The following is a 230,686-nucleotide window of genomic DNA, read 5'->3' as shown; positions in this document are numbered from 1 at the left end:
TTCATTATATTTAAATATTCGCTGAACGTCTTGTGTTTTTTCTCAGCGTTTGAAAAATTATTGTAAAACAAAAACAGGTACCGATTGCCGAAGCAATCCGATACCTGTTTAGATTAGACATTTTCCAATGCGTGCAACGGCAGGGCGACCGTAAAGGTACTTCCCTTTCCGACAGTCGATTCGACATGAATCACACCGTCATGTTCTTTGACGATTTCCTTACAAATCGAAAGACCAAGTCCCGTACCCCCGATTCGTCGTGTATCTGAATTATCCACACGATAAAATTTATCAAACAGATGGGCAAAGGCATATTGTGGAATCCCGATACCGTGATCGGTAATCTGAATCGTCGCATTTTCCTGATCCGTGCTGACTGTAATGTCAACCTGTCCACCGTCCGGTGAATACTTGATGGCGTTGTTGACTAAATTGTTCAGCAACTGCTTAATCCGTGTTTCGTCTCCAATAATCGCCGGTCGTTCTACACTCAACAAGTGAAGCTGAATATCGTGAAGTCCGTTTGACGCCTTATAGACACCAATCACTTGATCGACAATCGAATACAAATCAAGATGAGCCATTTGGTAACGTTGTCCACCCGATTGCATCCGTTGAACATCGAGGAAATCGGTCACCAAATTCGACAGCCGTTCCGTTTCATTATGAATCGTCGACAAATATTTCTGTTGTTTTATCGCATCAATCTCCCGATTGAGCATCAATTCCGTGAATCCGTAAATCGAAGACAAGGGAGTCCGCAATTCGTGAGACACCGTCGAAACAAGTTCGGTCTTCAGACGGTCTGCTTCTGTTTCCCGGGTAATATCACGGATGACGAGGATGACCCCTTTCCAACCACCTTCAATATCGATTCGTTCTGCATATACTTCAAGATGTGCGGAATTACCACGGACATCAAATTGAACTTTATCCGGAGAAACTTCCCCGGACCGGATCAAGTCCAAATAATCGTTAAATCGTTCGACATCATCGACGATATTACGCATCACTTCAATCACATAACTGGCCGACGATAAAGTCCGGTCCCTCGTAAATTCGGATTGCAGCTCCGGTATCAGTTCGAACAACGGACGGTTGACGTATAATTCATCATTTCCGTCTTCCAGATAAATAATTGCTTCCCGGATTGAGTCAAGTACCTGCTCGGTCTTTTGTTTTTCCTGCTTCATCTCGTCATATGAACGCGTCCGCAACAGGGATAAAGTCATCTGTTGCGAGAACTCACGCATATCCGCCAACTGTTGCGACTGGTATGGAGACTGATAACGAACCATGTAGACGGCAGCCATCAACTGATGCGTCGATGGATCATAAATCGGCAAAGCAACTTCATACGTACTGAAGCTGTATGGTGTGTCGTTTGTCCGCGAAACCCGTTTTTCCGACTGAACGACTTTTGTCCCTAACCGCATCCGGTTCAATAAGGAATTCTCATCATCCAGTAAGGATTGAACCTGTTGTATCTTCATGCCGTTCGTCGTCGCACCGATGTAAACGCCATCGTCATACAACAACAAGGCTCCATATTCGGATGAAGTGATATCCAACATTTTTTGAACAATCGCCGGGTACGATTCGACTGTTTCCCGGACAGCGAGTGCTTCCGTTAATTCGCTGCGCATCTTCAGCTTCTCTTCGTTTTGTTTCGTCGCCTGATACGCCTCTTCGAGTTCTTCTTGTTGCGATTGCAATTCTTCTTGTTGGGCCAGTAATTCTTCACTCTGCGCCTGTAATTCTTCGTTTTTATTTTGCATCTCTTCTTTATGCAGACCGGTTGTCACAGCCATCTGATTAAAGGAAGAACGCAACATGCCAATCTCATCTGCCCGCCGCTCCATAACATCCATCTCAATCGGCTCGTTCCGCGACAGCTTTCGATTGTCCTCAATCAGGCGTAATAACTGTTTCGTCATTCGTTTCAGGAACGGATGAACAAACAGTAAAATAAAGATAATCAGGACAAAGATACTCGAAATCCAGATCCATTTCGTTTTTGCGACTTCACTCCGGAGGTTGGCAACGGCCGTATCCTGCTGTTGTTGTAAATTATTCCGGTATTCATTTAATGCCGAAGAGGCTTTTTCAATATCCGGTTCGACATCAATCGAACCGTCCGCTGTTTGTTTTAATTGACCTTGTTCCACCAATCGTTTGGCAATCGGTAAAGAGAACAGACTGTCACCCTGTAAAAAATCTTCATTGATTTGATTCGCCTTTTTTTCATTTACGTATGACTGGGTCAAAGGAAACAAGGCCCCATAATATAAGTTGTACATATTCGTCATTTGAGCGGCAAATTCTTCTTCTTCATCCGTTTTGGCTTTACGGGTAAACCAATCCGTTTCACTTTTGATTTCTGTCCGCAGCTCCTGGATTTCATCAAAACGTTCCTGGTTACCGAAAATAACAAATCCCCGCAAACCAAACTGGACATTCTGCCAGTTATCCCATAAATGATCCGCACGACGATTTTGTTCGCTGATGACTTCCAAGTTATCGCGTGATGATTCGATTCGATTTTCCATGTAACCATAAACCAAAAAGGAAGTCATCGAAACCAAAAACAGTAAGACATAAAATACTGCCAATAATTGCCGCCCGATTCGTCTCCGAATCCAATTAATCATGAAATATCCTCCTCATCATTCGATTAGAATGATGCTTTTCTAAAAATAATAGAATCAATTAAAAATAGCATATTTTCAAAAAAAATACTTTAAAAGTAAGACAACCCCTCAAAAAAAAAGCAGCCTTTTTCGTTTTACCCGAAAAAGGCTGCTTTCAAGACTTATTTCTTCGCTTTTTTGACGACAACTGCTGTTTTAGGACTCGTTTGTTTCAAGTCATTTTTAAGGTAGACATACAACTTCGCTCCTGCTTTTTGTTTCGCAATCTTTACAGAGAACGTTCCTTTAGAAGTGATCGTTCCTTTGGCAATGACTTTTTTCTTCGCATTTTGGATATACACATGCGCTTTTTTCTCACCTGTACCGGTTACTTTCGTTTGACCGGCTGTCACCGGCTTCACTTTTGGTGCTGCCGGTGGCGCAAGGACCGTCACGACAGTCGCTTTGCTTGAACGGTTGGCAATGTCTGTTACCGTAACTGCAATACGGGTGTTTGGTTGCAATGCTTTAACTTTGACCGTAAACTTCCCTTTGCTGTCGACAACACCTTTTCCAACCACTTTGTTTTTCGCATCTTTAATCGTAATCTTACCGTTCGCAATCGCGGTACCGGTTACTTTCGTTGCTCCGGCCAACACACGGTTGACTTTCGGTGCAGCCGGCGCCTTTCCTGGCAAGACTTCCGTCCGTTCCGATGTCACGTCAAGACCGTTCGCATAACGAATCGTCAAGACAGATGTTTTTTCCTGACGGGGAATCGCCACACTGTATTTACCGGCTGTTGCTGTTGTTTTTGCCAACATTTTTGCCGTATCTTTTGTATCCGTCAACTTTTTCGTCGACCAAACTTCAACTTTTGTACCCGTTTTAACTTGTCCGCTGACAACAAGCTGGTTGTCATAAACCGGGTTTACTTTTCCGTTTAGGTGTAATTGCGAGATCGCACGTGTGATGTTGACTTTTCCATATCCCGATACCGGGCTGACGAATGCCGGGAAGTCCGGTGTCATTTCTTTTTCATATCCCGGTGGATACTCATCTTCCATATCGTCTTCATCATCATCCCAATCATTTGGATTCTCAAAGGCAAGCGGTTCAGCACTTGTCCGTAAGATCGACTCGATTTGTTTTGGTGTCAATTTGGAATTGAGTGACGCCAGAATCCCCGCAACTGCTGCGACGTGCGGTGACGCCATGCTTGTTCCGTCCATGTAGACGGTATTACCGTCCGGAACAAGACTTGCAATTTTTGAACCTGGTGCGACAACATCGAGTCCGATGCCGTAGTTCGAATAATCAGCAACCATACCGAGCGGGTTTGTCGCTCCGACGGAAATGGCATATTCTGAACTGGCCGGGAAACCAATGGACATATCGTATTCGTTACCTGACGCTGCGACGACCGTTACACCGTGATCTGCCGCATATTTCATCATATATGCCATCGTCCGGCTTTCCCCGCCGCCAAGACTCATATTGATGATTTTTGCCCCGTGATCAACTGCATACTTAATTCCGAGTGCAATCGCATCTGTTTCCCCTTCACCGTTAGCGTTCAAAACCTTAACAGGAAGAATTTTCGCCGACTGATGGATACCGCGAATGCCGTAATCATTTTCAAGAGCTGCTGCAATGACACCTGAAACGTGTGTGCCGTGACCGTTATCGTCAAGTGCATTTCCGTTCCCGTTCACATCGACGTAGTTCTTTTCCTGGGCAATATCAACTTTCCCTTGTAAATCCTTCAGGCGGTAATCGACCCCTGTATCAATAACTGCAATCGTGACTGGTTTTAACTTTTGACCGGCATTATTTTTCAGGAATTTTTCGAATCCGATTCCCGCATCCGGGAACTGTTCGACGCTCGATTTTTGGTTGAGCGACCATTGGTAGTCATAGTTGATGTCACCAGTTGCACGGTATGTCTGAACTTCTTCGACATACTCAACAGCACTTGATTTTTTCAACGATTGTTTCAGGACTGCTGCCGACTGATTTTTAACCGTCGGATCTTCCGTGACGATGACAAACTGACCTGTTTTACCAAGCGATAACTTCTCAACGTCTGTTGCCTGTGTGCCGGCGATTTTCATCGTCCGCTGCGTGTGACCCGGTTTCAACTTAACGATGAACCGTGTTTTCGCTTCTGACTTCACTTGAATCCCGAACGGTTTGAATGCTTCTGTTAAATCTGAACCGCCGATGCTTTCAATGTTCGCCGTTTTTGCGACTTGATTGATTTCCGTTGCGATGACTTCCGGTGACGCGTCACGCGTCAACGCGTATAAACGGTTGACCGCTGCTTGATCGGTTTTCGTCAATGTGTATGATGTACCGTTGACAAGAGCAGACATAGCCGGCTTCAGTGATTTTAAATCTTCATATGCTTGTGTCCGTTTGTCTTTGTTGAACAACAAGGTTTTGACGACGTATGGTGATGCCTTGTAGTACAACGACGTTAAACTGCGTCCTTGTTCCGACTGGCTCAACACTTGTTTTTGAATCGCATGCATCAAGGCAAGCATCGGCTTTTCGTCCGATGTTTGTTTCAGTGCTTCTTCCGCCATACAGCTGATATCGCTGATTGGCTCATATTCGACAGCCAGTTTGACATTATTGTACGTCAAGTTGACGTTTGCTGGTTTGACCGTCTTATCTTCTTCGATTTCCGGATAATAATCGACTTTGACGTAATATGGTCCGTCCCATGCATACGGAACAGCGATTTTCGTGACGTCCTTATCGTTTGGTTCTGCATATCCGCGGTAACGGTCAAATGTCTCATCTTTTGATGCCATCTCTTGACTCGGGTAAGCCGTTACTTCGATCGGCTGATCCGTATCAATCGATAATTCAAAATGTGTCGCCGTTTTTTCAATTCCGGCTTGATGATCGACCTTATACCAATATGTATTCGTTTTATTCGTTCCTGTTTCCAGAAGCGTTTCCTGTCCTGCCTTTAATAAGACAGCTTCCGACAATTCATTTGCCGCTGCTGTTTTAACAGCTGATGGTCCGATTCCGAGCGTCAGAATCAAACAGCTAAGCATGAGCCAAATCGTTAACTTTTTCACAATGTTCCTCCTCAAGATATGATCTTACATTGTGTCTAGTATAAACAATATTTGGATAAAATGGATAGTTATTTTTAATGCGGTCACCTTACAGTTTCGAAAGAAAAGGGACTTTCACGAAAGTGAAAAATCCCTTTTTAGCTGATTATTTAAATTCGGAAGCATACTGACCGTAACCTTCTTTTTCGAGGTCGGCTTTCGGCACAAACCGTAAAGCAGCTGAATTCATACAATAACGTAAACCAGTCGGCTCAGGACCATCGTTAAAGACATGACCGAGATGGGCATTCCCGTGCCGGCTTCTGACTTCCATCCGCTTCATCCCTAACGCAAAATCACTTTTCTCAATGATATTTCCTTTTTCTAACGGTCGACTGAAGCTCGGCCAGCCGGTTTTCGAATCATATTTGTCATTAGAAGAAAACAGCGGTTCGCCGGAAATCAGATCGACATAAATCCCGTCCGCTTTCAAATCGTGGTACGGATTATCAAAAGCCGGCTCCGTCCCGTCTTCCTGGGTGACCTTATACTGAATATCCGTCAATTTCGCTTTGATTTGATCATCGGTCAATTTCGAATACTTTGGTACATCCAGTTTGGGCTGATCATTCCAATACTGATTAATGAATTCATCACGTTCGGATGCAGAGCGGTAGAATTTATATTTCTTTTCGCTCTTCAAGTAATAATCTTGATGATACGCTTCCGCCTCGTAAAACGGACCGGCTTCAATCAACGGCGTGACAATTTTTTTGTCAAAGATGCCGCTCTCGGCCAAATTTTTCTTCGACTGTTCCGCAATCTGTTTTTGTTCCGCATTCGTATAGAAGATTGCCGTCGTATATGATTCGCCTTGATCGACGAATTGACCATTCGGATCGGTCGGATCGATTTGGCGCCAATAGACATCAAGTAACTGTTTATAGGAGATAACAGCCGGATCAAACGTAATCAGAACCGCTTCCCGGTGACCGGTCGTCTCTGCGGATACCTGGTTATACGTCGGATTTTTCACATCTCCACCGGTATATCCGGAAATTACGGATTTGACCCCTTTTAACTCTTCGAACGGCGGCTCCATGCACCAGAAACATCCTCCGGCGAGAATCGCCGTTTCTTCTTTGGCATAGGTTAGTTCTTTGCTCCCACTCGATTTTGCCTGTTGTTGCTGGAAAACAAAGTAGCCGCCAATCATGATCGCAATCAATGCTACGACTGATACAATCGTCAACATTCGTTTCTTCATCTCCCTCCGCCTCCTTTTTTAAGCTTACGTCGTTCATTGTCTGACGGATGTCTTTTTTCTAATGTACCTTGATTTCCCACAGTTTGTCGCCCGGTCTGCTCTCATTCGGCACATTCAAAAAAAGACGATTCATCCTGTCAAAAGAGGGAAATAAATTTAAGACATCAAAAAACCGGGAGGGGTATTCATGTTTGACTACACGGTCAGTTCCAATCATTCAACGGAAGAAACGATTGAACGTCTGAAGACAGCACTTGCTGAGATTTCGTTCGGTGTCTTATGGGAGTTTGATTTGGCGAAGAAATTCGCTGAAAAAGAATTACCGTTTGACGACCAGTATCATATCCTTGAAGTTTGTAACCCGATAGAAGCCCATCGTGTCTTGTCGGCGGAACGGCGGGCCGGCTACTTTTTGCCGTGTAAACTCGCTGTCTATACGGAAGATGGACAAACGAAAATCGGCATGCCGCGCCCGACCTCACTGATTGGTCTGGTGGAAGAAGACGAGTTAAAACAAGTCGCACTCGATGTCGAACGGCAACTTGTCGATGTCATTGAAAAAAGCCGTTTGTAGCTTCATCAAAAAAAGCGATACTTTGCTGACGTACAGGCAAAGTATCGCTTTTTTGTACTCTTTCATAAAATATCGAGCCAGATTTTGACGGCTGTCGCTAAAATCAGGACAGCGAGAATGATTTGCAGTATTTTCGTGTTCATCTTTTTCCCGGCGATTGCGCCGAGCGGTGCCGCAATCAGACTGGCGACGACCATGACAGCCGCCGGTCCCCAATCGACCTGCCCTGTCGTAATCTTTCCGACCGTTGCGCCGATTGACGAAATAAAGGTAATCGCGAGCGACGAAGCAATCGTCATCCGGGTCGGGATTTTTAAAACGACGAGCATAATCGGAACAAGTAAGAATGCTCCCGCCGCACCGACGATTCCGGCCCCGACTCCGACGATGAACGCGCTACTCGCCGCAATTGTTTTGTTGAACCGAACCTGATCGAGCGGAATATCATCCAGTCCTTTTTTCGGAACGAACATCATGACCGCTGCCGTTAACGCCAGTATTCCGTAGACGATATTGATGGTATCTTCCGCCAAGACATTTGATCCGTAGGCACCGATAAAACTTCCGATTAAAATGGCGCCACCCATACTTACGATTAATGACTTGTTGAGATAACCGCCTTTCCGGTAAGCCCAAACGCCGCCAATCGTCGCAAAAAAGACTTGAATCGCACTGATTCCCGCCACTTCATGGGCCGAAAAGGCAGCGAATCCGAGCAACGGCGGAATGTATAACAGCATCGGATATTTGATGATTGAACCGCCGATTCCGAGCATTCCGGAAATGTATGATCCGACAAAACCGATCAGGAAGATGGTTACGATAAATCCGATTTCCATTCGATTCACTCCTTTAAAAATGGAGGACTGTCGCCAGCCCTCCTTCAACTTGAATTACCCTTTTTGGATCCAGAATTTTAAAACGCTGGCATCTTCTTCGTGTTTGACGAGCTCATGGCCGCCTGATTTTGCCCATGCCTGTAAATCGTTTTTAGCCCCTTTATCGGTTGCGTGGATTTCAAGAATCTGACCGGATTCGAGTCCCGCGATTGCTTTTTTTGTTTTAACGATCGGCATTGGACATGCAAGTCCTTTTGCATCTAATACGAGTTCTGATTTCATAATTGTAATTCCTCCTGAAGTGATTTTTTTAGTTTAGCGAACGGCACAGCGGTTTGGACCGACTTCCATCTCACGTTGTGCTTCGCGATCCGGTGTCTGTTTCCCCATGTTCGTCTCACGGATTTCCTGGTACGCATTCGGTTGCGGCGGCAAGTTTTCTGTCACCATTTTCCGGAATGTTTCTTCGTCTTCGATGTTCAAGCCATGATTGTTGGCAAGTAATACATCCAGTTTTTCTGCGACGCTGCCGTCTTCGTTTAATTCTTCGATTAACATGAAGTGAGCAGGCAGAACAATCAGATCTTTCGACAGTTCACGGTACGTGTTGTAGAGCGAGTCTCTTAAGTCACCGACCCAGTCTTCTGCGAGACCGGCTAAATCAGGACGCCCGATTGAATCAATAAACAAAATGTCGCCCGTCAGGAGATAACGATTATCGACAACGAACGAAGTCGATCCGATCGTATGTCCCGGGGAATAAAGTGCCCGTACATCAATTTGTGTATCTCCTACCTGAACGTGGCTTCCATCTTCGAGCGCTGCATAATCAAATGTGACGTCTGGCGCGTCTTTTGGTGGCAACCAATATGTCGCGCCTGTTTTTTCCGCAATTTCACGTCCACCTGAAATGTGGTCGGCATGAAGATGTGTATCAAAAACATGTGTGATTTCAAGCTGACGTTCTTTTGCATAGTCGAGGTAAACATCTGTCATACGCGTTGCATCCACGAGGACGGCTTCGCCTTCCGAGATAATCATGTAAGACAGGCAGCCTTTCCCGATGCGGACAAACTGAACGACTTCTCCACGATCTGCACCGGTTTCATTTAATGATCCAAGTGAGATTGGTTCGAGGTGTTCGCTCCAGGCTTTCATTCCTCCTGCGAGATACGAGACCGTCCGCCCTGCTTCTTCCAACAAATCCGCAACGAAAATCGACGATCCTTCCTTTGCACAGACGACGAGTACGTTTTGATCGGTCGGCAGTTGATCCAGTATGTCTTCCACACCATCAAGTAAATCAAAGTATGGAACGTTCAGATAAGAAAATTGTTCGCCTTCAATTTTCCAGTCTTGAAACGCGTCTTCATTCCGGACGTCCAAGATAAACATTTTTTCACGGCGAATGATTTTTTGGGTGACTTCTTTTGTAGTCATTGCTTGTGCCATCTGTCTGATTCCTCCTGATCGTAATTTACGAATTAAACGGTTTGATTTGTGTCGTATTTCCAGTCACTCATACCCGGAACGACGTTTTGAACGTTAAATCCTTTAGCGTCGAGTTGTTGGCAAGCTAAGTCACTGCGGTTTCCTGTCCGGCAGACCACATAAATTGTTTTCGACGAGTCGAGTTCTTCGATACGTTCTTCCAGTTCACCGAGTGGAATGTTGACGGCACTCGGGATGTGTGAAAAGGCGTATTCCGCCGTTTCCCGAACATCCAGAATCATTATATCCGCGTTGCCGCAAACGGCTTCGACCGTCTCGTTGTTGACGACTTTTTGAAATGCCGGCGCTTCCTGATCATTACCGGAAGCTTTCCGGACGTAATGACGTAGAACATCGCCGTCTTCAATCGTTCCAAGGTATTGGTTGCCTGTACTGTTGGCCCAGGCCCGAAGATCAGCCGTCGATCCTTTATCTGTCGCTTGAACTTCTACGACTTGACCCGGTTCCAGTGTCTTCATCGTTTTTTTCGTCCGAACAATCGGCATCGGACATGCTAAACCACGTGCATCAAGTACGATATCTGTTTTGATTGTCTGCAAAAGTATTCGCTCCTTTTACCTCTAGGGGTATAATTAAAATTAAAAAAATTAGTTGGTTTTACCTTCGTACGCCATCATCCCGCCATCCATATTGATGACATCATAGCCTTGTCCTTCAAGATACGTTGCGGCACGGCCGCTGCGGGCACCGGAACGGCAAACCATGACGTATTGTTTTTTCTTATCGAGTTCGTTCATTTTGAATTCGACGAGACCGAGTGGAATATGAATCGCATTTGGAATTTTACCTTCTTTGACTTCATCCACTTCACGGACATCAATAATGTTAAGTTGTTCTCCGTTCTCTAGCTTTTCCTGTACTTCTTTTGCTGTGAATCGTTTCATTTGTTATTCCTCCTCGTGTTTTTTAACGCCAAGCATTCATTCCGCCTGACACTTCCGTTACTTGCGTATATCCGGCTTTTTTTAATTGTTTGACCGCTTGTTTACTGCGCATTCCGCTTTGACAGATTACGATGACTTCTTTGTCTTTCGGAATCTTATCGAGTTGCGTCGGCAAGACTTGGAGCGGAATGTTCTTAAATCCTTTAATGTGATTTCCTTTGAACTCACCCGGTGTCCGGACATCCAAATAAAACCGGGTCCGGTCGCCTAACCGTTGCTTTAAGTCGGACGCCGACAATTTGTTGACACCTTTTGTCGGGGCGAACATCCGGTAAGCGAGAAAAGCGACAATCACTAGAAATACGATGTTCAAGATATCCACTTGCATCAATCCTCCTCGAAATTAGATGAACAGGTTGACGTTTCCGTCTTCAGCATCAGCAAGATACGCTGCTACGCCGGCATATTCGATCCCATCATGCAATTCTTCTTGCTTTAAACCGAGCAGATCCATTGTCATCGTACATGCAACCAACTTCACGTCTTGTTCTTTTGCCAGTTCAATTAAATCGGGAAGCGGCATTGCGTTGTGTTTTTTCATGACGTTTTTGATCATCTTCTGGCCGGCGCCACCGAAGTTCATTTTGGAGAGCGGCATTTTGTCGGCACCGCGCGGCATGAATTTGCCGAACATTTTTTCAAGTAATGTTTTATCCGGTTGAATCGGTTCATCTTTACGCATTGCGTTTAATCCCCAGAATGTATGGAAAATCGTCACCTCATGGTCGTAAGCGGCTGCGCCGTTGGCGATGATATACGCTGCCATGACCTTATCGTAATCTCCACTGAACAAGACAATCATTGTTTTTTTAATCTCTGACATCTGAAAAATTCCTCCATCTATTTTACCCTAAGGGGTATTAATCGTTGTAAATTTTTTTATCTACTTTTCAGTAATAGTTGAACCGCTTCTGCTACAGCCTGTTCATGGTTATCGTCGGTTTCGTCATTCGTGACACACTCAATTAGATTTTCACTGACGACAAGTCCAATGACACGATCAATGGCGCTTCGTGTCGCACTGAGTTGAGTGACAACATCTTTACAGGACGCTTCTTCTTTCATCATCCGGATAATACCGTGAAGCTGACCTTCAATCCGGTTCATCCGGTGAATGATTTTGTCTTCATACACTTTTTCCATGCGAAGAACACTCTCCTTTTTCCGTGTGACCTGTGTCATATCTGTTGGCTACATTCCATACAATAATACCTACAGGGGTATATGTCAACGAAAAAGTTTTTAGTCGGATCCACCGTGTTGATTGATCCATTTTTGGGACAGACGGGTTGTCTCTCCTTTAAGCGTAATGAATTGAAACATCCTTGGATCAATCTGCGAATCATCATATGTCTGAAACCGTTCTGATTCGAGCAGGCTTCCCGCCAAACGTTCCGAAAGAATCGAGATTCCCGTTCCATTTTTGATTAACTGTTTAATTAACCGGTTGGAATATACCGTGATTATCCGCTTCGGAACAATTGCTTGTGTCTGCAGCCACGTTTCCAGTGCTAAACGTGCGGCTGATCCCTCTTCCCGGTAAATCCAGGTTGCCTGTTCCGGAACCAGATGATGATGACCGATGATGCGCAGTCGATCTGTCGCAAAAGGAATGGCTTCGATTTGGTGCGAGCGATGCAGTCCTTCTACCATACCTAAATCAATCTCGTAATGGAGCAAGGCCTGTTCGACTTGTTCCTGATTCATGACGCGCGCATCGACGGAAACATCCGGATAGACCAGCAAAAAGTCGTGAATCATCTCTTCTAACATCGCTTCGTAGATCGTATGTGTGGCCGCGATTCTGAGCGTCCCGCGTGTAATGCCTTCCAACTCATCGATTTCCTGCTCGAGCCGGATCGCTTGGTGCAAAATTTCCTTAGCATGCCGGTACACAATCCATCCCGCTTCCGAGATTTCAATCGTTTTATTAAAGGTATGGCGATGAATTAAACTTTGTCCAAAATGTTCTTCCAAATGTTTTAAATGGAGACTGACCGTCGGCTGTGAAATGTATAGGCGGTCCGCTGTTTTCGTAAAATGTTTTGTTTCGACCAACGCGACAAAGGTCTTCAGTTCATTAAAATTCATAGATTCACCTCATTTATTTTTCTAATCGTTACGATCAGTATAATTCATTTTCCTAATCATTACTTTCCCCGTAGAGTCATCTGTATCACTTTATAGAAAGAAGGAACACTCTTGGATTTATTACTTTTTCTTGTACTCGGAGCCGCAATCGGCATTCTATCCGGTTTTTTCGGAATCGGCGGGGGCATCATCCTGACCCCTCTTTTATTGATATTAGGATACACTCCGAGCACCGCAATCGTCTTAAGTTTACTTTTGACACTCGGTTCGACGGTGACAGGCACCTTTGCCCATCTCCGTCAAAATAACTTTCACCTTCGGGATGCTGTCACGATTGGCGTTTCCGGTATCATCGGCTCCGCTGCGATTACGCCTGTCGTCTTTTGGATGGAACGGCACAGCGGTGCCGATACGGTCATCTCCACCCTTTACATCGTCCTGCTCCTGTTGTTTGCCATCCAGTTTTTGAAACCGGCTAAAAAAGTGGTTCAGGAGACACCTGTGCCGCACGCCTCGTTCTATAAACTGGTCGCAATCGGTGCCGCTGCCGGAATCCTGTCGTCCTTGATGGGCGTCAGCGGTGGATTTTTATTGACACCGCTTTTGATGGGATGGGTGCGTTTCCCGCTGAAGCAAGCAATCGGAACAAGTATTGCGGCAGCTACGTTGATTGTACTCGGCGGCGTTACGAGTTATTTCATGTCAGGTACACAGGCTCCGCTTGCTTTAGGGATTGCTTTAATCATCGGAGCACTCATCGGCTCGCCGCTTGGCGCATCATTCCTCAATCTCTTCAGCAGTCAATTCGTCAAAAAGAGTCTGGGCAGTTTTTATGCCGCCGTTGCAGCCAGCGTGTTCTTAAAAACTACGCACTATGAACAACTCTCGTTACTTCTGCTCGCCTTGTTTACGACCGGTTTGATCGGTGTATTCTTCTATCAAAAAGTAATTCAACGTCAAACAAAAGACTGCCCTTAACGGACAGTCTCTTGTTTGATTTTTTCAGGTTTTAAGACTTTCGCTTCTTTCTTTTGACGCATCCGTTCGGCGTTCATCAATCCACCGAGCATCAGGACGACAGATGACAAATAGAACCACGTCATCAGGACGATAATTCCGGCCAGTTGTCCATACAGACGGTCGTAACTGCCGAATTCCGCGTAATACGAGAAGAATTCAGAAACAGCCTGCCAGGCGATTGTCGCAAACAATGCACCCGGTAAGACTTGACGGACTGTTAACCGGACACTCGGTAGAACACGATACAGCAGAATGAAGAAGACCAACAGGAACAGTGATCCGAGTCCCCAACGGAATAAAAACCAAATCCAGGAGTAGTTCGTGACGACATCATTGACGATCGCAAAATGCGTGATGAAACGCCGCGTTAACTTTTCAGCAACCGGAACGAGAAGCGACATCGGTAAGATAATCATCATTCCGACCGTAAAACCAAAGTCCTGCAGTAACCCTCTCCAAAACGGCACTTTCCGCGTGACTTCTAGCGCATCATTTAACGAACGGACCAGTGACTGGACCGACATCGAAGCGAGCCAAAAGGCTGCCAGGAAGCTGATCGAGGCCAGTTTCAGGCCCCCGTTATCAAAAATCCCGACGACATTTTTCCGGATTAAATCATAGGTTTCCGCCGGAGCAAACGGACGGATCAAATCGAGGACGTCACCCGATGTGAACGGTAAAAAAGACACAAGGCCCACTACGAATAATAAAAATGGGAATAAGGACAACATCAGATAATAAGCAAGCTGAGCCGATTTATCAAAAAAGGCTTCGCCAAAAAATCGGGCAAATACAGGTTTTAATAATGACATAACAATTTCCTCACTTTCGAATAGTTCTCTCCTCTATCCCCCTTTCCATACACTTCCTAAACTTTTAACGTCTTTTGAACTTGTAAGTAAGCGTTTAACGATTATCGTTTGGCACAAAGCGCAAGCAAACGGTACACTGAAGCAAGAACCATCGTCGTGTTGGATAAAGAAAGGATTTACGCCGTGTCTACTTTACTCACTGAAGCCGAACGCTTTTTTCATGACTATATAGAACAATACCCGCAAGAGGCACATCGCCTGCATGAAGTCCGCGAAGAAATTTTGCGGACAGGTACGTATACGCAAACGCTTCAAGAACTTACGTATGGAGCAAAACTCGCCTGGCGGAACAGCAACCGCTGTATCGGGCGCCTCTTTTGGGAGCAACTTCACGTCATTGACGCCCGGGATGCCCTGACTGTGGAATCGATCCGCGACACCTTGTTTCATCATATGGAGTACGCGACCAACGATGGACGGATCCGTTCGACGATTACGATTTTTGATCCCGACCGGGTCCGCATCTTGAACCATCAATTAATCCGTTATGCCGGTTACGACACCCCGGACGGTATCATTGGGGATTCGGCTTCAATCGCCTTCACTCAGTTGTGTGAGTCGTTCGGATGGAGCGGATCTAAAACCGATTTCGATATCTTACCGTTACTGATTGAACTTGACGGCCAAGTCAGTCTGCATCCGATTCCGGATGAACTGGTGCTGGAAGTCACGATTCAACATCCCGAGCAAAATCTGTTTGGGGACCGGACAATCAAATGGTATGCCGTGCCGATGATTTCCGATATGCGGCTTGAAGTCGGCGGTATTTCCTATCCGTGTGCTCCATTCAACGGTTGGTACATGGGAACAGAAATCGGTGCCCGAAATTTGGCCGATACTGACCGCTACGATCTTTTGCCGCTGGTCGCCAAACAACTTGGACTGAATACGTCACGGGAGCGGTCGTTATGGAAGGACCGAGCACTCGTCGAGCTCAATTATGCCGTTCTTGATTCGTTTGAACGGAGCGGTGTGACAATCGTCGATCATCATACGGCAACGAAACAATTTGCCCGGTTCGAAAAAAATGAAGCGGCCTGTGAACGGGACGTAACCGGAGAATGGTCCTGGCTCGTACCGCCCATGAGCGGTGCCGCGACGCATGTCTTCCACAAAGATTTCGATCCGACCGTCAAACGACCGAATTTCTTCGCCCGTTCTGCTCCTGCGGAAGAACCAAGCGTTCCAAGCGGCTGTCCGTTTCATCAGGAGGTGTCCCGATGAACTACGTGGAAACACTCCGTAAACAGGTTGGACATACCCCGCTAATTCTCGTCGGTGCCGTCGTTCTCGTCGTCAAGGACGGACATATTTTGCTCGAGCAACGGAATGAAACACAGGCCCGGTTCGGACTGCCGGGGGGTCTGATGGAATGGGCTGAATCAACAGATGAAACCGCACGCCGTGAATTGCTAGAAGAGACGGGACTTATCGCCGAAAAACTGACTTTGCTTGGTGTCTATTCCGGAAAAAATTATGTCACGACGCTTGCGAACGGCGATGTCTTTCAAAGCGTTTCGCTCGCTTACGTTGCTTCCGAAACGACCGGAACGTTGCGGATTAGCGCAGAAAGTGTTGCGTTAACGTATTTCTCTTTGAAAGATTTACCGGAGCAAATCGTCGGTTCGCATCGGGTGATGATTGAGGACTATTTAAACCAAAATCGACCTAAATTTTCATTGAGTAAATGACCATACACCTTCTTCAGTAAACGAAAGAAAGGCGTTTTTGGTTTTAATTTTTATTTTTTAATTTCTCAACAGCTTCATATGTTATAAAATGGAATTAAAATATGATGACTTGGAGATGTATTATGAAAAAATTACTTGTATCCGCTTGCTTATTTTCGGTTTTGAGTATTCAACCTCTACATTCTGAAGCTGCCTCTTACTCTAAAAAAATCAAACAAGACTTTACTATCTATGATCAGGCTAAGAAAAAGTATACTGTTTCAATGCGTTCATCTAAAGCAAGTTGCCACAAAGCTACTTCAAATGATATTTGGTGGATTAAAGGTAAGGACGAGTTATGTAGCGGAAAATTTGTTCTTTATTTGAACGGGAAATCTACCAATTACAAATATACGTATACCAAATCAAATCCTTATGTATTCAGTACGACAGATGCCAAAACAAGTGCCGTTCTCAAAAACAAAACAGGATACCCTACTGTTTTTTCGCTGACAAACAAAGAAACTTATTCGTTTCTTAACCTAAAAACATACACAGTTTTAAATAAAAAACTCACAAAACAAAGTAACACTCTAACGTCGTATGCAATCAAACCAAAGATGAACGGCAATTTAGTACAGGCTCCTATTTATGATAATGGTGGTTATGGATTCGGTTACGTCTTTAATGACCTTACAGTAAGCGGTACAAAATGGATTGATGAACGTTCACACGATTACATCTCACAAGATCCAAACAGTAAAAGATATAAAAATGGTGTAAGCGAAATGAAAAAATATCAAAATTCATTGAGTTATTTTGTAAAATAACTGTTAGGGGAAGAATTGAGGTTTTTTTAATGATGAACAAAATCATGCTCGTCATGCTTGGTGGTACAGGGATCTTATTTGCGATCTTTGCCGTCATCGTCATGATCAGCTTATGGATGTAACAAAAGACGGGATCTACAGAGTCGCCTCAAAGGCCGTTCTGAAGATCCCGTTTGTTTAGACACTGATTGGTTTTTGCATGATGAATTGTTTGAGGTCCCGTTGTTGCCACCCGGCTTTAAGTAATTCTTCCCACACCTGCTGATTCGTTGATTGTAGATGGTAGAGTTCGCCTGCCAATCGGCGTGTCGCTTCGGTCGCGACACGGGCCACTTCTTCCTCATCTGTCAAAATGGCAAAAATTGATTCATTGACTGCGGCAATAAAGGCACCATCAAGTTCGTAGTAACGGGCTTTCGCCAGTTTCATAACACCCGGATCCTGTTGCCAAATGTATTCGTCCTGCTGTATGTACCGCCGTTCAAAAGCCACTTGATCAATTTCAACAAGCGGTTCAACCTGTCCCGATTCTTCTTTATGAAAATAACCGAGTTCACTGACAGTTTGATAACCGAAACTCTTGTATAAGGTAATCGCCGGCTCATTTCCTTGAATGACTTCAAGCATCAAACAGTCGACATTTAACGACTTGGCATAACTCAGTTGCGCATCATACAAGGCTTTGGCAATTCCAAGACGCCGGTACTGTGGATCGACCGCCAGTCCGCCACAACGCATGACCGTTTTTTTCTTGATCGTCTTCAGCCCGTTCAACCAAATCGCGACCGGTCGTTCCCCGTGATAGGCAATGAACGAATGTTCCAGTTGGTTGCCGTCACGTTCTAAGATTCGTTCCTGAAACACTTCAGGTGAAAGACCTAGTGGAATCATGTAATCGCTGAAACCTTCCTTCATGACTAAATATGCTGTTTCTGTATCAGGTGCCCGTTTAATATGAATCATTTCGGATCGCCCCTTTCTTTACAACCGTTCGCCTTTTCCGGTGTTCATTCCTGCCGGCAGCAAACAAAAAAACCATCCAAAAATAATCCTGGATGGCATGAGTGTTTATTGTTGTAATTTTGAACGTGATCTTCCGTATCCGAAGTAGACGAGCAGACCGATCGCTGTCCAGATGAAGAAAGCAATCCATGTGAATGTTTGAAGGTTCAACATCAACATGATGCAGGCAAGGACGGAAAGAATCGGTAAGAATGGAACCCATGGCACTTTGAACGCCCGCTTCAGATCAGGACGCGTTTTCCGTAAGATGACGACGGCAATTGAAATCAGAGCGAATGCTGCGAGTGTTCCGATATTGATCAATTCTGCCAATGTACCGAGCGGCACGAAACCTGCGATTAAACCGGCTGTCGTTCCAAGAATCCATGTTGCTTTGACAGGCGTATGTGATTTTTCATTCACGTCCGAGAAGATTTTCGGCAATAATCCGTCACGGCTCATCGCGAACAAGAGACGTACCAGACCAAATGTCATAACGAGGATAACCGTTGTCATACCAACGATGGCACCTAAGTCGACGAAACCTGCAACCCAGTCTTGACCGGCTACTTTTAAAGCTAACGAAACCGGACTGTCGACCCCTTCAAACTGTTTGAATGGTACGATTCCGACCATGATGGCGGATACGACGACGTATAATACGGTAACGATGGCAAGTGATCCTAAGATCCCGATCGGTAAGTTACGGCCCGGATCTTTTACTTCTTCTGCTGCTGACGTAACGGCATCAAAACCGAGGTAAGCGAAGAAAGCGATGGCTGAAGCCTGCAGGACACCACTGATACCGAACGGTGCGAACGGTGTATAGTTGCCCGGCTCGACATACCAGATCCCGACGACGATGAACAAGACAACGACGGCTACTTTTACAAGAACCATGATATTGTTGACGCGTTTTGTTTCTTTAATACCCATTGAGAGCAACAGCGTGATGACCATCAAGATCAAGAACGCCGGTAAGTTGAAGAATGTTTCGCTTCCCGGTACAGCACCCGGCGCTGCCGTTAACGCTGTCGGCAGACTGATTCCGAATCCGGATAATAGTGATTGGAAATAACCGGACCAACCTGTTGCAACGGCACTTGATGCTAACCCGTATTCCAGGATCAAACACCAACCGATGATCCAGGCGACCAGTTCCCCGATCGTGGCATACGTGTACGTGTACACACTGCCTGAGACGGGAATCATCGATGAAAACTCAGCGTAACAGAGAGCAGCTAATGCACAGACGATAGCAGAAATAATAAAGGCAACCGGTAATGCGGGTCCTGCATACAATGCTCCTGTTCCGGTCAGGACAAAAATCCCTGTTCCGATGATTGCACCAATCCCAAGTAACACTAAATCAAAGCCTGATAAATGCCGTGCCAGTTTAGAATGGCTCTTTTGATCCATCATCACACTGACATCTTTCTTACGAAGCAAACTCATAAAACACCCTCCGAAATTTCTCTTTTTTCTGAATATTCAAATCATTTTTCTAATTGACCTTTTCATCATAACAAAGGATGTCAGCTTTTATAAGCAAAAGTTTCTGTTTTTTTTCACAAATTGGTCAAACCAGTTTTGTTATTTTACTACAATACAAATATGTAGATATGCATTAACGTACTAAAAACTCCTCCACCGCTCGGTGAAGGAGTTTTCGTTTTCGTTTTCGTTTTGGTTACGGACGATCATTCGGGTGATCTAAGTTCGGACCACGGTTCGTGTCCGGACCGATCGGGTAATCGTCTTGTTGTGCTAAATCATTTTTAGGAAGTGCCCCTTTTGGTGTACCGTGTGTCGGGTTCACGTTCAAAGAAGATGATGGTTTAGACGCTTTTGGTGCTTGATCTGGTGTGACGTCATCTGCTGCTTTTGACGCTGCACCTTTTGCTGCTTCTTTTAAGCTTGGCTTCGTCGAAGCAGACGATGTGTTGTTTGACGGCAGGTTCGATGTGTCGATATCTGCATTCTCTGCTTTTTTCTGGAGACGGTCGAGGTAACGTGATGCATTATCACGGCCACCTAAACCAAACGCGAGTCCGAAAGCAAGAGCAACAGCACCGAGAATCAAGATGAACGCTGAGTTAACGATTGTAGCAGCAACACCAAGTTGATCAAGTGCCATGAAGACAGCAAGAGCAAGGATGGCATATTTCGCGACGCTTGAAAGAACTTTTAAATCCGAGTTAGCAAACAGGCTGTCCATCGTGCGTTTCACCAAGTTGCTGATGATGATACCGATGGCCAAGATGATGATCGCTGTCAAGACGCTTGGAAGGAAAGCAAGAACCGCGCGACCAAGATCAACCATGAAGTCAAGACCGATTAAGTTGAAGGCTTCAACGACGAACAAGACGACGATGACGATTTCAACGAGTGATCCAACGATTGATGATGGTGATGTCGATGCATTGTTTGCATCCCAGTTACCGATTTTCAAGTGACGTGTTAAGTTGTTGAAACCGAGACGTGACAAGAGATCTGCAACGAATTTCTTAACGAAACGACCGACATAAAGACCGACAAGGATCAAGACGACACCGATAATGATGTTCGGAATCATACCAAGAACATCGTTTAACATGTTGATGGCTGGTCCTGTAATACCTTTGATGTTGAGCTGGTCAAGTGCCGAAATCGTGATCGGGATTAAGATCAGGATGAAGACGACTGTCCCTAAGATTGAAGAAAGTGATTTTGTATCTTTTTGTTCGTTTGTACCGATGTTGAAGCGTGAAGCAAATTTGTCTGTACCGACTGCATGCAGGAAGTTCGTGACGATATCGCGAACGATTTTCGCAACGAGGAATCCGACGAAGAAGATCGCTGCTGCAGCAATCAGACGCGGAATGAATCCAAGGAACGACGAGAGTAATTGGCTGAACGGCTCAGAAACACTTTCAATGTTGAGCGCACCAAGTACACCTGGTAGGAACAGTAACAAGACAAGATAGAAGACGATTTCGCCTGCGATCTTCGGATAGTTCGAAAGATCCGTTTGACCTTGAAGCATTTTGTTCGAACGGACTTTTTCGTTCGACATCAACTTCGTTCCGCCTTTGACGATGATCATGCGGAGTACAACCGCGATGACGTAAGCAAAAAGAAGAATCAATGCTGCTTTCAGGATATTCGGGATCGCTGCGAGCAATGTGCTCATCGTATCCGCAAGTGGTCCTGCGATGATGTTCAAGTTCAAGATGTTAAAGACTAGGATAAGAACAAATACCATCAAGACCCAGAAAATGACTGTCCCGATAATTTTTTCAGGTGTCCACTTTTTCTTTTGTGGTGGTGTACCTTCTTTTTGTGGTGACAACTTATTAACGACACCAGACTTTTCTAATGCCTTTTGAATACCGTTTGCGATCAGTTTCGCAATCAGCCATCCAATCAGGAAGACGATAAGTGCTCCTAAAATGTTTCCGAGAGTCCCTAGAATCCCGTTGACGTCAAATGACGTCGTGTTCCAAAAGTTTTTCATCCTGCCACACTCCTTCATCTCTAAATAGTATATTTCCGACACTTCTTTAATTTCCCCAGCTAAAGGAATTGCTAAACCACTTTTAACCTGAAAGTGGCATTTTGTGAATAGTATTTAAAAAAATGGATGATTCTGATTAGAACCATCCATTTTGGAAAAGCTATTTTTTTTAGTATCGTGGTGTCATTTTTCTGTTAACGCCTGTCGGTCAAGAACCGGCTGAAGAGCAGCATACCCGCCGTCAATATTGATGACATTCTTCATGCCCAGTGATTGTAAGACACTGACTGCCATTCGTGACCGGACACCGGAGGCACAGTGGACTGCGATCGGACGATCGACCGGAATTTCTTTGTAACGCGAGGACAGTTTACCAAGTAAAATCCGTTTCGCCTGCTCATAATGGCCCGCATCCCATTCTGTCTTATTGCGGACATCGAGGACAACCACTTCACCGGCTTCCGCTGCTTCAATTGCTTGTTCGGCACTCCAGTCCGGATACTGTTCCGTCAATTGTTCGGGTGACAAATCCGCTATATCCACCAATGTGACGAACCGGTCGAGACCGATCGACTGTAAATCGGTCTGGATTTCTTCCAGTAAACGGAACTCGGCAATCACGGCAATATCATGATCAAAGTCCAGTAGCCAGCCGGCCCACGTGACGAATTTTGAATTGTACGGAATGTTGAGCGCCCCCGGCACATGTCCCGAAGCAAACGATTTTCCGCTACGTGTGTCAACGACCTGCATCGTATTGACAAGCGTTTCCAGTTCAGTCGCCTCGGCGACACGTGGTTTCGAAAGCGTAGGTGTGGCGACAATTCCTTTTTTGTTGACCCGCTTCATCATCGCAAAATAGTTCGGCGGTTCCGGTTGGTCTGTCGTCAACTCTTTGACGAACGCCGTTTCGTCTTCGACTTGAAGAGCCCAGTTGGTCTGTTTTTCATACCCGACTGTCGTCGTCGGAACCGCACCGAGGGCTTTCCCGCACGCACTGCCGGCTCCATGACCCGGCCATACTTGAACGAAGTCCGGTAACGCTTTGAATCGTTTAAGTGATTCAAACATCTGTTTTGCGCCGACAGCTGTCGTCCCTTGAATACCGGCTGCTTCTTCGAGTAAATCCGGGCGACCGATGTCGCCTACAAAAACAAAGTCTCCTGTAAAAATGCCCATCGGAACCGTTTGATCGCGGTCATACAGTAAAAATGAGACATGTTCCGGCGTATGTCCCGGCGTGTGCATGACTTCAAATGTCACGTTCCCTACTTTAAAACGATTTCCATCCGTCACAAGTTTGGCATCGATGTCAGCTGCAAATTCGTATTTCCAGTCGGCATCACCCTCGTCAGACAGATAAGCCGTCGTATCAAACCGTTCAGCAAATTCCCGTGTGCCGGATACAAAATCCGCATGGATATGCGTTTCCGCTGTCGCGACGATGTGTAATCCTTCTTTTGCCGCTTCTTTAAGATATCCTTCGATGTCACGCGACGGATCAATGACAATCGCTTCACCCGTCATCTGACAACCGACCATATAAGAAGCTTGTGCTAATTTTTCATCGTAAAAGTAACGTAATAACATGGAAGTTCCCCCTCAAATTGTTGAAATGAATTATTTCGTAACGTCGCCTTCCCAGCTCATCATGCCGCCGTCGACATTCGTGACATCAAAACCGGCTTGTTCGAGATAGGTTGAAGCATTCATGCTGCGTCCCCCGGACAAGCAGATGACATGTAACGGCCGTCCTGCATCCAATTCATCCGTCCGCTCTGACAGTTCGGATAACGGAAGATTTTTGGCCTGCTTGATATGACCGACTGCGTATTCATCCGTTTCGCGGACATCAATCAGTTGAATCGTTTTTTCTTGTTGCAATATCTCTTCTAATTCGTTTGTTGACATGTTTTTCATCTTGTTGGCTCCTTTACTGAATAAGTTTCTGCCATTAATATACCCCCTTAGGTATACGAGTGCAAGAAAAAAGATTCAAAAAAAGACAGCATCCCCATCAGGATGCTGCCGTTGATTTGTTTGCAGTTGAAATCAGCTGTTGTTACACGACTTCTTTTTCCGAGAACTGACTGTTGTAAAGATCGGCATAAAAGCCGTTTGCTTCGAGCAAGGCTTCATGTGTGCCCTGTTCAATGACCCGCCCTTGATCCATGACCAAAATCAAATCCGCATCTTTAATCGTCGACAGACGATGGGCGATGACGAAACTTGTCCGTCCTTCCATCAAACGTTTCATTGCCTGTTGAATAAAAATCTCCGTCCGCGTATCGACGCTTGACGTTGCTTCATCGAGAATCATGATCGGTGGATCGGCGAGGACTGCCCGGGCAATCGTCAACAGTTGCTTTTGCCCTTGCGAGATATTCGACGCTTCTTCGTTTAGGACGGTATCGTAGCCGTCCGGTAATGTCCGGATGAAGTGATCCGCATGGGCTGTTTTCGCGGCTTCGACGATGTCGTCTTCTGTTGCCCCGGTTTTTCCGTACGCGAGATTGTCACGGATTGTACCGTTAAAGAGCCACGTATCTTGCAGGACCATACCGAACGTTGTCCGTAAATCTTCGCGTGACATCTTCCGTGTATCGATCCCGTCGATTCGGATGACACCACTGTTCAACTCGTAAAAGCGCATCAACAGATTGATCAGTGTCGTTTTCCCGGCACCGGTCGGACCGACGATCGCCACCGTTTGTCCCGGTTTGACATCGATGTTCATGTCTTCAATCAACAACTGTTCGCCGTAACCGAAGTCGACATGCTCGAACGCAACGGCTCCGTCGGCTTTTGTTAAGTGATGCGTCGTCACTTCCTTGACTTCCTCTTCTTCATCCAACAATTCAAAGACCCGTTCAGCAGCTGCGACCGTCGACTGAACGATGTTCGCGATATTGGCCGTTTGTGTGATCGGTTGTGTGAATTGGCGTGTATAGGTGATGAACGCCTGAATGTCCCCGATCGAGATGCTGCGCTGGGTGACTAAAATCCCGCCGACGACACTGATCAGAACATAGCTGATGTTCCCGATGAACATCATCATCGGCATGATGATTCCGGAGATGAACTGGGCTTTTCGTCCCGCTTCATATAACTCTTCATTCACGGCATCAAATTGTTCGACCGCTCTGCGTTCATGACCAAACGCTTTGACGACCGGATGACCGGTATACATCTCTTCGACATGACCATTCAGTTGTCCGAGTGTCCGTTGCTGATCAGCAAAATATTTTTGCGACCGTTTCAAAATCGGACGAATCGCAAAAATCGAGATTGGTAAAGAGACAAGTGAGATCAACGTCAATAGCGGACTGATCGTCAGCATCATGATTAAAATGCCGACGATCGTCACGATCGACGTAATGAACGACGTCACGCTTTGTTGCAATGTACTTCCGATCGTATCGATGTCATTCGTGACCCGGCTGAGCGTTTCCCCGTTCGGTCGGCCGTCATAATACTTCAGCGGCAACCGCTCGAGCTTCTGATTTACATCTTCCCGTAAATCATAGACTGTTTTTTGCGCGATGCCCGACATCAGATACTGTTGCAGATAACTGAACAGACTGCTGACGACATACAGTCCCGCGAGCAACAACAGGATCTGTCCGATTTTCGTAAAGTCGATTGCTGCTCCCGGTACACCCTGGAACTTGGCATAGGCGCCTTCAAACAGTTCCGTGATCGCCGTCCCCATGATTTTCGGTCCGGCAATCATGAAGATCGTACTGAGAATCGCCGCGACAAAGACCGCTATGAGAGCGTTCCGGCGTGGTTTCAGGTAACCGAGTAACCGGCGGAACGTCGCTTTAAAGTTTTTCGGTTTTTCGCCCATCATCATCATGTTCCCGCCGCCGGGACCTCCACCGGGAGGGCCGCCGGCAGGTCGTTTCGTATTACTGGTACTCATGCGATTTCCTCCTCGGACAGTTGAGATTTAACGATTTCCTGATAGACTTCGTTCGTTTCGTACAGTTCATCGTGTGTCCCGATTCCGGCCACACGTCCTTCTTCCAGGACAATGATTTGATCGGCATCCATGACGGTACTGACGCGTTGCGCGACAATCAGAACGGTTGCGTCTTGCGTTTCCTGTTTCAAAGCTTTCCGTAACGTCGCGTCGGTTTTGAAATCAAGCGCCGAGAAGCTGTCATCAAAGACATAAATATCCGGTTTCCGGACCAGTGCCCGAGCAATCGACAAGCGTTGTTTTTGACCACCGGAGACGTTGGAACCGCCTTGTTCAATCATTGATTCATATCGGTCCGGCATCCGTTCAATGAAATCAGTTGCTTGAGCGACTTGTGCCGCATGCCGGATTTCTTCGTCCGTCGCATCCTCTTTTCCGAACCGGATGTTCTCCGCGATTGTTCCCGTAAACAGCAACGCTTTTTGCGGGACAAAGCCGATTTTCGAACGCAATTCTTCCTGCGGGACGGCTTGGCTGTCGACGCCGTTGACTTGGATGCTGCCTTCCGTCACGTCATAAAAGTGCGGAATCAAATTGACGAGCGTTGATTTTCCGGAACCGGTTCCACCAATCACAGCCGTGATTTCACCAGGTCGGGCAGTAAAGCTGATATCGGACAGGACCGGTGCCTCGGCTCCCGGATAACTGAACGTCACCCCGTCAAAGACAAGCGTACCGCGTTCTTGATCCGCAGAAGCCGTTCCGGCATCGACCATCGTCGGCTCCATTTCAAGGACTTCATTAATCCGTTTCGCCGAGACGGCCGCCCGGGGAATCATGACGAACATGACGGACGCCATGACGAGAGCAAACATGATTTGCATGACGTATTGAATGAACGCCATCAAATCCCCGATTTGCATCCCGCCGTTATTAATCCGGATACCGCCGAACCATATGACACCGACGACCGTCAAGTTCATCACGAGCATCATGACCGGCATCAAAAAGGCCATGATTTTATTGACCTTGATCGAGACGTCCGTCAAATCGGCATTCGCTTTTGTCAGCCGGACTTTTTCCTGGGATTCCCGGTTAAAGGCCCGGATGACACGAATCCCGGTCAGGTTTTCCCGCAAAACGAGATTCAAGCGGTCGAGCCGTTTTTGGACTTGGCCGAACAACGGGACCCCTTTCCAAAGAATCAATAAAATCGAAATGACCAACACCGGCATCGCCGCGACAATGACAAGCGACAGTTTGGCATCTTTCGAGACGGCCATGATCAGTCCACCGACGAACATGATCGGCGCACTGACGACCATCCGCAGCATCATGATGACGACCTGCTGGACTTGGGTGATATCGTTTGTCGTCCGTGTGATCAATGAAGCCGTTCCGAGTTGATCAAACTCCTGTAGCGTAAACCGTTCGACGTGGTTAAAGACTTTCCGGCGAATGTCGCGGCCGAGTCCCATCGCGGCTTTCGAGGAATAGTAGCTGGCAGCAATCGCCGCGAGCGCGCCAAGTCCAGTAATCCCGAGCATGACGGCCCCGATTTTCCAAATGTATGCCGTATCCCCCGTCACGACTCCTTTATCAATGATGTCGGCCATCAACGTCGGTAAATATAAATCTGACATCGACTGGGCGAAGACGAGGATCAAGACAGCAAAAACTGCCCATTTATAGGTCGTCAGATTTTTGAGTAGCTTAATCATCTGTACAGCCTCCGTTTCCTGGTGACAAAATTTCTTTTAATCCTTCTGCAATCTGCGCATGGGTCTGCAACATCTGTTCAAAGACGGCGGGATCGATCTGATCGAGGACCTGCTCGAGCCGTTGTTGCATCCCGGCCTCCTGTTGTTTGATCGTTTCGACGAATTGCCGTCCGTGATCACTCAAACGTAAAACGACTTCCCGCCGGTTGTCCGGATTCGTTTCCCGGATGACCCACTCCGCTTGCACCAACCCTTCTATCGATTGACTGAGGGTGCTTTTCGGTAAATGCGTATGCGCGGTAAGTTCCTTTTGTGTGATTGGACTTCTTGGGGCAATCGTCATCAAGCTGTGAAATTGCGGTAAACTGAGTCCATTTTCCTGCGCTGTCTGATGCGCCGCGCGGACAAGATGACGCTGCACATTCCAAAACGACTGCATCATGGCCGTTGAACGAACCGGCTCTTTTTGCTCTGTTTCCATCCTTCCACCTCCGTGTTCCATTTTGAATCATTCCATATCGAACGATTATCTATGTAAACTAAAATTACGCCCATTCAGACCGAATGTCAACGCAGAAACAATGTGAAAACGCACATAGTATTTTAAATGGAAATTTCCGTCTTAAGGTATGATAAAGCTTTTCCATAATCAAGAAATTATCAGAAAGGAGTCAGGCAGATGTTACATAACATGGGGCTATATGAAGAACCCTTCCATTCCATCCAAACAGGCAAAAAAGTTATCGAAATTCGCCTGAACGATCAGAAGCGTCAAGCTATCAAGGTCGATGACCTGATTGAATTTAAAAATTTGTCTAACGGTGAACAGCTTACTGTTCGGGTCACAAAACGCGAAACGTTCAAAGACTTTCAATCTCTCTATGAAAAAATTTCACTTGAAGCGATCGATTGTATTGGCTGGTCGATGCCAGAGTTATTGAAAAGTACGTATGCCATTTACTTGAAGGAAGCCGAACAACAATTTGGTGCACTGGCCTTGACGATCGAAATCATAGAATAACAGAAAGCGACCGCCCCTCAGTGAAGGACGGTCGCTTTCTGTTATTCCGGCTCAACATGGACATGAATATCGTAGACACCATATTCATTCGTCAGCGTATCTTCGACTTTCGTCGCGATATCATGGGCTTGATGGACGTTCAATTGCGAGTTGACGAGAATCACGACATCAACGACTTCATTATTTCCATAATTCCGTCCCTTGATCGACTTGATTCCTTTGACACCTTCTAAATCAAAAATCACATCTTCATACATCTTCAGCTTCTGTTCATCAAACCCATCCGACAATTCGTGGGAGGCTTCCGAGAAAATATCCCACGCCGTTTTACAGATTAAGAATCCGACGACAATCGCTGTTACAATATCGAGCCACGGCATCCCGAACTGGGAACCGATAATCCCGATCGTTGTTCCGATACTGACCCAGGCATCGGATAAGTTATCTTTCGCCGCTGCCATGACCGCTTTACTGTTAATTTTCCGTGACAGATTCCGGTTGTAACGATAGACGAAATACATCACGACAGCGGAACCAATTCCGACATAAGCTGCGACGATATCCGGCGACTCCTGCTTTCCTTCGAACAACGTCGAAACCGTATCGATTAATACCTGTAGTCCAACTGCCATCATAATGAAGGAAGCGACCATCGAGGCAATCGTCTCGCTTTTCCAGTGTCCGTATTTATGATTATCATCTGCCGGACGTCTTGAAATCCGTAATCCGATCAAAACGGCAATCGAAGCGATGATATCGGTCGTATTGTTTAGACCATCCGCCCGTAAGGCCGCTGAATCCGCCGTGTAGCCGACAACTAATTTAATAATTGATAAAACAATATAGGCAATGATGCTGATGATTGCACCACGCTCACCGAGCTTTAAATTATCGTATTTTTGCTGATCCATTTCTGTCGCCCCCACTCGCTCTGTCGATTAGCAAACCTCATCGTAACAGGTCAAAATCAAGTGGGTCTATAGAAATCATTTTGCTTAAAACTAGTTAATTAACAAAAGACCAATAGTTTTTACTTAAGGCAAATCATATTTAATCTTTTATTGGCGCTTCTTGTGCAATTTGCGCATACTTTTGCTATTTTCTTCTACAACATTTTTGCAGAACGCGGACCTTCTTCAATCATAATCCGTGCATCTTGTGCTTGGAATCAGTAGACTAAAGATACACACCAACAACAGGGGGAACTAACACATGAGTAACTACATTAAGAGTGAAGATACATTCAAAGAGTTAATCGCAAGTGAAACACCGGTCATCATTAAGTTCGAAGCTGACTGGTGCCCGGACTGCAAACGGATGGACTACTTCATGCCGGACGTCGAATCACAATTCAGCGAACTGCCGATCTATACGATCGACAAGGATGAATTCCCGGAAATCGCTTCTGACAATGTCGTCATGGGGATTCCAAGTTTACTCGTCTTCCAAAACAACGAGAAACTCGGTCACTTGCACAGTGCTAACGCAAAAACACCGGAAGAAGTCACGGACTTCCTCAAAAAAAACTTCAACTAAACAGACGAAGACCCGCTTTCCAAATTGGAAGTGGGTCTTTTTTTTAACGTTCGCAGGCGATGCCGTCTTTGTCACGGTCGCTTTTCGTATTCAGTTTGTATATCGCTAAGCTGACATAGGCTTTGTATTTCGTATCTTTGTAGATCGCCTTACCTTTTTTGTCGTACCCCGTCCGGTTTTTGAGTCCAGCTTTCTTCGAAACGCCGCCTTTGTATTTCTTATGCATCTCCGTACAGTTTTGGAATGCCTTCGCTTTGGTTGCTGCATGGCTTTCAGCCGATGTCACGCTGATCAAAGAAAGGCTAAGTACACCTGTAATGATGAGTTTCACTGCTTTGTTCATGTCCATTCCTCCTTGTTTTTAAAATACCAAATTTTAGCGATAATTTGATTATAGCGATTTTCATTAGAATTTGTTTTTAATTTTTGATTTTTAGAGGGATGATTTGTCAGACAGTTTTTATGAACGACGAATTGTAATATTAAGTGCAACACCTAGCTGAAAACACAAAAAAAACCCATAACGGCCTCGTGTAGAATAGAGTTACCACACAAAATTCAACGGAGGATTCGTTATGAGCTATATTCATCTTACCATATCAGAAAGAGTCAAAATAGAGACGTATCTCGAGCTAGGTTTCTCTGTCCGAAAGATTGCGGGACGCCTGGGGCGTCAACCTTCTACGATTTCACGAGAATTGAAACGAAATCCTCATTACGATTCTTCTCATGCTGACCAGCGTTATGTGGAGCGAAAGAAGAAGTGCGGTGCACGTACGAAGTTTACGCTCGAAAAAGGAATCTGCATCCTCGAAAAATTACGGGAGACGTGGTCCCCTGAACAAATTGCCGGACGATTATTCCAAGAAGAAGGACTCTCGTTCAAGACAATTTATCGTTGGATTTATAGTGGCCTCGTCGAGGCCGATTCTGGACTTCTTCGGCAAAAGGGAAAGCGTCAGAAACCACGTGAGACGCGCGGACGCTTCAACGTCGGACTGCCAATCAGTAAACGTCCGTCCGACGTCAAAGGGCGTCAAACGTTTGGACATTGGGAGCTTGATACTGTTGTATCGGGTAGAGGAACGTCAAAAGCCTGTGTCGCAACGTTCGTCGAGCGAAAGAGTCGTTTTTATCTCGCTGTACCGATGGAAAATCGGTCCGCTCAATCGATGGAGTCTGCGATTCAAGCATTACATCTTTCCTTCCCGTTGGGAACGTTCCAAACTGCGACGACAGATCGTGGAAAAGAGTTTAGCTGTCATGAACGAATTCGTGACACGTTAGGCTTACCCATGTATTTTGCAGATCCGTATTCTTCTTGGCAGCGTGGTAGTAACGAGAACGCCAATGGTCTTCTCCGTGAATTTTTCCCGAAGGGGACAGATTTCGGAAAGGTCAGTCGTTCTGAAATCGCTCAAGCGCTCGCCTGGATTAATGGGAGACCACGAAAATGTCTTAACTGGAAAACTGCATACGAGGTCTTCACGGAAGAAGTGTTGCACTTAATTTGACAAACCGTCGAACAAAAAAAGATCCATCGCTTCGCGACAGACCTCTCTTGAACATCCAATTGAATTATCGTGTTCCTGCTAAATACATGATGACAAACATCAAGATTAACGGGGTTACCAAGAGGATCAAAAGCGTCAACCACAACCCTAATGCAAAAGCACCCGAATCACGTAATCAAATCGTCTTCCGGGACTTTGCTTTTCGTTCCCCGCTTTTTTCCTCACGTTCACTGACTGGACTAAACATCGCTTCTCTCCTTTTGAATCGGATGAATGAAATCATCTGCCCGGCAAAGAATCGTCACCGACCAGTTCGGGTGAATCCGGAATCCTTGGACAGGACGCGAAGAATCAGGAGAAGAAATAGATGTCGATTCAATCAAATTCAACGTAACAAACTGATCACGAATTCTCCGGATTAACTGACGCATATAGTTGTAAGAAATCCTTTGTCCCCCTAATTCAGACAAGGCATCCTGTAAAACCGGATACGGTTGAAATGATTTTTGATTCAGTAACACGAGGGTCAAGAACATATGTAGGTTTAATGATTCAGCTGGTTTTCCGAACACCTGCAATGTTTTCCCATCATCCGAACTTCGGAGTAACAGCTCTCCTTTATCCGGACGGATGTCGTAAAACTGTTCTTCATTGATAATCGTTTCATGGGCTGCCGTGATTTTCCGATAATACAAACGGTCTAACATATTTTCTTCCTGGACAAGCATTTCAGCCCGGTAGCGTTCAATGCGTTCCTGGTCTATCTCTCCTTCGATCCGAAATTCCAAGTCCTCTAACTCACGCAAGGCCTCCCGTGTAATCGCCATTCCGCAATTAACGAGAAAGGTATTGGCTAACATCAACTGTGTCTCACTCAAGACATCGGTCTCCGTTCCGTCAAGCGCCGTCTTAAAATGATAAACCGCCAGTTCGTACTGGTGCTCACGATAAAGAAGATATCCCAGTCGATAATTGGCGATCGGATGATTCTTTTCTATACGTAGTGCCTGTAACAACCACTTCTTTGCTTGAACAAAATCCGGTGTTTCCGACAGCTTAAAAAACTCGGCTTGCCGGACAAAATGGTTAAGTCTCATCTTACGTCGGAGTTCCATCTCTTCAACTGTCCTTCTCGGAAATCTGTGTCCAGGCCGTTTTTCTTTGAGATGTTCGGATTGTTCCATGCTTTTCCTCCTATTTTTGACGTGTGACAGCCTGTCACAGCTCCCTTGCTAAACTGAAAACAACTTATCCAACAAGGAGCTGTTTTTATATGACAAACGCAACGATTCTGTTAGCACGACATGGTCTGAGCCGGGACGATCAATTCAATAAAACACACGTCGCTTGTTTGACTGACTCCATTTTACAATATCCGGTAGTAGACTGGAACGACCGTCAGCTGATCGAGTGGATTCAGCAGGTCCCTTTCGAGAACCTACCCGGTCGTGAAGCAATGATTGATCCCTCGACGAATGATTTACCGTATCAATCCTTTGATCCATACATTCGGGGAATCGTCCGTTGGCTGAACGCACTCGATATCCCAACGTTGTCTTGTTGTGACGGCCATGGTCGGGGGCGGGCATCAGTTGTGTTGAAACAAGCCCCGTCGCTTAAGCAGTGGCAACTTCTTCAGCTTGCCCTGCCCTATCAGATGACGATGGGATTAACGCAACTGACGTTACATCTTGACTACCGGAAAAGCGGATTTCCTTCTTTATTGTTGTTGGCTGAACGTCTTTACCGGTTGACCGAAGACCGGACTTATCTCGAAACCTTACGACTAGAACAATTTAAGCACCGTTTGTTGACATGGCTCGATATCCCGGGCGTCAGCAAACGGGAACGATTGGTCGCAATGCACCTCCGCAATCATTTAAGATCGAGCACAGATTTCCTCTACACCGACAAGCGTGGAAATGTACTGGCGACCATCCAGTGCGGCGTTGGTCCGACCGTACTGTTGTCTGCTCATATGGACACCGTGGAATTAATCGAAGAAGACCGTACAATTCTTGAAGACGGGACGACACTCCGCAGTTCAAGCGGCATCCTTGGAGCCGACGACCGGGCCGGCATCACAGCGATCCTTGAAGTCCTTGACCGCGTTCAAAATACAAACTTCTCCGGAACGCTGAAACTCGCGTTTACCGTTCAGGAAGAAATCGGATGCCGCGGCGCGGAAGGAATTGATCCTGAATTCCTCCATGATGTGGATGGCGCCATCGTTGTCGACCGCCGCGGAACACGCGATATTGTCACGGCCTGCCGAAATCAAATACCGTTCTGCATACAAGAGTTCGGTCAGCTGTTCGAGGAAGCCGGATGTCTCGCTGGAATGACCGACTGGCAAACGACAACGAACGGCGGATCAAGTGATGCCAAGGTGTTTGCCGGCTTCGGCATCCCTTCTGTTAATCTGTCTGTCGGATACACGCATGAGCATACCGAACACGAAACGGTTGATTACGCAGCAACCTTCGAGACGGTCACTTTGATTGAATCTGTCCTACACCATCAGCTCATTCCGCTCCGTACCTGAGCATCTTACAGAAGTAACCGAAAAAAGCGCGCCGCGGCGCGCTTTTCAACTATCTGGCAATCAGTACCGCAACCGCTTCGCCTCTATTTTTTTAGATTGGACACTTACGCCAATCGCCAGCACGATATAAGCAAACCCGGCAAACAGCGCAAACTGTCCATACAAGACGTCAAACCAGGCATTGAACCCAAACAGCGGGACCGCAAACAGATAATAAAACGGATATTGAATAGCGGATACGATATCAAACCAAAAGTCCCCTAACCAGTACCGCTCAAAGAACGTGATCAAATAGACCACGGTGCCGGCAACAAACCCGAAGCTTAGATAATAGAAAACAAACAAAAGCGTCTTTTCTTCCCGAATAAGAACAACGGAAGCCGTCAAAAAGATCAGCCAAACAAAGGATGCTGCGATTTGAAGCAGACCAATCGAACCGTCCGGATAAAGACTCGCCGGCCAGGCATTGATACTGATTATTGCGATCAAAAGCACGACAAACAACGCGACATACTGTTTCGTCGAACGAACCATGATGGTGTTCCCCCTCTAAAATTGCATGGTATATCCTTTCTCCGAATTGGATTTAAATTCCTTTTTTACATGAAAATAAAAACGTCCAGAATTCTCTTCCCCTTCAACAAGCGAGGAAGTTATTCTGGACGTTTTGTATAAAGAAATTTAATTCGTGTTATTTCACTTCCAGTTTTACATCATCAATCGTTACGTCATGGGCCGCAAACGGAGAACCGGCTGCTTTCCCAAGCAGGAATTTCAGTCCGGCTGTATCGTCTTGACCGAGCGTAAAGTCAAACTGATACGTTTTTGCTTCCGTTCCGAGTTCAACGATTTGACTGAAGTAACGTGTGTACGCTGCATTTTCGACCGTCACTTCAAGTGGTCGGGCAACTGTCGACGATGCCTTAAATGTCAGTTGGTACGTCTGCCCTTTGACGAGCTGCAAGTTCCCTTGCTCGAGCAGAACGCTCCATGGTTCCTGTCCTTCTGATGCGATGGCGAGTTTCGCGGCGTCATTGACCGTTGAAACGACCGCTTGCGCATCATAATGGACGTATGAACTCCAGAAGTTCAGTCCGTCCGTGAACGAACCATTTTTGAGCGGTGACCGATCGACTTCGATCGGTGTGACATCCATCAACTCAACGTCATCGAGCGTCACTTCGCCTTTTGCCGTTCCGAAGTTGAACTGAAGTTGGCTGTTTAAATCCGTCGCTTGTGTCATCGTAAATGGAATATCAACGGTCGTTGTTTGTTTGGTCAACGGCACGTCATGCGTCGGCAAGTAGGCTGTTGTTCCGTCCGCATTTTTCGCCTTGACTTGAATCTGTTTACTTCGCTTGCTGTCCGCCTTGAAGCGAAGCACATACTGATGGTCTTCTTGCAGTTGGACACCACGTTGCGTCAGCGTCGCCGTTTGTCCCTTTTTCATCTGTGCCTTTGCCTTGAACGTAAAGTCACGTGTCACCGGGTCGACCGGTTCACGGTAGTCGCGGTTCGTCAAATCATAGACCCGGACATAATCGACAGCATACGTATGCCATTGTTCAAGCTGTCCGCTGTCCGGGAAGTGGTAGTCCTTACCGGTGTATTTATTAAAATCAGGTGAGGATACTCTCACTTCTAAGCGTTAAGGGCGAAGCCCAAATGAAAGCGGGAGATGAATCACCAGCTTTCATTTCGGGTATATTCTCTTTAAGGAGGTGAAAATCATGTTGAAATACAAGGCTTACAAATTCAGAATATACCCGACAAAAGAGCAAAAAATTCTGATTACCAAAACGATTGGTTGTTCACGCTTCGTCTTTAACCACTTCTTAGCGAAGTGGGAAGAAACCTACAAAGCGACAGGGAAAGGACTATCTTATGGTTCTTGTTCCAAAGAAATTCCGATGTTAAAGGAAGCGTTCGACTGGTTGAAGGAAGTAGACAGCACTTCCGTGCAAACTAGCGTCAAGCATCTGGCTGATGCGTATGATCGCTTCTTCAAGAAACAGAACGAACGACCTCGATTCAAGTCGAAGCGAAAACCTGTTCAATCCTACAAGACGAATATCCAAGGAAAGTCTCAACTTCCTGAAATCTCGATTCATGCAAGCAGACTCAAACTTCCTAAGCTTAAATGGGTTCGTTTCGCCCACTCCAAGCAGGTCGAAGGACGCATTTTGAACGCCACCATACGCCGTAATGCTTCAGGAAAATACTTCGTCTCCCTGCTCGTCGAGCAGGAAATCAACGAAATGCCGAAGACGGGCTCATCCGTCGGAGTCGACGTCGGACTCAAGAACTTTGCCATCCTGTCGGACGGCACGGTGTACAAGAACGACCGCTACTTCCGCACGCTCGAGAAGAGACTAGTGCGTGAACAACGTAAGTTGTCCCGTCGTCAGCTCATCGCCCTGAACAAGAAAGTGAAGCTGTCCGAGGCGAATAACTATCAAAAACAAAAGCGGAAGGTCGCCCGTATCCACGAGAAGATCGTCAACAAGCGGACCGATTTCCTGCACAAGGTTTCGACCGAAATCGTCAAAAACCACGACATCATCGGCATCGAGACCTTGCAGGTGAAGAACATGCAGCAGAACCGCAAGTTAAGCAAGTCCATCTCTGAGGTCAGTTGGTCGGAGTTCTTCCGTATGATCGAGTACAAGGCAGATTGGTACGGGAAGACCGTCGTGAAGGTCGGGAAGACGTTCGCCTCGAGCCAACTGTGCTCGAGTTGCGGCCATCAACACAAGGACGTGAAACATCTTGGCTTGCGTGAATGGACATGCCCGAGTTGCGGGATCCATCACGACCGTGATGTGAACGCAGGACTGAATCTCAAACAAGAGGCCGAGCGTATCTTGGCTTCTTCAACCGTCGGGACGACGGGGTTAGCCTGATCAAGTTTCGATCGATAGGTCGGATAAATCAGGAATCTTCCACATCTAAGCGCAGCGTAGGTGGAGGTAGTTCAATCTTTGACGGCACCAGCTGAGATGCTGCTGACGATGTATTTCGATAGAAACAAGAAAGCCATCATAATCGGTACGGCGAAAATCGCGATCCCAAGATAAAACGAGCCGAGATTTTCTGCGACTTGTGATTCTTTAAGGAAGCCCATCAAGACCGGTAATGTGTATTTTTTTCGGTGAGAAAAACAGGACGAGCGGCATGATGTAGTTCTTCCACGAACCGATGAATTTAAAGATCCACATTGTGGCGATTGCCACCGCTCGTTTTTTCCTCTTCGCCGCCTGAACATCCTGCTAAAACGCTTGCTGTTAATGCGCCGACTGTTAATACGCTGACTAACTTCTTCTTCATGTCATCCCATCCTTGTCTGGTTTTAGTAGCCCCCTAAGTAAGCGGTCTCATTTATTATTCAAAAATATCGAAAGCGCTTTCGTAAATGGTCTGAAAAAAGTTCCGAAAGCCCTTTCGGAAACGTACAAAAAAATATAGTATGGATTTCGAAACCGCTCTCGCGTTTTCTCGAAGACAACCTGCGAGAGCGATTTCGAAAAGGTATTATGCTTTGACAGGTCCCGTCGACTGGCGGACGATCAAGTCGACCGGAATGATATCCGTCGTCATGACCCGCTTTTTATTGACGATCTGTTCGATTAACAGTTCTGCTGCATGCTGCCCGATCCGTTCCGTGTCTTGCCGGACCGTCGTTAGCTTGGGTGTAACGTATTTCGACATCTCGATATCATCGTAACCGACGACAGAAATGTCGTGCGGCACCTGGAGGCCCGCTTCATGAATCGCTTCCATCGCGCCGATCGCCATTTGGTCACCTGCGACGAAGACTGCGGTCGGACGTTTCGGTAAAGCAAGCAACGTCTGCATTGCTTGTTTTCCTTCTTCGACCGAGAAAAATCCTCCGTTGATCAGATAGCCGTCCGGAATCGGTAACGCCAGTCGATCCATCGCCTGTTTGTATCCTTCGATTCGTGCGAGTCCCGCATCGATCGTCATATCCCCGGCAATATGGGCAATCAAACGATGTCCCAGTTCGTAGAGATGGTTGACGGCGAGTGTCCCGCCGGATAAGTTATCCGAGAAGACGACACTGCAATCGGTGCTGTCCATGTCGACGACAACGATTGGAATCGAACTTTGAATCAGTTCCTGGACATGCTTGTCCATTTGATCGGAACAGATGACGACGATGCCGTCGACCGCCCGATGCTGGAAATGCTCGAGGTAACTCATGTCCCGATTACGCAGATTCCGCGAGGCGAAGATCAAGTCATAGCCTTGCTGTTCCGTTGCTTTCCGGAAACTTTCGATAATCGCGTTGAAGAATGGATGCATCATCCCGACTTCGTTTGCTTCCGAGAACATGACCCCGATCGTCCAAGATCGTTTCGTCGAGAGCGACTGAGCGTGGGCGTTTGGCAGGTAGCCCATATCGGCTGCCGCCTGAACGATTTTCGCTTTTGTCTTCTCACTGACGTCGGAATAGTTATTTAAGGCTTTTGAGACCGTGGTGATCGAAAAACCGGTTATTTTCGCTAAATCATAAATTGTACCCATGTAACCACTCCATTTCACCGAAAGCGCTTTCGATAAATTTAGTATAGACGGTGATTTGGAAAGATACAACCATTTTTTTAGAATTTAATCGGAATTCGAAAAATAAATGATACCGCTTTCATTATTTATCCCGAAAACCTTTAAATAAGAACAAACGTTTGGTATACTATAAGTATCAGCCAACCGTGCTTAAAATTGAGAGGAGCATCTATATGCCGATTACTCCCTACCTTGTGTTCAACGGCAATACCCGCGAGGCAATCCATTATTATGCCAAAGTCTTTGGGCAAGACGTTCCCGATATCATGGAATTTGGTCCCGGCAATGGTCCGGACGGTCAACCGTTTGAAAAAGACGTCCAGTCGCTTGTCCTACATTCGCAATTGATTGTTCACGGCACACGAGTCATGTTTTCCGATGCTATGCCGCATGATCCGGTGGCGATCGGACAAAATGTCACGCTGGCTCTGCATCTGCCGGACATCCAAGTCATTCACGAGACATTCGATAAGCTCGCGCAAGACGGCAATATTATCATGCCGATTCAAAAAACGTTTTGGAGTGAAGCCTACGGCATTGTCAAAGATCCGTTTGGTGTGCAATGGCAGCTCAACCATGAGGTGAGTGAAATAGCGGAATAAGCTGCTTTCATTATTATAAATTTTTTAAAGGCGATTTATAGTAACAACTTTATTGCAAAAAGTAAGTTCTGACAGGTTTCTTCAGAGCTTACTTTTTATGAAAACTATACAATTAAATTATCAGAATTTATATAAATATGTTGTATTTTTTAAATTTTATATCATAACACTCAATAGTTGTTTTTCCCTTTTTAAAATGTATTTTACAAAGTTCCTCCCACTCTTGTTATTGGAGTGTATGAAGAATTATAGCAAGCTTTACTTGTCCCTGGAAAAGCATCAATAAACCTTTTAAGCATGTCTATATCATGTAGAAAGACAGTCATCCAAGTTGAAAAAAAACCCGTAGAAAGTGCTGTATCAACGATTTGTTCTCTCATTGATTCGGTGTTATTCACAAATAAATTTCTCTTAGCGCGTTCAGCTTTTTCAAAGGCTGTTCTTCTCTCGCTCCAACGCCTATCTTTCATTTCTGGATTTAGAAATGGATCATCACTCGGAACACGATCTAAGCCTGTTAATTTAATTGTATTTTCAGCTATTTCAATAACCTCTGGATTCAGATTCGGAGAAACATTAATTAATCCACCTGTAATATAAATAAACGCTAAAGTTGTATTATCTTTATCTGGCCATAAATATTTATCCAATTCAATGGATCTATCGCCTTTAATTGAATTACAGTTATTACATGCAATTAGAAAATTGTCCCATTCTAATTCTAAGTTGGATTCCTTTGATTTAGGGCGTACATGTTCTACTGCGATATTTCCACCAAGATATCTCTCACAGTAGGAACAGTAGCTTCCTAATCTAGTTAGTAAATGCCCTCTGGATTGTTGATAAAAATTGAACTCGATCTCATTCTGGTCTCTATCTAAAGGAATAGATCCTCTTTCAATTGGTCTCATCTTCTTCTCTCTCCAATCCAGCTGCCTTTCTTTCCATTTGTAAAAATGCGTAGTACGCTATATCTTCACTATATAATGATTCTAGATCATCCAGTTTGTTTTTTATATTCTCTACTTCATCGCTAGAAATATTTTTCCCTTCTTTTAAAAGTTTATAGTATTGCTGAGCTACATTATACATTTCAATTTGTTTTTGACTTCTTTGAACATACGGAATTTCCATAACATTTTCAGTTATATCTTCAATACTTCTGTTCACAAACTCTTCTCTACTAACAACCTCATCATCATCTTCCTCATGTAATCTTCTTAGTTCACCCTCTTCAAGTGACTGAATGATAAATGGAGAATGAGTAGTAGTTATAAATTGAACTTTAGGAAATGTACGCTTTAAATCACTAATAATTCTACGCTGCCAACTTGGATGTAGATGTAAATCTAATTCATCTATTAAAACAACACCTGGTGTTAACTCCACAACTGATTCTTTTAAAGCAGGGTTCAATTGTGCCATTCGGTGTGCAAGATCTGCAACCAAACCTATCGTATTACGTATACCGTCACTAAGTAATCTAAAAGGGATTGCATTATTATCTTTTCCGATTACTCTCAGTTCTTCAGAGTCAACATCAAATTCAAGCGTTTCCCAATCTTTCATACAAGTAGAAATTGCCTTCTTAACCGCACTAAGTACGGTAGGTGCTTCCTTTCTTTGCAATTCTATATAAGTCATTTTCTCAATCCACTTCAAGAAATGTTTTTCATGGGAAGCAGGGTCTAAACAATACGAATAACCTTCTAATCTGTTACTCTTTTTTTGCTTTTCATTTTGGTCTTTTTTTTGTACCCATAGACGTCCAGTCCCATAATAAGAAATCACTGGTAAAATAGCAGATTGTCCTTTGCTGACCATCGACTGAATTTTTGATGCGTACTCCATTATTGGTTTTGCTTCTTTACTAGTATTCGATCCCTTTTCCGAATTCACAGATCTAGACCACTCTAAATATTCTCCTTCAACATATCCTCTACAGGAAACTGTGACTGGAAATTGCATTTGTATATCAGACAAACCACCATGTATATATATTTCACGGTATATTTCATCACGCTTAATGTGTCTAGAGTGGACACCGTTTAACCCACTTAAATAGGATCCTAGTGCTACTGCTAATCCATCCAGTACTGCTGTTTTTCCCGTACCATTATTCCCTACTAAGACAGTAAATTGATCTGAAAAAGTAATATGCCTTTCTTTAAATCCATGAAAATTTTTCATTGTGATTTCTTTGATAATCATGTAAATCACTCCTCTAGTAACCTTCTTTTTAAGATTACTTATTTTCATTTTTTTATGATTTTTCTAATCAATTTAAAACATCCCAAAATTAAAAAAACATTTATTAAGGAAATTCCCCAAAAACCAATTCAATAAAAACTAAGATTTTTTAAAATAGTAGGTTATTCAGTTTTTCTACACTATTTTTAAAAATAACTTTAATAACTACGTATTTTTAGCTATAAATAATATTGATATTCCACAAGTTAGAACGTGGAAATGATACAAACAATATACTTCAATTCACACCAAGTGCTTTAAACACAGCATCTGTCGGATCTGCATAAAACACTGGTTGTACTTTGACTAATAAATCAGGTGGAACAGTTTGTAAATCCATAACAGATGATGCAGGGATTAATACTTTTTTCGCTCCCGCATCGACACAGACTTGTAAGACACTTGCAAATTCTTCAACCTTTGCGATTGTTCCCCCAACAGTCATATTACCAATAACGACTGTACTTTCTTGAACCGATTTGTCCAATGCTGCTGAGCATAAGCCAATTAGTTCCGCAATCGCAAGTTCATTCGTTAGTCCAATTCCTTGAAGATCACTAATATGCATCAAATAATCTTTTGTTTTGGTACTAATCGTATTACTAATACTTTTACTGTTAGCTGTGAAGAAACGAAAAGCTGTGTCTAAGCTTTCTTTTGTCTCTCGAGAAGAACCAACACCCGATTTATCAAACTTACCCGTTCCACTGACAACTTGATTTTCGAGTTTGTAAACGCCTATCATACCTGAGTTACCATGCCCTACGACATAGATATGTCCAGACTTACCCATACCTTCAGGAATGAGCTTTCCGCCACCTTGTTCTGGGACTGAAACATGCTCTTCTTCCAGCGTCTCTTTATCGATATAAGAGAACATCACATCATAAAATTCCATACCACCAATTTTCTTTAATTGTTCTTTGACTCGGCGACGTCCTTCTAATGCATAACGCAAAATTTCTTCAATATCTTCTTTCGTATAAATTCCATTTGGATAGATGAGCTTTACCATCCCTGATACTGTTTTACGAACGGCTATAGTATCTCGTTGGTTTAAGTTATTACCCAATTTAAAATAGCGATCTGTTGAATCTGCAAACGAGCGCTTTCTCATTTCTCTAAAGAATTCAGCGATATAGTCTACAATGAATCCGTATTTATCAGTAAAGAAGTCTGGTCGCATTTTGGGAATTTCCCAGCCCGGCATATAATAATGCATTCGATCAAAAAATGCCGTATCATTTGCCATTTCTTCAGGGAATGGTGCAAATAAATGTGAGGTTTTTAATAAGACATCTAAACTTTGATTGATATTACCAACAAACACCATAGAGGCCGAAGCATTTTTTTCTTCTTTACCTCTGGCAAACGATCCTGAAGCCATGTAATCCTTCATAATTTGAATGCCATCTTTGTCTTTAAATCGAATACCTGCGACTTCATCAAATGCGACGCAATCCCACATTCCAACCAGTCCAACTTTTCGAGTAGACATATTATAGAACAAATTGGCTACTGTTGACTGTCCACCCGATACTAAGATGGAGTTAGGTGAAATTTCTTTGTATACATGTGATTTTCCTGTTCCACGAGGTCCAAGTTCACACATGTTGTAGTTGTTTTCTACGAGAGGTACCAGTCGTAAAAGTAAATGCCACTTTACACGTTCCTCTAATTGTGTCGGTTCCATCCCAGTCGATCGAATCAATGCATCGATCCATTCATTTTTTGTAAATTGCTTGCGCCCTTCAAATACCTCATTCATGTCCATATTCGGCATTTGAATTGGCTGAAGACTGCTAACACTAAATGGATTTGAAGCTCGCCCTTCTTCATCGTAATAATAATCAATCTTGACCATACACCAAATGCCACCGACAAGAAGTTTATCAAACTCTTTTACAAAATTAGAAGGAATCGGAACACCTTTTAATCCAAGATTCGAAAACTCTGCTTCATACGTATCAATCTTCGGATTTAAAGCTACTGTCACTTTATCAATAATTGAATATTGTCCCAATTCACGAATTCTAGATTTGATCTTTTCTGATTCGTCTGGACGAACAAAGTTGTCAGTCAAGATTTTTTTTACCCGGTCCACACCTTCTTGAATGCTCTGCTCATCATCAGTCGCTGCATACATTCCTAACAAATACTCAAGTACATATACAGGAACATTTGCACCTTCTTTAATGAGTTTAGTTAAGTCTTTACGAACAACTCGCCCAGCAAATATATCATTTAATTTCTTATCAAGATCTAATGTCGAAGTCCCATCTGTTTCTTCTGCCACAAGTACACCTCCTCAATTAAAAGTCAAAATCACTGACAATTCCTAGACTAATGGAGAATGGTATCTTCTCTGTTACAACTCCTGTTTCTAAATCTTTTACAAGTAAATAATACATTTTGTTACGATCATACGAAATACTTTTTAAGACAAATTGAAGCTTAAATATACGATCTCCAGGGTTATCAAATGTACGATCTCCAATAATTGTTTCTTCATTGGACAACACCGTTCCATCGATATCTTCGATACAAATAACCACTGTACGCGGAATCATCTTATCTTCAACTTTTTCTGTTTGGAAAAAATTCAAATTGAAAATACTATTCGTAATTTTGCGTGTCGAACTTGTGAGTTTAATGTCTACTTTTTGGAGAGCATAAGATCCCTTTTGACCAGCTCTTTTGTTTTTGTAGACAACTAACGGAACCACAACTTCTTGTAAACTTGCACCACCATGAACAAAGTTGACGCCAGTTCCTTGCATGCGATTTCGAATCGTCCCATTTGGTACATAGGCTGTCAGTTGCTCTTCATTATCCACAATTGAAGACAAGTTAATACCAAGCTGTCCAGAAATTTTGCGTTTTTCTTTCGACAATACATAACGACGTTTTACTTCGACCGCATTTAATACTTCATTACTTATTTTATCGCTGTCTTCTAAGGCATCACGTTGATATAAAAAACCATGGTCAGCAGTGACGTAGATGTTCGTTCCACCTAAGTCATCGCGAATCATTTTAACTAATGCCTTTAACTGATTTAGGGATGTTTCAACCGCATTGAACGTATAAATTTCAGTAGAAGCTTTATCGCCCATCGCATCAATTGTGTCGTGGTAAATATATACAACGCGTTTCCCTTTAAACGTTTCTCGACGAGCCGCTTTATTCATGGCAAGCATATCTTGGAAATGAATGGCTAGACTATCTTCTACATAAGACTCGATAATTTTTTTGCGATTTTCGAGTCCTGCTGAATCCTTTCCGTCTACTAAGACGCGACCATTTTCATCAAAATCTAACTTACGATGTGGTAATAGTGCTGCCATACCTAACTTCGTTACAGAAGGAACTACGCCAAGCATGGATTGCATCTCACAAATACCTGTCGTTTCAAAGTTTAAAAGATCTATTAGTTCCAATCCCACTTCATAACGCATAGCATCTGAAACAATAACGAAAACACGTTCACCTTTTCGAACATGCGGAGCAACCGCTGACGAATAAAAACTTTGCTGACTTGTAATTCCTGGAAGCGACCATTCCTCAACCATTTCTGACTTAACTGATTGTGACCAATGAGAGCTCAATTCACCGATAAACCAGTTGGTATACAAGTGTTCAACAAGTTCTTTTAACTTTTTCACTAACTCGTGATTACTTTCTTCATCATAGGCCACATAGAATTTCCGGTAATATGTATCCATAACGAAATACTCATCACGATAAGCTTTGTACAAATCAATAACTGACCCTTGTGAAATTCCTTGTTGATGTGCTTTATAAAACTCCTGCATTTTTACTGTGTAATAAAGAGCTTCATATATCGATGCATACTTTTCGTAATAATGTTTTACACGTCTCAATTTAATCAGCTTCGTGTACTCCTCATAATCTTCAAGCCTCTCCATTAAGTTATTCGCAATGTAGATAATAATGACTTTATCGATATAAGGGAATGTATCAGCTTGTTTAAACTCATCTACCGGAATATCTTGTAGAATACTTGGCAGTTTAATTTCCTGCTCTACCATTTCAGCATACTGATCAAATACTATACTATCTGTTTTATGATGCATCCAGTGATCGATAAACACCAATGCATTTGCTTTGTTTCGTACAGCTATAAAATCCTTTACACTCGTTAAATATTCATCGCTTATAGAATGTGTGAACGCTGTGACGGTTAAATGAATAAACAAAGTCTTCAAGGTCTTGGTTTCGCGCACATAGCCATAGTAATTTGCGACATATCGCCAAAATATATCCATATCAAAAAATCGTTCTAACTGAGATAAGAGTTTGTTTTCACCCTCGTCAAGCGTATCTATTAAAACTTCTTTTAACACCGCTTCAAAATCTGGTGTTTTTACATTACACAGTACGCTCATAATCGCCAATTCAATCGTTTCTTCCGAGTAAGACTCAATAGCAAATGACTGAAATTTACGGAAGCGTTCTTTATTGTTAAAAAATCGTTCGTGTTTCTTAATAATCGCTCTAAGAGAAGAATCTATCTGAAGTTCATTTAAGATAAGTGAAATTCGATCTGCGAAAAATGTCTTAGAATAAAGTACTGTATCTACTAACCAATTGTCTTCTACACTTAGTTCTAGGGTGGTATAGATCAGATAAAAGGACGTCGAATCTTCTTCTTCCAACAAATGCTTTATATAAAATGAATTTCGATCAGATAATGCTTGGACTTTAACATTTGGTAATGCTAATTGACCAATTTCCTCCGTAAATTCTTCATCCTTATCCACCCAAAACACAAGCTTTCGTTGTTCGCCATCTTTTAACGGTTCATTAAAAATGTCTTGTAGTGTGGACTCAATTTGTGCCATGTTCATAGCATTTACCTGCCTTTTAATTACTTCAGACTATATCTTTGCCACTAAACCCTTAAATTTTTCATAGTTCACTTTCACACCATCATCTAGGTCAATTTCAATTTGCATATCTGCCATGTGATGAAGTAACTCGTCGTAAGCTTTCAGTTCATCTATTTTTTTGTCGAGCGACTTAAGTGCTTTCTTAGCACTACTAATTTCCTTCGTAGTCAAATCTCCTTCAATAACATTAAGCAAGTCTTTCTTTTCCGCATCTAAGCGAATTTGAACTTCGTGTAAATAGTCCGTTCGCATGCGAGAAAGCGTCGTTTTATCATAGCGGTGCATATAGATTAAGCAGTTGAATGCCTTTTCCTTACCTGATGTGAATAACCAGTAAATTGGTCGTTTCTTATATACTTGCACATGATCTTTATAAAAATCATTTAGGAAGTAGCGACGCAAAGCCTCTCTTGCTGTTTCATTTTTCTTTCGACCGATTGCCACTGCAATAAAGTCTAGATTTTCTTCAAGTGTCTCTTCACTAAACGTTATTCGAACAAAGTCGACAAATTTTGTAACGATATCATCTTCGAAATAAGTACCGGATAGAATGGGAATAATATTGTCTTCATCTGCTGGGAATATCTTGTATTGAGACATATTAAACTCTCCACCAGCATAGATTAAACTATCTTTATCTAGTGAATAGCGACCAAAAGAACACCCAATTGCATAGGATATGAAGCTTTTAGTGTCTCTTCCTAAATCTGCTTTATGAATGGTTATATCATTATCCTCTATTTTAGATGTAAGCTCGTCTTCTAAGCCATAAATTTCAATGAAGATATAATCAATTTCTTCTTCATTTAACTTTAATTGATTAAATTCAGTTTCTGCAATCCGCTCCCACTGCTCAAATGATAATCTAAATGATTTAGTATCATATTCTATCAACGGATGTTTTTTATAATCCCAGGAAGTTTCATAACAGTCCCAATTTCGTTTGGAAATAGCTATGCTATTTGTAACTAATTTTTCAATAATATTGTGCTTCTCCATTACTTCTTTATAAAAAGGAGTCTTTATTATACTCCCTGGGAGTATATTCATTGTTTGATTTGTTAAAGAAAGATAAAATTCTCCAACTACCGAATTTAACAATGCCAATATAGGAAAAAAGTTTAACTTATTATTTACCGAACATAAAGGTCCGGCATCATCAAAAAGATATCCAAACGGTACAAATCTAAATGCAGGTGCTCCTGAGGTAATCTTTGTCCAAGTAATTGCTTCATTGAAAGCATACATACCATTATAATTATGCGACTTCACTCTTCCATTAACAGAGTTATCGTGTATTATTTCATGCCCATCATTCTCCCAATTAACAATATATTCATTGTTACCATACCATTTTCTATACGTTCCGCCCTTTTGATACGGAAACCATTTTCTTTTTGATTTTTTTGCATCTAATGAGCTACTTGCTCCAAAATTTATTTTCTCATCCGCAACTTCAAACCACATCCTAAGAAATCTACCTGTATCACCCGTAACCAGACCTATTCTCGGATTAGCTATTTCTCCAAGCAAAGTATTTTGAACAAAACTTTCCGCTATTTTATTTCCCACCCAATATGCAATGGGACTTCCCGGGATTTTTCTAAAGTTCTCTTGGCTGAAAGAATAGCGATATGCTATAGAAGAATTTTGAACAGCTCCAATCACTTTGTCTCTTTTCTCATCCGCTGCTCTATTTCCAATTAATCTTAAATACGTACCTTTATAATCTCGTATTTCAGTATTTCTTAGTACAAATGCTGTCGATTGAACAACTTCTCCACCGATTTCCTCAAATGCTCTTGGTCCTAAATGTAACATTGTGTCGATGGATTTTCTTTTAATGACTTTTTCTCGTAGTTTCTCGTAGCTGGACAAAAACATCCAAGATTGTTGATTAATCGCAGCATAAAACGCATTCTGTTTTAAGTAATGATCTACTTCCATAAAAGCAGCAAATAAATCTGCTTTTGAATCAGGATAGTTTTTTATAAGAAAGTCTGATAATTCTTTGTTCATACTACCTGACCCCATATATGGTGGATTCATAACAACGATATCGTATTGTTTACTCATAATTTTCGTTTGCTTAATCAGAAGTGGTAGTGCAGTTATTACTTGATCACGCTTTTTAGTCTCAAAGATATCTGCTATCGGATTTTCTTTGATTTCTTGTAGTCTCTTTTCTAAATACGTCAAATCAGTTTCTTTCGCTTGAATAAGCGAACCAAAGGTTTTGGCATTTTTATATTCTTCAAAAAATGCTTTAGTTGAGGAAATCCTCGTCTCTTTATCGTCTCCAGCCACATAAGAAATGACATCGTCACTCCAGCTATTCGTTTCCTGTATAGCTGCTAAGTTTAATATAAGTCCTTCTTTTTCAATACTTCTTAGGAAGCGTCTATTGTATTGTAATGCTTTCATAACCATTGAAAAACTTGCTAATTGATAAGCACGATCATCAATATCTAACCCATACAAATTGTTTTCAAGGATTAGTCTTGGGATTTCTCGTTCTGTGTAACCGCACTTACTATAAATCTCATATAACACATCAAACATGTACAACAGAATATGCCCACTGCCCATTGCTGGATCGAAACATTTAATTTCTTCTACGTTTAATTCTTTATTTACATACGGAGCAATTTTTTCTTGGAAATCTTCTTGTTCATGTTTCAAGAAAAACTCCCAATTCGCTATTAAGTAGTTATGTTCAGGATGAGCTTCTGTCCAATAACGTCCGAGTGAATTTTGCACCATATATTGAACAATCCAATCGGGTGTAAACAGTTGTGTCGCAAAAGGGATTTCTTCTGCTTTATACTTATTTTTAGCTTTGAAAACTCGATCTTTTTCTTCTGCAATATAGTATTGGTACAGCCACCCAATGACCTCTGTTTGTTTCCAATTCTCTTCTGGTATAAATTCTAAATTTATCATTTGACTAATGAATGAATCTGTTCCAAGTAATCCTTCAGGGAAAAGAATTTCAGAATAATCTTCAATCGTCTCGAACATAAATGGCATATAGCGATTCAAGTCATTGCAATGCATTTTGATCAAGTATTTAAATAACTCATCTGTTTTATTATTCAGTTTTAAGTCATACACATAGTCTTTATCCAAATTTAAATTTAAAGACAATGCTTCTTTCATCATGTCGGGTTCTGCGCTATCTGAATTGGAAGAAAGCACACGGACTTTTGTTGGAAGGTATTCATTTACTTCCATATAACGCAATGCAACAAAACGATTGAACCATGTGTATGCTGTTTCACCCATCACACGGTCAAAGCCTATATCATTGATTCGAGCAATAAGTTTGTTTCTTTGCTTTCTTTCTGTATCTGAAAGCTGTCTACCTTCGATAAAGACAGCGTCTGAACTTTCTACACTTACTTTTTGAATTGACTCCGCAGTAATACCCAGTTTTCTAGCTTGAAGTTCTACTTTTTCAAGTAATTCTCTTCTTGCTTCAATTGCAAATTTTTTTAATGCCGATTTATTCAATACATTCACTCCTTATGAAAATTACAGACACCGACAAACTAAATTTTGTCGGTGTTGATGTCTGCTAGAATTCCATGCGTTAATCTATAAATTTGATCTCTTTATTTGATTTAATGATTTGTTTTAACTTATGAGATAAGGCATTAATATACTTGTCTACATCTTGTTCTGTCTTTAATGTATTTATATCAACTAAGTTTTTTACTTTTACACTTTCTGTACGAATTTCTAGTGGGCTAATTGGTGGATCAACAACCTCATCGCCATGTCCTCCTTGATGCTCTTCTTCTTTCTTACGTTGCCATTCAGCAATTTCTCGTTTAATGCTAAGGATACTTCGTTCTTTAAAACTTGTACTTTGGGCAATAGTTGCATCAACTTTATAAATATCGGTAAATGCATCTAAATTAGTTTGAAAGCTAGTATAACGTTCTTCGATTTGCTGCGTTGTTTCGTTAGATACTCCGTATTGTCTTGCATGTAGAGACAATTCATCATTATCGGCTTTTAGCTTTTCTTGAACGTTATTCTTTTTCTCAGATAAAAGAGACGTCATTTGCTTTTCTAATTTGTAAATCAATTCTGGAATTTCTTTAATCTTACGATAAGGAATTGGATTTTGGATAATAGACTCGAGACTCGTCATAGCCACTGTTACGATTGAGTCTGTCAAATATGCTTTATTTTCTTCGTACTTATTCAATCCAGCTAAACCTTGATCAAAAATTTCTTTCTGGTTTGTGTCAAAGAAACTTTTCACATAAAAAATATCTTCTTCCCAGTCAATCAATTCTTCTTCAAGCTCTGTTAATTTGGTGAAAAATGTAGCGTTATCAATCTTTTGCTCAAATTGAGTAAAATACTCCAGCCCTTTATCAAGCAAACTCATTCCTGGATATTTCCGTCCTTCGTAACGTACTTTATATAAATTAATTTCGTCTATTTGTTTGCCAATGAGTACACGAATATCTTTGACAAGACCATCTTCATCATCTGCTAAATCAGTTGTATTAAAAACTTCTCTACATACCCGTTTAGCTGTCTGAATGAGTGCACCGTCAACTTTCACCCGTTTAAAGATTAGTCCTTTTCCTAATTCGCTTGCTTTTCCTAAGACTTTTATTAATTTATCTGTATCTACCTCAGGTTCTAAGTACTCTGAATGATAGCGAATACGAATACGCTGTTCTTTTAATAACTCTACAAGCAACCCAGCAATATCTAGCTGCTTCCATCCAAAGGGTTTATCTTGGAAACGCTCATATATCGCTTTCACATAATTTTGTTTTTGGGCCTGATTTTGCATATCGATAAATTCATAGACTTCTCGTTTAGCTAATTCATTTGGTTTTGTCACAATGCTATCGTCTAGAGACAGCTGATCATTGATTGAAGCTAAAATAACGATCAATTGCTGCTCATTCTCTATATGCTCTTTTATATATCCTAATTTGAAATATACATTATCGATTAATTGTTTAAAGGCAAAGTTAATTTTTTCTTTTACGGAAGAGCCTTTACTATCCATTTTGTCTCCATTGACAAAGAAAGACCCGTTTTTAATCGCATCATCTAACAGTTCACGTACTCTTCGTCTTCTTTCACGTACTTCAGCTTGCTTGTTGTTTAAAATGTTTTGAATATTTTCTGGAAGCTGTGTAATGTTCTTTTTCTTACGAAATTCTTCTATTTTAAGTGCTTCTTCTATTTCCTCAATGTATGCTTCACTACCACCTAATTTAATTATCATTTCACTACTGTCTGAAGTTATCATCATCATTTCCTGATCTGACTTTTGATAGTTGTCTGATAGTGGAGATAAGATATGCAACCCGATACTAGATGTCTGAGCTCCATAATTTTTTTCGTCCATTTTTTGATTAAAACTAAAGGAGTGAAATTTATTATAAGTGAATCGTTTATCCTCGTATAAATCTTGGAATATATAGTTGGCTAACTCACGTTTAATAATGTCTTCATCAATATTCATTTGTTTAATTTCACGGTTAATATCTTGTTCATCATCTGTTAAAAAGAGATAATGATCGCCATTTTTTTGAATCAAGGTTTGCCCGATTAGCTTTCTCAAAGAAGCTTTAATTTTTTCTTTAAGTTGAAGCTTATCTTCATCAATATGGGCAACCATAAGTGTTGCAATATTATCAATGCTTGCTGGCAATTCTTTAATGTATTTAATCATGAACAATACTTTCAATAAATCCTGATTAAATCGATCATCTTTCAAAACCGAATTCTCTGTTGCCCCTTCGATAACTCTCGATATCGACGGGTTTAAAAATTCTTTGATTGTATCGTAGAAGGCATAAAAAGGGATTAGAGAGCCTTCCTCTTCGTCTTTATACCGTAGTCCTGCTTCTTTAAAAGCAGAAAGCATCGAGCGTTCACCTTCAGATAAATGCTTGCCCGATGAGCCATGTTTACGTACTTGTTCAAATACATTTTGCAATAACTTAAATTGGTACGGGACGAACGGGTAAACTTCAGCAAACTCTTGCTCATTATTGTATCCTCTAAGGTCCGCTGTACTACCAGTAAAACTGATGAGGTTTTTTAAAATTGCGCTTTTTTCAGGGTATAGCACTTTTAATTTGTCATTAACGTGCTTATGCTTCTCCAAAATCCGCTTTTTAATAACTTCATCGACTGATATCGAAGATAACGATAGTCTTGTATCAAAGCGTCCTTGAATACGAGAAAAATCATCACCTTTAACTTTTACGATGGAATCAATACTTTCTTGTGATGTCACCATGATCCACACTTTTCCTTGCGCATGTGTCCCTAAATCCTCTGTTAGTGTTTGCAAGTTAAGCATTAAATCACGACTGTCTCCTATGTATTGACCAATCTCATCAACTAAAAATACCAAATGAAATTTTGGTCCTTTTTCATCGATATACTCTTTTACGTCTCTTGAGAATTTTTCAATACTAATTTCAAAATTGTTTACACCTTCATTAAACCAGTCACGTGCAGTTTCTTCCGACATATCTGTCGCTTTGGTTAATGCCCCAATGATATAATCTGCATCGAAGTAGAAGCTGTTACGACGTTCATCCCACATCTCACCTGCTAACGTATAGAATTCTTGTTTAAACGTTTCATAAAAACCTCGTTTATCCAGGTATTTCTCCATTTCAGCGACCCCTGGAATATCCCCATAGTAGCCTCTATGATCGTAAAATACTTTCATAAAAACGCGCAAAATAGCATCTTCTTTTGATTTGCTACCTAAAGAACTTTTAGAATCGATGTTAAACAAAATTACTTCTGTGTCCACATCAGCAGTACGTTTCATGTTGGAATAGACTAATGTATCTTGTACTTTGTTTTCAAAGAAATCGATTGGATGTTTTCCTTTAACAGACTGATTCTCTAATAGGTATGCGAGAATTTTAAGAAAGTGAGATTTACCGGATCCGAAGAATCCACTAATCCAAACACCCATTTTATCTGTCTTGCCGTTAATTCCTTTTTGGTAATTGTCGTAGAACTTCGAGAAATGTTTGTGCAACTCTTGAGTGACCACATATTCATCAAGTTCTTGATAAATATCCTTTTCATTCGTTTGTGCGACTTTAATAACGCCACGTATATCACGTTCAATGTCCTTTAAGAACATCTCTTTTAGTAGCATGTAAAATCCTCCTCGTCTTATATAAAAATCAATTAATTACTGTATTTTCTTAATCAACTAAGCGAAATGCTCTATAATAATTATCGTCTTTAAACTTACTGAATAATTGCAATGATTGACCATCGTATGTTCCAGGGAAAAACATTACCACGGGTGTCTTATCCAATACTTCTTGAAGGTTATTTAAAATATTGTGCGAACGTACAAATGGATACACTTTCCCGATGCCAGTGAGAAATACAACATTGTGATCGTCTAGCTGTTCCTTGATTTTCTGTACAAATACTTCCGGTTTGGCAAACGCGGTCATAGCTCTAAATAAGGCATCTTTTCCTTGATGTTCTTCCATATCAAAGACGCGATCAAAGATACGCTTTTCTTTTGTAATCTCGATAAGCATTTTGTACAAATCGAATTCAATGATACTTCTATCAGTTCCCTCATAATTGAACTCTTTTTTTATGTGTTTTACATAATCTCTAACAATAAGTTCATCCTTTGCTTCATAATCAAAAACATAAAAACTAATTTCATTCCCTAAGCCGCGCCCATCAATAAATTTTTCTTCTTTGATTTTTGGAATGATACTATCTAGTCTTGCATTTAAATTCGCCATACTTTCTCCTCATTCACCCATCGCTCGTACATATCGAACATCGCCTATACGGTTAAGGTATTCTTTGATTTGTTCGTCGATGATGATGTGTCCTAGTTCTTTGCTTTGTCGACTTTTGAGAAATCCACTTTCGAAAAGGACCTGCATAAACGCTCGCTTTAACTTTTCGATATTAATATCGCTCCAACTCGATATTTTTTCACTCTGCTCTAACTTTGCTTCGAAAAAGAGGTTGATATCCTTCTTCTCAATCAAATAATCGCCATTGCGTAACTTTTCACTAATTACTTCATCCATAAATTCAAAAAAAAGAAGATCGGTCTTCATAATTGCATACAAATTAATTACTTTACTCATTTCAATAGAACCCTCTAGCATAAGAATTGCTAGAGCCGAGTCAATTACATGAGCTCTTTTCATCACTGATGGTAATGTGCGCTTGATTCTCCCTTTATTTTCAAACTGAAATAAATTTTCATCCACTACTTTGCTTCGAATTTCTTCAATAGAAAAACCTTCTTGTTTCAATTTGACTACTTGTTTCAGTTCAAACAGTAAGTACGACGCCCCGTTCATACTTGAAGAATATTCTAATTCTATTGTCATCTAACCAATCCTTTCATACAAGACTACAAATCTCATTATTTTACAAAATCCGTTTCATAATAACTAATCTTATTTTTCTGTTTTTCGCTAAAAAGTTTTATAACGCTTTATTTCCTCAAAATTTGACCTTTGTCTTCCATTTTTACTTATTTCTCATTTTAGTCTTACTTCATTATAGACAATGGAGGTCAAGGTAGTCTTTTAGCTATATCATATATTTTAAAAGTAGTAAATTAATAATGAATACATAAAAATAGAACGACTTCATGAAGTAGGTACCATCCTAGTCAAAATGAAGTTAACACTTCAATTAACAGAAACCACTGTAAAACATTTTCTTCCGAATTCTTTAAGAGAGTCAGGATATAGCTAAATTACTTATGAAAATACGCTTCAATGAAAAAATGATGATCGAGGGGACCATTTAATAGCCCGTTCTCATAAAAATAACGATATATCTATCACGGTCTTCTCACCCGTCCAGATATATCGTTATTTCCGTGTATTTTTATACTGCTCTTAATTTTATCGTTCTCATAACTATAAAAGTCTGTTTCCTCAGAAGTGATACTAGCCTTAATCACGTTTTAATTTATACATGTTCTACAGTTTTAACGACTTCCCCACTCACATAAAATTTTTCATCATTTCCTCGAACCTTGATATGATCTTCCCAGATATAAAATCTCCATTTTTCATCTTTTGAATAATCCAAAATCATATCCGCTGTCATTAAACGTCTCAAATTTTTGAATTCTACAAAATACACCTTGTTACCTTCAATTCGAACGGCCATGATCGCCATATCTGCACCATCCAAAATTTCAACTTGCTTCGTCGACAAGTCAAACCAACCGTGCTCTTGATTGTGCAGTTTCGTTTCTGGTGTACATAAGACTACTGATTTGTCATTACGCGTTGTTCCTTCGTACATGATTTTCTTTTGTTTCATAATTGTAAGTGCACAATTGTATCTTTCACTAATCATTTTAACAACAGTTTCTTTTTCTGGTATCAACATCTATAAAACTCCCCGTCACGTTTAGTGAATTATTTTATTAAAAATCAAATATGTATTACTATGTTATCATTTTTACTAACTTTATTAGCCTAGCTTGAAAAATAACTTTCAATTCGAAAATGAACGATATCCGTTATCCATTTCATTAATATCCTATTGGTGGTTTTAAGGTCCTTTTGGATATATAACGTTTTCTGATCTTCCGTCGTTTCAAACGGATATACCATCTTCGGAAACGGTTGTTGCTTCAGCAATGTCACTATTTTGGATTCATTGTATCCATTTTCAAATACTTTTCCTTGCGCATCCTTCACTTCCCGATACTTCTCTGCATGCAAATACTCATAAAAAAATGGCGCCACTTCTTCAGCCGTAATCGGCTCCATCCAACGTCCTTCCCCCCGCTCAAGCATCGCCAGCAAGACAACCATCTTGTAACTCCGGTTCATCACCGTCTTTTCGACCTGTTCAATCAGTTCACGGTTAGCATCGTAAGTCTCGATTTCTTCATCCGTCAATTCACCTTGTTCCTTCAGGAAACCAACGTACGAGCTCCACTCTTGTTTATAGCCAGTCGGCACGGCTGTCAGTTGACCAATCTCAATGTAGGTTGGACGACGCCCGAGATCGAGCTTCAATTGTTCGTAACTCTCAATCAATCGGAGTTTCCGCTGATTCGGTTGACGCATCCGATGAATGATATTCAGCGCTTGTGTATCGAACTCGATGATGCATCCCTTTGGTGGGGTAATCGGCTCCTTATCCCCCCGCTTGAGCTTGTCTTTTACTGTTCCAAGCAACATCAGCTTCGTTTCGACGTTTTTATAGTTCCCAATCAAATCGATGATGACACAATGTGATTTCTCATTCGCTAAACGTAAGCCCCGTCCAATTTGCTGGGTGTAGATTGCGATTGATTCCGTCGGCCGGCAAAACAGTAACGTATCGACTTTCGGAATGTCGACTCCTTCATTAAACAAATCGACCGTAAAGACGATCTCTACCGTTCCCTGTTCAAACTCTTGGATCCGCTCCCGTCGATTGATGGTCTGTCCGGTCAAGGCAATCACTTGGTGTCCCATTTCCCGGAACGTCTGCGCTAAGTATTCGGCTTGACGGATCGACGAACAAAAGCCGATCGTCTTCGTCTGCCGGTGCTTCGACCAGGCGGCATAGATGTTTTCAGAAACTGTCCGATCAATCTGCGCCTGTTCCAGTTCCATCGCATCATATTTCCGTCCCATCCGCCGCAATTGCGAATAGTCGATGACGTCATGAATCCCGTAATAATGGAACGGTGTCAGGAATCCTTCATTGATCGCTGACGTGAAGTGCATTTGAAACGCAACATTATTGTCGCACAGTGCATAGACGTCCGCTCCGTCCATCCGGTCCGGCGTCGCTGTCAGTCCGAGCAAAAAACGGGGTTCGAAATGCGCCAGAACTTTTTGATAGCTTTTAGCTGCTGCGTGGTGAAACTCATCGATGATGATCAAATCAAAATAATCTTGTGCGAACCGTTCAAGATGCCGGTTTTGGGATAACGTCTGGACTGATCCAAACAGCACGTCCGTCTGTTCATCATTCGTGCGGTCTGATCCGATATAAAAGGCTGTCTGCCAATTGGATTCGACCTTCTTAAACGAACGTTCCGCTTGTTCCAGCAACTCACGTTGATGTGCGAGGAACAGAATTCGTTTAAAATCACGCGCAAAGAACGCACTGAGATACGTTTTCCCAAGTCCGGTCGCAAGTACGGTCAAGGCACGCGTCCGTCCTTCTTCCATCGTTTCCCGGAGTGCACGTAAGGCTTCCTCCTGCACCCGGTGCGGTAGAATTTCTTCGGACATGACGAGCTGTTGCTCCGCATAATCAACTTCCGGTTCCGCAACATATTGCCGTGCGTCATGTTCTTGCCGGTACGCTTCGAGGACAATCGGATTCAGGTCTTGGGCTGCTTCACTTAAATAAAGATCCATGAATGCCTCAATCGCCTCATCCAAGATATGCGGTGCCACGGCTTGCGGCAAATGGAGATTCCACTCAACACCGGTCCGAAAAGCGCTTTTTGAGATATTCGATGAGCCGACAATCGACAGACCGGTCTCTGCGTTGCGGAACAGATAGGCTTTCGGATGAAACGCCCGTCCGCCGGAGCGATAAAACCGGATCGACAGACCGTCCAGTTTCAATAATTCTGCCAACGCCTCCGGGTCCGTAATATGTAAGTAGTCACCAATCAAAAAATGAACATCAGCGCCCCGTTCGACGGCGTGACGTAACGCCGGTAACAACAGTTCGACACCAGAACGTTGCGCGAAGGCAGCGACGATATAGACTTCATCCGCTTGGTCAATGGCATCGACCAACGACGCATACAAATCGTGTGTCGTCAGTTTTGCGGCCGGAATCAATCTTCGACCTCAATCAAGTACAACTTGTCATCAAAGCCACCGCGCTTATCGTTTTTCTTAAGCCGGATTGCTTCAAGTTGTTCCGGTGTTGTTCCATGCGTCCGAGCCAGCACGTGAATTAGTTCCAATAAATCAGCAAGTTCTTCAACTGCTTCTTCAGTCGTCGTTGCTTCTTCATATTCGGCTACTTCTTCATGCAATTTCCGTTTCGCTTCGACGAGGAACTCTTCCTCGTTAAGGGTCCGGAATGTTGCTTTTTTTCCGTTCCGAGCAATGATAGTTGGAATCTGATCCCGGACTAATTTATGATAAAGAGGCATTGGATTCACTCCTTGTAAGTATGGTGATGATGTTGTAAAAATTATCCTATAGTTCAAGGCAGATAGCACGTTCTACATACGATTTATTTTAAATTAGAGGAGGAGTTTTCATGAGTTCATTCCAGAAAATCGAAACAACTAACGCACCCGCTGCAATCGGTCCTTATTCGCAAGGCTTCATCGCAAACGGTACGTTATATGCATCCGGTCAAATCCCGATCAATCCTGCGACGGGTGAAATGGTCGCCGGTGGCATTACGGAGCAGACGGAGCAGGTCATGAAAAATGTCGATGCCATCTTAAAAGAAGCCGGTCTGACACCGAATCGTGTCGTCAAAACGACGTGTTACTTAACGAGCATGGATCATTTCGCTGCATTTAATGATATCTACTCCGATTACTTTGCTCCGCACAACCATTTCCCGGCACGATCTTGTATCGCCGTCAAAGAGTTGCCGAAAGGTGCTTTGGTTGAAGTTGAGATTTTAGGATTAGTCTAATACTTTGGAACACGTCACGTTTGGTGGCGTGTTTTTTATTACTTTGTTATTTTCTTTATCCGCTTTTTCGCCTCCAGTGACATCGCTACCACTATCGCAATCAACTGTGGAATAAGCATCAAGAGACTGACGAGCAGAATCAGTTGTTCCGCCGTCAACGGTTTGAAATAACCGTCCCATCCGAAAGTATCCATCCGACCTGCAAAGTATATCGATATGAAATAAGACACGATATTACCGGCAACCACAAACAGCAGATGACCCCACCGCTGACCGATAAAAGCAAGAACCGTGAATCCGACAAGTAACAGTAGATAACCAAGTAATGTCCCTGTCCTGAAGTCTTCGAGCAATGCCAGGTAGACGAATGGAATACAATAGCCGCCTAAGACAGCTAACCCGATCCACCACTTCTTCATCTAAACTCCTCCTTTTCAAACTGACGGTACAGCCAATCCCGAAGCAGTTCCCAGTGTTCCGGATAGGCGTTATTGCCCTGAGACGCTCCGTTTCCCTCTGATCCGCTCCAACTGATTTCCCAATAGGTCCCATCGAGAATCAGCCATTCCGTCGTGTATTCCGGTTGCCAGTCGATGACCCCGGCTTTCTCTAAACGACGTGTCAGTTCCTGCTGTTGCCGTCCTGACAAGAGAACAATCGTTTCTTCTCCCGTCCCCTCTTCTAGCTGCAATTCCCGGGTCGCAACCGTCCACGTAAATAGTTGTTCTTCTCCCATACCGGACTCCCGGTAGCGGAATTGATGGATGTGATTGTCGCTCATTGTCATCTGTCCTTCCTCGTTCACTCCTGTTATTTCCAGTATAATTCATTTTCCGTTTTCTACCTATCTCAAAAAATGATTAGGTGCTGCTAATGGATTGATTTCCAATCGGCAGTTGCATTTCCATCTTTCTAACCCTATACTGTTAACGACAGTTAAGTGTTAATAACAGTTATAAATATAACCGATCAGGAGGGATTTACATTGAAACATACCGGTCGCCACACAGGCGCTTTTTTACTCTTATTCCTTGCGAAAGGTCCCACCTATGGCGGGGATCTGCTCCAACGCTGCGAGCAGGAATTGCCGTTTAATCCAATCGACAGTGCGATTCTCTACCGGACACTCAAAAAACTTGAAGAAGAAGGTTTTGTCACCTCTATCCTCACGACGTCTCCTCGAAACAAGATGGTGAAAATGTATCAGATAACATCGTCCGGTCGGGCACAGCTCGATCGCTTTCATGAGGACATCGAACAAAAACTCCAAAATCTGCTGTATTTCCAGACGCATTATGCAAAACAGGTGAAATCCGATGGGTAACAGCATCGTGCTCTATGGACTGGTGCTTCTTCTGTCCAGTTTCTCCTTCTACAAGGACAAACAAAAGACACAGGCGGCGTTTGCGAAAGCCTGGAAAATCTTTACGAACCTGTTGCCGGACCTCCTGGCCATCCTGTTGTTCGTCGGTTTGTCGTTATCGATTCTGTCGCCTGCTCAAATCTCGGCCTTACTCGGACAGGATGCCGGATTTCTTGGTATCATACTGTCGCTCGTCATCGGAGTGATTGCTCTGATTCCGAGCTTTGTCGTCTTTCCGCTCGGCGCGACCTTACTTGAAAACGGTGCCGGACTGGCGCAAGTCTCGGCTTTAATGGCTTCACTGATGGCTGTCGGAATCATGACGATTCCGCTCGAGAGCCGCCTGTTCGGCAAACGGTTTGCTTATGCGCGCAATCTGTCCGCCCTTATGATGTGCCTGTTCTTTTCGTTACTCGTCATGGAGGTGCTTGGATGAAACGACTCAAACCATATCGCTTCTTCCTTACGATGGCCGTTCTCTTACTCGGACTTCTGCTGATTGATCCCGTACGCGGTCAGCATGCCGCCCGGCTCAGTTTGAAGAGTCTGCTTGATATGCTGCTTCTGTTACCGCCGATCCTCGTCTTGGTCGGTCTACTCGATCAATGGATCAAAAAAGACACCCTGCTGAAATACATGGGACCAGATGCTGGGGCTCAAGGATATCTATATATCTTATTACTCGCTGCCATCGCCGCCGGTCCGCTCTATGTCGCTTTCCCCGTCGCCGTCCTCCTGCTCGAAAAAGGAGCCAGCGTCCGGTATGTCGTCTTTTTCCTCGGAGCGTTCACGACGGTCAAGTTACCGGTCCTGCTGTATGAAATCTCTTCGTTTGGTCTTATCTATACAGCACTTCACATCGGATTCGGTCTGCTGTTCTTTTTCATGACGGCCCAACTTTTTGAACGGTATCAGACCGCTTTGCAGATGAAATCATTTTAAACAGAGGAGGTTTTTTCATGAGAGATCAACAACTGTTTCTCTTTGGCGGCGGTCCGCCGTTCACCCCAATGCTTTGCCGACAATTCGTCTCTTGTCTCAAACAGTCAGGACCGGTTGCCTTACTATATGTACCGCGTCCCGGCTCAAACTGGGACGATTATGCCCCGATTTATACAGATGCCTTAACAGCAAATGGTGTAACAGATTTTTTCCACTTTCCATTGTCTGCGCGTCCGACATCTGAACAACTCGAACAATTAGCCGGAAGTGCCGGGATCATCATCTCGGGCGGAGAAACGGAACGGTATCAACAGTTCATCGTCGGTACGCCGATCGGCACCATCATTCAAGAACGGTTTCAGCACGGTGTTCCGGTCGCCGGGTTTTCAGCCGGTGCCTTACTGACACCGGACGAGTGTCGGATTCCGGTAATCGATCAACGAAACGGTCAAGCGTTAGTCCTGAAGGGTCTCGGACTGTTAACGGACGCTGTGATTTCCGTCCATTACGATACATGGCAGGAAGAGACAAACTTGTCCGATGCGTTCATGAAGACAGCAAGTAATTTCGGCTACGGTTTACCGGAACGAAGCGGCATTCATCTGAAGAATGGTCAGCTGATGCAACAGGAAGGTCCGGAAGTTGTTCTACTCAGACAAAAGGGGGAATACATATGACAACGATCGTAACAGCTGTCAAAGGCATCGTGCAGTACGACAACCGGATCTTAATCGTCCAACGCGCCGCTGCCGACTCCGGTGGCGGAACATGGGAATGTCCAGGTGGGAAAATTGATTTCGGTGAGCAACCGGAAGACAGTCTGAAACGGGAAATCGAGGAAGAAACGGGACTGGCGGTCACTGTCGACCGGATTGCTTATGCCTCAAGCCTGATGACGCATCCTGACCGGCAAGTCATCCTGCTCGTTTACTTCTGTACGGCAACAAACGATGCTGTCCAACTATCCGACGAACATGACGATTATTTGTGGGCAGATGACGCGATGTTTCGTCAGAACATCGCGCCCAATATCCTGACTGATTTTGAACAACATCACATTTTCCGGAAGCTGCTTTTGTCTTAACGGTCCTACTGCCTGAACTACGTCCAACACTGGAATACCCGTTCCAACACGTCAGCTGTCTGCGGCGTGTTTTTGGCGTGTACTTTATTTTTGAACCAGTATCCTAAAACACCGGCATTTTTGGCGAAACGGCTTTTATCATATATTTAATTTGGTTCATTATTCAAAATCACCTTGTATTCGAAGGGAAAGATTCCTAGAATGGACAAGAATGTCATGTCAAAGGAGTCGAATCATGAAACACACACTTACATATCTCAGTTTACCGTTAGCTGCCCTTCTGTTAACGGGATGCGCGGCGGAAGAACCGGTATCGCAAGAGCTGAAAGTTGAACAACAGAGCGAACAGAAAAAAATTCCTGAGCAGACAAAACCTGTCCAGGAAAAGCCGAAGACGACGGATGCTGATTCTGAACAGACAACGGGCGCAGCATCATTGAAACCGGCCAGTCCGGCGGCAAAGCCGTCTGCAAAAGAAGCTCTTTTTTCCGGTTACAAACAGATTCAAGTCGACGGCGGTGACTTGTCCGGTGACCGGGAACCGAACGTCGTCGTCAACATCGGTTTTGGCGACCGCGAGTACTGGGCCTTTACGAACGAACATGCACAACTGGTTAAAGTCGTCGCCAAAAAAATCACCTTACAAAATGATGCCGAGGAGACGACATCTTCCGGCCGTTATTATTCGGATGAAGCGAAGGTTCCCGGTGTCGAGAGTCCGCAGCTTGACGAGGGACACGTCATTGCCGACTCACTCGGCGGAGTCTCAAACGCTTATAACATCACCCCGCAGGACAGTACGCTCAACCGGCACGGCGATCAGGCGTATATGGAAAACACCATCCGTAAGGCCGGTGCGGTGACGGACTTTGAAGCGACCATCACGTATCCGGATACGACAACACAAATCCCGTCGCATTATCACTATACGTATACGTTGCGCGGAAATAAAATCGTCGATGATTTCGATAACGTCAACCCAGATGAAGTGAATGCCGAACTCGGTCTGACCGAAAACAAAGAAGAACCGGCACCAGCCCCTGCTGATCCGGAACTGACTTCGGACACAACGGGTGACGTCTCGACCGTTGATACGAACGGCAACGGACAAGTCACAATTCAGGAAGCAAAGGACGCCGGATTCAGCATGCCGATCACGGATGACCATTGGCTTTATCCCTATATGCGGGACAATGACCATGACGGCATGGTCGGTGAATAATTTTTACGTGCAGCATAAAACAGGCGGGCTCCCCGGAGTCCGCCTGTTTGTATTGGATTATTCTTCACTGTATGCGACGACCTTATTCCGTCCTGTCTGTTTTGCTTGATAAAGGGACTGATCGGCCTTTTGGATGACTTCAAATGATGTCTCGCCTTGGTCCGACGAGGCCGCCCCAATCGATAACGTGACATGGAATGCCGGATACGTACTGAAGACAAAATGTTGATCGGCACAGGCCAAGCGGATTGTTTCGCCGAGCCGGACGGCATCTTTAAGCGGTGTGTCCGGTAACAGGACGACAAACTCTTCCCCGCCGTATCTGCCGACGAGCGCCTGATCCGGACAACAGTGTTCGAGCAAGTGGCTCAATTGACGTAAGACGACATCGCCCCCGTCATGGCCATATGTATCATTGACCGACTTAAAAAAGTCGATATCGACGATCAAGACGGAAAAGGCAAAACCATATTTGTCATAAGACGCTAGGGTCTCGTCGAGTTTCCGCCGGTTGGCGAGATTCGTCAGACCGTCCGTCAAAGCAAGCTCCTGCTGGGTTTGGACGAATTGGAAGTGTTTGCGTAATTCCTGCAGGAAACTGTACGTGACGTAACCGCCCAGTAAAATGAAAATGATATAAACCAAGGCAATTTCAAGAAATCGGTTAAACGTCTCCGTCAATAGATAAAGGGCGGGTAAACTGTAGCCAATTCCGATCCCGATCAGGACTAAATAATCTTTCAATGTATGCGACGCAAAGCGGCGGTAAATACTTGCCGTGATGAGTAACGCGATACAAATCAAGCCGGTCAGGATCAACCCTTCGTAAGCCCCAGGCGGTGTAACCGCAAACCGGGCACCGAGAATGGAGAGTGTCGTAATCCCGCCACTGACCCAGCCGCCATAATAATATGCCGTGACAAGCGCGACGAGCCGTAAATCAATTTTTGCCCCGTCATACGTAATACTGTTCAGGACAAGTAATACACTGATAAATCCGGCAATGAATCCGATCAGGATACGAAGCTTGACCGGTGACGCCGGTGAAATGAGTTTGACGTGGCGGAGTGGTAAAAAGGCAAATAACAGTGATGTGATCAATAACGAAAAATTTAACAGAAACTGATTAAACTGACTCAACATGCTGCACGCCCCTTAATGTAAAACTAATTCCCTACACGTTATAGTTCTTTATCGGACGGTTTCTTACCTGTTTCAAGCACTCTGACAGGTTTCCATTTTTTGCATCAGGGAATCACTTCAAAGAGACTGTTTCTACTTCATAAGGGGGTAATCGCATCATGGATATGAAAGAGGAAAAAAAGAAAAGCAAGATGCCATTTTTCGTCATTCTCGTCATCATCATTTTTGTCGCCGTCGCCGCTGCCCTGATTATTTATGTTACGTCCGAACCAAAAGAAGAAACTCTTCAGTTCATGCAAATGACGACGAGTTTCGTCTCGGCTTATCTGCCTGTCGCAAGCTAATTTCTTATAAAGTAGAAGGCAGACTCGATTGATTCGGGTCCGCCTTTTTTGATGTTTGTTTCGGATTCAGATGACATACTGCGCTTCCTTTTTGTCGATAATATTGCGGATCCGATTTTCCGTCACCTGATACGTCAGTGCCAAGCGTCGGATTGACTGTCCTGTTTGGTAACGGTAGCGGATAGCCCGAATCTGCCGGGGAGATAATTCGATGTGTTGACTGAGCAATGATTCGAATTCGTCGAGCAGTGACGCGTACGCTTGACTCACGGTCGGTTTGACCGTCAGATTGTCAACCTGGTCGTTCAGTCGATTGCCGTCTGCCCGGATAATCCGCTCCTGCACTGCCTCACCATCAATAAATGTTTTTACGACAAGTTCTCCGACATAATACCGTTCGCCCCGTCCTTGCTGGTATAACGTGACTTTCCGGTAACCTTCCTGATTGATCCGCGGCCGTAAGACGACGCCTTTCCGTCGTTGTTTAACCCCCCGGCTCGTCTCGATGATCCGGTCGAGCGAGCGGACGTTCCCTGCTGTCGAGACCTGATACATGCCTTCATATCCTTCTATCATCTTCCAGTGTTCCATATGATAAATGACCTCCATTCGGTCGAAAAAAAACAGCAGCATTTCTTACTGTCATTATATCATTTTACGAACAAACGTTCTAATATGAACACTCTGTTTTTCTATGCTAGTATTAACAAAAAAAGGAAGAGGTGTCAGGGATGAAGTTTGTCATGTTACTTGGTCCGCAAGCCGTCGGCAAAATGACGATTGGTCAGGAACTCGAGCAAAAAACAGGAATGAAATTATTCCATAACCACCAGACGATTGACCTGCTGCATCCGTACTTTGACTTTACGAAACCGGCGCACCATAAACTGAAGGACTTGATCCGGCGGGAGATGTTTAAAGAGATGGCCGTCAGTGACCTCGAAGGGGTGATCTTTACGTTTTTGTGCCTGTTCGGCGTCGAAGGCGGAGGGATCGAATTCATCGAAGAGACCGTTCAACTATTTGAAGAAGCTGGTGCCGAAGTGTTCATCGTTGAACTCGAAGCTGCCTTGTCGACCCGTCTTGCCCGGAATCAGACGGAAAACCGCTTACTACATAAGTTTACGAAACGGGACATTGCCGCGTCGGAAGCCAACCTGCTTGAAACAGCCGAACATTACCGGACGCATTCACTTCCGGGAGAACTTCCGTATCCCAACTATCTCCGTCTTGATACCGAGGGACGTTCGGCCGGCGAAAGTGCCGAAACGATTTGCCGACACTTTAATTGGTCGACGAATCTGGTCGAACGATGAATCAATCCAAGCAGACATACTTGCCGGTTTTCTTGACGCTTGGTTTGCTTCTGTTCAATATGCTGACGTCCTACTTACTGAGCGGACAATTTTTTCCGAACCTGAGCCTGTGGGTGCCGATCGGTCTCAACGTGTTGGTCGGACTCGGCTATATCGTTTCGCTGGTAATGGGTCTCCGGTCGACAAATAACTACGTCAAATGGTTCAGTATGTTGGCGAACACCGCCTTTTTGCTGTCACTATCGGTCATCACCTTTATGTTATTACTCGCAAACGGCATTTCAGAGCCTTAATACTGCACACGAAAAACCGTCTGTTCAGAAGCTTATTTTCTGAAGAGACGGTTTTATTTTGATCGATTCAAAAAAATCGTCGACTCCACTCGACTTCTACAGGAAAAGGAAGCGCGCTTCCGTCAGGAACAGGCGAGACCCGGTCGTCCGAGGACGACCGCGGCTTGCGTTCCGCCTGAGAAAAGCGAGTGGTGGAAAAACGATTCTGGGCTCTCTTTGTTTAATGATTTTCACCACTTCAATGCGTCAAGTCACGACGAAAAACCGGACCGTCCTTATAAAATCCATTTTCAAGCCAAATCTCTGCTTCTCCGCCCTCTCCTGTCACGAATGGCAACAGCAACGTCCGCGCGAGATACGAAAGGATGACGGTCAAGGCTTCTTGGATATAGCCGTCACGGTCGGACGGATCAATTGCGTCAGAGCTGAGCTGCTGACCGGTTAATTGAATCAGAGCGACCTGTTCGTTCTCTCTTTTCTTCAGTACCCAGATACATCCGTTGGCAGTATCCGTAGCTGTAATCGATAACCGGGATGTCGTAAAGTCCGGATGGCGACCTTTCATGTTGTTTCCTCCTTCGTGACATCAAACTCCGTCGTCGCATAGGCTTCTCCGTTAATTAAAATCGTCACTTGATGTGTTCCCGGATAATGGACCCGTGTCGTCAAATTCCGGAACGACTGCCGCTTCGCAAACGTCTCCCGTCCCGTTACCTGCCGCTCACTGATCCGAAAGACTTTTTGACTCGTCCCCCGTTTTTTGACGTAGTCGATCGCATATTCAATCCGTAGGACTTGCGGTTCGGTTGTCGTCACGTGAAAGGAAAAAGCCAGTTCTCCGCCAATTGCCAGTGTCGGTGTGACCGTCAGTTCGTCGACGGTCACGGTTCCCCGCGTAACGAGACCAAAGGCTTTTAAGACATCCCGGTGGCCTTGTTTCAACAGAGTTCGTGAGGCATGCCGTAAAATCCAGTCCGTATGCGAATGCGTTCCGAGCCGCTCCAATCGTTCAATGACGAGTTCCGGATGGGTCTTTGCGATATCATTCAAGTGATTGGCAACACTTTTTCGGACGTATAAGGCGTCGTCTTCAAGCAATGAATCGAGAATCGGCAGGACCGGTCGCGGATCGGCAATCAGTGAGGGAATCATCTGTCCCCACGGCAAACGCGGACGGGTTCCTTCCGACGCTAAACGTCGGACATGTTCGTCACTCGACTGACTCCATCGCGTCGCCCCCTCTAAAAACCGGTCCTGATCATCGAGCAAAAACCGACGGACGGCAAATTCCGATGTCGAATGCGGTGTTAATCGTTCGAGCGCCAACATAGCCCGGTCCCAGTCGCCTTCTTCCGCCTGGATTTCAATATAATCCGGAAACACAATTCCGGGTAATCCCGGAAAGTCCGGAGCAATCGTCTCGAGCCGGGTCGCCGCCTGTTCAAATTCAGCCGGTAGATGATGCTCCAGTCGGGTCGCAATCCGACGGACCCGTTGTTTAAACGCCAGTTCCTCCCAGTCCTCCTGTTGCACCGTTTTTCTAAAATCGGTAGCGTTTAACGCCTTGCCCAACCGGTCGAGCCACTCGTCCGTAAAGACATCTTTAATCAAACTCATCTATGATTCAATCCTCTCTTCGTCCGTTCTAGTTTGAGTAACGCAGCTTTTCGCGCCAAGCCGCCGGCGTAACCGCCAAGATCTCCGGCCAGCCGGATGACCCGGTGACAGGGAATCAGAATCGCCAGTTGATTGGCACCGTTCGCCCGGGCGACGGCGCGGACGGCTGCCGGATTTCCGACACGGACGGCCAGTTCCTGATACGAAATTGTCTCGCCCGCCGGAATTAAACACAATTGCTCCCAGACCTGCCGTTGAAACGGCGTCCCGTAGAGAACGAGCGGAAGATCAAATCGGTCGCGCGTTCCGGCAAAGTATTCTTCCAGTTGAACCGTCACCTGTTCAAACACCGGGGCGTCACCGGGAATGATCACAGCCCGGGCTGTCAGCCGCAACCGTTCCACTTCCCGTTCCAGTCCGCGTCGATCGACGAACTCGAGTAAGTGCAGTCCTCCTTCATCGGCAATCGCCAGCATCGGTCCGAGCGGCGTATCGAGCCACTTCGCCTGCAGATAGGCTCCACTCCAACGTTTCGGTGTCTCGCCCAAAATGCGGGCAAAGGCATCGCGGAAACCGCTGCTCGATTCATAACCGCTTGCCAGTTGGACCTCGATGACCGGTTGCCCCTTCCGGATTTCCTTCATCGCCAGTCCCATCCGGCGTGACCGAGCATATTCGACGAACGTCATCCCGAATCTTTTTTTGAACTGCCGTCGTGCGGTCGAGGCATCGAGTCCCAGTTCACGAAAGTCGGCGTCTTTGAAGCGTTTTTCGGGATTTGCTTCGACCGCTGCAATCAAGCGGGTGATGACCTCACTGTCCCCCGGGTAAGCGAGCGGTTTACAGCGTAAACACGGCCGGTACGAAGCCAGTAACGCCTCTTTCGCCGTCTCAAAAAACTCACAATTCTCCTGCTTCGGTTTCCGTGCCGGACAGGTCGGCCGGCAAAAAATCCCCGTCGTCTTGACCCCGACAAAAAATGTCCCCTCGTACGAACCATCACGACGGACGAGCGCTTCATAATAATCCGTTTCCGGTAAGGTATTCATCATGTGTCCCTCCCCTTCTTTTCCTCAGTATACCGAGTTTGCCGTTAGTCATGTCGCCGAAAATCAGGCACGGATGTTTTCTTAAGACAAACTTAAGAATTCTCTCCTGTTTGTGAAAGATATGACCTGTATCATCGGTGATATACTCAAGAAGAAAGTAGGTTTCATATGTTTGATTTTTTAAAGGAAGCCATCCAATCACCCAAAACGATTGGCGCGATTGCCCCAAGCAGTCCCCGTTTAGCACAAATGATGGCACAGCGGGCAGTCGCCGATCATCCGGACGTCATCATCGAAGTCGGCGCCGGTGACGGGGCGATTACCCAAGCCCTATTGCGCGCGCGTCACCCGGAAACGACTTATCGGTACGCAGGACCGGCTCATTTGAGCGTTCAAGCTGCCCCGAACCTGTTGCGGCGCTTGATCGAAAATCTTGTACGTAATGCGACACTTCACGGAACAGGTGATTTGTCGTTCGAAGTGCTCCAAGAAAGCGGTCACTTGACCTTCCGTTGCTCCAATGCCATTCCGGAGACCTTAACGCCTCATCAACTCACGGAACTGGCAACCCCTTTCGTCACGTCCGACATGTCACGGTCCAATGGTGGATCCGGCATTGGTCTGTCGATCATCGAACAAATCGTTGCCCGGCACAACGGGACGATGCAACTAACGTCGGAACAAAACCGGTTTATCGTCTCGGTTGTCTTGCCGGATGCTTATAAAGAGGGATGACGGTACAGGATGAACTCACAAAAATTTGAGTTCATCTTTTTTTGGTTGTTACTGGTTCGACACTCCTTCTGAAATGGAATTCGATATACTAGAGAATATCATTCTTTAGGCACAGCCATGGAGGAGCTCCTTACTTATGAAATCATTCAACCGTTCGACCACATATATGCCCGGACTCGATGGTCTGCGTGCGTTCGCTGTCATCGCTGTTATTTTGTACCATCTGTCAGTACCGATGCTGACCGGCGGGTTTCTCGGCGTGGATGTGTTTTTTGTCCTGTCGGGTTACTTGATTACCGGCTTGTTGCTCAGTGAGTGGCAACAGACCGGTCGCATCGATTTAAAACGGTTTTGGGTGCACCGGTTCCGCCGGTTATTCCCGCCGCTGTTCGTCCTGCTCGTTCTTGTCCTCAGTTATGTCACAGTGTTTGAGCGGGACTTGTTACATATGCTTCGCCAGGACATCATGGCTGCCCTCGTCTACATGACGAACTGGTGGTATATCGTCCATGACGTCTCTTATTTCGAATCGTTCGGCAAACCGTCACCGATTCAAAACCTATGGTCGCTTGCGATCGAGGAACAGTTTTACTTGATATTTCCGATTGTGCTCAGTTTTGGGCTCGCATCAAAACGGCTGTTGCTCCGGGGAATCGCACTGCTTGCCCTGCTGTCCGCACTCCTGATGGCGATTTTGTTTACACCGGGAATGGATCCAAGCCGTGTCTATTACGGAACCGATACCCGGTTGTTTGCCTTGTTGATCGGCAGTCTGCTTGCCTTTGCTTGGCGACCGGAACGGTTTAAGAAAGAGATTCCGTCACGGGGTGTCCGGTTATTGAACGTGACCGGTGCCGTGATTGTCCCGGTGCTTGTTGTGCTGATGCTCGTGACAAGTGAGTACGGTCGTTTTCTGTATTATGGCGGATTTGTATTCGTCGCTGTTCTTGCGGCGTTACTGATCGCCGTTGTTGCTCATCCGGCGTCTTTTTGGAGCCGGTTATTCGCAGCCCAGTGGCTGATCGCCATCGGTAAACGGTCATACGGTCTGTATTTATGGCATTTCCCGCTGATCACCTTGATGACGCCCATTGAACAAACCGGAACATTTTCCTGGCTCCGGAATCTCGGGATTCTCGTCATCCTGGTCATCGTGACCGAACTGTCCTATCAGTTCGTCGAACGTCCGGTCCGCCGGCTTGGTCTGCTTGGATACATCCGGCAATTTCAGATTCACCCGCGGACCTTCCGGCAGTTTTCCCGGACGAAGTGGGTCTCTGTTTCCCTTGCCAGTCTGCTTCTCCTCAGCTTCATCGGGAATTTATCGATTCTTGCCGTGTCGGACGAACCGGCTCAACAATCGATTCCGACAGTCGCGGCGCCGCATTCCAAACCGGTACTTGTCAAAAAACCGACGAACCCGGTGCCGGAGAAACGTACACGGTCGATGTGCCGCCCGACGCTCGCGATCGGCGACTCGGTGTTGCTCGGAGTGGAAGATTACCTTGGCAGTAAGCTTCAGCAAGTGACGATTGACGCCAAGCTCGGACGTCAGCTCCGGGAAGCCATTCCGCTCAGCACGAAGTATGCGGCGTACAATCACACCGACCATCAAGTCATCCTGCACCTCGGGACAAACGGCAGTTTCCGTCCCGAACAGTTAGAGGAATTACTCGACCGGTTCGCCAATGCCGATCAGGTGTATCTGGTGACGACACGGGTGCCGCGTCCGTGGGAACGAGAGGTCAACACAATGCTGAAGCAAGCCGCTGAACGCAAACGGGTGACGCTCATTGATTGGCATGCCGTTGCCGTCAAACATCCGTCGTACTTCGAACAGGACGGTGTCCACTTGAACATCAAAGGTGCCCGGGCTTACTCGAAGCTGCTTGCCAAAGCGACAGGGTGTGCCCCTACAACAAAATGACAGAACACAGCCACCATTCTCCGATCGTTGAGAAGGTGGCTGTTTTAGAACGTATACACGAGTCCGATGTAGAGCAGGCTGACACCAAGGAGACAGAACAGACTGCCGAGCAGGAACGGCAGGCGTTTTTGATAGGTCAACAGCAACAGTCCGATACTGACGCAACCCGATAAGAGCAGGACACGGTTCGACCAAAGAATCGGCTTGACTGCTCCAAGCGTGTTCAAATCCGGCGATTCTAGTACGCATGTTCAGATAGAAGCTGATCGAGCGTCGCTCGCAAATCCGATGCGGGAGACGAGAAATCTAGAGATACTTTGCCTGAACTGTGGGACATCTTGCTATGATCTTCATGACCATGGGCACTGACGCCTGCTGCCGGAATCAATAATGCGGCACTGAGTGGGACGGCGAGATACGACTTTTTCATCTTCATCTTATGAACACCCCTTTGTTTTTTTAAACTACACACAGATAACGTAAGGAGTTCACAAATAGTTTTATGTTTTTAATTTTTTTATTCGAAATATTTTTATTCGAAAAACAAATACTTTTAACTTCAGATTTCCATTAAAAAAAACAGGATGATGGATTCAAATCCATTACCCTGTTTGACTGTTCTATTTTTTTAATGATGATGCCCGCTGCTTCCACCAGCCGGTTTCGCACCGCCTTGCAAGATTTTTAAGTCGTTGGCGGACAGTTCGCCGACAATAAACTGTCTGGTCGGCATAATCATCGCCCCGTTACTGCTGGCGTGAACTTTGATGTAATACAGACCTTCCTTCGGCAATTTCTTCTCAATCGAGTAAACTCCCGGTTTCGTTTCATCTGCCGGTTCCATACTGTACCGAAGTGTTCCATCTGCTTTCCAGATTTCAAAATGGACATATTCCGCTTCTTTAACTGCTTTTTGATCCTGCCACAGTGTTGCTCCGAATCGGTACTGTTTTTCCTGATCAGCTTTCAGTACTTTCGGAATTTCAAACTTTACAGACAGCGGTGCTGAGACTGCGTAATGTTCTGCCGCGTCAGACGTAACACTACATCCTGCAAGACCGGTACTGGTGACAATCAGTCCACTTACTAAAAGACCTTGGATGGACTTACGCATTCAAAAACCTCCTTAGAACCGCAATTCGCCGGATGATGATGAAATCCACCAGCCAGACCACAATTAACGACAGACCAACCAGCGGGAACAGGACACCGAGGATAATCAGCACGAGAATAAACCATTTGATGGATTTCGCCGGCGGTCCTTTCGGTGCCCCCATCCCTTTGCCCGGTTTCCGTTTCAACCATAGATAGAATCCACTGACCGCTACCAAGATGATTCCAAGACAAATGGCTAAACTGATCAATTGATTGATCAGACCGAATTCAGTTCCTTTGTGCAGCGTGATACCGAGTGCAACGATTTTACCGACAAGCCCATAGTTAGCAAACCGGTAATCCGCTAAAACAGCACCAGAATATTGATCGAGATGAATCGTCGCTTCATTTTCCGCTTTCGCCGGGTAGGCCGACAGTGTGTAGACACCTGCCGGATCACTCGGAATGCTGATCGCGAAGCTTGGATCCATCCCCTGTTGTTTGGCGATTGATACAATGTCATCGATTGATGCCGGAACAAGTCCTTCGACGTTTGATTTCGGCACGTCAAGCGTCTCCGCTGCCCACGGGACTTCTGCCACATCTTTCGTTTGAACGGCTGATACCGGCGCATCTCCTCCCCAAATCGATGGTGGATAACCAAGTCCTTGATTGGTTGCAACTGATTGGAAATTGGCGCCCCAAAAACCGGACCACGGCAATCCCGTCAAAATCAGGAATAACATCCCGGCCGTAATCCAAAAGGCCGGCACCGCGTGCAAATCACGTCGGAAGATTTTTTTCCCCTGGCGCAGACGCGGAATCAAGACACCACTCCAACCGGCTGCTTTTTTACGCGGGAACCATAAAAATAATCCTGTTACGATTAAGACAATCGCCCAACAGGCAACAAGTTCAACGATCCGGTCTCCGATTGTCCCGGCCATCAATTCGCCGTGGATTTCTTCGACTTTATTCATGATCCGGTCATCATCCGCCAGTTCGCCGATAATTTTTCCGGTGTACGGATTGATGAAGACCGTCGACGAGGCCTCTGCCGTCGCAATCTTCACTTCACTCGACCGTGCATCGGTTTCTCCGGGGCGGTACTTCGTAATACTTGCGTCCGGATAGTTTGCTTTGACAGCATTGATTTGTGCCGTCGCTGAAATCCGGTTTTCTTGCGGTGTCACTTCATAATACTTCTGATATAACACATTCTCGATTTGTGGTTTGAATAAGTAAATCGATCCCGTCACGGCAAGCATGACAAGAAATGGTGCAAAAATCAGTCCGGCATAAAAGTGCCAGCGCCAAACCGTCCGGTAAAATGATGATGCGGAACGGTTTTCCGTTTTCTGTTCTGTTCCCCTCGTCTCGAGTTGATTCATGTTCAATCCCCGCTTCTTCGTTAAGTAGATGTTCTCATGACAATATGTAAGATGAGTTATGATGGCACACGTGTTGTCACGAGTCTGCTGTCTTATTCTACGTGTTCTTTTCTCTCCCCACCCCTTCAGTGATTTCAGTTTTCCGTACATCCGTGAAAAATATGTCCAGCTGGTGAACGCTTATTAAGTATAAGCGGTTACACAATTTGCGGACCGCTGACACTATGGCGATTTTTTGCCAATCCGGTGATATCTCTGCGTGTTAATTAAGTAGTTGCTTCGTTAAATTCCACACAATAATTTCGTACATATAATAAGAAAACACTTAGTTTCTTTACAAGTGAGTTAAATGATTTTGAAATTTTTTCATATTTTTTAATCTTTTTTAAATCCAATTCAAAACCGGGTGCGTATGCTGTTCAGAACGATGAGGAAATGAATTACCAGATTGGTTAAAATAAACACCTAAATTTGAGAGGATGAGACAAGATGAAAAACACGAAAAAATTCGCAGCAACAGCCATGGCAGCAGCACTCGTATTACCAGGAACGGCAGCATTCGCTTCCGGTGGCGGAGACGACATGAAACACGAGGAGAGCGCGAAGAACGTCACGGTCAAAACAAAAGCCGCTGACCTCCGTGCAACACTCGATCAGTTACTCTCAGAGCACTTCGTGCTTGCCGTCATGGACATGAAAAAACAATATGACGGATCAAAAGATGCTCAGTATTATGAAGCGGCACTGAAACAGAACGCACTCGACATGACACCGGCGATCGCTTCTGTGTACGGCGACGAAGGCGCAAAACAATTCGAAAAAATCTTCGTTGACCACAACAAATACACAACGGATCTCGTCAAAGCCGTCAAAGCGGACGATCAAGACGGCATCAACGCGTCGAAAGCGGAAACAGAAGGGTTCGTCCAGGACCTTTCGAGCTTCCTCGACACAGCAACAGAAGGTAAACTGCCGAAGGCAGCAGCGGAAGAAGTTCTCCGTGCCCATGAAGCGGACGTCTATAAAACATTCCAACAATATGCAGCTGGTGACTACGAAGGATCGTACAACACGTTCCGTGAAGGTTACAGCCGCATGTATGATATCTCAAAAGCACTCTCCGTCGCGATCACAACACAGATGCCTGAGAAGTTCGACAACACGAAAGCGGACACAAAAGCCGCTGACCTCCGGTCAACACTCAACAGCCTCGCAGCTGAACACGTGGCACTTGCCAACATCAGCATGACAGCCGGCGTCGACCAAGCGAAAGACTACGATGCAGCAAACTGGGCAGAAGACATGCACACAGCTGACTTCAAAGCGGCTATGAAATCAGTCTACGGTCAAGCGGGCGCGGATCAATTCGAGCAAGTTTGGACGAAAAACCACATCGAAGCGCAAGCAAACCTCGTCACAGCAGCGATTAACGATGACAAGAAATTGATGGGTGACGCGCAAGACATGCTTAAAATGTTCTCAAATGACTTTGGTGCATTCCTTGGCGCAGCAACAGAAGAAAACCTTCCGACAAAAGCAGCACAAGAAGCAGTCTCTGGTCATGAGACATACGTCCAAGATACATTCATGCAGTATGTCGAAGGCGACTACAAAGGATCAGCTGACACATTCCGTGAGTCGTATGCTTACATGTACGGCGTCGGTGAAAACCTCGGTGAAGCGATCGTCAAACAATCACCTGAGAAATTCATGGACGGTACACCAGGTTCAATGCCGAACACAGGTAACGGCGGCATGAGCGACAACAATACAGCAGGTACGACTGGTGCGATCGCACTCTTCGGTCTCGCACTCGGTGCAGCCGGAATCGTCCTCGCACGCAAACGTCAAAACGCATAAGAATGTACACCTAAACAATAAACATCCCCTTCAGAACTCATTTCTGAAGGGGATGTTGTTTTGTACAGAACAATCCTGTCGAATCCTGGATGTAAACAGTATTCAACAGCATTATTCCGTGACAAATTCTTCTTCTTTTTTTAAACGATTGCGTCGTTTCGCGTGCACGACACCGGAAATAATAATCGTCAATAATGCCGCAATAATCAGAAGTACCATACTTGGATGTTCACTTAACCACATTCCCAGTTCCGACCAAGTGACCGTCTGCCCGATTCGTACGATTAAAAAAGTCCATAATCCGGTGTACAGCCCTGCCGCAACGAATGTCATCGCCAAATAACGGGATAACGGATAACCGAGTAATCCGGCAACATAATGGATCGGATGGCGGACTCCAGGTAAGAAAAAGGACAAACCGATCGCCCATAATCCACGGCGTTCTAAAATCGATTCAGCCTGCTCCAGGAATTTCGATTTCATCAACCGTTTGACGAGTGGAATTTCACGGAAAAAGCGTGCCAATAAGTAAAACCAAGCAAAGGCAATGAAAAAGACAGGCCATGCGGCTAACCAAATCAAAACCGGATGCATGCCTTCGCGGATCCGTAATGCGGCATATCCCATCATCAATACATCGTCGGATAGCGGCGTAAACATGATACCTCCTGCCAACCGGACCAATGCCATAACATCCACCATTCTCTCACGTCCTTTTTTTCTCTCTATAATTAAAGTATGCCCGAATTTCCTTGAGTTGAGCCCTCTTCTTTTCTTTAGTTTTTCTTTTCTCGCAAAATGTATGTCGAATTGGAGGAACAGGCAGGGATATGCCACCTGATGCGAGAAGGTAGTCAAGGAACCTAACTGCTTAAAAGATAGAGGAGGAATTTCCATGTTACATCGCCGGAAGACCTACACAATCCGCCCGGAACGACTGCAGGAATTTACCGAGTTCTTTCACACGTATCTCTACCCTTTACAAATCAGCCACGGCGCCCGCCTTGTCGGTCGTTGGGTGAATGAAGCAGAAGATGAAGTCATCGCCATCTGGGAATACCGTGATCGCGAACATTACGAACAAGTCGACCGGGACGTCCGTGGCAGTACGTTACGCCGCGAAGCCATGAAAAAACGCGCCCGTCTCGGAAAAAACCTTTATATTAAATCAACGGAAGATTTTTTGACAGCAACCGGCGTCTATGCTCCGCCACGCGCCATCGTCAGTGTCACCGCTTATATTACAAATGAAGCCGGCGAAGTCCTGCTCGTCCGCAATCTCCATCGTGGTGACACGTATGAAATGCCGGGCGGCCAGGTCGAGAACCATGAATCGATTCTCGATGCTGTTAAACGGGAAGTCAAAGAAGAAACTGGAGCGGATGTCACGATTGAAGGCATTACCGGTATTTATCAAAACGTCTCAAGCCACGTCCTGTGTGTCGCCTTCCGCGGTACGTATACCGGCGGAGAACTCCGTCCGCAAGAAGGGGAAACGGCAGAAGTCGGTTTCTTCGACTTGAACCGGGAGAACATCGACACGTATATCAAACGGGAACACTTCCAGTTGCGGACGCTTGACGCGATGGATCCGCATTACTTCCCGCATGCCCTTTATAAAGTCCGTCCTTACGAACTGATCAGCCGTTATGACGGCAATGCCCCATCAGCTTTATCCGGTCAAAATTAAAAGACGTCAAAAAAGCGATTTCGTTATCGAAATCGCTTTTTTCTATGGTGATTATCCTTTAGAGAGTAAACGGGCGGTAATGCCGGCATCATCCGTGACGTAGACTGCATCCTCTTGCCGGTTGACTTCGTAAGGAGATTGTTCGAGTGCTGCGACTGCCGTTTCACGCGAAGCCGCGTCTGGATAAATTAACGTCCAGTATTTTAAGCCAACCGCATCAGCCGGTGTTTTCGGTGCATCAACCCCTGACCAGACGTTCGTTCCGATATGGTGGTGGTAGCCGCCGGCAGCAAGGAACAATGCACGCATCCGGGAAGCATCCGCTGCGACATCAAATCCGAGTGTCTCCACATAAAACTTCCGCGCTGCTTCAAGTGACTTCACATGGAAATGGACATGTCCCATGACGGTCTCTGCCGGCATGCCGTACCAGTCTTCCTCTCCCGCCTCGACGAGCATACTTTGCCAGTCGACCGGATCCGTCGTCATTTTGACGTCTCCATTTGCTTCATACGTCCATGTATCACGCGGACGATCGGCATAAATCTCAATCCCGTTTCCGTCCGGATCTGATAAATAAAACGCTTCGCTGACGAGATGATCCCCTTGCCCGAGTTCAATTCCTTGGGCAATCAAGTTACGAATGACGAATCCGAGTTCTTTCCGGTTCGGTAATAAAATCGCGAAATGATACAGACCCGCCACTGAATTTTTCGGGAGTTGTTTTGCCGTACTGTGTTGCTCCAGAATGACGAGCGGTGTCGTCTTCGCACCAAGTGTTGCCGTCTGTTCGTCTTGTCTTAAAACCGTTAAGCCTAGTGCATCCCGGTAAAACGCAATCGATTGTTCCAGATTGGTAATCCGTAAGCTGACCGGTCCGAGTGTAATGTTTGGATTGATGTTCATTTTGCTTCCTCCTCATAAGTTCGCTTCGTATCTTCATTATCAATCAGAAGTGACAGGAACGGAAGTAGGCACAAAGAAGTGGTATAGTATCCTAAACGATACCATGAAGGAGGAACCGCCATGGAAGAGACACCAAGCTGCCGCGTCGAGACGGCACTCGAAATTCTGACCGGGAAATGGAAACCCTCGATTTTGCTCGAACTGATCACGCATGACACGCTCCGATTCAGTGAACTGAAACGGAATCTCCCGAACATCACGCAAAAAATGCTGACAGCCCAGCTTCGGGAACTCGAGCTGAACGATATCGTCCATCGCGAAATCTATCAGGTGGTCCCGCCGCGAGTTGAATACTCGCTGACGGATTACGGAAAAACATTGATTCCTGTTCTGAACGCTATCAATGCCTGGGGCGAAAAACACGTAGAACATTTGGCGCAGAAAGACATGCTTCAAGATACGACACCAACACTTGCTTCTAGTACCAGCGATTCATTTTGAACGAATCGCTCTTTTTAATGGAATAATCTCCCTTATTTCACGTATACTGACGGAATAGACTATATAAGGGAGCGAGCCCCATGCATCAACTTCATGCGATTGAACAGTTAGTAGCACGTTTACGGCAAGATCCGGCTGTCGAAGCGATTTTTTTGAAAGGTTCATTTGGACGCGGTGAAGAAGATGTCTATTCGGATATCGATCTTTACTGTTTAGTATCCGAAGAACGGATGGCGAAATTTCTAACCCGTCGACTGACGCATCTGTCCGTCTATCGCCCGATCATCTGGAAAGACGATATCTTCATTGTCGCACCGCAACTAATTGTCGTGTACGATGATCTCCTGCATGTCGACCTGTTTACGGTGACGCGCGAATCGTTGAACCATTCCGATACGATTCGTGTCTTGTATGATCCGAAAAGACAACTCGATGCGTACGTCGAGACTTCTTCTTTGGCACTCGGGACACAAGAAGCTGCGGATGAAGCGATTGATTCCGTCTGGTTTCTGTTCCAGTATCAAAAAGCAGCCGGTCGCGGGAATGGATTATGGGCGGTCGAGATGTTACGGAGTGCACTAATCAAATTTGCCAAAGTCCTGTTGCACCGGTATGTTCCTGACCGGGCGCAACTCGGTTTAAAAACGGTTCCTGACTATTTACCGGAATCTCCACGTCTACGTCTTGAAGCGATTTATAACGTCCTCGTCCCGGCAACGCATATCGAAGCGGCACGTCTCTACCGGGAATTCTTACAGGAAGAACGGTCGCACTTGCAACAGATGCTGATTAATCAACCGGACACGTTACAGTTACTCGACCGACTGTTGGCATCCGAACAGGTGTATTGAGACCATCAAAATCCAGCTTTATGCAAAAAGCCGATCCCTCTTCTTTTGAAAAAAAGGGATCGGCTTTCTTGTGTGATTTTCAATAGCTTGTTAGAGAAGCAGGCAAAACGAAGACTCCTACGGGAAAAGCGGAACCGGTGAGACCCCGCAAGTCGCGCATGCGACGAGGAGGCTCACGTTTCGCCCGAGGAAAGCGAAGTCTTGCCTGTGTATCTCATAGATTACGTAAGCTATTGACTTTCGTCTATTTGAGAGCGCGTTCTGTTTTCTTGCTCACTTCACTTTAATGACGATTTTCCCTTTCGCATGACCTTCTTCTCCGTAATCATGCGCTTCTTTAATTTGATCTAAATCAAAAATCCGATCGACAACCGGTTTCAACTCTCCCCGTTCCACTGCTTGAGCGATATGTTGCAGCCGCTCGCCTGTCGGTTGCATGAAGACATAGGCGACGCGTGCCTGTGCTTCCTTCGCCTGATCTTCGTCCGGTGGTGTTGAAATCGAGACGAGCATTCCGTTTGGTTTAAGCATCTGGTACAGCTTTGCTTGTCCGTCGCCGCCCATCGTATCAAACACAAAATCAAGATCACGGACACGATCTGCCGGATCTTCCTGTTTGTAATCGATGACTTCGTCTGCTCCGAGCGCTTTGACCCAGTCGACGTTTTTTGTGCTCGTCGAGGTGATGACATGCAGCCCGTGCGCTTTCGCGAGTTGAATCGCGACTGTTCCGACACCGCCTGAACCGGCACCGATAAAGATTTTATCCCCTGCTTTCGCGTCCATCACTTCAAACATGACCTGCCATGCCGTGTGGGCGACGAGCGGCAGTGATGCTGCCTCCTCAAACGTCAGCGCTTCCGGTTTCTTGACGACAAGATGGGCGTCGACGGCGACATATTCCGCATAAGTCCCTTGACGGGCAATATCCGGACGGCTGAACACTTCATCACCGACCTTCAAGTCTGTCACGTTCTCTCCGACTTCTTCGATGACACCGGAGACATCCCAACCAATGACGAGCGGCATATCGTAACTGAGCATTTCCTTTAAGTATCCTTCACGCAACTTCCAATCAACGGGATTAACACTTGCTGCATGCACCGCAATCAAGACGTCATCTGCTCCGACGATCGGACGGTCCAGTTCCCCCACTTTAAATTGTTCCGATCCACCGTACTGTTCAATATAGGCTGCTTTCATGTGATTTCCTCCTCTGATTGTTGTACCTCTTAGTTGTTCCCGTTCACCACTTGCGACAAACGAAAAAAGTGCACCGACTCTTAAGAATCGGTACACAGGTGTCAGGCATGGGCCGTCTGTTGAAGGGTTAATGCGGTCTCGTTTAGTGTATGAATCGCTTGCTGTAAATCACCAATTTGTTCGACTTGCGACCGCGTCAGACCGGACAGTTGATCACTGCTCGTCAGTAACAGATCCATGAAGGCGTCGAGTTGTCCGGTAGCCTGTGCGATATTCGAGAGACTATTTGTAATCGTCGCGAATTGCTGTTGCGCTCCGCTGATCGCCTGCACGGAATCATTGGAGTCTGCCGCAATCGTCTGCAACGCGATTTGACTCCGTTGCATCCGCGCTTCCTGCTCCCGCAGTAAATTGGTGCTGGCATCAATCGAATTACCGGTCTGCATGACATCACGATCAACCCGTTCGATGATCTGATTGATTTCCGTCGAAGCCGCTGCCGTCTGCGCGGACAAATTCCGGATTTCCTGGGCGACGACGGTGAACCCTTTACCGAATTCACCGGCACGTGCCGCTTCGATTGAGGCATTTAAGCTCAATAGATTGGTTTGTGTCGCAATCGCATTGATGCTCGAGGTGATGCTGACGATCTCTTTGAAGCGTCCGGCGAGCTGTCCAAAGGCGGTGACCGATTCATCCATACTTTCGGTTAATTGCTGTAACGACTCGCCGGCCTCGCTGATCGTAGCCTGGCTTTGCTCGGCCGTGACTTTTGATGACGAACTGAGGACAAGTGCCCGGTCGACGGCTGTCGCGACATCCGTCATCAACTCGACGTTATCGGTGTTCATCCGTTTGATCTGTCGGACGGATTGGGCATTTTTCGAAGAATTATCAGCCAACATCTGCATCGCCTGATCAATTTTCTCAAACGAGACTTTTGCCGTATCGACCGTTTCACTCATCTCTTCCGTGAACGTCGTGACATCCGTCGCGGTCGCCGCTGACTGACGAAGCGTCAGTTGAGACGTCTCCGCGTAATGTTCGGCTTTTTCTTGTTGACGTTTGACTTCCCGCATGACGTTTCGCCCAAATACGGCGACGAACGTCGCTGCCGAAAAGATCATCAAGTAGATAACGAAAGCGACGATCATGTCAAACGTGTTCGTAAAGACGATCGTTCCGAGCAGCGTAAAGAGAACCAGTTCAAACAATCCGAGGACACCTGCGAGCACGACCAGGTGCGGGATGAGATAGACAATCGAGATCGTCAGATAGAGATAGGCAATCGTCCAGATGCTTTGGGACGGTAAGGTGATAAGCACCAGTGCCAGGACAAGGTACGTCAAGACGATTTGAATGTATTTCCCACTTGGCTTTTCACCAAAAAACTGATTTCCGGCAAGCAACGCGATTGTTAATAACAGTCCACCGGCTAAAAATTGGTAAAAGACGCTCATCGGGACATAGCCGATTTGGGCAAAAATAAAAATCAAGGGATGGGCAACTGTGATCAATACAGGAATCAGACGAGAGAGTATTTTTGTACTCAATCGTTCAAGCGGTGAGACCATCTGCAAAACTCCTTCTATTAGATTCGTACACTTTTCTTATCGTCCAATTTTAAGATGACGTTTAGTCTCTATGAAAATTTTCATGACTTGACGCATGATTTCTGAAAAGCGTATGTTGAATACAAAAATGAGTGGAAGGGGGCTCCTTATGCTCTATCTATTAGTCGGGCTCGCCGGCATACTCGGCGCCTCTGCCCGGTATGGTCTTGGTCTTCTCATCGGAAATGTGGTGGTGGGTGCGTTCCCGTGGACGACGTTAACCATCAATTTAATCGGTTGCTTCGTATTAGGTTACGCGACACATTTTTTATTTAAGACGACCTTACTGCATCAGTATGCAATGACGGCACTCGGAACCGGTTTTGTCGGTTCCTTCACGACCTTCTCGACGTTCAGTGTCGAATCGGTTGAATTGTTGCGGGCTGGTGTCTATAGTTATGCGTTCGCCTATATCAGTCTCAGTTTGTTTGGGGGCTTATTGTTGTCTTACGTTGGTTATCTACTTGGAACACGCCGGTTACGCCGCTTTCAAAAGGAGGAGGTCTCATGAATTTCCTCGCGCTTGCGACCGGTGCCTTTTTTGGGGCAATCAGCCGCTTCGCCTTAAGCCAATGGACCAAAACGGTTTGGAAAAAGGATTTTCCGCTGGCGACCTTCATCATCAATGTGCTCGGTTCGTTTTTACTCGGTCTTGTCATCGGCTCCCACCTCGATTCGACCTGGACGTTGTTGCTCGGGACAGGATTTCTCGGCTCATTTACGACGTTTTCGACCTTTAAGCTGGAAACGTTACAGCTCATCCAGAATCAAAATCGAAAGACACTGGTTTTGTATCTCGGACTCAGTTACCTCTGCGGAATTGGTGCCGCTTTTTTAGGAATTATTCTTGCCTGAAATACAAGAAAAAAACCAGAATCTGTTCCCTGTCTCAAGGAATCGATTCTGGTTTTTCATTGTTTTTTAGTCATTCAGCCAGAACAAGCCGACTGTTTCTGCTCCGGCGTGTGTTCCGATTGCCGGACCGAACGTGCCGTCGAGCACCGTCAGTTCCGGGAATTTTGCTGCGACTTGTGTCCGTAAATCGGCTGCCATCTCTGGTGCCATCGTCGTCGCGACATAAATCCGGTTTTTATAAAACGTATGCTGACGCATCGCTTCTTCGACCTGTTTGATGATTTCGATGTACGCCTTTTTCAGCGACCGCGCTTTTTTAAACGGGACGATTTTTCCCGCTTCATCCGTCGTGATGATTGGTTTGATGCTGAGCAGGTTAGCAAGGAACAAATCACCGGACGAGACACGTCCACCCCGGCGCATCGTCTCCATGTTCCCGACGATCATATAAAAATGTGTCTTCTTTGCCAATGCATGCAAGGCAGCCGTAATTTCCTCGACTGACTTGCCTTCTGCTTCAAGCGCCATTCCGATCCGGATGAATTCCTGCTGGTTCTCAAACGCCGTATGGGAATCGATGATATGGACCGGGAAGCTCGCTGCTTCCGCTGCTGAAGCGGAACTTTGGACTGTACTCGACAGACCGTTCGTACAGTGAACCGCAATCGCACAGTCGTATCCTTCTTCTTTCAAGCGTTCATACGTTCCAACGAATTCCCCGAAAATCGGTTGTGAGGTTTTGGCGACTAACTTCTTGTCTGCCTCAAGCGCCCGGAATAACCGTTCGACGGTAATCGTGTCTTCATTGTAGGCTGTCTCACCAAGTAAAATTTGAATTGGTACGACATTGACACCGATGGCTTCCGCTTCTTCCTTTTTGAAATAGGCCATACTATCGGTCACCCATGCTATTTTAGTCATTTTCCTATGCCTCCGTTAGATTCTTCTCGCTTTATCCTACCACATTCGCTTCGGATGTTAGCAAAAAAACGTTACTGCACTCGACTAAATTGGAAGGTTGTCCGCTTTTCATAGACCTCGCCTGCCCGCAAAACGACAGACGGAAAATCCGGTTGATTGATCGCGTCCGGCAATCCTTGTGTCTCAAGACAAATCCCGAGATAGGGTGTCGCCCGGCGCCCGGCGATTGTAAAGTCTCCTGCCAAATGATTTCCCGTATAGACGACGACACCCGGTTGATCGGTTTCCACACGTAAAATCCGGCCACTGACCGGTTCCTCTAAGACGATTTCTCCGCCTTCTTTCAGTAAAAACGGGTGGTCAACACCACTGCCGGCCTGGCGCAACGCTTCGTCACTCGCATGCGTCACTTCATACAGAGAACGCGCTTTGCGGAAGTCAAAGACGGTCTCGTTGACGGATAAAATCTCGCCCGTCGGAACCGACTCTTCATTTAGCGGTACGTAAAACGGTGCATCCATCCGGAGACGATGTTGCTCAATCGTCGTTTTCGCATTTCCTGTCAAATTAAAATACGTATGATTCGTCGGACTGAATGGTGTCGATGCCGTCGTCGTCGCGTGATACGTCAAAATCAGTACATCTTCGTCCGTCCAGTCAATCGTCAACCGGACATCCAGTTGACCCGGATAGCCGTTTTCTCCATCCGGACTCGTCAAGAGCAGATGTAACAGCTCACCGTCGATTTCATAATCAAAAAAACGATTCGACCAGTTGACGCTCCCTCCATGAAGGTGATGCTCTCCTTCGTTTTGCTCCAGGATATAGTTCATCCCTTCTAATGCAAACGCTCCGTTGGCGATCCGCCCGCCGACCCGTCCGATTGTTGCCCCTAAATGGTGGGGATCTTCTAAATATTCTTCCATATCATCAAAGGCTAAGACGACATTCTCAATTGTCCCGTGTTGATCCGGAACACGGATTGCCGTGATTTTCCCGCCCAAATTGAGTAATTCCACGCTGTGTCCGTTACGATTCATCAATGTAAAAGCGATGATCGGCTGCTCGCCGGAAAAACCGACTTCTTTTGTTGTAATCATGCGCTTATCCTCCTGTATCGATCTACTCTTGCTTTCATTTTTACCCAGGATTGGCTAAAAAAAAACAATCGTTCGATTCCGGTAATCCGAATCGAACGATTGTTACATCTGATCGGTCGTAAGGGGCAACGTCAGTTTCAGGCGTGTTCCACCCGGTCGGGAATAAATCGTACACCCCGCCTGCTCACCGTATCGCCGGTGAAGAGCACGTCGTAATAAAAACAAATTACTCGTTTGCGTCTTTTTATCCTGCTCCCAGCGTTTTAAGAATTCGGCCGGTATGCCGACTCCGTTGTCCGACACTTCAAGCACCCAGTGTGTCTCTTCCTGAAATGCCCGGACATCAATCCGGTGATACGGACCGCTTTGGGGAAAGGCATGGCGTAACGCATTATCGACAAGCTGTGTCACGAGCAACGGAAAGACAAAATGTTCTTCAACGGCCGTTTCGATATCTAAATCAATCGTGACCGCAGCCGGTGTCAATGGATGATGCCGGCGGATTCCTTCCAGCGACAAGTAAGATTTTAAGGTCAGTAATTCTTCACGTAAGGGATACATGTCGAGTCGTCGTGCTGTCGTAAGCAGTTGTCGCAAAGCTCCGAGCTGTTGTTTGACCGGGGTATCCGGATCAGCCGTCTGATGGATTTCATCGACGATCCCGAGGAGGTAGTTCGGACTCAGGATCGGTTTAATACTGGTGTTCGGAAATTGATTCAGTTGTTCCTCTTGGTGAACGACAAGTTCGCGTGCCAAAAGATCCACCAACTGTTCCATCGTTCGCTCCATCGTATCATCGAACAGATGGACCGGAAACCAACAGACAATGCCAGCTTTCTTCCCCTCGACCTGTAAAGGATGAAACGAGATGATTTGACGCGTCAGCTCATCTTCCGACCGGTAAACGGCAGCCGTCTCCACCCATTCCAAAATCGTCTGATGCTGGAATAAATCCGCTGTATCGTGTCCCGTCCGGACATCGGCCAAAATCCCATCCGGTCCAAGTAAAACGACACGGTTGATTTTCGTTTCTTCCAAGATTGTCGATCCGATTTTCCGGGCGACATCAACCGTCATGCCACTTTTACGCAACGGACGAATCGCATCCAATAAACGATAGGAACGTGCGGATTCGCGAACGAACAATTCATTCTCAATTTTCAACTGCGTCCGTAAGATCGCAATGAAGACACTGATTCCGACTGCATTCGTAAACAACATCGGAAAGACGGCTTGACGTGTCAATTCCAGTACAAGGGCTTGGTCCGGCGCCAACATCAATGCTACACCAATGTCGAGGATGACAGCAGTTAAGACGATACCAATCGGTTGGAGCAAGGAATAACCGTCTTTCCTGCGCCACTGGCGGCTGTACAGTCCACTCAACAATCCGGTTCCGACCGCAATGATCCAGGCCGATTCCGCACCGAATGCACCGAGATAGTAGCGGTGAAATCCGACGAGTACTCCGGTCAGACCGCCGATGAGCGGACCACCGAGCAGACCGCTCGTGACGATGATCGTCAACCGCGTATCGATAACCCACTGTTCCGGTGAAACGGCTAATCCGATCAACGGATCAATCGTTTCGTCCGTCGAAAGACCGATTCCGGCATAGTTCATCAGAATACCCGATACGACAAACACACCCAGCAAAATAAAACGATGACTGCGGCGCGATGACGTTTGAAACAAATGGCGTGATATCCGCCATTGCGACAATAAAAAAGCCAATAAGGCTAACATGCCTAAACGGCTGAGTAAAAACGGGATTTGCTCAAGCACTGGACGTCTCCCTTCTCAAAAAAAAATAATCTCTCGTCTCTTTACTCTTTCCCGCTTCCTCCCTCGTTTCCCTACTACGATTTGTCTTCTTTACACAATCAGTCGGATTTTCAATTTTTGACTGATGACTTGTCCTAAAAAAAAAAGCACCTTTCGTACAGGACGAAAGATGCTGTCGGTTATTCCGCTTGTTCAAGCGGATGTAACCATAATTTGATCTGATTGATTTGATAGTTCTCCATCTCGATCACTTCGACCGAGAAGGCTTCCGTATCAATGTGTTCTCCCGGTTGCAGGTCGATGTTATGCATTTGGATCCAACCGCCGATCGTATCGACGTCTTCGTCGTTCGTAAACGTCATACCGAACCGGGCTTCGAGATCTTCAAGCAAAACGGTTCCCGCGACCAAATACTCATTGTTCGGCAACTCTTGAATTTCTTCGACTTCATCCGTATCAAACTCGTCCCGAATCTCACCGACGATTTCTTCGAGTAAGTCTTCCATCGCGACGATGCCGGCTGTTCCGCCATACTCATCAACGACGAGGACGATATGTGACCGCGTCTTTTTCATCTTCCGTAACGTGTCCTGGAGCGAAGTGACTTCCGAGACGACCGGTAAATCCTTCACGTAATGTGTGACCGGATGATGGTTTCCATTGGCGAAGTCCGTCAACATCTCCTTGACGTTGACATAACCGAGAATCCGGTCCTTATCATTTTCTTCCGTGACCGGATAACGGGTAAACGGATTATCCATGAATATTTCCATCAGCTCGTCTTTTGACAATCGTTCTGAGATCGTCGCCATTCGCATCCGTGGAACCATCAAATCTTTGACGATATGCTCGTCAAATGCAAAAACATTCTGCATCAGTGCGAGTTCCGTCTGATTGATTTCTCCGCTTTGAAAACTTTGTGCCATGATGATTTTCAATTCATCTTCTGAGTGGGCTTGTTCGTGACCAGCCGGTTTGACACCGAATAATCCAAGGAAAAAGCGGGCTGAACCATTGAGTAACCAAATGAACGGATACAGGATTTTCCCGAAGATATACAGGGGACGGGCAAACAATAAGGTCATTTTTTCCGCATATTGAATCGCTAACGTCTTCGGAGCAAGTTCTCCGATGACGACGTGTAGGAACGTCACGGAAACAAAGGCAATCCCGAATGACAACAAAGTCGAGACGGCAGCCGAGACGCCGAATTCATCAAACACCGGGTGCAGGATTTTTTCGACGGTCGGTTCACCGAGTGCACCAAGACCAAGTGCCGTTACCGTGATGCCAAGCTGACAGGCAGACAAGTAATAGTCCAGGTCCCCGGCAATCTTCTTCGCGAGGACGGCACTCTTATTTCCTTCCTGAATCATTTGATCCAGACGCGACATCCGTACCTTGACGACCGCAAACTCTGATCCAACAAAAAACGCGGTCAACACGATCAATAACACCACTAAAAATAAATTGATAAATAATATAGTATCCAAAATCCCCTAAACAGGGGTCACCTCCATTTTGTTGTTACAGCTGCGCAATCAGGGAAGCAATCAATGTCAGACGTTGAGACAGTTCGAGACGAATCTCCTGTTTCTCATAGTCGGTCGATTGCAATAAACGCTGTTCGAGACCGTTGACGCTTTCTTGAAGCTGCTGTACTTCTTGATAAATGGCATCACCCGTTTTGACTTCACGCTCGGTGAAGAAAGCAAGAATCTCTTGCAGGGAAAGCCGTTGTGTCTTTAAATACTCAATCTTTTGAATATGCTGGACGACATCTTCCGTATACAAACGATAACCAGCTGGTGTCCGCTCTGTTGTTAATAAACCGAGCGATGTATAGTAGTCGATGGTCCGTTTTGATAAGCCGGTGGCCTCCGCGACCTGACCGATTTTAAGCAACGCCTTCCCAAAGATCCTCACCTCCCTCTCATTAAATAATGCTTTTATCATACCACGGTTAAACCGTACACAACAACGTTATGCTTATTAGGCACCTTTAAAAAACGCCCCCTCTTTCTTAGAGGAGACGTTCCGTTTGCTCAAGCTATTTTTTAAACTTAGTTTGTTACCGCTTCCTTCATTGGTGTTCCGACGATTGACCGTTCGAGCAGTTCGACGACATCATAGGTCGCGACTTGCTCGTCGACCTCTTTCGCCTTCGTTCCGTCGCTGAGCATCGTCAGGCAGTACGGACAAGCTGATCCGATGACGGATGGTTGCACCGTCAACAACTGTTCGGTCCGTGCGACGTTGACCCGTGCGCCGACTTTTTCTTCCTGCCACATCATCCCACCGCCGGCTCCACAACACATTCCTTTTTCCCGGTTGCGTTCCGTTTCGACAAGCGTGATACCCGGAATTTTCTCTAAGATATAACGTGGTGCATCATAAATGTCATTGTAACGCCCGAGGTAACACGAATCATGGTAGACGACCCGTTCACTGACCTCATGAACCGGTTTAATCCGTTGATCATCAATCAACCGGGCGAGCAGCTCCGTATGGTGATACACTTCGACGTCCGGGCTGAGACCAAAGTCCGGGTACTCGTTTTTGAACGTATTGTACGCATGCGGATCAATCGTGACGATTTTTTTAACATCGTATTTCTCAAACGATTTGATGTTTGCTTCCGCGAGTTCTTGGAACAGAACTTCATTCCCGATGCGGCGTGGTGTATCACCGGAGTTTTTCTCATCATTTCCGAGAATCGCAAACGAGATGTCCGCTTCATTCAGGATCCGTGCAAACGCCATCGCGATTTTTTGACTGCGGCTGTCGTACGAGCCCATCGCGCCGACCCAGAAGAGGTACTCGAACTCTTCACCGGCTTTTTTCTTTTCTTTTGCAGTCGGGACGACCAGCTCTTCGCGCGTTTTGCGCCAGTTTTCGCGTTCTTTCCGGTTCATCCCCCATGGATTCCCCTGGCGTTCGATGTTCGCCATCGTCCGCTGCATCTCGGGATCCATTTTCCCTTCCATCATCACAAGGTGACGACGGAGGTCGATGATTTTATCAACGTGTTCGTTCATGACCGGACATTGGTCTTCACAATTCCGGCATGTCGTGCAAGCCCAAATCTCTTCTTCAGTGATGACGTTACCGATCAACGAATCCGGAACGACATCCATCTGTCCGGCCGCAGCAAGTGACGCAATCTGATTTCCCTGTGACCCTTCAAAGGCAAACGCTGGTGCCCACGGAGATTTTTGGGTGATCGCCGCCGTCTTCATATTCAGGTGATCACGCAGTTTAACGATCAGGTCCATCGGTGACAGCATTTTTCCGGTTCCGCTGGCCGGACACATATTCGTACAGCGGCCGCATTCGACACAGGCATACAAGTCAACGAGTTGCTTTTGATTAAAATCTTCAATCCGGTTAACACCAAAGCTGAATTCTGCCTCGTCGTCTTCTGCTTCTTCCATGACTGACAGATCAATCGGTGCGAGGCGTCCGACTTTTGACGTCCGGCCGAGCCAGACGTTGGCTGTTCCTGCAATCAGGTGGGCGTGTTTGCCTTGCGGGATATAGACCATGAAGCTGAGTAAGAACAGTAAGTGCGCCCACCAGAAGAAGACAAACAATCCAAAGGCGACTTGTTGCGGTACCCAGCTGAATAAAAACGCAATCGCCGATGCCACCGGTTCACCGAACGTTGAATGATTTTCATAGACGAGGAAAAATCCGTTTCCAAATAGGACCGCGATCATTAATCCACCGATGAAAATCAAGGCCAGTCCGGCCATGAAATTTCGTTTTAGACGGACCAATTTTTCAACATAGCGGCGGTAGAATCCCCAAACGACCGCCACCAGAATGACGAGCATAACGATTTCCTGGAAAAATGTAAAAATCGGATACAGTGGACCGAGCGGGATGTGCGGGAAGCGTTGTCCGACTGCGAGCCCCTTCCAGATGAAATCAATCGCTCCAAATTGAACGAGTAAAAATCCGTAAAACATCATGACATGAATCGTCCCGCTTTTCTTGTCCTTCAGCAGTTTCTTTTGCCCAAAGACATTGACGAGAACCGCGTTCAGACGTTCTTTGTTCGTCAGCGTCCATTCCGCTTTTTTCCCCCGGCGAATCGCCTCGTACCGACTCTTGACAAGCGTCACGAATAAATAGCCCGCGTACCCTGCGACAAGCAGGAAGGCGATCCAGTTAATCAGTAAAAATGTCCCCATAAAACAAGCCCCTTTCCCCCTAAAGCCATTATTTGATATGAGTATAGCATATAATGAATGACTATTCATTCATTATTTTACTGTTTTTTCTTCTATCTTAATCATTGACTATACCTTACAAAAAAACCGTTTAAATTGAAAAATAAGTAGGTTAAAATTAAAAAGTTCTAATATATGTATATTTTATAGGAGGTAATTGGCTTTGAACGGAATTTTACAACATTCAAGCGGCTTAATTAAAGAAGTAAAAGCAGGATTCTCATGGACAACATTCTTTTTTGGATTCTTTCCAGCATTTTTCCGAGGCGATATTAAATGGGGATTGATTCAATTGATTGTCGGTATCGTCACTACACTTTTGACTGCCGGTTTCGGGGGATGGATTGTCAATATCGTCTTTTCTTTCTTATACAATAAAATTTACATCAATGATTTAATCGAAAAAGGCTATCGTCCGATTGACCATTCATTCCAACAAGCATTAAAACAACGTGGAATTCATGCAAAGTTGTTATCTGAAACTCCGACTTCACAATCAGCAGTGTAATACTCTTTCCTGTAACTATCTCTAAAAAATAAGGATGACGGATGCGTCACTCTTCATATTCAAAGAGGACACCGGATTTCAATTCCGGTGTCCTCTTTGAATTATCGAGAATTTATTCGCTTCCCAAGACTACTCCAGAAAAAAACTATATGCTTCAATCCGCCTTCAGTATCAACACGATTTTCCCGAGTTTGCCTGTCTCTTTAAAATACGACTGGGCTGCCGCCGCTTCCTCAAGCGGAAACGTCCGATCAATGACCGGTTCGAGTTTACCGTCAGCAATCGCTTCAAGCATCCGTCCGAACTCGTCACGCGTTCCAAGCACTGAGCCGTAAAATGTTAAGTGCTTCAGGTACAGCATCCGAAAATCGAGGTTCGTCTGTTGTCCGCCGGCAGAACCGGAAATACAGAATTTACCGCCGTTTTTCAGAACCACCAAAGCCGTCTTAAATAACGCATCCCCGACGACATCGAGTACGGCGTCAACTGGTCCGCTGTTAACAGCTAGGATGTCTTCTGTCAATTGATCGGAACGGTAAGACACGACGTATTTCGCCCCAAGACGCTTCAATTCCTGTTCGATCTTCATGTCGCCGACGACGGCAATCACAGTTGCTCCAAACACCCGCGAGGCGATTTGAACGTTCAACGAGCCGACACCGCCGCTTGCTCCGGTTACGAGGACGGTTTGTCCCGGCTGTAACTGGAGTTGTTCGTTCATATGCCATGCCGTCAAGCCACTGACGGAAAAAACAGCACTTTTGACGTAATCGTCAAGCGGCATGTCGTAACAGAGCGTTGCCGGCCAGACGACATACTCGGCATATCCCCCGTCATACTCCGATCCGATGAACGACATATCTTCACTGATGTGTTCCGTTCCATCGGCGCCACTTGAAGTAAACGGAAACAGGACGACATCTTGACCAACCCGGGAGGGATCAACACCGCTCCCGACTTCAATGATCCGGCCGCTGATATCGGAACCCGGGACACGGGGAAACTGAACGCCCTCCGGTTTCCAACCCGATTTGTCATCCGTTCCGTAGGCGCCTTCTCGCATCCAAATTTCTGTGTTGTTGATGCCGCATGCTTTCACTTCGACCAGGACTTCCCCAGCGCGCGGTGTCGGGACCGGACGTTCCACGACTTCGAGTTGCTCGACACCACCATATCCATTGACTTGAACAGCTTTCATCTCATCGCCTCCATCGCTTAACTTTTCTATCTCTTTTACCCGATTACCAGACCATCTGTTCATACAAATAATAAGATTTAGATGCTTTATTCAAATAATCCTGCAACGGTTCAAGCACATCACGATTCAGGAGATAGTCCCCCAACTGTTCGATCGGCACCCACTGACTGTCGACGACTTCTCGGTCAGGATCATTTGGTAACAATTCGCCTCTGATCGTACATTCAAAATAGGTAACGAGACTGTGGGCGTCAAACTGTTCGATGAAGTTTTCTGTCACGTATGCCAGTTCGAACGTCTCGACGGACAGTCCGGTTTCTTCTGCCATCTCCCGTTTTAAAGCGTCCGCCAGCGTCTCGCCAGCTTCAATCACACCACCCGGCAGACTCCACACCGCTCTTTCCCCATCCGCCTGATTTTTGACCAACAGCAACTGATCCCCCTGTCTGACAATCCCGACGACAATCCGGTATAACGTTCTCATGCTGATTCCCCCTTTGTCATGAACATCAAAAAAAGCAGCCCGTTCAAATATCCTTTGAATGGAACTGCTCTGGCACGTACTTATTCTAATCCAAGCGATTGCGGTAATTTAACGGCACGTGCATATGCTGTTTTGTAATCTTTTTTCGACACGGCCTGTTCGACTTCACGGAGCGCCGGATGATTTTCTTCTGAAAACGCCCCTAAAATCGTCAAGTAACGTTCGTAGACCGAATCATCTTCCTTGCGTGCATGAAGTAACGCTGTGTAGAGCATGACCGTATCTTCTCCGTACAAGACCGGTAAATCTTCGTTGATCAATAATAACGAATCAATCGCATCGGAATCGACTTTCGAATTGTATTCCGTCATGACCTGTTCTGCCAGTGCTTCGAGTTGATCGCGCCATTCATTGTATTTCGGCTCGTCATTCTCTAACCATTCAAACCAATCTTCTTCGAGCATCTGTTCCATTTCTTTTACGGTTTGTTCAAACGCCATGTGTTTCACTCCGTTCCCAAGTTAATTCAATCGTATACAGACCGACCGGCTGATGATTCATCATCAGATCGTATTGGAATTGCATACGTTGTTCTGTCATTTCAATCGTTGCCGTTTCCGTCTCCATCACCATCTGACCAAACTGACTCTCATAACCACTTTTGGTTTTTTGACCCAAAATGAAGACATGGTGCATTGAGACCGGACCTTTCCGGTTCAGGGCAACTTGATCGTGCGACCACTTGATGGTCGTATCAATCGGTTGTTCATCTTCTTGCATGAACTTCAGGGCAAACCCGTCTTTTGTTTCAAACAAAGTCCCGTCTGCTTCTAATTCAACGGACTCCCGCATCGCGTCATCCTGAATCGATGTCACTTGTCGCAGGCGGACCGGATAACGTACTGGTTTCACTTCTATCACCTCATCGTCTAGCGTACACGATTTTCTTCTGTCCTGCATCTTCTTGATTTCTTTTTTAGCGACAGCAAAAGCTGGATTCGGCATCTGCCAAATCCAGCCTTGTTTTAACGTACGCGGTACAGGCGTGCTTCAAAAGGTTGAAGCGTGAGTTCGGTTCCTTCATGATACGTTGTCTCATAGTTCGCAAGCATGATGTTATCCGAATGGAGGATGATGTCGGTGTCGACTTCCGCCACTTCGTCTTTCAGGTTCGTCACAATCAGGAACTGTTCGTTTCCGAGCGTCCGCGTGTAACCATAGACTTTTGTATCTTCCGGAAGAATGAGATCGTATTCTCCGTAAATCAACGTCTCTTCCATCTTCCGGATTTGAATCATCCGTTTATAGAAGTTCAGGATCGAATCCTCATCGGCTTGCTGCGCCGCCACGTTGATGTCGGCAAAGTTCGGATTGACACCGAACCATGGGGATTGTTCCGAGAAACCGCCGTTTTGTTCATTTGTCCACTGCATCGGTGTCCGGGAGTTATCACGCGACGAGTTCCAGATGACTTCCATGATCTCTTCATGTGTTTTCCCTGATGCCAGTTGCATGTTGTACATGTTTTTCGTCGCGACATCATCGTAGTCGGAGATATCCGGGAACTGGACGTTCGTCATCCCGATTTCTTGTCCTTGATAGATGAACGGTGTTCCTTGCATGAAGAAATACATCATCGCAAGTGACTTCGCGCTTTGTTTCCAGTATTGTCCTTCATCACCCCAAAGGGAGACGGAGCGGACCTTATCGTGGTTTTCAAGATACAGTGCGTTCCAGCCTGTTTCTTCAAGTCCTTTTTGCCATTTCGTCAAAACTTGTTTCAGTTTGACAACGTCGACGCCTTTTTCCGCGTCAGCCCGCCACAGGTCCATGTGTTCAAACTGGAAGACCATGTTCATCTTACCGTTTTCTTCTCCGACCCAAAGATCGGCTTCTTCAGGCGTTACACCGTTCGCTTCACCGACTGTCATGATGTCGTATTTTGAGAACGTCTCGTTTTTCAATTCTTCAAGGTATTCGTGGATTCCTTCGACATTCATGTGCATCTCAAACGATGGCACATGCGGCATCCCGAGTGGATTCGGAAGATCCGCGTACGATTGATCTTTGTTAATGTGGCTGATGGCATCGATCCGGAATCCGTCGACCCCTTTATCGAGCCACCAGTTGATCATCGTATAGACGGCCTGACGCATGTCTTTATTACGCCAGTTCAAGTCCGGCTGACGGCGTGAGAAAACGTGGAGGAAGTATTGTTCCGTTTTTTCGTCGTATTCCCAAGCCGATCCTCCGAAAATACTTTCCCAGTTGTTCGGTTCGCCACCGTTGACGGCATCTTTCCAGATGTACCAATCCCGTTTGTCGTTGTCTTTTGACGAACGGGATTCGAGGAACCACGGGTGTTCATCCGACGTGTGGTTGACGACCAAATCGAGTAATACTTTAATGTCACGTTTATGTGCTTCTTCCATTAATAAATCAAAATCGGCCATCGTTCCGAATTCGTCCATGATGTCTTCATAATCACTGATGTCATATCCGTTGTCATCATTCGGTGATTTAAACATTGGGCAAATCCATAATACATCGACTCCGAGATCTTTTAGATAATCCAACTTGGCAATGATACCCGGGATATCGCCGATTCCATCATTGTTTGCATCATAAAAGCTGCGCGGATAGATTTGGTAAGCAACGGCTTCTTTCCACCAAGCTCGTGTAAGTGTTTTTTGTGCCGTTTCCGGACGCGGTATCATTTGTGTCATTATGGATAAATCCTCTCGTATTTCAGTCTTTGTTGTCCGTTTTTTTATAGTAATTCTCGATGTTTTATATCGTTTCTCGGTAGATTTCATTTAAGCGCAACCGATTGCGCAATTACCCTATATTCATCTTATCAAACCTAGTTGGAATGTCAATGATTCAAGACATTCTCCATCACTTCACATACATGCAGAAATTTCATTTCTTTACGAATTATTATCGAGAAAATACATTACATTTACTGAATTATCCTACACTGTTTATCGATCAATTTCTAGCCTTTTGCACAACCTTTTTCGGAAAAGAGAATCTTTTTTTCAATCTTCGGGTATATCCTTAACAATGCGAATTAAAAAGGGGGATTCTGTAAGATGAATGGGAAGTTTTTAATCAATGGACAGTGGCTCGATCAGGGACGTGAACGGACGGATGTCAAAAATCCGGCGACAGGTGAAGTCGTCGGCAGTGTACCAAACGGAACGAAATCTGACGTCAACGATGCCGTCGAAGCGGCTCACAACGCTTTCCCCGACTGGTCGAAACGGACCGTGTACGAACGAGCAGCTCTTCTTGAAAAGTTGTATGCGAAGATGCTCGAGAAAAAAGACGAATTGGCCCGCTTGATGACACTCGAGATGGGAAAACCGCTTGCGGAATCGGAAGGTGAAGTCGAATACGCAGCAAACTTCGTCAAATGGTTTGCGGAAGAAGGAAAGCGGGCCTACGGGCGTATCATCCCGTCACACGATGCGACGAAACGCCTTCATGTCATCAAACAACCGGTCGGGGTCGTCGCTGCGATTACCCCGTGGAACTTCCCGGCTGCGATGATTACCCGAAAGTTAGCCCCGGCGCTCGTCGCAGGCTGTACGTTTGTCTTAAAACCACCGACGGCTACTCCATTGACGGCACTCCGTCTGCTCGAGCTCTGCCAGGAAGTCGGGATTCCGGACGGCGTCGTCAATGCCGTGACCGGAAGCGGGAAAGACTTAGGCGAATCGCTGGCGACACATCCGCATGTCGCCAAAATCACGTTCACGGGGTCGACGGAAGTCGGTCGGACGTTGATGGCTCAAGGTGCGGAGACCATCAAAGCGATGTCTCTCGAACTCGGTGGACATGCTCCAATTCTTGTCTTTGACGATTGCGATCTCGATCTTGCCGTCAGAGAAACGATTAAATCGAAGTTCCGTAACGGCGGCCAGACGTGTGTCTGCGGTAACCGGATTTATGTTTCGGACTCGATTTATGACGAATTCGTCGAAAAGCTCGGTCAGGAAACAGCAAAACTGAAAACCGGCAACGGACTCGATCAGGAGACGAAAATCGGTCCGATGATCAATAAGGCCGGATACGATAAGGTCAAAAAACATGTCGATGATGCCACCTCGGCCGGTGCCCGCATCGTGACCGGCGGATCCGGACAAACCGACGACGACAATGATGTCTACTACTATGAAGCAACTGTACTCGCTGACGTTACGCCGCAAATGCTGATCATGAACGAAGAAACGTTTGGTCCGGTTGCGCCTGTCCAGCGTGTGAGTTCAGATGAAGAAGCCGTTCATTATGCCAATCAAACGCCGTTTGGCCTCGCCTCTTATGTCTTTACGAACAACTATGCCCGCGCTTTTAAAGCCATCGAGCATCTCGATTACGGAATCGTCGGATGGAATGACGGTGTGCCTTCAGCTGCCCAGGCTCCTTTCGGCGGCATGAAACAGTCCGGCGTCGGTCGTGAAGGCGGATCGGAAGGTCTCGAAGCCTACCTCGAGACCAAATATGTATCGATTGGCGGACTCGATCAATGAACGCGGCGGAACGGTTTGTCCAGTGTCTGGAAGCGGAAGGCGTAACCCATATCTTCGGTGTGCCCGGTGAAGAGAACATCACGCTGCTCGAAGCCATAAGTAAATCGGATATCACGTTCATCACGACACGTCATGAGACGAACGCCGCCTTCATGGCGTCGATGTTCGGTCGGTTAAGCGGACGTCCCGGTGTCTGTCTGTCGACGCTCGGTCCCGGCGCGACCAACATGATGACGGGGATCGCAAGCGCGACAATGGATCACTCCCCTGTCGTCGCCATCACCGGACAAGGTGCGACGTGGCGCCAGCATAAAGCGTCCCATCAAATGTTTGATTTGGTCGAGATGTACCGGCCGATTACCAAATCCAGCACATCGATTGTTTCCGGCGAAGTCATTTCAGAAGTCGTTCGTCAGGCTTTCGCAAAGGCTGTTTCCGAAAAGCCCGGTTCGACCCATCTGTCGTTCCCGGAAGATATTGCGAAGGCCGATGTCGATGCCAAAATGTCCTTTTTACAGGACAGTCCCCCGACTTTTCTGCATCCGACATCCGTGGCTGATAGTGATGTCCTGTTACGAATCGAACAGGCAGAACGTCCGGTCGTGATTGCCGGATTCGGAATCAACCGCAGCGGGGCGACAGAGGCTTTCCGCGCTTTCGCCGAACGATTGGGGGCTCCCGTCGTCGAGACGATGATGGGAAAAGGCGCCTTGTCTTCGTTACACGAGCTGGCCGCCCATACGATCGGCTTGCCGAACGCTGATTACAATCAACGGATTCTTGATCAAAGCGATTTAATTATCGCGGTCGGCTACGATATCACGGAACTGCCACCTTCGAAATGGAATCCGGAACGGACACCTGTTTTGCACATTGATACCAATCCGCATGAAATTGATCAATTTTATCCGGTTGTTGCAAATTTGATCGGCTCGATCCCGGATATTCTGCACCTGCTTTCGGAAAGCATTCCGAATCGTGCCTGGACCGGCTGGCAACAGGACCGCGACCGCTTGCGGCAAGAAATCCAGGCGACGTATTCCCTCGCTCTCCCGCTCCATCCTCAAAGCATCGTACGTGAACTCGAGCAGGCAACCGGCGAGGACGGCATGATTTTTTCCGATGTCGGAGCGCATAAAATATGGCTCGGACGACATTTTCAGACGACCCGTCCCAATCAATTGTTCATCTCTAACGGGTTTTCTTCGATGGGCTACGGCTTGTCGAGTGCGATTGCCGCTAAACTGTTGCATCCGGAACAACGTGTCCTCTGCGCTTCAGGAGACGGTGCCTTTTTAATGAACGGCCAGGATCTCGAGACGGCTGTCCGGCTCAAGTTGCCGATCGTCGTCATCATTTGGCGCGACGGTACCTACGGGTTGATTGAATGGAAACAACAGCAAGCTTACGGTCGTGCACCTTATATCGAATTCGACAATCCGGATCTCGTTCAACTGGCTACCGCCTTTGGTGCACTGGGTCTGCGTGTCGGGGAACACGGTACTCTATCCAGTTGTCTCGAACAGGCTTTTCTGAGTGACGGACCCGTTTTAATTGACTGTCCGGTCGATTACAGGGAAAATCTGAAGTTAAGTGACCGTCTACGGACTTATGGAGGCTGATAAAAATGACTCAACTCAGAAAACTACAATCGATTTCCGATTTCGACCAATTCGTTTCCGAACACCCAACATTTGTGATTTGTAAACACAGTACGACCTGCCCGATCAGTTCGGCCGGTTTTTCCGCCTATACGAAATATGCGGATGAGACAGCAGTTCCGACTGCCTATTTATTGATTCAGGAAGCACGGACGTTATCGAATCACATCGCAGAACATTACAACGTCCGGCACGAATCACCGCAGGTCTTGTACATTCAAGATGGACGAGCAGTCTGGACGACTTCTCACTATGACATCACATCAGACGCTTTACACACACATGTCGGGTAATCCGACCCCATTTCGCCAAACGTGCGCTATCTCCTGTTGCAGTTTACACAGGAGAAAGCGCACGTTTTTTAATGAACCAACGTTCGATTCACGCCCGTCTCCTTCACAAAAAATAAAATTACCTTTCTTAGCTATTAATATTTGTAATTCACGCTAAATCAGATTAAGATAGACAACAGATATAACGACCGTATAGAATTGTGTACTGTTAGTTCATTAAGGAGGAAAACCATGTCACATGAAAAATCTGCTACCGCTCGTCCCCCTTACGGCATCCTTGCCGTATTGATGATCGGTGCCTTTATTGCATTCTTAAATAACACCTTACTCAACATCGCCTTACCTTCGATCATGAAGGATCTGGAGATTGAAACGTCAACGGTCCAGTGGTTATCGACCGGTTTCATGCTTGTCAACGGGATTTTGATTCCGACTTCTGCTTTCCTGATTCAAAAATTCTCGGTCCGCCGTCTGTTCCTGCTCGCGATGACACTGTTCTCTGCGGGTACGATTCTTGCAGGATTTGCGGACGCTTTCCCGGTCCTGCTTGCCGGACGGATGATCCAGGCTTCCGGATCTGCAATCATGATGCCGCTTCTGATGAACGTCATGCTCGTCAGCTTCCCGATTGAAAAACGCGGAACGGCGATGGGCTTCTTCGGCCTCATCATGATGGGGGCTCCTGCGATCGGACCAACCCTATCCGGTTGGATCATCGAACATTACGATTGGCGGATGTTGTTCCACTTCATTACACCAATTGCTTTGATTGTTCTCGTCGCCGGCTTCGTCCTGCTTCGTGACGTCAAAGAACGTTCTGGCGCAAAACTCGACTTTATGTCCGTCGTCTTATCTTCATTCGGATTCGGCGGTCTTCTGTACGGTTTCAGCTCTGCCGGTTCAAAAGGTTGGGATAGTCTTCAAGTCATTTTAGCGTTAGTCATCGGGGTCGTTGCACTCGTGACGTTCATCATGCGTCAATTGAGAATGGAACGCCCAATGCTCAACTTCAAGATTTACCGTTATCCAATGTTTGCTTTATCGTCCGCCATCTCGATCGTCGTGACGATCGCCATGTTCTCCGGGATGTTATTGTTACCGATTTATGTTCAGACGATTCGCGGTATTTCTCCGCTTGATGCCGGTCTGATGTTACTGCCTGGTGCGATCCTAATGGCGGTCATGTCACCAATCAACGGAAAACTGTTCGATAAAATTGGCGGTCGTCCACTCGCCATCACCGGCCTGTTCATTACGGTTGTCACAACCTATCTTTTCAGCCAACTTAAAATGGATACGACGTATACTCATCTCATCGTCCTTTATTCCCTCCGGATGTTCGGGATGTCAATGGTTATGATGCCGGTCTCAACAAACGGTTTGAACCAATTACCGACCCGTTACTATCCGCACGGGACAGCGATGAATAATACGTTGCAACAAGTCTCGGGTGCCATCGGAACAGCGTTGCTCGTTACGATTATGTCGACGCATGCAAAAACGCGTGGTACGGAACTCGCACAAGAAGCAGCGAAAAACATGACGAGCCAACCAACAGCGGAAGCTGCTGCAGCGATGAAACAACAAATCGTGATGCAGGCAACGCTTGACGGTATCAACTATGCGTTCTTCATCTCAACGTTCATCGCCGGTCTTGCGTTTGTCCTCTCGTTCTTCATCAAACGGTCGACACAAGCGGAAGATATCATCAGCAATCGTTCATTGAACGAACAAATCATTAAACCGCAAGTTTCTAATCAATAACATGATTCGTTGTTGATCCAACAGCGTACCAGAGCAAGGGACTGACTTTTGAGTCAGTCCTTTTTCATTTAGTTTTTTCAAGCTCCAACCTTTATACTGGTACCCCCTATACCTATATGATATACTCGGTGTATCAACTAATCCGGAAAAGAGGTGTCCTCATGACACATGATCATCCCCTTGTTCCCCGTTCACCCGAGGAACAAGATGCTTTGATGAAACGATTAAAACGAATTGAAGGTCAGGTCCGCGGTATTGCCAACATGGTCGCAGAAGACCGGTATTGTATCGATATCCTGACCCAGACCGCATCGATTCAAGCGGCGCTCCGCCAAGTCGAGTTGCAGGTCATCGAACGTCACGTCAAAATGTGTATGCACGATGCGGCGACCGGCAAACAGGATACTGATGTCTACGTTGATGAACTGATGGCCGTTATTGCCCGTCTTAAGAAGTAAGGAGGGATTTCAATGTCGAAAACAATGGAACTGAATATCGAAGGCATGACATGTGCCGCCTGTTCGGCCCGGATCGAAAAGGTGTTGAACCGGATGGACGGAGTCGAAGCCACCGTCAACCTGCCGCTCGAAACAGCACGGATTGCTGTTCCGGAAGAAATGGACGAACAACTGATTTTAGATAAGATTAAAAAAATCGGATACGGTGCCACCATCAAGACGACACCACATGAACAGGTCCAAAACCGCCGGATGCTCTATCGCTTTTGGATAGCAGCTTTCTTGTCCCTGCCGTTACTGCTCAGTATGGTCTCCCACATTCCGAACAGTCCGGTCCATCTGCCTTGGCTGATGAATCCCTGGTTCCAGTTCGCTTTGGCGACGCCGGTCCAGTTCGTCATCGGTGCCCCCTTCTATGTCGGTGCCTATAAAAGTCTTCGCAGTGGAAGTGCCAACATGGATGTCCTGGTCGTACTCGGAACGTCCGCAGCCTATTTCTATTCCGTTGCGGAAATGATGATTCACCCATTGATGCCGAATCTCTACTTCGAGACGAGTGCCGTCCTGATTACGCTCGTGCTGCTCGGGAAAGTACTGGAAGATCGTGCCAAACAACAGACGACCGGTGCCATCAAAAGCCTCCTTTCCTTACAAGCGACGGATGCCGTCGTGTTGGAACAAGGTGTCGAACGGACGGTTTCGCTCGATCAGGTCCAACCCGGTATGCAGTTGATCGTCAAACCCGGTCAAAAAATCCCGGTCGACGGCATCATCACAACGGGTGATGCCTATCTCGATGAATCCATGTTGACCGGCGAACCGCTTCCGGCTCATAAAGGAACCGGTGACGTCGTGATTGGCGGCACCTTGAACACGAACGGATACCTGACGATTGAAGCGACGAAAGTCGGTCAGGAGACGATGCTTGCCGGCATCATCCGTGTCGTCGAACAAGCGCAGACGGAAAAAGCTCCTATCCAGCGTCAGGCGGACCGGATTTCCGGAATCTTCGTCCCAATCGTCGTCGCCATCGCCCTTGTGACACTTGCTGTCTGGTGGTGGACGACCGGCTCGTTCGCCGAAGCAATTCGTCCAGCCATCGCCGTTCTTGTCATCGCCTGTCCTTGTGCTCTTGGGCTCGCCACTCCGACATCGATCATGGTCGGAACCGGCAAAGGTGCGGAACACGGTGTTCTGTTCAAGGGCGGTGCCCAACTCGAATCGTTGCAGCACGTCGATGCGGTTGTCTTTGACAAAACAGGAACATTGACGATCGGACGTCCGGTCGTCATCGAGACGTTCGGACAGGAACAGGCACTGGATTTTGCAGCGGCTCTTGAAAAAAAATCGGAACATCCACTCGCTCATGCAATCACGGAAGAGCGCGACGTCGTCTTTGATATCGAACATTTCACCGTCGATCCCGGACGCGGTGTCCGCGGGTCGATTATGGGACACGATGTCATGGTCGGATCGGTACGGATGATGCAGGAGCACGGTCTTTCCCTTCCTGACTGGACATCAAGCGGTGCAACGGTCGTCTATGTCACCGTCAACGGTATAATCGAAGCCGGATATGCCATCCGCGATGAATTGAAACCGACTACCAAACAGGTCATTCAGGAGATTCAGCAGACAAAAGCGGTCTACCTGCTGACCGGAGACCGTCGCGAAGTCGCCTTACAACTCGCGACCGAGCTTCAGATACCACACAGCCATGTGTTTTCCGACGTTTTGCCGATTGAAAAAGCCGATCACATCAAAACGCTTCAAGCAAACGGACAGCGTGTCGCGATGGTCGGAGACGGGATCAATGATGCACCGGCTCTTGCGACGGCAAATGTCGGGATTGCTCTCGGCAGCGGGACCGATGTCGCACTTGAAGCGGCAGACGTCACGTTACTTGGACATGATTTGCAGCAAGTCATTACAGCCATCCGTCTCAGCGAACAAACGATGAAGAACATCCGGCAGAACCTGTTTTTCGCCCTCGGTTATAATGCAGTCGGGATTCCGGTTGCCTGCCTCGGACTGCTTGCCCCTTGGGTCGCAGGTGCCGCGATGGCATTCAGCTCTGTCTCTGTCGTCACAAATGCGTTACGCTTAAAACGTATTCCACTATCCAAAGGAGGAAACCAATCATGAAAGAAACAACTTTAACTATCGTCGGAATGACGTGCAATCACTGTAAAGCAAGCGTCGAATCGGCGTTAAACGAACTCGACGGTGTCACGAATGCAACCGTCTCACTGGCAGACAACAATGTCACCGTCACACACGAAGACGTCGCGACAGAACGTCTTGTCGAAGCGATTGAAGAAATCGGCTATGACGTTCCGACCGCATAATTTTTTAGCCAAACTGCGTGAAACATGCAGTTTGGCTTTTTTATTTTGGACGAATTGTAATATTAAGTGCAACACCTAGCTGAAAACACAAAAAAAACCCATAACGGCCTCGTGTAGAATAGAGTTACCACACAAAATTCAACGGAGGATTCGTTATGAGCTATATTCATCTTACCATATCAGAAAGAGTCAAAATAGAGACGTATCTCGAGCTAGGTTTCTCTGTCCGAAAGATTGCGGGACGCCTGGGGCGTCAACCTTCTACGATTTCACGAGAATTGAAACGAAATCCTCATTACGATTCTTCTCATGCTGACCAGCGTTATGTGGAGCGAAAGAAGAAGTGCGGTGCACGTACGAAGTTTACGCTCGAAAAAGGAATCTGCATCCTCGAAAAATTACGGGAGACGTGGTCCCCTGAACAAATTGCCGGACGATTATTCCAAGAAGAAGGACTCTCGTTCAAGACAATTTATCGTTGGATTTATAGTGGCCTCGTCGAGGCCGATTCTGGACTTCTTCGGCAAAAGGGAAAGCGTCAGAAACCACGTGAGACGCGCGGACGCTTCAACGTCGGACTGCCAATCAGTAAACGTCCGTCCGACGTCAAAGGGCGTCAAACGTTTGGACATTGGGAGCTTGATACTGTTGTATCGGGTAGAGGAACGTCAAAAGCCTGTGTCGCAACGTTCGTCGAGCGAAAGAGTCGTTTTTATCTCGCTGTACCGATGGAAAATCGGTCCGCTCAATCGATGGAGTCTGCGATTCAAGCATTACATCTTTCCTTCCCGTTGGGAACGTTCCAAACTGCGACGACAGATCGTGGAAAAGAGTTTAGCTGTCATGAACGAATTCGTGACACGTTAGGCTTACCCATGTATTTTGCAGATCCGTATTCTTCTTGGCAGCGTGGTAGTAACGAGAACGCCAATGGTCTTCTCCGTGAATTTTTCCCGAAGGGGACAGATTTCGGAAAGGTCAGTCGTTCTGAAATCGCTCAAGCGCTCGCCTGGATTAATGGGAGACCACGAAAATGTCTTAACTGGAAAACTGCATACGAGGTCTTCACGGAAGAAGTGTTGCACTTAATTTGACAAACCGTCTTTGAAAAAAACGGGAATGGTTCTACAAGGAGGGGTTCGTATGGTACCGAAAATCGAATTCGTAGAACACTTCGATGACAACAAAGGAAAACGATTTAAAATCGAACTTTGGAATCTCGGAACCTTCACATTCAGTGCTGAATCAGCCAAAGGACCTGTCACCCGGTTTACGTCCATCGACATTCAATTCGTCCAGACCTGTGTAAGTCGGATGCGATCGATCGTCGATGCCCAAAAAGCGTTTCAGGAAGATCAGCCTGTTTAATTCATCGCGTGACACATATAGCATGTACCCTTCATTTCAGAAGCGGTCATTCCACTCATGATCCCCGATCATGAGTTTTTTGTTTTTAAGTCAATGATTTTGTCTGTGTCTGTACTTTTTAAAGAAAAAGATTATCAGATTTCTGAAAACAGCCGATAACAAACAAGATACTAAAAATCTTAATTCCAAGAAAATCGGGGGCATATCGTGCGCAATCCATTTAAAGCTAAATCATCGATGTCGGCCTATCAGGCGACAATCGGATTTCCAGACAAACGACTCATTACAAAAACAAGTGATCCGAGCTTAACCGGACGCTTAGAATACATGGGCTACACGGAAGAACATCTGCAAACACTAAAAGCAATGGCGCCTGTCGTCAACAGCATCCTCGATGAAGTACTCGAACAAGTCCTTGATCATTTACTGCTTCACCCTGAAATGGTACAGATTGCTCAAACTTCTTCGACACGTGAACGTCTGAAAAAAGTCTTCGCTGACTACTTCGGCAGTTTACTGACGGGAAACATGGATGATAAATTTCTTGCGATGCGGACACGGATGGGTAAAACCCATAACCGTAACTTTGTCCCGGTGACCTGGTTCATCGCTTCCTATGCGGCGTTCAATACGTTATTGATTCCGAAAATCGTCGAACATTTTCAACATGAACCGGCACAATTGACGAATGCGATTCTTGCACTGAACCACGCGATGAATCTTGATGCTCAAATCGTGACGAGCCAGTATGTCGATGCCCGCTTACACGAAGTCAGTGCAGCAAATGAATCCCGGAGCCGGCTCTTGCAGGATGTCGTACGCGTCAGTCAGGAAGTCGCAAGCACTGTCGAACAGACGGAAGGTGCAATTTCTGAAACAAGTCGTCGGGCGACACAAATCTTATCTGAAACGGACCAGACGGAAAAAACAAGCCGTAATCTGGTCGGACTGACCTCGGAAAACGAGACTCAGATGGAAAAGATGGAACATCAATTTGCTCAAGCCACGTCACAAGTCAGCACATCATTGACGAGTATCCAGCAACTGAAAACGACGTCAGATGAGATCGTCAAAATGACACAAGGCATCGAAGACATCGCTAACCAGACGAACTTACTCGCCTTGAATGCTTCGATCGAAGCCGCTCGTGCCGGAGAGCATGGGAAAGGTTTCTCCGTCGTTGCGATTGAAGTCCGGAACCTGGCGGAAAACGCAAAACTGCTCAGCAGCAGCATCAACAGCCTGATCCAAAAAAATAATGGCAACATCAATGAACTCGTTTCGCAAATGGAAGACATCACACGATCAAACTCCGCTTCGCGTAACGAACTGCAACAAGTCAAGAGCGGCATCCATACCGTCAAACAGGAAATGGAGAACTACTTGGAGATGTTCGGCCGTAATAAAAATGATTTAAGCCAAATCGTACAAACGATTCAAGGTATCAGCCAGACGACGCAAGGGTTATCTGCCTTAACGACGGATTTGGTCGCCGCTTCTGAAGTGAATGCTTAAAACCAACAGCACATACAAAAGGGACCTGTCCGTCAGCGGAGAGGTCCCTTCGTTTATTTTTCCTGTTCAGCCGTCACAACCAATCGCTGATCGTATCCTTTTGATTGGGTAAACGTTCCGACACACGTAATTAACGTCAAACGTTGCGCCAGTGTCGCTCCGAAAATAGAGCCGACCGGTGCCTGATCAACGGGATAAGACATTACGTTCGTCACCACGTATGAAACCTGCTCTCCCGTTTTAGCGCTTACTTCAATCCGGTGTCCCCGTTTCACTTTTGCCAAGTCATAAAAGACAGCCGGACCGTTCGTATCATCTAAATGTCCTGCCAAAATGACATTGCCGGTCTGATTCGCTTTGGCGCCATATCGGTACCAACCGACTTGATCCGTCTGCTCCGGAACATTCATCCGTCCTTTAGCATCTTTTCCAACGACTTCAATTTTTGCATTCACATCGATCGCCGGGATCTTCAAACGATTCGGGATGAATGTTTCGACTGCTTCTGTCTTTGCGTCAGACTTTGGTGCCGGTGACTCGACGACAGGTGTTGCCGGTTCCACAGAGCGTGGAGGCGAAGTTTCCTCCGCTCCGCCGCATCCTGCAAGCAACACGGTGAGTAACAATAAGAGATTACGCGTTTTGTTTACGACGGACGACATAAACTGTCCCAACCAGCGCTGCTCCAGCAAGTGCTACGAGTGCCCAAGTTGTTGCCATTGATGACGTTCCCGTTGTTCCGCCAAGACCAGTGTCCGGCATCGCTGCCATTTCACCGCCGTCCGGAATCAAGAGAACGTCAAATGCCGGTTCTCCTTCAAGTAAACCGATTGCGAGTGCTGTATAGTTTTTACCGCTGTCGAGCTTGATGCCGTCGAGTGCTTTCACGACATCCGTCGCACCGGCTGGTCGTACTTCAAGGTCATACGTTCCGGCATCGAGTGTGCCGTAGTCTGAGACTTTCGAGAATTCAAGGTCGCTGAAGAGCGGATCTCCACCTTTTGGTGCGACGTCAACAGCTGGTGCATCCGGTGCAAAGTGAGCGACACGGACCATTGATTTGCCGTCTTCTCCTTTGCCGTTATCTTCCATGACGGCGAGTTTGATATCTGCCAATTTACCGATTGCAGCTACAGAATAGAATTTCCCGGCTTCGATATTGAGTGTTTGAGAAAGTACAGGATCCTTTGTTGTACCGGCTGCGAAGACTTCTACTTTATGTTCTCCGGCTGGGAGTGTGAGATAGTCAGTGACTGCTTTGAATTCTGCTCCGGATACCGCTTTTTTGCCATCGACGGCGATATCCACTGCTGGAGCATCAGGTGAAGCATGAATTACACGAACCATTGCATCGTCCGCCGCGCCTACCGGGAGCACAAAAAGTGCGAATAGCAAAGCAGCTGTGACGAAAGATAAGAGTTTCTTCATCTTTTTTCCACCTTTCATGTCATGATGTATTCCGCTCTCAAACCAACAAATCCGTTTACTGCAGAACTATTACTTCTGTCCAAAAAATATTTTTATCGTGGTGACATATTAAATTTAAAATAATATTTTTGGGCTGTAAATATCTGAGTGTGCTGATGTTGAGGACAACAGCACATTGCGTTTTCGCTTGAACTGGATGGAATAATCGCTGCCCGGAAAAAAAAGGTCAGATTCCGCAAAAACGGATCTGACCTTTTTGTTATCGTTTATTTAATGAACCCGATCATCATTTCACGCAAGACTTTAGCAGCCGCAATCGCTGTCATGTCCGACTGGTCATACGCCGGGCAAACCTCGACGAGATCGGCTCCGATGACATCAACATCAGCCCGTGCAATCATATGGACGACTTCAAGTAATTCCTTTGTCGTCACGCCGCCGATTTCCTGTGTTCCCGTTCCCGGTGCCGCTGACGGATCAAGGACATCGATATCGATCGTCACGTAGACCTTTTTACCGGCAAGCTTTGGTAAAACGGCTTTCAACGGTTCAACGATTTCGTATTTGAACAGGTTGTAACCGGACGTTTTTGCCCATTCGAACTCTTCTTTCATTCCTGAACGAATCCCGAACGAATAACAGTTTTCCGGTCCGATCAAATTCGCAATCTTTTTAAGTGGTGTTGAATGTGATAATGGTTCGCCTTCATACGAATCACGTAAATCCGTGTGTGCATCAAAATGCAGCACGACGAAATCTTCGTAATGTTTATCAAAGGCTTTGACGACTGGCCACGTGACGAGGTGTTCGCCGCCCATACCAAGCGGGAACTTGCCTGCCGTCAACAACGAGTCGACGTACTCTTCAATCATATCAAGTGATTTTTGCGCATTACCGAACGGCAACGGGATGTCACCGGCGTCAAATAATTTTGCATCGGCGATATCACCGTCAAGATATGGACTGTATTCTTCGAGTCCGAGTGACACTTCACGGATCCGGGCCGGACCAAACCGTGAACCGGGACGGAAACTGACCGTCCAGTCCATCGGCATACCGTACAACACACCTTTTGCATCTTCGTGAGTCGGTTGACTCGCGATAAATACCTTACCTGAGTAAGCTTCATCAAACCGCATGATTATTCCTCCATTCGTAGAAAGGAGTGCCCCTGAAAACGGAACACTCCTGATGTGTAATTAAATCGTTAAATCTTTGACGAACTTCGGTAGCGCGAATGCAGCTGTATGAAGTTCCGGTGTATAATATTTCGTTTCGATCTCGTGGAAACGCTCTGGTGCGACTGCGAGCGGATCATGTTTTTTCGATCCGATCGTAAATGTCCACAGACCGCTCGGATACGTCGGAACGTTAGCAATGTAGAGTTTTGTAATCGGGAAGATTTCTTTCACGTCACGTTGTACATCACGGATTAACTCTGGTGTGAACCATGGGTTATCCGACTGAGCGACGAAAATACCGTCTTCTTTTAATGCTTTCGAGATTCCAGAATAGAATCCTTTTGTGAACAGGTTGACGGCCGGACCGACCGGTTCTGTCGAATCGACCATGATGACGTCATACTCATTGACCGCTTCTGCAATATGCATGAACCCGTCTCCCACGATGACTTCAACACGGGCGTCATCGAGACCACCTGCGATGTTTGGTAAATATTTTTTCGAGTATTCGATGACTTTTCCGTCGATTTCGACAAGAACCGCCTTCTCAACAGATGGATGCTTCAAGACTTCACGGATGACTCCGCCGTCTCCTCCACCAACGACCAGAACCGATTTTGGATTCGGGTGTGTGAAGAGTGGAACGTGTGCGACCATTTCGTGATAGACAAACTCATCACGATCTGTCGTCATGACCATTCCGTCAAGTAACAACATTGTACCGAACTCGTCCGTCTCAACCATCTCCAGGCGTTGAAACTCCGTTTGTTCGCTCTCATAAACGTGGTTGACACGGAATGTGATACCGTAATCTTCCGTTTGGTGTTCCGTGAACCATAACTTTAATTTTTGTTCCATTTGCGATAGAACCCCTTTCTTTCATCAAGACAAAAGTTGTTCGTATGCGAGTGGCGTTTACGGCGCTTCTTAATCATACAAATGCGAGTATACCGGACTTTGAAAGAAACTTCTATATAATTCGAAAAGATTCGACTGTTTTTTTAGTCGACGAACGTGACGATTTCATCCAGGCACCGACGCTGCTTCGACCGTTTTGGTTCATCCGCTCGGTAGCCGAATGCGACCATGACCGGTACGGTGAAAACAGACCGGTCGAGCACACCGTGCCGTTCGAGAATCTGTTCCACCGCCTGCTGATCGAATCCTTCAATCGGACACGAGTCGATGCCGATTTGCGCTGCTGTCGACATCATGTTTCCGAGCGCGATATAGGCTTGTTTCGCCGACCAATCGGTCATCGCCTTTTCATTATCCCCAATCTTGAAATCTTCTTCGAGGAACAGACCATACCGTTTTGTCCGGCCGGCTTTTGCTTCATCCGACAGACCGAGTACATCCATCATATGTTTCACGTGCGCCCCGTCCGGTTGCATCTGTCCACCTGTCCGGGCGAGGAAGATGACGTAGTGGCTCGCTGTCGGCAATTGACCTTGTGCGCCCCATGAGACGTCCCGAATATCATTTCGAACGGCTTCATTTTGAATGACAAGCAGATTCCATGGTTCGTATCCGAAAGAACTCGGTGAAAGACGGGCTGTTTCGAGGATAAATTGAAAATCATCCGCCGGTATTTTTTTAGTCGGATCAAATGATTTCGTCGCATGACGGAACTGAAAAGCATCGATAATCTGTTGTTTTGTCTGATCGTGATTCATGACTGATTCCTCCTGAGTAATATGATGACTACCTGATACGATATCAAACCAGTTTCACTCCGTCTGTTATTTTGCTTCATCAATGTATCTTAAATGCATGTTACAAAATAGAAGAACCGGGAAATAATAAATAATCAAACTTTTTCATTCTGTCTGTTTCATCAATTCAAAGGCTTTATTCCAGGGTTTTTCTAGATTACAACGCTTTGTTTCTTGACCCCTCCCTTCCCATCATTACCCATTTTCGTTTGCCAGTCCGCTCCAACTTTGTTACGGTTAGAACTTGCGTGATAAGGTTTTGTTTTCAAATGACACGGGTATTACTAATGTCGTTGTCTAAAAGAGTTACAAAACTACATGTAAAATTCGAAAGAAGGTGTTGATCACGATGGAAAATAAACGAAAAAGTAAAATTACGAATGTCTTTATCATCTCTGTCATTTTCTGTGTGCTCTTTACCATATGGGGAATCTTGCCTGAATCACTCATTGGTGCCGCAAATCTCGGAAATGTTACAGGCATCGCCCAAAGCTTTGTTTCGAACGGCTTCGGCTGGCTTTATCTTTTTGGTATGAGTGCCTTTTTATTAATTGCTATCTTTCTCATTTTTTCCCGTTTCGGCTCAATCCGACTCGGTAAAGATTCCGATCGTCCGGAATACGGTTTAATTTCCTGGTTCGCGATGCTGTTCAGTGCCGGTATGGGGATTGGTTTAGTCTTTTGGGGTGTCTCAGAACCACTGACCCATTTTCATACCCCCCCGGTCGCGACAAACGACCTGACAGATGCTGCTCCACTCGCCATGCGTTATTCCTTTTTCCACTGGGGTCTGCATCCGTGGGCACTCTATGCGGTCGTCGCCCTCGCCATCGCTTACTCGACGTTCCGTAAAGGACGTCCGGCCACAATCGGTGATACCGTTGCTTCCCTGATGAAACCGAAGTACGAAGCGGCCGGTAAAGGAACGGTTGAAGTACTTGCCATCGTCGCAACTGCATTTGGTGTTGCCACGTCACTCGGTCTCGGAGCCCAACAAATTTCAGGTGGACTTCACTTCCTTGTCGACGGCATCCCGAACTCCTTCATGACCCAATTAATCATCATTTTAGTCGTATCCGTCCTCTATATGATGAGTGCCGCTTCCGGTCTTGATAAAGGAATCGTCCGCTTGAGCAACGCCAATATTGTCTTGGCGATCCTCTTGATGGTTGGGGTTCTGTTCCTCGGACCGTTCAGCTTCATCATGGATCTGTTTGTTCAAACGACAGGTGCTTACTTGCAAAACCTACCGACAATGAGCTTCCGGGCGTCAGCCTTCAATCCCGATGAACGAGGATGGATCAATGACTGGACAATCTTCTACTGGGCATGGTGGATTTCCTGGTCGCCGTTCGTCGGAACGTTCATCGCCCGTGTCTCAAAAGGACGGACGATTCGTGAGTTCGTTCTTGGTATCATGCTCGTACCGACGATTTTCGGTTTACTGTGGTTCTCCGTCTTCGGTGGATCCGCGATCTGGAACGAACTGTTCAATAATGTTGATCTCATTTCAACGGTCAACGAAAAAGGGGTCGAAACCGGTATGTTCGCCTTGTTCGAAACATTCGGTGGTCTCGGAACATTCCTCAGTATCATTGCTGTCTTCTTGATCACGACGTTCTTCATCACGTCTGCCGACTCCGCGACATATGTCCTTGGGATGTTATCTTCCGGCGGTAGTCTGTTGCCGAGTCTCCGCATCAAGTTGACTTGGGGAATCATCCAGTCATCGATTGCAGCTGTTCTCCTGTACTCAGGTGGACTCAGCGCCTTGCAGGCCGCAGCCGTTCTTGCCGCCTTCCCGTTCATCTTCGTCGTCGGGATGATGGTCATTGCCCTGTTCATGGATCTGTCCAATGAACCGGACGCTGCAAAATCAGCCGACCAGTTGAAAAAAGAAGCCTAACTGCAGTCAGACCCTGTCTTCCGTCATGCGGAAGTCAGGGTCTTTTTGGTATGCTGAATATAAGAAAAGGGGTGAGGACTTGCGCGTCAAGAAAAAATGGTTTATTCCCATCGGCATTCTCGCTCTCAGCAGCTGGTTTTTGTACCGGGAAAATAATCAAATCGACACGACGGCAGTAACGGTTCAATCGGATAAATTACCTGCCGCGTTTAATGACTATAAGATTTTACAGATTGCCGATTTGCATGGTAAATCCTTTGGTTCCCGTCAAAAGGTTCTTTTGAAAAAAGTGAATAAACTGCAGCCGGATGTCATCTTAATGACGGGTGACTTGATTGATTCCAGACGAAACGGAGAAGAAGAAGCCCTCCTGCTGATGAAGCAGCTGACACCCGACTATCCGGTTTATTTCGTGACGGGAAATCATGAAGTCCGTCTGAACTTAACGATTTTACCGAAACTGGAACAGCTTGGGGTAACCGTTCTTCGAAATACATCCGTTTCACTCGAGCAAAACGGTCAGTTCATTGAGTTGCTTGGAATCGATGATCCGACGACGACCCGTTGGAGTGAAGGACTGCAGGAGCCGGACGGCATCCGTCAAAGTCTCGATCAAGCCCAGTCGACTGCCGAGACCCGTTCCTTCCAGCTGTTGATGGCGCACCGTCCGGAATATTTGCCGTTATATGCGGAACGCAAGGTGGACCTCGTATTATCCGGTCATGCCCACGGCGGACAGATCCGCCTGCCGTTCACGGACGGGATGTATGCCCCCGGTCAAGGGTTTTTCCCTGACCTGACCGCCGGACAACATACGATGGAGAACACACGGCTGATCATCAGCCGCGGTCTCGGTAACAGTTTATTTCCGTTCCGGATCTTTAATCATCCCGAGTTGATCGTCGTGACGTTACGTACATGATTCATAAAAAAAGAGGCTGGGACATAACTAGCTGGCTTTTAAAGAAAATAAGGGATTGCCATCGTCACGATGGCAATCCCTTATTTTTTTTCATCACCTCTTGTTAAAATGCCCCTCGGGCAATACTTTGGGTGAGCCACTTTCTCAGATTTACTGCCATAAGGATGAAGCCAAGCTCACGTTTCACCTTTGCTTTTCCTCTTACGGAAAAACGAGTGAAACGCAAATTAGCCTTCAGATTCCCAAAAACTGGTTCTACGTCTATCTTACGTTTCGCGTAGATTTTCCCGGTTTTTTGATCTGAAAGCAGGTCCTTTACCTGTTCCTTTTGCTCTTCCCACGAAACGTTTACTCGGACTTGGCGATGACGACCCTTCTCTGCCTTGGTACAGAGGGATCGAAGCGGGCAGTCATCACAACTCTCACTTTCGTACACCTTGAAATCGCGGGTAAAACCATATCGATCCGTTCTCTTAGACATGTAACGGAACGTCACGTTCTGCCCGTTCGGGCATACAAAGTGATCGGTCGTTTCATCGTAGGACCAGTTGACGAGATTAAAAGGATCATCACGCCATTTTCGCGTCTTCTCTTTTTGAAACATCGTATAGGGAACGAGCGGAATGCGCCCTCGGCGCATCAGAATCTCCTGATAATTTTCTTGGCTTCCATAGCCGGCGTCCGCAACGATATGTTTCGGTAAAGTAAGATACGAGGAAACCTCATCTAAAAATGGGATTAACGTGCGGGCATCGGTCGGATTGGGATAGACATCATAAGCGAGGGTATATTGACCTTCGGTCGCAATCTGCACGTTGTACCCCGGCTTGAGTTGTCCATTTTGCATATGATCTTCCTTCATCCGCATAAACGTCGCATCCGTATCCGTTTTCGAATAGCTGTTCCGTCCATCGAACGTTTCCTTTTGGACGGCATACTTCCTTTTTCTTTCCACGAACTCAGCGAACTTTTTTCGGAAAAGATGGGGTTGCTTTCGTTCGGAACGAAGCCGTTTTCTCTCCTGCGTATCTGAACTTGCCTCGATTTCTTGATTGATAGAAGCGATTCGTCCCTCCAAAACATCACCGATGTGCTCGAGTTCAGGAAGGGTCAGTTCGTCTGGACTTTCTCGTTCAATCTCCGGTAAGATTTCTTGTGCGACGAGTTCTTCATAGAGAAGATTAGACTTTTCAACGAGCGACGCACTATATCGCTCGACGGATTTTCGCCAGACGAACGTATATCGATTCGCATTCGCTTCTAGTTTCGTACCATCAATGAAGATCGCTTCTTCCTTAATTTCTCCCATCTCGACGAGATGGCAACGGAAGGTGACGAACGCCTGCTTAAGGATAGGTGTGACTGCCGGGTGCACTCGAAAGCGATTGATACTACGATAGCTCGGTTCATTCCCTTGAGCGAGCCACATCATACGCAGGCTGTCTTGAAGGAGTCCTTCGATCTTCCGACCAGAGAAGACCGATTGCGTATAGGCGCATAAAATGATCTTCATCATCATGCGTGGATGATAGGCGGGGCAGCCTGTCGTTCGAGTAAAAGGTTCAAAGGCATCGTCGGGAATGGACTCGACAAGATGATGAACGGCGAATGCGATATCGTTTTCTTGAAGACGAATTTCTAAATCTAAAGGTAGAACCAGCTGGTTCATGGTATAATTTTTAAACATAAGGACACCTCCGATAGTTATGGTTTGGTCACTTTAACTTTATCAGAGGCAGTCCTTATTTGTTTACTTAAAATCGGTTTTTCATCATAGAAGAAGGCCCTTGAAACGAAAAACGTTTCGAGGGCCTTCTCATTTATAAAACTGAGTTATGTCCCAGCCTCTTTTTTTTTTAAGCGAGTGCTTCATGTAATTCCGGCTCGGCATTTTCCCACATCTCCGGTTTATGTGTCTGCAGGAAGTCACGCAATAAGTGTTTCGACGTTTCGTCCATATGATCGACGACAATCCGTCCTTTTAACGATTTATCCATCTTATTGACATGATCCGCCAAGATCTTAAAGCCGCGACGTGCTTCGACATCGACTAACAGGTCACACGCTGCGACGCCGCCGTAATAAAATCCTTCCGGTTTCCGGCCGACCGTCACCCAAACGATCCAGTACAGCTTTCCGTTTGGTGAATCCGCCTTGTCCGTCGTGAATTTAATCCGTTTCTCGATGGCTGCTTTCGCATGCATCGCACCCATATCGATATAGGCTTCACCGTCTTCCGGTGAGATGATGACCGGTGACATGCTGTTCAGACTAAGTGTTCCGACACCAAATCCACCATGCCCGTCCGTTGAGTTATCTGAAATGATATTGAAGTTAATTTTCTTTTCCATCGTTTACTTGTCCCCTTTTACTACTGTTGCTTCTATCATACCGCATCCAACAGTCGGTGCAAGCCTTCGTTTACCGTTTGAGTATCTCGAGCTGCTCCCGGGTGACACGACGGATCGTTGGTAACCGCAGACATTCGAGGGACGTGAGCTCTTCGTGAGCGGGTGGATTCAGCTCTTCCAGTTGCACCAATGCCCGGTCATACAATGTTTGCGAGGCACGACCGAACAGAACAATCCGCTCCAATGATGAACATTTCGAACGAATCGCCCGTAATTGCTTGGCCAGTTCCCGAATCCGCTCTGCCAACTCGTCTTCGATGTCAGTTGTCGGTTTACGATTTTGAAAAATCGGTTTGAAGCGGTCCTCATCCCGAAGCAACGTCAACATCCCGTAGCGTTTTGCTTCTTCATTTCCGACAAGCGCTGCCAATTCCTTATCCGTTACGAGCCGTCCAAACGGAATATTTTGATCAAACAAAACATCTGCGACTTCGAGACCTTTTGCGCCTGATAACGGGTATGTGTTGTCTTCTGGTAAAGCGCGGTCAAAAATCAGTAGCGTATGGATTTTTTTACGAATCACCGGTTCCATTTCCATGCTCTCACCTCATCCTCATCATTTCTTAAGTACCTATTTCTTGCTTCCGACAGACTACTCCTGTTCTATACCCATCTTTTCCAATTTCCATGTGCGGTTTGACGGAACCCGGGTGACATACGGTATACTGATGGCGTATTGTACTTATGCCAGAAGGAGGAATTTTACATGCCTTACGTTACCGTAAAAATGTTAGCCGGACGCACGGTGGAACAAAAACGTGCGTTGATCGAAAAAGTTACAGCGGCCGTTTCTGAATCCGTCGATGCGCCAAAAGAAAATATTACGGTTTTCATCGAAGAGATGGAGAAAACCGATTACGGTCAAGCCGGCGTCATGTTCGCCGACAAATAAACACTTTTCAGGAGGAACGATTTAACCCGTCGTTCCTCCTGTTCCATATACTTATCATAGGAAGGATGAATCATCATGGCAAAAGTCAGCTTACTTGGGGCAACAGGACGTACAGGACGGCCTTTACTGGATCTGTTATTGGAGAAAGGACATGAAGTTCGGGTCCTTGTCCGATCGGAAAAACACGGCCTGCCTGACCACCCCCACTTAACGGTTATAAAAGGGGATGCGACGGATGCAGATAATCTCGAACGGGTCATCGAAGGGACGACTGCCGTCTTCAGCTGTTTAGGAACTGATCAAAAACAAATTCTTTCCGTTGCGGTTCCAAACCTCATCATTAAAATGAAAGAACAGCAGATCGAACGAATCGTGTTCGTCGGAACGGCCGGCATCCTTGATGCTTCGGAAGAACCGGGAAAATACCGGTTCCAGTCCAGTGAATCCCGTCGTCGCTCGACGATTGCGGCTGAAGATCATCTTAAAGCCTATTTGACGTTAAAAGACGCGGATGTCGACTATACGATCATTTGCCCGACACAACTCGTCGAAGAAGATGCAATCGAGGACGTCTTGATTGAATCCAATCGATTCACTCACGAAACCGGTCCAATCCCACGGATCAATGTCGCCCGCTTCGCTTACGAAGTTTACGATGAAGGGCTGTTCCATCGCGAACGGGTCGGAATTGCTTCACGCGGCTAAAAATAGTAGAAACCAAAAGCAGGACCCGATTTCTAGTCGGGTCCTGCTTTGTTTAAGAAATGACAGCTCTGCCAGTCGTATACGATTTAGAGTAAGATACTGACGACGATTGACGTCAAGACACTGACGAGTGTTGCTCCGTAAAGTAATTTCAGTCCGAAGCTCGCTGCAACACTTCCTTGACGATCGTCGAGTCCTTTGACAGCACCCGCGATGATCCCGATTGACGAGAAATTGGCGAATGAAATTAGGAAGACCGAAACGATTCCAAGTGTCCGTGCCGAGAATTCTTTTGCGTATTCAGGCAGGCTGAGCATTGCGACGAATTCGTTTGTAATCAACTTCGTTGCCATGATGCTACCGGCACTGACTGCTTCCGCCCATGGAATCCCCATGATGAAAGCGAATGGTGCGAAGATGTAGCCTAGAATATCCTGGAACGAGATGCCGAGAACCATCAAGAAGATATCGTTGACCATGCCGATCAAAGCATTGTATCCGATCAACATCGCACCGACGATGATGGCAACTTTGAATCCATCCAGGATGTATTCGCCGAGCATTTCGAAGAACGTTTGTTTTTCTTCAACGATTTCCAAAATGTCTTCTTTTGGATCAACTGTATACGGATTGATGATTGAAACGATCATGAATCCACCAAATAAGTTCAAGACGATTGCTGTAACAACATATTTGGGTTCGACCATCGTCATGTACGCTCCGACGATTGACATCGAAACTGTCGACATCGCAGACGCACATAATGTATACAGACGGTGAGGCGGTAATTTACCAATTTGCTTTTTAACCGTGATGAATACTTCTGATTGACCGATCGCTGCTGACGCTACGGCATTGTATGACTCAAGCTGTCCCATGCCGTTGATTTTCGAGAGGACTAAGCCGATTCCGCGCATTAAGAGCGGTAAGATTTTCGTGAACTGTAAAATCCCGATCAAAGCCGAGATGAAAACGATTGGTAACAGGACGTTGATGAAGAATGGTTGGGCGCCTTCGTTCGCTAATCCACCGAAGACGAAGTTGATTCCAATTGCGGCATAACTGAGCAATTTCTCAAAGACTTGAGCGACACCTTTAATGACGACATATCCGAACGACGTATTCAACAGGATGTATCCAAGTACAAGCTGAAGCACTAGCATGACCGCAAGCGGTTTCAATTTGATGCTTTTACGATTACTGCTGACAAGGTATGCCAAACCAAACACGATGACAAGTCCCAGTATTGCGATTAAATATTTCACGAACTATCCCTCATTCCATAGTTTATTTTATCAGTTGTACATAAGTACGAGGTCTGACGTTCAATCTCTTTCCCAATTACTACAATAATCAACATTCGGAAGAACTGCAAGGGGTAAAGTTCATTTAGTAACCGCTTTCGTCATTTTCATAAACTTTCAATACAATGTTTTCCATCCGTTCCCGAACATTGCCCTGACTGATGTTTGCCTTCCCATATGCTTTCCAACCGGGATAAACATTGAGGGTGTCCGGTTCAAAGTCAAAAACAGCTGTTAAATCCCATTTCCGATCGTACGAAAATCCACTGTATGCAATATATTCAGCTAAAAATTGATCTGCTGCTTCGACCGATTCAAGCAACATCAGATTTAATCGGCAATGGGCGACATCTGCTTCAATGGGTCCAACACAGCCATTAATCCAATCGACTACGTTATACTTTTCAGCTGATTCGTATAACACATTGACCGGATGAAAATCACGGTGGATGAATCGAACTTGTTGACTCGTTGCCGGCGGTTCTGCCACAGCCCGTTGCCACATCTCCTTTTGAACTGCCCAAAAAGGAACCGTTCGCTTTGTCACGTATGGTGCATACTGGTACCGGGCTTCTGGAACCGGCAGTTGATGAATCGCAACTAACGTTTTTGCCAATTGTTTGAGGTACGCTCGATTTAACGGTTCGAGTCGGACTTCTCCCGGTAAACACGTCATTTGAATCCATGGGGGAATCTCCCCCTCCCACGTCAATTGATAATTTTCGACATCCGGTCCTAATCTACCGGTCGCCCGTAACGCAAAGACCTCGTGCGCGACGAGGTCCGGTTCCTGCTCTAGCCAGGCAGGATTGGTATGAATTCGAAAAACACTATCCCCCGCTCGAAACACGTACGAGGAAGTCGCTCCTTTTAAAGGGATAACCGCTTTCCCTTCCAAGCCGGCATACTTTAAGATGGTTGCGATGATATTGTTCATATTTCTTCTCCAAGTAACAATTGATCGATTTGCATCTTCTCGTTCGCAAATTCCCGTAAGTCATGCAGGATTTCCTGCGGGAAAAATAGCTTTTCATCCGTTTGCCGTGAGTTGGCAATCGCTTGAACAAGCGGTGAGACTTGCGAAATCTCTTTCATCTGACCATTTTTCATCTGCAGCATGATCGGTTGTTTACTGATTTCGCCATTATCTCCATATAAGTCGTACGGCAGGCGGCTGAGCTTGTCTTCGAGCAGATAATAAGTGGGATCGAGCCCGATTTTTTCAAATAACGTACACAGTTTCTCATGGACAAGGGCGCGTTTTTCTGCCGGATAATCGACGTATTTAAATAATTTCCGGTCAACGAACCGTCGCGCCAGATCACTTAACACCGTATCCTCTTCTTCCGCCCACTGTTGGAAGTAGAAATAGACGATGGTTTCGTCTAGTGCCAGATAGTTTTTTAAGGACATCTCCTTCGTAAAGAGCGGACTTAAATGAACCGGATCAATCGTAAACGCGTACTCGCTCGTATACAGTTCTTTTGCCCGTTCAAGAATCGCTTTTAATAAATAGTCGCTCGACCGTGTGACCGGATGGAGATAGACCTGCCAGTACATCTGATAACGGCGCATGATGTAATCTTCGATCGAGTGCATCCCGGATTGCTTGACGACCATCTGATTCGGTGCCGGACGCAGGACACGCAGCATCCGTTCGAGATCAAACTTTCCGTAGCTGACACCGGCAAAATGGGCATCCCGCAACAAGTAATCCATCCGGTCGACATCAAGCTGGGAACTGATCATCGTCACAAGCAATTGATTCGGATGGGTTTTATTGATGATTGAGGCGACTTCTTCCGCAAACCCTTCCCCGACCTGATCGAGGACCTGTTTGATTTCCGTATCCCCGAGGATGATCCGTTCTGTCCATTCTTCGTGATCGACACCAAAGACGTTTTCGAAAGCATGGGAGAACGGTCCGTGCCCGACGTCGTGTAACAGGGCCGCGACCAGTGTCAGCTCCCGGTACTGGTCGTCCCAGTCCGCCCGGCCGTTAAAGACGTCAATCAGTTGCCGGGTAATCTCATATACACCAAGCGAATGATGGAACCGTGTGTGCTCCGCTCCATGAAATGTCAAAAATGACGTTCCCAGTTGTTTGATCCGGCGCAAACGCTGAAATTCCTTCGTTCCGATCAATTGCCAGATCAATTGGTCGCTGACATAGATATAGCGATGAACGGGATCTTTGAATACTTTCGTTTCCTTTAATTGTCCCAGTGACTGATACATACACTCTCTCCTTTAATGGCTCGTTCTCTGTCGTTATAGTTCATAGTTCGGTTTGAAACGGTCCGTTCCTGTTGCTTCACTGGCTTCTTATTAAAAATTTTACATTGTCGTATGCTATAATAATGTCGCAAATCTAGAAAAAAAGGAACGAGCCTATGGGAATCGAACTCTTAAAACAAGAACATTATCGTATTTTTGATCAAACGTCACTCGGAAATACCTTTCATGCCACACAATCGTTTGCGATGGACGATACATTGTGCGCCTCAGTCGCTACAGAAGGTGCCGCCATCCGTTCCTGGGTCCACCACGAAACGGTTGTCCTCGGGATTCAAGATGCACGCCTCCCTCACCTCGATGATGGGATCGACGTCTTACACGCCCATGGTTTCCAGCCGGTCATCCGCAATTCCGGCGGGCTTGCCGTTGTCCTTGATGCCGGTGTTCTGAACATCTCGCTTGTCCTTCCGGAACGTGGCGGAATCGATATCGACAGCGGTTATGAAGCGATGCTCGCACTTGTCCGTCGGATGTTCGCCGAAGAGACCGATGCTATCAATGCCGGCGAAGTCGTCGGATCCTATTGTCCGGGATCGTATGATTTATCGATTGCCGGCAAAAAGTTTGCTGGGATTTCACAGCGGCGTGTCCGCGGTGGCGTCGCCGTTCAAATTTATCTCTGCGTGAACGGCAGTGGCAGTGCCCGGGCGCAACTTGTCCGTGATTTTTATGCTGCCGCCCTGCAAGGGGAAACGACCAAGTTCGTGTATCCGACAGTCGTTCCGGAAACAATGGCCTCTTTAGAAGAGCTATTGCAACGTCCTTTGACGGTCGAAGACTGCTTGGTACGTGTTTACCGCTCCTTGATGGAACTTGGCGCGACACTCACGCCGTCTGTCCTGAGCGAAGTCGAAAACGAACGCTTCGGTGTAAACCTGGGTCGGATGTTGGATCGAAATGAAAAAGTCCTAGGTTGATAAAGGAGAGAACGAACATGGTACGTTTTATTACTGACAGCGGTGCCGATGCACCCAAAGAATTACTCGACGCGTACGGCTTCACGGTGATGCCGTTCGGCGTATTGATTGACGAAGAAACATTTTTCGACGGCGAATCGATTTCACCGGTCGAACTATATGAAAAAATGCGGAACGGGGCGGCACCAAAGACGTTTCAGGTCGAAGTGTCACGGATGGTCGAAGTCTTTACAGAACACTTTAAACAAGGTGAACCGTTTCTCTATCTGGCATTTTCCAGTGAATTGTCCGGGACGTATCAAACGGCGACGATGCTCGCAGCAGAACTTGCTGAAACGTATCCGGATGTCCCCTATGCGATCATCAATACGAAAACAGCCTCGACCGGTCAAGGACTGTTCGTGTTAGATGTCGCTGAGTTTTCAAAGACACACAACTTCGAAGAAACCAAAGCGTATGCCGAGCAAAAAGTAAATACAATCCGTCATTTGTTTACGGTTGAATCGCTGGAATACCTGATGCGCGGCGGCCGTGTTTCGCGGGCCAGTGCCTTCATCGGCGGTCTGCTGTCGATTCTTCCGCTTTTGACGGTCGAAGACGGGAAACTGATTCCGAAAGAAAAGATCCGCGGTCAGAAAAAAGTCATGAACCGGATTGTCGAATGGATGGAAGAAGCACGTCCATCCATTGATGGACACCGGATCATCATCGGTCATGGCGATTCAATCGAACGGGCGGAACAACTGAAACAGTTGATCGAAGCCCAATTCTCACCGAGTGAAGTCTTGATTACGATTGCCGGAGCGGCGATCGGTTCTCACACTGGTCCCGGATTAATCGTCATCGGCTATGATTTACCGGCCTGATTCGTCATTAAAAAAATCCGAATGTCCCCACCTCTTCTTATTGACAGAGGGATGGGAGCATTCGGATTTTTTTGTACTTTATTCATAATCTATGATTTACGAAACCTGTTAAATTATGTTCGGTTTCATTCAGATTTTCCTGATGCGACCGGCTCTCCTTGATTCAAGTTGACCGTCAATGGTTTCGCCGTTCCTTTACCCGAGAAGTTTTCAATCAAGTCTTTCACATCGATGCCGGATGACGCTTTAAGCGTCTCCTGTAACGAGGCCATCAAGTCGGTCGCGTATCCGGTCACCCGGTTTGCACCGCCGCCCTCGCCGCTCCCTGTATCAACGACTGTAATCTTGTCGATGTTGCCGAGTGGTGCCGCGACTTGTTTCGCATATTCCGGCATCATCCGGACGACCATATCGAGAATCGCCGCTTGTCCGAACTGTTCGAACGCTTGCGCGATTTTTTCTTTTGCTTCGGCCTCTGCAAGACCTTTCAGACGGATGATATCGGCTTCTGTTTCCCCTTGTGCCCGCTCTGCTTCCGCTTTGGCCAGACCATCAAGACGAATTCGTTCAGCGTCGGCTTTCGCAGAAGCTTCAATCCGGTATTTCGTGGCATCGGCTTCCGCATATTGTTTCGCCCGGTCGGCCTGGGCCGCCTGCTCGATGGAGTAACGGTCCGCGTCAGCTCGTTTTTTCACTTCCGCATCGTATTGTTTCTCACGGCGGAGAATTTCGCGTTCTTCGAGTTCAATTTGTTTCTGACGTTCGATGATTTTGATTTGCATTTGTTGTTCCGTGACTTCCTGCTGAGCGCGGGCATTCTCAAGATCATACGCTTGGTCGGCTTTTGCTTTCGCGATATCCTGCTCACGGCGGTAATCGGCCATCTTCAGTTGATTTTCTTTTTCCGCTTCCGCAATTTCCGTCGCCCGTTCCAGTTCAGCTTTTTTCGCATCTTTTGAGGCTTCTGCCCGTTTAATCCGTGTTTCTTTTTCTGCATCGGCTGTTGCGATATCGGCATCGCGGCGGACCTGGGCAATGCGGGGTTTCCCGAGTGATTCCAAATAACCGTTCTTATCGCGGACGTCTTTGATCGTAAACGATACGATGATCAGTCCCATTTTCGCTAAATCCTGTGACGCGACCCGTTGGACTTCCTGCGAAAACTTATCACGGTTTTTGTAAATCTCTTCAACTGTCATCGAACCGAGGATTGACCGTAAGTGCCCTTCAAGGACTTCCCGCGCTTCGCCTTCGCGGTCTTCTTTTGATTTCCCGAGAAATTGTTCGGCTGCCGTCGCGATTTCCGAAATCGAGCTGCCGATTTTGATGATGGCTGTCCCGTCTGCCATGACCGGAACACCCTGCTCTGTATAGACTTCCGGTGTCGTCACTTCGAGCTTGCTCGACAGCAGACTGAGCGGGGATGCTTGCTGAAAGACAGGTAAGATAAACGCTCCGCCGCCACGGATGATTTTGACCCGGTTGCCGGATTCATCCGTGTTGACGGTCGGACTATTCCCGAGATAACTCCCGGACACGATCAACGCTTCTTCCGGTCCGACTGTGCGGTACTTTGTGACGAATAAGGCGATCAGCGCTAAAATCAGTGCACCGGCTATGATTGCTACAATAATAATCGGATTCATGAAAACATCTCCTCTTTCCACTGCGTAGGGTAGGTCATGACATGCGCCACGCCTTGTTTAATTTCAATGATGATGACTTTTGTTCCTTGTGCCAGAGCCGGACCTTCAAAAAGAACGGCGGATTTGGCAATTCGTCCTGACACATCATCGACGAGAATTTCACCGTAACCGTCCTCCGGAATCGGGAGGATGACGATGGCACTGCGTCCCTCAAGCGTCTGTTCCGAAAAACTGATGGATTGCTCCGCTTTCGCAAGCGGTACAAAAATGAATAAATGCAACAAAGACGTCAAGATGAGACTGATACCGGCACTGATTAGCAAAATAACAAGCGAACCAAGTAACGTCAGGTGTTCCAGTCCGAATCCGAAAGCGGACGTCAAAATGACAAAGGACAGGATTAACGTCGGATGAAAGATTTGATCGATGCCCGGAATCAAATCGGAAAAGACGACAGACAATAAAACGCCGCAGGCAGCTGCAGCAAGTGCATACAGATAAAGCGTACTAACGTCCATCTTCGGTCACCTCGATAAACGGATTCGATCCATACAGTTGCCGATAGGCTTGAAGATACGCATGTCGATTTTCTTCATATAACAATTCGGCTAATTCTTTCTCCCGTGGACTGTCTGCTTCCTGATACCGGCGGGCATACTTTTTTTGTGCCGCATAATGCCGCGCGAGCAAACTTTCGAGTGTCCGAGGGTTGTTTGATTCAGATACCGGCCGTGTATCTGAAAAAGATCGTTTTTTCATCCGACTGCTCCTCTCTTCTGTACTGAGCTCCTCTTTATTTACGGTTTACTTTTGGAAATAGTTTCAAAATGACTGTTTTTTTCTGACAACATTTTTTCCAAATACGGTCTTCAATAAAAAAAACCGATTCCCTCAAAGAGGAATCGGCTTCAGCGAATCTATCTTTTTATTGTGTTCTGCGCACAATCAGTAATGTATAGACGAGCAGTGCCAGACAATCGAGCGTCATGATGATCAAGCCCATCGGTAACGCCGACTCTTCCCCCATCACGCCGACAAGCGGTGAGACAAGTGAGCCGACAAGCATCGGTAACAAACCGAGCAACGCGGACGCACTTCCTGCTGTCGAACCATAATTCTGCATTGCCAAGGTAAAACCGAGCGTCGAAATCATCCCGACACTCGAGACGACGAAGAACAGCGGAATCATGACGAGAATCAAGGAATCGGATAACGTCAGGGCAAGAAACAGACAGATTCCGGCCATAGCGACGACTGTCAAGGCAATCCGCATCATCTTTTCACTGTCGACGCGTCCGGCCAACCGTCCGGCAGTTTGTGCTGCCAAAATGATTCCGATGCCGTTCAGACCAAACAGGAAACTGAATTGTTGCGGGCTTGCGCCGTAGATGTTTTGTAAGACGAACGGTGAACCGGAAATATAAGCGAACATCGCGCCCATGGCAAAGGCTTGGGCAAAGGCATACCCGATGAAGGTCCGGTCCGATAACAGCCGTCCAAACGTTTGGAACGTCGTCTTCAAATTCCCTTCAACCCGGTGATGGACAGGCAGGGTTTCCGGCAACCGGAACGCCACGGCAATCAGCATTAACGTACTTAAGACGGCCAGCAGATAAAAGACGATACGCCAATCGCCGAACCGTAAAATCTGTCCGCCGATGATCGGTGCCAGAATCGGTGCCGTTCCGTTGACCAGTGATAATGCCGCAAAAAACTTCGTCAGTTCGGGTCCTTCGAATAAATCGCGGACAATCGCCCGTGAAATGACGATCCCCGATGCACCGGCTGCGCCTTGGACAAACCGCAGTGCAATCAGCACTTCAATCGTTGGCGCAAAGGCACAGGCAAGTGATGCCAGTAAATACGCAGATAACGCCAGGAGCAACGGACGTTTCCGTCCCCGGACATCACTGAGCGGACCGACGATGATCTGCCCGAGTGCCATCCCGAGCATACAGGCCGTCAAGCTGAGTTGAATCGAGGACGCACTGGCGCCAAATGAACGCGACATATCGGGAAATGCCGGTAAATACATGTCAATCGACAGTGGACCGAGTGCGGCGAGTGATCCTAAAATCAGGATTAGAGTCAATCGTTTCGTTTGAATCGGTGAAGTGTTCGTCATGATTTTCCTCCTTTATTTAAGATGTCACATAATCCAAATCGTGTAAGACATACGCCAGGAAAAAGACGACGGATGGATTTTCATAGACCGTTTGGACTTTCTTCAACTGGGCCCGGTAACCGGTCTCATATTCCACACCATTCAATTTCCGTTCCATATTCATCTTGATCAACGCATCGAGCTTATCGACGACATCAACCATCTGTCCTTCGTACGTCTCGTCTTTCGCTTCGACGACGAACCGATGAAATTCTTTTCGCATTGAAGACGGCAACAGATTAATCAACGCTTCGCCTTCCGTTCGCTCATAGGCTTCAAAAGCCGCTGCCGTGACCGGCGTCGCATGCTTGACGGGACCGAGGACGTCACCTGTCGTCCCTTCGACCAAATCATGACATAACAGACGCGACACGACTTCTGCCGTATTGATGTTGACTCCGTACTTTTTGGACTCAATCAAGCCGTTAAACAATCCGAGTGACGCTGCGCGAAACGCATGGGTTGCATCATTGTCATCAATCGTATTGAATCGTCCTTTCCAGCGGCGGATCGTATCCATCATCAAGACGTTATCGATGAAACGCGACATATCATCTTTTGCCCAAACTGATGCGGTTAACGTCCGGATGGCAGGCGACGGATGGATTTCGAGTGCCGCTTTGAGCTCATTCGTCTTCGCAAGGAAAAATGCGGATCCCGTTACTTCCGCTTCCCTCTTCGCAAACAACATCGCATCAAATGTATCAATCGCTTCTACAAGCTGTCCTTCCGGCGAGTCATCTTCTGCGAACACCAGATAATTCGTAAAATCCGGTTGAAGGGACTTCGACAGCAACGCTACGAGTTTTTCACTCGCCTGCCGCTCCATCGCCTGGATGTGCGCATGCAAGGTCGGTTCTTTTTTTGTCCGGTGTTTAATCGGTCCTGTGATGACCTCATTCATATCGTGGAACAGGGCTTTCCCGAGTAACGTCAACCGATCGTATTTGATGTCTGTCGCCTCTTCTTCAAGATAACTCGCCATCAAACTGAATAACGCGACGCGGAAGCTGTGACTTGCCGCATTATCTGGAAAACGTGGTGCGTATTCATCCCAGCGCGGGACATTTTGCATCCGTGTCAGCATACGAATAAAATTACCGTTTTGCATTGTCATCTCTCCTCATAAAAAACGGACAGAGGAATGATGACCCTGTCCGTTTCGAATTATTATTTGTCTGTTTTCGGACCGCTTCTGAACCAACCGAGTACTAAAATCAAGGCGAGGACGACCCAGAAAATCGTCTGCCAAAGCGTACTTTCCGGAAATTCATGCGGTAAGACGTGAATCGACGGATGCGCAAGCGTCATAACGACCAACTTGACGCCGACCCAGGCAACAAGCCAAAAGGCCGCTTCTTCGATACCTGGTCGTTTTTGTAACAAGACAACAAACCAGCTGGCAAAGTAACGCATGATGACAAGTCCGATGATTCCGCTGAAGAAGACAACCCAGAATTGTCCTGTGTTCAAACCGCCAATTGTTCCGCCAATCATCGGTAACGTCGTTGCCATCGCAACGGCTGCAAGCGTTGAATCGACCGCAAACGCCAAGTCGGAGAATTCGACTTTGACGACTGTCCACCAGAAATTCGGTGATGCTTTTTTAGCAGAAGCGGACTCCGGAATCTGATGTTTGTTCGAACGGGCTTCGACAATCCCCTTGAACGCCACATAGAACAAATAAATGGCGCCGAGCGCCTGCAACTCCCAAATCGTCGCTAAGTACGACGCAAAGAAAATCGCGACGAAACGCAGGACAAGTGCTCCGATCAATCCATAAAACAGTGCTTTTTTACGTTGATCGTCCGGTAACGGACGCACGAGAACAGCCATGACCATGGCGTTATCGGCTGACAGCAGACCTTGTAAGATGATTAAAACAAGTCCAACCGTCGCATACTGTGTAATTAATCCAATATCCATAAAAACGAATCCCCTTTTTGTTCAGTAAGTTTATTATAAGGCCGCTTATCTAAAAGCAAAAGACTGAACACTTGAATCTGACTGTTCTTTTTACCCGAACTTCCGGATGATTAGACAAAAAAAGACTCCCCCGGAAGGAGAGCCTGATGAAGATTACAGATTTTTTTCGATTTTCTTTTCAGCATCGGGATTTGATTTCGTCTTTGGAGAAGAGAACCAGCCCCAAAGTGCGAGACCGACCATGACGGTCCAGAAGAAGATCTGCCACGGTGTACTGTGGGCGAATCCTTCCGGGAGTTTCAACGCTTCGAAAATCGTGCCTTCGATGGATGCATGGTATTTCGGATGCTCGAGCGCGAGGACGGCAAGCTTGACCCCGACCCAGGCGACGATCGCGAAGGCTGCCGTTTCAAGACCCGGACGTTCCGCCAGTAACTTGACGAAAACGCGGGCTGCAAAACGCATCAGGACGACACCCATCAGTCCACCTGTCAGGATGACGACGAAGTGACCCGTGTTCAATCCACCGATTTCACCGGTTCCCCAGTTCGGAAGGGCGACGGCAAGGGCGACGGCTGCCAAAATCGAGTCCACCGCAAACGCAAGGTCAGCGAATTCGATCTTCGCGACTGTTTTCCAGAACTCGGCTTTCGAGACCGGCTCCTCTGATTTCGGCTCAGCGTCGAGCTCGTTTTCTGCTCCGTGATTCTCACCGATCCGCCGGGCTTTAACGGTTTTATAAATATGCCGCAGCCCCATGATCAACAGATAGGCGGCACCAAGTGCTTGGATCTGCCAGATATCGACGAGGAATGAGATCGCGAACAATGCTGCAAATCGAAGAACGAATGCTCCTGCCAATCCATAAAATAAAGCCTTTTTCTGCTGTTCGCCCGGTAAGTGTTTGACCATGACGGCCAGGACGAGTGCGTTATCCGCCGAAAGTAGTCCCTCTAAAGCGATTAAGACGAGGAGAACCCAGGCATATTGAAGTACTAACTGCCAATCCATCTACTTCATTCCTTCCTGTTTACGATTTTTCATTGAAAATCAATTTTCATTAGATACGTCATTTACACGTTCACATGAACACATACTATATGATAATATACCCGATTGCAAGCAAGTTATACCTGTAAATACGTAAACTGTTTCTTCCGAGTCTTGTAAGTTTTGTTTTTAGGAAGGTTCGTGATAAAATTCATAGCAACGATACGTCGCGACAACACATTCACGGAATCACCAGACTTGCTCGTCTCTAGCATTCCTGTCATGTTATTACTACTTGCACTACTACAAAAGGACAAAGGGGCCGATACGAATGTCTACCTACCCGGTTACACTGCCAACCAAAGAAGAGCGCCACAAGCTGTTTGGCTCTGTTCCTCCTATTAAAGGAACGAAGCCGACTGAAAAAGATAAAATGATCGACTTGCAGAACACACCGAAGAACTTCCTCTTCGCACTCGATGCTGTAGGAATCTCAAACGTCAAACACCCGGTCGTCATTCAAGACGGCGAAACAACACAAGCAACGATTGCGACATTTGAACTTTCGACTTCACTTGTCCAGGACCGTAAAGGGATCAATATGAGCCGTTTGACGGAACAACTGGATCAGTACCACAACGAAGGTTGGGTCGTCACAAACGAATCACTCATCCAATTCGCCCGCGAACTGGCGGAGCGCATGGAACAATCCGAAGGACAACTGACAATCCGTTACCCATGGTTCTTCACACGCAAAGCACCGGCAACAGGACTCAGCGGATTGATGAACGCGGAAGTCTGGCAGACGGTCAGCGTCAACACAGAAACAAACGAAGCAACTTTATCAGTCGGTCTGACAATCAACGTCACGACACTCTGCCCATGTTCAAAAGAAATCAGCGAATACAGTGCACATAACCAACGCGGTTACGTGACAATGGAAGCTTCATTACGCGATGAAGCCGATGATTTCAACTGGAAGCAGGAACTTCTTGATGCAGCGGAATCCAATGCATCAGCACCTCTGCACCCGGTCCTAAAACGTCCGGATGAGAAGCGTGTTACAGAGATGGCTTATGAAAACCCGCGTTTCGTAGAAGATATGGTGCGCTTAATCGCTGCCGACCTTTACGAAATGGACCCGATTGCATCGTTCTTCGTCGAATGCCGTAACGAAGAAACGATTCACCAGCATGATGCGATCGCTCGAATTACATTCGATAAAGATGCTCAATAATAACTAACGAAACTCCAGACGATCTTCGGATCGGTTGGAGTTTTTTTCGTTGTCCTCCTTTTCGGTAACGTTTACACTTAGGACGAATGGAGGGATGTCATGTTTGAACTCATACCCTTTTTACTGGAACGGCTCGGCATCATGATCATTTTAGCGTTCATCCTCGCCCAGTGGGGACCGACGCGGCGTTTACTGAAACAGCCGGAAGCCGGCTGGCAGTTTGGGTTGCTGATTCTAATTTTCGCCACCTATGGGATTTTGAGTAATTACACGGGAGTCAAGGTCGATTTAGCCAAGTTCTTACCGCACACTTGGCTCGAACAGGTTGACGGTACATCAGCAATCGCCAACACACGGACGATGATTGTCGTCATCAGCGGATTGCTCGCCGGTCCGATCGGTGGAACGATCACCGGTCTCCTCGTTGGGATTCACCGCTATACACTTGGCGGGTTTACCGCTTTCGCCTGCGCCCTCTCGACCGTCGTCGCAGGCGGTGTCAGTGGATTACTCCGTCCCTACTGGCGCGACCGTCTCGGCAGTCGGGCATTACTGCCGATTTGCCTGACGGGTTTTTTAATGGTTTTCGAAATGTCATTGATTCTTCTGTTTTCCGACCCGTTCCCGGCCGCCCTCGAACTCATCCAGTTCATCTTTCTTCCGATGACCGTCGTCAACGTCCTCGGCGTCTGGCTGTTCTTATCGATCATCCGTCTCGCCGCGCGGGAAGAGGAACACGTTCGGGCCCGTGAAGCGGAACGGTCCCTGCATATCGCGGATTTGACCTTACCTCATTTGACACGCGGCTTAACTATCCAAACCGCGGAAGCCGTGGCAGATATTTTATTACAACAGACACGCGCCGATGCGGTCTCCTTGACGGATCAATCAGTCATTTTGGCACATATAGGTGTCGGCAGTGACCATCACCAATCCGGCGGGCACTGGACGACCCGTCCGACGGAGCATGTTTTGACAGACGGACAACTGAGGCTTGTCACCGATCGGGATGAGATCGGTTGTCCAAAAGCAGATTGCCCGTTACAGGCGGGCATCATTGCTCCGTTAACAATCGGCGAAACGACAATCGGGACACTCAAAGTGTATTATCCTCATCCTGAATTGCTCGACGCCGTCGAAGTCGAATTGATCGAAGGACTGGCCAAGCTCTTCTCGACCCAACTCGCCCTCGGGAAAGCCGAGCGGCAAGCCGGTCTGTTAAAGGATGCTGAAATCCGGGCCCTCGAAGCACAGATCCATCCGCATTTTTTATTTAATGCCATCAATACGATTTACGCGTTATGTCGGACAGATGTCGAACAGGCACGGACCTTATTGCTCGAACTGTCGACGTTTTTCCGCAGCAACCTGCAGGGTGCCCGCTCGACGAAAATTCCGCTCCAAAAAGAACTGGAACATATCGAAGCCTATATCTCACTGGAAGCGGCCCGTTTTCCGAGCCGCCCGTTTGTTGATATTGATTTAGAGGACGGGACGGAACAATTACTTGTTCCGCCTTTCGTACTCCAACCGTTGATCGAAAATGCCTTCCAGCATGCGTTTAGTCCTGGTCAAACCGGATATGTCGGCGTCACGGCCTGGTTAACCGCGGATCAACTCGTTTTGGAAGTCGTCGATAACGGACGCGGGATCGACGCGGAACGCCTGACACGCCTCGGTCGGGAAGTCGTTGAATCCAACGGTACCGGCACTGCCCTTTTCAATACAGCCGAACGGATTAAAAGTCTGTATGCTGAAAACGGTTCGTTCCGGCTGACCAGTCAACCGGGAGAAGGTACGACCATCACCATCCATCTGCCCATTGAAACAGGAAAGGAGGTTTCCCATGCGCACGATCCTAATTGAAGATGAGCCGCTTGCCCGGGACGAGTTGCGGTACCATGTCGTCCGGGCCGGACTCGACGTCATCGCAGAAACGGGCCACGTCGGTGAAGCCGAGCAACTCGTTCGGACGTTACAGCCGGATCTCGTGTTTTTAGATATCGAACTGATTGACGGAAGCGGACTCGATGTCGCAAAACGCCTGCAATCGATGCCGCATCCGCCTGCAATCTTATTCGTGACAGCGTATGATACCCATGCCCTCGAAGCCTTCGAACTGAATGCTTACGATTACATTCTCAAACCATACGATCCGTCGCGGATCAGCCGGGCGATTGAAAAAATCATGCGCAAACCGGCGCTGAAAACACCACGGATTGAACGATTGGCTGTCGAATCCGGCGAGCAGTTAAAATTGCTCTCCCCACAGGATGTCGACTACATCGTCGCCGAAAGCGGAAAAACAAAACTCGTGACGCGTTCCGAATCCTATCCGTCAAATGATACGTTACAGGAACTTGAACGAAAATTATCCGGTCACCGTTTTCTGCGGGTCCACCGCTCCTATCTCGTCAACCTGGCTGCCATCGAAGCAATCGAACCCTGGTTCAACGGTGCCTATACGATCAAGATCCAGCAGATTGATGTACCTGTCAGTCGGACCTATGTCAAAGTCTTGAAGGAAGCTCTCGGTATTTAAGGGTTTTCTTTTTTCCGTTCATCCTCCTTTTTCGACATGTCATCGGTCAAAACGAACGGTTCATCCACTCAACAAAAGAAAGCGCTTCCAAATCAAGTACACTTTTCTCATACCAGTTTATGAGGAGGTTCACGCATGAGTGCTACACCCATTGTTATTGCCGTCATTTGTATTTTATTGATCGTTTATCGTCTTTATGGCACATTCATGGCTGTCAAAGTCTTAAAAATCAAAGAGGACCGGGAAACACCGGCTCATAAGTTTGCGGATGGAAAAGATTATGTCCCGACCAACAAATGGGTGTCGTTCGGTCACCACTTCGCAGCGATCGCTGCTGCCGGCCCGCTCGTCGGTCCTGTACTTGCTGCCCAGTTCGGTTATTTACCGGGACTGTTATGGCTCTTGATTGGTGCCGTCATCGGTGGCGCCGTCCACGATATGGTCGTCTTGTTCGCTTCCATGCGTCAAGATGGACAGTCGTTATCTGAAGTCGCTAAAAAAGAGCTCGGACCTGTCGCCGGTTTTTGTGCCGGTCTCGCGATGCTCTTCATCATCACCATCACGATGGCCGGATTATCAATGGTCGTCCTGCATGCCCTGGAGCATAATCCATGGGGAACATTTGCTGTCTTCTCGACCATTCCGATCGCAATGGGGGTCGGCATCTACTTACGAAAAGGCGGCAATCTCGCCTTGGCTTCCGTCGTCGGTTTCCTATTGATTCTTGCTGCAATCGGTTTCGGTCCCCAGTTGACTGACACGTTCATCGGAACATGGTTCGACCTGTCGTCACGTCAACTCGCGATTGCGTTACCGATTTATGCCTTCTTCGCTGCAGCACTGCCGGTCTGGTTGTTGCTTGCACCGCGTGATTACTTATCAAGTTTCATGAAAATCGGTGTTTTCTTTGCCTTGATCGTCGGTGTCTTCATCATCAATCCGGATATCCGTTTCCCGGCGTTCACGAAATTCGTCAACGGTGGCGGTCCGATCATTGCCGGTCCGGTCTGGCCATTCATCTCGATCACGATTGCCTGTGGCGCGATTTCCGGTTTCCACGCTTTCGTCGGCTCCGGAACGACACCGAAGATGATCAATCGTTGGAGTGATATCAAACCGGTCGCCTTCGGTGCGATGCTTGTTGAGTGTCTCGTCGCTGTCATGGCGTTGATTGCCGCAACGTCTCTTGAAGTCGGAGATTACTTCGCCATCAATTCGACACCGGAAGTCTTTGCGACACTCGGTATGAGCACCGTTTACCTTGATGAATTATCACGGGAAATCGGACTCGATCTCGCCGGACGGACCGGTGGAGCCGTTTCACTGGCCGTCGGTATGACGTTCATCTTCCGGGCCATTCCCTGGTTCCGTGAAATTGCCGGCTTCTTCTTCCAATTCGTCATTCTGTTTGAAGCGGTCTTCATTTTGACGGCGATCGATGCCGGAACACGCGTTGCCCGCTACTTGATCCAAGATTTCTTCGGTGAATTCTACAAACCGTTAAAACGGGTCGACTGGATCCCGGGTGCGATTTTCGCCAGTGCGCTTGGTACGTTCTTCTGGGGGTACCTGCTCTTCTCCGGCGACATCGGTTCGATTTGGGCCTTGTTCGGTGTCTCCAATCAGTTGATGGCGTCGATCGGCTTAATTATCGGAACGACAATCATCCTGAAGATTGCCGACAAAAAAGTGTATGCCTTGACGACATTCATTCCGCTTGTCTACTTGCTTGTAACAGTGACGTTCGCTGATATCTGGATGGTCGCCAATGTCTATGCGAATCCGGCTTCTGCCGGCTTCAGTATCCTGAATACGATTCTGTCGTTCACGATGGGGATCTTAGCTATCGTCATCACGATTTCAGCGGTCCGGAAATGGATTGAATTGCTCAACTCACCGCGTTGGGAAAAAGTGAAAAAATCAGCTTAATTAAAACCGCCTGGATTGTACATGGATTTCGTGTATCCATCCAGGCGGTCTTTTTATCAAAATCAGACGAGAATACTCCCACTTCTAAACGTTCAGGGCGAGGCCCTAGTGCAAGTGGGGGATGAATCGTCTTCGGGCAAAGCGTGTCTTGCGACACGTCAATTGCCCGACACTCTTGGTTTGAAAACAATTAAAATCAGGAATAAAAAATAGTCATGTTCTTTGAAAACTGAAGATATAGGGTTGTGACAGGAAGTTCGTCTGTCACGTAAAATCTTCAACGTTCACCTTGCGGATGACCGAAGTAGCGAAAACCAAGCAGAGTAGGCATCCGCATAAAAGAAACGGACAAGATCAACGTTCAACCGTCGGGACGACGGGGTTAGCCTGATAAATTTTTGACCGCTAGGTTGACTAACTCAGGAATCCTCCACCTCTTAGCGAAGCGTAGGTGGAGGTAGTTCAATTTCGAACACTCAAATCGGTTGCCCGAACCGTACCCCACGGCGAGACATCGGCTTTGACGACTAATTTTTTTGCATCCTCGTACCCTTTTCCTGTTCCCTGTTCCACATAATACTGGTTTAATTGGGGAATCGTGACGTACTTGTCGTAATAATCTCCGGCAACGGAACCGAAAAAGCGGTCATTTGAGATACGGTCGATCTTGGCATAACCATCTGAATCCGTTGTAAACGTAACGTAGACCAATCCTTTTTTGACGGAATCCGCAGGTTTCAAATCAGGATACTGCAACATGACATATTCACCATAGACCGGGCTGAACGGATCATACGGTTCCGCCCGAAAGCGGTAACTGTCACCGAACCAGGAAATGGAGTAAAAACTGAGGATCACACCGAGGACGACGATGATTTGCAGGACTGGAAACAGATACCGTTTCATGACGGAACCCCTCCTTCATGACGTTTTCGAATCCACCACAGGACACCGGCAATCAGGAAGACGAGCAATGCACCGACAAGGAAGAATAACGACATATCGAGGCGATCCCAGGCATAGATGAAATAAATCGTCAGTTGGACGGCGATGAAGTAAACGAATGGAATCGTCAGGCGACGACCTTGGCGCTCCTGCACAATCAAATAAACAAAGGCAATGATTTCGACGAGCGCAGCAATCAAGATGGCCTGTTCGTCCAACCAAAGGAATCCGAACAAACCGAGCGGTAAAATCCAAAGTAACGGACGGAATTTTTGGTAAATCAAGTAGCCGATTGCGAGACCGAAAACAGCAAGTGCGACGGCTTCTCCTAAAGGAATGACGGAGTCCGTCGTTTCGGCACGGACCGTTAAATAAACCAGTGAATTGATGGCAGCGACAATCAGATACAGATGGTATAGAAAATGACGATCGCTGTCTTGTTTAACGACGAGTAACAGCGGGACAAGCACGAATAAGGTCCAGATCGGCCAAAGGACACCGTCGTAAGAGACAAGGGCAAACAACTCAAGTCCCGACAGATAAAGAAATAACCAACTGAGAATCAGGGACGGGAAGGACTGGCTGAAATAGAACCAGGCAAGCGATACGATCACGACGAGGACAATCGATGTCCAGTCGAGAAACGTGGCATGCTCCGTTCCAAATCCGCCGACTCCGGTAAAGATATTCAAACCTGAGATGAAGGCAACAATCGCATAGGCGGGATGACGCCACGTAAAGAAATGGGCGAGCGCGGCGAGGAAGACGGCCCAACCGATAAACGAACCTTGCATGGACATATGAAAACTCTGGACGGTGACGATGAGCGCTCCGGCAAAGGCAACCAGTCCAAGAATCCGAAAAGCAACCGGATTCCAAATCGTCCGTCGTTCCGATACGTCGGCCAACACATAACAACTGACCATGATGACCAACACTAAACCAATTTTAATGAGGGCAGGAATCGCTTGCCAATTGGCAGCCAAGAAACTGAGCAAAGCTAACCCGACAAAGGTCAATCCGACAATCAACAACAACGGCACACGTTTCTTTTTTTGACGGTGACCTTCATACGCTTTAATCCGGTCGACTGTCTCTGCATCAATCAAACCCGCCTGTTGCCACTCCATTAATTTCGTCTGTCGTGCCATCACCAACACCTCCCGATTACAAGCTGCCAGTCTACACTTGTATTTTCCCGTTTCTTATTTTATTCAAGCAACATTCATTAGAAATCTGGTTGAAGATCGCGTCTTTTTCCAAAAAAGACGACCATCCTCGAAAGAGGACGGTCGTTTTTAAAATCATATTTTGAATCGTGATACGAGGACTTGCAATTCTTCCGCCATATCAGACAAGGTTTTAGCCGATTGTGAAATATCTTCCATCGAGCCAAGCTGTTCTTCCGTCGTCGCTGCGACGCGCTCGGATGCTGCAGAATTTTCATCTGCGATATGAGCGATTTCCGTTGCGGATGCCGAGACTTCCTGGACGTTGGCAGCAATCTCTTCGACCGTTGCCGTGACATCTTCGATCCGCGGTGTCATTTCTTGCGTCCGCAACATGATTTGTTTGAAACGAACGGCTGAATCTTCCGTCGTTTCGAGTCCCGCTTTCGTATGATGCGAAACTTCTTTCATCAGGAAGACCGAACGTTCCGTTTCCTGTTTGATGTTTTGAATCAGATGGGAGATTTGTTTCGTCGATTCCTGCGACTGTTCCGCAAGCTTCCGCACCTCACTGGCAACGACGGCAAACCCTTTTCCGTTCTCACCCGCCCGTGCCGCTTCAATCGCCGCATTTAAGGCCAGTAAATTCGTCTGGGTCGCAATGCCGTTGATGACATCAACAATTTTCCCGATTTCGTTCGAACGATGGGCCAGCGACTGGATGACCTCACCAAAGTTCTCGACCGATGAATCGATTGCTTTCATCTGTTCGACGTTTTTTGTGACCGCGGCCGTTCCGTCTTCTGCTTCTGAAGCGGTCGCCCGTGATAGTTCCGACACATTCGTCGAGCTCTCGGCAATCCGCATGACACCCGATGTGATGGCTTGCAGCGAAACCGCATTCCCGTCGAGCTGGCGTTTCGATTGACCGGCTCCGGCCGCCATTTCCTGAATCGAGCCGGCAATTTGTTCCGAAGCTGCCGTCGTTTGTGCGGCATTCGCCATCAGTTCCTCGGAAGAAGCCGCGACCTGACCGATTGATTGATCAAGATTTGAGATGATCCCGCGCAGTGACAGAATCATCGTGTTAAAGCTTTCCGCGACTTTTCCGATTTCGTCGTTCGATTCGACGACGACTTCTTCCGTTAAGTCACCTTCCTGAATCCGCTCCGCACTTTTCGTCAAGCGGTTCAGCGGGCTGATGATCGAACGCAGGATAAAGAACAGCAGGAGTCCAGCCAGGAGAAACGTACCGGCAATGACACCTAATGTCGTCCATAAAATACTGGCTGTTTCGTCCGTGATTTCACGGTCGTACAACGTACCGGCGACTTTCCAGCCGGTCAGACCGTTCGTCATGAAGTCCATCTGTTTGTCTTCATCTTCAAATAAGTAAGAGAAGCGTCCTTCTTTCCCGGCATAAAGAGGTCCGACCCAGTTGCCAGTTGCTGTTTCACCCGGTTTTAACGTCGGATGAGTGACGAAATTTTTCTTTGAATCTAAAATCGTGACATATCCTTCTTTCCCGATTTTGATTTTCTTGGCGATGTCGGCAATCCGGTCGACATCGACGTCGATTGCGATGACACCACGTCCGTTTCCACCTGTTTGCGAGAGCGTCACCATCATCTTGCCCGATGCAGCGTCAACGTATGGATCCGTGATGACGACTTTTCCACTGGCGTCTTCGGCTGCTTTGTACCATGGACGCTCACGCGGATCATAATCATCCGGCATCGACTGCTCCGGATAAATCGTCATCTCGCCGGATGTCGTCGCATAATAAATATTAGCGGCTTGCGGATGCGTATCTAAGTATTCGGTCATTTTTTCTTTTAAGTCGAGATTCTGTTTGCCTGATTGATACAACGTCCCGTCAATCCGGTCCGCAAAAAAGGCGACATCCCGTCGCATCGGATCGATGATATTCATGATTTCATCATTCATCCGATCGACACCGGCATGAGCCGACTGTAAAATTTCATTCATGATTTTTTGTTTGGCCTGGCTGTAAGAAACAAAACCGATCAATAAAGAAGGAATCAATAATAAGAGCATCGATGTCAGGATCAACTTTTGTTTAATACTCAACGTGCGTTTTTTCTTCTGTTCCATATCCAACTCCCATTCTCGAGCTACGTACTCGCCGTTCTAGTTTCTTTATCGGTTAAAATGTATACTTTTCACAGAAAATCAAAAAAAAGAAGCAGATCCGTTTAGGAATCCGCTTCCAATTTTTCAGCAATCACGCTTCTTGATCGCCTTTCCAGTTCATCATCCCGCCTTCGACGTTGATGACGTCATAGCCGTACTGTTCGAGGAACCGTCCGACGTTTTCGCTCCGGCCGCCTGCTTTACAAATCAGATAGTACGTTTCGCCTTCCTGCAACTCGGTATACCTTTCTCCGATTTCAGACATCGGTATAAAGCGGACATTCGGAATATGACCGGCATCGTATTCGTCCTGTTCCCGGACATCTACGACGTGTAATGCTTCACCCGCTTCAAGCTTTTCTTGCAGTTCATCGACATGAATCGTTTTCATAATAATCCTCCTCTTATTTCATCTGTGTCCAGTGTAGCAAAACTGACGTCGAAACAGAACAAAAGAGACCAGCCGAAGCTGATCTCCAGTTCTTATTCTCCGGATGCCCGATCCAGTGGTTGACGCTTTTGTTTATGCATTCCCCGTGCATAATACACAGCAATCAAAATCACGTACCAGAGCGGTCCGACAATCAGTGCAATCCGTGTTCCGGCATCAAATGCCATCAGGACGATGACACCCACGAGTGCGGCTAACGCAAGATAGTTCGCAATCGGGAAGAACGGAACTCCGAATTCAGCTGATCCGTGCACTTTCCGTGCCCGCATCTGAGCAATCAAAATCATCGCCCATGTCCAGACAGCTCCGAATGTCGCGATACTTGTGACAATCGCAAAGACATCATCCGGCAAGAAGTAGTTGAGTGCGACACCGACCAGCAAGGCAACGCCAGAAAGGATCGTCGCAAGTGCCGGTACACCGTTTTTAGAAATCTTTGCAAAACGTTTCGGTGCTTCCTGATTTTGTGACAAGTTCATCATCATCCGGGCTGTTGAGAAAATTCCCGAGTTACATGACGATAAAGCCGCCGTCAAGACAACGAAGTTAATGATTCCGGCAGCTGCCGGAATGCCTAGTGAATCAAATAATAAAACGAATGGACTGCTGTTATTCTGTCCGACTTGATCCCATGGATAAATCGAAAGAATGACGAACAGAGCACCGATGTAGAAGACTAAAATTCGTAAGAAGACATTGTTGACCGCTTTGCGGATGGTTTTCTTCGGATTTTTCGCTTCTCCTGCTGTGACCCCAATCACTTCAATCCCTAAGAAGGCAAACATGACCATTTGCATCGCAAGTAGAACACCGCCGAACCCGTTCGGCAGGAATCCGCCATGTGACCAAAGATTTGAAATCCCGACCGGCGTACCGCCGTTCCCGAACCCGATGACAATTGTCAGCGTTCCAAGAATGATCATTGCGACGATGGCAACGATTTTGATTAATGCAAACCAGAATTCGAATTCCCCGTAAAACTTAACGGCAATGAAGTTGATGCTCGTCATCAAAATCAGTGCACCAAGCGCCCACATCCAAGTGGGTGAATTCGGGAACCATTCCTGCATATAAATCCCGACGGCCGTAATTTCGGCCATACATGTGAAAATCCAGAGCAACCAATAATTCCACCCTGTCAGGAAACCGGCAAGCGGGCTGACATATTTTCGGGCATACTCGGCAAAGCTGCCTGATACCGGTTCACGAACTGCGAGTTCCCCAAGAGCCCGCATGATAATGAAGATAATGAGACCACCGATTAAGTACCCGATCAGTATTCCTGGTCCAGCTAATTGAATCGCTTTTGCGGATCCGAGGAACAGTCCGACACCGATCGCCGCCCCCAGCGACATCAGTGTAATGTGACGTTCTTCTAATCCCCGATTCAGTTCTGTCTGTTGTTTCATCTGTACGACGTCCTTCCCGTCTCTGTTTGTTTCTTAGCAGTTCCCCTAACCGCTACGTTGTCAGTATAAAGAAATTGTGTCCGTTTTGTAAACGTTTTCAAGAGATATTTTCTCCGAATCCCACATACTCGAAATATTCTGATTTATGTAACGGTACATAAAAGGAGCAACCACCTATACCGAATAGTATACATGACTGCTCCTTTCATAAGGGTTACAAATCTTATTCAACCTTTGCCAAAGGTGTTTTTCTCATCGCTGTCTTCTTTTCCGTCAAACGGAACAGCCCGTTCAACAGCAAGGCTGTTACTGATCCTGCGACAATCGGACTGTCTGTCAGGACACGGACCTGATCCGGAAGTGACGCGACAATCGCCGGATTCATGCTGATGCCGAGTCCGACACCAAGTGCAAGCGCGACCGTGATCACATTATCGTTTTTAGCAAAATCAACACGGGATAAAATCCGGATTCCGCTCGCTGCGACCGTTCCGAACATCACGAGCATCGCTCCGCCGAGAACCGGTTTCGGAATCAGTGTCGTAAAGGTTGCGACTTTCGGCAAGAAACCGAGCACGATCAAAAAGAATCCGGCAAAGACGATGACTTTCCGTGTTTTGACACCCGTCAACTGGACAAGACCGACGTTTTGACTGTACGTCGTATATGGGAAACTATTGAAGATTCCGCCGATGATCGTTGCGGCTCCTTCCGCCCGGTACCCACGGGCTAAATCTTTATCCGTCAGTTTTTTGTCGGTGATTTCTCCGAGCGTCAAGAAGACGCCTGTTGATTCGACCATCGAAACGAGTCCGACCAGCGTCATCGTCAGAATGGCTGTAGCATTAAAGGTCGGGACACCAAAATAAAATGGTGTCACCATTTGGAACCAGGATGCTTCAGCGACCGGGCTGAAATCAATCATTCCCATTCCGAATGCAACGAGCGTTCCGATCAGGACGGCAATCAGCACAGCTGCCGCTTTTGAAAAAACCGTTCCGTAACGGTTAAAGACTAAAATCAGGACAATCGTCAGTCCGGCAAGTGCCAAGTACCGCATATCACCAAAATCCTTCGCGCCTTGTCCGCCGCCGATATCATTAATCGCCGCCGGAATTAACGAAATGCCGATGATCGTCACGACAGAACCGAGCACGACCGGCGGAAACAAAATCGCAATCCGGCTGAACCAACCGGAAATCACGAAGATAATTAAACCGCTGGCAATCAACGCACCGTAAATGGCCGTGATGCCCTGCAAACTGCCAATCGCAATCATCGGACCGACAGCTGTAAATGTACAGCCGAGGACGACCGGTAAACCAACACCGGTATATTTCGTCACGAACACTTGCAACAATGTCGCTACTCCACACATAAATAAATCAATCGCAACGAGATACGCCAGTTCTTCACCGGATAACCCGATTGCACTGCCGACAATCAGCGGAACAATCGCGGCTCCCGTGTACATCGCGAGTACATGTTGCAGACCTAGACTCGCCGCTTTGACGTTCGATAACGTCTTCATACTGTCACCGGGTCGACGAATGTCGCCTCTCCTGCTTCGAGCTTTTTAATACGGGCAAGCGATTCAACACGGAATCCGGCATCCAGCAATTTCTGACGTCCCGGTTGGAATGATTTTTCAATGACGATACCGAAGCCTGCGACTTCTGCTCCGGCCTGTTCGACGAGTTTTGCTAATCCAAACGCCGCTTCCCCGTTTGCGAGGAAGTCATCGATGATCAGGACGCGTTCTCCGGCCTGTAAATATTGTTCTGCGACCGTAATCGTACTCGTCTGTTGTTTCGTAAACGAATAGACTTCTGCTGAAATCGTTCCTTCGTTTAACGTTAACGACTTCGTTTTCCGGGCATAGACCATCGGGACACCAAGACGAAGCGCGGTCATCATCGCCGGTGCGATGCCACCTGCTTCAATCGTCAAGATCCGCGTAATACCGGCATCTTTGAACCGGTCCATAAATTCATAGGCAATTTCCCACATCAAGGTCGGATCGACCTGGTGGTTTAAAAAGGAATCGACTTTTAATACTTGATCCGATAAGACTAATCCTTCTTGTTTAATCATTTCTTCCAAACGTTTCATAACTGATTTCTCCTTTTTGAACGAAAAAAAACGTACAGTCGCTACCCGGGGGCAGCCACTGTACGCTAAAAAGAGAGCAGTAACTCACCACCCGTAGTCGGATCGTTACGGCGATCCGGTAGAGACTCGTGGGCCAATCCCCACTATTATACGAGCGTTGCTATACGTTTATTCGTTGATGCGTGATGTGTTCCATTTTACGGAGTTCACTGAAAAAGTAAAGTCTTTTTCGAAAATGGATTACGCTTGGCGTTCTTCGACAGCTTGTGCCGCTGTAATGATCGCCAGTTTGTAGACGTCTTCTTCGTTACATCCGCGCGACAAATCGTTGACCGGTTTGTTGAGTCCTTGCAGAATTGGTCCGATTGCTTCAAAACCGCCAAGACGCTGGGCAATCTTATAGCCGATGTTTCCAGACTCAAGGCTTGGGAAAATAAAGACGTTTGCTTGACCGGCAACATCTGATTCCGGCGCTTTTGATTTTGCGACACTCGGGACGAATGCTGCGTCAAATTGTAATTCACCGTCGATTGAGAGTTCAGGTGCACGTTCTTTTGCCAAACATGTTGCTTCGACAACGCGCTCTGTTTCCGGTGATTTCGCTGAACCTTTTGTCGAGAAGCTGAGCAACGCAACTTTCGGATCGATTCCGAATGTTTTTGCCGTTTTCGCAGACGCGATTGCATTTTCAGCTAAATCGTTAGCGTCCGGTGCGATGTTGATTGCACAGTCGGCGAACACATACTGCTCGTCGTCACGAACCATGATGAAGACACCTGATGTCTTTTTATAGCCTTCTTGCATTTTGATGATTTGAAGTGCCGGACGAACCGTATCACCTGTTGCGTGCATCGCACCGGAAACTAGACCTTCTGCTTTTCCTGTGTGGACGAGCATCGTACCAAACGTGTTGACGTCTTTCAGGATGAGGGCGCGGGCTTGTTCTTCCGTTGCTTTTCCTTTACGACGCTCAACGAATGAAGCAACGAGTTCTTCGATTCCTTCATATGAAGCCGGATCAATCGTTTCAAGATCTGCAACATCAATGTTGTTTGCTGAAGCTGTCTCTTCGATTTGACCGCGTGGTCCGATGACGATCGGTGTAACTAAACCGTCTTTTTTCAAACGTACAGCTGCACCGAGAACACGTGCATCGATTCCTTCAGGGAAAACGATCGTCGGCTGGTGGGCTTTGACTTTTGTCTCAAGCATTTCGAATAATTGCATGATATTAGCTCCTTTTGTGGCGAATAAGTGTCGGTTTTTGTTGTTGTTCCATTCCATTGTTCATTATACACAGTTCTGTTTCGTTGTTAAAACAATTTGCAAAAAAGTGTTTTTTCTATTCTTATACCTGACTTTTTGAATACTATTACAGTATCTTTTTTAATATAGTACAGGGAAAAACAGAACCTCTTTATCACACCCTTTTACCTCATACCCCCCCTTTCCGTTTTTGTATGTCGGGTCCGCTCCAAAAACGAACCCGTTTTCTTACGGGGAAACCAAAAAGATATGGTAAGATTGAACATGGATTAACACGTTCACCATTACAGATTTAGGAGGTTTTCATATGCAACATCAATCATCCGAACCAACCGTTACGCAACAAGCCGCCGAAACACTCGATGGCTGGTATACATTCCATGATTTCCGCCGGATTGACTGGGCCCGTCTGAAACAGGTCGATGCTTCCGTCCGGACGAAGATGGTACAGGAGTTCCAGGCATTCTTGGGCGAACTCGCACAAGTAGAAGATCAAAAAGAAGGCAGTCATGCCCTCTATACGATCATCGGTCAAAAAGCGGATCTCGTTCTGATGGTTCTGCGTCCGACAATGGAAGAGATTCAGGACGTTGAAGTGAAGATGCAGAAGCTTGATCTATACGACTATCTGATTCCGACGTATTCCTATGTGTCTGTCGTCGAACTCGGTACATACCGCGGTTCAGGAGAAGGTAACCCGTATGAAAACCCGTACGTCCGCGACCGTCTCTATCCGATTCTGCCGAAATCGAAGCACATCTGCTTCTATCCGATGAGCAAGTCACGCCGCGACGGCGACAACTGGTACACGCTTTCGATGGAAAAACGAAAAGAACTCATGTACCGTCACGGAATGATCGGTCGGAGCTACGCCGGCAAGATTCAGCAAATCATCGGTGGATCAACCGGATTCGATGACTGGGAATGGGGCGTCACGCTGTTCGCCAATGATATTCTGCAGTTCAAGAAAATCGTTTATGAAATGCGTTTTGACGAAGTCAGTGCCAAATACGGTGAGTTTGGTGAGTTCTTTATCGGGAACCGCCTCGAAACAACAGATCTCGAAGCACATTTCGCACTTTAATCTGCTAAATCACGTTTCATAGGAAAACCCTACGGGAATATACTCTTTGCGGCCACAAAAACTGTCAGATTTGTACCTGAAGGAGGAATTACCATGGGGAATGCTATGAACCGATCAACACGATCGCGTGAATTGCAATTCGCTGTGCTTTCAAAAGAGCTAAAGCCAGTCGCGGAACGCGTACTGGACCGCTATGAGCAAGCATTATCGAAGCTAAATAAAACACAACCTGCCAAGCGCTGAAGCTATTGCTTTTGTCGCTCTATCGTACCGGTAAACAGATCAAAATCTGTTTACCGGTTTTTTTGCGAACAAAAAAATCTATCCGTTTCACGTTTCTCTGCTCGAGTCGCGTGAAGCGGATAGATTCTTATTGTCTTTACAGCCCTTTATAAGCCCCGATTGCAACAAAAATCCAGGCTGCGATGAACAGGACGCCACCGATCGGCGTCACAGCCCCAAGTTTCGTCACACCCGTCAGCGCCATCACGTACAGGCTGCCTGAGAAGAAAACGATTCCGGCAAGCATCAGCCAACCGGCCAATGAGAACTGAGAAATCGATACTTTCAATAACATCCCGCCGAGTGCGAGAATTCCGAGCGAGTGAACCATTTGATACAAGACACCCGTCTGCCAGTTCGCAAGCATCCGCTCTGATAACATATCTTTTAAGGCATGCGCACCGAACGCTCCCAGTGCCACGGCGAGCATCATCGATAATGCTCCGATCATGATGAAAATTTTCATTCCTTATCTCCCCCTAAACGTCGTGCTGGTAAATTCCATTCATAATAATAGGATAGCATACGTAAAATTGTGATCAGACCGAGTAATGTGAACAAATGGAGTGGATTCGTCAATTCGAACCGGTCAATCACAAGTGCCGCCATGACGGCCCACATCGCATAGATTTCTTTATGCAGGACAAGCGGTTTACGTCCGGCGAGTAGATCGCGGATGACGCCACCACCGACTCCTGTTAAAACAGCTGCCGAGATCGTTGCCGATAACGGCAGGCCTTTAGCGGAAGCCATCAACGCACCTTGAATCGCAAAGGCGGATAAACCGAGTGCATCAGCGAGCACCCCCCACCGCGTCCAGTGCGGTAAAAATAATTGCGGTAAAATGAAGATCAGCAACGCGACCAAAATCGCGATTAAAAACAGTCCGCCTTGCGACCAAAGCGCAGAAACCGGGACACCAATCAACAGGTTGCGGATGGCACCACCGCCGAAGGCCGTGATTAAAGCAAGCAGCCAAACGCCAAACAAATCATACTTTTCTTCCATCGCGACAATCGCGCCACTCATCGCAAACGCCACCGTGCCGATGATATTCAACAAGTCCCAGGACATACGCACATTTCACCTTTCCCATTAGAAATTCCAATACTTACTATACGCTCTTTTTCGATTCCGGCAAGCTTATTTTTTCTGTCACCGATTCGACCGTTTGCAAGTGTCGTTTTTAGGTAAAGTAACCTATACTGAAACAAACTGTACAGGAAGCGTAGGTGGAGGTATGAAACGTTGGGCGCTTTATCGGATTTTCATCATCGTAACGATGTTCGCTCGTTACATCTGGACGATTTATCGATTCACCCGGAAGAACCGACCCGGTACGAATAATGAAGAATTTGAGCGCATCATGATTACGATTGCGCGTGACTATAAGAAAAAAGCCCTTCGTCTCGAAGGACTCCTCATTAAACTCGGTCAGTTCCTGTCGATTCGGGCCGACCTGTTTCCTCCATCCGTCTTAATGGAGCTGACGGAACTTGTCGATAAAGTCCCGTCAAGCAAACTCGGTGAATCCCGGAAAATCATCGAAGAGGACTGGGGAACAGCGATCGAAGATATCGTCGATGATATTTCCCCCCGACCGATTGCTTCTGCTTCGATCGGTGAAGTCTACAGCGCAACCCTGAAATCCAATGGACGCAAAGTAGCGATTAAAGTGCAACGGCCGAACATCGAACAAATTATCAAAACCGATTTCCGGGCGATGCGACTCGTCATTGCGATGCTCCGCCGGACGTCGCTCAATAAATCAACCGATTTACAGAGTCTGTACCGTCAAATGGTCTTCGTCATCGGAGATGAGCTGAACTATCGGACAGAATTAAAAAACGGTCTCTACTTCAAAAAAATGTACGAAACGAATCCGGTCATCTATATTCCAGATTACTTTGAAGAACATTGTACGAACCGTGTCCTTGTCATGGAATGGATTGAAGGGACACGCATCACGGATCTTGATTACTTAGCGGAACATAACATCGACCGCGATGAACTGGCCCGGAACCTGTTCCTGAATGCCGGGGAACAGTTATTGTTCGGCGGAAAATTCCATGCCGATCCCCATCCGGGTAATGTCCTTGTCCAAAGTGACGGCCGGATCGTCCTGCTCGACTTCGGGATGATCGGTGCGACGACGGCTGATGACATGCGCGCGATCCAGCGAATTCTGCAGTCGTTCGTGACGCTCGACTACGACGCCATCGTCGACGGTCTAGAAGATTTGCGCTTTTTACTGCCAAATGCCAACAAACAAAATATCCGGCAAGCGATTGAAAAAGCCGTTACCTTCTATCTTGAAAGTGACATGGAAAACATTGATACGAAGTTGATTGAAAAAGTATTATCCGATATTGAATTACTGGTCCGAAACGAACCGATCCAACTCCCGGCAGAGTTTGCCTTTTTCGGCCGGGCTGCCTCAACGATTCTCGGAATTCTGCAAATCTTATCACCTAAAATCAATTTGCTCGAACTTGCTAAACCGATGGTCCGAAGATGGCTCGATGAAGAAGGAAAAAATCAGAATCGCTACTTGCAAATCGCCGGTTCTTACGGGGCACGGCTGCTTGCCTTCCCCCGCCTCGTCAACGATGCCTTGAGCGAACCGACCCGGTGGCGACTGTTTGAACAACAGAAGTTTTCCCGCGTCGCTAACATGGAATCGCTGAAAATCCGTCAATGGACCAGCTCCCTCGTCGGAATCGTCAGCCTCCCGGTCAGTTACACCGGCTACTTCCTTGCTCATTATGATTTGATGGGCATTTCGCTCGCCATTGCCATCGTTGCTTTATGGAACGGTCGACGCATCGGACGGCAAATTGTCCGGATTGCCGACGAACCGTTTAAATAATTACTGAAACGTCCTTTTGAGAGGGCGTTTTTTTTATTTTGAAATAATGTTTTTTTGTTTTTCTATGTTTTTCAGATCTGTTCCCGGGGTACAACTTCAAGTAGATAGAAAGAAATGTAGAAGAGGTGAAACACTTGATTGATATCTTAATTGCGCTCGTACCTGCCTTGATGTGGGGGAGTCTTCCATTGGTCGTCTCCAAAATCGGTGGTTCGACGGAACAACAAATTATCGGAACGACACTTGGAGCTTTAGCATTCGCCATCATCACGTTCTTTTTTGTCAGCCCTGAACTTTCGACGACAGCCTGGGTCGCCGGATTCTTCTCCGGTGCTTTTTGGGCCCTTGGCCAAATGAATCAGTTCGCAGCTTTTAAACAGATGGGTGTCTCAAAAACGATGCCGATTTCAACCGGGATGCAACTCGTCGGGACGTCTCTGTTCGGTGTTCTCGCTTTTGGCGAGTGGTCGAACCGGACTGCTTTGATTCTCGGTATCAGTGCACTTGTCTTAATCGTGGCCGGTGCCGCTTTCACTTCTTATAAAGAAGATAAAAGCAAACAGGATGAAAATATCGGAAAAGGCTTACTGTTACTCCTCATTTCGACAGTCGGTTATGTCGGCTATGTCGTCATCGCCCGCTGGTTCAACATCAACGGCTGGGAAGCTGTCTTGCCACAAGCCATCGGTATGGTCATCAGTGCCGTTCTATTGTCTTTACGTAAAGGAAACCTGTTCACGAAAAAAACAGCCGGCAACACGATCGGCGGTCTCATGTGGGCAGTCGGTAACATCGCCTTATTGTTTGCAACAGCTAAAGTCGGTGTTGCGACCAGCTTCTCATTATCACAAACCGGTGTCGTCATCTCGACAATTGGTGGTGTCGTCCTGCTGAAAGAAGCAAAAACAAAAAAAGAAATGACCTTCGTCGTGATCGGCTGTATCCTAGTCGTCGTCGGTGGCATCATGATTGGATTTACGAAGCAATAATAAGGAGGAGTTCATATTATGTATAACAGTCTCAAAGGTAAAGTCGCAATCGTCACCGGTGGATCAATGGGAATCGGTGAAGCCATCATCCGCCGCTATGCGGAAGAAGGAATGCGTGTCGTCATCAATTACCGGAGCCACCCGGAAGAAGCGAAGAAAATTGCAGAAGACATCAAACAAGCGGGTGGAGAAGCCCTTACCGTTCAAGGGGATGTCTCAAAAGAAGAGGACATGATCAATCTCGTTAAACAGACGGTCGACCACTTCGGTCAGCTTGATGTTTTCGTCAATAATGCCGGCGTCGAAATGCCGTCACCTTCTCATGAAATGTCACTTGAAGATTGGCAAAAGGTTATCGACGTCAACTTGACCGGTGCCTTCCTCGGTGCCCGGGAAGCTCTTAAATACTTCGTTGAGCATAATGTCAAAGGGAATATCATTAATATGTCGAGCGTACACGAAATCATTCCATGGCCGACGTTTGTGCACTATGCTGCGAGCAAAGGCGGCGTCAAACTGATGACCCAAACACTTGCAATGGAATACGCACCAAAAGGCATTCGTATCAATGCGATTGGACCGGGCGCGATCAATACACCAATCAATGCCGAGAAGTTCGAGGATCCGAAACAACGTGCCGATGTCGAAAGCATGATTCCGATGGGGAATATCGGAAAACCGGAAGAAATTTCTGCAGTCGCCGCATGGCTTGCTTCCGATGAAGCAAGTTACGTGACAGGGATTACCTTGTTTGCGGACGGCGGCATGACACTTTATCCATCATTCCAAGCTGGACGCGGGTAACCCCGCGTTTCTGCTTCTCTTAAAAGGGAGGAACCTTCATGTCGAACTTTTTTACTCTGCTCAGGCGTGGGAATAAATCGGCTCTCGCTGCTGCCATCGTCAATACGGTTATCGCTCTTATCAAATTCGTCGCTTACATCTTGACGGGAAATATCGCCATGTTTGCAGAAATGATGCATACAATCGGTGACGCAGCCAACCAGTTTTTTGTTTATGTCGGATCGGCATTAAGTAAAAAAGCACCGACCAAGCGGTTCCCGAATGGATTCGGTCGACTCGTCAACCTTGTTTTACTGGCCGCCATCCTTGTGGTTGCCATTCTTGCTTACGAAACCATCCGTGAAGGTGTCCTGCACATCCTGCATGCTCCGGGTGAAAAAACCAGCGGCCTTTGGATCATCCTGACCGCACTCGGAATCGGCGTTGTACTTGAAGTCGGTGTGTTCTACAAAGCGATGACCGAGATTGCCCATGAGACGGGATTAAAATCCCGTGGTCTGACGCTGGTCGGTCAAAGCTTCGCCAACTTATCGCAGGCAAAACCGGCGACACGACTCGTCTTCATGGAAGATTTAGTCGCGACGCTCGGTGGTGTCATCGCCATCATTGCCGTCCTGATTTCGCATTATACGTCGTTTTATCAGGCAGAAGGAATTGCTTCGATTTTGATCGGCTTGATGATGTTCTATGTCGTCTATAATGTCTTTATTCAAAATGCTGCCGGTGCGCTTGGTGAGATTGATGAAGTACTGACTGCAAAAATCGGAGAAATCCTGATGCGTGATCCGGACGTTCGTGATATCGAAAAACTTGAAGTCATCAAAGAAGGGGATCATTTCCACGTCGAGATTGAGATCGAAGTTGATCCCGGACTGACAATTGCTCAAGCAGATGATATTAAAGATCGTCTTGAACTACAGATCCGGATTCTCAAAGGAATCACGGATGTGACGATTTCCTTTGATGAAGATGATAAGATTCAACATTATCAGCCGCCTACACAACCGTAATGCACAAAGAAGCTGACTTAAAATTCAATCTCTACAAAGATAAGGAGGGCAGAATAATAATCTGCCCTCCTTATCTTTTTGGCGTCATCCTCTTTTCAGTCAGTTTGCCGCCCGGACGAATCCGGCTTCTTTTGCTTCCCGTTCACTGCAAAACATCTCTTCCGGGTTCACTTCATCATAGGAACGTCCCCCTCGGATATGATAGATTTTCTTTCCTTGGCGGTTGATATTACCTTTGATGTCGGCGCAGTCTGTTGGCTCTGCCGGTGTTCCTTTCATGACCGAAGTATCGAATCCGCGGTCCGTCGCATATCCGTCTGTCTGCCAGATTCCTAACTTTTCCTCTTTTGCTTCGTCTTCGATTTCCTGAAATGTCTCGACGTACCGGGTGTCCGGTTCATAAATGTAGGCGACCCGTGCCAATCCTTTTCGCAATAATTCCTGATTGATCATCTTCCCGTCCGCCCAAACGTACGCCAGCAATCGACCATACCGGTCTGTTTTCGATTCATCGCGTTCGAGCAATACCTCACTGCCTGCCGGTAACGCTTCTTTTGTGAAGCGTGATGCTTCCGGACCATACGGTTGAACTGGCTTTTCCGGATTCACGGTTTCCGGTGTGTCGATCAATAAAAAGCGGACATCTTCCGTTTGACCATTCTTCAGCCGGACTTTCACCGTATCTCCGTCGATGACACGCTCGACGGTCGCTTCCGTCACTTTCGCTTCATCCGGTTGCGGGATGCCCGTCTGTGGATCATCCGGTTCTGAATCCAGTGCGCATCCGCTCAAAAATAGAATCGTCATTACTAAAAACAGTTGAGATACTATTCGTTTCATAAGTTGCCCCCTCTCATCGGATTCAAAAAGGCGCCGACATCAGGCGCGTCGACGCTTTCCAGTCTAAATCGTATCTCCTGTTACTTGTGCTGCTTCCCGATTACTTTGCTTCGAGGACCTTTTCGACATCCGTACGGTTCGTATACAGCGTATAAAAGGCTTCGGCAACATTTTTCGGATCCAGTGCCGTTCCGCGTTTAACTTCACCGGCAATCGTCACGGTCCCGACATAGACATTGTCGTCTTTCAACGTATCATGCAACATATGCGTCAGTTGACGGACACCGGCTTTCCCGATCGACAGACCCGGCAAAGATTTAATCGCATGTAGTGCTGCTCCGCCGCCTGTGATTAAGATGGCTCCGTCTTTTCGTGCCACCATATCCGGTGCGACGATTTGTGCAGCATGCAATGCTCCGAGAACATCAATTTCAAATTCTTTCGTAATCTGCTCTGCTGATACCTCAAGCACAGAAGCTTGGTGCAGGATCGACGCGTTATAAACGAGGACATCCACTTGTCCGTACTGTTCTTTCGTCCATTCCACGAGCGATTCGAGATCGGCACGGCGTGAAGCATCACATTCGACACCAACTGCTTCGATCCCTTGTTCTTTCAGCTCCGTGATGACGGCTGCCAGTGTTTCCTGTGTCCGAGCGGCACAGACGACTTGGAAACCTTCTTTACCGAACCGCTTACTGATTTCGGCTCCGTTTCCCGGACCGGCTCCGATGACGATGACTGTTTTCATATTCTGTTCCCCCTTATTTTTTCCTTTTACTCTATTCCCACATTTGATTTGATTTACTCAAAAATCAAGCAGCGAGGGCCCTTTTTCTTCTTTTTCCGGAGCGACTCCCATGAAGCGGGCCAACATCGGATCGACTTCGGGCGGTTTCGGTTGAGTGGTCGGCGTGATGACCGAAGGCTCCCTAACGCTTTGCGGTTGATCCAGCAATAATTCACAGTAGGCCTTCATCGCCGCGATTTGTTCGATTTGTCCCGTCCCGCTCGACTGCTCGATTTTTGACATCGTCTGCCGCATTTTTTCAATGACTTGTTGTTCTGTAATCATCTTGCTCACCTCATATGATAGATTGAATGTATTAACTGAAAAGGAAGTGTCCTCCATGATTCGTACTGCTCTAATTGGCTTTGGACTTGCCGGTGAACATCTGCACGCCCCGTATCTCACAGCACCTGATTATCAACTGGTTGCGGTTCAGTCCAGTCGTCCGGAGGCAGTCGCTACGCGTTATCCGGATGTGCCGGTCTATTCTTCGCTTGAAGAGTTGTTGGCTGCTGAAACGATTGAACTCGTTGTGATCGCGACACCGAACGCCGAACATTATCCCCTCGCCAAGACGGCACTTTCAGCCGGCTGTCATGTCCTCGTTGAGAAACCATTTACGGTCACGTTACTGGAGGCCGAACAGTTGACGGATCTTGCCCGTCAACAAAATCGATTACTGACAGTTTACCATAACCGCCGGTACACAAAAGACTTCCGGACATTGCTCGAACTGGTTCAAGCTGATGAACTGGGTGTCGTCCAGACCTTCGAGGCGCACTATGACCGCTATCGTCCGACCGTTCGGGCACGCTGGCGGGAACAGGACGTCCCAGGCGCCGGTCTGCTTTACGATTTAGGTTCCCATTTAATTGACCAGGCGTTGATGTTGTTCAGTGAACGACCGGATCGCGTCTTTTGTGATCAGACGATCCAACGTCCGGACGGTCCGGTCGAAGACTACACGCATCTGATTCTCGCTTTCGGAACGCGCCGCGCCATTCTGCATATCGGATCACTCGTTCCGGCACCCGGTCCTTCGCTCGCCGTCCACGGGACAAAAGCGAGTTATTTCGTCGACAGCGTCGATACGAAACGGTCGACTTATACGTGGGGAAGACCTGAACAGCCTTTGGAAGAACGCCCCTTCGTCGATTCCGGTTTTGCCGACTACTATCATGATTTGGCACACGCCTTGCGTCATGAGTCCCCTCTTACCGTCACAACGGAACAAGCTCTGCTCGTTATGAAAATTATTGATTGTGCTCAAAAAAGTGTAAAAGAGGGTACATGGATAGAAGTAGATTAAAATAATCCATTTCAGACGAACAGGGGGAAATATGCATGTTTTCAAGTACGGAACGAACCGCATGGCTGGAAGAGATGGGACAGGAATTGCTTGATGTATTAGTCATTGGTGGTGGCATTACAGGTGCCGGGATTTTACTCGATGCTCAAAGCCGGGGTATGCGGACCGGGTTGATTGAAATGCAGGATTTCGCAGAAGGGACATCAAGCCGCTCGACGAAACTCGTACACGGGGGCTTACGTTACCTGAAACAATTTGAAATCAAGTTAGTCGCAGAAGTCGGGAAAGAACGGGCCATCGTCTATGAAAATGCGCCCCACGTCACGACACCTGAATGGATGATGTTACCGCTTGTCGAAGGCGGGACATTCGGAAGCTTTTCGACGTCGATCGGTTTGCGGGTCTACGACCAATTGGCAGGTGTCCGGCGCCATGAACGACGGACGATGTTATCAAAAGAAGAAACACTCCGATATGAACCGCTGTTGCGGTCGGAACATCTTGTCGGAGGCGGACGGTATGTTGAATATAAAACGGACGATGCCCGATTAACGGTCGAAGTATTAAAAGCTGCGGTCGGGTACGGCGGACGTGCCGTGAACTATACGAAGGCTGAGTCTCTCGTCTACCATAACGGGAAAGTCGTCGGTGTCGAAGTGCAGGACGTCTTAACCGGTAAGACCTATACAATTCGGGCGAAAAAAATCATTAATGCAACCGGTCCATGGGTCGATGAATTACGCGAAAAAGACGGCTCAAAATCCGGCAAGTCACTTCATTTGACGAAGGGTATTCATCTCGTCATCGACCAAGCCCACTTCCCGTTGCAACAAGCGGTTTACTTTGATGTTCCGGATGGCCGGATGATTTTCGCGATTCCCCGCGAAGGAAAAACGTATGTCGGTACGACAGATACGAACTATCAGGGTGATATTCTCGAGCCGGGTGTGACAGAAGAAGACCGTGATTATATTCTCGATGCGACCAATAAGATGTTTAACGTTGATCTTCAGCCGGAACATGTCGAATCCACCTGGTCCGGTCTGCGTCCGTTGATTCACGAAGACGGCAAAGATCCGAGCGAACTGTCACGGAAAGACGAAATCTTCGTTTCGAAATCCGGATTGATGTCGATTGCCGGCGGAAAATTGACGGGTTACCGGAAGATGGCGGAACGAATCATTGATATGGTCGCGGATCAGTTCAAAGAAGAAGAAAATCGGATTTACCTGGCTTCACGGACTCATGATATCCTGCTCGGCGGTGGGCATCCTGACGGCAGTAAAGGATTTGCCCGTTACTTGAAAGAACAGCAGCCGAAAGGTGAAGCGCTTGGACTCTCTCCAAAAGAAGCGACCTGGTTGATTCAACGTTACGGTACGGATGTTGAACGTGTCTTTGAATTGATCCGTTCGCGCGGCAGTGAGGCGGAACGTTATCAACTTCCCCTTCACTGGTTCGGAGGATTATTATACGGACTCGAAGCGGAACTCGTCATGCAACCGGGTGATTTCCTGAACCGGCGTGCCTCTGCTGTCTTCTTCGACTTCCCGAATGCTGAAAAATATGCCGACGGTGTTCTCGCTCTAATGCGAAGCGAACTCGGCTGGTCAGCGGAAGAAGAAGCGAAAGCCAATGCCAGCATCCAACGTGAGTTTGATGCCGTTCGAATCAAAACGTCTTTACCATCTTAATCTTCTGTTTATCACAACAAAAAATGCGACCCCTCACGGGATCGCATTTTTTTATTTGTCGTCTGAAGCTGCGAGTTCGGCAGCCGGCATATTTCCCGGTTCCAGATTCGAGTTCTTTCGGGCAAAGGCGAAGTACAGGACAAGTCCAATCGCCAGCCAGATGAAGAAAGCAATCCATGTTTCGAGTTTCAAGTTGAACATCAAGAAGAGACAAGAAGCGATTGCTGCGATCGGCACGTACGGCATTCCCGGGCATTTGAATGCACGTGGAAGATCCGGTTGTGTTTTACGAAGGATCAAGACCGCAACAGAGATTAAGACGAATGCTGCGAGTGTCCCCATGTTAACGAGGTTTGCGATGACATCGAGTGGAACGAGTCCTGCGACTGTCGCACTACCAAGACCAATCATCCATGTTGCTTTGAACGGTGTTTTGTATTTTGGATGTACTTCCGAAAATACTTTCGGGAACATGCCGTCACGTGAGATGGCGAACGCTAAACGTACCATTCCGTATGTCATGACGAGGATAACGGTTGTAATCCCGAGGATGGCACCTAAATCGATGAATCCTGCAACCCAGTTTTGTCCAGCCATTTGAATGGCGAGTGAGACCGGGTGATCGACACCCGCAAATTTTTGGTACGGGACGATTCCTGTCATGATGGCTGCAACGATGACGTAAAGAACTGTACAGACAGCAAGGGAACCGATGATACCGCGTGGCAAGTTCTTTTGCGGCTCACGTACTTCTTCTGCTGCCGATGTAACAGCATCAAATCCGATGTAAGCAAAGAAGACGATGGCTGCTCCAGAGAATACGCCGCCCCATCCGAACGGTGTAAATGGTGCCCAGTTCGTAGGTTCAACATAGCCGACACCAACGACGATGAATAAAACAACGACTGCCAATTTAATGATAACCATGATGTTGTTGACACGTTTTGTTTCCTTGATTCCCATTGATAAAAGACCTGTAATTGCGAGTAAAATCAGGAAGGCCGGTAAGTTGAAGAATGTTTTAGCACCTTCTACCGCGCCAGGAGCTGCTGAGAGTGCTGTCGGAAGATGAATACCGAATCCACCGAGTAAGGACTGGAAGTAACCTGACCACCCTGCCGCAACGGCACTCGAGGCGAGTCCATATTCCAAGATTAAGTTCCAACCGATGATCCAAGCGAAAATTTCTCCCATCGTGGCATACGTATACGTGTAGACGGAACCACTGACCGGAATCGTCGAAGCGAATTCCGCATAAGCGAGTGCTGCTAACCCACAGGCAATGGCAGATAAAATGAATGAGACGATAAGACCAGGTCCTGCTGTCAATGCTCCTGTTCCGGTTAGGACGAAAATCCCTGTACCAATGATGGCGCCAATTCCTAAAAACGTTAAATCCATTGCGCCAAGATTTCGAGCAAGTCCACTGTTACGCTGACTCGCAGCAATCATAGCGGAAACATCTTTTTTCCGCGTCAAACTCATGATGATACTCCCCCTGTTGTGTGTTTAGTTCGAATTACAAAAAAGTTTTGCAATTACTTAATCCAAAATTTACGAATTTTTCAGATAAATTGATATAGGTCATTAGACCCATTTGTAGAATGCGTTTCGCTTACATGATTTTTTATTCATCAAAAAATCCCTTCGTATCCCAGTATGAACTGGTATTCAGAAGGAATCTTTGCCTAATAAAAGGTCTTCGAAAATAGTGTTCAGCGGTTAGCTAACCAACTTAAAAACACTTGGAAATCAAGCGTTGTACGCGCTGCATAGGCACTTGACCACCGCTGAATTTGACGAATGAACTCAGCGTCAGATACACCGATTGATTCGATGATGACGACGTCTGCATGATGATGTAAGATATCGACATCAACTCCCGCATCCATGTCGGCCCGTGCGTGGATTTTGGCGGTAATTTGACCTTGAATTGAAAGGACGTTTTCGAGGTCATCTTGGCTTTTGATGTGCTTGGCTTTCAACTTTTTTTTGTATGGGGAACGTTCCCGGACATAATATTCTTTCCCATGCATCGTCACGTAACCGAGATACGGATCTTCATGTGCCTGCATCGCCTTTTGTGAAGTTACGATCCGACGACCTTGGTGAACCGTTTCGACTTCCTGCAAATAGGCGGGTACAAACAGTGACGGAACGGATGACTGGGCTTGTTTCATCTCAAGAATCAGGTCTTCATGCTCTCCTCCTGTTCCTTCGACCAAAATATAGTAGCGCTCAAGACCAATCGAAGCCGTTCCGCTGTCGAGTTTATAGACGATATCCTTGATGGCGTAGAATCCATCTTCCTGCCGGTCCTCAGCATCGATTGATGCGATGTACTCCGGCCAAACCGCTTCAATCGCTGTGTAAGCGGAAGAATCAAGCCGCTTCATATCCGGTAAGTCGGCGAACCGGCGTTGTCCGTCGACGACCGTCGTCCGCTCTCCGAGTAATTCCGCTTTCTTTTTCTCCGCTTTTTTGATCAATTTACGGATCGGTCCTTTTGTATTGTCAGTCGTAAAACAGACTTTGCTCGGATTTTTTCCTTTCGCATATTGGCGTAAGTCATCTAAGTAGTGTTGAACATAGGCGGCAATGGCCGGCTTGGCATCATATCCGGCTTCTTCTGCGAACAGTTGAACCGAGACGGCCATCCGGATTAAATCGTACAGGTAGGATCCGAGATACCCTTCGTCAAAGTCATTGACGTCATAAATGATTTCTCCTTTGGCATTGCCGTGGACTCCAAAATTTTCGAAGTGGAGATCCCCTTGAATCCAGGTCGGTGTCTCAGGCGGCGTATCAAATCCGAGCGGAATCCGGGTCACGTCATAATAAAACAGATGGGAACTGCCGCGGAAAAAGAGAAACGGACTTGCACTCATCTTTTGATACTTCGTTTGCCGTGCCGCTTCATCGAGTCTGCGGACTTCATGATCGTAGAAATCGAGTACTTTTGAGATTGTCAGTTGCCGAATTTCCTCATAGACTTGCGTGAACATGGAAAACCCTCCTTTGTCTAGAAAAAAAACAGCAAAACGAATCCGCTTTGCTGTCTTTTACCTTCATTCGAAGTGCTTTTTATATTCCCCGTATCCAGCCGAATCAAGCTCTTCTACCGGAATAAATCGGAGTGCTGCTGAATTGATGCAGTAGCGGAGACCTCCGAGTTCAGTCGGACCGTCATCAAAGATATGACCAAGATGACTGTCGGCATTCGCAGAACGGACTTCTGTCCGCGTCATGCCGTGACTCGTATCGAGTTCGACTTCCATCTTATCCTCTGAGATCGGCTTCGCGAAACTCGGCCATCCACAGTTCGAGTTAAACTTGTCTTTCGACGTAAAGAGCGGTGTCCCGTCGACGATATCAACGTAGAGACCCGGTCGCTCCTCATCCCAGTATTCATTGCGGAAAGCGGGCTCTGTCCCGTTCTCCTGCGTAACTTTATACTGGATCGGTGTCAGGCGTTGTTTCAACTCCTGCTCCTTGCCTTGATCTTTCCAGGCTTCTTTGACGAATTTGGCACGTCCCGATCCGACACTGTACATCTGATAACGGAACGGATTTTTTTTGTAATAATCCTGATGGTACTCCTCTGCCGGCCAAAACGGTTTGGCCGGACGGATATCGACTGCTACCGGTTTCGAGAAACGACCGGACGCATCAAGTGCCGCTTTCGAACGTTCTGCCGCCTGTTTTTGATCTTCATCGACATAAAAAATGGCCGGTTCGTACGATTGACCGCGGTCATTGAACTGTCCGCCGCCGTCCGTCGGATCAATTTGCCGCCAAAAAATTTCAAGCAACTCATCATATGTGATGACAGACGGATCATACGTGACCTCGACCGCTTCTAAATGTCCTGTCGTTTCAGAACAGACCTCTTTATAAGTCGGGTTTTCTGTATGACCACCTGTATAACCGGAAATGACTTGTTCGACACCATCATATTTATGGAATGGCTTGACCATGCACCAGAAACAGCCACCTGCGAATATTGCTTTTGCCATCTAGCTTCCCCTCCTCTGTATAGGTCTATTTTAACGCGTTCCGTGCGGCTACCCTACTATCTTGCTCAGTCAATCTTCGGGATTCGCTTTTAAGCGGCGCATGACAAAATAAATCGCCGCAAATACTAAAATTAATCCACCGAACGAATACCACATGTTATTCATGCGGTACAGCATCTGATAGATTGCTAACGTCACAAGTAAAATCGCAATCGGGATGAATGCCCGTTTAAAGTGATACCAATAGTTCACTGAGGTCGCCTCCATTTTTCTTTTATCTTAATCGATTTCTCTCCGTTTGATACGTTTTCCAGATGATTTCTTTTTCAAAAGGCACAAAAAAAAGTCGACTCCGCTTGAAACGGAATCGACTTTTCATTTACGGACGCGGATGCTCCGGGAATTCCATTTCTTCATAAGGAACGACCGATGTCCGGTTTTTAAATTTATGACCTAACCAAAAGGCAAGGAATAACGGGATACCGACATAGGTTGCGGCAATTCCCACCCAGTCAATTTGATCCGCGAGGAACGCGGCGTAGTTTTGACCGACGATGACGAGAAAACAAAGTCCGAACGCAAAGAGTGGTCCAAACGGGAAAGCAGGTGCCACGTACGGCAAATCACTGAGCGAATGACCTTGCGCAAGGAATCCTTTGCGGAAACGGTAGTGGCTGATCGCGATACCGAGCCATGCGATGAAACCGGTCATCCCTGATGCATTCAACAGCCACAGATATACTTGACCGCCGAACATCGATGTCAGGAAGCAAAGTGCTCCGATGGCACCGGTCGCAAGCAACGCATTGCGGGGAACACCATTTTTTGAGACTTGTGCGAACAATTTCGGTGCATCACCTTGGCGTGCCAACGTATACAGCATCCGTGTCGACGCATACATTCCGGAGTTTCCTGCCGATAAGACAGACGTCAGGATAACAGCGTTCATCAATGCTGCCGAGAACGCAAGACCGGCTTTTTCAAAGACAAGTGTAAACGGACTGACCGCTACATCGGTAATGTCATTCGAAACGAGGTTCGGGCTTGTGTACGGAATCAACATTCCGATGACGAAAATCGCAAACACATAAAACAGAAGAATCCGCCAAAAGACTTGTTTCACGGCTTTCGGAACGTTTTTCTTCGGATCTTCCGACTCACCGGCTGCGATTCCGACAAGTTCTGTTCCCTGGAAACTGAAACCGGCAACCAGGATGATACCGATGACGGCCGGGATGCCTCCGACGAACGGCGCATCACCTAACGCAAAGTTTTTAAAGCCGACCGGTGCTTCAGATGTGAAGACACCGAAGATCATCGCGACACCGACAATCAGGAAGATGATGACAGTGACTACTTTGATCATCGCGAACCAATATTCCGCTTCCCCGAAACCTTTAACGGAGAAGTAATTTAAACCGATCATCAATAACAGGAACAAAGCACTGAAGTAAAATCCGGGAACATCCGGGAACCAGTAACTCATGACGATTTGCGCCGCAACGAGTTCTACAGCGATCGTGACCGCCCAGTTGTACCAGTAGTTCCAACCTAACGCAAAACCAAACGACGGGTCGACGAATTTCGCGCCGTAGGTCGAGAATGAACCGGCGACCGGCATATATGCTGCCATCTCACCAAGACTGGTCATCAGGAAGTACACCATGAGTCCGACAATGGCATAGGATAACAATGCACCGCCGGGACCGGCAGCAGCAACGGACGCACCGGAGGCAATGAATAAGCCGGTTCCGATCGCACCGCCAATCGCGATCATCGACATGTGGCGGGCTTGCAGACCGCGTTTTAGTCCTTCTTCGGTTGAATCGAGTTTTCTTTGGGGTTGTAAAGTATTCATCTCATTCGCTTCTCTCTTGTTAAGATTTTTTGAGAGGACACTTTTTGAAAAAACAAAAAGCGCCCTCACCTTCCAGAAGGAAGATGAGAACGCAACATAGTAAAAGGATGCGCCCCATTCTACCGTCGTGAAAGATAGCTCCCCACAAGTCATATCTGACCTGTGACAGTATTAGACCTGTTCGATCTAATCCCAATCGATCATCTTCAAAGCGATGATTGATTTCGGCAATTCTTCCTTTTCAATCACCTCATCTGCCGCTTGACGACATCCGTGACTGTACTTATAAGAACTGCAACCTCCATCCCACTGGTTGAGTGAGAACTAATTAAGTTAGTTATAATTTCGTTATTACCTCGTCATGTTACACAAAACGTCTTTAAATTGTCAATTCTTTTTTTGAAATGTCGGCTATTCATGGTAAAAATCCGCAATTTTTAGTACACTAAATTATAGAAGTTAACCGAGAGAAAGGATGTTGCTTGAATGCCACAAGAACGTGATCAACTGACTTATCGATTAGAGGAACAAATGCGGATCATTCTCCGGACATTACGCCGTGAACTCAACCGACTGTTTGAAGGGACCGCGACACGAAGTGAATTTTTCATTTTACGCAGTCTGTCCGAAAATGGTCCCCAACGTCCGACTCTACTCGCAGAGCAGTTTGAGCTTGCGACAAGTCAGGTAACAGCTTTGACTGATCGTCTGTACAAAGCCGGATTCGTCACGCGGACGCGCTCGACGGATGACAGAAGATCGATTGTTTTAGCACTGACGGAAGAAGGAGAATCCGCTTTCCGCGAACTTGAAATCGTCCGCCGGAAATATCTCCAAGATCGTTTCGGCACCCTGACGGAAGAAGAGCTGAATGCGATGGTTCTCGTCTTCGATAAGATCCTCTTGACGATGGATGAAGAAGCGATTTCTTCCTAAAAAATTACTTTTGAAAAAATATTTATTTTTTCCGCCGACAAAGTTCACTTGACTGTGTACTTTGTCTTTTTTGTTGACTTCATCATCTTCCGCTAAACATTTTTCCATTTCTTGCCGTTATTAAAAGGGGTATATTAGAAGTAACTTATTGAAAATGCGTTTATGAGGAGCTGGGAGGATTTGTTGTCCATCATGAATAATTTCATCATCAATTTTTGTCTACTGTTTACAACGATTACTCTTTTGTTTCTGCCTTTTCGAAATCATCCGCGGATTACACCGAAAACGAACCTGAACGTTCGACTCGTGTTAGGAGGCATCGCCGGCCTGATTTCTGTCCTATTAATGCTCAACAGCATCCAGATTGATGTCGCCCGGATTGATTTACGGATTGTTCCTGTCGTCATCGCCATGATGTTCGGCGGTTTACCGAGCGCTCTCGTCACCGGTGCGATGATTATCGTGACACGTTTTATACTGACACCGGTCGAACAAATGGATGCCGCTGTCGTGTCAACAATCGTCATCGGAGTGTTAATCCTGACGATTGCCGTCGTCCGTCGCTATATCCGGTTGACCTTCTGGAACTTCGAACTGATGATCGGCATCGGTATCGTCTATTCGTTACCGGGCATCTATCTGCTGACGAACAGCTGGACGACCTTCATCGAGATTTCCCTGGCTTACATATTCTTTAACCTGATTGCCGGTTTCGTGACCTATCATCTGTTGACAGAGTTACGACGACACTTTGAAAATATCCAGTACCAGCAAAAACTGGCCATGACCGACGCCTTGACAGGGCTCGCCAACCGCCGCCGGCTTGATGACTCCCTGTCACTCGTCGGTTCAGCAGAAGAAGGCTACTCGCTGATCCTGATTGACATTGATTTCTTTAAGCACGTCAACGATACATATGGTCATGACGCCGGTGACGACGTCTTGCGGCAACTCGGGACGACGTTAGCCTCACTGGCACGACCGGATGATCTGGTCGGACGTTACGGCGGCGAAGAATTTTTAATCATTCTCCCGAACACCTCACTCGCCGATGCGAAGAGCATCGCGGAACTTGCCCGGACGACGGTTGCCCGAAATCTGTTTCCGACGACAGCCGTCCCTGATCTGCAGATTACGATTTCTCTCGGCATCGCGCACTCGAGCAGCTCGCATACGTCTCTTGAAGCCTTACAGCAGGCAGATAAAGCGCTGTATCATTCGAAGGACAGTGGACGCAACCGGAGCACGACCTATACCAAACAATTGCAACTCGAACAGGCCTGATTCCCGCCCTTTCCCGTCATCCGGTGAAAGGGCGGTTTTTTGACATCACTTTAAGTCGATTGTTCCGGAAAACCGATGCTCTTGACTGTTCCGAAAACAATCATCCGGCTGAGTTGATCTGCCATGTAGGCCGCCGAATAAGGACGACCGTTTCGTAACCAGGAAATCAGTAGCCCGAGCTGTCCGCCGATCACGTAATTCAACAATAAATCACGATCGACCAGTTGGGTTTCCGTTACCGTGTGCGCTTCGAACACCCGCTGATAATTTTCCTTTAACGTATCGAGAAAACGCGAGATGAACGTTTTGACCGGACCGTTCAGCAACATCGTCCGGTAAAATTGTTCATGTTGTTCAATATGGATGAACAGTCGTTCGAAGTAACGGCTGACTCGATCGAGCGACGGAGCAGCCGGTGCTCCGGTTCCCTGAATCCGGATTGCTTCCATCAGAAGCCGCATATGATCGTCTACAATCTGATTCATCAAATCATATTTATCCGTAAAGTGCGCATAGAAGGTCGATCGATTGACCGCCGCTCCGTCCGTTAACATCTTGACGGTAATCGTCGAAAAAGGATGACTGTCCAGCAAACGAAATAATTCTTTTGTAATACGGTCACGTGACCGCTTTGGTCGTGGATCTTGTCCTGAATTCATTTTCTAGAACCACCTTTTTTTGATATTGTATCCGCTATCATTGACTTTTCCAACACTTTGTCGGAAATTGTCGGTTGTATGTTGATTCCTTCTCCATATAATTAACTATATTAACTACTCCTCCCCCAGAGGAGTATTTTTTATGTTACGACTGGGGAACTCAGAGTATACGGAAGAAAGGATGCATTTCATATCATGAACATGAAAAAAGTATTATTGATTAACATTTTGACACTGGTTGTTTTAATCGGTGGAGGCGCGATCGGCTACTACTATTACGATCAAGCGACAAGTTACGTGAAAACAGACAATGCCAAGATTGACGGAAAAATGATTACCATCGCAAGTCCCGGTGCCGGTAAACTGACGGACTGGACAGCCAAAACAGGTCAAACGCTCGACAGTGACGCAACACTCGGTCACGTCATGATGGCGCAAGCCGGTCAAAAACCAGTCAGTACAGCGATCTCTATGCCAACAAAAGCAACAGTCGTTCAGTCGATGGCGACAGAAAACGGCGTTGTCGGAGCAGGAACACCGCTCGCTTACGGTTTTAACTTAAATGAGCTTTGGGTAACAGCGAACGTCGAAGAAACCGACATTGATGAAGTCAAAGTCGGACAGACTGTCGATGTTTACGTGGACAGCTATCCGGACACGACGTTATCCGGTGAAGTCGAACAAATCGGTATGACAACAGCTGGAACATTTTCGATGATGCCGTCTTCAAACGGAACTGCCAACTACACGAAAGTTGCGCAAGTCATTCCGGTCAAAGTCTCACTGTCACAAGAAAAATCACTCGACATTCGACCTGGTATGAATGTGACCGTCCGCATTCATAAGGATTAAGGAGGGACGTCTATGTCTACGACCTTCCTCTTCGGATACATCGCTTTTATGGTTGTCACGATCATCGGTGTCAACCTGATTGCACGGCGTTCACGTCCGGCCCGTCTGGCGGGTGCTGCTGATGCCCCTGCTCCTCTCGATGAGGTGCAACTCAACAATCCGGACAGCGCTCCGATGCCTGCACCGCAAGTAAAAACGCAGGAGCGGGCGCCGCTCGTGACGGCAGATATCAGTATTCCAAAAGTCTTGACGGTACTCTTGATCGGGATGTTCATCGCGATTTTGAATCAGACATTGATCAATGTCGCGTTACCCGTCCTAATCAATGATTTTAACGTCTCGACTTCGACGGCACAATGGTTGACGACCGGGTTCATGCTCGTCAACGGCATCCTGATTCCCATCAGTGCCTTTTTGATGCGGAGTTATACGTTCCGCCAATTGTTCCTCGTTTCCATGACATTGTTCTTCTTCGGATCAATCATTTGTTCGATGGCGATGAACTTCCCCGTCATGATGATCGGCCGTGTCGTTCAGGCAGCCGGTGCCGGTATTTTAATGCCGCTCGGTTCAAATGTCTTCATGACTTTGTTCCCGCCTCATAAACGCGGCGCGGCGATGGGGATGCTCGGAATCGCGATGATTCTTGCTCCTGCAGTCGGTCCGACGATTACCGGCTATGTCATTCAGAATTATGATTGGCATGTCATGTTTTACGGAATGGCCTTTTTCGGTCTTTTGACACTCTTACTCGGTGTCGCCTGGTTTAAACTCGTTCAGCCTTTATCAAAACCGAAGTTTGACGCACTCGGTGTTGTTTTCAGTACGATCGGCTTCGGAAGCCTGTTGTACGGATTCAGTGAAGCCGGTAATGACGGTTGGGACAGCCCGCTCGTCATCAGCACGATTCTGATTGGTATTTTAGGGATCGCAACGTTTGCGCTCCGCGAGCTTTCCATGGATGATCCGATGTTAAATATCCGGGTCTTGAAAGTACCGGAGTTTTCGTTCACTTTATTCATCAACATCATCGTCACGATGGCTTTGTTCGGCGGGATGCTCCTGCTTCCGATTTACTTGCAGAGTATTCGCGGTTTCTCACCGATTGATTCCGGTCTCTTGTTGTTACCCGGATCACTGATTATGGGAATCACGGGTCCGATCGCCGGTCGACTGTTTGACCGCTTCGGTATCCGGCCGCTCGCTATTTTCGGTTTGACGTTAATGACCTACGGTACGTGGGAACTGACACAACTCGATATGAATACCTCATATAATTCGATCATGAGTATCTATATGCTCCGGTCGTTCGGAATGGCTTTCATCATGATGCCAATCATGACAGCCGGAATGAATGCCTTGCCGATGAAAATGATTCCACACGGGAATGCAACACAAAATACGTTGCGTCAGGTCGCCGGTTCAATCGGAACAGCGATTCTCGTCACGGTCATGACACGTCAAACGACAGCTCACCTGGCAGATGACGCCAATCAGTTTACGACACTTGATCCGACCCTTTCACAGCATTTAAATGAGTTGGGACAACAGCTCGGCAGTTCGCAAGCCGCTTCTGTCAGCTGGATGACGCAGTTGACGAAACAAGCGACGATCAGCGGAATCACGGATGCGTTTTGGGTTGCGACCGTCTTGTCTGCACTCGCCCTGATCTTGTCATTTTTCCTACACGGAAAAAAAGAACCGAATCTCGATTAAGGCTTTTCCTGAACCCGTTGGCGGCACATCGTCAACGGGTTTTTAGTTGTTTGCCTTTGCACTTCTTTCCTAAAATCGCTACACTAGGGTCATTGAGTTTCATATCTAAAAGGAGATGCTTTATGGTTGCCTTTCTGCAATTTTATGCGTTCATCTTTGCCTGCTGTTTCGCCTGGCAAGTCGGACGCCCTTCATCCTGGTCTCAAAAGGTCACACGTGCCTTTTTGATCAGTATCAACAGTCTATTCATCTTTTTCCGTGCGTCCGTCTCCATCTTCCTGTTGATCGGACCGTTACTGCTCGTTTCTTATGTCTTATTTCCACACTTATTATACTTCGCAGGACCTTTGTCCATCATCATCAGCATATTAGTGATCGGTCTGCTGGATCGTCTCGTCAGCTTCGTGATTTTGCCGATTATCCGGTCGTTTTTCCTGAAGAAAAACCGGATGATGCCGCAATTACTGGAAGCTGTCCTTTATACTTTCTCGATGGGCGTGCTTCTTTTTGCGAACTTAACTGTCGTGCCCGGGGTCCAGATTAATATCATGATAGCTGTATTCTTTGGCTTCACGCTCTATTTCGCACATTACTTGTTCGCCTTATTCCGAATTCGGCAACTCAAGAAAAAAATTGCTGCTTCACCCGACAAACGCTGATTCGAACCAGCGTTTTTTTAATTAACCGTTGACAATGATAATCGTTATCAATTATATTCTAAGAGTACTTACGTCAGGAGATGATCACCATGAACACCCGACAACTGATTTTAGAACGACGATCCGTCCGTGCTTACACCGATCAGCCGGTTCCAAATGAAATGATTGAAGAAATTCTCGAAGCCGCCATCTATGCTCCGACTCATAAATTGCGTGAACCTTGGCGATTTGTCCTCGTTAACGAAGAAAGCCAAGAGCGGTATGTCGACCAATTGATGACGCTGCTTGCCAAGCGGGGACAGCTGGATCAAAAAACAGACGAACAACGCCAGATGATGCGTCAAAAATTTGCAGATGTTCCTGTTTATTTGACCGTTTTATATGAAGTAAAAGGAACAGAGGATCAGCAGATGGAAGATCTGCTCGCGACTGCTGCCATGATTCAAAACGTTCAGCTTCTCGCGACTGAACTGGGTCTCGGCTGTTGCTGGAAAAGCGGAAAACATTGGTTCACGGAGGAATATGCCGAAATGATCGGCGCTTCCGAAAATGAACGTGTCGCAGGAATCATCCAATTCGGATGGCCCGCCTTAATTCCTCCGCTGAAAAAACGAACGGCAGCACGTGACAAGTTAACGCACTTCTAAACCGGTGCGCATTCTGCGGACTACCCCTGTCCGCGCCAATCAAGCCCCATCATAATAGTTAAAGCGTCCTTCTTTTCATTCCCTCCCCAAACGGAATCGTAAAAGACGGACGCTTTTTTTGATGTTTGATTCCGAACGACAAACAAAGGTGGCGGATTTAGTATCCACCACCTTTGTTTCGTTTCATCCGCTTCGATTAAATCAAACGGTCTTCCGTTCTTCTGGACGCATCGGTGCATCCGGGAGCGCTCCCGTCAATATATGATTGACGATCCGTTTTGTCGCCAGTCCGTCTTGATACGTAAAGAACCGTGCCGCGAAATCTTCAATCTGTTCCGGTTCGAACTGACCTGCCTTGATCCAGGAAATGACGTCATTGAATGACGAAACAATTGGTCCCGGTACAAAGGATTCGTATGGGAAGTAAAAATCACGTTCTTCCCTATACGCGTTCAAATCGTTCACGAGCAAGATGATTGGTTTTTTCAGTAAAGCAAATTCAAAAATAACGGAAGAATAATCGGTCACTAAAATATCCGCTACCTGCATCAAGTCATTGATATCCGGATAATCCGTCATATCAATGATTTGGTTTGAAAATTCTGCCGGTACGACCGGACGGTTCAAGACAAACGGATGCATCCGTAACAGCAGGATATGATCCGGTCCCAACTGTTCACGAAACTGCTGGAAATCCAGTTCCTGATCGTAATGCGCTGTCGTTTGTCCATTTCCTCGGAATGTCGGTGCCAGTAAAATCAGCTTTTTCGACCGCCACTCCGGATACCGGTCATAGAGTTTATGCTCAATCTGAACTTGCCGCTCCCGGTTCAGTAACTGATCGGTCCGCGGAACACCCAGCGGATGGATCCGGGTGGAATCCATCCCAAATGCTTCAGCAAACGGTCCAATGCAGGCTTCTCCGGAAACATACACTTTCGAATAGTTCCGGTGGATCGCCACCATCTTCAAGTAATCGTCATCCGGTGAATAGGACTTATCGAGGACGCTGTAGCCGAACTTCTTGAAGGCGCCGCAGGCATGCCACAACTGAATGACTTCCGTCCCCTTGCGCAACTTCGAGACATAGACCGGATAGTAATAGTCATCAATGATGAAGTACCGGGCCGTCGCCAGTTCGTATGTCGCCCGCATCATATGAAAGACGTATTTGATTTGTCCGATCAGATTTTGTGGAAAACGTTTCAATAAAAAGACATATTGAAAACCGAGTTCACGACTTTCAAGTTCATCATAAACGGCGCGAAAGTTATCGACGAGCTTATCCGAACGATAGGTCGCAAAGACGACTTTTTTTGTCTGTACCGGAAAGAACTTCGAGATCCAATACGTCACGACAAGCAAATAGTGGACTGTTCGCCGCTGAATCAAACGTAATTTCTGTTTCATAACGTGATCCCTTCTCTTTCCGCTTTCATTCTTACATGCACCATTCCATGACGGTTTTACCGAAACGATTCGTCAAATCACTTTCAAATGCTTGATGAATATCTTCGATTTGTCGAATCTGGAAAACACCGGACACGAGATTCGACAAATAGGCCGGAATATCCGGATACATTTGATACAATTCCATCGTCCGTGCAAAATCAGCCGGTGTACTCCGGCTTGATCCGTAGACACGTAATCCTTTTTCAAGAATCATCCGCGTATTGACGGAAACCGGGTCTTCGGAAACGCCGAGCAGTGCCATCGTTCCTTCTGGAATGATGTAATCAATCATTTGATTAATCGCATACTGACTTCCGATTCCACCAACACATTCAAATCCGTGATTAAATGATACGTCGTCCGGAATTTGATCAATATAATATGTTTCATCAGCAAACGAGAAGTAATCGAGCTTCGATTGCGTTTTTCCGAAGACAAGCAATTTTGCTTCCGGATACAGTTTGCGTAACATCAATGCTGTAATGAATCCGAGGTTCCCGTCTCCCCAGACACCGAATGTTTCCCGACGGCTGTGGGCAATCTGATCAAAACGTGTCATGGCATGAACGGATACACTGACCAGTTCCGTGAAGGCTGCGACTTCCGGGTCAAGATCAGCCGGTACTTCGACAAGACGATCGGGCTGAATGAAGACATAATCCTGCATATAGCCGTCATAACCGCTCGAGCGGAAACGGCTTGTCCGCAAGTAGTTTTCTCCGATGATGTCATCTGTTTCCGACGGTGTGTTCGGAACCATTGCGACCAACGTACCGATCTTAAACGTTCCAGACGGGTCATGCACTACTTTCCCGATGCCTTCATGAATCATCGCCATCGGTAACTTCTTTGCCAATACTTCCGCACTGCGGCTGCCCGTAAAGTAACGTTGATCCGCGTGACAAATCGATAAATACGTCGGACGAACGACGACCCGGTCTGAATTGAGTGACCGTTCGTCGTACGTCACCTCGATTTGGCGTGGCGCCACGAGTTGATAGACTTGGTTAATCATTGGTGAATCTGCTCCTTCAAAATAGCATTGGCGATGCGGAGATCGTAAGGTGTCGTTACTTTAATATTAAACAACTCACCTGTGACGAGAGCCACCGCTTCCCCTTTAAGCAAGAGAATCTTACAGGCATCCGTCAAAATTGCCCGCTCATCGCTTGATAATGCTTCGTAATGATTTTTGAGTTTTGTGATTTGGAAACTTTGCGGCGTCTGTCCTTGATACATCTGATCGCGGACCGGAATATCGGAAATCGTTTTTCCGTCCGTCGAAGCGACGATCGTATCAATCGCCGAGATGACGGTATCACATGCTCCGTACTCGAGTGCCGTTGAAATGTTTTCTTTGATGATCCGGTGCGTCAAGAACGGACGGACTGCATCGTGTGTAACGATGACGTCTTCGTCTGTCAAACCGTTTTTATTTTCAATCCAGTTGATCGCCGCCATGATGGACTCGTTGCGGTCGCTTCCGCCTGCCGTGATGACGATCCGCTCATCGGTTCCGATATATTTCTCAAGAATATCACGTGTATAGTTAATCCAAGCCGTTGGGGTCACAATAATGATTTGATCAAAATCTTCGTGTAAAAGAAACTTTTCAACGGTATGCACGATAATCGGACGTTCTCCGATTGACAGGAATTGTTTAGGACGATCGACATTCCCCATTCTCGTTCCTTTTCCGCCTGCTAAGATTGCTGCATAAATCATCTTGTATCGCAAAGGACCCATCCATAGACAATGGCGCTGTCATGGGTCACTCTGCTTCCCTCCCTTAATAAAAAAAGTTTTTTGTTTCCACTTACCAGCGATGTGGCTATGTTTAAAAAATATGATCTTTTTCTAATGACTCTATCCGCCAAAAGCAAAAAAAATAGACGAAGTTCTATTTTTTTTGCTTCGTCACGATATAATGATGGATGATTTCTAATATCACTATACTATGTTCATGATGATTTTAAAAATCTGTCATTGTTGTGTAAATGCATTGTAATCATTTAAGCGAGGAGAGATTGTTTTGACAGAAGAAACACAGATGCCGACGTTACAGGCACACGTTAACTATCTAGAACTGGCGGGAACCAAATTCCGCTTCGAGGCACGTCTTTTCGGATTAACTGATTTCATTCAGGCCGAACAGCTACTTTTTGAGAATCCTGCCGCTCCTGAAGACACAGAAGAAACACAACCGGACGATGGATACATCCAGTCCGAGGCACCAGCGGAACCGATTCCTTTAGAACGGGCCGTCATTTTCCGCAACAAACGGAACAAGCGGACATTCATTCTTCGTTTCCCGTTCGAAGGTGACTGGACAGAAGAAACATTCAGCGGTGAGCTTGATCTCAATCACCTGACTCCGACCGGACGCCCGCTCCCAATGGGTTACTTCGATGCTTTCTTCGCAATCGTCCAAGGAAAGTCCATTTTACATGAAGCACCATTTGGAGACACACGTTCCTTGATTCCGGTCATTTATCGTGTTGACACAAAACATAGTAACGTCCTGCTCAAACTTGAATATGAACTGGTCGTCCAGTATTCAGAATACAGCAATACCCTAGGTTTCCATTCCCTTAAGCAGGGAGAGACGAAACGGTTTATCCGCTTGATTGAAAAATTCAATAAATCCAAGAAGAATTGGCGGAAGCGTGCGTTCAAATTCCGTCGTTTTACATTCAAGAGCATTTACAATGTCACGAAGTGGACACAACCGATTCAAGACAATAAAGTTGTTTTTGCTTCCGACTCGCGAAGTGACGTCAGCGGAAACTTCGCCTATATCTTAAACGAAATCGAGCGCCGGGATTTAAACCTGGACGTGAAGACGTTCTTCAAACCGAACTTACAGTCCCGCCGTGATTGGCGCGACAAATTTACATTGCCTTACCACCTCGCGACGGCGAAAACGATTTTGGTCGACGATTTTTATCCGATGATTTATCCGCTCAACATCCGAAAAGGAAGCGACCTGGTCCAGGTCTGGCATGCTGTCGGAGCTTTCAAGACATTCGGATACAGCCGTCTTGGCAAACCGGGTGGTCCAAGCGCCAACTCGCTCAGCCACCGGAATTACACGAAAGCCATCGTCAGCTCGCATAACGTCGCCCGTCATTACGCGGAAGGATTCGGCCTAAGGGAAGATCAAGTCATCGCAACCGGGATTCCCCGGACAGACATGTTCTTTGATCAAACGTATATCGCCGAAGCCAAAGAACGGATTTATGAAGAATACCCTGTCTTCAAAACAAAAAAAGTCATCATGTTCGCCCCGACTTTCCGTGGGAACGGCGCCAAAAGTGCCCATTATGACTTCAGTCAACTTGATTTGGATGCTTTATACGAAGCGTTCCATGAAGATTATGTCTTCGTCTTGAAGATGCATCCGTTCGTCCGCCGCCGGATGGAGATTCCGGAAGTATATGCGGACTTCTTCCTCGATTTGACGGACTACCGGGAAATCAACGAATTGCTGTTCGTCTCTGATATTTTGATTACCGATTATTCTTCGACTTGTTTTGAATTTTCACTGCTCGACCGTCCGATGTTATTCTTCGCTTACGATTTGGAAGATTACATCTCAAAACGCGACTTCTACTATGACTTTGAAGAATTCGTCCCGGGACCGATCGTCCGTACGTCGGAAGAGTTGATTGAACGGATCAAAAACGAAGATTTCGAGATGCAGAACGTCAAAGCCTTTGCGGAATATTTCTTCGAACACCAGGACGGAAAATCGAGCCAGCGTTTCGTCGATCAAATCATTCTTGGAGAAGACAAATGAATCCAACACCAAAACCAATGACCTTTTCTTATGATCATTGGCTCGGGAACTACAAAGTATTATTGATTTTCATGGTCGTGTTCGGCCATCTGATTGAAACGTTCCGTAATCTTGAGCAAAATGATCCGGTGCAGATGGTCTACAACATCATTTATTTACTGCATATGCCGGCGTTCATCTTCATGAGCGGGTACTTTTTTAAGGAAGTCAGACCCAAACGAATCATTTCGTTTGTCGTCCTCTACTTCATCTGGCAGTCGATTCATGAAGTCTATCTCGCTTACGTCAATGAAAAGACGGTCGACGGCTTGATTGACGGGTTGCTTCATCCGCTTGTTCCGAGCTGGACGCTCTGGTATCTGCTCGGGATCATCATTTGGCAAATCGTGACGCCTGGATTCCTGGCCTTACGTTATCCGTTGTTAATCAGTATTGCGTTTGCCCTGCTGATCAATGCCAATCCGGTTTCCATCACGAACTTCCTTTCCTTACAGAAGGTCGTCAGTTTTTATCCGTTCTTTTTGATGGGCTATCTCATCAAAGAGCGGGGATGGCTCGCGGACGGGCAGATTCGTGACCGGCTGACGTCACCCCTCGGTCGTTTGACCGGATTGATCATTTCCGTTGCCATCGCTGTCGCTATGGCCGTTTGGACTAAAAATGGATTTGATACAGTCTGGTTGTTCTACCGGGATACGTACGGTGAATTCGATGTACCGGTTCTCAAAGGTGCCTTGATCCAGCTCTTTTTATATGCGGTCAGTACCGTGATGATCTTCTCTGTGCTGATGATGGTCCCGCATCGCTCCTTCGGCGAACGGTTTGATCAAATCGGAATTCAGACGTTGGCGATTTATCTATTACATTCGTTTATCGTCCGGCTGTTCCGTGATTTTGTTCCGCCGTGGATTGCCGAATCACCGGTGCTATTAATCGGTTCATCCTTCTTGCTTGCGCTGTTCTTCGTGTGGATTTTATCCAGTCGTCCGATCGTTCGATTGTTCCGACCGTTGTTATCTCCAAACGTCAACTGGCTTTTCAAGAAAACACCGTAACCGTTCACTTAATAGTTGATACAAAGACCGACTCCAAAAAGAATCACTCGTTTTTTCACGCTCTATCCTGCAGGAGTGGCGTGAAGCGAGTGATTCTTTTTTTGTAACGGGCGGTAAAATTGACAGGATCTTTCTCTTGAAACTAAGATAGTAAAGGTAGATTAAATAAACGCTTACACCAGCGTGTAGAAAGAAGGGATCCCCTTGCAAGCGGATCAACGAAAAAAATTAACGGTTCTGATGATTAACATGTTCATTGCCGTCGGGAGCTTCGGGATCATCATTCCGATTCTGCCCGCTTACTTAGCTTCCATCGGTCAAGGTGGTACGGCAGCCGGTCTGATGATTGCGATTTTTGCCGGTGCCCAGCTCGTCATGTCACCGGTCGCCGGGAAATGGGCCGATCAATACGGTCGACGGAAGATGATCATTTACGGATTGATCGGATTGACGTTATCGATGTTCGTCTTTTATTTCTCGAACTCTGTTACGATCCTCTACATCTCCCGGGCGATCGGCGGTTTCGGTGCCGCGCTGTTGATCCCTGCGATTTTTGCCTACGTCGCAGATATCACGACGATGGATCAGCGTGCAAAAGGTAACAGCTTCGTCTCTGCTGCCATGTCACTCGGTATCGTCATCGGTCCCGGAATCGGCGGTTTCCTTGCCGAGTTTGATTTAAAATTACCGTTGCTCGTCTCGGCACTTGTCTCACTCCTTGCCGTCTTATTCAGCGTTTTACTGTTGCAGGAGAGTGATGTCCATGATGCGACGGCGATGGCACCGGATGAAGGCTCGATGTGGAAAAAGCTTGGAGCATCGTTCCATAAGCCGTATTTCGTTCCGCTCGTCATCACTCTTGTCATGAGTTTCGGCTTGATGGCATACGAGTCTGTCCTCGGTCTGTTCGTCGACAACCAGTTTGGTGCTTCACCAAAAGATATTGCCATTATGGTAACGTCGACCGGTATCATCAGTGTCATTGCCCAGATTTTTGTCGTTGATAAGTTATCACGCAGTCTCGGCGAAGGAAAAGTCCTGAATATCTTCCTGTTGATTGCGACACTCGGATTCTTGTTGTCTCTTTTGACGGCGAGCTACGGCGGATTCTTCGCTGTCACGCTGGTCATTTTCCTCGCGACTTCAATCTTACGTCCGGTCCTGAATACGATGATTTCAAAACTGGCCGGTAACGAGCAGGGATTCGCGATGGGGATGAACAATGCCTACATGAGCATCGGGAACGTCCTCGGTCCGACCCTGGCCGGTCTGTTATATGATGTCAACATTCTGTATCCGTTCATGCTCGGACTCGTTTTCCTTGCCGTGACATTGGTCGGATCCGTCATTTGGCAACGCCGTCAGTCCCGTTTAATTAAAAAGATTGAACAGACATCTTGATTCAGATGTCTAAAAAAAGCAGTAGGTCGCCCGATTAAATAATCGGATGGCCTCCTGCTTTTTTCATCTGGTAGAGAAATATCAGCCGTGCAACGTCGCCCGGTCCCACCAAAGCACTTGCAGGAAGCGGAGCGTTTTGACAAGCGTTTCGACGACCAACAGGACGAGTAAAAAAGCTGTCATCCGCAAATCCAGTACATGATTCAGAACCAGTCCAAATAAAAGGGTCGTCACAAAGGCACGCCTAGTAAGCTCAAACGAAGACACTTCGAACGTCGCGACGATGCTGAGTCCGATACTGTATATCAGTAAACCGATCAAAATGCTGACAGGAACGGTTTCCACTGTATAGTCCACTAACAGATACATACTTATAATCAATCCGATCAACGCCGCCCAGTACGTATAACGCATATATTCTCCTCCCTTTTAATCCCATCATAGCAAATTTTGAATCCTTCATTTTCAGTGCCAAGAAACAGGCAAATGGAAAACTAAAAATCCGTTCATCCGTACTGTTTTTGATGAGCTTTCTTTAACTTCAAGTACTCTTCATCCGCCCGGATCAAATCCCATTTTTCCTGAAAAATTTCTGCCGATTTCGCTTTTTCCGGATCAATTTTCCGCTCGTTTAATTCACCCGTCTCTTTGTTTTTATACTTACGTCCGCCTTTATAATTCGTATACCGACGTGCCCGTGTATGTCCCATCTGGATGAACTTCCGCGCCATGTCCATTCCGACGAAGTCTCCGGCCTCTTTATAGTCGAGATACATCTGATAGATTTTTTCGGAAGATTCTTTGGCAATTTCCGGTGTCTTGAACCGCCAATGCGGCAAGATTTCCCCTTTATACGGTTCGACGAGCAACACACCCTGTTCGCCCCGTCCGACCCGGTATTTTTCCGGTTCCTTCCGAAAATCGGTTGTCTTAAAATCAAGATCATAATCAAATGCCATGTGCAACGCCCCCTTCTCCTACAGGTTTCCCGGGAACGAGCTTCTTTAACCGTGTTCGTACAGTCCGGTCGTATACACAGCAGTTAAGGTTTTGGCGATTTCTTCGATTGACGCGGTCGTCTCTTCGCGAACGACTTCGAACAGATACATTTCATTGGCAAAAAACCAGCCGCGGGCAACGAGTGCCGGATTTAGGTCCGGACGAGCCAATCCGGTTCTTTGCGCATAGCGGATATCGCAGCTGATCCGTTCAATAAACCGCTCACGAATCTGTTTCCACTTCGTCCGGATGACGTAAGAGATGCCAATCGCCTGCTCGACGACCCGCAGCATCTCCCGCTCCTGCTCAGCCAGCTGTAAAAAGGCCATTGCCTGTTGCTCGATTTGTTTTTGAGCTTCTTCAGCCGTTCCCGGCTCAAATGGCTGTTCCGCCACTTGGTGGAAACGATCCATTACGTCTTCCATCAACACAATTAACAGTTCATCTTTCCCTTCAAAGTGAACGTACGCCGTTCCGTATCCGACGCCCGCCCGTTTGATGATTTGCGAAATCGTCGTCGTCTGGAAGTCATTTTCAAGAAAGACGTGCCGGGCTGCGACCAATAATTTTTCCCGCGTCCGGACTGTCCGCAAATGCCGTTTGTCCACTTTAAATTTATCTGATTTCATCGTCATCGACCACCTCTCCTGATTCTCTATCCGATAATATTGACACAGTGTCAATTTGTTTGCTACGCTTTTCTCAAAATTGATTACTGATTCATTTAAGGAGGAACGGACATGACATTGACCGCACCACGCAAGCACGCCATCGAACAGGATCAACAGGATGCACTCGCTCCGTACCGGAACGAATTTTATCTGCAGGAAGGTTCGATTTATATGGACGGCAACTCACTTGGTCTGTTGTCGAAACGGGCGGAAGCGACGTTACTCGAATCGCTCGCCGATTGGCGGGAACTCGGAATTGACGGTTGGATGAAAGGCCGGCATCCGTGGTTCGATCTGTCGGAAAAACTGGCTGCCTTAAACGCCCCGCTCGTCGGCGGCCGTGCGGATGAAGTCATGGTGACCGGTTCGACGACGGTCAATCTGCACCAGCTGGTCGCGACCTTCTTTGCTCCGTCCGGACGACGGACGAAAATTTTAGCCGACAGTTTGACGTTCCCATCTGATATTTATGCGCTGCAAAGCCAGCTCCGGTTGCGCGGACTCGATCCGGCGGAACACCTCGTTCAGGTCGAAAGCCGCGACGGACGGTTTCTTGATGAAGCGGACATCATCGCCGCAATGACGGATGACATTGCCTTGATCGTTCTGCCGACCGTTCTTTACCGGAGCGGACAAATTTTAGATATGGAACGGCTGACCCGCGAAGCCCATGCCCGCGGGATCCTGATCGGCTTTGACGGCTGTCATTCCGTCGGCGCGATTCCCCATGCGTTTCACGACTGGGGCGTCGACTTTGCTTACTGGTGCAACTACAAACACTTAAACGGCGGTCCGGGAACGGTTGGCGGTCTGTTCGTCCACGAACGGCATTTCGGTACATTACCCGGTCTGACCGGTTGGTTCGGTTCCCGCAAAGACAAGCAGTTTGACATGAATCATACGATGACACCGGCTGAAAACGCTGCGGCCTTCCAAATCGGAACACCCCACGTCTTAAGCCTCGCGCCGCAAATCGGGGCACTCGAACTGTTTGCGGAAGTCGGCATCGATGCCGTCCGGGCGAAATCCCTCGCCTTGACCGACTACATGATGACGCTTGTCGATCAGGAACTGACAGCATACGGTTTCGTCATCGGCAATCCGCGTGACGCGAAACGACGCGGTGCCCACCTGAGTCTTGAACATCCGGAAGCGGCGCGGATCTGTAAAGCGCTGAAAGCCCATCAGGTCATTCCTGATTTCCGGGCACCAAATATTGTCCGCCTGGCACCCGTTGCCTTGTATAATAGTTTTGAAGACGTTTATGAAGTCGTTTCGATTTTGAAAACGATCATGGATGAAAAACAGTACGAACAATTCAAGAACGAACGCGAAGTCGTCGCGTAAGGAGGCATTATGAAAGAACATCCTACTGAATTACGGCGTGATTTAAAAACACGCCAACTGACGATGATTGCGATGGGCTGTGCGATCGGAACGGGACTTTTCCTCGGAAGCGGTCTCGCCATCAGTCTGGCCGGACCAAGTGTTCTTGTCAGTTACGCCATCGGAGCATTTATCGTCCTGCTGTTGATGGGATGTCTCGCGGAAATGACCGTCGCCCATCCGACGTCCGGCTCATTCGGAACGATTGCGGAGAAGTACATCGGTCCTTATGCCGGCTTCCTCGTGCGTTATTCCTACTGGGTCGCGAATGTCCTCGCGATCGGCGTCGAAGTCAGCGCCATCGCCATCTACATGAAATACTGGTTCCCGGATGTGCCCGGGTACATCTGGATTTTCGTTTTCGCAGCGGCGTTGATTTATATCAATGCCACGACCGTCAATACGTTTGCGACATTCGAATACTGGTTCTCCGTCATTAAAATCAGTGCCATCCTGATGTTCATGATTCTCGGCGCGTACTTAGTCTTCGGCAGCAGCTCACCGGAGATTGGTCCGCAAAACTTTACGAATGACGGCGGCTTCATGCCGTTCGGATTCTCCGGTCTCTGGATTGCCGTCTTCATCTCGCTGTTCAGTTTCCTCGGGACCGAATTGATTGCCGTGACAGCCGGTGAAGCAAAAGATCCGGATGTCGCAGTGCCGAAAGCACTGAAGGCCACCGTCTTCCGTCTGTCGACGTTTTATGTCATCACGATTGCCTTGATGCTGATGATCGTTCCGTGGCAACAGGCCGGTGGTGTCGATGAAAGTCCGTTCGTGAAAGTCATGGAGATGTTGTCGATTCCCGGTGCAGCCGGCATTATGAACTTCATCGTCCTGACAGCCGCCTTATCGGCGATGAACAGTCAGCTCTATGCTTCGACGCGGATGATGTATTCGCTATCGAAAGCCACCTATGCCCCGCGGATGTTCAGCCGCCTGAATGCGAAAGGCGTACCGCTGTTTGCCCTGGCTGTTTCGACGCTTGGGATTTTCCTCGCTGCCGTCATCAGCAGCCAATCGAGTGTCTCTTATCCATTTATGATGGGGATTTCGATGTTCGGTGCCATCTTCACCTGGTTCATGATTTTCATCTCCCATCTCTACTTCCGCAAAGCCTGGGAACGGGACGGCGGACGAAAACTGCCGGTCCGGATGATGGGATATCCGTATTTGACCGCACTTGGTGCGCTCTTGTTGTTTGCGCTTGTCATCACGACCTGGTTTACCGATTTCCAAATTGTCTTGAAGTTCGGTATCCCGTGGTTGATTTTCCTGACAATCGCCTATGTTTTTTGGAAACGAAATCATCCGCCGCAAGCGGATCAGACAAACCGTTCACAATCACTTTGACGTAAAGGGGATCGATCGGCATGAAACAGACGGATGCGACGAACATTGAGGAGTCGATTCAAACCGACTTTAAAAAAGACATGTCTTACGGGGATTATTTACAGCTGGACTCGCTTTTGACGAGCCAACAACGGTTATCGGATCACCATGACGAGATGTTGTTTATCGTCATTCATCAAACAAGTGAACTCTGGATGAAACTGATTTTGCATGAGATGACGGCTGCCATTCAGGCAATCGCCGATGATCAACTCGAACGGTCGTTTAAGATGCTCGCCCGTGTCTCAAAAATTCAACAACAGCTGATCCAGTCGTGGAGCGTCCTCTCGACACTGACACCGGCCGAATATCTCGAATTCCGGGACTCACTCGGACATTCCTCCGGGTTCCAGTCTTATCAGAACCGGCAAATCGAATTTTCGCTTGGCTTTAAAAATGCTCAGATGTTACGGGTCTATGAACATGAAACGGCGCTGTTTGCTCAATTGAACGATGACTTACAGACACCGAGCATCTATGATGAGACCGTCCGGGCGATGCACCGGCGCGGCTTACCGATTGACGAGGCGGTTCTCAACCGGGATGTCACGCAAGACTGGGAAGCCGACGCGAGTGTTGAAGCGGCCTGGGCCATCGTCTATCAGGATGTCGAACAGTACTGGGATTTATATGAACTCGGGGAAAAGCTGCTCGACATCGGCAGCCAGCAACAGATGTGGCGCTTTAACCATATGAGTACCGTCGAACGGATCATCGGTCAAAAACCGGGAACGGGTGGTTCGTCCGGCGTCAGTTATCTGCGCCGTGTGCTCGATCACCGGTTCTTCCCGGAACTGTGGTCGGTCCGGACAAAACTTTGAGGGGGAATCTTGCATGAACCGTTGGATGGATGTCTCACAGCCGTTAACCTCGTCGATTACGACCTGGCCCGGCGATACGAAATTTGACTATACGATCAACTGGAGTAAAGCCGATACCGGCTCCGTCAATGTCGGGCAGGTCACGATGAGCCTGCATACCGGTACCCATATTGATGCACCGTTCCACTTTGACGACGTCGGTCAAAAAGTCATTGATTTGGACCCGGATCTTTATATCGGTCATGTCCGCGTCATCTATCTGCCCGGTCGGACCGAACTCGTCGCAAGCGACCTCGATGCATTTGATTTAACCGATGTCCGCCGGTTGATCATTAAAACGGACGGATGGGTCGATAAGTCCGTATTTCCGGAAACCATCCCGGTACTGACACCAAGCCTTGCCGAACGGCTCGGCGAACTCGGTATTGAATTGATCGGACTTGATTTACCGTCCGTTGATGCGATCGACAGTAAAGAGATGGCGGCCCACCATGCGCTCGCCGCCCATGGCGTTCACATACTCGAAGGGTTGGTCCTCGATACGATCACGCCGGGTGATTATCATCTCAATGCCGTTCCGCTTCCGCTTGTCGACGGTGACGGCAGTCCCGTTCGTGCATTGATGCGACCGTATTAAAAAAAACCGACAGAACGCTCTTCCGAGAATGTTCTGTCGGTTTTCAGTTTTCCTTGACCGTTACGGTGAACAATACGTCTTCAATGCGTTGCATGATCTGTCCGAGTACTTGCAGGGACGGCTTGACATCAAAATCGATATCGAGTGAATGGTTGGCTCCTGTTACGAGTTCCAGTACAAGATTCGAGTTACTGAACCGTTCCAACGCTTCCGGACTGTACTGGCGGTCCTGATCCCCGATGATGAGTAATCCGTGATGCCGGCTGTTCGCAATCTTTTCGACGATAGCCGGATCTTTTAAGAGTGGCGTCAGGAGGACGACACGCGCTTCCGGAAACATCCCACGGTGCATCATTGAAACCAGCGGCACCGTCCCAAGCGATTTGGCAATGAAGTGAATCGTCTGATACGACCGCGCCCGTAACACGTCCCCGATGACCGCTTCGATCCGCCGGCTCATCTCGGCGTCCCCTTGCTCGTCCGGCATACTAAATAAATCATCTGAGACATATTGAATTTCAATGACGTTCACTTTTCGCTTCAACAACATCATCCGGCTGAAGTAAAAATACGGATGATCATAGGCGTAACCGGCTCCGGACAACATAAAACAGATTTCGTCTGAATCGGAGTAGTAATGATTATAGGCAATCGTTTGATCTTCCAGTTGCGTCTCGCAACGGAGAATTTCCATCATGGCTCACCTCTTATTTTTTCCTTACTTTACCATTCCTGCAATCAACCGTCCATTTGAATTCTGTTCAATCAAAACAGCCACATCCTTCGCCGACAGAGCGTTGGATGTGGCTGTTTTCAATTCAGCGGACCAGTTGATCCGGTGTAAAGACGGATTGTTCGACCTGTTTCAAGGCATAAAAGGCACCTTGCTTGGTCATTAAGTCCGCGTATGTCCCGACTTCGACGACTTGCCCTTGCTCCATGACAACGATTTGATCCATCGTCTCAAGTCCCGCCAACCGGTGGCTGACCAGCAACAGCGTTGCGTCCACCGCGCGGGAAAACAGATGGCGTAAAATCATCTGTTCCGTCAACGCATCGACCGATGAGGTCGGCTCATCGAGCAGATAAAGCGGTGTCTGACGTAAGAATATCCGGGCAATCGCCAGCCGTTGCTTTTCACCACCGGACAGGTTCTCCCCTTTTTCGAGCACCCGGTCGTCGAGTTCAAGTAACGAAAGACCGACGTGTTCCAGTGCTTCGATCATTTGTTCATCCGTTGCTTTGCTGCTGGCGAGCTTCAGATTGTCACGAATCGTCCCGTAAAAGAAATGATTTTGTTGCAGGACGACGTTCGACTGTTGCCATAACGCTTCCGGATTAATTTCTAGACCTGGAGTTCCTTCAATCCGGATTCCGTCTGCCGGATACATCCGCAACAACAGTTGCAACAGCGTCGATTTTCCGGAACCACTTGCTCCGACAATCGCCGTTTTACTGCCGGCAGGGAACGTCACGCTGACATCGCGTAAGACGGGACGGTCCTGTCCGGGAAACGTAAAGCTGACATGTTCCGCACGGAGTTCCGGAGCCTGCGTCAATGCAAACGGACGATATTCCGGTTCCGCCGTCGCTTCGACGACATCATCCAGCCGGCGTGCCGCATGACGGCTGTCTTCAAAAAATCCGGGTAAAATCGCCATCGGTGCGGCATTTTCAAACACCGTCAACGAGGTCATGACGAGCAATGCGAGGAAAACGCCATCGAGTTGTCCGTCAGCGACCAGATAAGCACCGAGACCGAGGACGATCCAGGAAATAACCAACGTCGCCAGTGTATTCAAGGCAAGGTTCGAGACCGCATGCAGTCCGTTGCGTTTTTCTTCCGCCACGTAGCGTGCGGCGACGGCATTCAGTTCCGCTTCCTTATTGCCGAGTTGTTGATAGATCTTTAAGTCGCGGTACCCTTGGAACAGTTCTGTCACTTCCGTCGACAGTTCCCCGCGTCGGGCCCGGACGGACCGGGCAAACCGCTGTTCCCGATAGGCAAACCAGCCGGGAATGATGAATCCCGTCAAGATCAGACCAAACACGAGGACAAGCGCGACACTGAGTGAAAAGAAACTGACGAAAAAGATTGTACATAGGAAAACGAGCACCAGGATAATCGGCGGATAGACGACGCGTAAAAACGTATTTTGCAGACTTTCGACGTCCCCGACGATCCGGGCGAGCAAATCTCCACTCCGATACTTGGCAAAGATACCCGGTGCGAGTGGTTCAAGCCGTTTATAAAACGTCGTCCGCAAGTCACTGAGGATCGTAAACGTCGCCCGGTGTGAGTAATACCGTTCGGCGTACCGGCTGACAGCCCGTGTCAGACTGGAGATTTTCTGTAAGGCAATCAAAACGGCAAGTGTCTGAATCGGTGGCAACAGGGCGGCTTTCGAAATCAGGAAGCCGCTCGCTGCGAACATTCCGACCGCCGTGATGCCGGCCAACACACCAAAGATAATCGAGAGCACGATGTCCCGTTTCTGGTGCAGCATCAAACGAAAAATTCCCATCAACTCTTTCATCGTGTCTCCTCCCCCCGTTGAACGGCGCGCATCATCGCATATTCCGATTCACGTCCGAGTAATTCTTCGTGTGTCCCGCGGTCGACGATCCGTCCGGCTTCCAGCACGACGATTTGATCCGACCGTTCAATCGTATGCAGACGGTGGGCAACCGTGATGACGGTCGCTTCACGTCCGAGAACAGTCATCGCTTCCTGCAACACCCGTTCCGTCTTCACGTCAAGACCGGTCGTCGGTTCATCAAACAAGATGACGTTCGGCCGTTTTAGAAAGGCACGTGCCAGCGCCACGCGCTGCTTTTCCCCACCGGATAAGCCGCGTCCGCCCTCTCCGATTACCGTGTCGAGTCCGTTCGGCAACTGTGCGATCAATTCAGTCAGACCGGCGTCCGATGCCGCCTGTTCAATCGCAGCGCGCGACGCTTCGCGCAATTCACCAATGGCAATATTATCCGCCAGCGTCCCGGCATAAAGATACGGATGTTGCGAGATGTAGCTGAGCTGGCTGAACCAACTTGTTTCCGTAACCGTCTGACGGTTTTGACCGTCAAGCAACAGCTGTCCGTCCTGCGGATCGGCAAGACCCGCCAGCAATTGGAGGACCGTCGATTTTCCAGCACCGCTGCGCCCGATCAAGGCCACCTTTTGATACGGTTCAATCGTCAAATTCAACTGTTCCATCGCAAAGCGGGCATCACGGTACGAAAAAGCGACGTCTTTCAGCTCAATCCGCGGCGGACGGGCCGCCGGCAGATCCGTTCGTCCGAAAGCGACATTCCGGTCATCGTCCGTCAGTTCGGCCGCAATCTGTTTTGCGGCGGCGACACTGCCCCGACCGGTATGGAAAGCGGCTCCCATCTCTTTTAACGCCAGATAGTATTCCGGTGCCAGGACCAACATCAAGAAGGCCGGTACAAAGGTGAGGCTTTGGAATAAAATCAACCGGAGACTGACTTCCAGGGCAATCATCCCCATACTGAGCATCGAAATAAACTCAAGCATCAACGACGACAGGAAGGCCAGTTTTAAAACGGTCAAGGTCGCGTCCCGAAAATCGAGACTGCTTCGTTCGATCACGTCCTGTTGCGCCTTCGCCCGACCGAATAACTTCAGCGTCGTCAGTCCCTGTAATGTGTCAAGGAATGTACCGGAAAAGGCATTCATCTTCTCAAGCTGCGTATCGGCCCGCTTTTGCGTCATAATTCCGATGACGATGTAAAACAGCGGAATGAACGGCGCCGTAATCATCATGACGAGTCCTGTTACCCAGTCGTAGCTGAAGGCGGCAATCAAGACCATCAACGGAACGATCGACGTCTGAATGACTTTCGGCAGGTACTGGCTGTAATAGCTGTCCATCTCATCAACGGAATCGAGCAGAATGCTGACCTTTTGACCCGATTGTCCTTCAAGCATCGATTCGACGGAGTTTCGTGTATATTTCGCGACAAGCGCCTGGTGCAAGTCCTGTTTAACCCGTGCCGCAAGACTCGTTCCGAGGCGGCCGTTCCAGTAGGTGACGCCGACGCGTAGCATCAGCATTAACAACAGAAAACCGAGCAACGGCATGACGGCCGCGAACGGATCACCCTGCAGGAAAATCCGGTCGACGATGATGACGATCAGATAAGATTGACCGATGACGGCGACGCCCATCAGGACGGCGGCCAACATCAGTTGTATAAAAATCGTACGTGGAATCGTGATGATTCCTTTGAGTGGATTCATAAGAAAACGTCCTTTCACTAAGTGTGAACGACTTTTAGTGAATATTTTCACATATCGTACATTCAGTATACCGAATCCATTCTGTTGATGCCACGGGTATGCAGTCGAAAAGGTGTGACGGTTTTGTGAGGAACCTTTTGTTGGACAATTCATTTATTCGGATGTATTGTAGACAATAGTTATCCACGATATACAGAAAGGAGAATGTTTCATGCAAATGAAAACAGGCGTCGAACAATCGGTGTACGCGATGCTCTTATTGACGTTTTTACCGGAGAAGGGTGTGTTGCCTGGAGAATTCATCAGTCAGCAACTTGGCGCTTCGCCAACCTACTTTCAAAAGTTGCTCCGGAAGCTCGTGAGTGCGGATCTGCTGATTTCTGTTCCCGGTGCAAAAGGCGGCTTCCGGCTCAAAGCGTCACCGGAGACGATTCGTGTGTTTGATATCTATGAAGCAATCGAGGGCAAACAATCCTTATATGCCTCAAGCGGTGTTTTCGAAGACTTGATGGGTATCCAGGATCAGAACATCTGCTTATTGTCCGACCTGATGGCAGAAGCGGAACAGTCGTGGCAATCGATACTCAAACGCGAGACGATCGACTCGATCCGCCGTGAAATTTATTTGAACTGTCCGCCCGATCATCTGACAAAACTGCAGAGTTTAATTGAAGAAAAAATGATTCGTAACTAAAAGGAGAATATATGATGAACACCACTACACTTGACCGCTATTTTGATTTATTTGATGCTTCCCGGACCGATGAAAAAGCTTTTGATGACTTGATTTCCCTGTTCTCGGACGAAATCACATTCGTCCTGAACGGACAGGAACAGCACGGTATCGATGCCTGGAAACAGTTCGTCCGGATGGTCTTTACGGCGAATCAGGATATTAAACACATGTATGCCGGATGGGTTCCATCAGAAACAGGAGATACGATGGAAACACGCTGGGCTGTTTGCGGGAAAAGCGCGGACGGCTCTGTCTTCACCCAGGATGGAACCGACATCGCCCGGCTCAATGCGGATGGAAAGATTGTCTATCTCGCCAACGTTCCCGATGATACGGCGATGTTTAACCAATACAACGATTAATCGAAAACAGGCATCACTTCATTATGAAGTGGTGCCTGTTGATTATGCTTATAAATTCTTCGCTTTGAAGGTATCGCCGCCTTCAATCGTTCCGTTATCAAATCCTTTTTGGAACCATCGTTCGCGTTGAGCCGATGTACCGTGTGTAAAGCTTTCCGGTACGACATATCCTTGCCCTTTTTTCTGCAATGTATCATCTCCGACAGCATTCGCCGCTCCAAGTGCCTCTTCCAAATCGCCTTCTTCAAGCAGATTTTGTCCTTGTGCATGGTTGGCCCAGACACCCGCATAGTAATCCGCCTGCAATTCAAAGCGGACCAGGTATTTGTTGAACTTCTCTTCGCTCATCTTTTGACGAAGCGGCATGATTTCGTCTGATGTCCCAAGCAACGTCTGAACATGGTGCCCAACTTCGTGGGCAATGACATACGCCATCGCGAAGTCTCCCGGTGCCCCGTATTTATTTTGTAACTCATCATAAAAACTTAGATCAATGTATAATTTCTGATCCCCCGGACAATAAAACGGTCCGACTGACTTTCCGGCTTGTCCACACGCTGAACTGACCTGATCGGTATATAAAACGAGCGTCGGTTCTTTATAGGTCATACCGTCCTGTTTAAATTCCTTTGTCCAGACTTTTTCCGTATCCGCTAAGACAACGGATACAAAATCAGCCGCTTCTTTTTCTTTGGCCGTTTCCTGGTACTCGCCTTGACTGTCGCCTTGTGAATCGGACAATCCTCCGAGGATGTCGGCCGGATTCCCGCCCATCAACGTGACGACGATTAAAATGATGATCCCGAGTCCACCTCCGATCCCGGCGACTCCTTTTCCACCCATGCCCCGTCGATCTTCGACGTTCGAACTTCTTTCTCTGCCCTTCCATTTCATACACGGTTCCTCCTACAAGTCTCAATGCCCTTCTATACCCCATATCTTGTCTGTTTAGGCATGAATTTCTATTTTAAAATTTAATTTTGTTTTAAGTATCTTGAAGCTAAACAATCTTATTTTCTCGACCGATAGTCGTATACGTTTAACATGTTTACTCGTGATTTGTTTCACTTTCTATTAGAAAATGGGGGAATTTTATTTTATGAAACGTCGGAATCAACTTATGTTTTGGATCAGTTTTCTTGTCGTCACTTTATCGTTCATTGTCCATGGTTTACAGCGGTTCACCGACTTTGCGGAAGGTTATCAACTCATCCGGGGAAACGTAACAGCCGCTTCACCCACGACACTTGCCTGGATTGCTTTGTTACCGTTTGTCTGTTGGATTGCTTCTGCCGTTCTCTACCGGATTCGACCAGACAGTATAATCGTTGCGCTTCTCTTGACGTTGACACTGACGTTTTCCAGTATGTCGATTGTCGCCGGCGGCAATGGACTGGTCGAGTATCATTTTTCAATTTTCATGGTCCTGGCGTTGATTGCTTATTTCCGCCGGATTAACTTGATTCTCGTCAGCACCATCCTTTTCGCCTTGCAACATTTCGCCGGCTTCTTTTTTGCACCGTCCCTGATTTGCGGAACGACCGGTTATCCGTTCAGCATTCTGATGATTCATGCCGTCTTCTTGATTTTGACGAGTGTGGCTCTGATTATCCAGATTGCCGTACAAAATCAGGAACGATCCGTCTCCTTGAAACGAGAAACGGAAGCCACGGCGCTGATGACAAATGCCAGTCACCAAATCGAAGCTCTGGTCGGTAATTTAAAAACGAATACGAAACACTTACAACAAGCAGCTGTCCAGTCCGTCGAAGCAACGAATCAAATCGCGACGGCAATCGCCCCAATCGTCCAGTCCGCTGATGGTCAGCATCAATCGATGCAACACGGAACGGATCAGTTGCATCAGGTCAATGCATCCATCGCATCGATCCAGGCGAAAATGGCGCAGACCGTCATGACGACGGAACATATGACGAAACGCGCGTTGACCGGCAACGAGGAGATGAACCTGATGGATCGCCGGGTCGAGGAAATGGTCAAGTCGACGAACGGTCTGCATACTTCGGTCACGGCTATGGCCAGCCGATCCGATAAAATCCAGAAAATCCTCGCCAGTCTGGAAGCAATCGCCGGACAGACCAATCTGTTGGCGCTGAATGCGGCGATTGAAGCAGCGCGTGCCGGTGATGCCGGACGGGGGTTTGCCGTCGTCGCAACGGAAGTCGGGCACCTCGCCGTCCAGTCCCGGAGTTACGCGAATGAAGTGACGGAAGTCCTGCAGGCCCTGATTGCCGATACTGACCAAATTAAGACGACGGCTGCCGGTTACACGAAAACGCTGGCTGAAAATCAGAAGATGACCAGCCGCGTCCGTCAGACTTTTTCCGATATCACACATCTCGTTCAAGAGGTCGAACAGAGTATCAGCTCGATTCAAACAGCCCGTCAAGGAGTCGGTGTTCAAATGCTCAACATCGAACAACGGATGGAAACGACCCGAACGGCTTCGCTCGAAGTCCGTCACGGCATTGAATCGACGGCCGTCTCACTTGAACAACAAACAACCGTTCAACACGAATTTGAGTCCATGACAGAATCTCTCAGTACGATGACGGCGTCGCTCGAATACCTCGTCGATGAATTAACACAACATATGACCCGTTGAAATAACGTTCCTCCCCATCAGGAGGAATTTTTTTTGATTCTTTCGAGGAGTTCTTCTACCTGTCTCGAATAGACATACAAAAGAAATTCAGTAAAGGGGACGAGTCAAATGCGTAAATCTTTACTGTTTCTAACTTCCTCTGATGTTCAGAATCCGGATGCTGATTTTTCAGATTACCTCTTACATGAACTTTTTAAGCGGATGACGGATGAATATGACGTTACCTGTCTGACCCCGGCATTTTTTGGCGGGCGTGACGTCGAGTCAATCGGCGGCGTGACATATATTCGACGTGGAACGTCTGGCAGTTTTTTGTGGCATGTCTTCTGTCAGATCCGGTCTCGTCCTGAGGCATTTGTTTTTTTAGCCAATCTTCCGTTTCTTGAATACCTGTTTCAATGGGGTACCGTTCCACATGCGCGATTTCTGACCCGTTCATCAAAATATCCGATGGCATCCCCTTCTCAGACCAGCTTTGTATTCCACCCCTCCGTTCTGACGGCAGAGAGCGCACAAACAGACCAACCGTTCGTCCTTCTTCCGGAAGGACTGGATTTACTGTCCCCTGAGTCGGCACGGCTCGAAAAAGAAAAACGGCCGACGTTTGTTTACGTCAGCCGTCCTTCTCAACCAAAAGAATTATTTGATGCCTGCCAAGCTTTCATTGCCGTTTACCAGGAGTTCCCGGAGGTTCAACTCTGGATCATCGGACATTGCCCGACCCGGTTCGACTCATCGATTCCTGAAACGATGCGGGCGTATCTCCATTATCTCGGTGATATGGAACCGGCCGCGCGCAACCGGTATATCAGCCGGGCAACCGCCCTGCTCGTTCCGTCCCGCGAAGATAACTGGGGAATGATCATCTATGAAGCGGCTCGTGTCGGCACACCGGCAATCGTCTATGAGACACCGGGTCTCTGTGACGCCGTTCAGTACGGCATGACCGGTTATCTGGCTAAAATCAATCACCCCGGCGGTTTAGCTGCAGAAATGCGTTCTTGTCTGCTCGACCAGACAACGTATCAGATGTTACGTTATGCTGCTCATCAATTCTCGACAACGAAACATCATCACGATCTGGAACCACACTTTCGCGAATGGTTACGCACACAACTCTGACATCAGAGCAACTTAATCACTGCTGTCGGATCCGTCCGTTTCGTATAATCATCCGGGACGTCGGCAAATGAAATTTTTCCAGACGGCTGAATGATGAATGTCGCCGGTTTCGGCAATTGCCAGTCTTCATTCCCGTTGTGTCCGGCCACGTCGAGCCCCGATGCTTTGTACACATCGATTAAATAGTCGGGCATGTCGAACACCAAATCAAACTGGCGGGCAACGACGTTCTCAACGTCACTCAGCACTTGAAATGCCAGATCATTTTTTCCTGCGTCGACAGAGAATGATCCGGTGTTTCCGGACTGATGGCGACAAGCGTCGCTCCGTTTGCCTCGATTTTCCCCAACTCCCGTTGGTAAGCCCGAAGTTCCAAATTACAGTACGGGCACCAGCCGCCCCGGTAAAATGTCACGATGACGGGACCGTTCTGCAACAGGTCTTCAAGAGACACAGATTGACCGGATGCGTTCGGTAATGTGAAACGCGGTGCCTCGTCTCCGACGGTTAATCCTTTTGCTCCGTCTGATGCGGCAAGCTCCGCTGTCGCTTGTGCCATCAACCGTTGTTTTTCTTCCGGTGCTTTTTGACGGAATTGTTTCTGATAGGCTTGAATTTCTTCTAACAATGTAGACATGATCTATCCCCCTTTATGTTTGTCTTACAGCATAACAGGGACTCGAAAATCCGTCTGTCATTTTGCTCCATCTGATTTCTTACGGAATTTTTTAATGAAACCCATCAGACTTTCCGGTGTCAGTTCCAGTTTGTTCTCATAAGCATATTTCGTCCCGTATCCGAGGGCGAGTGTTGCCGTCGAGGCGACGCCGGCTCCGATGACGGCACCATATCCCGGAACCATCTTCGCCAGTTGGCGGAATGCCGTTTTTCCGGAGTTGCCGACAATCGTCACGACCAGTAACTCTTTTGCACTTTCTTTCGAGAGATTCCGTTCATACAGATTCGACAGTTTCAGCATCAGTCCGATTTGAATCGACGTCAACGGAATGATGTCCGCTCCCGGAAACGGTACAGCTCCGATTGCCCCGGCGGCCGTACCGGCTCCGACAATCCAGTTGTTCGCAATTTTCCCCCGCAACGCCGGATCGATCTCGCGAACAAACAGATTATCCTTGTTGAACTTTTTTAAGATGTCGAGCACCTCACGCCGCAAGCGGTCAATATTCGTTCCGTCCAGTGCTGAGACCGGTACGACTTTCGGACCCGGCAGCTGCAACTCGATATGGGACAGAATCGTCGCGAGGTCATTCGTCGCATCGATTTTCGTGACGACGATGACGATGTTTTTATTATGGGCATAAATCTTCTTGAAGTTTTTGGTCTCCGTTTCCGATAAGACGGTCCCGGCGGCGTTTAAGAAATAAAGAATAACATCGGCACTTTGATAAAACTTCCACGTCGTATCCGAGTTCAGGCTGTTTGCATCATTTAATCCCGGTGTATCAACGAAAACGACCTTGTCTTCCGGATGTTGCCGGATTTGATCGATCCGTGTCGTTTCCCCCGGCTTTGCCCCGACGGTCGCTACTTCCCGACCGAGAATCGCATTTAATGTAGAAGATTTACCCGCGTTGACGTCTCCGATCAAGGCGACGGTTACTTCCTGTTCGAGTGATTGATTAAAGTCGCGCCGTTCCGACTCAAACGACTGGTCAAATACTTCTTCGAGTTTTCGTTTCCGTTTCTGTTCGTTGGTCTCAAGACCTTCTCCAAAAAAATCGTCCATGATTATCCCTCCTGAATATACCTGCTCCCGGTCTTTTCCCGTTCTCCATTGAAATCATCCAACAAAAGCGATACGATTAATTATGGATAATGTTACCAAAAATTGAAACGAGGTGCTTTTTATGAAAAAATGGCTCTACATATCATTTGCTGCTCTTGTCTTGACCGGCTGTAACCAAGAACAGGCACAGGAACCGGCTACGAAAAAAGCAGCATCAACCGCCTATACATCGAACCTGAACATTTCTCCCGTAAAGATTACGGAAGGCGAAGAAAAATTTGCGGCGCTCGGTAATCAGCAAATCGGCAGCGTTAAATTAAAGGGCACGTTAAAGACTACACACTGGCTTAAGGGAGTCGAATATCTGCCGAACAAAAAAGAACGCACCCTTTTTACGCTCGAACTCGAACCTAAAAAATACGATACACAAGTCCGCTTCAGTCAATCGTTCTCGGACGATAAAATTCATCTTGGTTTGGACGTGGATGATACAACGGTGCAAGGAGACGATTCCTTCAAGCATCTGGATGACTACATGATCCGGGGAGCCGATTTCCGCTCGCGTGCTTCTGCCGCTACACCTTACAACCTGCTGATGGTGTATCATATGACAACAAAGAACGGAATCCGTGGCTTTAACTTAAACGAAGTGACCCGTCCGGCTGATGTACCGCTCAAAAAAGGTGAACGGATTTTCGGCATCGTCCTATCAAATCAGAAGTAAGGCGTTTGGCGTTTTGTCTCTCGACAAGACGTTTTTTGTTTGTTACCGTAATTCTTTTAAGAAAGGATGTTTTTTCCATGAGAAAATTTTGGATGATCTGCTTACTGACTGCTTTCTCCCTCAGCGGTTGCCTGGCACCTCAAAAAGAAACGGTGACGGTGACACCGCTCAAACTAAAAGCTGGTGAACAAGCTTTTGCTGCTATCAATGATCAGGAGATTGCGGCCTTTCACTTGAAAGGTAAACTCAAGAAACCATATCTTTTGAAAGGCATCGAGTACTTACCCAATCATAAAGAACGGACGCTCTTTTATATGGAAATTCCCGCGAAAACCTATGACTCGACGTTGCGGATCGTCCAATCTTCCTCAAGCAAATCCGTCCGCTTCGGTGCCAATTTGGACGGAGGCAGTTTCCGGGCGCATGAAGACTTAAAGATTAAACCGGATGCCGTCAACACACAAAATCCGTCAAGTGAGTTCACACTCACGGATTATAATGTCCTTTTTCTCCGCCAACTATCAGCAGACGGAAAACTCTCGTCGAATCCGTTTAATGACATTCAGGGGCCCGAAAACGTTACCGTAAAAAAAGGTGAACAGGTTTTTGCTTTCGTTCTGACAAAACAAAACTGATGAACGAAAAAGGAAGACGGATTTGACATCCGCCTTCCCTTTTTACAACTGCTGTTAGATCCGACTTCTGCGCTCCAGTAAAATCGTATCCCGCCAGACGCCGGCCAATTGTCCGATCCGTTCCCGCCGGCCGACTTCCCGGAAACCAAACCGTTGATGGAGTTTCAGACTGGCCGTGTTTTCCGGAAAGATTTGCGAATGCAGCGTCCAGATGCCGGCTGCTTCACTCGCTTCAATGACAGCTTGCATCAATGCAGTACCGACGCCTTTTCCGCGGAGCTTTTCGTCAATGTATAAACTGACTTCCGCGACTCCTCGATAAGCGGGAATCGACGAAAACGGACTGATTGCGACCCATCCGAGCAACTTTCCGTCTTCTTCCGCTACCAGCCGACTGTGCTTGTGGTGATGGGCATCCCAGTAATCAAACGGCGGTACTTCCGTCCGAAATGTCGCATTTTGGGTTTCGATTCCCTGTTGGTAAATCCGTCCGACTTCCGGATAATCGGTTGCGGTCATTGCCCGTACGTTCATACTCTCCCACTCCTTATTCAATTGCTATTCGTTTGGAGTTCGACATCGGGTCCGGTTTTCCTGTTAGTCGACCGTAAACGGAATCGGTTGTAATTCAAGTGGTGTATTGACGAGGGTATTGCTGTAACCCGTTTCGAGATAATATTCTTCCCGCGTGTGTTCAGATGGTTCCGGCAGTTGGAACGTCGCCCGGAACGTCTGTTTGTCCGCATCGAGAACCGTGACTTTTGCTTTGATTTCCCGACCGTCCGGTGGTTCTGTTCCCTTCAGTAAATACATCGAGTTACGGATATCAAGCTTCGTATCAAATTGAGACGAGCGGGAATTCGTTGAAAATTCAACGACGACTTGCTCGGATGTTGTCTCAATCGATGTGATTTCCATCTTGAGCGGATGCGTTTCCGACTGCTCGCGGTATGGTAACGGCTTAGTTAGCGGAATTGGTTGTGTCTTTAAATCAATTCGCAAAGAAGGCTGCAACAGATAGCTCCCTTTTGGAATCACATAGTTCCCGAGAATTAACCGTGACTGTTCGACGGCTTCCGTTGCCGTTTTTGTCCGTTTGACAGATTGAGTCGACCATGTCCAGTTACGGATGATTTCCTTACCGAACTGATCGAGCAACGTCATCTCAACACGGGCGCGTTCTTTTTTCGGCGAGCGAGTCGTGTAGTCGAACGAGGTGCTGCCTTTGCCCTGAATCAACCGATTCAGCGTGATATCTGTCCGGTATATCGGATTTTTGACCGTTGTCCCGTAAACTTGTTCAGTGACAGGAAGCCGCTTGACCGGAACGTTGAACGTCCAGTTTCCATGGACGCCGAATACGTCTGTCAACACGACCGGAATCTGGATTTTATCCTGCAGTTTAATTTCACCGAGTGTATATTCAATTCGTGCTTGCCATATCCCTTTGACCTGCTTGAACTGAACCACTTCTTTCGTCTCCGTCCCGGCAAAACGTTGATCTCCTTTAAACAGTTCATATAGCCCTGACCGAATTTCTGGCTTCACATCCGGGACCACGGTTGCTATCAGGTTCATCCCGATCGTTGCCCCGTCGTAATAGGCATCGATGACCTGGATATCAATTCCCTGATCACTTGCGACTTGGTGGATGGTGGTCGCGAGTTGTTTTTGACCAATCGCAGTACCGGTATTTTCCTGTTCAAGGAACGGTCGGTACATCTGACCGAGTAACGGTACTTTTGCCATCGCCGTCGCAAAGGACGGGATGACGAATGTCGATGTGATCAACAGTGATGCCGCCAGTCCCGTCGAAACAACCAGACGTCGCAGACGTTTCGGCCGTTTGATTTGTTGCTCGCGCTTCCCCTGCTTTATTCCCTGCCGAATCCGCTCCTGTAAGGCGGCCTGCGGTACCGGAATCTGGTCATACTCCTTTTGAAGATCGTGCTTCGACATAATCGAGTCCCCCCAACTGTTTTTTTAATTCTTCTCGTCCACGTCTCAGGTATGTCTTGACCGTATTCAAGGTGATGCCGATAAACGAAGCAATCTCCTTCATCGGGACATCGTGAAAATAAAAGAGCACCAAAACATCCCGGTATTCTTTTCGCAGGTGCGACAACGCATCAATCAAGTCGAGATGTTCTTCCCGTGAAGATTCCTTCACCGGAATCTGTTCAATGAGATCCGCTACCGCTGTCTGTTGGTTCAGAACACGGTAACAGTTCCGAATCAGAATTTTCGTCAGCCAGGTCACGAAGTATTTGGGTTCTTTGACTTGTCCAATGGAAATGAAGGCTTTGTAGACCGTTTCCTGGACGACGTCGAGCGCATCCTGCTCGTTTTTAACATAGACGTAGGCCGTCCGGTAGAGCTGTTCATTATGTAGGAGAATCAATTGTTCAAATGCTGCCTCGTCCTGCTTGATGGCGCGCCGGACAAGCTCCGTGTGCTTTGTTCGTAAGTCCAATTCCTTCCCCTCCTTTTACTGATTAGAGCGTCGAATGTATGAAAAGGTTTCAAAAAATATCCATTCCACTAAAAAAGACCTTAGCGGGGCTAAGATCTTTTGGCTTAAAACGTATACCGGACCGCCATCTCTTTGCCGAACCGGTCCCCGTAATCGATAAAGCCGAGTCGTCCATACAGCTGATGCGCCACGTGATTATCCGGATGGTAACCGACGACGATACACGCCGCTTGCGGAAGCTGTTGCATTTCCGCAAGCAATAACCGCACTGCTTCCCGGCCGATTCCTGCCCCTTGATGGCGGTGATCAACCATCAAGCGGTAAATCCAGTAGCCGTCCAGTTCTTCCCGTTCCGAATTGTACATCAAAAATCCGGTTAACTCATCCGCTGCATAAATCGCCCGCATGACGAGCGCCGGCTCAAAACCAGCCTGGGCAATCGAGTAGACGTTCGGTTCTATAAATCCCTGTTGTTCCGCCGTCAATTCAAGCGCACAGCAGGCTTCCCAGTTCTCGTTCGTGACTGGGCGTAATTCAATCTGCATATCCATCCCCCCGTTTTTTTAAGAAAAACGGGTTACACGTCGTGCCCCGTTTCCTGTTTTGTTTGCGTCATGTTCACCATGATCGCCTCCTTTCGTAATCTTTTCATTATTATCGGATGGTATCCAGGATATGTTAAATCCATCTCATGACTTAGATTTTATTTCGAGGTTGTCCAAACTACCTCTTTCGTCCCAAGCAGCGTCACAAGCTGATTAAGCTGATTGATCGTATAGGTCGGCATCAGTTCCGCCGGCGCCGCGGCATGAGTAGGATTAAACCAGCATGTCGCAATGCCTGCCAAGATGCCGCCCTGAATATCTGCCGTCAACGAGTCGCCGATAATTATCGTCTGGTCACGTCTCACGTTCGGGATTCGGTCAAACACGTAATCAAAAAAGGCTGGCATCGGTTTTTGATAGCCGGTTTCTTCCGAGACAAAAATTCCGTCAAAATAAGGAGCCAAACCGGATCCTTTGAGCCGAGCCCGTTGCGTTGCTGCGACACCGTTCGTCACGACATACAGCTGATACTTCTCTTTGAGTGAGTCGAGCAACTCGATTGCCCCTGCAATCAATTCCGTCCCTTGACTCAAGTACGCGCGGTAACGCGTATCCATTCGACTGCCGTCGACCGTCCGGCCCTGCTCGGCAAAAAACGTCACGAACCGTGATGTGATCACTTCCTGCCGTGTTATCTCGCCCCGTTCAAGTGCCTGCCACAAGGAGCGGTTGATTGTCCGGTAACGGGCTTCCCGCTCTTCTGTCCATTCGAGCTGCTCGTCTTCAAACAGTTGCCGCAAGGCCGCGCGTTCCGTCGCATCAAAATCAAGTAATGTATGATCGATATCAAATAACAATGTCGTGTAGTTCATCTGTCAGGCTCCTTTTCGTAACATCCGTCGTTCGGTCAATTTGCCGCCGAGTTGGAACAATAAAACACCGCCGCCAATCAGGACGACGCCGACAGCTTTCGTCCAGGTGAACGCGACTTGATCGAGTCCGAACCAACCGAGTGTATCCCACAGCAAGGCAAACAGGATTTGCGAGACCATGACGATCGAGATTGCGTAACTTGGTCCGAGCTGTTGCACCCCTTGCGTTACGCACAAAACGACGCCGACTCCGATGATGCCGCTGAACCAAAACCACGGTTGCATCCCACTCGTCGAAAAAAGACCGCCACCTTCAACAAGCAGTCCGATTGTCAGCGACGCCAGGAATCCGAGTCCGAGGACAAGCGTCGTTGTCGCCCATGCCCCGACCTGTTCCTTGACCTTGGCATTAAACGTATTTTGAATACAGACCATCATCCCGCCGAATAAGGCCAGAACTATTCCAAGTGTCATCTTGTTTCCTCCTTACTCATAGATACTTTCGCCGACCCGTTCCGTCAAACCCTCCCGGTCGATAATCGTAATCGTCCGGTTCGTCCGTTCAATCAGATTATCCTGACTGAACTGACGCAGGACACGATTCAGGTGACGGTAACTTGTTCCGATCAGATCCGCCGCATCAACCAGATCGCTGACCGGTAACGTCGGTGTTTCCGGTGTCATCGATAAGAGATAACTGGCGAGCCGGACCTCAACCGGATACAGCAGATTAAAGCTCATCGAGTGTGATTTCAGCTCAAATTTCATCGTAATCGTCTCAAGTAAAAACCGGAGCAATGCCGGATTGTCAGCACCCTTTTGCTCGAGTGCCGCATAGGAGATGCTGACGGCTTTGACCGGCGTGACCGCTTCGACCGTATTCATCAACGGGGTCCGGCGGACGTATTCGATATCGCCGACCAGATCAAACGGATGCTTAAAGGATAAGACAAGCCGTTTTCCGGTCGCTGACATATGGGTAATCTTCAGCTTCCCTTCGAGCAACAAGTACATCCGGTCCGCCGCGTCGCCTTGACGGCACAGCCAGTCTCCGGCTTGAAAAGCGACCGGTTGTAAATGCTCCCGTAATCCGCCGGCAAAGACGTCCGTCAACTGAAACCGGTCCAAATATTCATCCAGTTGTGCTTGTTCCACGTTCTTTCCCCCTTACCACTTTAAGATCAGCACGCCGCCGATCATCATTAAAATCCCGATTACTTGCGGCAACTGCAGGCGCCGTTTAATCATCCCGAACCAACCGTTCCAATCAATCACCAGTGCCAGTCCGAGCTGGGCAATCAGGAATAACGAAATCGTCAGCGTCACACCCATTAGATGGACGGCTGTCATGTTACTGAACAGGACGGCAGCGGCCAGAGCCCCACCGGATAGATACAATACCTTCACGTCCTTCATCTGCCGGAACGTCCGATCGCGCAAAATCAAAGTGATTAATAAAGCAACGACAAAACCGGTCATCTGTGTCAGTGTCGCTGCTTGCCAAGTGCCGATACCATTACTGATCCGGGCGTTCGCGACGCTTTGCAGGGTCAGAAAAAAACCGCCGCTGATTGCAAATAAAATTCCACGCATACTGGTTCCTCCTCTCTTCTATTTTCCTCTCTTCATTTAAACGAAGTCTTCCTGAATGATAAAGGACATTTGTCCTGAATGAAAACCCATCCCTTTATCCATGAAAAACCGCCTCGTCGTCAGACGGGCGGTGTAGGCTTAGATTTTCTTAACGAACTCCGACTTCAACTTCATCGCACCGAGTCCATCAATCTTGCAATCGATGTCATGATCCCCGTCGACGAGACGGATTCCTTTGACACGGGTCCCTTGTTTGACGACAAGCGACGTGCCCTTCACTTTTAAGTCTTTAATGACCGTAATTGTATCACCATCGTTTAATACGTTCCCGTTCGCATCCCGGATGACAGTGGCTTCTTCCGCCACTTCTGCATCGGCTGCCGTCCATTCATGGGCACATTCCGGACACACGAATACATTCCCGTCTTCATATGTATACGCTGAGCCACATTTCGGACAATTCGGGTATTCATTCATGCTGATTCCTCCAGTACTTGATCGATTCTTCCACTTGATTATAACAGCGATCTTTAAAAAGGAATCCATTTTTCAGCACAATAAAGGAGACAGATCGTAAAATCTGTCCCCTTCATTTGAGAACTGACAGTTCTGTCAGCCGCTTATTCTTATTCGTTTTCCAGCTTTTTAATCGCTTCATCGAGTTTTTCCTGATCCTCGTCCGTCAGCTTCGGATACTGCGGATCGATTTCACGCAGGACGTCATTCATGACCTCTGTCACGATGTAACGGGTGAACCATTCGTCATCGGCCGGCAGGACATGCCACGGCGCGTGTTCCGTTGACGTGTGCGAGACAAGCTCGGCAAAGATGTCCTGGTATTCGTCCCAGTGCTCCCGCTCTTCGACGTCACTGAACGAAAACTCAAAGTTTTTCTTCGGATCTTTGATCCGTTCAAGCAATCGTTTTTTCTGCTCGTCTTTTGAGACGTTAAACAGAAACTTGACGACGCGGAAACCGTTCTCGACGAGATAACGTTCAAAGTCATTGATTTGGCGGTAACGCATCTTCCAAACGTCTTGATCGTCCGGTACTTCCTCTTCTTCGAGCAGGTCATGAATCCGTGGTGCGATAACTTCTTCGTAATACGACCGGTTCAAAATGCCGACTTCGCCTTTTTCCGGCAAGCCTTCGTGAATCCGCCAGAGATAATCATGCTTTTTCTCCGTATCTGACGGTTTTTTGACGGACAGTGTCCGCAGGCCTTGGGCGTTGAGATTCGAGAAGATATAGCTGATGGCTTCATCTTTTCCGCCGGCATCAATCGCTTGCAGGATGACAAGAACGCCGTTTTTCTCTTCGGCATGCAGACGCCAGTGGAGTTCCTTTAGTTCCTCGACACTTTTCGGGATGTGCTGATCCAGTAACTCATCCTCTGCAATACGGTTTTCATCTGACGTCGGATAATCCGACAAATGAATCGATTCGCCCGGTGTTACACGGTATTTTTTTATGTCCATAGTAATCCCCCTCGTTTTAAGTACTTAAGGAATATTTACCCAAAGTACCTCAAGAAGAAACGTTCAGATGAACTTATCTTTGGACAAGTTGCCGCAAGCCGTCTTCGAGTGAAACCGGTGGCCGGTCCAGGATATGTTCAAAATCCTGACTCTCAACTGCCAGCGTTCCGGCCGCAATACCTTCTTGAATCGCCTGTAACATCGGCAGCAAAAATTCCGGAACTCCCGCTTGTTGCATGATCGCCGTATAAGTCGCGCTGTCGACTTGCTTCACCTGTACCGGGCGCCCGAGAACCTGTCCGAGTGCTTCTGCGATATCTTGTTGTGTGTGCAGAGGTCCCGACAGTTCATAAATTGATTTCGTCGGTTTCGGATCGACTAAGACAGTCGCGATGGCTTCCGCATAATCTTCCTGGAGCGCCCAACCAACTGTGCCGTTTCCGGCGCTCGTCAACCAGTCTTGTCCGGCACGGACGGCATCGATCGTCGACTGTTCGTTTTCCAAATACCAGTTATTACGGAAGAACAGGAACGGAATTCCCGTTTCGCGAATCAACTGTTCTGTCACCTGATGGGTGCGGGCCAAGAAGTTTTGACTGGCTTCCGCGTTGGCGATACTCGTGTAAGCAATCAAGCCGACTCCCGCTGCTTTAGCTGCCTCGACAGCTGCCGTATGTTGACGGATTCGTGTCGCTTCTTCGCCGTCAGTCGAAATAATCAAAAGCCGGTCGACGCCTGCGAAAGCCTGTTGTAACGTATCCGGCTCATCAAAATCGCCGTGACGGACTTCAATACCGCGTGAAGCCAGCTCGTTTGCTTTTTTAGGGTCACGAACACTGACGATTACATTCTCCGCTTCGATTTTCGTTAAGAGGTGCTCGACAATCTTTGTTCCTAATTTTCCGGTTGCACCGGTTACAAGTAATTTCATGGACGTAAGCTCCTTTTTTAATAAGTTTCCACCTGTATCCAATTGTATTACAGGTGGTACACTGTTAAAAGTAGGCACTTTTTCGATACCAAGTCATACAAACCGAACTATAGGAGGAATTCCCGATGAATCCAGCTTCGACAACTGACTCCCCTCTTTCCCAGCGAACGGCGTGCCCTGTAACCCGAGCCCAGACCATCATGGCCGGTAAGTGGAAAATCGTCTTACTTTGGCATCTCAGTACCGGAACAAAACGATTTCATGAACTCGAACAGCTCTTGCCCGGGATTTCAAAAGGCATCTTAACCCGACAGTTGCGTGAACTTGAGGCCGACAGCATGATCAACCGGAGAGTCTACCGGGAAATCCCGCCGAAAGTTGAATATTCCTTAACAGAAATCGGACACAGTTTTCTGCCGATCCTCGATCAGATGGCGGCTTGGAGTAATCAGCATTTTCCACCTGAATCGTAATCATCAAAAAGAGCGACTTCCACTAACGGAAATCGCTCTTTTTCACTCACTGTTCTGTCAGGACTGCTTTAAAGTGTGTATCCATGGCTGACGCAACACGCAACCCGGAAATGACGGCACTTTCGACCCGTGTCCGACCGGACGTGTCTTTCGGATCAAGGAACGCATCACCGGCCAGCCAGAGCGGATGCTGCTCAAGTTTCAGATAAGGCGTGCGGAAGACGTCACGTGCCTGCGCATATCGCCAACGCTTCAGTTGCTTGGAAACTAATTGGACCGGTCCGAGTTGTTCCTGCAACAGCCGTTCGATTTCCGCCAGTGTCTCGTCTTCTCCTTTGTCGTACCACACCTCGCTCCAGTCGCCGGTCATGTAGACACTCAGGAGCGGTGTCGCCGACACTTCTTTTTGCGCATTGTTAACGATTTTCAGCATTCCGGATACAAGACCGTCGTCGAGCAGACCGATTTCCCCGAGGTCGGGCGATTTTTCCAGTTCAAACAATCCGACGAACGTCGGCTCAAACGTCACTTTCCCGAGATGGGCGTGATCGGATTCCACCAGCATTAACGGTGAAGCTGAGAGCAGGTCATAGGCTTGCGGAACCGGGGCCGTCAGCAGAATCGCATCATACGTCCGTGTTTCTGCCGCTGCCGTAGTCTGAAGAGCCGGTCCTTCTGCCAAAATCCGTTCGACCTGTTCATTTAAATGAACAGGAATCCCGCGGGCAATTGACTGGACGAGCTGATTCATCCCGTTGACCGCGACATACCGCGGAAAATCATCCCCGAACCATTTTCGGACCAAACCTTGCTCTAGCCATTCGTCGACTTCCTGCGCCAACTCGTCCGTCCGGACCGTAAAGAAGACGGCTCCATGATCCGCTGTCCCCTCGTCAATCCGTCTCGTTGCCATCCGTCCCCCGACACTCTGGCTTTTTTCGATGATCTCGACCGCATAACCTTCCGTCATCAATTGCCGGGCTGCAAATACGCCCGCGAGTCCGCCGCCGATAATCCCAATCCGTTTTTGTTGTTCCATCCGAACTTCCCCCTCTACTTGCTGCATTTCCACAAGTATAGCGGTTCGCACGTCAAACAACGTCTTTTAACGTTCTTCGAATATGCTTTAGTAAAAAATGCAAACCAAATCACTTTGATCACTGGACAAAATACGATGATTTTACTCTATTCATCACGTGGAATACAACTTCAGAACCAGTATGGATTCCTCTTAGTATTTGAGATTTCAATCCACGCACTCATAAGGAGTGCGACATCACACGCGATACACGGCAACCGTTTGAAGCGATTTCAATCCACGCACTCACGAGGAGTGCGACGACCATGACATTTCCTTTTGTCCCGTCGTGCGCATTTCAATCCACGCACTCACGAGGAGTGCGACCTTGATCCAGAACGTCGCCTGCGGTTGATGGAAATTTCAATCCACGCACTCACGAGGAGTGCGACCGGTATCACGGGTGAGTTGCAGCAGGAGCGTTGGATTTCAATCCACGCACTCACGAGGAGTGCGACTTTTGCGCCCGTTCTTTTGAGATGTTTCCCAGTTATTTCAATCCACGCACTCACGAGGAGTGCGACTGCAATGGCAGTTGATCCGTTGCTTGGCAGACAATATTTCAATCCACGCACTCACGAGGAGTGCGACTTTTAGTCAAGATGGATTACCCTTATTTACAGAAATTTCAATCCACGCACTCACGAGGAGTGCGACTCTACTGTACGTGTGATTTTAAATCCTTCAAACGTATTTCAATCCACGCACTCACGAGGAGTGCGACTCACGCCGGTTGTATCAAACACATCATATATGTATTTCAATCCACGCACTCACGAGGAGTGCGACGTGTACTTTTTCCTTGCGCGTCTTCTTGCGATTCTTATTTCAATCCACGCACTCACGAGGAGTGCGACAAATATCGAAATTGACGGCGGTCATTGGTATGCAATTTCAATCCACGCACTCACGAGGAGTGCGACGATTTCCTCGGACATCATAGAAGATGCGTCGGTATTTCAATCCACGCACTCACGAGGAGTGCGACTATGACACCTCAAAGGGTGGAAAAAGCAACGGAATTTCAATCCACGCACTCACGAGGAGTGCGACTCGTCTCCATCGCGCCTTTATGCAACGCCGAATAATTTCAATCCACGCACTCACGAGGAGTGCGACTAAACTCACGCTAGATGGCGTCTATGCCAAAAAATTTCAATCCACGCACTCACGAGGAGTGCGACAGCTAAAATGGTCATAAAAACAGCTATGAATTCATTTTTAGCGAATATACGTTCTTCTAAAGTCGAAAAATAGTGTTTTTTCGACTTTAATCATCTAATTTTTTTATTCTTAAATAGAAAAACAGGTGCGAATCGAACTACGAATTCATGTGTACTTCACATTCGCACCTATCGACTTTTTTAAAAAATCAGAGGTCCTTCTACATCTAAAGAAGATTTTATTCCATAATGCTCGACTTTCGATATATATTGATTCCCTAGTTTATAGAAGCGTAAGCTGTCACGTTCGTGATTGATGATTTCCTTCAAACGAAGTTTCAACAACATAAATTCTGTTTGATCGACGATACACTCAAAGACACTATTTTGAACACGTTGCCCATAACGTTGGCATAGTTTAGCTACGTGCCGTAGTCGTTTTTTACCACCCGGGGAGACGGTATTGACATCATACGTAATAAGAACCAACACGATATTCCCTCCTTCATTTATAGAGGAACGGTGGATATGCTTCCAAATCGTCTCTGAGATGTCGGGCGAGAAGTAACGCTTGTTCATATGGAACCAAACCCCACATCATTTTTTCCTTTAAGTAAGGATGCTGAATCGTTTCTTGTTTCTTTTTTTGCCATGCTGTTAAAAAGGTTTTTCTTCCCTCCTCTGTCATGATAACTGCTCCGTTCTCTTTTTGTAAAAAGTCTTTTCCTTGAATGACTTTTTTATTGATCAAAGAGAGAACAAAACGATCCGCATAGATACCACGCAGTTCTTCCATCACATCGAGAGCAAGTGATGCCCGTCCTGGACGTTCACGATGTAAAAACCCAACATACGCGTCAAGTCCGACTGCTTCTAGTGCTGCACTTACATCACGCGCGAGTAAGCTATACGCGAATGATAACATCGCGTTAACTCGATCTAGCGGTGGACGACGGGTTCTTCCTTTGAAGTGAAAATCTTCTTTCTGTTGTAGGATCATCGAATCAAACAATCGGTTGTACCGAACAGCAATCGTTCCTTCTAATCCCCTTAAACGTTCGAGATTTTCGCAGACTTGGATTTCACGCATCGTTTCCGTCATATCTTGAGAAGTTGTTTTGAACCGTTCGACATCAAGACGCAACGGATAATCACGCGTCATTCGTTCTAGCATCCACTTTTGATTATAGAGTTTCCCTAGGATGAAGTTTTTCGCGAGCCGTGCCGATGCAACTTCATCATCCGAGCGTCGGTATTGTGTTTTTCGCAAAACAACGTTTCCTCTACTTTCTCCAATGACACGCGCTAAAAACCGACCATTTTTCGTCATAAACGTCAGCGCTATGCCGTTTTCTGCACAATGCCCCATCAAAGCAGGACTTGCTCCTGTATAACCAAATGCGACGATTCCTTCTAGATTATGCAAAGGAACTCTACCCAGAACTTGGCCGTCCGCTTTAACGAGGACATTTCCTCCATCAAGTGCTAGGTAAGAGTCAGACTGATTGATAAACAATGTGTTCAGAAGCTTTTTCACTCCCACAACCTCCTGTTCATATAATCTGCGACGCTCTCTCGTTCTGTTAGGCGTGGGAGACAAATCTCTTGTAGTGAACAACTCTTACAATGTGGTCCAATTTTTGCTCGTGGTGTATGACGGCGACTATAATAATCATTCATCTTCGTAACCGTCGCTAAAACCAAATCTCTTAATTCTTTTGTAATCGGAATAGGATGTCGATGCTTGGTCTCGTGATAATATAAGTAACCGATCGGTACAGCGCAAAGTAACATTTCTTCTAAACACATCGCTTGGGCAGCAAGCTGTAATTCGTCTGCTGGATTTACTTTCGGTTTTCCTCTTTTATATTCAACAGGTACAGGAATAAATGTTCCAGGTGTCCCGTGAATCGGAACACCTGACGCATCCTCGATAAATTCAACGACATCACACTGTCCACTAATGTTCAGTTGTTCGGATTTAATCGCCATCCCTCGGACAATCAATTTTTCTTTCCGTTTTTCTCGTTGAAATGGATCATCTGCCTTTTGGTGAAGTGCCTGTCCCTCGATTGTCCTTACATTTTCGACCCATTGCTGTTCGATATGAATCAATGTCCACTGTCTCGGACAAAATTGAAAGTGTTGAATACCCGATAGTAAAAGATACGTATCGTCGTATCGCTTATAGTCCATCTAATATTTCCGGAGTAAATCCTTCAAGTGCGTCCACTTTAATCTCATAGTCCAAAAAACTTTTCGGTTCATCCGTCAACGCCTGAACACTAACCGCTCGGTGCACTTTTGCTGAAGAAAAACGACCTAATTTCGAGTCATGTTCCCACCAATAGACTTTGTGCACTTCCATACTACCTTCTGGACGTGCCGATGACGCATCGTTTTCAAACAATGATACGAGAGCCAGCTTAAATTTTTCAGCATCCTCTTGCGTGAAATTCGTTTTTTCAGCCAACTGTGTATTGATGCTTCCATTGAAAACATAAACGCCATGGTCAACACGATGCTTCATCCCCATCGTATCTGATCCTCGTTCCTTCCCACTCTCAGAATTAACACTTTTCGTAATCTGCATGCTCGTCACGTCAATCGGTGCGACACTTGTCGCTGTATGAATCGAGACAGGACCACGTACACCGACTGAAACACCACCTGCTTTATCGCCTTTGAACGCAAAGACTTGACCAAATGCACGAACATCCATCCATGTCGCACATGCTTCTGCCGCAACCTGGTCGCTTGCATTCTTCGTTTTCATCAATTTTTTGATTGTATCGTTCGCTTCAGCACGATCACGCAAACTCGCATATCCATCAAGATTCCGATCATTGGATTGTACAAAAATGGATTCGCCCATGTCTTGTAAACGATTGCGAATCTTCCGCTTGATTGCGACGTCTGAAATCTCACCATAACCATCATAATTTTGGCGAGGGCGATTTCCATTCAATGGATCTCCGTTCGGGTTGGCCTTTGTAACAGATAAAATTACAGTAAAATCAATTTTCCGGTCTAATGTTGTCATGCTTCGCCACGCTCCTCTTTGTCAAATGTCTCTTCACGTTTTTGATACAGTTCGTGCCGTTGGCTATAAAAACCTAGCAGGTACTTACCAGATAGCGGCTTGTTAGTAAATTGTTCGATTGTCAGGCGTGAACCTATCTCATCGATTTGACGGTTAATGAACAACACTTTTCCGCCGAGCTTCGCTTGGTAGGGTTGCAGAGCGCTTTGAATAGTCATCCACGTTCTTGCTGGATTTTGAGAAAAGGCGTTCATATAACGAATCGCATTTGTCGCCCGGTTGTCCTGTCCTAACGCTCGACGTTCCAAATAGTCAGCAAGCGCAAGCAATCTACCAAATAAATAATCTCGATCGTTTATTTCTTGATCCAATGACACTGTCATCTCCTCCTTTTTATTGACCATGCCGCAAGCAATACTAAGCGTCTTCTCCCACTCCCAGTGATCCATCCCCACAGGATTCGATGCGCGTTGTGTGAGACAACGGATAATATCCATCGGGACACGCCGTTCATCGATGACACAAGATAACAAACGCTCGACGGTCGCTTTGATTAATTTTTCATTTCCTCGCGTACCATAGGTCATCAGTGCGATATCTTTTAAAGAAGGAGCACCGATGTACACTTGACGCTTTTTATCTGCATCTTGGTAGATATATTCCCACGGATACTTCGTGTGCCATTGTTCTAATCGTTTGAAGTACGTCTCTTGATCAAACGTCCGGTAATACAGAATTGCCATTCGTCCTGTCGTCGCTGCATCGAGTGTCAAAATATTCACCTCTTGTTTCGGTAACCGCCGCTTAAATCCGAGTAATGCATCCGAAAAGGCAAGAGCTCCTTCTTGAACCGTATGTGAGATGAGTTCCTCTTTTTCGCCAAAGAGTTGTGCAAGTGATAACGTATTCTCGAGTGGATTCGGTAGACTCGGTTGTTGATTTCCCCAAATCAAGAACACACGCTGGTCGATACTACGACCTTGTCGCTGGATGAGCCATTTTAATGCGTTATGTGCTTTTTGCGAGGCTTGATAGCTAATACTTGCAGCTTCGTCCGGTTTATCAAACCGCCCTCGAAATGTAAATCCAGAGCTATCGTTCGCAGAAATGAGCTTTGCTTTATCCCCTGAATTTCGAATCTTATTTGTGTGTTTCGAAGATAACCGTTCTTGTTTACCAGTTACAAAACAAAGGCCCTCCTTTCCTGGACGTGTTCCATAAAACGTAATGAATGAATCAAAGAATGCCTTATCCCGCCAAGGTTGTCGCTGCACGCCTTCCGTTGAACGTACCTGAAAACGGACAAATGTCCCTTCGAGTCCACCAGTGACAAGTCCATAAATCGGCGGCTTGTCCCCTGCCTCCTTCCATGTCCAGCGGAGTTCACCACTCCCAGTAGCAGAAAAAATACCCTCTTGAATCAAATCCTCGATCAACTGACCTTTCTGAACATAACAATAAATGCTCTCGAGTGGATCATATGGAGCTGTTTCAACCCAGGCTTTGAGTTGGCTAAGATAAGCATGGTGTGCGTTCTCACCTTTATAAACACCACCATACTTCAAGAAATCGCCTGCGACATATGCCAATTTGTCGTGCAACGGATACGGGGCAACGACACTCCCTGCACGATTCGCAGAGTCTTCCGTACACGGAATCAACGTATTTCCATGCCCTTTTTCGATGACTGTCGCCGAATGAAAATCTCCGTCCAGCGTTACTGTTACCGTCACATGTGCAGTTTGCGTCGTATGCGAAAGTGGAAGCAGTGTGAAGTCCTGTCCTTCCCAACGGCTTTCAAACTGACCGACATGCTTCAAGTTCATTTCGTACGTATCGTATAACTGTTTCCAAACACTCATTGACCTCACCTCCTCTAGAGTTGTTCATACAGTTCTACGACCCCCGTCATGTTCGACGCATCAAACGGCTTAGCAGACATCGATTTTACCGTCTTGACGAGCGAACACGTTTCCGGTCTCGGAAATGCAATTACGCCATCTTTCATTACGGGATTCCACAGTCGAACGGCGAGTTCGTCCCTTCCGGTCTCATCGGGATAATCAAATCCATGAACCATTGTCCCAAAATGCAAATCAGCACCGTCATAGAAGCTGTCATCTGAATCGAAATCAATGGGTTCTACATAGGCCTGACATTCCCGAGCTCCAAGAAAAATGTCGCGTCGTCCCCCTGCTTCGAGTGATCGTTTCATGATTGAATAATGTTTCCCTTCATTTCGATCGAAAACTAAGTCAGGGCGGTTCTCATTGAACTCAAAATGGGCGCGTACGTGATAACAGACGTCACGCAAATAAGTGTAATGCGCAAGTGAGTTCCCCCCTCCATATTCAATCGGTCGCATACCTTTTGCTTCCATTTTGATTGGATGCATAATTCGGATTGCGTCTACCACAATCAAAATCGTCGGTTTCCAGTAAATCGATTCAACGATGCCTTTTATTGCTTGATACGTTGGAACTTGATACGACATCTTTTCGCCACCAAGCTTCGTAAGTGGATCAGTAAACAACGCATACTCACCGTATACTTTAAACTCGATCGTATTCCGCATGTCTCAACACTTCCTTTACATCATAAGGTCTTCTAGTAACGAGTCCTGCTCTAAGTTCAGTCCGTAATGATCATCGTACGCACGTTCACTCAAGACAAGAACTGTGCCATCCAAAATGACATTCAGTCCCTGCGTTGCTTCTAATTTTTTTCGTTCGTGAGCATGCAAGTTGATACTGTATTGCTGCGCTTGTTTTAACCATTTACGCAAGTCTTCCCAATCTGCTTGTCCATTGAGAGAAGCAATCAAGCGTTTTCCTTCTTCACCATAAGGAACGAGTACCGTCTCGGTCATATCCTCAATAACCTTAAAATGATTCGCGACCGTTCGGTGACGGCTCGACAAAATCAGTTCAGGCACTTTTCTTGGTTTAAACAACATCGGAGCGAGTGTCAATGTCGTTCCCCGAATTGGGAAATCGAGTTCTACTTCAGAAGCATCATAAAGTTCTTGAAAATATCGGGTCATGGCTACTGTTCCCAACAAATTTCCCTCGTACGACTGTTCATCACGGAGAAAATCAATAAGAATCGCACGAACAATTTCCTTACCACGGGCAATTTCCGGAAGATGTTTTAGATTTTCCTCTATATGATCGACGAGATACACTGTTTGTCGTGCAACTTCACCATGCCGATTACACCGTCCTGCTGCTTGTGCAATTGAATCGAGTCCCGCTAGTGAACGAATGACACAAGCAAAGCTAACATCGACTCCTGCCTCGATTAACTGGGTACTAATACATATGATACGTTCTCCTTGTTCTAGTCGCTGATTGATTGTTCGAAGGATATCCATCCGATGTGCTGCACACATCGCTGTACTGAGATGAATGACTTCTTCATCGGGATGTTGCTGTCGTAATGTTTCATAAAGTTTTTTGACGACACTTTTTGTATTAAGAATTACTAAAACACTATTCTTTTCCTCTACTTGTCTCGTCACAACCTCAGCAAGACGTGCTGTATCCATCTCTCCTTCAACAACTTCTAAGTCCGTTCGTCTAAAAGCTTCCATCACTTGCGGTAACGCATCAATCATCTCTCCATCTTGGTGAAGTTGGTACTTTACAAATTCAAGTGCAGGTTGTGTTGCTGTACACAAGACCACACTCGACTCCAACGAATCCTTTAAAAACTTCACCGACTCGTTGAAAAGTGAAATACATTTGAGTGGAACTTTCTGAACCTCGTCAAAAATAATGATAGCTTCACTTAAATGATGTAAACGCCTCGTATTACGGTTTCCTTTCGCGTAAAACGTATTGAGATATTGAACCATCGTCGTGAAGATAATCGGTGCATCCCAATTGTCCTTCGCTAGATGCAATTTCGCTTGAATGTCCATTACATCATCTGAGGCATCTTCTATCTCGACGACGTTCGAATGGTGCTCTAAAATCATATCTGTTCCTAGTACGTCTCTTGCAACACGTGCATTCTGTTCGATGATCGTCGTAAACGGTACAACATAAATGATACGTTTCTTTTGATATGTTGTTGCATGATGAAGTGCATAACGTAAACTAGCAAGCGTTTTCCCTCCACCTGTCGGGATTGACAGTGTATAGACTCCACTTGGTTGATTGGCAAATACTCGACATGCGTCAGACATTTCTTGACGCAAACGATTAATTGGCGTAATTTCTGTCTGCTGTGAAAATGTAGACAAGTGTGTTTCGAGTCGTCTCTTCAGTTCTTCAAAGTCAACTTGTGTCGTCATGGTTGTTATTCCTTGTTCAAATTCTCTTGTGTTCGTCCGATCGGCATCTAGTAAGATACTAAATATATATTTCGTAGCGAGTGACACTCGCGCGGTCGAACCGCCATCTCGTAAAATCCAGCTATATAATTCGTCAACGGCCCGTTCGACATAGCGATTGAATTCTTGCTCATCGATGACCACCTGGAAAAATCGCTCACGGCACATTTTATAGGAAGGAAGTTCTTTTCGTTCGACGCGTTGTAAAAAGGGTGATTCCTCTTCTAGATAGTAGTCCTGAAGGTTACCGTGGTGTGAAAGAATCGCATTTGCGACCATTTCCGCAAGGAGTTGTCCACGATTTCCTTTGAGTTGTTCGAATAACAGTCTTCCACCTGCAGTTGCATGATCGACTTCCCCACGTCGGACGTGCTCACCTGATGTCGCCTTTCGAATATATGTCTGAAATTCATCACTCAGCTTTCCTATATCGTGTAAAAGCCCTGCCACCCCGCAGACATGCATCAATCCAATATCTTTCCCCCAATTTTCTGCAAGTCCACGTGCTTCAAGTAGATGGGTTTTAACTTCTTGAATCTTCCCGTCCGTTGAATGTACATGTGCGATGTAGCGCATGAATATCCTCCTTTTTCATCAAATCCCATTTCAATCTGATTTTATTCATCTAAAAAAATCCTTTTATTTAATTATTTTACCATCTTCTTCTTTTGTATCCTGTCACTTTTTTGTTATGGCTTTTTTAAACTACTCATTGACATTTAATTTACATCATGGATATTAATCTCTACTGAAATAAAAAATAGTCTCATTCTTTCCCGATATACCGAGTGAACGAGGCTATTCATGATTTACGCTCTTAAGATTAGTGTGAAATGCGTCCATTTCATCAAGATGATATCCATTTTATTTCCGGTATTGATGATGAATCGGTTCAAACACCGTTTCCGTTGAAGGACGGACAATCGCAAAATGTTCGACATTATAGTGACCATGCAAGACTTGATTGTGATGGGCAATCATCTGCTCTGCTGATAAGACATCGGAACCGTTCGTCGTATGTCCGTCAGCAACGAGTGTCACATCAAATCCGTTGACGGTTGCACTGCGGACTGCCGTATCGATACAATGTTCCGTCTTACAACCGAGGATGACAATATGTTCGACCCGGTGCTGTTTTAAATAGTCCAAAAGCGGTGTTCCATGGAACGAGTTCGTGGCCGCTTTATCAAACGTGACCGCCTGATCCGGAATCTGAATCGACGAATGCACTGCAAACCCTTCCCCTTGTCCGTTCGCGACATCGAGATCCCGGATGAAGATCATGACATGTCCCTCATTTTCTGCTTCCTGTACGACCTGATTGATCACTTGAATCATGTTTTCTTTCGCGTGGACGCCGGCCTCTTCCGCCGTTCCTTCGACGAGATCCTGTTGAAAATCAATGACTAGCACCGCTTGTCGCATTTGCCTATCCCTCCTTTTAAGTTCTTTACTTCCCTCTTTTCCCTTTCCGGTCGGAAAATCCTGTTTTTCATCAGCAATTTCAAGTCTTAATGAAACTTTTTGTCTGCCGGATGCGTTGAATAAGGCGACGGAAAGGATGTTATGTATGGAATTAGTCCCGCTCTTTTTTGTAACGTTTATCATCGTCTTGGCTGTAAATCTGTTTCTCGACAAGATGATCATGAACCGCGAAATGACACGACCTGTTTTTTTGAAAAATCTGCTGATTTGCTTCTTGATTTCGCTGGTTCTGTTAAACGTCTTTTACTTACAATCTTTGATGAGCTGAACAATAAGGCCGTCCACTTGATTCAAGTGGACGGCCTTATTTCATTCAATAAACTTCATAATTTTGCCCGGTCTGTGCTCCTTCGACACTTTTCTCGAACGCTGTTGCGACACGCGATGCGGGAACGGCTTCGAACCCGCGGAAAAACGGTCCGTACTTGTCGAGCGACTCAATCAGGACATTCGGACTGACACTGTTGATCCGGATCCCCCGCGGCATTTCAATCGCTGCCGCATGGACGAATGCTTTAACCCCGCCGTTTGCAAGGGCCGCCGACGCGCCTTGCCGAATCGGATCGTCCATCATGATGCCGGTCGTCAATGTGAAACTGCCGCCGTCGCGGACGGCGTCCAGTCCAAGCAACACCAGATTAACCTGCCCTTTCAGTTTGCTGTCGATTCCGATCTGATTCAACGCTGGTGTCAAATTCGTCAACGGTCCGAAATGTGCTCCGCCGGTTGCACTGATGACGGCATCGACCGGACCGACCGTTTCATACATTGAACGGATACTGTCTTCCGACATGATGTCGACCTGGACATCCATCCCTGTCCGTCCGGCCCGGATGATCTCGTGCCGCTCGCTTAATTGCGCGACGACGGCTTGCCCGACTGTGCCGCTCGCTCCGACTACTAAAATTCTCATCTGTTTATCCCCCTTCTGATCTGAACTACGTGTTCAGCCTACCGTAACCCGGCAGTTTTTTTCAAGAATGAGCACGGGATGACCAATAATACTGGGCAATCCGGAAGCCGACATAATCGGAATTCCATAACACGGGATAATCTCTCCGTTGATGCAGGTCCCAATAGCTGATGATGCGTCGTTCAATCCGTTGCAGATAACGCTTGTTTGCTGCGGCAAAAGTTCTCAGCTGTTCTTCGGACCAAATCTGTAACATCGGTTCGATGCGTTCGAGAATCTCGCGAACATATTCTCCGGTCAGTTCAATTAAATACAGCAGTACCCAATCTGTTTTTGCCTGTTCCTGTTCCAGCCGGCGGACATGTTTTTCGCGGATATATCCATCATGATGACGGGTGTACATGCAGTACAATATCCACCGTTGGCGATCCGTCAGGGTTTGAATTTTTTCTTCCTTTACTTCATTTAAGTACAGGCGGTACGGGAGAATCAACGGTTCTCCGTAAAACGTGACCTCAATCGTTCCCCAGGTCACTGTTCCAAAGAGCCGGCGCGGTAAAAGGCGTGCCACGACTCGAACATCATCCGTACAAGATTGCGGAAACGCGGCTGCCCAGTTCCATTTTCTGTTCACGTATTGTTTCCTCCTCCATACATCGTTTCTGTCTTTTATCAACTTATCATTTTAACGACAGAATGAGTTACTATATATTTACAGGTTACATTCAAACTATTGATGAGAGGCGGCTTAGCATGGACAACGCTTTAGGAATCATAGCTGTAATTATCATTTTACTTCTCTTTAGTTATTTACTTTTCCGTAAATTCAGTCGTCATGATGCTGTAACGGATTCGGTGCTTCCACCGATTCCTGCAAAAACAGACGTTCCGGAACTTCATGCCGATGAACTACCCTGGGAAATTGAATCATATTTTTTAACTGATATGACATCGTATCGCCATTCCGAATCATTAACTGTCACACAACGTCTAAAAGATCAGGTCGGTAATATTATTAAACTTTCGCCACATGCTAAAAATCTCATTCAAAAAGAACAGAGAGTCATCATCAAATTCAGTGAAGAAGCTCTTGCCAAGCTAGCATCCGGTGAATTACGAATTATGAAGGCCAAGGGATCAGTGGATCAATTTAGAGCACTTGCCGTTGATCATCAACATAAAATCAGACATCACGCAAAGTTCGAAATTCAAGATATTAAAAAAATCAACCCCGCTCAACTGGCGAATTTAGCTCTTGGAGTCGCGACCATGGTCACTGCTCAAGAACATTTGGACCGGATTAATCAGCAACTTACATCTTTGAATCGAAAGATCGATATATTAATTCGTCAATCCAAAAATGATAAAGCTGGCATCATCAAAGGCCATATCAAATATCTGCTTTCGATTCTGCCAAGTATCCCTGATGAAGAAGAACGATATTCGGTAAAATTAGAAGATATGGCAGTCATTTCTTATCAAGAGCTAGAATCAATTTTACCGGAGTTGGATTTTTTAATCAGAAGTGCTAACGACATTGAAGAAAAAACAACATTCAAATTGGATAAAACGGTTGATGAGATAAAAGAACTCGCCGCATCATTTGAACAGACTATATTGATTGGATACGGAAATTTAGAAGTCATGTCGATTTGCTTAAAAATCATGAATGATTGGAATCAGGATTCACAAACAAATGCAACGAGGTTATCAGATATCGAAAAATATCATCAGCAAATCACCGAGTACCATCACAAATTCGAAAAAATACTCAGTGATAAACACGTCAGTATCGATGCGACCTTCAGAAGAAATAAAACAATTACCAGCAAAAAAGAAGATATCGATAAACAGCTAACCTATCATCAGGAAAAAATACGCTCTAGTAAATCAATCATTACCGATCACATCATTCAACTGAAAGGACAGGATTACGACTCGATTCCCGAACCCGTGGATTTGAGCGTAGATTTTGATGAGACCGGCGATATTCATACGATTCATCGATTAAAATAAGCCTATCTGATGAGAGGCATTCTATTCTCGTGATTAGATAGATTTTAATTTTATGCTAAAAAGACCCTTTGGACGAAAATCGTCCAAAGGGTCTTTGAAAATTATTTTGATTTTTTCACGCGGATGAACTGTTTTTACTCAACTGTTACTGACTTCGCCAAGTTACGTGGCTTGTCAACGTCGCAATCACGGCCGAGTGCCGCGTAGTACGAGATCAACTGAAGCGGTAAAACAGACAAGAGTGGTGACAGGAGCGGCTCGACTGCCGGGATGACGAACGCATCCGTCGGCAACTCAAGACCTTCTGCTGCGATGACACACGCGTTCGCACCACGCGCGACGACTTCCTTGACGTTGCCTCGGTTGTTGAGGTGAACGTGAGGTTGTGTCACGAGGGCGATGACCGGTGTGTTGTCTTCGATCAAAGCGATTGGACCGTGCTTCAATTCGCCGCCGGCGTAACCTTCTGCTTGGATGTATGAAATTTCTTTGAGCTTAAGCGCCCCTTCCATTCCGACATATGCATCTTGACCACGGCCGATGAAGAAGGCATTGCGTGATTCAGACAAGTATTCTGAAGCGATTTCCTGGAACCGTTCTTTTTGTGACATGACGGATTCCATCGCGCTTGAGATTTTTCCGAGTTCTTTCATGAGATCGAAGTTAACGTCGACACCTTTTGCTTGAGCGAGGTCAAACGCAAGGACAGCAAGAACAGCGATTTGCGCTGTGTATGCTTTTGTTGACGCCACGGCGATTTCAGGACCCGCATGCAACAAGAGTGTTGCGTTTGCTTCACGTGATAACGTTGATCCTGCAACGTTCGTGATTGTCAGTGCCGGGTGACCGAGTTTTTTCGCTTCGACGAGAACCGCACGGCTGTCCGCTGTTTCACCTGATTGTGAAAGGAAGAGGAAGAGTGGTTTCTCAGTCAAAAGCGGCATGTTGTAGCCGAATTCAGACGAGATATGAACTTCTGTCGGGATACCCGCGATTTGTTCGATCAATTGTTTTCCGATCAATCCTGCATGGTAGCTCGTTCCGCAACCGATGATGTAGACACGGTCACGTCCGAGGACTAAATCACGGACCGATTGATCAAGTGTGATTTCGCCTGACTCGTTTTGGTATTTCTGAACGATGTTCCGGATAACAGCCGGCTGCTCGTCCATTTCTTTGAGCATGTAGTGCGCGTACGTGCCTTTTTCGATGTCTGATGCATCGATTTCTGCTGTATACGCCTCACGCTCTTTGACGTTTCCGTCTAAGTCCTGGATTGTGACACTGTCGCGCGTCAAGATAATCATTTCGCCGTCATGCAACTCAACGAACTGATCCGTGACTTGAAGCATTGCCATTGCGTCAGATGCGACGACGTTGAACGTACCGTCACCGAGACCAACGAGAAGCGGTGATTTGTTTTTAGCGACGTACAAGACATCCGGGTTTTCAGCATCAATCAACGCAAGTGCGTATGAACCGTGAAGCACACGAAGTGTTTGACGGAATGCTTCGACGACGTCATTTGTTTCAGCAAAGTTCTTTTCGATCATCTGAACGATGACTTCTGTATCTGTGTCGCTGAGTAAATCAACATTGAGTTCTGCTTTTAACTGCTCATCGTTTTCGATGACACCGTTATGCACGAGTGTGAAACGTGATGAAGCGCTTTGGTGCGGGTGAGCATTCGGTACACTCGGGACACCGTGTGTCGCCCAACGTGTGTGACCGATTCCGACAAGACCGTCTGCTTCTGCAGGAACGACTTCGCGTAGCGCAGCAATCCGGCCGACTTCTTTATGGACTTGAACGCCGTCGTTGACGAACGCAAGACCAGCCGAATCATAACCGCGGTACTCGAGCTTTTCGAGTCCCTTTAATAAAATTTCTTTTGTGTTAACCTGTCCGATCATACCTACGATACCGCACATAATACATTCTCTCCCATTTACAAGTATTTCCCTGAAGAGGAAACGGCTCTTGTCGAGAGTTGTCATCACGCATCTGCCTGTCCGTCTAATCACTTAAACGATTTCAGATGAGTTTACGGTACTGACATGGTACCGGGAGGCATCCGCCGAATGATTCGATAAACCCCCACCTCGTCAGCTGCCTATCACATAGTCAGCCCTGGCGCTTTCACTTCTGTCCGACCCCGTTTCTGTCCGACTTTACAATCATACGAACTTTATTTAGAAAAAGCAAGAAAGGTAACGTATTTGTAACTATTCCTGATATTTTTCTAAACGATACCTCTAATACCTAGATTCTGTAAAAAACGTTCGTTTTTTTACTTTGCTTTTTGGCTTATCGATGATTCTGTCACAACAGAAGTGCTGTATCACGCGACTTCTATAGGAAAAGGAAGCTCTGCTTCCGTCAGGAACAGGCAAGACCCGGTGACAGCCAGCTTGCGTTCCGCCTGAGAAAAGCGTGTGAAAACAGCATTTCGTCACCGTTCCCCTGAAAATCGTCCCAACAAAAAAAGGAGCGGATTATTCATCCGCGCCTTCCGTTTACTCAATTTTCTTGTAACGCGTAGTTTTCACGGACGACGTTTGCAATCCGCTCGACATACATGTCACATGCTTCTTGCGTCGGTGCTTCTGCCATGACACGGACAAGTGGTTCTGTCCCTGACGCGCGGACGAGGATCCGACCGTTGCCGGCCATTTCCGCTTCCACTTCGGCAATGATGGCTTGAACGGCCGGACCGTTCATCGCGCCGTTTTTATCCGACACGCGGATATTGACGAGACGTTGTGGGAAGACCGGCATTTCGGCTGCAAGTTCCGACAACTTTTTGCCTGTCGCCTTCATGATTTGCAGAAGTTGAACGCCTGACAGCATTCCGTCTCCTGTTGTGGAGTAATCCATGAAGATGATATGACCCGACTGTTCCCCGCCGAGTGTATAGTTGTTTTTACGCATTTCTTCAACGACATAGCGGTCACCGACTGCTGTCTGTAATGCTGTCATGCCGTGTTCTGCGACCGTCTTGTGGAAGCCGAGGTTACTCATGACTGTTGCAACGATCGTATTGTCTTTTAAGCGGCCGATTTCATTGAGGTATTTTCCGCAGATGAACATGATTTTATCGCCGTCGACGATTTTACCGTTCTCATCGATTGCAATCAAACGGTCGCCGTCGCCGTCAAATGACAGACCGACGTCTGCGCCTTTTTCAAGGACGAAGTCAGCTAAATGTTCAGGGTGCGTCGAGCCGACACCTTCGTTGATGTTCAAACCGTTTGGTGTCGTTCCGATTGTCGAGACTTCCGCTTCGAGATCACCGAACAGACGTGGTGCGAGGCTTGATGTTGCACCGTGCGCGCCGTCGATGGCGACATGGATACCAGAGAAATCTTCATCTGATGTCTGACGTAACATGTGAAGGTACTTTTGTGCGCCTTCATAGTAATCGTGGACGAATCCAAGCTCTTTACCGGACGGACGTGGCAACGTATCTTCGGCTTCGTCAAGCAAACCTTCGATTTCAAGTTCTGTTGCATCATCGAGCTTGAAGCCGTCTGATCCGAAGAATTTGATTCCGTTGTCTTCGACCGGATTATGTGACGCCGAAATCATGACGCCTGCTGTCGCATCCATCGTCTTCGTCAAGTATGCGACACCCGGTGTCGAGATGACACCAAGACGCATGACTTCCGCTCCGATTGACAGGAGTCCGGCAATCAAGGCATTTTCAAGCATTTGTCCAGAGACACGTGTATCGCGGCCGATCAAGACTTTCGGACGTGTGCTTTCGTGTTTCGTTAAGACATACCCGCCTGTCCGACCGAGACGATATGCCAGTTCAGGTGTCAATTCTACGTTTGCGACGCCGCGGACGCCGTCAGTTCCAAAATACTTACCCATGTTCTATTTCCTCATTTCACAAAGTTGATTTAATTGGCTTGGACCGATGTCCGGGGAACCGCTTTAAGCGTGATATCCATATTATCCGGACGAAGTACGTCAAACGCTTTTGACGTCTGATACGAAATCGGCAAGCCGTGTGTACCTTCTTTTAAGCCGGTCACGTCAATGACGGCTTTAATATCTGTCGCATCAATCGATGCAAGATCCGCTTCGCTTCCACGGACGACGAGATCAATCGTCTGTTCATAATCAATCGTATACTTCGACTCATCAAATCCGTTTAGCGTTACCGTGACACCGGAAATTGTTTTCTCAGCCCGATCCTCGACGGTTTCCGTCGTCGCTTTCGCATTTTCCTTCTCGACGACGATGCTGACCGTAACCGAAGTCGGTTCCATCGCTGTCACGTTGTTCGGCTCAATCAGTTTGATCGTCCGATCGACCGTCTTCGTTAATCCTTTTAAGGAAACGGCTTCCGTCGACACGGAACCGATCCGTGACAGTTCTTCTTTTGTTCCATATAAGCGGGCTTCCGTCGTGACCGGAACAATCTTGACGACTTTATACCCTTTTTTGACCGCATCTTTTGTTTCGACGTTAATCGGAACCGTTTTGCTTTCCTTATAGACCGGAACCGTCACTTCCAGCTGTTCCGGATCATATGTGGCACTGATTGCATTTCCGTTCGCATCCGTTGCTTTGACGTTGAAGGACTCCGTAAACGTCTCCGCCCGGCCTGTGACATCAATTGGAACTTGAATCGCCGTGATGGCCTGCAGTTTTTCGGCCCCGCCGGTCACAGAGACCGTTTGTTGGGTCGGCTGTGCTTCACCGACGACATACCCTTCGGCGATTTTGTTTTTATTCAACAGTGCCACTTGAACAGGCACTTCTTTTGTGACCTTTTTATCCAGGAATACTTCAATTGTTTCTTGTTTTGGTGTCACTTCAACATCTTTGCCAAACCCGTCGGCAGACAGTCGCACCCGGTGATACCCGGGATCCAGACCCGTCAAGTCAATCGACAGACCAAAGTCTTTAACGAGCCGGAGCATCGTCAAACTGCTGGATGGTCCTTTAACCGTCGTTTCGATGGTTTCTGGAATATTATAGGCGACCCACTGCGTTTCATCATAATTGACGGATACCGGTACGTCAAACTTTGCTGAGCCTTGACCGGCGATCGGCAACAGGCTCGCCGCATCACTTTTGACGGTCGAATTGGTTCCTGCCACCATCAGATACAGCATGACGGCAAGCAAGACGGCAACGATGCGAAGAAACCAGCGTTCATTGAACCATTTTTCGAACATTATTTTTTCGCCCCCATCCAGTTCAAGAAGGAAGTATTCGTCGGTTCAGCTTTGACAATCGTTTCAAGTAACTTCGTCCGGAGCGATTCTTCATCCAGCTCCCGGTACAGACGACCATTGATGGCAAGGGAAACACCACCGGTTTCTTCTGATACGACCAACGTCACGCTATCTGTCACTTCGCTGACACCGATGGCTGCCCGGTGACGTGTTCCAAGATCTTTTGAGATATGTGCACTCTCAGAAAGCGGTAAGTAACAAGCGGCTGCCGCAAGTTTACCTTGTTGGACGATGACGGCCCCATCATGGAGGGGCGTGTTCGGAATAAACAGGTTGATCAATAACTGACTCGTGATTTGAGAACCAAGCGGAATGCCGGTTTCGACATATTCGCTAAGTCCCGTTTCCCGCTCAATCGTGACCAGTGCCCCGATCCGGCGTTTGGACATGTACTGTGCAGACGTGACCAACGCGTCGACAATCCGGACTTGTTCGTCCTCGTCACTGATCGCGCTCCGTGAGAAAAATTTACTTGTCCGTCCTAGGTGTTCCAGTCCCCGTCGTAATTCCGGCTGGAAAATGATGATAATCCCGAGCAGACCGTACGTAATGATTTGGTTCAGCAGAAATTGTAACGTCTTCAGTCCGAAGAATCCGCTTAAGAACCAGCTGATCAAAATGACCGAAATCCCTTTGATCAATTGGACTGCTTTTGTACCTTTGACAATGATCATCAGACGGTAAATGACGAATGTTACGACCGCGATATCAATCACATCGTTAATATAATCGTACCAATGTACGTTTTCTCCCAGTTTCAACAATTGAAATTGAAGTGGTTGCCAGTTGAAGTAATTCACCAACCGTGCCCCCTATCTCATCTGATTTAAACAGCTTTCATTATAGCACAAAGGGACGAGTTAGACTCGTCCCACCTGACTCATTCGAAGATTCGTTTAATTCCATACCAGACCCGCTCAAAGAGTTGGTCAATTTGTTTAATTTCGCCTGTGACATTCCCGGCACTGGCGGTATACGCTTTGCCGTCGACAGTCATTACGTCTCCGTTGACCTTGCCTTCAATCCGGACATTGCCGCCTTCGACATACAGGTCCTGGTTGACGGTGACGCCTTCCGGTACGACAACTTCACCGTTCTCGGCGACGATTCCCGGTACATTCGTATACGATAAATCATGTTCTTCCTGTGTCAGATAGCCGCCGAGACTACCGACCGACAACAACATAAAAATCGAGGCTGCCGCAAGCAACGGATACTGCTTCATCTTCCCACCGAAACGGGATGTCTTCCTGAGCGGAGTCACATTCGGTTGTTCCACCTGTTCGGGCAGTTGTGCCAGCACGCGGGATGTAAAATCCGCCGAAAGCTTGGGTGCTGAAAGCGCGCGTAACTCTGCATCGAGGAGCCGATACTCTTCGAACTCGTCCATCGCATTCGCTTCCCGCAACTCCGCTTCAAGTCGTTTGAAGTCTTCTGGAGGTTGGTTTTGATCTAAATAATCCTGTATCCGTTCATACACTTTTTCTCGTGTCATGGTGAGTGCCTCCTTCTCATCTCATCGTTTGCCGAAATGCTTTTTCAGCGCTTCGCGTCCCCGATGAATTCTCGTTTTAACTGTAGCGACGGGTAAATCGATCATCTCACTGATTTCCTTGAGCGAAAGATCTTCAACATATTTCAAGACAAGCGGAATCCGGTATTTTTCCGGCAGACCGGCGATGGCTTCCCCTACATCTTGTCGTTGTTCCGAATCAATGACTTGATCTTCCGGCAACTGGTCCTTGCTTTCAAGCTGGGAATACAACGTCAGTCCTTCAGTCCCCGACATCTCGGCATCAAGGGAATAATCCGGACGTTTTTTGCGGAGTCGGTCAATCGAAACATTCGTCACGATCCGATACAACCAAGTCCGGAACTTCCACTGGGCATTATACGATTCAATTTTGGTGAATACGCGGATAAAGGCTTCTTGTGTGGCATCTTCGGCTTCCATTCGATCCCGTAAAACACGGAAGGCGACCAAAAAGGCTCCTTCTTTATATAGATCAACAAGTGCCGCGAATGCATCACGGTCTCCCTGCTTCACCCGCTCAATCAAGCGTAGTGTTGTTTCTTCCACTTTAAATACCCCCCGCTCTATGCGGTCAATCTCTTATACGGAGTCGACCTACATAATGTTTCATCTCAATTTGAATTGTAACAAAAAAAACTTGAACTCTGACGAAAAGAGTTCAAGTTCTATCCATTATTTTACTAAACGATGGGTCCGCATATACTGGAGCAAGTTTCCAATCAAGTCATTCGCAAGAATCGCTGTACCGTTTCCTTCTTCGAGTAAAGGATTGACCTCTACGAATTCTGCTGCGATGAATTCATCCTGCTCGGCACAGTGACGTAAAACGGTCTTCGCATCATCAAGCATGATACCGTCCGCCACACGTGTCCCAGTTCCTTCAACCAGACTTGGATCGAGCCCGTCCATATCAAAGCTGAGATAAAACGCATCTGTCGTCTCTTTGAGATAGGCAACGGCTTCTTTCATGATGGCATCCATCCCGCGTGTCCGAATCGCTTCCATATCATAGACACGGATACCGAGACGATCAATCAATTCCTGTTCTCCTGCATCGACATCACGTAATCCGATGAAGACGAGGTGTTCCGGTTGCAGTTTAACCCCGTCCCCTCCGATTTCCGTCAGACGCTGGTGTCCTTCGCCTAAGGCAACGGCCAGCGGCATTCCGTGAATGTTCCCCGATGGAGAAGTCTCCGGTGTATTTAAATCGCCGTGTGCATCAAACCAGATGACTCCGAGACGTGGTACGACTTGCCGCATACCGGCAATCGTTCCGATCGCCATGCTGTGATCGCCTCCGACGAGTAACGGAAAACGTTGCTCTGTCAGCGCCTCACGTACAAGCAAGTGTAAATCGTTTGTCGTGTGGACAACACCTTCGAGCCGTTTTAATTGCGGATCTTCTTCACGAACAGCATCTTCAGACAAAACAGCCGCTTCCCCGTAGCGAACTGCTTCCTGTCCGTTTGCTGCCAGTGTTTCGAGTAATCCTGCCTGTTCAACGGCAGCTGGTCCTTGCTCCGTCCCCGGTTTTCCTTGACCATAACGATACGGTACGCTGATATATGCAATGTTCATCGACCTGTTCCCCTTTACTCAGTAAGTTATCTTAATTGTAAGCGGTAACAAGACGGTGGTTCAACTCGACACGATGACGCATGATTATACAGAATCTAACGACAAAAAAGCACTGTGAGAGTTACTCACAGTGCTTTCGCGTACGTACATTAATTCCAGGCATTTCAAGTATAAAAAAACTTAAGACGAACGAAACTCGCTTAAGATCTTTAAGCAATATTTGGTGGAGCCTAGCGGGATCGAACCGCTGACCTCCTGCGTGCAAGGCAGGCGCTCTCCCAGCTGAGCTAAGGCCCCAGATATAAAAAAAAGCGGAAGACGGGATTCGAACCCGCGACCCCGACCTTGGCAAGGTCGTATTCTACCACTGAACTACTTCCGCAAAATATGAGCCATGCAGGATTCGAACCTGCGACCCTCTGATTAAAAGTCAGATGCTCTACCAACTGAGCTAATGGCTCGACATGGTGGGGGGGGGCGGATTCGAACCGCCGAACCCGAGGGAGCGGATTTACAGTCCGCCGCGTTTAGCCACTTCGCTACCCCCCCAGTTTGTCTAGGAACTATACAATTGAAAAAACAGTGCCGGCAACAGGAGTCGAACCCGCGACCTACTGATTACAAGTCAGTTGCTCTACCAGCTGAGCTACACCGGCAAAAAATAAAAATGGTGACCCGTACGGGAATCGAACCCGTGATACCGCCGTGAAAGGGCGGTGTCTTAACCGCTTGACCAACGGGCCATTGGCTCCGCAAGTAGGATTTGAACCTACGACCTACCGGTTAACAGCCGGTTGCTCTACCACTGAGCTATTGCGGAATAAATAAAAATAAATTGCCTGGCAACGTCCTATCCTCACAGGGGGAAGCCCCCAACTACTTTCGGCGTTCAAGTGCTTAACTTCCGTGTTCGGCATGGGAACGGGTGTGACCACTTGGCTATCGTCACCAGACGACGGGCTCGCGCCCTCAAAACTGAAGTCATCAACAATGCATCTGCTAGAACAAGGCCTCGACCGATTAGTATCACTCAGCTCCGCATGTCACCATGCTTCCACCCGTGACCTATCTACCTCATCGTCTCTGAGGGGTCTTTCTTGATTACTCAAAGGGAAATCTCATCTTGGAGGGGGCTTCATGCTTAGATGCTTTCAGCATTTATCCCGTCCGCACGTAGCTACCCAGCGATGCTCCTGGCGGAACAACTGGTACACCAGCGGTGCGTCCATCCCGGTCCTCTCGTACTAAGGACAGCTCTCCTCAAATTTCCTGCGCCCACGACGGATAGGGACCGAACTGTCTCACGACGTTCTGAACCCAGCTCGCGTACCGCTTTAATGGGCGAACAGCCCAACCCTTGGGACCTACTCCAGCCCCAGGATGCGATGAGCCGACATCGAGGTGCCAAACCTCCCCGTCGATGTGGACTCTTGGGGGAGATCAGCCTGTTATCCCCAGGGTAGCTTTTATCCGTTGAGCGATGGCCCTTCCATGCGGAACCACCGGATCACTAAGCCCGACTTTCGTCCCTGCTCGACTTGTAGGTCTCGCAGTCAAGCTCCCTTCTGCCTTTGCGCTCTACGAATGATTTCCAACCATTCTGAGGGAACCTTTGGGCGCCTCCGTTACTGTTTAGGAGGCGACCGCCCCAGTCAAACTACCCGCCTGACACGGTCCTCCAGCCGGATGACGGCTGCGAGTTAGAGACTCTATGCATGAAGGGCGGTATCCCAAGGGTGACTCCTCCGAAGCTGGCGCTCCGGTCTCGACGTCTCCCGCCTATCCTGTACATCATGCACAAAGCCTCAATATCAGGCTGTAGTAAAGCTCCATGGGGTCTTTCCGTCCTGTCGCGGGTAACCTGCATCTTCACAGGTACTATGATTTCACCGGGTCTCTCGTTGAGACAGTGCCCAAATCGTTACGCCTTTCGTGCGGGTCGGAACTTACCCGACAAGGAATTTCGCTACCTTAGGACCGTTATAGTTACGGCCGCCGTTTACTGGGGCTTCGGTTCAAAGCTTCGCTTGCGCTAACCCATCCCCTTAACCTTCCAGCACCGGGCAGGCGTCAGCCCCTATACGTCATCTTGCGATTTAGCAGAGACCTGTGTTTTTGCTAAACAGTCGTTTGGGCCTATTCACTGCGGCTCTACTCATGTAGAGCGTCCCTTCTCCCGAAGTTACGGGACCATTTTGCCGAGTTCCTTAACGAGAGTTATCCCGCGCGTCTTAGAATTCTCATCCCGCCTACCTGTGTCGGTTTACGGTACTGGCACCTTCCACCTCACTAGAGGCTTTTCTTGGCAGTGTGAAATCGTGACCTTCGTCCCTACGGGACTCCGCATCGTTCCTCGACTTTGGTGCCTGACGGATTTGCCAATCAGACGGTCTCGAAACTTACACATGCACTTCCATCCGCATGCGTCACTATCCTCCTGCGTCCCCCCATTGTTCAAACGGTGGATCGGTGGTACAGGAATATCAACCTGTTATCCATCGCCTACGCCTTTCGGCCTCGGCTTAGGTCCAGACTAACCCTGAGCGGACGAGCCTTCCTCAGGAAACCTTGGGCTTTCGACGGAGGGGATTCTCACCCCTCTTTTCGCTACTCACACCGGCATTCTCACTTCCAAACGCTCCACTGCTCCTTCCGGTACAGCTTCACAGCGGTTTGGAACGCTCCCCTACCATTCCTTACGGAATCCGCAGCTTCGGTGGTATGTTTAGCCCCGTTACATTTTCGGCGCGGCGCCACTCGACTAGTGAGCTATTACGCACTCTTTGAATGGTGGCTGCTTCTAAGCCAACATCCTAGCTGTCTAGGCAGCGCCACATCCTTTTCCACTTAACATACACTTTGGGACCTTAGCTGGCGGTCTGGGCTGTTTCCCTCTTGACTACGGATCTTATCACTCGCAGTCTGACTCCCGAGTATAAGTTGCCGGCATTCGGAGTTTAACTGAATTCGGTAACCCTGTGGGGGCCCCTAGTCCAATCAGTGCTCTACCTCCGGAACTCTCAACCTCGAGGCTAGCCCTAAAGCTATTTCGGGG

General features: G+C 47.0%; 223 protein-coding genes, 7 tRNA genes, 2 rRNA genes, 1 pseudogene, 1 CRISPR repeat array and 2 riboswitches (1 of these 236 cut by a window edge). Of the genes and pseudogenes, 79 read left to right on the top strand and 154 right to left on the bottom strand.

The window, feature by feature from the left end; all coding sequences use genetic code 11:
• Positions 1 to 113 precede the first annotated feature (113 nt).
• From EXIG_RS02025 to msrB, 3 genes are all read right to left on the bottom strand, one after another.
• Positions 114 to 2,651, bottom strand: coding sequence for an ATP-binding protein (locus EXIG_RS02025; RefSeq protein WP_012369267.1), 2,538 nt, complete (start codon positions 2,649 to 2,651; stop codon positions 114 to 116).
• A gap of 161 nt (positions 2,652 to 2,812) precedes the next feature.
• Positions 2,813 to 5,725 carry a S8 family peptidase gene (locus EXIG_RS02020; RefSeq protein WP_012369266.1) on the bottom strand — a complete coding sequence of 971 codons (2,913 nt, stop codon included), beginning with the start codon at positions 5,723 to 5,725 and terminating at the stop codon, positions 2,813 to 2,815.
• A 145-nt stretch (positions 5,726 to 5,870) separates the two neighbouring features.
• Positions 5,871 to 6,971: a peptide-methionine (R)-S-oxide reductase MsrB gene (msrB, locus tag EXIG_RS02015; RefSeq protein ID WP_012369265.1), complete on the bottom strand. Its 1,101-nt coding sequence runs from the start codon at positions 6,969 to 6,971 to the stop codon at positions 5,871 to 5,873.
• 187 nt (positions 6,972 to 7,158) lie between these two features.
• Here msrB and EXIG_RS02010 point away from each other — a divergent pair, with 187 nt between their 5' ends.
• A complete protein-coding gene (locus EXIG_RS02010; protein ID WP_012369264.1) occupies positions 7,159 to 7,545 on the top strand; it encodes a DUF302 domain-containing protein in 387 nt (128 codons plus the stop codon).
• A gap of 62 nt (positions 7,546 to 7,607) precedes the next feature.
• On the opposite strand, the gene EXIG_RS02005 is transcribed toward EXIG_RS02010, so the two are convergent.
• The 9 genes from EXIG_RS02005 to EXIG_RS01965 form a co-directional block, all read right to left on the bottom strand.
• Complete coding sequence (locus tag EXIG_RS02005) at positions 7,608 to 8,384, bottom strand: sulfite exporter TauE/SafE family protein (RefSeq protein WP_012369263.1); 777 nt, start codon at positions 8,382 to 8,384, stop codon at positions 7,608 to 7,610.
• 54 nt (positions 8,385 to 8,438) lie between these two features.
• The gene (locus EXIG_RS02000) at positions 8,439 to 8,666 is read right to left on the bottom strand and encodes a sulfurtransferase TusA family protein (RefSeq protein WP_012369262.1); all 228 of its coding nucleotides are present in this window, start codon (positions 8,664 to 8,666) and stop codon (positions 8,439 to 8,441) included.
• A gap of 33 nt (positions 8,667 to 8,699) precedes the next feature.
• Positions 8,700 to 9,836, bottom strand: coding sequence for an MBL fold metallo-hydrolase (locus tag EXIG_RS01995; RefSeq protein WP_012369261.1), 1,137 nt, complete (start codon positions 9,834 to 9,836; stop codon positions 8,700 to 8,702).
• Between the two features lie 32 nt (positions 9,837 to 9,868).
• Positions 9,869 to 10,435, bottom strand: a complete 567-nt coding sequence (locus tag EXIG_RS01990) for a sulfurtransferase TusA family protein (RefSeq protein ID WP_012369260.1) — start codon at positions 10,433 to 10,435, stop codon at positions 9,869 to 9,871.
• A gap of 48 nt (positions 10,436 to 10,483) precedes the next feature.
• The gene (locus tag EXIG_RS01985; protein ID WP_012369259.1) at positions 10,484 to 10,780 is read right to left on the bottom strand and encodes a rhodanese-like domain-containing protein; all 297 of its coding nucleotides are present in this window, start codon (positions 10,778 to 10,780) and stop codon (positions 10,484 to 10,486) included.
• 22 nt (positions 10,781 to 10,802) lie between these two features.
• Entirely contained in the window at positions 10,803 to 11,168 is a 366-nt protein-coding gene (locus tag EXIG_RS01980; protein ID WP_012369258.1) for a rhodanese-like domain-containing protein, read from the bottom strand.
• A gap of 15 nt (positions 11,169 to 11,183) precedes the next feature.
• Positions 11,184 to 11,663 (bottom strand): DsrE/DsrF/DrsH-like family protein, encoded by a 480-nt coding sequence (locus tag EXIG_RS01975; protein WP_012369257.1) that lies wholly within the window; start codon positions 11,661 to 11,663, stop codon positions 11,184 to 11,186.
• Between the two features lie 56 nt (positions 11,664 to 11,719).
• Positions 11,720 to 11,983: a metal-sensitive transcriptional regulator gene (locus EXIG_RS01970; protein ID WP_012369256.1), complete on the bottom strand. Its 264-nt coding sequence runs from the start codon at positions 11,981 to 11,983 to the stop codon at positions 11,720 to 11,722.
• Positions 11,984 to 12,082: 99 nt separating this feature from the next.
• The gene (locus tag EXIG_RS01965; RefSeq protein WP_012369255.1) at positions 12,083 to 12,931 is read right to left on the bottom strand and encodes a LysR substrate-binding domain-containing protein; all 849 of its coding nucleotides are present in this window, start codon (positions 12,929 to 12,931) and stop codon (positions 12,083 to 12,085) included.
• A gap of 111 nt (positions 12,932 to 13,042) precedes the next feature.
• Between EXIG_RS01965 and EXIG_RS01960 the strand changes: the two genes are divergently transcribed.
• The gene (locus EXIG_RS01960) at positions 13,043 to 13,909 is read left to right on the top strand and encodes a sulfite exporter TauE/SafE family protein (RefSeq protein ID WP_012369254.1); all 867 of its coding nucleotides are present in this window, start codon (positions 13,043 to 13,045) and stop codon (positions 13,907 to 13,909) included.
• On the opposite strand, the gene EXIG_RS01955 is transcribed toward EXIG_RS01960, so the two are convergent.
• Complete coding sequence (locus EXIG_RS01955; RefSeq protein ID WP_012369253.1) at positions 13,906 to 14,763, bottom strand: YihY/virulence factor BrkB family protein; 858 nt, start codon at positions 14,761 to 14,763, stop codon at positions 13,906 to 13,908. The two genes, EXIG_RS01960 and EXIG_RS01955, sit on opposite strands and share 4 nt — an antisense overlap.
• A gap of 183 nt (positions 14,764 to 14,946) precedes the next feature.
• Here EXIG_RS01955 and EXIG_RS01950 point away from each other — a divergent pair, with 183 nt between their 5' ends.
• The 3 genes from EXIG_RS01950 (at position 14,947) to EXIG_RS01940 (ending at position 17,323) form a co-directional block, all read left to right on the top strand.
• Positions 14,947 to 16,047 (top strand): nitric oxide synthase oxygenase, encoded by a 1,101-nt coding sequence (locus EXIG_RS01950; protein WP_012369252.1) that lies wholly within the window; start codon positions 14,947 to 14,949, stop codon positions 16,045 to 16,047.
• A complete protein-coding gene (locus EXIG_RS01945; protein WP_012369251.1) occupies positions 16,044 to 16,514 on the top strand; it encodes an NUDIX hydrolase in 471 nt (156 codons plus the stop codon). The genes EXIG_RS01950 and EXIG_RS01945 overlap by 4 nt, the downstream gene beginning before the upstream one ends.
• Before the next feature lie 122 nt (positions 16,515 to 16,636).
• Positions 16,637 to 17,323 (top strand): hypothetical protein, encoded by a 687-nt coding sequence (locus tag EXIG_RS01940; RefSeq protein WP_012369250.1) that lies wholly within the window; start codon positions 16,637 to 16,639, stop codon positions 17,321 to 17,323.
• A 177-nt stretch (positions 17,324 to 17,500) separates the two neighbouring features.
• Here the strand turns inward: EXIG_RS01940 and EXIG_RS15560 are convergent, their stop codons facing one another.
• The 8 genes from EXIG_RS15560 to EXIG_RS01900 form a co-directional block, all read right to left on the bottom strand.
• Complete coding sequence (locus EXIG_RS15560; protein WP_012369249.1) at positions 17,501 to 18,286, bottom strand: GNAT family N-acetyltransferase; 786 nt, start codon at positions 18,284 to 18,286, stop codon at positions 17,501 to 17,503.
• 105 nt (positions 18,287 to 18,391) lie between these two features.
• Entirely contained in the window at positions 18,392 to 19,780 is a 1,389-nt protein-coding gene (gene bcaP, locus EXIG_RS01930) for a branched-chain amino acid transporter BcaP (RefSeq protein ID WP_012369248.1), read from the bottom strand.
• Positions 19,781 to 20,015: 235 nt separating this feature from the next.
• Positions 20,016 to 21,821: a mechanosensitive ion channel gene (locus EXIG_RS01925; RefSeq protein WP_012369247.1), complete on the bottom strand. Its 1,806-nt coding sequence runs from the start codon at positions 21,819 to 21,821 to the stop codon at positions 20,016 to 20,018.
• 183 nt (positions 21,822 to 22,004) lie between these two features.
• Positions 22,005 to 23,411, bottom strand: a complete 1,407-nt coding sequence (locus EXIG_RS01920) for an MBL fold metallo-hydrolase (protein ID WP_012369246.1) — start codon at positions 23,409 to 23,411, stop codon at positions 22,005 to 22,007.
• Between the two features lie 30 nt (positions 23,412 to 23,441).
• Positions 23,442 to 23,741, bottom strand: a complete 300-nt coding sequence (locus EXIG_RS01915) for a rhodanese-like domain-containing protein (RefSeq protein WP_012369245.1) — start codon at positions 23,739 to 23,741, stop codon at positions 23,442 to 23,444.
• Positions 23,742 to 23,883: 142 nt separating this feature from the next.
• Positions 23,884 to 25,746, bottom strand: a complete 1,863-nt coding sequence (locus EXIG_RS01910) for an ABC transporter ATP-binding protein (protein ID WP_012369244.1) — start codon at positions 25,744 to 25,746, stop codon at positions 23,884 to 23,886.
• On the bottom strand, positions 25,743 to 27,467 hold the full coding sequence (locus EXIG_RS01905; RefSeq protein WP_012369243.1) for an ABC transporter ATP-binding protein: 1,725 nt from the start codon (positions 27,465 to 27,467) through the stop codon (positions 25,743 to 25,745). The genes EXIG_RS01910 and EXIG_RS01905 overlap by 4 nt, the downstream gene beginning before the upstream one ends.
• Positions 27,460 to 27,948, bottom strand: coding sequence for a MarR family winged helix-turn-helix transcriptional regulator (locus EXIG_RS01900; protein WP_012369242.1), 489 nt, complete (start codon positions 27,946 to 27,948; stop codon positions 27,460 to 27,462). The genes EXIG_RS01905 and EXIG_RS01900 overlap by 8 nt, the downstream gene beginning before the upstream one ends.
• Before the next feature lie 198 nt (positions 27,949 to 28,146).
• Between EXIG_RS01900 and EXIG_RS01895 the strand changes: the two genes are divergently transcribed.
• Positions 28,147 to 28,488, top strand: coding sequence for an ASCH domain-containing protein (locus EXIG_RS01895; RefSeq protein ID WP_012369241.1), 342 nt, complete (start codon positions 28,147 to 28,149; stop codon positions 28,486 to 28,488).
• A 41-nt stretch (positions 28,489 to 28,529) separates the two neighbouring features.
• Here EXIG_RS01895 and EXIG_RS01890 read toward each other — a convergent pair whose 3' ends face one another.
• Positions 28,530 to 29,399 (bottom strand): cation diffusion facilitator family transporter, encoded by an 870-nt coding sequence (locus EXIG_RS01890; RefSeq protein ID WP_012369240.1) that lies wholly within the window; start codon positions 29,397 to 29,399, stop codon positions 28,530 to 28,532.
• 301 nt (positions 29,400 to 29,700) lie between these two features.
• Between EXIG_RS01890 and EXIG_RS01885 the strand changes: the two genes are divergently transcribed.
• A complete protein-coding gene (locus EXIG_RS01885) occupies positions 29,701 to 30,024 on the top strand; it encodes a thioredoxin family protein (RefSeq protein WP_012369239.1) in 324 nt (107 codons plus the stop codon).
• Positions 30,025 to 30,067: 43 nt separating this feature from the next.
• On the opposite strand, the gene EXIG_RS01880 is transcribed toward EXIG_RS01885, so the two are convergent.
• A complete protein-coding gene (locus tag EXIG_RS01880) occupies positions 30,068 to 30,367 on the bottom strand; it encodes an excalibur calcium-binding domain-containing protein (protein WP_012369238.1) in 300 nt (99 codons plus the stop codon).
• Between the two features lie 232 nt (positions 30,368 to 30,599).
• Here EXIG_RS01880 and EXIG_RS01875 point away from each other — a divergent pair, with 232 nt between their 5' ends.
• Positions 30,600 to 31,538, top strand: coding sequence for an IS30 family transposase (locus EXIG_RS01875; RefSeq protein WP_012369167.1), 939 nt, complete (start codon positions 30,600 to 30,602; stop codon positions 31,536 to 31,538).
• 239 nt (positions 31,539 to 31,777) lie between these two features.
• Here the strand turns inward: EXIG_RS01875 and EXIG_RS01870 are convergent, their stop codons facing one another.
• Positions 31,778 to 32,635, bottom strand: a complete 858-nt coding sequence (locus tag EXIG_RS01870; RefSeq protein ID WP_234944560.1) for a tetratricopeptide repeat protein — start codon at positions 32,633 to 32,635, stop codon at positions 31,778 to 31,780.
• A gap of 176 nt (positions 32,636 to 32,811) precedes the next feature.
• Here EXIG_RS01870 and EXIG_RS01865 point away from each other — a divergent pair, with 176 nt between their 5' ends.
• Complete coding sequence (locus EXIG_RS01865; RefSeq protein WP_012369236.1) at positions 32,812 to 34,083, top strand: M20/M25/M40 family metallo-hydrolase; 1,272 nt, start codon at positions 32,812 to 32,814, stop codon at positions 34,081 to 34,083.
• A 60-nt stretch (positions 34,084 to 34,143) separates the two neighbouring features.
• Here the strand turns inward: EXIG_RS01865 and EXIG_RS01860 are convergent, their stop codons facing one another.
• Positions 34,144 to 34,617, bottom strand: a complete 474-nt coding sequence (locus EXIG_RS01860) for a hypothetical protein (protein WP_012369235.1) — start codon at positions 34,615 to 34,617, stop codon at positions 34,144 to 34,146.
• 157 nt (positions 34,618 to 34,774) lie between these two features.
• Complete coding sequence (locus EXIG_RS01855; RefSeq protein ID WP_012369234.1) at positions 34,775 to 35,722, bottom strand: carbohydrate binding domain-containing protein; 948 nt, start codon at positions 35,720 to 35,722, stop codon at positions 34,775 to 34,777.
• 91 nt (positions 35,723 to 35,813) lie between these two features.
• Here EXIG_RS01855 and tnpB point away from each other — a divergent pair, with 91 nt between their 5' ends.
• The gene (gene tnpB / locus EXIG_RS01850) at positions 35,814 to 36,986 is read left to right on the top strand and encodes an IS200/IS605 family element RNA-guided endonuclease TnpB (protein ID WP_012369233.1); all 1,173 of its coding nucleotides are present in this window, start codon (positions 35,814 to 35,816) and stop codon (positions 36,984 to 36,986) included.
• Between the two features lie 71 nt (positions 36,987 to 37,057).
• On the opposite strand, the gene EXIG_RS16200 is transcribed toward tnpB, so the two are convergent.
• From EXIG_RS16200 to EXIG_RS01845, 3 genes are all read right to left on the bottom strand, one after another.
• The gene (locus EXIG_RS16200; protein WP_312846456.1) at positions 37,058 to 37,207 is read right to left on the bottom strand and encodes a hypothetical protein; all 150 of its coding nucleotides are present in this window, start codon (positions 37,205 to 37,207) and stop codon (positions 37,058 to 37,060) included.
• 80 nt (positions 37,208 to 37,287) lie between these two features.
• On the bottom strand, positions 37,288 to 37,410 hold the full coding sequence (locus tag EXIG_RS16130; RefSeq protein WP_268741708.1) for a hypothetical protein: 123 nt from the start codon (positions 37,408 to 37,410) through the stop codon (positions 37,288 to 37,290).
• Positions 37,411 to 37,614: 204 nt separating this feature from the next.
• Positions 37,615 to 38,628 carry a LacI family DNA-binding transcriptional regulator gene (locus tag EXIG_RS01845; protein WP_012369232.1) on the bottom strand — a complete coding sequence of 338 codons (1,014 nt, stop codon included), beginning with the start codon at positions 38,626 to 38,628 and terminating at the stop codon, positions 37,615 to 37,617.
• Between the two features lie 212 nt (positions 38,629 to 38,840).
• Here EXIG_RS01845 and EXIG_RS01840 point away from each other — a divergent pair, with 212 nt between their 5' ends.
• Positions 38,841 to 39,269 (top strand): VOC family protein, encoded by a 429-nt coding sequence (locus tag EXIG_RS01840; RefSeq protein WP_012369231.1) that lies wholly within the window; start codon positions 38,841 to 38,843, stop codon positions 39,267 to 39,269.
• Positions 39,270 to 39,472: 203 nt separating this feature from the next.
• Here EXIG_RS01840 and EXIG_RS01835 read toward each other — a convergent pair whose 3' ends face one another.
• From EXIG_RS01835 to EXIG_RS01785, 11 genes are all read right to left on the bottom strand, one after another.
• Entirely contained in the window at positions 39,473 to 40,180 is a 708-nt protein-coding gene (locus EXIG_RS01835) for an HNH endonuclease (protein ID WP_012369230.1), read from the bottom strand.
• Positions 40,167 to 41,480, bottom strand: a complete 1,314-nt coding sequence (locus EXIG_RS01830) for an AAA family ATPase (protein WP_012369229.1) — start codon at positions 41,478 to 41,480, stop codon at positions 40,167 to 40,169. The genes EXIG_RS01835 and EXIG_RS01830 overlap by 14 nt, the downstream gene beginning before the upstream one ends.
• A 277-nt stretch (positions 41,481 to 41,757) precedes the next feature.
• The gene (gene brxL, locus EXIG_RS01825; RefSeq protein ID WP_012369228.1) at positions 41,758 to 43,815 is read right to left on the bottom strand and encodes a protease Lon-related BREX system protein BrxL; all 2,058 of its coding nucleotides are present in this window, start codon (positions 43,813 to 43,815) and stop codon (positions 41,758 to 41,760) included.
• Between the two features lie 16 nt (positions 43,816 to 43,831).
• Positions 43,832 to 46,390 carry a BREX-1 system phosphatase PglZ type A gene (pglZ, locus tag EXIG_RS01820; protein WP_012369227.1) on the bottom strand — a complete coding sequence of 853 codons (2,559 nt, stop codon included), beginning with the start codon at positions 46,388 to 46,390 and terminating at the stop codon, positions 43,832 to 43,834.
• A gap of 30 nt (positions 46,391 to 46,420) precedes the next feature.
• Positions 46,421 to 49,954 carry a BREX-1 system adenine-specific DNA-methyltransferase PglX gene (gene pglX / locus EXIG_RS01815; RefSeq protein WP_234944559.1) on the bottom strand — a complete coding sequence of 1,178 codons (3,534 nt, stop codon included), beginning with the start codon at positions 49,952 to 49,954 and terminating at the stop codon, positions 46,421 to 46,423.
• 70 nt (positions 49,955 to 50,024) lie between these two features.
• Positions 50,025 to 53,603 (bottom strand): BREX system P-loop protein BrxC, encoded by a 3,579-nt coding sequence (gene brxC / locus EXIG_RS01810; protein ID WP_012369225.1) that lies wholly within the window; start codon positions 53,601 to 53,603, stop codon positions 50,025 to 50,027.
• A gap of 49 nt (positions 53,604 to 53,652) precedes the next feature.
• Positions 53,653 to 54,219, bottom strand: coding sequence for a DUF1788 domain-containing protein (locus EXIG_RS01805; protein ID WP_012369224.1), 567 nt, complete (start codon positions 54,217 to 54,219; stop codon positions 53,653 to 53,655).
• Positions 54,220 to 54,228: 9 nt separating this feature from the next.
• A complete protein-coding gene (locus tag EXIG_RS01800) occupies positions 54,229 to 54,825 on the bottom strand; it encodes a DUF1819 family protein (protein ID WP_012369223.1) in 597 nt (198 codons plus the stop codon).
• A gap of 592 nt (positions 54,826 to 55,417) precedes the next feature.
• Positions 55,418 to 55,846: a hypothetical protein gene (locus tag EXIG_RS01795; RefSeq protein WP_012369222.1), complete on the bottom strand. Its 429-nt coding sequence runs from the start codon at positions 55,844 to 55,846 to the stop codon at positions 55,418 to 55,420.
• Positions 55,847 to 55,935: 89 nt separating this feature from the next.
• Positions 55,936 to 58,260, bottom strand: a complete 2,325-nt coding sequence (locus tag EXIG_RS01790) for a DEAD/DEAH box helicase family protein (RefSeq protein WP_012369221.1) — start codon at positions 58,258 to 58,260, stop codon at positions 55,936 to 55,938.
• Positions 58,257 to 58,580 carry a nucleoside triphosphate pyrophosphohydrolase gene (locus EXIG_RS01785; RefSeq protein WP_012369220.1) on the bottom strand — a complete coding sequence of 108 codons (324 nt, stop codon included), beginning with the start codon at positions 58,578 to 58,580 and terminating at the stop codon, positions 58,257 to 58,259. The genes EXIG_RS01790 and EXIG_RS01785 overlap by 4 nt, the downstream gene beginning before the upstream one ends.
• Before the next feature lie 110 nt (positions 58,581 to 58,690).
• On the opposite strand from EXIG_RS01785, the gene EXIG_RS01780 reads away from it, so the two are divergent.
• Positions 58,691 to 59,080 carry a RidA family protein gene (locus tag EXIG_RS01780; RefSeq protein ID WP_012369219.1) on the top strand — a complete coding sequence of 130 codons (390 nt, stop codon included), beginning with the start codon at positions 58,691 to 58,693 and terminating at the stop codon, positions 59,078 to 59,080.
• A 38-nt stretch (positions 59,081 to 59,118) separates the two neighbouring features.
• On the opposite strand, the gene EXIG_RS01775 is transcribed toward EXIG_RS01780, so the two are convergent.
• Positions 59,119 to 59,499 (bottom strand): hypothetical protein, encoded by a 381-nt coding sequence (locus EXIG_RS01775; protein ID WP_012369218.1) that lies wholly within the window; start codon positions 59,497 to 59,499, stop codon positions 59,119 to 59,121.
• On the bottom strand, positions 59,496 to 59,867 hold the full coding sequence (locus EXIG_RS01770; protein ID WP_012369217.1) for a hypothetical protein: 372 nt from the start codon (positions 59,865 to 59,867) through the stop codon (positions 59,496 to 59,498). Before EXIG_RS01770 ends, EXIG_RS01775 begins: the two co-directional genes overlap by 4 nt.
• A 198-nt stretch (positions 59,868 to 60,065) precedes the next feature.
• On the opposite strand from EXIG_RS01770, the gene EXIG_RS01765 reads away from it, so the two are divergent.
• From EXIG_RS01765 to EXIG_RS01740, 6 genes are all read left to right on the top strand, one after another.
• Complete coding sequence (locus tag EXIG_RS01765) at positions 60,066 to 60,404, top strand: PadR family transcriptional regulator (RefSeq protein WP_012369216.1); 339 nt, start codon at positions 60,066 to 60,068, stop codon at positions 60,402 to 60,404.
• Positions 60,397 to 60,879 carry a hypothetical protein gene (locus EXIG_RS01760; protein WP_012369215.1) on the top strand — a complete coding sequence of 161 codons (483 nt, stop codon included), beginning with the start codon at positions 60,397 to 60,399 and terminating at the stop codon, positions 60,877 to 60,879. The genes EXIG_RS01765 and EXIG_RS01760 overlap by 8 nt, the downstream gene beginning before the upstream one ends.
• The gene (locus tag EXIG_RS01755; protein ID WP_012369214.1) at positions 60,876 to 61,385 is read left to right on the top strand and encodes a permease; all 510 of its coding nucleotides are present in this window, start codon (positions 60,876 to 60,878) and stop codon (positions 61,383 to 61,385) included. Before EXIG_RS01760 ends, EXIG_RS01755 begins: the two co-directional genes overlap by 4 nt.
• Before the next feature lie 17 nt (positions 61,386 to 61,402).
• Positions 61,403 to 62,062 carry a Type 1 glutamine amidotransferase-like domain-containing protein gene (locus EXIG_RS01750; RefSeq protein ID WP_012369213.1) on the top strand — a complete coding sequence of 220 codons (660 nt, stop codon included), beginning with the start codon at positions 61,403 to 61,405 and terminating at the stop codon, positions 62,060 to 62,062.
• A complete protein-coding gene (locus tag EXIG_RS01745; protein ID WP_012369212.1) occupies positions 62,059 to 62,469 on the top strand; it encodes an NUDIX hydrolase in 411 nt (136 codons plus the stop codon). Before EXIG_RS01750 ends, EXIG_RS01745 begins: the two co-directional genes overlap by 4 nt.
• Positions 62,470 to 62,704: 235 nt before the next feature.
• Entirely contained in the window at positions 62,705 to 63,691 is a 987-nt protein-coding gene (locus EXIG_RS01740) for a DNA/RNA non-specific endonuclease (protein ID WP_012369211.1), read from the top strand.
• 57 nt (positions 63,692 to 63,748) lie between these two features.
• Here EXIG_RS01740 and EXIG_RS01735 read toward each other — a convergent pair whose 3' ends face one another.
• A complete protein-coding gene (locus EXIG_RS01735) occupies positions 63,749 to 64,834 on the bottom strand; it encodes a GGDEF domain-containing protein (protein WP_012369210.1) in 1,086 nt (361 codons plus the stop codon).
• A gap of 158 nt (positions 64,835 to 64,992) precedes the next feature.
• Between EXIG_RS01735 and EXIG_RS01730 the strand changes: the two genes are divergently transcribed.
• Positions 64,993 to 65,178: a hypothetical protein gene (locus EXIG_RS01730; protein WP_012369209.1), complete on the top strand. Its 186-nt coding sequence runs from the start codon at positions 64,993 to 64,995 to the stop codon at positions 65,176 to 65,178.
• A 66-nt stretch (positions 65,179 to 65,244) separates the two neighbouring features.
• Here the strand turns inward: EXIG_RS01730 and EXIG_RS15555 are convergent, their stop codons facing one another.
• Complete coding sequence (locus EXIG_RS15555; protein ID WP_200859020.1) at positions 65,245 to 65,787, bottom strand: NUMOD4 domain-containing protein; 543 nt, start codon at positions 65,785 to 65,787, stop codon at positions 65,245 to 65,247.
• A gap of 122 nt (positions 65,788 to 65,909) precedes the next feature.
• On the opposite strand from EXIG_RS15555, the gene EXIG_RS01720 reads away from it, so the two are divergent.
• Complete coding sequence (locus EXIG_RS01720) at positions 65,910 to 66,494, top strand: DEAD/DEAH box helicase family protein (RefSeq protein WP_012369207.1); 585 nt, start codon at positions 65,910 to 65,912, stop codon at positions 66,492 to 66,494.
• Positions 66,491 to 66,787, top strand: coding sequence for a hypothetical protein (locus EXIG_RS01715; protein WP_012369206.1), 297 nt, complete (start codon positions 66,491 to 66,493; stop codon positions 66,785 to 66,787). Before EXIG_RS01720 ends, EXIG_RS01715 begins: the two co-directional genes overlap by 4 nt.
• Before the next feature lie 238 nt (positions 66,788 to 67,025).
• Here the strand turns inward: EXIG_RS01715 and EXIG_RS01710 are convergent, their stop codons facing one another.
• Genes EXIG_RS01710 through EXIG_RS01700 form a run of 3 tightly spaced genes read right to left on the bottom strand, consistent with a single transcriptional unit; the run spans position 67,026 to position 69,456 of the window.
• Positions 67,026 to 67,352: a hypothetical protein gene (locus tag EXIG_RS01710; RefSeq protein ID WP_012369205.1), complete on the bottom strand. Its 327-nt coding sequence runs from the start codon at positions 67,350 to 67,352 to the stop codon at positions 67,026 to 67,028.
• The gene (locus EXIG_RS01705; protein ID WP_012369204.1) at positions 67,349 to 68,404 is read right to left on the bottom strand and encodes a DNA alkylation repair protein; all 1,056 of its coding nucleotides are present in this window, start codon (positions 68,402 to 68,404) and stop codon (positions 67,349 to 67,351) included. Before EXIG_RS01705 ends, EXIG_RS01710 begins: the two co-directional genes overlap by 4 nt.
• Positions 68,401 to 69,456, bottom strand: coding sequence for a bifunctional transcriptional activator/DNA repair enzyme AdaA (locus EXIG_RS01700; RefSeq protein ID WP_012369203.1), 1,056 nt, complete (start codon positions 69,454 to 69,456; stop codon positions 68,401 to 68,403). The genes EXIG_RS01705 and EXIG_RS01700 overlap by 4 nt, the downstream gene beginning before the upstream one ends.
• Positions 69,457 to 69,621: 165 nt before the next feature.
• On the opposite strand from EXIG_RS01700, the gene EXIG_RS01695 reads away from it, so the two are divergent.
• Positions 69,622 to 70,188 (top strand): sensor histidine kinase, encoded by a 567-nt coding sequence (locus tag EXIG_RS01695; protein WP_012369202.1) that lies wholly within the window; start codon positions 69,622 to 69,624, stop codon positions 70,186 to 70,188.
• Positions 70,189 to 70,324: 136 nt separating this feature from the next.
• Positions 70,325 to 72,115 (top strand): acyltransferase family protein, encoded by a 1,791-nt coding sequence (locus tag EXIG_RS01690; RefSeq protein WP_012369201.1) that lies wholly within the window; start codon positions 70,325 to 70,327, stop codon positions 72,113 to 72,115.
• A gap of 44 nt (positions 72,116 to 72,159) precedes the next feature.
• Here EXIG_RS01690 and EXIG_RS01685 read toward each other — a convergent pair whose 3' ends face one another.
• The 4 genes from EXIG_RS01685 to EXIG_RS01670 all read right to left on the bottom strand — a co-directional run bounded on the left by EXIG_RS01685 (position 72,160) and on the right by EXIG_RS01670 (position 74,601).
• Complete coding sequence (locus EXIG_RS01685; protein WP_041261434.1) at positions 72,160 to 72,342, bottom strand: hypothetical protein; 183 nt, start codon at positions 72,340 to 72,342, stop codon at positions 72,160 to 72,162.
• Positions 72,343 to 72,353: 11 nt separating this feature from the next.
• Positions 72,354 to 72,551 carry a hypothetical protein gene (locus EXIG_RS01680; RefSeq protein ID WP_012369200.1) on the bottom strand — a complete coding sequence of 66 codons (198 nt, stop codon included), beginning with the start codon at positions 72,549 to 72,551 and terminating at the stop codon, positions 72,354 to 72,356.
• A 192-nt stretch (positions 72,552 to 72,743) separates the two neighbouring features.
• Positions 72,744 to 73,229, bottom strand: coding sequence for a FixH family protein (locus EXIG_RS01675; protein WP_012369199.1), 486 nt, complete (start codon positions 73,227 to 73,229; stop codon positions 72,744 to 72,746).
• Positions 73,222 to 74,601: a PepSY-associated TM helix domain-containing protein gene (locus tag EXIG_RS01670; protein WP_012369198.1), complete on the bottom strand. Its 1,380-nt coding sequence runs from the start codon at positions 74,599 to 74,601 to the stop codon at positions 73,222 to 73,224. Before EXIG_RS01670 ends, EXIG_RS01675 begins: the two co-directional genes overlap by 8 nt.
• Before the next feature lie 489 nt (positions 74,602 to 75,090).
• On the opposite strand from EXIG_RS01670, the gene EXIG_RS01665 reads away from it, so the two are divergent.
• Entirely contained in the window at positions 75,091 to 76,461 is a 1,371-nt protein-coding gene (locus EXIG_RS01665; RefSeq protein ID WP_012369197.1) for a hypothetical protein, read from the top strand.
• A gap of 111 nt (positions 76,462 to 76,572) precedes the next feature.
• On the opposite strand, the gene EXIG_RS01660 is transcribed toward EXIG_RS01665, so the two are convergent.
• Positions 76,573 to 77,163 carry a DedA family protein gene (locus EXIG_RS01660; RefSeq protein ID WP_012369196.1) on the bottom strand — a complete coding sequence of 197 codons (591 nt, stop codon included), beginning with the start codon at positions 77,161 to 77,163 and terminating at the stop codon, positions 76,573 to 76,575.
• Between the two features lie 193 nt (positions 77,164 to 77,356).
• On the opposite strand from EXIG_RS01660, the gene EXIG_RS16250 reads away from it, so the two are divergent.
• Entirely contained in the window at positions 77,357 to 78,151 is a 795-nt protein-coding gene (locus EXIG_RS16250; RefSeq protein WP_012369195.1) for an NUDIX domain-containing protein, read from the top strand.
• Positions 78,152 to 78,202: 51 nt separating this feature from the next.
• Here EXIG_RS16250 and EXIG_RS01650 read toward each other — a convergent pair whose 3' ends face one another.
• Complete coding sequence (locus tag EXIG_RS01650) at positions 78,203 to 79,057, bottom strand: VOC family protein (protein ID WP_012369194.1); 855 nt, start codon at positions 79,055 to 79,057, stop codon at positions 78,203 to 78,205.
• Between the two features lie 120 nt (positions 79,058 to 79,177).
• Between EXIG_RS01650 and EXIG_RS01645 the strand changes: the two genes are divergently transcribed.
• Positions 79,178 to 79,558: a winged helix-turn-helix transcriptional regulator gene (locus tag EXIG_RS01645; RefSeq protein WP_012369193.1), complete on the top strand. Its 381-nt coding sequence runs from the start codon at positions 79,178 to 79,180 to the stop codon at positions 79,556 to 79,558.
• A gap of 80 nt (positions 79,559 to 79,638) precedes the next feature.
• On the top strand, positions 79,639 to 80,409 hold the full coding sequence (locus EXIG_RS01640; RefSeq protein WP_012369192.1) for a nucleotidyltransferase domain-containing protein: 771 nt from the start codon (positions 79,639 to 79,641) through the stop codon (positions 80,407 to 80,409).
• Between the two features lie 273 nt (positions 80,410 to 80,682).
• Here EXIG_RS01640 and EXIG_RS01635 read toward each other — a convergent pair whose 3' ends face one another.
• Together EXIG_RS01635 and EXIG_RS01630 are read right to left on the bottom strand one after the other, a co-directional pair.
• The gene (locus EXIG_RS01635) at positions 80,683 to 81,612 is read right to left on the bottom strand and encodes an NADP-dependent oxidoreductase (protein WP_012369191.1); all 930 of its coding nucleotides are present in this window, start codon (positions 81,610 to 81,612) and stop codon (positions 80,683 to 80,685) included.
• Positions 81,613 to 81,713: 101 nt separating this feature from the next.
• A complete protein-coding gene (locus tag EXIG_RS01630; protein ID WP_012369190.1) occupies positions 81,714 to 83,186 on the bottom strand; it encodes a methyl-accepting chemotaxis protein in 1,473 nt (490 codons plus the stop codon).
• Between the two features lie 148 nt (positions 83,187 to 83,334).
• Here EXIG_RS01630 and crcB (EXIG_RS01625) point away from each other — a divergent pair, with 148 nt between their 5' ends.
• Complete coding sequence (gene crcB / locus EXIG_RS01625) at positions 83,335 to 83,736, top strand: fluoride efflux transporter CrcB (protein WP_012369189.1); 402 nt, start codon at positions 83,335 to 83,337, stop codon at positions 83,734 to 83,736.
• Positions 83,733 to 84,080 carry a fluoride efflux transporter CrcB gene (gene crcB, locus EXIG_RS01620; protein ID WP_012369188.1) on the top strand — a complete coding sequence of 116 codons (348 nt, stop codon included), beginning with the start codon at positions 83,733 to 83,735 and terminating at the stop codon, positions 84,078 to 84,080. The genes crcB (EXIG_RS01625) and crcB (EXIG_RS01620) overlap by 4 nt, the downstream gene beginning before the upstream one ends.
• 66 nt (positions 84,081 to 84,146) lie before the next feature.
• On the opposite strand, the gene EXIG_RS01615 is transcribed toward crcB (EXIG_RS01620), so the two are convergent.
• From EXIG_RS01615 to EXIG_RS01590, 6 genes are all read right to left on the bottom strand, one after another.
• Entirely contained in the window at positions 84,147 to 85,001 is an 855-nt protein-coding gene (locus EXIG_RS01615) for a DegV family protein (protein ID WP_012369187.1), read from the bottom strand.
• A 71-nt stretch (positions 85,002 to 85,072) separates the two neighbouring features.
• The gene (locus EXIG_RS01610) at positions 85,073 to 86,101 is read right to left on the bottom strand and encodes an aldose epimerase family protein (protein ID WP_012369186.1); all 1,029 of its coding nucleotides are present in this window, start codon (positions 86,099 to 86,101) and stop codon (positions 85,073 to 85,075) included.
• Positions 86,102 to 86,203: 102 nt separating this feature from the next.
• Positions 86,204 to 87,886 (bottom strand): LytS/YhcK type 5TM receptor domain-containing protein, encoded by a 1,683-nt coding sequence (locus tag EXIG_RS01605; protein WP_012369185.1) that lies wholly within the window; start codon positions 87,884 to 87,886, stop codon positions 86,204 to 86,206.
• A 179-nt stretch (positions 87,887 to 88,065) separates the two neighbouring features.
• Complete coding sequence (locus EXIG_RS01600; protein WP_012369184.1) at positions 88,066 to 89,379, bottom strand: hemolysin family protein; 1,314 nt, start codon at positions 89,377 to 89,379, stop codon at positions 88,066 to 88,068.
• Positions 89,380 to 89,413: 34 nt separating this feature from the next.
• Positions 89,414 to 89,791: a MerR family transcriptional regulator gene (locus EXIG_RS01595; RefSeq protein WP_234944558.1), complete on the bottom strand. Its 378-nt coding sequence runs from the start codon at positions 89,789 to 89,791 to the stop codon at positions 89,414 to 89,416.
• 158 nt (positions 89,792 to 89,949) lie between these two features.
• A complete protein-coding gene (locus EXIG_RS01590; protein WP_012369182.1) occupies positions 89,950 to 92,082 on the bottom strand; it encodes a (Fe-S)-binding protein in 2,133 nt (710 codons plus the stop codon).
• A gap of 202 nt (positions 92,083 to 92,284) precedes the next feature.
• On the opposite strand from EXIG_RS01590, the gene EXIG_RS01585 reads away from it, so the two are divergent.
• Positions 92,285 to 92,629: a hypothetical protein gene (locus EXIG_RS01585; protein ID WP_012369181.1), complete on the top strand. Its 345-nt coding sequence runs from the start codon at positions 92,285 to 92,287 to the stop codon at positions 92,627 to 92,629.
• Between the two features lie 154 nt (positions 92,630 to 92,783).
• Here EXIG_RS01585 and EXIG_RS01580 read toward each other — a convergent pair whose 3' ends face one another.
• From EXIG_RS01580 to EXIG_RS01560, 5 genes are all read right to left on the bottom strand, one after another.
• A complete protein-coding gene (locus EXIG_RS01580; RefSeq protein ID WP_012369180.1) occupies positions 92,784 to 93,827 on the bottom strand; it encodes a zinc-binding dehydrogenase in 1,044 nt (347 codons plus the stop codon).
• A 43-nt stretch (positions 93,828 to 93,870) separates the two neighbouring features.
• Positions 93,871 to 94,311 (bottom strand): NUDIX domain-containing protein, encoded by a 441-nt coding sequence (locus EXIG_RS01575; protein ID WP_012369179.1) that lies wholly within the window; start codon positions 94,309 to 94,311, stop codon positions 93,871 to 93,873.
• A gap of 80 nt (positions 94,312 to 94,391) precedes the next feature.
• Positions 94,392 to 94,811: a hypothetical protein gene (locus tag EXIG_RS01570; RefSeq protein ID WP_012369178.1), complete on the bottom strand. Its 420-nt coding sequence runs from the start codon at positions 94,809 to 94,811 to the stop codon at positions 94,392 to 94,394.
• A complete protein-coding gene (locus EXIG_RS01565; protein ID WP_012369177.1) occupies positions 94,801 to 95,316 on the bottom strand; it encodes a YwiB family protein in 516 nt (171 codons plus the stop codon). The genes EXIG_RS01570 and EXIG_RS01565 overlap by 11 nt, the downstream gene beginning before the upstream one ends.
• Positions 95,317 to 95,336: 20 nt before the next feature.
• Positions 95,337 to 97,037, bottom strand: a complete 1,701-nt coding sequence (locus EXIG_RS01560) for a glycoside hydrolase family 13 protein (protein ID WP_012369176.1) — start codon at positions 97,035 to 97,037, stop codon at positions 95,337 to 95,339.
• 369 nt (positions 97,038 to 97,406) lie between these two features.
• Between EXIG_RS01560 and EXIG_RS01555 the strand changes: the two genes are divergently transcribed.
• The 10 genes from EXIG_RS01555 (at position 97,407) to EXIG_RS01510 (ending at position 108,253) form a co-directional block, all read left to right on the top strand.
• Positions 97,407 to 98,846, top strand: coding sequence for an NAD-dependent succinate-semialdehyde dehydrogenase (locus EXIG_RS01555; RefSeq protein ID WP_012369174.1), 1,440 nt, complete (start codon positions 97,407 to 97,409; stop codon positions 98,844 to 98,846).
• Positions 98,843 to 100,468, top strand: a complete 1,626-nt coding sequence (locus EXIG_RS01550) for an acetolactate synthase large subunit (protein WP_012369173.1) — start codon at positions 98,843 to 98,845, stop codon at positions 100,466 to 100,468. Before EXIG_RS01555 ends, EXIG_RS01550 begins: the two co-directional genes overlap by 4 nt.
• 5 nt (positions 100,469 to 100,473) lie before the next feature.
• Positions 100,474 to 100,800 carry a bacillithiol system redox-active protein YtxJ gene (gene ytxJ, locus EXIG_RS01545; protein ID WP_012369172.1) on the top strand — a complete coding sequence of 109 codons (327 nt, stop codon included), beginning with the start codon at positions 100,474 to 100,476 and terminating at the stop codon, positions 100,798 to 100,800.
• 231 nt (positions 100,801 to 101,031) lie between these two features.
• Positions 101,032 to 102,564, top strand: a complete 1,533-nt coding sequence (locus EXIG_RS01540; protein ID WP_012369171.1) for a DHA2 family efflux MFS transporter permease subunit — start codon at positions 101,032 to 101,034, stop codon at positions 102,562 to 102,564.
• Positions 102,565 to 102,725: 161 nt separating this feature from the next.
• A complete protein-coding gene (locus tag EXIG_RS01535; protein ID WP_012369170.1) occupies positions 102,726 to 103,022 on the top strand; it encodes a metal-sensitive transcriptional regulator in 297 nt (98 codons plus the stop codon).
• A 12-nt stretch (positions 103,023 to 103,034) separates the two neighbouring features.
• Positions 103,035 to 105,167 (top strand): heavy metal translocating P-type ATPase, encoded by a 2,133-nt coding sequence (locus EXIG_RS01530; protein WP_012369169.1) that lies wholly within the window; start codon positions 103,035 to 103,037, stop codon positions 105,165 to 105,167.
• Positions 105,164 to 105,370 carry a cation transporter gene (locus tag EXIG_RS01525; RefSeq protein WP_012369168.1) on the top strand — a complete coding sequence of 69 codons (207 nt, stop codon included), beginning with the start codon at positions 105,164 to 105,166 and terminating at the stop codon, positions 105,368 to 105,370. Before EXIG_RS01530 ends, EXIG_RS01525 begins: the two co-directional genes overlap by 4 nt.
• A 155-nt stretch (positions 105,371 to 105,525) precedes the next feature.
• Positions 105,526 to 106,464 (top strand): IS30 family transposase, encoded by a 939-nt coding sequence (locus EXIG_RS01520; RefSeq protein ID WP_012369167.1) that lies wholly within the window; start codon positions 105,526 to 105,528, stop codon positions 106,462 to 106,464.
• Positions 106,465 to 106,513: 49 nt separating this feature from the next.
• Positions 106,514 to 106,738, top strand: a complete 225-nt coding sequence (locus tag EXIG_RS01515; protein WP_012369166.1) for a hypothetical protein — start codon at positions 106,514 to 106,516, stop codon at positions 106,736 to 106,738.
• Between the two features lie 207 nt (positions 106,739 to 106,945).
• Positions 106,946 to 108,253, top strand: a complete 1,308-nt coding sequence (locus EXIG_RS01510; protein WP_012369165.1) for a globin-coupled sensor protein — start codon at positions 106,946 to 106,948, stop codon at positions 108,251 to 108,253.
• A gap of 53 nt (positions 108,254 to 108,306) precedes the next feature.
• Here the strand turns inward: EXIG_RS01510 and EXIG_RS01505 are convergent, their stop codons facing one another.
• The 5 genes from EXIG_RS01505 to EXIG_RS01485 form a co-directional block, all read right to left on the bottom strand.
• Entirely contained in the window at positions 108,307 to 108,816 is a 510-nt protein-coding gene (locus EXIG_RS01505) for a class F sortase (protein ID WP_234944557.1), read from the bottom strand.
• A gap of 70 nt (positions 108,817 to 108,886) precedes the next feature.
• A complete protein-coding gene (locus EXIG_RS01500) occupies positions 108,887 to 109,681 on the bottom strand; it encodes a DUF4397 domain-containing protein (RefSeq protein ID WP_012369163.1) in 795 nt (264 codons plus the stop codon).
• A gap of 266 nt (positions 109,682 to 109,947) precedes the next feature.
• Positions 109,948 to 110,820, bottom strand: coding sequence for an agmatinase (speB, locus tag EXIG_RS01495; protein ID WP_012369162.1), 873 nt, complete (start codon positions 110,818 to 110,820; stop codon positions 109,948 to 109,950).
• Between the two features lie 60 nt (positions 110,821 to 110,880).
• On the bottom strand, positions 110,881 to 111,720 hold the full coding sequence (gene speE / locus EXIG_RS01490) for a polyamine aminopropyltransferase (RefSeq protein ID WP_012369161.1): 840 nt from the start codon (positions 111,718 to 111,720) through the stop codon (positions 110,881 to 110,883).
• Between the two features lie 143 nt (positions 111,721 to 111,863).
• A complete protein-coding gene (locus EXIG_RS01485) occupies positions 111,864 to 112,538 on the bottom strand; it encodes an NAD(P)H-dependent oxidoreductase (RefSeq protein WP_012369160.1) in 675 nt (224 codons plus the stop codon).
• 388 nt (positions 112,539 to 112,926) lie between these two features.
• Between EXIG_RS01485 and EXIG_RS01480 the strand changes: the two genes are divergently transcribed.
• Together EXIG_RS01480 and EXIG_RS01475 are read left to right on the top strand one after the other, a co-directional pair.
• Entirely contained in the window at positions 112,927 to 114,483 is a 1,557-nt protein-coding gene (locus tag EXIG_RS01480) for a BCCT family transporter (RefSeq protein ID WP_012369159.1), read from the top strand.
• A gap of 79 nt (positions 114,484 to 114,562) precedes the next feature.
• Complete coding sequence (locus tag EXIG_RS01475) at positions 114,563 to 115,405, top strand: metallophosphoesterase (protein WP_041261427.1); 843 nt, start codon at positions 114,563 to 114,565, stop codon at positions 115,403 to 115,405.
• 136 nt (positions 115,406 to 115,541) lie between these two features.
• Here the strand turns inward: EXIG_RS01475 and EXIG_RS01470 are convergent.
• The 3 genes and pseudogenes from EXIG_RS01470 to EXIG_RS01460 all read right to left on the bottom strand — a co-directional run.
• Positions 115,542 to 117,092 (bottom strand): annotated as a pseudogene (locus EXIG_RS01470) (IS1182 family transposase); the annotation flags it as partial.
• A gap of 169 nt (positions 117,093 to 117,261) precedes the next feature.
• Positions 117,262 to 117,756, bottom strand: a complete 495-nt coding sequence (locus EXIG_RS01465) for a YwhD family protein (RefSeq protein WP_012369156.1) — start codon at positions 117,754 to 117,756, stop codon at positions 117,262 to 117,264.
• 70 nt (positions 117,757 to 117,826) lie between these two features.
• Positions 117,827 to 118,348: a hypothetical protein gene (locus EXIG_RS01460; RefSeq protein WP_234944556.1), complete on the bottom strand. Its 522-nt coding sequence runs from the start codon at positions 118,346 to 118,348 to the stop codon at positions 117,827 to 117,829.
• 144 nt (positions 118,349 to 118,492) lie between these two features.
• On the opposite strand from EXIG_RS01460, the gene thmT reads away from it, so the two are divergent.
• Together thmT and EXIG_RS01450 are read left to right on the top strand one after the other, a co-directional pair.
• A complete protein-coding gene (gene thmT / locus EXIG_RS01455) occupies positions 118,493 to 118,708 on the top strand; it encodes a 2-hydroxymuconate tautomerase (protein WP_268741707.1) in 216 nt (71 codons plus the stop codon).
• 75 nt (positions 118,709 to 118,783) lie between these two features.
• Positions 118,784 to 119,413: an NAD(P)-dependent oxidoreductase gene (locus EXIG_RS01450; protein ID WP_012369153.1), complete on the top strand. Its 630-nt coding sequence runs from the start codon at positions 118,784 to 118,786 to the stop codon at positions 119,411 to 119,413.
• An 86-nt stretch (positions 119,414 to 119,499) separates the two neighbouring features.
• Here EXIG_RS01450 and EXIG_RS01445 read toward each other — a convergent pair whose 3' ends face one another.
• The 3 genes from EXIG_RS01445 to EXIG_RS01435 all read right to left on the bottom strand — a co-directional run bounded on the left by EXIG_RS01445 (position 119,500) and on the right by EXIG_RS01435 (position 122,955).
• Entirely contained in the window at positions 119,500 to 120,678 is a 1,179-nt protein-coding gene (locus tag EXIG_RS01445; RefSeq protein ID WP_012369152.1) for a NupC/NupG family nucleoside CNT transporter, read from the bottom strand.
• A gap of 124 nt (positions 120,679 to 120,802) precedes the next feature.
• Positions 120,803 to 121,654: an aminoglycoside phosphotransferase family protein gene (locus EXIG_RS01440; RefSeq protein WP_012369151.1), complete on the bottom strand. Its 852-nt coding sequence runs from the start codon at positions 121,652 to 121,654 to the stop codon at positions 120,803 to 120,805.
• Positions 121,651 to 122,955, bottom strand: coding sequence for an HD domain-containing protein (locus tag EXIG_RS01435; RefSeq protein ID WP_012369150.1), 1,305 nt, complete (start codon positions 122,953 to 122,955; stop codon positions 121,651 to 121,653). Before EXIG_RS01435 ends, EXIG_RS01440 begins: the two co-directional genes overlap by 4 nt.
• A 155-nt stretch (positions 122,956 to 123,110) precedes the next feature.
• On the opposite strand from EXIG_RS01435, the gene lipL reads away from it, so the two are divergent.
• Both lipL and EXIG_RS01425 read left to right on the top strand, forming a co-directional pair.
• Entirely contained in the window at positions 123,111 to 123,932 is an 822-nt protein-coding gene (gene lipL, locus EXIG_RS01430; protein WP_012369149.1) for an octanoyl-[GcvH]:protein N-octanoyltransferase, read from the top strand.
• 17 nt (positions 123,933 to 123,949) lie between these two features.
• Positions 123,950 to 124,798 carry a DegV family protein gene (locus tag EXIG_RS01425; protein ID WP_012369148.1) on the top strand — a complete coding sequence of 283 codons (849 nt, stop codon included), beginning with the start codon at positions 123,950 to 123,952 and terminating at the stop codon, positions 124,796 to 124,798.
• 125 nt (positions 124,799 to 124,923) lie between these two features.
• Here EXIG_RS01425 and floT read toward each other — a convergent pair whose 3' ends face one another.
• From floT to EXIG_RS01390, 7 genes are all read right to left on the bottom strand, one after another.
• Complete coding sequence (floT, locus tag EXIG_RS01420; protein WP_012369147.1) at positions 124,924 to 126,444, bottom strand: flotillin lipid rafts scaffold protein FloT; 1,521 nt, start codon at positions 126,442 to 126,444, stop codon at positions 124,924 to 124,926.
• A complete protein-coding gene (locus tag EXIG_RS01415) occupies positions 126,441 to 126,962 on the bottom strand; it encodes an NfeD family protein (protein WP_012369146.1) in 522 nt (173 codons plus the stop codon). The genes floT and EXIG_RS01415 overlap by 4 nt, the downstream gene beginning before the upstream one ends.
• On the bottom strand, positions 126,952 to 127,203 hold the full coding sequence (locus tag EXIG_RS01410) for a hypothetical protein (RefSeq protein WP_012369145.1): 252 nt from the start codon (positions 127,201 to 127,203) through the stop codon (positions 126,952 to 126,954). The genes EXIG_RS01415 and EXIG_RS01410 overlap by 11 nt, the downstream gene beginning before the upstream one ends.
• A 166-nt stretch (positions 127,204 to 127,369) precedes the next feature.
• On the bottom strand, positions 127,370 to 128,569 hold the full coding sequence (locus EXIG_RS01405) for a Bcr/CflA family multidrug efflux MFS transporter (protein ID WP_012369144.1): 1,200 nt from the start codon (positions 128,567 to 128,569) through the stop codon (positions 127,370 to 127,372).
• A gap of 16 nt (positions 128,570 to 128,585) precedes the next feature.
• Positions 128,586 to 129,719, bottom strand: coding sequence for a YfbR-like 5'-deoxynucleotidase (locus EXIG_RS01400; protein ID WP_012369143.1), 1,134 nt, complete (start codon positions 129,717 to 129,719; stop codon positions 128,586 to 128,588).
• A 59-nt stretch (positions 129,720 to 129,778) separates the two neighbouring features.
• Positions 129,779 to 130,534 carry a MeeY/MeeF family manganese export membrane protein gene (locus EXIG_RS01395; RefSeq protein WP_012369142.1) on the bottom strand — a complete coding sequence of 252 codons (756 nt, stop codon included), beginning with the start codon at positions 130,532 to 130,534 and terminating at the stop codon, positions 129,779 to 129,781.
• Between the two features lie 153 nt (positions 130,535 to 130,687).
• Positions 130,688 to 131,545 (bottom strand): MeeY/MeeF family manganese export membrane protein, encoded by an 858-nt coding sequence (locus tag EXIG_RS01390; protein WP_012369141.1) that lies wholly within the window; start codon positions 131,543 to 131,545, stop codon positions 130,688 to 130,690.
• A gap of 310 nt (positions 131,546 to 131,855) precedes the next feature.
• On the opposite strand from EXIG_RS01390, the gene folE2 reads away from it, so the two are divergent.
• The 4 genes from folE2 (at position 131,856) to EXIG_RS01370 (ending at position 137,232) form a co-directional block, all read left to right on the top strand.
• Entirely contained in the window at positions 131,856 to 132,761 is a 906-nt protein-coding gene (folE2, locus tag EXIG_RS01385) for a GTP cyclohydrolase FolE2 (RefSeq protein ID WP_012369140.1), read from the top strand.
• 99 nt (positions 132,762 to 132,860) lie between these two features.
• Positions 132,861 to 134,627 (top strand): LytS/YhcK type 5TM receptor domain-containing protein, encoded by a 1,767-nt coding sequence (locus EXIG_RS01380; RefSeq protein ID WP_012369139.1) that lies wholly within the window; start codon positions 132,861 to 132,863, stop codon positions 134,625 to 134,627.
• Positions 134,608 to 135,303, top strand: coding sequence for a LytR/AlgR family response regulator transcription factor (locus EXIG_RS01375; protein ID WP_012369138.1), 696 nt, complete (start codon positions 134,608 to 134,610; stop codon positions 135,301 to 135,303). Before EXIG_RS01380 ends, EXIG_RS01375 begins: the two co-directional genes overlap by 20 nt.
• 135 nt (positions 135,304 to 135,438) lie before the next feature.
• Positions 135,439 to 137,232 carry a carbon starvation CstA family protein gene (locus tag EXIG_RS01370; RefSeq protein WP_012369137.1) on the top strand — a complete coding sequence of 598 codons (1,794 nt, stop codon included), beginning with the start codon at positions 135,439 to 135,441 and terminating at the stop codon, positions 137,230 to 137,232.
• 462 nt (positions 137,233 to 137,694) lie between these two features.
• Here EXIG_RS01370 and EXIG_RS01365 read toward each other — a convergent pair whose 3' ends face one another.
• The 8 genes from EXIG_RS01365 to pta form a co-directional block, all read right to left on the bottom strand.
• Positions 137,695 to 138,138, bottom strand: a complete 444-nt coding sequence (locus EXIG_RS01365; protein WP_012369136.1) for a GDYXXLXY domain-containing protein — start codon at positions 138,136 to 138,138, stop codon at positions 137,695 to 137,697.
• On the bottom strand, positions 138,135 to 139,328 hold the full coding sequence (locus EXIG_RS01360; RefSeq protein WP_012369135.1) for a DUF2157 domain-containing protein: 1,194 nt from the start codon (positions 139,326 to 139,328) through the stop codon (positions 138,135 to 138,137). Before EXIG_RS01360 ends, EXIG_RS01365 begins: the two co-directional genes overlap by 4 nt.
• 153 nt (positions 139,329 to 139,481) lie before the next feature.
• Positions 139,482 to 141,437 (bottom strand): methyl-accepting chemotaxis protein, encoded by a 1,956-nt coding sequence (locus tag EXIG_RS01355; protein WP_234944555.1) that lies wholly within the window; start codon positions 141,435 to 141,437, stop codon positions 139,482 to 139,484.
• Positions 141,438 to 141,591: 154 nt separating this feature from the next.
• Positions 141,592 to 141,891 carry a rhodanese-like domain-containing protein gene (locus EXIG_RS01350; protein ID WP_012369133.1) on the bottom strand — a complete coding sequence of 100 codons (300 nt, stop codon included), beginning with the start codon at positions 141,889 to 141,891 and terminating at the stop codon, positions 141,592 to 141,594.
• A 92-nt stretch (positions 141,892 to 141,983) separates the two neighbouring features.
• A complete protein-coding gene (locus EXIG_RS01345) occupies positions 141,984 to 143,360 on the bottom strand; it encodes an amino acid permease (RefSeq protein ID WP_012369132.1) in 1,377 nt (458 codons plus the stop codon).
• A gap of 223 nt (positions 143,361 to 143,583) precedes the next feature.
• Complete coding sequence (locus EXIG_RS01340; RefSeq protein ID WP_012369131.1) at positions 143,584 to 144,891, bottom strand: nucleobase:cation symporter-2 family protein; 1,308 nt, start codon at positions 144,889 to 144,891, stop codon at positions 143,584 to 143,586.
• Entirely contained in the window at positions 144,888 to 145,472 is a 585-nt protein-coding gene (locus EXIG_RS01335) for a xanthine phosphoribosyltransferase (RefSeq protein ID WP_012369130.1), read from the bottom strand. The genes EXIG_RS01340 and EXIG_RS01335 overlap by 4 nt, the downstream gene beginning before the upstream one ends.
• A 74-nt stretch (positions 145,473 to 145,546) precedes the next feature.
• Positions 145,547 to 145,646: riboswitch (purine riboswitch) on the bottom strand.
• 66 nt (positions 145,647 to 145,712) lie between these two features.
• Positions 145,713 to 146,699 carry a phosphate acetyltransferase gene (gene pta / locus EXIG_RS01330; protein ID WP_012369129.1) on the bottom strand — a complete coding sequence of 329 codons (987 nt, stop codon included), beginning with the start codon at positions 146,697 to 146,699 and terminating at the stop codon, positions 145,713 to 145,715.
• 346 nt (positions 146,700 to 147,045) lie between these two features.
• Here pta and hemQ point away from each other — a divergent pair, with 346 nt between their 5' ends.
• Positions 147,046 to 147,822 (top strand): hydrogen peroxide-dependent heme synthase, encoded by a 777-nt coding sequence (gene hemQ / locus EXIG_RS01325; protein ID WP_012369128.1) that lies wholly within the window; start codon positions 147,046 to 147,048, stop codon positions 147,820 to 147,822.
• A gap of 379 nt (positions 147,823 to 148,201) precedes the next feature.
• Here the strand turns inward: hemQ and EXIG_RS01320 are convergent, their stop codons facing one another.
• Positions 148,202 to 148,570, bottom strand: coding sequence for a DUF423 domain-containing protein (locus EXIG_RS01320; protein ID WP_012369126.1), 369 nt, complete (start codon positions 148,568 to 148,570; stop codon positions 148,202 to 148,204).
• Complete coding sequence (locus tag EXIG_RS01315; RefSeq protein WP_012369125.1) at positions 148,567 to 149,178, bottom strand: trimeric intracellular cation channel family protein; 612 nt, start codon at positions 149,176 to 149,178, stop codon at positions 148,567 to 148,569. Before EXIG_RS01315 ends, EXIG_RS01320 begins: the two co-directional genes overlap by 4 nt.
• Positions 149,179 to 149,344: 166 nt before the next feature.
• Here EXIG_RS01315 and EXIG_RS01310 point away from each other — a divergent pair, with 166 nt between their 5' ends.
• The 4 genes from EXIG_RS01310 to EXIG_RS01295 all read left to right on the top strand — a co-directional run bounded on the left by EXIG_RS01310 (position 149,345) and on the right by EXIG_RS01295 (position 153,776).
• Positions 149,345 to 150,973: an ABC1 kinase family protein gene (locus tag EXIG_RS01310; RefSeq protein WP_012369124.1), complete on the top strand. Its 1,629-nt coding sequence runs from the start codon at positions 149,345 to 149,347 to the stop codon at positions 150,971 to 150,973.
• A 137-nt stretch (positions 150,974 to 151,110) separates the two neighbouring features.
• Positions 151,111 to 151,962, top strand: a complete 852-nt coding sequence (locus EXIG_RS01305) for a GRP family sugar transporter (RefSeq protein WP_041261779.1) — start codon at positions 151,111 to 151,113, stop codon at positions 151,960 to 151,962.
• Between the two features lie 18 nt (positions 151,963 to 151,980).
• Positions 151,981 to 152,766: a glucose 1-dehydrogenase gene (locus EXIG_RS01300; RefSeq protein WP_012369122.1), complete on the top strand. Its 786-nt coding sequence runs from the start codon at positions 151,981 to 151,983 to the stop codon at positions 152,764 to 152,766.
• A gap of 38 nt (positions 152,767 to 152,804) precedes the next feature.
• Positions 152,805 to 153,776 carry a cation diffusion facilitator family transporter gene (locus EXIG_RS01295; protein ID WP_012369121.1) on the top strand — a complete coding sequence of 324 codons (972 nt, stop codon included), beginning with the start codon at positions 152,805 to 152,807 and terminating at the stop codon, positions 153,774 to 153,776.
• 99 nt (positions 153,777 to 153,875) lie between these two features.
• Here the strand turns inward: EXIG_RS01295 and EXIG_RS01290 are convergent, their stop codons facing one another.
• The 3 genes from EXIG_RS01290 to EXIG_RS01280 form a co-directional block, all read right to left on the bottom strand.
• Complete coding sequence (locus EXIG_RS01290; protein WP_012369120.1) at positions 153,876 to 154,616, bottom strand: thermonuclease family protein; 741 nt, start codon at positions 154,614 to 154,616, stop codon at positions 153,876 to 153,878.
• A 100-nt stretch (positions 154,617 to 154,716) separates the two neighbouring features.
• Positions 154,717 to 155,367: an SDR family NAD(P)-dependent oxidoreductase gene (locus EXIG_RS01285; RefSeq protein ID WP_012369119.1), complete on the bottom strand. Its 651-nt coding sequence runs from the start codon at positions 155,365 to 155,367 to the stop codon at positions 154,717 to 154,719.
• A 57-nt stretch (positions 155,368 to 155,424) separates the two neighbouring features.
• On the bottom strand, positions 155,425 to 155,691 hold the full coding sequence (locus EXIG_RS01280) for a DUF5327 family protein (RefSeq protein WP_012369118.1): 267 nt from the start codon (positions 155,689 to 155,691) through the stop codon (positions 155,425 to 155,427).
• Positions 155,692 to 155,746: 55 nt separating this feature from the next.
• On the opposite strand from EXIG_RS01280, the gene EXIG_RS01275 reads away from it, so the two are divergent.
• Together EXIG_RS01275 and EXIG_RS01270 are read left to right on the top strand one after the other, a co-directional pair.
• On the top strand, positions 155,747 to 156,715 hold the full coding sequence (locus EXIG_RS01275; protein ID WP_012369117.1) for a Gfo/Idh/MocA family oxidoreductase: 969 nt from the start codon (positions 155,747 to 155,749) through the stop codon (positions 156,713 to 156,715).
• A 35-nt stretch (positions 156,716 to 156,750) separates the two neighbouring features.
• Positions 156,751 to 158,409: a glycerol-3-phosphate dehydrogenase/oxidase gene (locus tag EXIG_RS01270; RefSeq protein ID WP_012369116.1), complete on the top strand. Its 1,659-nt coding sequence runs from the start codon at positions 156,751 to 156,753 to the stop codon at positions 158,407 to 158,409.
• 51 nt (positions 158,410 to 158,460) lie between these two features.
• On the opposite strand, the gene bcaP (EXIG_RS01265) is transcribed toward EXIG_RS01270, so the two are convergent.
• From bcaP (EXIG_RS01265) to EXIG_RS01245, 5 genes are all read right to left on the bottom strand, one after another.
• The gene (bcaP, locus tag EXIG_RS01265) at positions 158,461 to 159,894 is read right to left on the bottom strand and encodes a branched-chain amino acid transporter BcaP (RefSeq protein WP_012369115.1); all 1,434 of its coding nucleotides are present in this window, start codon (positions 159,892 to 159,894) and stop codon (positions 158,461 to 158,463) included.
• Positions 159,895 to 160,124: 230 nt separating this feature from the next.
• Entirely contained in the window at positions 160,125 to 161,414 is a 1,290-nt protein-coding gene (locus EXIG_RS01260; RefSeq protein WP_012369114.1) for a DUF2252 domain-containing protein, read from the bottom strand.
• Between the two features lie 63 nt (positions 161,415 to 161,477).
• On the bottom strand, positions 161,478 to 162,425 hold the full coding sequence (gene msrA / locus EXIG_RS01255; protein WP_012369113.1) for a peptide-methionine (S)-S-oxide reductase MsrA: 948 nt from the start codon (positions 162,423 to 162,425) through the stop codon (positions 161,478 to 161,480).
• A gap of 69 nt (positions 162,426 to 162,494) precedes the next feature.
• The gene (locus EXIG_RS01250) at positions 162,495 to 162,677 is read right to left on the bottom strand and encodes a hypothetical protein (protein WP_012369112.1); all 183 of its coding nucleotides are present in this window, start codon (positions 162,675 to 162,677) and stop codon (positions 162,495 to 162,497) included.
• Positions 162,678 to 162,804: 127 nt separating this feature from the next.
• Positions 162,805 to 164,283, bottom strand: a complete 1,479-nt coding sequence (locus EXIG_RS01245; protein WP_041261418.1) for an amino acid permease — start codon at positions 164,281 to 164,283, stop codon at positions 162,805 to 162,807.
• A gap of 127 nt (positions 164,284 to 164,410) precedes the next feature.
• Positions 164,411 to 164,595: riboswitch (Lysine riboswitch) on the bottom strand.
• Positions 164,596 to 164,769: 174 nt separating this feature from the next.
• Between EXIG_RS01245 and EXIG_RS01240 the strand changes: the two genes are divergently transcribed.
• Both EXIG_RS01240 and EXIG_RS01235 read left to right on the top strand, forming a co-directional pair.
• Positions 164,770 to 165,219, top strand: a complete 450-nt coding sequence (locus EXIG_RS01240; RefSeq protein ID WP_012369110.1) for a MarR family winged helix-turn-helix transcriptional regulator — start codon at positions 164,770 to 164,772, stop codon at positions 165,217 to 165,219.
• 192 nt (positions 165,220 to 165,411) lie between these two features.
• The gene (locus tag EXIG_RS01235; RefSeq protein WP_167315835.1) at positions 165,412 to 166,503 is read left to right on the top strand and encodes a diguanylate cyclase; all 1,092 of its coding nucleotides are present in this window, start codon (positions 165,412 to 165,414) and stop codon (positions 166,501 to 166,503) included.
• A 50-nt stretch (positions 166,504 to 166,553) separates the two neighbouring features.
• Here EXIG_RS01235 and EXIG_RS01230 read toward each other — a convergent pair whose 3' ends face one another.
• Positions 166,554 to 167,162: a TetR/AcrR family transcriptional regulator gene (locus tag EXIG_RS01230; protein WP_012369108.1), complete on the bottom strand. Its 609-nt coding sequence runs from the start codon at positions 167,160 to 167,162 to the stop codon at positions 166,554 to 166,556.
• Between the two features lie 195 nt (positions 167,163 to 167,357).
• Between EXIG_RS01230 and EXIG_RS01225 the strand changes: the two genes are divergently transcribed.
• The 4 genes from EXIG_RS01225 (at position 167,358) to EXIG_RS01210 (ending at position 171,036) form a co-directional block, all read left to right on the top strand.
• Positions 167,358 to 168,014: an HlyD family secretion protein gene (locus EXIG_RS01225; RefSeq protein ID WP_012369107.1), complete on the top strand. Its 657-nt coding sequence runs from the start codon at positions 167,358 to 167,360 to the stop codon at positions 168,012 to 168,014.
• A gap of 12 nt (positions 168,015 to 168,026) precedes the next feature.
• Entirely contained in the window at positions 168,027 to 169,730 is a 1,704-nt protein-coding gene (locus tag EXIG_RS01220) for a DHA2 family efflux MFS transporter permease subunit (RefSeq protein ID WP_012369106.1), read from the top strand.
• 122 nt (positions 169,731 to 169,852) lie between these two features.
• Positions 169,853 to 170,389, top strand: a complete 537-nt coding sequence (locus tag EXIG_RS01215) for a hypothetical protein (RefSeq protein WP_012369105.1) — start codon at positions 169,853 to 169,855, stop codon at positions 170,387 to 170,389.
• Positions 170,390 to 170,478: 89 nt separating this feature from the next.
• The gene (locus EXIG_RS01210; protein ID WP_012369104.1) at positions 170,479 to 171,036 is read left to right on the top strand and encodes a nitroreductase family protein; all 558 of its coding nucleotides are present in this window, start codon (positions 170,479 to 170,481) and stop codon (positions 171,034 to 171,036) included.
• A 201-nt stretch (positions 171,037 to 171,237) separates the two neighbouring features.
• Here EXIG_RS01210 and EXIG_RS01205 read toward each other — a convergent pair whose 3' ends face one another.
• Genes EXIG_RS01205 through EXIG_RS01195 form a run of 3 tightly spaced genes read right to left on the bottom strand, consistent with a single transcriptional unit; the run spans position 171,238 to position 174,213 of the window.
• The gene (locus EXIG_RS01205; protein ID WP_012369102.1) at positions 171,238 to 172,446 is read right to left on the bottom strand and encodes a CDP-glycerol--glycerophosphate glycerophosphotransferase; all 1,209 of its coding nucleotides are present in this window, start codon (positions 172,444 to 172,446) and stop codon (positions 171,238 to 171,240) included.
• A 31-nt stretch (positions 172,447 to 172,477) separates the two neighbouring features.
• Positions 172,478 to 173,503, bottom strand: coding sequence for a ribitol-5-phosphate dehydrogenase (locus EXIG_RS01200; RefSeq protein WP_012369101.1), 1,026 nt, complete (start codon positions 173,501 to 173,503; stop codon positions 172,478 to 172,480).
• Positions 173,500 to 174,213, bottom strand: coding sequence for an IspD/TarI family cytidylyltransferase (locus EXIG_RS01195; protein WP_012369100.1), 714 nt, complete (start codon positions 174,211 to 174,213; stop codon positions 173,500 to 173,502). Before EXIG_RS01195 ends, EXIG_RS01200 begins: the two co-directional genes overlap by 4 nt.
• 307 nt (positions 174,214 to 174,520) lie before the next feature.
• On the opposite strand from EXIG_RS01195, the gene EXIG_RS01190 reads away from it, so the two are divergent.
• The 3 genes from EXIG_RS01190 to EXIG_RS01180 all read left to right on the top strand — a co-directional run bounded on the left by EXIG_RS01190 (position 174,521) and on the right by EXIG_RS01180 (position 178,743).
• Positions 174,521 to 176,287, top strand: coding sequence for a CDP-glycerol glycerophosphotransferase family protein (locus EXIG_RS01190; RefSeq protein ID WP_234944554.1), 1,767 nt, complete (start codon positions 174,521 to 174,523; stop codon positions 176,285 to 176,287).
• Entirely contained in the window at positions 176,284 to 177,342 is a 1,059-nt protein-coding gene (locus EXIG_RS01185) for an acyltransferase family protein (RefSeq protein ID WP_012369098.1), read from the top strand. The genes EXIG_RS01190 and EXIG_RS01185 overlap by 4 nt, the downstream gene beginning before the upstream one ends.
• A 204-nt stretch (positions 177,343 to 177,546) precedes the next feature.
• Positions 177,547 to 178,743, top strand: coding sequence for an MFS transporter (locus EXIG_RS01180; protein WP_012369097.1), 1,197 nt, complete (start codon positions 177,547 to 177,549; stop codon positions 178,741 to 178,743).
• Positions 178,744 to 178,824: 81 nt separating this feature from the next.
• Here the strand turns inward: EXIG_RS01180 and EXIG_RS01175 are convergent, their stop codons facing one another.
• From EXIG_RS01175 to EXIG_RS01165, 3 genes are all read right to left on the bottom strand, one after another.
• Complete coding sequence (locus tag EXIG_RS01175) at positions 178,825 to 179,157, bottom strand: hypothetical protein (RefSeq protein WP_012369096.1); 333 nt, start codon at positions 179,155 to 179,157, stop codon at positions 178,825 to 178,827.
• 92 nt (positions 179,158 to 179,249) lie between these two features.
• Positions 179,250 to 179,702, bottom strand: coding sequence for a DUF4385 domain-containing protein (locus EXIG_RS01170; RefSeq protein WP_012369095.1), 453 nt, complete (start codon positions 179,700 to 179,702; stop codon positions 179,250 to 179,252).
• A 45-nt stretch (positions 179,703 to 179,747) separates the two neighbouring features.
• Positions 179,748 to 180,377, bottom strand: a complete 630-nt coding sequence (locus tag EXIG_RS01165; RefSeq protein ID WP_012369094.1) for a TetR/AcrR family transcriptional regulator — start codon at positions 180,375 to 180,377, stop codon at positions 179,748 to 179,750.
• A 105-nt stretch (positions 180,378 to 180,482) separates the two neighbouring features.
• On the opposite strand from EXIG_RS01165, the gene kynU reads away from it, so the two are divergent.
• Genes kynU through kynB form a run of 4 tightly spaced genes read left to right on the top strand, consistent with a single transcriptional unit; the run spans position 180,483 to position 184,649 of the window.
• Entirely contained in the window at positions 180,483 to 181,760 is a 1,278-nt protein-coding gene (gene kynU, locus EXIG_RS01160; protein ID WP_012369093.1) for a kynureninase, read from the top strand.
• Positions 181,761 to 181,769: 9 nt separating this feature from the next.
• On the top strand, positions 181,770 to 183,152 hold the full coding sequence (locus tag EXIG_RS01155) for an amino acid permease (RefSeq protein ID WP_012369092.1): 1,383 nt from the start codon (positions 181,770 to 181,772) through the stop codon (positions 183,150 to 183,152).
• A 20-nt stretch (positions 183,153 to 183,172) separates the two neighbouring features.
• Positions 183,173 to 184,012, top strand: a complete 840-nt coding sequence (gene kynA, locus EXIG_RS01150; RefSeq protein ID WP_012369091.1) for a tryptophan 2,3-dioxygenase — start codon at positions 183,173 to 183,175, stop codon at positions 184,010 to 184,012.
• 13 nt (positions 184,013 to 184,025) lie between these two features.
• Positions 184,026 to 184,649 carry an arylformamidase gene (gene kynB / locus EXIG_RS01145; protein ID WP_012369090.1) on the top strand — a complete coding sequence of 208 codons (624 nt, stop codon included), beginning with the start codon at positions 184,026 to 184,028 and terminating at the stop codon, positions 184,647 to 184,649.
• 43 nt (positions 184,650 to 184,692) lie between these two features.
• Here kynB and EXIG_RS01140 read toward each other — a convergent pair whose 3' ends face one another.
• The 3 genes from EXIG_RS01140 to cydD form a co-directional block, all read right to left on the bottom strand.
• Positions 184,693 to 185,346 carry a cyclase gene (locus tag EXIG_RS01140; protein ID WP_012369089.1) on the bottom strand — a complete coding sequence of 218 codons (654 nt, stop codon included), beginning with the start codon at positions 185,344 to 185,346 and terminating at the stop codon, positions 184,693 to 184,695.
• Between the two features lie 121 nt (positions 185,347 to 185,467).
• Positions 185,468 to 187,186: a thiol reductant ABC exporter subunit CydC gene (gene cydC / locus EXIG_RS01135; RefSeq protein ID WP_012369088.1), complete on the bottom strand. Its 1,719-nt coding sequence runs from the start codon at positions 187,184 to 187,186 to the stop codon at positions 185,468 to 185,470.
• On the bottom strand, positions 187,183 to 188,913 hold the full coding sequence (gene cydD, locus EXIG_RS01130) for a thiol reductant ABC exporter subunit CydD (RefSeq protein WP_012369087.1): 1,731 nt from the start codon (positions 188,911 to 188,913) through the stop codon (positions 187,183 to 187,185). Before cydD ends, cydC begins: the two co-directional genes overlap by 4 nt.
• Before the next feature lie 211 nt (positions 188,914 to 189,124).
• On the opposite strand from cydD, the gene EXIG_RS01125 reads away from it, so the two are divergent.
• A complete protein-coding gene (locus EXIG_RS01125) occupies positions 189,125 to 189,607 on the top strand; it encodes an RrF2 family transcriptional regulator (protein ID WP_012369086.1) in 483 nt (160 codons plus the stop codon).
• Between the two features lie 11 nt (positions 189,608 to 189,618).
• Complete coding sequence (locus EXIG_RS01120; protein WP_012369085.1) at positions 189,619 to 190,011, top strand: nuclear transport factor 2 family protein; 393 nt, start codon at positions 189,619 to 189,621, stop codon at positions 190,009 to 190,011.
• Between the two features lie 48 nt (positions 190,012 to 190,059).
• Here the strand turns inward: EXIG_RS01120 and ypfJ are convergent, their stop codons facing one another.
• Positions 190,060 to 190,905 carry a KPN_02809 family neutral zinc metallopeptidase gene (ypfJ, locus tag EXIG_RS01115; protein ID WP_012369084.1) on the bottom strand — a complete coding sequence of 282 codons (846 nt, stop codon included), beginning with the start codon at positions 190,903 to 190,905 and terminating at the stop codon, positions 190,060 to 190,062.
• Between the two features lie 205 nt (positions 190,906 to 191,110).
• Between ypfJ and EXIG_RS01110 the strand changes: the two genes are divergently transcribed.
• Positions 191,111 to 192,637 carry a methyl-accepting chemotaxis protein gene (locus tag EXIG_RS01110; RefSeq protein WP_012369083.1) on the top strand — a complete coding sequence of 509 codons (1,527 nt, stop codon included), beginning with the start codon at positions 191,111 to 191,113 and terminating at the stop codon, positions 192,635 to 192,637.
• Between the two features lie 108 nt (positions 192,638 to 192,745).
• A complete protein-coding gene (locus EXIG_RS01105; RefSeq protein WP_012369082.1) occupies positions 192,746 to 193,759 on the top strand; it encodes a glycosyltransferase family 4 protein in 1,014 nt (337 codons plus the stop codon).
• Positions 193,760 to 193,761: 2 nt separating this feature from the next.
• Here the strand turns inward: EXIG_RS01105 and EXIG_RS16195 are convergent, their stop codons facing one another.
• The 3 genes from EXIG_RS16195 to EXIG_RS01095 are packed head-to-tail and all read right to left on the bottom strand — an operon-like array spanning position 193,762 to position 195,506.
• A complete protein-coding gene (locus EXIG_RS16195) occupies positions 193,762 to 194,007 on the bottom strand; it encodes a thioredoxin domain-containing protein (protein ID WP_326930238.1) in 246 nt (81 codons plus the stop codon).
• Entirely contained in the window at positions 194,001 to 194,396 is a 396-nt protein-coding gene (locus EXIG_RS16190; RefSeq protein WP_326930237.1) for a redoxin domain-containing protein, read from the bottom strand. Before EXIG_RS16190 ends, EXIG_RS16195 begins: the two co-directional genes overlap by 7 nt.
• A gap of 57 nt (positions 194,397 to 194,453) precedes the next feature.
• Positions 194,454 to 195,506, bottom strand: coding sequence for a YcjF family protein (locus EXIG_RS01095; RefSeq protein ID WP_012369081.1), 1,053 nt, complete (start codon positions 195,504 to 195,506; stop codon positions 194,454 to 194,456).
• Positions 195,507 to 195,627: 121 nt separating this feature from the next.
• On the opposite strand from EXIG_RS01095, the gene EXIG_RS01090 reads away from it, so the two are divergent.
• Together EXIG_RS01090 and EXIG_RS01085 are read left to right on the top strand one after the other, a co-directional pair.
• Complete coding sequence (locus tag EXIG_RS01090; RefSeq protein WP_012369080.1) at positions 195,628 to 196,230, top strand: hypothetical protein; 603 nt, start codon at positions 195,628 to 195,630, stop codon at positions 196,228 to 196,230.
• Between the two features lie 77 nt (positions 196,231 to 196,307).
• On the top strand, positions 196,308 to 196,865 hold the full coding sequence (locus tag EXIG_RS01085) for a hypothetical protein (RefSeq protein WP_012369079.1): 558 nt from the start codon (positions 196,308 to 196,310) through the stop codon (positions 196,863 to 196,865).
• A 54-nt stretch (positions 196,866 to 196,919) separates the two neighbouring features.
• Here EXIG_RS01085 and EXIG_RS01080 read toward each other — a convergent pair whose 3' ends face one another.
• From EXIG_RS01080 to EXIG_RS01030, 11 genes are all read right to left on the bottom strand, one after another.
• Positions 196,920 to 197,399, bottom strand: coding sequence for a GNAT family N-acetyltransferase (locus EXIG_RS01080; protein ID WP_012369078.1), 480 nt, complete (start codon positions 197,397 to 197,399; stop codon positions 196,920 to 196,922).
• Positions 197,400 to 197,462: 63 nt separating this feature from the next.
• Complete coding sequence (locus tag EXIG_RS01075; protein ID WP_012369077.1) at positions 197,463 to 198,824, bottom strand: DUF4179 domain-containing protein; 1,362 nt, start codon at positions 198,822 to 198,824, stop codon at positions 197,463 to 197,465.
• Complete coding sequence (locus tag EXIG_RS01070; RefSeq protein ID WP_012369076.1) at positions 198,793 to 199,338, bottom strand: sigma-70 family RNA polymerase sigma factor; 546 nt, start codon at positions 199,336 to 199,338, stop codon at positions 198,793 to 198,795. Before EXIG_RS01070 ends, EXIG_RS01075 begins: the two co-directional genes overlap by 32 nt.
• A gap of 104 nt (positions 199,339 to 199,442) precedes the next feature.
• Positions 199,443 to 199,883 (bottom strand): GNAT family N-acetyltransferase, encoded by a 441-nt coding sequence (locus tag EXIG_RS01065; protein WP_012369075.1) that lies wholly within the window; start codon positions 199,881 to 199,883, stop codon positions 199,443 to 199,445.
• A 158-nt stretch (positions 199,884 to 200,041) separates the two neighbouring features.
• Positions 200,042 to 200,755 carry a YjjG family noncanonical pyrimidine nucleotidase gene (locus EXIG_RS01060; RefSeq protein WP_012369074.1) on the bottom strand — a complete coding sequence of 238 codons (714 nt, stop codon included), beginning with the start codon at positions 200,753 to 200,755 and terminating at the stop codon, positions 200,042 to 200,044.
• A 3-nt stretch (positions 200,756 to 200,758) separates the two neighbouring features.
• Positions 200,759 to 201,229, bottom strand: a complete 471-nt coding sequence (locus tag EXIG_RS01055) for a DMT family transporter (RefSeq protein WP_012369073.1) — start codon at positions 201,227 to 201,229, stop codon at positions 200,759 to 200,761.
• Between the two features lie 12 nt (positions 201,230 to 201,241).
• Complete coding sequence (locus tag EXIG_RS01050) at positions 201,242 to 201,910, bottom strand: Crp/Fnr family transcriptional regulator (RefSeq protein ID WP_012369072.1); 669 nt, start codon at positions 201,908 to 201,910, stop codon at positions 201,242 to 201,244.
• Between the two features lie 12 nt (positions 201,911 to 201,922).
• Positions 201,923 to 202,348 carry a DMT family transporter gene (locus tag EXIG_RS01045; RefSeq protein WP_012369071.1) on the bottom strand — a complete coding sequence of 142 codons (426 nt, stop codon included), beginning with the start codon at positions 202,346 to 202,348 and terminating at the stop codon, positions 201,923 to 201,925.
• Positions 202,349 to 202,486: 138 nt separating this feature from the next.
• Complete coding sequence (locus EXIG_RS01040) at positions 202,487 to 202,825, bottom strand: zinc ribbon domain-containing protein YjdM (protein ID WP_012369070.1); 339 nt, start codon at positions 202,823 to 202,825, stop codon at positions 202,487 to 202,489.
• A gap of 149 nt (positions 202,826 to 202,974) precedes the next feature.
• A complete protein-coding gene (locus EXIG_RS01035) occupies positions 202,975 to 203,826 on the bottom strand; it encodes a PPK2 family polyphosphate kinase (protein ID WP_012369069.1) in 852 nt (283 codons plus the stop codon).
• Between the two features lie 73 nt (positions 203,827 to 203,899).
• Positions 203,900 to 204,757, bottom strand: coding sequence for an SDR family oxidoreductase (locus EXIG_RS01030; RefSeq protein ID WP_012369068.1), 858 nt, complete (start codon positions 204,755 to 204,757; stop codon positions 203,900 to 203,902).
• 125 nt (positions 204,758 to 204,882) lie between these two features.
• Between EXIG_RS01030 and EXIG_RS01025 the strand changes: the two genes are divergently transcribed.
• Positions 204,883 to 205,230: a winged helix-turn-helix transcriptional regulator gene (locus EXIG_RS01025; RefSeq protein ID WP_012369067.1), complete on the top strand. Its 348-nt coding sequence runs from the start codon at positions 204,883 to 204,885 to the stop codon at positions 205,228 to 205,230.
• Between the two features lie 46 nt (positions 205,231 to 205,276).
• Here the strand turns inward: EXIG_RS01025 and EXIG_RS01020 are convergent, their stop codons facing one another.
• The 9 genes from EXIG_RS01020 to EXIG_RS00980 all read right to left on the bottom strand — a co-directional run bounded on the left by EXIG_RS01020 (position 205,277) and on the right by EXIG_RS00980 (position 216,275).
• Positions 205,277 to 206,269, bottom strand: a complete 993-nt coding sequence (locus EXIG_RS01020; protein WP_012369066.1) for an NAD(P)/FAD-dependent oxidoreductase — start codon at positions 206,267 to 206,269, stop codon at positions 205,277 to 205,279.
• Between the two features lie 204 nt (positions 206,270 to 206,473).
• Positions 206,474 to 207,492: direct repeats of the CRISPR family, unit length 32 nt; unit sequence ATTTCAATCCACGCACTCACGAGGAGTGCGAC.
• Between the two features lie 180 nt (positions 207,493 to 207,672).
• Positions 207,673 to 207,963 carry a CRISPR-associated endonuclease Cas2 gene (gene cas2, locus EXIG_RS01015; RefSeq protein WP_012369065.1) on the bottom strand — a complete coding sequence of 97 codons (291 nt, stop codon included), beginning with the start codon at positions 207,961 to 207,963 and terminating at the stop codon, positions 207,673 to 207,675.
• A 13-nt stretch (positions 207,964 to 207,976) separates the two neighbouring features.
• Positions 207,977 to 209,008, bottom strand: a complete 1,032-nt coding sequence (gene cas1c / locus EXIG_RS01010; RefSeq protein ID WP_012369064.1) for a type I-C CRISPR-associated endonuclease Cas1c — start codon at positions 209,006 to 209,008, stop codon at positions 207,977 to 207,979.
• Complete coding sequence (cas4, locus tag EXIG_RS01005; protein WP_012369063.1) at positions 209,005 to 209,667, bottom strand: CRISPR-associated protein Cas4; 663 nt, start codon at positions 209,665 to 209,667, stop codon at positions 209,005 to 209,007. The genes cas1c and cas4 overlap by 4 nt, the downstream gene beginning before the upstream one ends.
• Entirely contained in the window at positions 209,657 to 210,514 is an 858-nt protein-coding gene (gene cas7c, locus EXIG_RS01000) for a type I-C CRISPR-associated protein Cas7/Csd2 (RefSeq protein WP_012369062.1), read from the bottom strand. The genes cas4 and cas7c overlap by 11 nt, the downstream gene beginning before the upstream one ends.
• Positions 210,511 to 212,376 carry a type I-C CRISPR-associated protein Cas8c/Csd1 gene (gene cas8c, locus EXIG_RS00995; RefSeq protein ID WP_012369061.1) on the bottom strand — a complete coding sequence of 622 codons (1,866 nt, stop codon included), beginning with the start codon at positions 212,374 to 212,376 and terminating at the stop codon, positions 210,511 to 210,513. The genes cas7c and cas8c overlap by 4 nt, the downstream gene beginning before the upstream one ends.
• Positions 212,377 to 212,390: 14 nt before the next feature.
• Positions 212,391 to 213,089 (bottom strand): type I-C CRISPR-associated protein Cas5c, encoded by a 699-nt coding sequence (gene cas5c / locus EXIG_RS00990; protein ID WP_012369060.1) that lies wholly within the window; start codon positions 213,087 to 213,089, stop codon positions 212,391 to 212,393.
• Positions 213,090 to 213,104: 15 nt separating this feature from the next.
• Positions 213,105 to 215,426, bottom strand: a complete 2,322-nt coding sequence (locus EXIG_RS00985; RefSeq protein ID WP_012369059.1) for a CRISPR-associated helicase/endonuclease Cas3 — start codon at positions 215,424 to 215,426, stop codon at positions 213,105 to 213,107.
• A gap of 288 nt (positions 215,427 to 215,714) precedes the next feature.
• A complete protein-coding gene (locus tag EXIG_RS00980) occupies positions 215,715 to 216,275 on the bottom strand; it encodes an isochorismatase family protein (protein WP_012369058.1) in 561 nt (186 codons plus the stop codon).
• A 145-nt stretch (positions 216,276 to 216,420) separates the two neighbouring features.
• Between EXIG_RS00980 and EXIG_RS00975 the strand changes: the two genes are divergently transcribed.
• Entirely contained in the window at positions 216,421 to 216,603 is a 183-nt protein-coding gene (locus tag EXIG_RS00975; RefSeq protein WP_012369057.1) for a hypothetical protein, read from the top strand.
• 45 nt (positions 216,604 to 216,648) lie between these two features.
• Here the strand turns inward: EXIG_RS00975 and EXIG_RS00970 are convergent, their stop codons facing one another.
• A complete protein-coding gene (locus EXIG_RS00970; RefSeq protein WP_012369056.1) occupies positions 216,649 to 217,248 on the bottom strand; it encodes a short chain dehydrogenase in 600 nt (199 codons plus the stop codon).
• Positions 217,249 to 217,309: 61 nt separating this feature from the next.
• On the bottom strand, positions 217,310 to 217,882 hold the full coding sequence (locus EXIG_RS00965) for a hypothetical protein (protein ID WP_012369055.1): 573 nt from the start codon (positions 217,880 to 217,882) through the stop codon (positions 217,310 to 217,312).
• Positions 217,883 to 218,001: 119 nt separating this feature from the next.
• Between EXIG_RS00965 and EXIG_RS00960 the strand changes: the two genes are divergently transcribed.
• Positions 218,002 to 219,264, top strand: a complete 1,263-nt coding sequence (locus EXIG_RS00960) for a hypothetical protein (RefSeq protein WP_012369054.1) — start codon at positions 218,002 to 218,004, stop codon at positions 219,262 to 219,264.
• A gap of 134 nt (positions 219,265 to 219,398) precedes the next feature.
• Here EXIG_RS00960 and glmS read toward each other — a convergent pair whose 3' ends face one another.
• The 16 genes from glmS to EXIG_RS00880 form a co-directional block, all read right to left on the bottom strand.
• Positions 219,399 to 221,195, bottom strand: a complete 1,797-nt coding sequence (gene glmS, locus EXIG_RS00955) for a glutamine--fructose-6-phosphate transaminase (isomerizing) (RefSeq protein ID WP_012369053.1) — start codon at positions 221,193 to 221,195, stop codon at positions 219,399 to 219,401.
• Between the two features lie 589 nt (positions 221,196 to 221,784).
• Positions 221,785 to 223,140: a phosphoglucosamine mutase gene (gene glmM / locus EXIG_RS00950; RefSeq protein WP_012369052.1), complete on the bottom strand. Its 1,356-nt coding sequence runs from the start codon at positions 223,138 to 223,140 to the stop codon at positions 221,785 to 221,787.
• A gap of 29 nt (positions 223,141 to 223,169) precedes the next feature.
• Complete coding sequence (locus EXIG_RS00945) at positions 223,170 to 224,456, bottom strand: CdaR family protein (RefSeq protein ID WP_012369051.1); 1,287 nt, start codon at positions 224,454 to 224,456, stop codon at positions 223,170 to 223,172.
• Complete coding sequence (gene cdaA, locus EXIG_RS00940; RefSeq protein WP_012369050.1) at positions 224,456 to 225,316, bottom strand: diadenylate cyclase CdaA; 861 nt, start codon at positions 225,314 to 225,316, stop codon at positions 224,456 to 224,458. The genes EXIG_RS00945 and cdaA overlap by 1 nt, the downstream gene beginning before the upstream one ends.
• Before the next feature lie 80 nt (positions 225,317 to 225,396).
• On the bottom strand, positions 225,397 to 226,011 hold the full coding sequence (locus tag EXIG_RS00935; RefSeq protein WP_012369049.1) for an anti-sigma factor: 615 nt from the start codon (positions 226,009 to 226,011) through the stop codon (positions 225,397 to 225,399).
• A gap of 21 nt (positions 226,012 to 226,032) precedes the next feature.
• Positions 226,033 to 226,596, bottom strand: coding sequence for an RNA polymerase sigma factor SigW (sigW, locus tag EXIG_RS00930; protein ID WP_012369048.1), 564 nt, complete (start codon positions 226,594 to 226,596; stop codon positions 226,033 to 226,035).
• 126 nt (positions 226,597 to 226,722) lie between these two features.
• Positions 226,723 to 227,631 (bottom strand): arginase, encoded by a 909-nt coding sequence (gene rocF / locus EXIG_RS00925; RefSeq protein WP_012369047.1) that lies wholly within the window; start codon positions 227,629 to 227,631, stop codon positions 226,723 to 226,725.
• A gap of 221 nt (positions 227,632 to 227,852) precedes the next feature.
• A tRNA-Ala gene (locus tag EXIG_RS00920) sits at positions 227,853 to 227,928 on the bottom strand.
• Positions 227,929 to 227,941: 13 nt separating this feature from the next.
• A tRNA-Gly gene (locus EXIG_RS00915) sits at positions 227,942 to 228,013 on the bottom strand.
• Positions 228,014 to 228,019: 6 nt separating this feature from the next.
• Positions 228,020 to 228,092 (bottom strand) — tRNA-Lys (locus EXIG_RS00910).
• Positions 228,093 to 228,096: 4 nt separating this feature from the next.
• A tRNA-Tyr gene (locus EXIG_RS00905) sits at positions 228,097 to 228,180 on the bottom strand.
• 34 nt (positions 228,181 to 228,214) lie between these two features.
• Positions 228,215 to 228,287, bottom strand: a tRNA-Thr gene (locus tag EXIG_RS00900).
• 12 nt (positions 228,288 to 228,299) lie between these two features.
• Positions 228,300 to 228,374: transfer RNA gene (locus EXIG_RS00895), tRNA-Glu, on the bottom strand.
• Positions 228,375 to 228,376: 2 nt separating this feature from the next.
• A tRNA-Asn gene (locus EXIG_RS00890) sits at positions 228,377 to 228,451 on the bottom strand.
• A gap of 17 nt (positions 228,452 to 228,468) precedes the next feature.
• Positions 228,469 to 228,584, bottom strand: a 5S ribosomal RNA gene (gene rrf, locus EXIG_RS00885).
• Positions 228,585 to 228,631: 47 nt separating this feature from the next.
• Positions 228,632 to 230,686, bottom strand: a 23S ribosomal RNA gene (locus tag EXIG_RS00880); it runs 860 nt beyond the window's last position.

The organism is Exiguobacterium artemiae 255-15 (assembly GCF_000019905.1).
Lineage (GTDB): Bacteria > Bacillota > Bacilli > Exiguobacteriales > Exiguobacteriaceae > Exiguobacterium_A > Exiguobacterium_A artemiae.
Note: the sequence above shows the minus strand (reverse complement) of the source record. Positions and strands in the feature narration are given on the sequence as shown.

Excerpts from the sequence above, each read along its gene's own strand:
- EXIG_RS01110 (WP_012369083.1), top strand. The coding sequence starts at position 191,111 with ATGAAACGTCGGAATCAACTTATGTTTTGGATCAGTTTTCTTGTCGTC.
- EXIG_RS01570 (WP_012369178.1), bottom strand. The coding sequence starts at position 94,811 with ATGGCGTTTGAACAAACCGTAAAAGAAATGGAACAGATGCTCGAAGAA.
- EXIG_RS01260 (WP_012369114.1), bottom strand. The coding sequence starts at position 161,414 with ATGTTCACGCAAGTCTATGAGGAAATTCGGCAACTGACAATCTCAAAA.
- cydC (WP_012369088.1), bottom strand. The coding sequence starts at position 187,186 with ATGAAAGAGTTGATGGGAATTTTTCGTTTGATGCTGCACCAGAAACGG.
- EXIG_RS01700 (WP_012369203.1), bottom strand. The coding sequence starts at position 69,456 with ATGATGAATACCTTACCGGAAACGGATTATTATGAAGCGCTCGTCCGT.
- EXIG_RS01965 (WP_012369255.1), bottom strand. The coding sequence starts at position 12,931 with ATGAATTTTAATGAACTGAAGACCTTTGTCGCGTTGGTCGAAACAAAA.
- EXIG_RS01195 (WP_012369100.1), bottom strand. The coding sequence starts at position 174,213 with ATGATTTATGCAGCAATCTTAGCAGGCGGAAAAGGAACGAGAATGGGG.
- EXIG_RS01640 (WP_012369192.1), top strand. The coding sequence starts at position 79,639 with ATGCATCAACTTCATGCGATTGAACAGTTAGTAGCACGTTTACGGCAA.
- EXIG_RS01885 (WP_012369239.1), top strand. The coding sequence starts at position 29,701 with ATGAGTAACTACATTAAGAGTGAAGATACATTCAAAGAGTTAATCGCA.
- EXIG_RS01750 (WP_012369213.1), top strand. The coding sequence starts at position 61,403 with ATGAGAGATCAACAACTGTTTCTCTTTGGCGGCGGTCCGCCGTTCACC.
- EXIG_RS00935 (WP_012369049.1), bottom strand. The coding sequence starts at position 226,011 with ATGACACGAGAAAAAGTGTATGAACGGATACAGGATTATTTAGATCAA.
- EXIG_RS01805 (WP_012369224.1), bottom strand. The coding sequence starts at position 54,219 with ATGGCGAATTTAAATGCAAGACTAGATAGTATCATTCCAAAAATCAAA.
- hemQ (WP_012369128.1), top strand. The coding sequence starts at position 147,046 with ATGCAACATCAATCATCCGAACCAACCGTTACGCAACAAGCCGCCGAA.
- crcB (WP_012369189.1), top strand. The coding sequence starts at position 83,335 with ATGCTCTATCTATTAGTCGGGCTCGCCGGCATACTCGGCGCCTCTGCC.
- EXIG_RS01290 (WP_012369120.1), bottom strand. The coding sequence starts at position 154,616 with ATGAAACGAATAGTATCTCAACTGTTTTTAGTAATGACGATTCTATTT.
- EXIG_RS01835 (WP_012369230.1), bottom strand. The coding sequence starts at position 40,180 with ATGAGACCAATTGAAAGAGGATCTATTCCTTTAGATAGAGACCAGAAT.
- pglZ (WP_012369227.1), bottom strand. The coding sequence starts at position 46,390 with ATGAACATGGCACAAATTGAGTCCACACTACAAGACATTTTTAATGAA.
- EXIG_RS01460 (WP_234944556.1), bottom strand. The coding sequence starts at position 118,348 with ATGGAACCGGTGATTCGTAAAAAAATCCATACGCTACTGATTTTTGAC.
- EXIG_RS01735 (WP_012369210.1), bottom strand. The coding sequence starts at position 64,834 with ATGTTGAGTCAGTTTAATCAGTTTCTGTTAAATTTTTCGTTATTGATC.
- EXIG_RS01245 (WP_041261418.1), bottom strand. The coding sequence starts at position 164,283 with ATGAATACTTTACAACCCCAAAGAAAACTCGATTCAACCGAAGAAGGA.
- EXIG_RS01500 (WP_012369163.1), bottom strand. The coding sequence starts at position 109,681 with ATGAAGAAACTCTTATCTTTCGTCACAGCTGCTTTGCTATTCGCACTT.
- EXIG_RS01480 (WP_012369159.1), top strand. The coding sequence starts at position 112,927 with ATGGAAAATAAACGAAAAAGTAAAATTACGAATGTCTTTATCATCTCT.
- pta (WP_012369129.1), bottom strand. The coding sequence starts at position 146,699 with ATGCAATTATTCGAAATGCTTGAGACAAAAGTCAAAGCCCACCAGCCG.
- EXIG_RS01380 (WP_012369139.1), top strand. The coding sequence starts at position 132,861 with ATGTTTGAACTCATACCCTTTTTACTGGAACGGCTCGGCATCATGATC.
- EXIG_RS01775 (WP_012369218.1), bottom strand. The coding sequence starts at position 59,499 with ATGAAGAAGTGGTGGATCGGGTTAGCTGTCTTAGGCGGCTATTGTATT.
- kynA (WP_012369091.1), top strand. The coding sequence starts at position 183,173 with ATGAAACAGACGGATGCGACGAACATTGAGGAGTCGATTCAAACCGAC.
- EXIG_RS01795 (WP_012369222.1), bottom strand. The coding sequence starts at position 55,846 with ATGTTGATACCAGAAAAAGAAACTGTTGTTAAAATGATTAGTGAAAGA.
- EXIG_RS00945 (WP_012369051.1), bottom strand. The coding sequence starts at position 224,456 with ATGTTCGAAAAATGGTTCAATGAACGCTGGTTTCTTCGCATCGTTGCC.
- EXIG_RS02005 (WP_012369263.1), bottom strand. The coding sequence starts at position 8,384 with ATGGAAATCGGATTTATCGTAACCATCTTCCTGATCGGTTTTGTCGGA.
- tnpB (WP_012369233.1), top strand. The coding sequence starts at position 35,814 with ATGTTGAAATACAAGGCTTACAAATTCAGAATATACCCGACAAAAGAG.
- EXIG_RS01520 (WP_012369167.1), top strand. The coding sequence starts at position 105,526 with ATGAGCTATATTCATCTTACCATATCAGAAAGAGTCAAAATAGAGACG.
- glmS (WP_012369053.1), bottom strand. The coding sequence starts at position 221,195 with ATGTGCGGTATCGTAGGTATGATCGGACAGGTTAACACAAAAGAAATT.
- EXIG_RS01210 (WP_012369104.1), top strand. The coding sequence starts at position 170,479 with ATGAACACCCGACAACTGATTTTAGAACGACGATCCGTCCGTGCTTAC.
- EXIG_RS01370 (WP_012369137.1), top strand. The coding sequence starts at position 135,439 with ATGAGTGCTACACCCATTGTTATTGCCGTCATTTGTATTTTATTGATC.
- EXIG_RS01055 (WP_012369073.1), bottom strand. The coding sequence starts at position 201,229 with ATGACACTTGGAATAGTTCTGGCCTTATTCGGCGGGATGATGGTCTGT.
- EXIG_RS01140 (WP_012369089.1), bottom strand. The coding sequence starts at position 185,346 with ATGATGGAAATTCTCCGTTGCGAGACGCAACTGGAAGATCAAACGATT.
- EXIG_RS01285 (WP_012369119.1), bottom strand. The coding sequence starts at position 155,367 with ATGAAAACAGTCATCGTCATCGGAGCCGGTCCGGGAAACGGAGCCGAA.
- EXIG_RS01945 (WP_012369251.1), top strand. The coding sequence starts at position 16,044 with ATGAACTACGTGGAAACACTCCGTAAACAGGTTGGACATACCCCGCTA.
- EXIG_RS01670 (WP_012369198.1), bottom strand. The coding sequence starts at position 74,601 with ATGAATCAACTCGAGACGAGGGGAACAGAACAGAAAACGGAAAACCGT.
- EXIG_RS01785 (WP_012369220.1), bottom strand. The coding sequence starts at position 58,580 with ATGCCTCTTTATCATAAATTAGTCCGGGATCAGATTCCAACTATCATT.
- floT (WP_012369147.1), bottom strand. The coding sequence starts at position 126,444 with ATGAATCCGATTATTATTGTAGCAATCATAGCCGGTGCACTGATTTTA.
- EXIG_RS15560 (WP_012369249.1), bottom strand. The coding sequence starts at position 18,286 with ATGATTCATATTAAACGGGCACCTGATACAGAAACAGCATATTTAGTC.
- EXIG_RS01200 (WP_012369101.1), bottom strand. The coding sequence starts at position 173,503 with ATGATTAACCAAGTCTATCAACTCGTGGCGCCACGCCAAATCGAGGTG.
- EXIG_RS01090 (WP_012369080.1), top strand. The coding sequence starts at position 195,628 with ATGAAAAAATGGCTCTACATATCATTTGCTGCTCTTGTCTTGACCGGC.
- EXIG_RS01230 (WP_012369108.1), bottom strand. The coding sequence starts at position 167,162 with ATGAATTCAGGACAAGATCCACGACCAAAGCGGTCACGTGACCGTATT.
- EXIG_RS01730 (WP_012369209.1), top strand. The coding sequence starts at position 64,993 with ATGGATATGAAAGAGGAAAAAAAGAAAAGCAAGATGCCATTTTTCGTC.
- EXIG_RS01030 (WP_012369068.1), bottom strand. The coding sequence starts at position 204,757 with ATGAAATTACTTGTAACCGGTGCAACCGGAAAATTAGGAACAAAGATT.
- EXIG_RS01895 (WP_012369241.1), top strand. The coding sequence starts at position 28,147 with ATGTTACATAACATGGGGCTATATGAAGAACCCTTCCATTCCATCCAA.
- EXIG_RS01220 (WP_012369106.1), top strand. The coding sequence starts at position 168,027 with ATGTCTACGACCTTCCTCTTCGGATACATCGCTTTTATGGTTGTCACG.
- EXIG_RS01740 (WP_012369211.1), top strand. The coding sequence starts at position 62,705 with ATGAAACACACACTTACATATCTCAGTTTACCGTTAGCTGCCCTTCTG.
- EXIG_RS01040 (WP_012369070.1), bottom strand. The coding sequence starts at position 202,825 with ATGAATGAATACCCGAATTGTCCGAAATGTGGCTCAGCGTATACATAT.
- EXIG_RS01365 (WP_012369136.1), bottom strand. The coding sequence starts at position 138,138 with ATGAAACGGTATCTGTTTCCAGTCCTGCAAATCATCGTCGTCCTCGGT.
- EXIG_RS01080 (WP_012369078.1), bottom strand. The coding sequence starts at position 197,399 with ATGAACGTACGGGCAATGACCGCAACCGATTATCCGGAAGTCGGACGG.
- EXIG_RS01060 (WP_012369074.1), bottom strand. The coding sequence starts at position 200,755 with ATGAACTACACGACATTGTTATTTGATATCGATCATACATTACTTGAT.
- speB (WP_012369162.1), bottom strand. The coding sequence starts at position 110,820 with ATGCGGTTTGATGAAGCTTACTCAGGTAAGGTATTTATCGCGAGTCAA.
- EXIG_RS01975 (WP_012369257.1), bottom strand. The coding sequence starts at position 11,663 with ATGTCAGAGATTAAAAAAACAATGATTGTCTTGTTCAGTGGAGATTAC.
- EXIG_RS01390 (WP_012369141.1), bottom strand. The coding sequence starts at position 131,545 with ATGGATTGGCAGTTAGTACTTCAATATGCCTGGGTTCTCCTCGTCTTA.
- EXIG_RS16190 (WP_326930237.1), bottom strand. The coding sequence starts at position 194,396 with ATGTCTACATTGTTAGAAGAAATTCAAGCCTATCAGAAACAATTCCGT.
- EXIG_RS01425 (WP_012369148.1), top strand. The coding sequence starts at position 123,950 with ATGGTACGTTTTATTACTGACAGCGGTGCCGATGCACCCAAAGAATTA.
- EXIG_RS01565 (WP_012369177.1), bottom strand. The coding sequence starts at position 95,316 with ATGCCGAATCCAGCTTTTGCTGTCGCTAAAAAAGAAATCAAGAAGATG.
- EXIG_RS01715 (WP_012369206.1), top strand. The coding sequence starts at position 66,491 with ATGAATCAATCCAAGCAGACATACTTGCCGGTTTTCTTGACGCTTGGT.
- EXIG_RS01275 (WP_012369117.1), top strand. The coding sequence starts at position 155,747 with ATGATTCGTACTGCTCTAATTGGCTTTGGACTTGCCGGTGAACATCTG.
- EXIG_RS01310 (WP_012369124.1), top strand. The coding sequence starts at position 149,345 with ATGAAACGTTGGGCGCTTTATCGGATTTTCATCATCGTAACGATGTTC.
- EXIG_RS01845 (WP_012369232.1), bottom strand. The coding sequence starts at position 38,628 with ATGGGTACAATTTATGATTTAGCGAAAATAACCGGTTTTTCGATCACC.
- kynU (WP_012369093.1), top strand. The coding sequence starts at position 180,483 with ATGACATTGACCGCACCACGCAAGCACGCCATCGAACAGGATCAACAG.
- EXIG_RS01410 (WP_012369145.1), bottom strand. The coding sequence starts at position 127,203 with ATGAAAAAACGATCTTTTTCAGATACACGGCCGGTATCTGAATCAAAC.
- EXIG_RS01590 (WP_012369182.1), bottom strand. The coding sequence starts at position 92,082 with ATGGGGACATTTTTACTGATTAACTGGATCGCCTTCCTGCTTGTCGCA.
- EXIG_RS01675 (WP_012369199.1), bottom strand. The coding sequence starts at position 73,229 with ATGCGTAAGTCCATCCAAGGTCTTTTAGTAAGTGGACTGATTGTCACC.
- EXIG_RS02010 (WP_012369264.1), top strand. The coding sequence starts at position 7,159 with ATGTTTGACTACACGGTCAGTTCCAATCATTCAACGGAAGAAACGATT.
- bcaP (WP_012369115.1), bottom strand. The coding sequence starts at position 159,894 with ATGAGTTTGACGCGGAAAAAAGATGTTTCCGCTATGATTGCTGCGAGT.
- EXIG_RS01995 (WP_012369261.1), bottom strand. The coding sequence starts at position 9,836 with ATGGCACAAGCAATGACTACAAAAGAAGTCACCCAAAAAATCATTCGC.
- EXIG_RS01875 (WP_012369167.1), top strand. The coding sequence starts at position 30,600 with ATGAGCTATATTCATCTTACCATATCAGAAAGAGTCAAAATAGAGACG.
- folE2 (WP_012369140.1), top strand. The coding sequence starts at position 131,856 with ATGTCTACCTACCCGGTTACACTGCCAACCAAAGAAGAGCGCCACAAG.
- EXIG_RS01240 (WP_012369110.1), top strand. The coding sequence starts at position 164,770 with ATGCCACAAGAACGTGATCAACTGACTTATCGATTAGAGGAACAAATG.
- EXIG_RS00970 (WP_012369056.1), bottom strand. The coding sequence starts at position 217,248 with ATGAGAATTTTAGTAGTCGGAGCGAGCGGCACAGTCGGGCAAGCCGTC.
- EXIG_RS01440 (WP_012369151.1), bottom strand. The coding sequence starts at position 121,654 with ATGAACAATATCATCGCAACCATCTTAAAGTATGCCGGCTTGGAAGGG.
- EXIG_RS01955 (WP_012369253.1), bottom strand. The coding sequence starts at position 14,763 with ATGTCATTATTAAAACCTGTATTTGCCCGATTTTTTGGCGAAGCCTTT.
- EXIG_RS01270 (WP_012369116.1), top strand. The coding sequence starts at position 156,751 with ATGTTTTCAAGTACGGAACGAACCGCATGGCTGGAAGAGATGGGACAG.
- EXIG_RS01485 (WP_012369160.1), bottom strand. The coding sequence starts at position 112,538 with ATGAATCACGATCAGACAAAACAACAGATTATCGATGCTTTTCAGTTC.
- EXIG_RS01315 (WP_012369125.1), bottom strand. The coding sequence starts at position 149,178 with ATGTCCTGGGACTTGTTGAATATCATCGGCACGGTGGCGTTTGCGATG.
- EXIG_RS01880 (WP_012369238.1), bottom strand. The coding sequence starts at position 30,367 with ATGAACAAAGCAGTGAAACTCATCATTACAGGTGTACTTAGCCTTTCT.
- crcB (WP_012369188.1), top strand. The coding sequence starts at position 83,733 with ATGAATTTCCTCGCGCTTGCGACCGGTGCCTTTTTTGGGGCAATCAGC.
- EXIG_RS01120 (WP_012369085.1), top strand. The coding sequence starts at position 189,619 with ATGATGAACACCACTACACTTGACCGCTATTTTGATTTATTTGATGCT.
- EXIG_RS01280 (WP_012369118.1), bottom strand. The coding sequence starts at position 155,691 with ATGATTACAGAACAACAAGTCATTGAAAAAATGCGGCAGACGATGTCA.
- msrB (WP_012369265.1), bottom strand. The coding sequence starts at position 6,971 with ATGAAGAAACGAATGTTGACGATTGTATCAGTCGTAGCATTGATTGCG.
- EXIG_RS01350 (WP_012369133.1), bottom strand. The coding sequence starts at position 141,891 with ATGAAAACGATTCATGTCGATGAACTGCAAGAAAAGCTTGAAGCGGGT.
- EXIG_RS01535 (WP_012369170.1), top strand. The coding sequence starts at position 102,726 with ATGACACATGATCATCCCCTTGTTCCCCGTTCACCCGAGGAACAAGAT.
- EXIG_RS01155 (WP_012369092.1), top strand. The coding sequence starts at position 181,770 with ATGAAAGAACATCCTACTGAATTACGGCGTGATTTAAAAACACGCCAA.
- EXIG_RS01890 (WP_012369240.1), bottom strand. The coding sequence starts at position 29,399 with ATGGATCAGCAAAAATACGATAATTTAAAGCTCGGTGAGCGTGGTGCA.
- EXIG_RS01515 (WP_012369166.1), top strand. The coding sequence starts at position 106,514 with ATGGTACCGAAAATCGAATTCGTAGAACACTTCGATGACAACAAAGGA.
- EXIG_RS01165 (WP_012369094.1), bottom strand. The coding sequence starts at position 180,377 with ATGACGATGAAATCAGATAAATTTAAAGTGGACAAACGGCATTTGCGG.
- EXIG_RS02000 (WP_012369262.1), bottom strand. The coding sequence starts at position 8,666 with ATGAAATCAGAACTCGTATTAGATGCAAAAGGACTTGCATGTCCAATG.
- EXIG_RS01435 (WP_012369150.1), bottom strand. The coding sequence starts at position 122,955 with ATGTATCAGTCACTGGGACAATTAAAGGAAACGAAAGTATTCAAAGAT.
- EXIG_RS01395 (WP_012369142.1), bottom strand. The coding sequence starts at position 130,534 with ATGGATATTGGATTAATTACACAGTATGCGACGGTTGGACTTGTTTTA.
- glmM (WP_012369052.1), bottom strand. The coding sequence starts at position 223,140 with ATGGGTAAGTATTTTGGAACTGACGGCGTCCGCGGCGTCGCAAACGTA.
- EXIG_RS01375 (WP_012369138.1), top strand. The coding sequence starts at position 134,608 with ATGCGCACGATCCTAATTGAAGATGAGCCGCTTGCCCGGGACGAGTTG.
- cas8c (WP_012369061.1), bottom strand. The coding sequence starts at position 212,376 with ATGAGTGTTTGGAAACAGTTATACGATACGTACGAAATGAACTTGAAG.
- EXIG_RS00960 (WP_012369054.1), top strand. The coding sequence starts at position 218,002 with ATGGACAACGCTTTAGGAATCATAGCTGTAATTATCATTTTACTTCTC.
- EXIG_RS01920 (WP_012369246.1), bottom strand. The coding sequence starts at position 23,411 with ATGTTATTACGTTACTTTTACGATGAAAAATTAGCACAAGCTTCTTAT.
- EXIG_RS01680 (WP_012369200.1), bottom strand. The coding sequence starts at position 72,551 with ATGAAGATGAAAAAGTCGTATCTCGCCGTCCCACTCAGTGCCGCATTA.
- EXIG_RS16250 (WP_012369195.1), top strand. The coding sequence starts at position 77,357 with ATGTTACATCGCCGGAAGACCTACACAATCCGCCCGGAACGACTGCAG.
- EXIG_RS01035 (WP_012369069.1), bottom strand. The coding sequence starts at position 203,826 with ATGGACATAAAAAAATACCGTGTAACACCGGGCGAATCGATTCATTTG.
- EXIG_RS01840 (WP_012369231.1), top strand. The coding sequence starts at position 38,841 with ATGCCGATTACTCCCTACCTTGTGTTCAACGGCAATACCCGCGAGGCA.
- EXIG_RS01095 (WP_012369081.1), bottom strand. The coding sequence starts at position 195,506 with ATGGACGATTTTTTTGGAGAAGGTCTTGAGACCAACGAACAGAAACGG.
- EXIG_RS01705 (WP_012369204.1), bottom strand. The coding sequence starts at position 68,404 with ATGAGTTTGATTAAAGATGTCTTTACGGACGAGTGGCTCGACCGGTTG.
- EXIG_RS00985 (WP_012369059.1), bottom strand. The coding sequence starts at position 215,426 with ATGCGCTACATCGCACATGTACATTCAACGGACGGGAAGATTCAAGAA.
- EXIG_RS01690 (WP_012369201.1), top strand. The coding sequence starts at position 70,325 with ATGAAATCATTCAACCGTTCGACCACATATATGCCCGGACTCGATGGT.
- EXIG_RS01175 (WP_012369096.1), bottom strand. The coding sequence starts at position 179,157 with ATGCGTTATACGTACTGGGCGGCGTTGATCGGATTGATTATAAGTATG.
- brxC (WP_012369225.1), bottom strand. The coding sequence starts at position 53,603 with ATGCTACTAAAAGAGATGTTCTTAAAGGACATTGAACGTGATATACGT.
- EXIG_RS01170 (WP_012369095.1), bottom strand. The coding sequence starts at position 179,702 with ATGGCATTTGATTATGATCTTGATTTTAAGACAACCGATTTTCGGAAG.
- EXIG_RS01980 (WP_012369258.1), bottom strand. The coding sequence starts at position 11,168 with ATGCAAGTGGATATCTTGAACATCGTATTTCTAGTGATTGTCGCTTTT.
- EXIG_RS01525 (WP_012369168.1), top strand. The coding sequence starts at position 105,164 with ATGAAAGAAACAACTTTAACTATCGTCGGAATGACGTGCAATCACTGT.
- EXIG_RS01045 (WP_012369071.1), bottom strand. The coding sequence starts at position 202,348 with ATGCGTGGAATTTTATTTGCAATCAGCGGCGGTTTTTTTCTGACCCTG.
- rocF (WP_012369047.1), bottom strand. The coding sequence starts at position 227,631 with ATGAACATTGCATATATCAGCGTACCGTATCGTTATGGTCAAGGAAAA.
- EXIG_RS00980 (WP_012369058.1), bottom strand. The coding sequence starts at position 216,275 with ATGCGACAAGCGGTGCTAGTCATTGATTTTCAACAGGATCTCGTCGAA.
- EXIG_RS15555 (WP_200859020.1), bottom strand. The coding sequence starts at position 65,787 with ATGGAGGTCATTTATCATATGGAACACTGGAAGATGATAGAAGGATAT.
- EXIG_RS01925 (WP_012369247.1), bottom strand. The coding sequence starts at position 21,821 with ATGAAAAACTTTTGGAACACGACGTCATTTGACGTCAACGGGATTCTA.
- EXIG_RS01865 (WP_012369236.1), top strand. The coding sequence starts at position 32,812 with ATGACAAACGCAACGATTCTGTTAGCACGACATGGTCTGAGCCGGGAC.
- EXIG_RS01770 (WP_012369217.1), bottom strand. The coding sequence starts at position 59,867 with ATGACAATGAGCGACAATCACATCCATCAATTCCGCTACCGGGAGTCC.
- EXIG_RS01610 (WP_012369186.1), bottom strand. The coding sequence starts at position 86,101 with ATGATTACAACAAAAGAAGTCGGTTTTTCCGGCGAGCAGCCGATCATC.
- EXIG_RS01400 (WP_012369143.1), bottom strand. The coding sequence starts at position 129,719 with ATGCAAAACGGTAATTTTATTCGTATGCTGACACGGATGCAAAATGTC.
- EXIG_RS01295 (WP_012369121.1), top strand. The coding sequence starts at position 152,805 with ATGTCGAACTTTTTTACTCTGCTCAGGCGTGGGAATAAATCGGCTCTC.
- EXIG_RS01340 (WP_012369131.1), bottom strand. The coding sequence starts at position 144,891 with ATGAAGACGTTATCGAACGTCAAAGCGGCGAGTCTAGGTCTGCAACAT.
- EXIG_RS01720 (WP_012369207.1), top strand. The coding sequence starts at position 65,910 with ATGAAGTTTGTCATGTTACTTGGTCCGCAAGCCGTCGGCAAAATGACG.
- cas5c (WP_012369060.1), bottom strand. The coding sequence starts at position 213,089 with ATGCGGAATACGATCGAGTTTAAAGTATACGGTGAGTATGCGTTGTTT.
- speE (WP_012369161.1), bottom strand. The coding sequence starts at position 111,720 with ATGGAACAAAAATTAAAGTTATGGTTCACGGAACACCAAACGGAAGAT.
- EXIG_RS01630 (WP_012369190.1), bottom strand. The coding sequence starts at position 83,186 with ATGGTCTCACCGCTTGAACGATTGAGTACAAAAATACTCTCTCGTCTG.
- EXIG_RS01635 (WP_012369191.1), bottom strand. The coding sequence starts at position 81,612 with ATGAAAGCAGCCTATATTGAACAGTACGGTGGATCGGAACAATTTAAA.
- EXIG_RS01225 (WP_012369107.1), top strand. The coding sequence starts at position 167,358 with ATGAACATGAAAAAAGTATTATTGATTAACATTTTGACACTGGTTGTT.
- EXIG_RS01235 (WP_167315835.1), top strand. The coding sequence starts at position 165,412 with ATGAATAATTTCATCATCAATTTTTGTCTACTGTTTACAACGATTACT.
- EXIG_RS01320 (WP_012369126.1), bottom strand. The coding sequence starts at position 148,570 with ATGAAAATTTTCATCATGATCGGAGCATTATCGATGATGCTCGCCGTG.
- ytxJ (WP_012369172.1), top strand. The coding sequence starts at position 100,474 with ATGACTCAACTCAGAAAACTACAATCGATTTCCGATTTCGACCAATTC.
- EXIG_RS01540 (WP_012369171.1), top strand. The coding sequence starts at position 101,032 with ATGTCACATGAAAAATCTGCTACCGCTCGTCCCCCTTACGGCATCCTT.
- EXIG_RS01405 (WP_012369144.1), bottom strand. The coding sequence starts at position 128,569 with ATGACGAACACTTCACCGATTCAAACGAAACGATTGACTCTAATCCTG.
- EXIG_RS02025 (WP_012369267.1), bottom strand. The coding sequence starts at position 2,651 with ATGATTAATTGGATTCGGAGACGAATCGGGCGGCAATTATTGGCAGTA.
- EXIG_RS01215 (WP_012369105.1), top strand. The coding sequence starts at position 169,853 with ATGGTTGCCTTTCTGCAATTTTATGCGTTCATCTTTGCCTGCTGTTTC.
- EXIG_RS01560 (WP_012369176.1), bottom strand. The coding sequence starts at position 97,037 with ATGACACAAATGATACCGCGTCCGGAAACGGCACAAAAAACACTTACA.
- EXIG_RS01645 (WP_012369193.1), top strand. The coding sequence starts at position 79,178 with ATGGAAGAGACACCAAGCTGCCGCGTCGAGACGGCACTCGAAATTCTG.
- EXIG_RS16130 (WP_268741708.1), bottom strand. The coding sequence starts at position 37,410 with ATGAAGAAGAAGTTAGTCAGCGTATTAACAGTCGGCGCATTAACAGCA.
- EXIG_RS01660 (WP_012369196.1), bottom strand. The coding sequence starts at position 77,163 with ATGGTGGATGTTATGGCATTGGTCCGGTTGGCAGGAGGTATCATGTTT.
- EXIG_RS01940 (WP_012369250.1), top strand. The coding sequence starts at position 16,637 with ATGAAAAAATTACTTGTATCCGCTTGCTTATTTTCGGTTTTGAGTATT.
- EXIG_RS01985 (WP_012369259.1), bottom strand. The coding sequence starts at position 10,780 with ATGAAACGATTCACAGCAAAAGAAGTACAGGAAAAGCTAGAGAACGGA.
- EXIG_RS01970 (WP_012369256.1), bottom strand. The coding sequence starts at position 11,983 with ATGGAAAAAGTGTATGAAGACAAAATCATTCACCGGATGAACCGGATT.
- EXIG_RS01025 (WP_012369067.1), top strand. The coding sequence starts at position 204,883 with ATGAATCCAGCTTCGACAACTGACTCCCCTCTTTCCCAGCGAACGGCG.
- EXIG_RS01335 (WP_012369130.1), bottom strand. The coding sequence starts at position 145,472 with ATGAAACGTTTGGAAGAAATGATTAAACAAGAAGGATTAGTCTTATCG.
- EXIG_RS01665 (WP_012369197.1), top strand. The coding sequence starts at position 75,091 with ATGAAAAACACGAAAAAATTCGCAGCAACAGCCATGGCAGCAGCACTC.
- EXIG_RS00975 (WP_012369057.1), top strand. The coding sequence starts at position 216,421 with ATGGAATTAGTCCCGCTCTTTTTTGTAACGTTTATCATCGTCTTGGCT.
- EXIG_RS01020 (WP_012369066.1), bottom strand. The coding sequence starts at position 206,269 with ATGGAACAACAAAAACGGATTGGGATTATCGGCGGCGGACTCGCGGGC.
- EXIG_RS01800 (WP_012369223.1), bottom strand. The coding sequence starts at position 54,825 with ATGACAATAGAATTAGAATATTCTTCAAGTATGAACGGGGCGTCGTAC.
- EXIG_RS01530 (WP_012369169.1), top strand. The coding sequence starts at position 103,035 with ATGTCGAAAACAATGGAACTGAATATCGAAGGCATGACATGTGCCGCC.
- EXIG_RS01085 (WP_012369079.1), top strand. The coding sequence starts at position 196,308 with ATGAGAAAATTTTGGATGATCTGCTTACTGACTGCTTTCTCCCTCAGC.
- EXIG_RS01615 (WP_012369187.1), bottom strand. The coding sequence starts at position 85,001 with ATGACTAAAATAGCATGGGTGACCGATAGTATGGCCTATTTCAAAAAG.
- EXIG_RS01695 (WP_012369202.1), top strand. The coding sequence starts at position 69,622 with ATGTTTGATTTTTTAAAGGAAGCCATCCAATCACCCAAAACGATTGGC.
- EXIG_RS01650 (WP_012369194.1), bottom strand. The coding sequence starts at position 79,057 with ATGAACATCAATCCAAACATTACACTCGGACCGGTCAGCTTACGGATT.
- EXIG_RS16200 (WP_312846456.1), bottom strand. The coding sequence starts at position 37,207 with ATGGGCTTCCTTAAAGAATCACAAGTCGCAGAAAATCTCGGCTCGTTT.
- EXIG_RS01185 (WP_012369098.1), top strand. The coding sequence starts at position 176,284 with ATGAATCCAACACCAAAACCAATGACCTTTTCTTATGATCATTGGCTC.
- EXIG_RS01360 (WP_012369135.1), bottom strand. The coding sequence starts at position 139,328 with ATGGCACGACAGACGAAATTAATGGAGTGGCAACAGGCGGGTTTGATT.
- EXIG_RS01870 (WP_234944560.1), bottom strand. The coding sequence starts at position 32,635 with ATGAGACTTAACCATTTTGTCCGGCAAGCCGAGTTTTTTAAGCTGTCG.
- EXIG_RS01905 (WP_012369243.1), bottom strand. The coding sequence starts at position 27,467 with ATGATTAAGCTACTCAAAAATCTGACGACCTATAAATGGGCAGTTTTT.
- EXIG_RS01760 (WP_012369215.1), top strand. The coding sequence starts at position 60,397 with ATGGGTAACAGCATCGTGCTCTATGGACTGGTGCTTCTTCTGTCCAGT.
- EXIG_RS01745 (WP_012369212.1), top strand. The coding sequence starts at position 62,059 with ATGACAACGATCGTAACAGCTGTCAAAGGCATCGTGCAGTACGACAAC.
- EXIG_RS01710 (WP_012369205.1), bottom strand. The coding sequence starts at position 67,352 with ATGAAAGGTCGCCATCCGGACTTTACGACATCCCGGTTATCGATTACA.
- EXIG_RS01860 (WP_012369235.1), bottom strand. The coding sequence starts at position 34,617 with ATGGTTCGTTCGACGAAACAGTATGTCGCGTTGTTTGTCGTGCTTTTG.
- lipL (WP_012369149.1), top strand. The coding sequence starts at position 123,111 with ATGGGAATCGAACTCTTAAAACAAGAACATTATCGTATTTTTGATCAA.
- EXIG_RS01915 (WP_012369245.1), bottom strand. The coding sequence starts at position 23,741 with ATGAAAAACATGTCAACAAACGAATTAGAAGAGATATTGCAACAAGAA.
- EXIG_RS01555 (WP_012369174.1), top strand. The coding sequence starts at position 97,407 with ATGAATGGGAAGTTTTTAATCAATGGACAGTGGCTCGATCAGGGACGT.
- EXIG_RS01415 (WP_012369146.1), bottom strand. The coding sequence starts at position 126,962 with ATGGACGTTAGTACGCTTTATCTGTATGCACTTGCTGCAGCTGCCTGC.
- cas4 (WP_012369063.1), bottom strand. The coding sequence starts at position 209,667 with ATGGACTATAAGCGATACGACGATACGTATCTTTTACTATCGGGTATT.
- EXIG_RS01450 (WP_012369153.1), top strand. The coding sequence starts at position 118,784 with ATGGCAAAAGTCAGCTTACTTGGGGCAACAGGACGTACAGGACGGCCT.
- EXIG_RS01900 (WP_012369242.1), bottom strand. The coding sequence starts at position 27,948 with ATGGAAACAGAGCAAAAAGAGCCGGTTCGTTCAACGGCCATGATGCAG.
- EXIG_RS01205 (WP_012369102.1), bottom strand. The coding sequence starts at position 172,446 with ATGAAACAGAAATTACGTTTGATTCAGCGGCGAACAGTCCACTATTTG.
- kynB (WP_012369090.1), top strand. The coding sequence starts at position 184,026 with ATGAACCGTTGGATGGATGTCTCACAGCCGTTAACCTCGTCGATTACG.
- EXIG_RS01830 (WP_012369229.1), bottom strand. The coding sequence starts at position 41,480 with ATGATTATCAAAGAAATCACAATGAAAAATTTTCATGGATTTAAAGAA.
- cas7c (WP_012369062.1), bottom strand. The coding sequence starts at position 210,514 with ATGACAACATTAGACCGGAAAATTGATTTTACTGTAATTTTATCTGTT.
- EXIG_RS01105 (WP_012369082.1), top strand. The coding sequence starts at position 192,746 with ATGCGTAAATCTTTACTGTTTCTAACTTCCTCTGATGTTCAGAATCCG.
- EXIG_RS01780 (WP_012369219.1), top strand. The coding sequence starts at position 58,691 with ATGAGTTCATTCCAGAAAATCGAAACAACTAACGCACCCGCTGCAATC.
- EXIG_RS01755 (WP_012369214.1), top strand. The coding sequence starts at position 60,876 with ATGAAACGACTCAAACCATATCGCTTCTTCCTTACGATGGCCGTTCTC.
- EXIG_RS01465 (WP_012369156.1), bottom strand. The coding sequence starts at position 117,756 with ATGGAAAAGAAAATTAACTTCAATATCATTTCAGATAACTCAACGGAC.
- EXIG_RS01300 (WP_012369122.1), top strand. The coding sequence starts at position 151,981 with ATGTATAACAGTCTCAAAGGTAAAGTCGCAATCGTCACCGGTGGATCA.
- ypfJ (WP_012369084.1), bottom strand. The coding sequence starts at position 190,905 with ATGAAATGGAAGGGCAGAGAAAGAAGTTCGAACGTCGAAGATCGACGG.
- EXIG_RS01065 (WP_012369075.1), bottom strand. The coding sequence starts at position 199,883 with ATGCAGATTGAATTACGCCCAGTCACGAACGAGAACTGGGAAGCCTGC.
- cydD (WP_012369087.1), bottom strand. The coding sequence starts at position 188,913 with ATGAATCCACTCAAAGGAATCATCACGATTCCACGTACGATTTTTATA.
- EXIG_RS01075 (WP_012369077.1), bottom strand. The coding sequence starts at position 198,824 with ATGTCGAAGCACGATCTTCAAAAGGAGTATGACCAGATTCCGGTACCG.
- EXIG_RS01550 (WP_012369173.1), top strand. The coding sequence starts at position 98,843 with ATGAACGCGGCGGAACGGTTTGTCCAGTGTCTGGAAGCGGAAGGCGTA.
- EXIG_RS01125 (WP_012369086.1), top strand. The coding sequence starts at position 189,125 with ATGCAAATGAAAACAGGCGTCGAACAATCGGTGTACGCGATGCTCTTA.
- EXIG_RS01575 (WP_012369179.1), bottom strand. The coding sequence starts at position 94,311 with ATGAGAACGTTATACCGGATTGTCGTCGGGATTGTCAGACAGGGGGAT.
- EXIG_RS01580 (WP_012369180.1), bottom strand. The coding sequence starts at position 93,827 with ATGAAAGCTGTTCAAGTCAATGGATATGGTGGTGTCGAGCAACTCGAA.
- EXIG_RS01910 (WP_012369244.1), bottom strand. The coding sequence starts at position 25,746 with ATGAGTACCAGTAATACGAAACGACCTGCCGGCGGCCCTCCCGGTGGA.
- EXIG_RS01345 (WP_012369132.1), bottom strand. The coding sequence starts at position 143,360 with ATGAAACAACAGACAGAACTGAATCGGGGATTAGAAGAACGTCACATT.
- bcaP (WP_012369248.1), bottom strand. The coding sequence starts at position 19,780 with ATGAGTTTGCTTCGTAAGAAAGATGTCAGTGTGATGATGGATCAAAAG.
- msrA (WP_012369113.1), bottom strand. The coding sequence starts at position 162,425 with ATGGCAAAAGCAATATTCGCAGGTGGCTGTTTCTGGTGCATGGTCAAG.